Source organism: Streptomyces sp. Z26, assembly GCF_003665095.1.
Classification (GTDB): Bacteria; Actinomycetota; Actinomycetes; order Streptomycetales; family Streptomycetaceae; genus Streptomyces; species Streptomyces phytohabitans.
The window spans coordinates 5,212,501-5,443,186 of sequence record NZ_RCHV01000002.1; the positions used below are offsets into that span (position 1 = coordinate 5,212,501).

Here is a 230,686-nt window from a genome sequence, read left to right on the forward strand (position 1 = left end):
CCGCTCCAGCTCCCTTCGGGGTGTTGGGGTGTGGTGGAGCCGACGGTCCAAGTCTGTAGTAGGTGAGTGATGGGGTGACGCAGGAAGGTAGTCCAGCCCGGGCGGTGGTTGTCCCGGGGTAAGGGTGTAGCCCGTTGTGCAGGTAAATCCGTGCAACTTGTGGGTGAGACCTGATGCCGAGCCGATTGTGGTGAAGTGGATGATCCTATGCTGTCGAGAAAAGCCTCTAGCGATGTCGTACGGCGGCCCGTACCCTAAACCGACTCAGGTGGTCTGGTAGAGAATACCGAGGCGTTCGGGTGAACTATGGTTAAGGAACTCGGCAAAATGCCCCCGTAACTTCGGGAGAAGGGGGGCCACGTCTGGTGATCCAATTTTCTTGGTGAGCTGGGTGTGGCCGCAGAGACCAGCGAGAAGCGACTGTTTACTAAAAACACAGGTCCGTGCGAAGCCGTAAGGCGATGTATACGGACTGACGCCTGCCCGGTGCTGGAACGTTAAGGGGACCGGTTAATCAGTATTCGTTCTGGTGAAGCTGAGAACTTAAGCGCCAGTAAACGGCGGTGGTAACTATAACCATCCTAAGGTAGCGAAATTCCTTGTCGGGTAAGTTCCGACCTGCACGAATGGCGTAACGACTTCTTGACTGTCTCAACCATAGGCCCGGTGAAATTGCAGTACGAGTAAAGATGCTCGTTTCGCGCAGCAGGACGGAAAGACCCCGGGACCTTTACTATAGCTTGATATTGGTGTTCGGTTCGGCTTGTGTAGGATAGGTGGGAGACTGTGAAGTGGCCGCGCCAGCGGTTGTGGAGTCGTTGTTGAAATACCACTCTGGTCGTGCTGGATGTCTAACCTGGGTCCGTGATCCGGATCGGGGACAGTGTCTGGTGGGTAGTTTAACTGGGGCGGTTGCCTCCTAAAGAGTAACGGAGGCGCCCAAAGGTTCCCTCAGCCTGGTTGGTCATCAGGTGGTGAGTGTAAGTGCACAAGGGAGCTTGACTGTGAGACTGACGGGTCGAGCAGGGACGAAAGTCGGGACTAGTGATCCGGCGGTGGCTTGTGGAAGCGCCGTCGCTCAACGGATAAAAGGTACCCCGGGGATAACAGGCTGATCTTCCCCAAGAGTCCATATCGACGGGATGGTTTGGCACCTCGATGTCGGCTCGTCGCATCCTGGGGCTGGAGTCGGTCCCAAGGGTTGGGCTGTTCGCCCATTAAAGCGGTACGCGAGCTGGGTTTAGAACGTCGTGAGACAGTTCGGTCCCTATCCGCTGCGCGCGTAGGAGTCTTGAGAAGGGCTGTCCCTAGTACGAGAGGACCGGGACGGACGGACCTCTGGTGTGCCAGTTGTTCTGCCAAGGGCATGGCTGGTTGGCTACGTTCGGGAAGGATAACCGCTGAAAGCATCTAAGCGGGAAGCCTGCTTCGAGATGAGGGCTCCCACCCCCTTGGTGGGGTTAAGGCTCCCGGGAGATGACCGGGTTGATAGGCCGGATATGGAAGCCTAGTAATGGGTGGAGTTGACCGGTACTAATAGGCCGAGGGCTTGTCCTTAGATGTTCGCGTCCACTGTGTGGTTTCTGAGACCACAACCGCCATATACGGCGTGTTGGGTTGGGTTTCGGTGGTTATAGCGTGAGGGAAACGCCCGGTTACATTTCGAACCCGGAAGCTAAGCCTTTCTGCGCCGATGGTACTGCGAGGGGGACCTCGTGGGAGAGTAGGACACCGCCGAACAATCATTGAAGCCGTGGTCCCGGGATTTCGATCCTGGGACCACGGCTATTTTGCGTTACGTCACCCCGAGTTCACGTTGGGCGGGGAGCATCCGCTGCATGGGGACGACACAGTTGAGGGACGCCGGGCTGCGCGCCGGCGACGAGGTGGTACTTCCTGCGTACGGCGGTGGCGAGGTCGCCCAGGCCGTACGGGAGACGGGAGCGCGTCCGGTCGTCGTGGACATCGACCCCCGGAGCTTCTGCATAGACCCGGCGGCGGTCGCGACCGCCGTCAACGGACGGACCACCGCGATAGCGCCCGTTCACCTCTTCGGGCACCCCGCCGACATGGCGCGGCTGCGGGACCTGGCGGAGCGGCACGAGCTGCGTACCGTCGAGTTCGGGCTGCCGCCGCACGCTCCGTCGCTGGACGCCGTACGTCGCCGGAAGAACGCCGACTTCCTGTCCTCGCGTCTGACCGGCGTGCGGGTGCCGTCCGTGGCGCAGGGGGTGGAGCACGCGTACGACGAGTACGTGGTGCGGGTGCCGGGAAACGGTCGTCCCGACCGGGACGCCTTCAAGCACGCCCTCCGGGCACGCGGCGTGAACTGCTGGGTGCCGGTGAGGATGCCGGTGCACTGGATGCCCGGATTCCGTTCCGGCGAGCGCCTGCCGGAGGCGGAGCGCGCCGCCGACGAGTGCCTGGCCCTGCCGGTCGACGCGTCGATGACGAGGCGCGAGCTCCAGCGTGTGGTGTCCGCCTGCAACTCCCTCGGCGGACTCCTCCTCGAACCCGCCTGCTGACACGGCCCCGAGTCTCCGCCGAGCGCGCCCCGCAGGAGACCCTGTGGGGCACCCGTGTGTGCGCCGTCCCCGCCGACCGGACCGGAGCACGCGGTGCGTCAGCCCGGCTCGGCCTGCGGCGCCGGTACCCGCATCGCCAGGATGGCCATGTCGTCCGAGGGCGCGGCGCTCGCGAAGCGCTCGACCGTACGCATGATGCGCGCGGCCACGGCGCCCGCGTTGAGCCCGGTGCACGCGGTGAGGGCGTCGCTGAGGCCGTCGTCGCCCAGCATCCGCGTGCCCTCGCGGCGCTCCGTGACGCCGTCGGTGACGCAGAGCAGGACGTCGCCGGGGTCGAGGACGACCGTCTCCTCGTAGAGTTCGAGATCGTCCATCACGCCCAGCAGCGGCTGCGGTTCGGCGGCGGGCGCCACCGTCCCGTTCGGGCGGAGCCGGAGCGGCAGCGGGTGGCCCGCGCAGACGACCTTGAGTTCGGCGCTGCCGTCCGGCTGCGGCCACAGCTCCCCGTACAGCAGGGTGAGGAAACGGCTGCGGGTGCCCTCGTCGAGGATGGCGGCGTTGAGGCGTTCCAGCACGGCCGGTCCGCCGAAGCCCTCGCGGGCGAGCAACCGCAGTGCGTGCCGGGCGAGTCCGGTGACCGCGGCAGCCTCCGGGCCGGTGCCGCAGACGTCACCGATGGCGAAGCCGTACGCGCCGTCGCGGATCTCGAAGAGGTCGTAGAAGTCGCCGCCGACCTCGTTGCCCTCGCCCGCGGCGCGGTAGATGACCTCGACCTCGACGCCCGGCACCTCGGGCAACTCCGGTGGCAGCAGGCTGCGTTGGAGGGACTGGCTGATGGCGGTGCGTTCCGAGTAGAGCCGGGCGTTGTCGAGCGCGAGCGCCGCCCGGCGGGACAGGTCCTCGGCCAGTTCCAGGATCTCCTGGCGGAAGCGTTCGTCGGTGGGCTTGCCGAGGGTCAACATGCCGATGACGCGGTTGCGCGCGACCAGCGGCAGCACCACCGTCTCACCGCCCACCGCGGCCGCCGTGGCGAGGCTGGCCGCGGGGGAGAAGCGGTGGTCGTCGGTGCCCATGCCCGCGTTCCGCAGCGAGGTGCGGAGGGCGGCCGAGTGCGCCGCCTCCGTCGGGGCGGTCCACACCCGGGCGCCCGGCGTCGGTACGGGGTCGGGCGCGTCGACCCGGCCCAGCAGGGCCTTGAGGCTGTCGATCCGGTCCTCGTCCTCGTGCAGTACGTAGGAGAGGGTCGGCTCGGAGCCCTGGTCCGCGACTGTGTAGACGGCGCACCAGGTGGCGAGGGTGGGGACGGTCATCTGCGCCATCAGCGCGAGGGTCTGGTCCCGGTCTAGCGTGCCCGCCAGCAGGTCGGACGCCTCGACGAGGAACGAGAGCGAGCCGCGCCGCAGCCGTTCCAGCTCGGTGAGCCGGGCCCGTTCGACGGCCAGGGCGATGCGGTCGGCGGCGAACTGGAGGCGGAGCGCCTCCTCGTTCGTGTAGCGCGCCGAGGACTCGGCGGCGACGCCGAGGGAGCCGGTGAGGCGGCCCTCGACCTTCAGCGGGACCGTGACGACCGAGCGCATGCCCGTACCCGAGAGCAGCGGCACCGCGCCGGGTACGACGCTCAGGTCCTCGTGGACGGACGGCATCCGCGCGGAGCCGTACCGTCCGCTGCCGCCCTCCACGGGCACCCGCGCGAACCGCTGGCGGGCGGCGGGCAGCCCGGTCGAGGCGCGTACCTCCAACTCGGTCTCGTCGTCGGTGGCCAGCAGCAGGTACGCGGCGTCGCCGTCGAGCATGTCGCGGGCGCGTTCGACCGTACGTTGCAGCAGGCCGTCCAGGTCGTCCGGCGCGGGCGAGCCGATGAAGACCTCGAACGGGTCGGACGTGGGCCGCTCCCGCCCGTCGCCGGAGGCGGCGTCGGGGGCCGGGCCGCGCTGCGGCGACTGGAGGACCGCGCGCTCGTGGTCGGGGACCAGCAGGCAGACGGTCGACGGCTCGCCGTCGCTGTCGCGGACGCGGAGGTGGGAGGCGTAGACGGGGACCGTACGGCCCTCGTGGTCGCGCACCCCGTACGAGCCCTCCCAGCGGGACAGCCGGAGCGCCTCCGCGATGCCGGTGCCGGTGCCCGGGGTGTGCGGCCAGGCGGCGAGGTCGGTGAGGGGTTTGCCGAGGACCTGTTCGGGCGTGTGGCCGAAGAGTTCCCGTGCGTCGCTGTTCCAGGCGGAGACGTTGCCGCCGCGGTCCACCTGGACGACGCCGACCCGTACCCGCGTCGCGGCGACGGGCAGTGCCGTGTCCGGTACGCACGGCCCGGCGGAACGGGTGCCCACGGGGCGGTCGGGGAGGTCGAGGTGGAACCAGACGCGTTTGTCGGCCGCGGTGTAGTCGACGCCCCAGCGGGAGGCGAGCGCGGAGCAGAGGAGCAGGCCCCGGCCGCCCTCGCGGTCGGGGCTGCCGAACGGCTGTCCGGCGTCGTGGAGCGGAAGCTCACGTTCGGGGTAGTGGTCGGCCACTTCGACGCGTACGCCCTCGGCGTCGCGGAAGCACAGCACGTCGGCGGCGGTGCCCGCGTGCACGACGGCGTTGGTGACCAGCTCGCTGGTCAGGACCACCGCGTCGTCGACGATGTCCCCCAGGCCCCACCCCTGGAGCGTGTCCCGTACGAAGCCACGGGCGGCGGCTACCGAGCGTCCGACCGGCTCGAAGGTGGCGGCGGCCCGTGCGGTGATCACTGGTCTCCCCAAGGCTGTCTGGTCGCTGCTCGCCGCGACGGGTGTGCGCTGGGCGCCGATCACGGCCGCCTGCTCTCGCTCGGCGCTCTTGTCTGGCATTCCCCGGCGCCCCTCCGTGTTGCCGTAGTGCTCTCTCCGCCGCCCCCTCCCGGCGCACCGGAGCCATGTGGACAGCCGCATGCCAGGTTACTTACGTTCGCATGGTGCGCGGGCGCCGGATGCCGGTGTTTCCCCGGAGGAGCGTGCCGGGAGAGAGGTATGCCATGCTGCCGAACTGTTATCGCCTGGTTCAGCCGGGGTGAAACACTGGGAAGGCTCGAAGCAAATGCCCGGGTAGGACGGTCGACCCTACGGGAGGGACACGGTGGAGTCTGGCGCAGCGACGCGCGGTACGACGACGCGCGCGAAGGGCGGGCGCTCCCGTAAGAGCGGCACGGTCGAGGTCGACGCGGCTTCCCTGAACAGACTGCTGAACGCGCTGTCGTCGATGCGGGACGGGAACTTCCGCAAGCGGCTGACCGTCACCGGCGACGGCCCGATGGCGGAGATCGCCGCGGTCTACAACGACGTGGCCGACCGCAACCTGCATCTGACCAGCGAGCTGGCCCGGGTACGCCGGGTCGTGGGCCGGGACGGCAAGCTCACGGAGCGGCTGGAGACGGGCGCGTGCGAAGGTGCCTGGGCGGCCGCGATCGACGGGTCGAACGCCCTCGTGGACGACCTCGTACGGCCGGTCTCGGAGGTCGGCCGGGTGCTGACCGCGGTGGCCGAGGGCGACCTGGAGCAGCGGATGGACCTCCGCGCACCGGGGACGGAGGGGGCGGCGCACCCGCTGCGGGGCGAGTTCCTGAAGGTCGGCCGTACGGTCAACGGGCTCGTCGACCAGCTGTCCGCGTTCACCGACGAGGTGACGCGGGTGGCGAGCGAGGTCGGTACGGAGGGCAAGCTGGGCGGGCAGGCGCGGGTGCGCGGCATGTCCGGCTCCTGGAAGGACCTGACCGACTCCGTCAACACGATGGCGTCCCGGCTGACCGCCCAGGTGCGGGACATCGCGCTGGTGACGACGGCGGTGGCGAAGGGCGACCTCTCGCGGAAGGTCACGGTCCACGTGGCCGGCGAGATGCTCGAGCTGAAGAACACCGTGAACACGATGGTGGACCAGCTGTCTTCGTTCCAGTCCGAGGTGACGCGCGTCGCGCGGGAGGTCGGCACCGAGGGCGAGTTGGGCGGTCAGGCGCAGGTCGAGGGTGTCGCGGGGGTGTGGAAGGACCTCACCGACTCCGTGAACCTGATGGCGGGCAACCTCACGTCGCAGGTGCGGGAGATCGCGCAGGTCACCACGGCCGTGGCGAGCGGTGACCTGTCGCAGAAGATCACGGTGAACGCGCGGGGCGAGGTGGCGCAGCTCGCCGAGACGATCAACGCGATGACGGAGACGCTCCGTACGCTCGCGGACGAGGTGACGCGGGCCGCCAGCGAGGTCGGTACGGAGGGCGTGCTCAGCGGTCAGGCGCAGGTCCCGGGCGCGGCGGGCATCTGGAAGGACCTGACGGACTCCGTCAACAGCGCGTTCCGGAACCTGACCGCGCAGGTGCGGGACATCGCGCAGGTGACGACGGCGGTGGCCAACGGCGACCTGTCGCAGAAGGTCACCGTGGACGTGTCCGGCGAGATGCAGGACCTCAAGAACACCGTCAACACGATGGTCGACCAGCTTCGCTCGTTCGGTGACGAGGTGACCCGCGTCGCGCGGGAGATCGGCGTCGAGGGCGAGCTGGGCGGTCAGGCGCAGGTGCCGGGCGCGGCCGGTACGTGGAAGGACCTGACGGACTCGGTCAACACCGCGTTCCGCAACCTCACCGGCCAGGTGCGGAACATCGCGCAGGTGACGACGGCGGTGGCCAACGGCGACCTGTCGCAGAAGGTCACCGTGGACGTGTCCGGCGAGATGCTCCAGCTGAAGAACACCGTCAACACGATGGTCGACCAGCTGTCCGCCTTCGCGGAGCAGGTCACGCGGATGGCGCGCGACGTGGGTACGGAGGGCCGCCTCGGCGGCCAGGCGCGCGTGGACGGGGTGTCGGGCACCTGGAAGGACCTGACCGACTCCGTCAACTCCATGGCGGGCAACCTGACTTCGCAGGTGCGGCAGATCGCGCAGGTGACGACGGCGGTGGCCCGGGGCGACCTGTCGCAGAAGATCCAGGTCGACGCGCGGGGCGAGATCCTCGAGCTGAAGAACACGATCAACACGATGGTCGACCAGCTGTCCGCCTTCGCCGACCAGGTGACGCGGGTGGCCCGCGAGGTCGGTACGGAGGGCCGCCTCGGCGGCCAGGCGCAGGTGCCCGGTGTCGCGGGTGTGTGGCGGGACCTGACCGACTCCGTGAACGGCATGGCGGGCAACCTCACGGCCCAGGTGCGGAACATCTCCCAGGTGGCCACGGCGGTGGCGCGCGGCGACCTGTCGCAGAAGATCGACGTGGACGCGCGGGGCGAGATCCTCGAGCTGAAGACGACGATCAACACGATGGTCGACCAGTTGTCGTCGTTCGCGGAGCAGGTCACACGGGTCGCCCGTGAGGTCGGTACGGACGGCATCCTCGGCGGTCAGGCCGAGGTCAAGGGCGTGGCGGGCACCTGGAAGGACCTCACGCAGTCCGTCAACTTCATGGCGAACAACCTCACCTCGCAGGTGCGCAACATCGCGGAGGTGACGACGGCCGTCGCGCAGGGCGACCTCTCGAAGAAGATCACCGTCGACGCCAAGGGCGAGATCCTGGCCCTGGTGACGACCGTCAACACGATGGTGGACCAGCTGTCGTCGTTCGCGGAGCAGGTGACGCGGGTCGCCCGCGAGGTGGGCACCGAGGGGCAGTTGGGCGGCCAGGCACGCGTACGGGACGTGTCCGGCATCTGGAAGGACCTGACGGACAACGTCAACCTGATGGCGAACAACCTCACCGGCCAGGTGCGGAACATCTCGCAGGTGGCCGGGGCCGTCGCCAACGGCGATCTGACGAAGAAGGTCACCGTCAAGGCGAGCGGCGAGGTGGCCCAGCTCGCGGACACCGTCAACACGATGGTGACGACGCTGTCGTCGTTCGCGGAGCAGGTGACCCGGGTCGCCCGCGAGGTCGGCACGGACGGCGTGCTCGGCGGGCAGGCGCGGGTGGTCGGTGTCGCCGGTACGTGGAAGGACCTCACCGAGTCGGTGAACTCGATGGCGTCCAACCTGACCGGCCAGGTCCGCAACATCGCGATGGTCACCACGGCCATCGCGCAGGGCGACCTGACGAAGAAGATCGACATCGAGGCGAGCGGCGAGATCCTCGAACTCAAGACGACGATCAACACGATGGTGGACCAGCTGTCGCTCTTCGCGGAGCAGGTCATCCGCGTCGCCCGCGAGGTCGGTACGGAGGGCCAGTTGGGCGGCCAGGCCCGCGTACGGGACGTGGCGGGCACCTGGCAGGACCTCACCGAGTCCGTGAACGAGATGGCGAACAACCTGACCTCGCAGGTCCGGTCCATCTCCGACGTCGCCACCGCGGTGACCCGCGGCGACCACAACGTACGTATCGACGTGGACGCGTCGGGCGAGATCCTGGAGCTGCAGGGCTACATCAACTCCATGATCACGAACCTCCGCGAGACGACCCTGGCCAACAAGGAGCAGGACTGGCTCAAGAGCAACCTCGCCCGCATCTCCGCCCTCATGCAGGGTCGCCGCGACCTCACGGACGTGGCCAGCCTCATCATGAGCGAGCTGACGCCGGTGGTCTCCGCCCAGCACGGCGCGTTCTTCGTGGCCGTACCGGTCGGCAGCGGCAAGGAGGGCATAGGGGGCGGCGAGATCGGCGCGGTCACCGGCGAGAACGTCTCGTACGAGCTGCGCATGCTGGGCAGCTACGGCTACGCGATGGGCACCATGCCCACCACCTTCGGGCCCGGTGAGACGCTGATCGGCACGGCGGCGGAGCAGAAGCGCACCATCCTGGTGGAGCACGCCCCGCCCGGCTACCTGAAGATCTCGTCCGGGCTCGGGGAGGCGCCCCCGTCGCACGTGATCGTGCTGCCGGTGATCTTCGAGGGCACGGTGCTCGGCGTGGTCGAGCTGGCGGCGTTCCAGCCGTTCACGCAGATCCAGAAGGACTTCCTCAGCCAGATCGCCGAGGTCATCGCGACCAGCGTGAACACCATCAGCGTCAACACCAAGACCGAGGTGCTGCTGCGGCAGTCGCAGGAGCTGACCGAGCAGCTCCAGGAACGTTCCGGCGAGCTGGAGAACCGGCAGAAGGCGCTCCAGGAGTCCAACGAGCAGCTGGCCGAGAAGGCCGAGCAACTGGCGCAGACCAACAGCGAGATCGAGATCAAGAGCCGCGAGATCGAGGAGGCGCGGCAGGTGCTGGAGGAGCGCGCCGAGCAGCTGTCGGTGTCGATGCGCTACAAGTCCGAGTTCCTGGCGAACATGTCGCACGAGCTGCGCACCCCGCTCAACTCGCTGCTCATCCTGGCCAAGCTGCTCGCCGACAACGCCGAGGGCAACCTCTCCCCGAAGCAGGTGGAGTTCGCCGAGACCATCCACGGCGCGGGTTCGGACCTCCTCCAGCTGATCAACGACATCCTCGACCTGTCCAAGGTCGAGGCGGGCAAGATGGAGGTCACCCCGACCCGTATCGCCCTGGTGCAGCTCGTGGACTACGTGGAGGCGACGTTCCGGCCGCTCACGGCGGAGAAGGGGCTCGACTTCTCGGTACGGGTCTCGCCCGAGCTGCCCGTCACCCTCAACACCGACGAGCAGCGGCTGCTCCAGGTGCTGCGCAACCTCCTGTCGAACGCGGTGAAGTTCACCGAGACCGGCGCCGTCGAGCTGGTCATCCGGTCGGCGGGGGAGAGCGTGCCGGACTACGTACGCGAGCAGATGCTGGAGCACGGCTCGCTGCGGGAGGCGGACGCGGACCTGATCGCGTTCTCCGTGACGGACACGGGCATCGGGATCGCGCAGAGCAAGATGCTGGTGATCTTCGAGGCGTTCAAGCAGGCGGACGGGACGACGAGCCGGAAGTACGGCGGTACGGGGCTGGGCCTGTCGATCAGCCGGGAGATCGCCGGGCTGCTCGGGGGCGAGATCCACGCCGTCAGCGAGCCGGGCCGCGGCTCCACGTTCACGCTCTACCTCCCGCTCCAGCCCGCCGAGTTGCCCCCGCAGGGCTACCCGCAGCTCACCACCGCGGCCAAGCCGGCGCTCGCGCCCGCCCCGCGGCCGGAGCCGACGGTTCCCGGCGCGGTGTCGGAACCGGAGCCCAGTGCGGACGGCGGGCCCGGGGCGGAGTCCGACGAGGTGCCGGACGGCGTGGAGGACGCCGCCGGAGACCCCGCGGACGGCGACGCGTCCGCCCTGCCGGAGGAGGACACGGGAGGGCCGGAGGCGGACGCACAACGCGCCGCCGCGTCGCTGGCGCACCGGCGCAGGCACCGGGCGGGACGGCGGAGCGAGTTGGGGCCGCCGCTGACGGAGCAGCAGTTCCCGGACCGGATGGCGGCCCAGGGCGGTGAGTCGTGGCGCAACAACGGCCAGGACCTCGTACGTCCGGAGCCGACGCCCGCGTTCCACGGCCAGAAGGTGCTGATCGTCGACGACGACATCCGGAACGTCTTCGCGCTCACCAGCGTGCTGGAGCAGAACGGGCTCCAGGTGCTGTACGCGGAGAACGGCCGCGAGGGCATCGAGGTGCTGGAGCAGCACGACGACGCCGCCGTGGTGCTCATGGACATCATGATGCCGGAGATGGACGGGTACGCGACGACAGCCGCGATCCGTCGCATGCCGCAGTTCGAGGGGCTGCCGATCATCGCGCTGACGGCGAAGGCGATGAAGGGCGACCGGGAGAAGAGCATCGAGGCGGGGGCGTCCGACTACGTCACCAAGCCGGTGGACACCGATCACCTGTTGTCCGTCATGGGACAGTGGATGGACACGCGCTGATGTGAAACGGTGGTGGAGAACCGCGCTCTGTTGACGGAGTGTGGTCAATTACGTGTGGAAGCGCGGGAAACCGGGAACCTTCCGTTGTCCTGGGCCGTTTCTGATACGTGCACAGTGACATCACGGTGACAGGGTGTGGTGAGCCGTCGGGTGCGGCTACCATGACCGGCACAAGGACGGGCGGCGGCCGACAGGTGCCGCCCCCAGGGGCGGCGTCCGGTGGGCTGCCGGGGCGAGGAGGACGGGCCATGGTGCAGAAGGCCAAGATCCTCCTGGTCGATGACCGGCCGGAGAATCTGCTGGCGCTGGAGGCCATCCTCTCGGCGCTCGATCAGACGCTGGTGCGGGCATCGTCAGGGGAGGAAGCGCTCAAGGCGCTGTTGACGGACGACTTCGCGGTCATCCTGCTGGACGTCCAGATGCCGGGCATGGACGGTTTCGAGACGGCGGCGCACATCAAGCGCCGCGAGCGGACCCGTGACATCCCGATCATCTTCCTGACGGCCATCAACCACGGCCCCCACCACACGTTCCGCGGATACGCGGCGGGCGCGGTGGACTACATCTCGAAGCCCTTCGACCCGTGGGTGCTGCGCGCGAAGGTGTCGGTCTTCGTCGAGCTGTACATGAAGAACGTGCAACTGAGGGAGCAGGCCGCGCTGTTGCGACTCCAGCTGGAGGGCAGCAGACAGGTGGAGGCCGCCGCGGAGCCGTCCGAGCCCGCCGGTCTCCTCGCCGAGCTCTCCGCCCGGCTCGCCGCGGTGGAGGAGCAGGCCGAAGCCCTGTCCAAGCAGTTGGGCGACTCGTCGGACGCGGGTGCCGTCGCGACGGCCGCGCATCTGGAGCGCAAACTGACCGGTCTGCGCAGGGCACTTGACGCCCTGGAGCCCGGAGCGGGCGGCGCGGCCGCGCAGTTGCCCTCGCAGAACTAGCGCGACGCGGGACCCGGCACCGGGCTCCGGCGAAGCGCGTACGAACGCGGGCGCGTGCGGCGGACCGTACGACCACGCCGGAGCACACGTTTCCGGTCAACCACGGCCCGGCCAGGTGCGGTGACGGCGGTGGTGGGCAGCCGTACGGATCGCGCCATCACGGCCCGCCCGCACGCCCGCTGACCGGCCGTCATCCGCCGTGCGTCGCCGCCCCGTACGTTCCGGCCGTCCCACGGATCGTCCGTGCTCCATGCGGGTAACTTCTGTAATCTCAGCACCATGGCCTCACGTACGCCCGGCAAGGCCGCCGCCAAGAAGGCGCCCGCGAAGAAGGCCGCGGCCAAGAAGGCCCCGGCGAAGAAGGCCGCACCCAGAAAGGCCCCGGCGAAGAAGGCCGCCGCCAAGAAGACTCCCCCCAAGCCCGCGCCGTCGCCCACCAGCGGCGTGATCAGGCTCCTGCGCGCCTGCTGGCTCGGCACCGCGCACGCCGTCGGCGCGACGTTCCGCGGCATAGGAGCGGGAGCCCGCGGCCTGGACCCCGCGCACCGCAAGGACGGCCAGGCGCTGCTGCTGCTCGGGATCGCGCTGATCGTCGCGGCGGGCACGTGGTCGGATCTGCGCGGCCCGGTCGGTGAGCTGGTCGAGATCCTGGTGACCGGCGCCTTCGGCCGCCTCGACCTGCTGGTGCCGGTGGTGCTCGGGGCCATCTCCGTACGCCTCATCCGCCACCCGGAGAAGCCGGAGGCCAACGGCCGTATCGTGATCGGCCTTTCGGCGCTCCTCATCGGCGTGCTCGGCCTGGTGCACCTGGCGTGCGGGTCGCCGCGCCGGGGCGAGGGCGCCGAGGCGCTGCGCGAGGCCGGGGGGCTCGTCGGCTGGGGCGTGGGGGCGCCGCTGGTCGGCACCGTGGGCGACGTGCTGGCCGTTCCGCTCCTCTTCCTGCTGACGGTGTTCGGGCTGCTCGTCGTCACCGCGACGCCCGTGAACACGATTCCGCAGCGGATGCGCGGCGCGCTCGTACGGCTGGGCCTGCTGACCGACCCGTACGCGGAGTACGGGTACGAGGAAGGCGACGACGAGTACGCCGACTTCGACGAACTCCTGGACGACGACGCCGACCAGCGCCGTCCGGGCCGCGTCAGCATGCGCAAGGACCTCGACCCGGCCACCGCCGAGGAGGAGGCCCTGCGGCAGCGCCGCGGCGGACGCAAGCGCGGCGCGCAGCCCCGGCTGCCGGACGTCGCGGAGACGGACTCCGGCCCCCGTGCGCCCGACCCCGTGGACGTCGCCGCCGCTGCCGCCGCCGCCCTGGACGGTGCCGTGCTGCACGGCGTCCAGCCGCCCCCGGTGGACCCCGACGACCTGGGCACGGACCCGTTGACCGGCGCCCCGCTCGCGTACGGGCAGGACGCGGTGGGTGTCGAGCAGGCCCCGTCCCCGGCCGTCCCCGGAGCCCGCGGCGGGCAGGGCGGGGGCGGTACGCCCGGTCCCGTGCCCGACCTGACGAAGGCCAGCAGCGCGCCCGAGTCGGGCCCGTTGCCGCCCCGCGCCGAGCAGTTGCAGCTGGCGGGGGACATCTCGTACTCCCTCCCGTCCCTCGACCTGCTGGAGCGCGGCGGCCCCGGACGCACCCGCAGCGCCGTCAACGACCAGGTCGTCTCGTCCCTGACGAACGTGTTCTCGGAGTTCAAGGTCGACGCCACGGTCACCGGCTTCACGCGCGGCCCGACCGTCACGCGCTACGAGGTGGAGCTGGGCCCGGCGGTCAAGGTCGAGAAGATCACGGCCCTGGGAAAGAACATCGCGTACGCCGTCGCCAGCCCCGACATCCGGATCATCAGCCCCATCCCCGGCAAGTCGGCGGTCGGCATCGAGATCCCGAACAGCGACCGCGAGATGGTCAACCTCGGTGACGTCCTCCGCTCCGCCCTCGCCAGCGGCGACGAGCACCCGCTGCTCGTCGGTCTCGGCAAGGACGTCGAGGGCGGCTACGTCTCGACCGACCTGACGAAGATGCCGCACCTGCTGGTCGCGGGCGCGACCGGCTCCGGCAAGTCCTCCTGCATCAACTGCCTGATCACGTCCGTGATGGCGCGGGCCACGCCGGAGGACGTACGGATGGTGCTGGTCGACCCGAAGCGCGTCGAGCTGACGGCGTACGACGGCATCCCGCACCTGATCACGCCGATCATCACGAACCCGAAGAAGGCCGCCGAGGCCCTCCAGTGGGTCGTGCGCGAGATGGACCTGCGCTACGACGACCTCGCGGCGTACGGCTACCGCCACATCGACGACTTCAACGCGGCGGTGCGCAGCGGCAAGGCGCAGGCGCCGGAGGGCAGCGAGCGGGAGCTGACGCCGTACCCGTACCTGCTGGTCATCGTGGACGAGTTGGCGGACCTGATGATGGTGGCGCCGCGCGACGTGGAGGACGCGATCGTCCGCATCACGCAGCTCGCCCGCGCGGCCGGCATCCACCTGGTGCTCGCCACCCAGCGGCCGTCCGTGGACGTCGTGACCGGCCTGATCAAGGCGAACGTGCCGTCGCGGCTGGCGTTCTCCACGTCGTCGCTCGCGGACAGCCGCGTGATCCTCGACCAACCGGGCGCCGAGAAGCTGATCGGCAAGGGCGACGGGCTGTTCCTGCCGATGGGCGCGAGCAAGCCGATCCGTATGCAGGGCGCCTACGTGACCGAGGACGAGGTCGGCGGGGTCGTCGAGCACTGCAAGGCGCAGATGGCCCCCGTCTTCCGGGACGACGTCACGGTCGGGCAGGGCAAGAAGAAGGAGATCGACGAGGAGATCGGGGACGACCTGGACCTGCTCTGCCAGGCGGCGGAGCTGGTGGTCTCCACGCAGTTCGGCTCCACCTCCATGCTTCAGCGGAAGCTGCGGGTGGGCTTCGCGAAGGCCGGTCGGCTGATGGACCTGATGGAATCGCGGGGAGTCGTGGGCCCGAGTGAAGGCTCCAAAGCTCGCGATGTGCTGGTAAAGCCGGATGATTTGGACGGCGTGCTGGGCGTGATCCGCGGGGAGACTCACACGTAAGAGTGAGTCAGGCAACCGTTTTCGACCGCGGTACGTCAACCTGAAGTACGGGGCGGCTCGATGGCCCACCGTCAGGCGGCAGGCACTCCTGATGGCGGACAAATCCGGCCCGCCCGCTTGCCCCACGCTTTCGCGACCCCCCTAGACTGAACTTCCAGCAGGTGGCTGAAGCTCGAAAGGCGCCCTCGTGTCCATCGGCAACTTCCCCGAAGAGGACCGGCCCACGGTCGGTCGAGCCCTCCATCAGGCCCGGATCGACGCACGCCTGACCGTGGACGAGGTCAGTACGGCGACCCGGGTACGCGTCCCCATCGTGCACGCCATCGAGGAGGACGACTTCTCACGCTGCGGCGGCGACGTCTACGCCCGCGGCCACATCCGTACGCTCGCGCGCGCCGTCGACCTCGACGCGGAAGCCCTCGTCGCGCAGTACGACGAGGAGCACGGCGGCCGTCCCGAGCCCACCCCCGCGGCCTCACTGTTCGAGGCGGAGAGAATCCGTCCCGAGCCGCGCCGCCCGAACTGGACGGCGGCCATGGTCGCGGCGATCGTCGCGGTCGTCGGCTTCGTCGGCTTCACCCTGTTCAACGGGGGCGGCGACGAGTCCGGCAGCCAGGTCGCGGACAAGAAGCCGTCGGCCGCTCCCACCAAGGAGAAGCCGACCCCGACCCGCCCGTCCGACCCGAAGCCGTCCGAGAGCGCCGTCGCGGGCGTCCCGGTCGACAAGGTCACCGTCCGTATGGTCGCGGACGACGGCAACAGCTGGGTCTCCGCCGAGGACAGCGCCGGCAAGCTGCTCTACGAGGGCCCGCTGAAGGACGGCGCGACCAAGACGTTCACGGACGACGAGCGCATCGACCTCGTCCTGGGGAACGCCGGTGCCGTGCGCCTGTGGGTCAACGGCAAGGAGGTCGACCGGATCGGCGACGCGGGCAACGTGGAGCGGGTCAGCTACACGCGCGGCGACCCCGAGCAGGGCTGACGGAGGGCTGCCGGTGAGACCGGCGGCCCTCTGTTTTCGGCCTTTGGAGGACGGCGGCCAGGGACGACGTAGGCTGCTCCCATGCCCGAACCCCGTACCGTCGCCCTTGTCACGCTCGGATGCGCCCGCAACGAGGTGGACTCCGAGGAGCTCGCCGGCCGCCTGGCGGCGGATGGCTGGGCCCTCGTCGACGAGGCCGCCGACGCCGACGTCGCCGTCGTCAACACCTGCGGCTTCGTCGAGGCCGCGAAGAAGGACTCCGTCGACGCGCTGCTGGAAGCCAACGACCTGAAGGATCACGGGAGAACGCAGGCCGTGGTCGCCGTCGGATGCATGGCGGAACGGTACGGCAAGGAACTGGCCGAGGCCCTGCCCGAAGCGGACGGGGTGCTCGGCTTCGACGACTACACGGACATCTCCGAGCGGCTGCGGACCATCCTCGCCGGTGGTGTCCACGCCCCGCACACCCCGCGTGACCGGCGCAAGCTGCTCCCCGTGAGCCCCGCCGAGCGCCAGTCCGCCGGGACCGGGGTGGCCCTGCCCGGACACGGCGCCGCCGCCCCCGAGGCCCCGGCCGAGACGCCCGTCGCGCCGCCCGCGGACCTGCCCGCCGGAGTGGCCCCCGCCTCCGGGCCGCGCGCCCCGCTGCGCCGCCGTACGGGGAACAGCCCCGTCGCCTCCGTGAAGCTCGCCTCCGGCTGCGACCGCCGGTGCACGTTCTGCGCCATCCCGTCGTTCCGCGGCTCGTTCATCTCCCGCCGCCCCGCGGACGTCCTGAACGAGACGCGCTGGCTGGCGGAGCAGGGCGTACGGGAGGTCATGCTCGTCTCCGAGAACAACACCTCGTACGGCAAGGACCTCGGTGACGTACGGCTGCTGGAGACCCTGCTGCCGGAGCTCGCGGCCGTCGACGGCATCGAGCGGGTCCGCGTCAGCTACCTCCAGCCCGCCGAGCTGCGCCCCGGCCTGATCGAGGTGCTGACCTGCACGGACAAGGTGGCACCGTACTTCGACCTGTCGTTCCAGCACTCCGCGCCCGGGGTGCTGCGCGCGATGCGGCGCTTCGGTGACACGGACAGCTTCCTCGGGCTGCTGGAGTCGATCAGGGGGAAGGCGCCGGAGGCGGGCGTACGGTCCAACTTCATCGTCGGCTTCCCCGGCGAGACCGAGGCGGACGTGGCGGAACTGGAGCGTTTTCTGGGGGCCGCGAGGCTGGATGCGATCGGTGTGTTCGGGTACTCGGACGAGGAAGGCACCGAAGCGGCCACCTACGAGGACAAGAACGCCCCGGAGGAGGTCGCCGCGCGGCTGGAACGGATCTCACGGCTGGCCGAGGAACTGACGGCGCAGCGGGCCGAGGAGCGCGTGGGCGACACCGTACGGGTCCTGGTGGAGACGGCGGGCGACGGCGACGCGGACTCCGAGGGCCCGGCCGGGCGCGGGGCGCACCAGGCGCCCGAGACGGACGGGCAGGTTCTGCTCACCGGCTCGGGGTCACACGCGCCGGTGGTCGGACGTATGGTCGAAGCGAGAGTGGTGGCGACCGAGGGAGTGGACCTGGTCGCGGAGCTGCTCACCGGCGGGAGCGAGGAGGCGGGCGGATGACGGGAGTGCCGGCCTCCGCGGCGGGCAGCGGGCCGGTGGCCAAGCCGAAGGCCGCGGTGGCGGTGCGGCAGGTGAGCTTGTGGAACATCGCCAACATCCTCACCATGATCCGGCTTCTGCTGGTGCCCGGCTTCGTCGCCCTGATGCTGGCCGACGGCGGGGACGACCCGAAGTGGCGGGCGTTCGCCTGGGCGGCGTTCACCGTCGCGATGATCACCGATCTCTTCGACGGCGAGTTGGCCCGGCGCTACGACCTGGTCACCGACTTCGGGAAGCTCGCGGACCCCATCGCGGACAAGGCGATCATGGGCGCCGCCCTGGTCTGCCTCTCCGCCCTCGGTGACCTGCACTGGTGGGTGACCGTGGTGATCCTCGTCCGTGAGTTGGGGATCACCGCCATGCGCTTCTGGGTCATCCGCCACGGCGTGATCCCCGCCAGCCGTGGCGGGAAGGTGAAGACGCTCACGCAGGGCGTGGCCGTCGGCATGTACGTGCTCGCGCTGACCGGACCGCTCGCGTCGCTCCGCTGGTGGGTGATGGGCGCGGCCGTGCTGCTGACGGTGGGCACCGGCGCGGACTACGTACGGCAGGCGGTCGTCCTGCGCCGGGCCGGGCTGGCCGCGGAGAAGGCGGTCGTCGTGGTGGCGGCGGAGGGCACGTTGCTGGCGGACGGGACCGTGGTCGCGGACGGGGCCGTCGTCGCGGAGGTCGCGGCGGCCGTCGTTACCCCGGAGGTCGCTTCCCCGGCGGTCGTCGACGAGGTGGAGTCGGCCGTCGGGGCCGGTGGTGAACCGGCGACCGCGGGCGAGGCGCGGGACCCCGTCGACGGCGGCGCGCGCCACCGGGGCCACGTCGGTGGATGACGCCGCCGACGTCCTGGAGGAGCTGGCGCGGCGGGGCGGGTCACTCGCGGTCGCGGAGTCGCTGACCGGCGGACTCGTGGCGGCCCGCGTCACGGACGTGCCGGGTGCCTCCCGCGTGTTCCGCGGGTCGGTCACCGCGTACGCCACCGTGCTGAAACGGGACGTGCTGGGCGTGGACGGTGACCTGTTGGACGCCCGTGGCGCCGTCGACCCGGAGGTGGCACTGGGGATGGCGGGGGGCGTGCGACGGGCGTTGGGCGCCGACTGGGGCATCGCCACCACCGGTGTGGCCGGGCCCGCGCCGCAGGACGGGAAGCCGGTCGGCACGGTCTTCGTGGCGGTGGTCGGGCCGGGGCGCGGAGCGGGCGCCGTTCGGGAGTTCCACCTGGAAGGAGACCGTACGGCGGTGCGTGGAGCGGCTGTTCACGCCGTACTCGGTCTGCTGCGGGACGAACTGTTCGCGAATGGCGGGGCGGCCTACGGGGAACATCACGGGGAGATTTGATGTTTGCAGCCCTGAGTGAACACCGCAGCGCTCCCCGCACGGGCACAGCCCAAGGGGGTACGGTGGTGCGTGAAGGATGACGGGCCCCCAGGGCCCAGCCGCATGACCATCGCAGCATGGGGCACGCAGATGACGCCGCGCGTTCTAGAGGGAGGAGCACCGATGATCCTGCTCCGTCGCCTGTTGGGTGACGTGCTGCGTCGGCAGCGCCAGCGCCAGGGCCGTACCCTGCGCGAAGTCTCTTCGTCCGCACGTGTTTCGCTGGGTTATCTCTCCGAGGTGGAACGCGGGCAGAAGGAGGCATCATCCGAGTTGCTCTCCTCGATCTGCGACGCCCTCGAAGTACGGATGTCGGAGGTCATGCGCGAGGTGAGCGACGAGCTGGCGCTCGCGGAACTCGCCGAGTCCGCGGCCAGCGACACCGTACCGGCACCGATGCGGTCGATGCTCAACCCGATCGAGCGTATGACGTCTGTGACTTCGGTCACCGGAGTGCCCGACGAGCGCGTCACCATCAAGGCACCGACCGAGGCAGTGGACGTCGTCGCGGCCTGACCCGGGGACACCGTCCGCACGGTGTGGCGGACGGACCGGCGGTCGCCGCGCGCGGCAGGACGGCGCGCGGTAGACGCCCGCGACGCAGACGTACGACGCATGTGGACGCAGCACGAGGCCCCACCGGGAGCATCCGGTGGGGCCTCGTCGCGTACGGCGGCGGGGCGCGAGTCGCCTTACGGGGACGGGGAGTTCGCGTGCCCGGGCGATCGGCGCGTACGCGACGTGGTCACGGCGCGGGCTGACAGCGCGGGCACCAGTACACGACGCGCCGCTCCGCTGCCGGGCCCGACTCGGCCGAGCGCACCGGAGTGCCGCAGCGCAGGCACGGGCGGTGCCTGCGGCCGTACACCCAGAGGGAGTTGCCCCGACGGCGGTCCCCGGTGGTGTTGCGGGCCGTACGCGTCCTGTTGGCCTCCAGCAGCCGCTGGGCGAGCGCCACGAGCCGTTCCGGCGACGGGAGTTCACCGACGGGAGTCCAGGGGACCACGCGCACGAGGAAGCACAGCTCGGAGCGGTAGACGTTGCCGACTCCCGCCAGGTTGCGCTGGTCGAGCAGGGCCTCCCCGACGGGGCGGGCGGGGTCGGCCAGCAGCCGGCGCAGTGCCTCGTCCGGGTCCCAGTCGGGGCCGAGCAGGTCCGGGCCGAGATGGCCCACGGCGTGGTGTTCGTCGGACGTACGGAGCAGGTCGAGCAGCGGCAGACGGTAGCCGACGGCGGTGCGGTCCGCGGTGCCGAGCACCGCGCGCACCTGGTACGCCGGGCCGCCACGCCAGCGCTCGCCCGGCGCGTGCAGCCGCCAGGCGCCCTCCATGCCCAGGTGCGAATGGAGGGTGAGGCCGCCCTCCACGCGGGTCAGCAGGTGCTTGCCGCGCGGGGTGACGTCCAGGACGCGGCGCCCCGTCAGGTCCTTCGTGGCGAGCTTCGGCACCCGCAGGTCGCTGCGGGTCAGCAGGGCACCGGCGAGCGCGCCGTGCAGCTCGTGCGCGGTGCGCCAGACCGTGTCTCCCTCGGGCATGGGGCCATGATGCGGTACGTGCGGTGCCCGGCGTGGTGGTCGGTGCCGCGGCGCGGCGGCCCGGTCGTGGCACGTGGCGGTGGCGCGATGGTCCGGTGGCGGCGGTCGTACGGGAGGGCGGGACGCGCGCGCCGCCCTCAGGCCCGTATCCGCAGGCCGCGCGGCGTCGCGTGGAAGCCCGCCGCCTCCAGCGCCGCGGCGCACGGCGAGGTGAGCGCGGGGACGCCGTTGACGCGCTCCACGGTGACGCTGCCCAGCGCGCCGTCCCGCGCCGCGCGGGCCAGCGCCTCGGCGGCCGCGTCGACCCGGTCGCCGCCCTGCGTACCGGACTCCTCGCCCGGTCCGCCGTGCCACGCGAGGAGCGTCTTGCCGCCCCGCTCCACGTACAGCACCAGCTCCCCGTCGACCAGCACCACCAGCGCCCCCGCCTTGCGGCCCGGCTTGTGCGCCGCCCCCTGCGGCGGGTCGGGCCAGGGGAGGGCGGCGCCGTACGCGTTCGCCGGGTCGGCGGCCGCCAGCACCACGGGCCGTCCGGCCGGGCCGTCGGCCCCCCGGGCGGGCGCCCCGGACTCGCGCGCCTGGCTGACCGCGCGCAGCCGGTCCACGGCGCCGTCCATGGCGAACTGGGCCGCGCCCAGCCCCTCGACCACGTAACCCCGCCGGGCCTGGCCGTTCTCCTCGAACGCCGACAGCACCCGGTACGCGGCGGCGAAACCGCCCTCGACGCCCTCCGCCTGCACCGCGCCGCGGGTGACCACGCCGTGCCGGTCCAGCAGCGTACGGGCGAGGGCGTGCGCCCGGTGGGTCGGCTCGCCCTCCGGGGCGGGCAGCAGGGACCAGCGCCCGGCGACCGTCGGCGGCCCGTTGCGGGAGGCCGCCGCGGGGCGGACCGCGCCGGTCAGCGAGCCGTAGCGGCCGCGGGGCACCGTACGTCTCGCGCGGTGCGCGGTGGAGCCCGCCGTACGGCCGGAGCCCAGCAGTGAACGGAGCGGCGCGACCGTGTCGTTGGTGAGGCGGCCGGACCAGGCCAGGTCCCAGACCGCCTCGGCCAGCCCCGGATCGGTGGCCTCGGGGTGTGTGGCCCGCACCTGGTCGGCGATCTGCCGGAAGAAGAGACCGTAACCGCCGTGCAGGGCGTCGAGCACCGCCGTGTGCAGCGGCGACAGCTCCAGCGGGAGCGGCGGCGAGAGCAGCAGGGGCGCCGTGTCCGCGAGGTACAGGGAGAGCCAGCCGTCCTTGCCGGGCAGCGCGCCCGCACCGGCCCACAGCACCTCGCCGGAGACGGTGAGCTGGTCGAGCAGCTCCGGGGTGTAGTGCCGTACGCGGCCGGGCAGCACCAGCCGTTCCAGCGCGGAGGCGGGCACGGGCGCGCCCTGGAGCTGCTCGACGGCGCGCACCAGACCGTCCACGCCGTGCAGACCGCCGGTGTCCACCTGCTGCCAGCGGGGCAGGAACGCGGCCAACGCGGCGGGCGGCACGGGCTCCAGCTCCTCCCGCAGGACCGCCAGGGACCGGCGCCGCAGCCGCCTCAGCACGGCGGTGTCGCACCACTCCTGCGCCGTCCCCGAAGGGTCGAACTCGCCCTGGACGAGCCGCCCGGCCGCCGCCAGCCGGTGCAGCGCGCCGTCCGCGACGGCGGGCCCCAGGCCGAAGCGCTCGGCCACGGCCGCCGAGGCGAACGGGCCGTGCGTACGGGCGTACCGCGCGAGCAGGTCCCCGAGCGGATCGGCCACCGGCTCGGTGAACGCCTCCGGCACGCCGACGGGCAGCGCCACCCCCAGCGCGTCCCGCAACCGGCCCGCGTCCTCGATCGCCGCCCAGTGGTCACGGGACGCGATCCGCACCCGGATCGCGCGGCGCGCGCCCCGCAGCTCGTCGGCCCACCCCGGCTCCGCGCCCCGCGCGGCCAACTCCTCGTCGGTCAGGGGGCCCAGGACGCGCAGCAGGTCCGCGACGCCCTCGACGTCCTTGACGCGCCGCTCCTCGGTGCGCCACTGCAACTCGTCCGCCAGCCGCGCCAGGGCGTCGGCGTCCAGCAGTTCGCGCAGCTCCGCCCGGCCCAACAGCTCGGCGAGGAGCCGGGAGTCGAGCGACAGCGCGGCGGCGCGGCGCTCGGCCAGCGGGGAGTCGCCCTCGTACAGGTACTGCGCGACGTAGCCGAAGAGGAGCGAGCGGGCGAACGGCGACGGCTCTGGGGTCGTCACCTCGACGAGCCGGACCCGGCGCGACTCGATGTCGCCCATCAGCTCCGTCAGACCGGGCACGTCGAACACGTCCTGGAGGCACTCCCGCACCGCCTCCAGCACGATCGGGAACGAGCCGAACCCGCTCGTCACCTCCAACAGGTGCGCCGCCCGCTGGCGCTGCTGCCACAGCGGGGTGCGCTTGCCCGGATCGCGCCGGGGCAGCAGCAGCGCCCGCGCGGCGCACTCGCGGAAGCGCGCCGCGAACAGCGCCGAACCGCCCACCTGGTCCGTGACGACCTGGTCGACCTCGCCCTTGTCGAGCACCACGTCGGCCGCGCCGACCGGCGCCCGCTCCGCGTCGTACGCGCCGTCGCCACCCGTGCCGCCCACCTTTCCGTCCGGCAGGTCGGCGTCCAGCAGGTCGAGACCCAGCACGTCGGCGTCGGGCAGGCGCAGCACGATGCCGTCGTCGGCGTGCATGACCTGGGCGTCCAGGCCGTGCCGCTCGGTCAGCCGGGCGCCCAGGGCGAGCGCCCACGGGGCGTGCACCTGCGCGCCGAACGGGGAGTGGACGACGACGCGCCAGTCGCCCAGCTCGTCGCGGAAGCGCTCGACGACGATCGTGCGGTCGTCCGGGACGTGGCCGCAGGCGGCGCGCTGCTCGTCCAGATACGCCAGCGTGTTCCGTACGGCGCGCTCGTCCAGCCCCGCCGCGGCGAGCCGGTCGCGGGCCGCTTCCGCCGGGAGGCCGCCGACCTCGCGGAGGAACGCGCCGAGGGCGCGGCCCAGTTCGAGCGGGCGGCCCAGCTGGTCGCCCTTCCAGAAGGGCAGCCTGCCCGGCACCCCGGGCGCCGGGGTGACCAGGACCCGGTCGCGGGTGATGTCCTCGATCCGCCACGACGTGGTGCCGAGGGTGAAGACGTCGCCGACGCGCGACTCGTACACCATCTCCTCGTCCAGCTCACCGACCCGGCCGCCGCCCTTCTTCGGGTCGGCGCCCGCGAGGAAGACGCCGAACAGCCCCCTGTCCGGGATCGTGCCGCCGGACGTCACCGCCAGCCGCTGGGCACCGGGCCGCGCGCTCACCGTGTGCCCGACGCGGTCCCAGACGACGCGGGGGCGCAGCTCCGCGAAGGCGTCCGACGGGTACCGCCCGGCGAGCATGTCGAGCACCGAGGTGTACGCCGACTCCGGGAGCGCGGCGAACGGCGCGGCACGGCGTACGAGAGCCAGCAGCTCGTCGACGTCCCAGGTGTCCACGGCCGTCATGGCGACGAGCTGCTGCGCGAGCACGTCCAGCGGGTTCGCCGGGACGCGAAGGGACTCGATCGCGCCCTCCCGCATCCGCTCGGTGACGACGGCGGCCTGCACCAGGTCGCCCCGGTACTTGGGGAAGACCACCCCGGCTGAGACGGCGCCCACCTGGTGTCCGGCCCGGCCCACCCGTTGCAGCCCGGACGCGACGGAGGGCGGCGACTCGACCTGGATCACCAGGTCGACGGCGCCCATGTCGATGCCCAGCTCCAGGCTGGAGGTCGCGACCACGGCGGGCAGCCGCCCCGCCTTCAGGTCCTCCTCGACCTGCGCGCGCTGCTCCTTGGAGACGGAGCCGTGGTGCGCGCGGGCCAGCAGGGGAGGCGCGCCCCGGGCGGCGCCCGCCTCGGCCATCAGCTCGGCGGGGGAGTGGTGCTCGGGGAGGGGCTCGCCGGTGGCGCGTTCGTACGCGATCTCGTTCAGCCTGTTGCACAGGCGCTCCGCGAGCCGCCGGGAGTTGGCGAAGACGATCGTGGAACGGTGCGCCTGCACGAGGTCAGCGATGCGCTCCTCGACCGACGGCCAGATGGAGGGCCGGTCGGCGCCGCCGCCCGGGGCGCCGGTCTCCCGTGGGGCAGCGGCGGCGGAGGTGCCGCCACCTCCGTCCGGGTTGGCCATGTCGTCCACCGGCACGACCACCGACAGGTCGAACTCCTTGCCCGACGGCGGCTGTACGACCGTCGCGCGCCGCCGGGGCGAGAGGAAGCGGGCGACCTCGTCCACCGGGCGTACGGTCGCGGACAGGCCGATCCGGCGGGCGGGGCGGTCCAGCAGCTCGTCCAGCCGCTCCAGGGACAGCGCCAGGTGCGCGCCGCGCTTGGTCCCGGCGACGGCGTGCACCTCGTCGAGGATGAGCGTCTCCACGCCGGTCAGCGCCTCCCGGGCCGAGGAGGTCAGCATCAGGAACAGCGACTCGGGTGTGGTGATCAGGATGTCCGGCGGGCGGCGCGCGATCGACCGGCGCTCGGCGGCCGGGGTGTCCCCGGAGCGGATCGCGACCTGGATGTCGGGCTCCGGCAGGCCCAGCCGCACGGACTCCTGCCGGATGCCGGTCAGCGGGCTGCGCAGATTCCGTTCGACGTCGACGGCGAGCGCCTTCAGGGGCGACACGTACAGCACGCGGCAGCGCTTGAGCCGGTCGGCGGGCGGCGGCACCGAGGCCAACCGGTCCAGCGCGGCGAGGAACGCGGCGAGCGTCTTGCCGGAGCCGGTCGGCGCGACCACCAGCGCGTCGGACTCCTCGGCCAGCGCCCACCACGCGCCCTCCTGCGCGGCCGTGGGCGCGCGGAACGCCCCCGTGAACCACGCGCGGGTGGCGGGGGAGAACACGTCGAGCACCGGAGCCGACTTCCGCTGAGCCATGTCCCCATCGTGCACCCCGCCACTGACAGCGCCCGGACGGAGCGGCGGGCGCGGTGGTCTCCGCGCGGTACTGGCGCGGGATACTGGCGGCATGCGGTTGACGGTTTTCTGGCAGCGGATGGCGGACCACTTCGGCGAGGCGTACGCGGACTCGTTCGCCCGTGACCACGTGATGTCCGGGCTGGGGGGCCGTACGGTGCGCGAGGCGCTCGACGCGGGGTGGGCGGCGAAGGACGTGTGGCGTGTGGTGTGCGACGTGATGGACGTACCCGCGCACAAGAGGTGAGCCGTTCACCGTAACTTTTACGGACATACGGGACAATCCCCGGATGTCAGCAACAGTGGAACGGGCGACCGCGGACGGCGTCGACCTCCCCGCACCCCCGCCGGAACGGCCTGCCACTCACGGTGAACCGCCCGCCATCCGTGCCGGGATGCCGGAGTGGCTGCCCCGCGCTATGGTCCTCGGGCTCGCGCTGCTGGGCTGCTTCCAGCTGGTGGGCTGGGCGTTCGACCGGCTGGTGGGATTGCTGCTCAACGTGCTGATCGCGTTCTTCCTCGCCCTCGCCATGGAGCCCGCCGTCGACTGGCTGGCCGCGCGGGGGGTGCGCCGGGGAGCCGGTACGGGGCTGGTCTTCCTGGGGGTGGCGACGGCGGTGGCCGGGTTCCTCGCGGCGCTCGGCTCCGTACTGGCCGACCAGGTCACGCTCATCGCCGACAACCTCCCGGCGTACGTGGACCACCTGGTGCGCCAGGTCAACGCCACCTTCCACACCCGCCTGGACGCAGAGCGGGTACGCGCCGGAGTGCTGCACTCCGACTGGCTGCGCGAGTACGTGCAGCGGAACGCGGACAGCGTCTGGGGGCTCTCGGCCACCGTCCTGGGCGGCGTCTTCCAACTGCTGACCGTCGCGCTGTTCGCCTTCTACCTCACCGCCGACGGGCCGCGCCTGCGGCGCGCGCTCTGCTCGGTGCTGCCGCCCGCGCGGCAGGCCGAGGTGCTGCGGGCGTGGGAGATCGCCGTCGCGAAGACGGGCGGCTACCTGTACTCGCGCGGACTGATGGCCCTCGTCTCCGCGCTGGCGCACTACGTGTTCCTGGAACTGCTCGGGGTGCCGTACGCCCCGGCGCTGGCCGTATGGGTGGGAGTCGTCTCGCAGTTCGTGCCCACCGTCGGCACGTATCTCGCGGGGGCGCTGCCGGTGCTGCTCGCGTTCACGGTGGACCCCTGGTCGGCGGTGTGGGTGATCTGCTTCGTCGTGCTCTACCAGCAGTTCGAGAACTACGTGCTCCAGCCCCGGGTCACCGCGATGACCGTGGACATCCATCCCGCGGTCGCCTTCGGTTCGGTGATCGCGGGCACCGCGCTGATGGGGGTGGTGGGGGCGCTGATCGCGGTGCCGGCGACGGCGACGCTCCAGGGTTTCCTGGGGGCGTACGTGAAGCGGTACGACGTCACGGACCCGCGGGTGCACGGGCGGCCGAGGCGGTCGGGACGCCCGGAGGGGCGCCGTGCGCGGCGGTGGAATTCGTCCCCGGACTCGCCCTGAACTCAGCCTGAACTCGGCTTTCTTGACTTATCCACAGGGTTCGGGAGTCACTTGACACGGAAATCGAACAACCATTCTTATGGAGGTGCCGGAGCGGTCCGGGGGAAGGCTCGGGCCGATTGTCAGTGGCAGGCGCTAGCGTCTTGGACGTGAAGCGATCGAATCAAGCAAGCAACCGGGTGGCACCCATGGCAGGAACCGACCGCGAGAAGGCGCTCGACGCCGCGCTCGCACAGATTGAGCGGCAGTTCGGCAAGGGCGCCGTGATGCGCCTGGGCGAGCGGCCGAACGAACCCATCGAGGTGATCCCCACCGGCTCGACCGCGCTGGACGTGGCGCTCGGCGTCGGCGGTCTCCCGCGCGGGCGGGTGGTGGAGGTGTACGGGCCGGAGTCGTCCGGTAAGACGACCCTCACGCTGCACGCGGTGGCGAACGCCCAACGGGCGGGAGGCACCGTCGCGTTCGTGGACGCGGAGCACGCGCTCGACCCCGAGTACGCCAGGAACCTCGGCGTGGACGTGGACTCGCTGATCCTGTCCCAGCCGGACAACGGCGAGCAGGCGCTGGAGATCGTGGACATGCTGATCCGGTCCGGCGCCCTGGATCTGATCATCATCGACTCGGTCGCCGCGCTCGTGCCGCGGGCGGAGATCGAGGGGGAGATGGGCGACTCCCACGTCGGCCTCCAGGCGCGGCTGATGAGCCAGGCGCTGCGGAAGATCGCCGGAGCGCTCAGCCACTCCAAGACCACCGCGGTCTTCATCAACCAGCTCCGCGAGAAGGTCGGCGTGATGTTCGGCTCGCCGGAGACCACGACGGGCGGCAAGGCGCTGAAGTTCTACGCCTCGGTGCGCCTCGACATCCGGCGCATCGAGACCCTGAAGGACGGCACGGACGCGGTCGGCAACCGCACCCGGGTCAAGGTCGTCAAGAACAAGGTGGCCCCGCCCTTCAAGCAGGCCGAGTTCGACATCCTCTACGGCCAGGGCATCAGCCGTGAGGGCGGCCTGATCGACATGGGCGTCGAGCACGGCTTCATCCGCAAGTCCGGCGCCTGGTACACCTACGAGGGCGACCAGCTGGGCCAGGGCAAGGAGAACTCCCGCAACTTCCTCCGGGACAACCCCGACCTGGCCAACGAGATCGAGAAGAAGATCAAGGAGAAGCTGGGCATCGGGGCGAAGCCGGAGCAGCCGACGGCGGAGCCGGGCGCGGACGCGGCCGGAGCGGCGGCACCCGTCGCGGGCGGCGCGGCCGGTGCGGGTGGTCAGGCGACGGCGGACAAGGCCGATCCGGCTCCGGCGGCCAAGGGGAAGGCCACCAAGGCCGCCGCGGCCAAGAGCTGACCCGTGACACGGCGCAGCGACTGGCCGGACCAGGACTCCGGGACGGGCACCGGCCCGGAGTCGTACGCGGCGTCCGGGAGGACGTCCGGAAGAAGGAGAGACGGCGGTGGTCCCGCTTCGTCGAGGGCCGAGGCGGGGCCACCGCGCACACCGAAGGACCCGGGGGAGCGGGCACGGGCCATCTGCCTGCGGCTGCTGACGGGCGCGCCCCGCACCCGCGGCCAGTTGGCGGCGGCGCTCGGGAAGCGGGAGATCCCGCCGGAGGTCGCGGAGGAGGTGCTGGACCGGTTCGAGGAGGCAGGGCTGATCGACGACGCCGCCTTCGCCGACGCCTGGGTCGAGTCCCGGCACCACAGCCGGGGCCTCGCCCGTCAGGCACTCGCCCGCGAGCTGCGGACGAAGGGCGTCGACGCCACGGTGATCGACACGGCGATCGGGCAGCTCCAGCCGGAGCAGGAGGCGGAGACGGCGCGTGCCCTGGTCGACCGCAAGCTCCGTGCCACGCGCGGACTCGACCGGGACAAGCGGGTGCGTCGGCTCGCGTCGATGCTGGCCCGCAAGGGGTACTCGGAGGGTCTGGCGCTCCGTGTGGTCCGGCAGGCGTTGGAGGAGGAGGGGGAGGACCCGGAGGGGCTGGACCAGCACCTCCCCGACATCTGACGCGCGGACGGCGGACGACCGGACCGGCGGAGGACGGCCCGCACGGAATCCCGTACGCCTTCCCCCGGGCCCCGGGCCCCGGCTCCCGGCCCCCGGTCAGCGGCGCGACCGGCGGACCTCCACCGGGTGCTCGGCCAACCCCCGTACGGCGTCGGCGCAGGCGCGCAGGTCGGCCGTACGGGCTCCCGGCAGCGTCGCCACCAGGTGGCCGTCCGGACGCACCACCACGACCGTGTGGGCGGCCGCGCCGGGGTAGTCCTCGGTGACCAGCAGATCGGTGCGCAGCGGTAACGCCTCGACGGCCGCAGCCAGTTCGGGCATCAGCCCGGCCGACATCCAGTGCCGGCTGTCCCAGACGCCGGTGCCGGGGGCGACGAGCACGACGACCAGCTCGCCGCCGTGGCCGCCCAGCCGGTCGCGCAGCCGTCCGGCTGTCCCGTCCAGCGCGGTGACCGGTACGTCGTGGACGGCGGCGCCCGGCGGCGTGCCCGTCGGCGGCACGGCCGCGGTCGGGCCCCCGTAGGCGAGCGGCGAGCGCCCGTACACCGGCGGCGCCCCCAGCGGCCCGCGCCCCAGGTGCCCGTCCGTCAGCAGCGCGAGCGGGCCGCGCGCACCGCCCCCGGGCAGCAGCGTGCGGACACCGCCCCCGCGCCGTACGACGGGCAGCGCCTGGTCCACGGCCCGCAGCCGCGAGCCGACGGCGCGGCGCCGCTCCGCCTCGTAGCTGTCGAGCAGCCGCTCGGTGCCGCCCGTGTGTCCGTCGTGCCACGCCAGGGCCAGCTTCCAGGACAGGTTGGCGGCGTCCCGCAGCCCCTCGTCGACGGACTGCGCCCCCAGCGCGCCGACCAGGTGCGCCGCGTCCCCGGCCAGAAAGGCGCGCCCGGAGCGCCAGCTGCGGGCGAGGCGCTGGTGCGAGGTGTGGACGCCGGTGTCCAGCAGCTCGTACGACGGGGGCGCCCCGTCGTCCCCCCGTACGCGGTGCCAGTCGGTCAGGGTGTCGTGCACCCACGCCAACAGCTGGTCGGGCGTGACGAGTTCACCGCGCGGCGGCAGCAGCCAGTCCAGCCGCCACAGCCCGTCCGCCAGCGGACGCGCCGTCACCTCCGTGCCGTCGGCGCCCGACTCCCGGTGCAGCAGCGCCTCGTCGTCCCAGGGGAGCCGGGTGCGCAGGGCGGCCACCGCGTGCCGTTCCACCGCCGTACGGCCGGTGAAGCGGATGCCGAGCAGCTTCCGCACCGTCGAGCGGGCGCCGTCGCAGCCCACCAGGTAACTGCCGCGGCACCAGGCGCCGTTGCCCTCGCGCATGCGGACGCGGACGCCGTCCGCGTCCTGCTCCAGCTCGTCCACGTGGCTGCCCGGCACGAGGCGTACCAGCCGCTCCCGTGCCAGGGCCGCGCGGAGCGCCCCCGTCAGCCGGTGCTGCTCGACGTGCAGCGGCGACGTCGTGTCGTCCAGCTCCACACGGTCCACCAGGCGGCGCCGCCGCTCCGCGCGCCAGCCGCGCCAGCGCGTGCCGCCGACCGGCGGCAGCAGCGCCGCCGTGTCGGGCCGGAGCACGCACGTGCGTGCCGCACGCCGCTCCACCCGCCCGTCTCCGGCGTCCAGCACTATGGAGGGAACGGAATGGCGCGCGAGCGCCAGCGCCAGCGTGAGCCCCACCGGGCCCGCGCCGACGATGATCACCGGGTCCACGGCAGGGGGACCTCGCAGTTCTCACGATCCGTAGGAGAGCGGGGAGTTGGGGCGGTGGGAGGCCGGTGCACGATCACAGAACGTATGCAACCCACTGCCCGTTCCCCCGTCAAGCGACGGACGAACGGGCAGCGGGTTGCGAGGGATTCCGCCAGTGCGGCGGGAGGCGCGTCAGCCGGTCTTGCCAGCTCCGCCCGGACCGCCCGCGGCGTCGACCCCGGGCGCGTCCACGCCCGCGGTGTCGCCCGGCCCGGCGGCCACCACGGCGCCGGTGGACTTCTTGCCCCGCCGTACGCGGCCCTCGACCCAGCTGGCGAGGGTCGTGAGGAGCGCGTTGAGCAGGATGTAGATCAGCGCGACGACGGTGAAGGCGGCGATGGTGTTCGCGCCGTAGTTCGCGGTGATCTCCCGCACCTGGCCCAGGAGTTCGTCGAAGCCGAGCAGGGCGCCGCCGAGCGCGGTGTCCTTCACGATGACGACGAGCTGGCTGACGAGCGCGGGCAGCATGGCGGTGACGGCCTGCGGCAGCAGCACGTACAGCATCAGCTGCCCCTTGCGCATGCCGATGGCCTTCGCCGCGTCGGTCTGCCCGTACGGGAGGGACAGCACGCCCGCCCGTACGATCTCCGCGATGACCGCCGCGTTGTAGAGCACGAGGCCGGTGATGACCGCGTACAGCGGGCGCATCTCGGACTCGATGGTGCTGTACTCGGCGTACGCCTGGTTCGCGAACACCATCATCAGCAGCACCGGGATGGCGCGGAAGAACTCCACGACGGCGCCCGCGGGAATCCGTACCCACTTGTGCTCGGAGAGCCGCCCGATGCCGAACAGCGCGCCCAGCGGCAGCGCGATGGCGATCGAGAGGAACGCCGCCTTCAGGGTGTTGAGCAGCCCCGGGATGAGGTACGTCGTCCACACCCGGCCGTCCTCGACGAACGGCTTCCACTTCTCCCCGGCCAGCTGGTCCTTGTCCGCCATCTCGGACAGGACCCACCACGCGATCAACGCGAAGACGGCGACGAACGCCACGGTGTAGAGCCAGTTGCGCACCTTGGCGCGCGGCCCGGGGGCGTCGTACAGGACGGACAGGTCACTCATCGCTTCACCGCCACGCGCTTGCTCACCCAGCCGAGCAGCAGCCCGGCGGGAAGGGTGAGGAGGATGAACCCGAAGGCGAACACGGCGAAGACGAGGAAGATGACGTCACTCTCGTTCTCGACCATCTCCTTCATCAGCAGCGCCGCCTCGGCCACACCGATCGCCGCCGCCACCGTGGTGTTCTTGGTGAGGGCGATCAGCACGTTCGCGAGCGGCGCCACCACCGAGCGGAACGCCTGCGGCAGCACGATGAGGGTCAGCACCTGGAAGAAGCCCAGCCCCAGCGCCCGCGCCGCCTCGGCCTGGCCCACGGGCACGGTGTTGATGCCGGAACGCAGGGACTCGCAGACGAAGCTGGCGTGGTACGCGATGAGACCGAGGACGGCCAGCTTGAAGCTGATGTCCTTGGAGGTGCCGCCGCCCAGTTCGATGCCGAGGGTCTGGTAGAGGCCCAGGGAGGTGGCCACGATGATGACCGTCAGCGGGGTGTTCCGCACGGTGTTGATGTAGAGGGTGCCGAACGCCCGCATCACCGGCACCGGGCTCACACGCATGGCGGCGAGCGCGGTGCCCCAGACCAGGGACCCGACCGCCGAGTACAGGGTGAGCTGGATCGTCACCCAGAACGCTTCCCACACGTCGTACTGATCAAGAAAGTCGAACACGTTCTCCCGCGCTCTCGCCTCGTTGGATGGGAGTGGCGTGCCGTCCGGACGGGACGGCACGCCACCCTGCCATCAGCTGTCAGCTGGTTTCCGTGATCTTCGGCGCCTTGTCGTACTGGTAGTTGGCGGGCCCGAAGTGCTTCTTCGCCGCCTTGTCCCAGGAGCCGTCCTCGACCATCTTGGTGATCGCGTCGTTGATGTCCTTCTGCATGTCCTTGTCGCCCTTCTTGAGGCCGACGCCGTAGGGCTCGTCGCTCAGGCTGAGCCCGGCGAGCTTGAACTTGCCCTGGTGCTCCTTCTGGGCGGCGAAGCCCGCGAGGATCGAGTCGTCGGTGGTGAGGGCGTCCGCGGCCTTGTTCTCCAGGCCGGTGAGGCACTCCGAGTAGCCGCCGTACTCCTGGAGGTCGGCCTTGGGCGCGAACTCCTTCTTCACGTTCTGCGCGGAGGTCGAGCCGGTGACCGAGCACAGCTTCAGGTCACTGGTGTTGAGGTCCTTCTCGTTGCTCACCGAGTTGTCGTCCTTGCGGACGAGCAGGTCCTGGTGCGCCATGAAGTACGGGCCGGCGAAGTCGACCTTCTCCTTGCGCTCCGGGGTGATGGAGTAGGTGGCCGCGATGAAGTCCACGTCGCCGTTCGAGATCAGGTTCTCGCGCTCGGCGCTGGGGGCTTCCTTCCACTTGATGTCGGCTTCCTCGACGCCCATCTCCTTGGCGATGTACGTGGCGACGTCGACGTCGAAGCCCTCGTACTTGCCGTCGGGGGTCTTCAGCCCGAGACCCGGCTGGTCGAACTTGATGCCGATGGTGAGCCCGTCGTCATCGCCGGAGTTGCTGCCGCACGCGGTGCCGGTGAGAGCGAGCGTGAGCGCGGCGGCGGCCGCCAGACTGGCTTTGCGGAGATTCATGGTGAGCTTCCCTGTGATCGTGGGTGGTCCGTGGTCCGTGGCCGGGCTCAGTGGTGAAGGATCTTCGACAGGAAGTCCTTCGCACGGTCGCTGCGCGGATTGCTGAAGAACTGGTCGGGAGTAGCCTCCTCGACGATCCGACCGTCCGCCATGAAAACCACACGGTTCGCAGCCGAACGTGCGAAGCCCATCTCGTGGGTGACGACGATCATCGTCATCCCGTCCCGCGCCAACTGCTGCATGACCTCGAGGACTTCGTTGATCATCTCGGGGTCGAGAGCCGAGGTCGGCTCGTCGAACAGCATCACCTTGGGGTCCATGGCCAGCGCGCGGGCGATGGCCACGCGCTGCTGCTGGCCGCCGGAGAGCTGAGCGGGGTACTTGTCGGCCTGGTTCGCGACGCCCACGCGGTCGAGCAGGGCGCGTGCCTTCTGCTCGGCCTGCTGCTTGTCGGTCTTGCGGACCTTGAGCTGGCCGAGCATGACGTTGTCGAGCACCGTCTTGTGCGCGAACAGGTTGAACGACTGGAAGACCATGCCCACGTCGGCGCGCAGCCGGGCCAGTTCCTTGCCCTCGGCGGGCAGCGGCTTGCCGTCGATCGCGATGTGCCCGGAGTCGACGGTCTCCAGCCGGTTGATGGTGCGGCACAGCGTGGACTTGCCGGAACCGGACGGTCCGATGACGACCACGACCTCGCCCCGGGCGATCGTCAGGTCGATGTCCTGGAGCACGTGCAACGCACCGAAGTGCTTGTTGACGTTGTCCAGGACGACCAGGCCGCTCGGTGCCGGTTCCGGCCGTCCGGCGTCCTTGGTCACCGATACATTGCTCATCGGCCGCAGCTCCGTCCTCGTCGGTTGCGAGGACCCTAGTGAGCCCCCGCCACCAGCGTCATTACATCTGAGGGGAAATTGAGCATAACGATCCGGTCGCAGCGGGGCACACTCGGTGAGTCGGGTGCGGGGACGCGCGGCGGGGCGCGTACCGGCTGCATAACGGAAGTCGCGGGGCCTCCGTGGCCCCTTGACGCGTCCCGGGTCGATCCGCGTGGATGCAGAGTCGGCCCGCGTGCGGGAAGCGCAAGCGTAGCGGCACGGCGTACCGGCCGCGCCGGAGGGGGAGGGCACGTAGTGAGACTGCTGCTGGTCGAGGACGACGAGCGGGTCGCCGGTGCGCTCTCCGCCGTGCTGGAGCGGCACGGCTTCACCGTGGTGCACGCCCGTGACGGCGAGGAGGCCCTGCGGCAGCTGCTGCCCGGCGACGCGGCCGCGCCCTTCGGCGTGGTGCTGCTGGACCTCGGGCTGCCCGGCCAGGACGGGTTCGAGGTGTGCGGGCGCATCCGGAAGCTGTCGTCCGTCCCGGTGATCATGGTGACGGCCCGCGCGGACGTCCGTTCCCGTATCCACGGCCTGAACCTCGGCGCCGACGACTACGTGGTGAAGCCCTACGACACCGGCGAGCTGCTCGCCCGTATCCACGCCGTCAGCCGGCGCACCGTGCCGTCGGACGAGGCTCCCGCGGAGGACGCCGGGACGGGCGGCGCCCCGGCCGCCACGGTGCTGCGGATGGGGGACGTGGCGATAGAGCTGCCCACCCGGCAGGTCTGCGTGGGCGGCCTGCCCGTGTCGCTGACGCGCAAGGAGTTCGACCTGCTGGCGCTCCTCGCGCAGCGGCCCGGTGTCGTCTTCCGGCGGGAGCAGATCATCAGCGAGGTGTGGCGTACGAGCTGGGAGGGCACCGGGCGGACGCTGGAGGTCCATGTGGCGTCGCTCCGGTCCAAGCTGGGGCTGCCCGCGCTGATCGAGACCGTACGGGGTGTGGGCTACCGGCTCGTCGCCCCGGCCGACGCGTAACCCCGTACGGACGGAACGTTCCCGTGCGCGCCCGACTCCTCCCGCTCCTCCTCCTGCTCTTCGCCGGGGTGCCCCTCGCCCTCGGCCTGCTGCTGGCGGTCAGCCTCGCCTCGGCGGAGCAGCAGAACGTCGTCGTCGACCGCATCGACGACACCGCGCGCTTCGCGTCGCTCGCGCAGTTCGTCACCGCGCGCAGCGAGCCGGGCGAGCGGCTGGCCACGCTCCGCCGTGAACTCCAGCGCTACCACGACCTGTACGGCGTCCGCGCCGGTGTCTTCTACCGCGACGGCCAGACCATGGCGGCGGCCCCCCAGGGCTGGCACGTGTCCACCTCGGGCGCGGGGGAGGAGGCGTTCATGGAGGCGCTGGCGGGGCGCCGCAGCCACGACCCGAAGCAGGTCTGGCCGTGGCAGCGGGGCCGTATCGTCGTCGCCTCCCCGGTGATCCGCGACGGCGACGTGGCCGCCGTCGTCTACACCGACTCGCCCACCGGGCAGCTGCGTTCCCGCATCCTGCACGGCTGGCTGCCGATCGCGGCGGGGGAGGCGGCGGCGCTGCTGCTCGCGGTGGCGGCGGCGTTCCTGCTGACGCGCTGGGTGCTGCGGCCCGTCGGGACCCTGGACCGGGCGGCGCACGAGATCGCCACGGGCGAGTTCAAGTCACGTGTCGCGGCGTCCGGCGGCCCGCCGGAACTCCAGCGCCTGGCGGGCTCGTTCAACGAGATGGCCGACCACGTCGAGGACGTGCTGGAGCAGCAGCGCGCCTTCGTGGCCGACGCCTCGCACCAGCTGCGGAACCCGCTGTCGGCGCTGCTGCTGCGGATCGAGCTGCTCGGCCTGGAGCTGCCGGAGGGCAACCAGGAGGTGGCGTCCGTACGGGCCGAGGGCAAGCGGCTGGCGCAGGTGCTCGACGACCTGCTGGACCTGGCGTTGGCCGAGCACTCCCCGGCGGACGTGCGGCTCACCGACGTCGCGGCGCTCGCGGCGGAACGGGTCGCCTCCTGGCAGCCGGTCGCGGAGCAGGGCGGGGTGGAGCTGCGGTCGGAGGGCGCGGCGGCCGTCACGGGCTGGGCGGACCCGGTGGCGCTGTCCAGCGCGCTGGACGCGGTCGTCGACAACGCCGTGAAGTTCACCCCGGAGGGCGGTCGGGTGACCGTCGAGGCGGCGGCGCGCGGCGCGCACGTGACGGTGGACGTCGCGGACGGCGGGCCGGGGCTGACGGAGGAGGAGCTGGCGCGGGTCGGCGACCGGTTCTGGCGCAGCAGCCGGCACCAGAACGTCTCGGGCTCGGGTCTCGGCCTGTCCATCACGCGCGCGCTGCTCGCGGCGGGCGGCGGCCGGGTGTCCTTCGCGCCGAACAGCCCGCACGGCCTGCGCGTCACCCTCACCGTGCCGCGCGACGGGCCCCCCGTACCGCCCGGGGACGCGGAGTCCCCGGCGCGGTGACGGAGGGCCCGTCGGCCGTTCCGGCGGGCGCCGTCAGCGCGCCGGGGTGAGCCGCAGCGTGAGGATCTGGAACGGGCGCAGCACGACGCCCACCGCCCCGTCCGCCGCCGGTTCCGGTACGGCGGCGGTGTCCTCCAGCGGGCGTTCCAGCAGGTCCACCACGGCCGCCGAGGCCAGCTCGAAGCCCGCGGTGACGGTCGTACGGGCGCGGCTGCCGCGCGACTCGTAGAGCCGTACGATCACGTCGCCGCCGCGGTCCTCCGCCAGCTTGACCGCTTCCGCGACGACCTGGTCGCCGGCCACGGAGACGAGCGGCGCGACGGGGTCGCCGCCGCCGGTCACGGCGCGTTCCGGCAGGTTGATCCAGTGGCCCTCGCGGACGGCGTCGCCGACGGTCGCGCCCGGCACCAGGGCGTAGCGCAGCCGGTGCGTGCCCTGGTCGGTCTCCGGGTCCGGGTAGCGGGGGGCGCGCAGCAGGGACAGCCGGACGGTGGTGGTCTGGCCGCCGTCGGGGCGTACGTCGCGGGTGACGTCGTGCCCGTACGTCGAGTCGTTGACGACGGCGACGCCCCAGTCCGGTTCCTCGACGTGGAGCCAGCGGTGCGCGCAGATCTCGAACTTGGCGGCGTCCCACGACGTGTTCGTGTGCGTCGCCCGGAACACGTGCCCGAACTGCGTCTCCGACGCGGACCGTTCGGCCTTCACGTCCAGCGGGAAGGCCGCCTTGAGGAACTTCTCGCTCTCCTGCCAGTCGACCTCCGTGTCCAGGTCCAGCGCGCGGGCGCCCGCGCGCAGCGTCAGCCGCTGCACGACGGACGACGCGCCGAACGTACGGGTGGCCCGTACGGTCACCGCGTCCGGCCCGTCGGCGGTCAGCGCGACCTCGTCGGCGTCGGTCAGGTCGGTGACGCTGTGCCGGTAGAACGCGTCGACGTCCCAGGCGTCCCAGTGGTTGGGGAAGTCCGGGTGCACCTGGAGGAGGTTCGCGGCGTGCCCCGGCGCGACGGACTCGCGGTCGCCCGCCAGGTCGTACGCGGACACCACCAGGCCGCGCGCGTCGACCTCCACCCGCAGCAGACCGTTGGTGAGGACCCAGCCGCCGCCGTCCCGGTCGGTGACCGTCACGGCGGTGTCGTCCGCGCGGGGGGACCGTACGGCCGCGCCTCCGCCCGGGACGCCGCCGCGGGCGTGCGGCGCGCCGTTGAACACGACCTCCGTGTCGCCCTCGCCCGCCAGCGCGCGCTGGGCGGAGTCGATGACGTCCTCCAGCTCGGCGCGTACGCGGGCGTACGTCTCGCGCGCCTCGCGGTGCACCCAGGCGATCGACGAGCCCGGCAGGATGTCGTGGAACTGGTGCAGCAGCACCGTCTTCCACAGCTCCTCCAGCCGCTCGTACGGGTACGCGTGACCCGCGACCCGTACCGCCGCGGTCGCCGCCCACAGCTCCGCCTCGCGCAGCAGGGACTCGCTGTGCCGGTTGCCCTGCTTGGTCTTGGCCTGCGAGGTGTACGTGCCGCGGTGCAGCTCCAGGTACAACTCCCCGGCCCACACGGGCGCGTCCGGGTACTCCGCGTGCGCCTTCTCGAAGAACTCCGACGGCTTCTCCACCGTCACCCGCGGCGACCCCTCCAGGTCGCGCAGCCGCTCCGCGCGCGCCAGCATCTCGCGGGTGGAGCCGCCGCCCCCGTCACCGTGCCCGAAGGGCGCGAGGGAGCGCGAACCGGCGCCCTTGTCGCGGTAGTTGCGCGCGGCGTGCGCCATCTCCCGGCCGCTCAGGTCGGAGTTGTACGTGTCCACCGGCGGGAAGTGCGTGAACACCCGGGTGCCGTCGATGCCCTCCCACCAGAACGTGTGGTGCGGGAACGCGTTCGTCTGGCTCCAGGAGATCTTCTGCGTCAGGAACCACTTCGCGCCCGCCAGCGTCACGATCTGCGGCATCGCCGCCGTGTAGCCGAAGGTGTCCGGCAGCCACACCTCCCTGGTGTCGATCCCGAACTCGTCCAGGAAGAACTTCTTCCCGTAGAGGAACTGCCGGGCCATGGCCTCGCCGCCGACCATGTTCGTGTCCGACTCGACCCACATGCCGCCCACGGGCACGAACTGCCCGTCCGCGACCTTCCGCTTGACCTTGGCGTACACCTCCGGCCGGTGCTCCTTGATCCACGCCAGCTGCTGCGCCTGCGACATGGCGAACACGAACTCCGGATGGTCGTCCATCAGGTTCACCATGTTCGACGCGGTGCGCGCGACCTTCCGTACGGTCTCCCGCAGCGGCCACAGCCACGCCGAGTCGATGTGCGCGTGCCCGACCGCGCTGATCCTGTGCGCGGACGCGCGCGCGGGCGCCGACAGCACCCCGGTCAGGCAGGCGCGGGCCGCCGCGGCGCTGCCCGGGACGTCGCCCAGGTCGACGGCGTCCAGGGCGCGTTCGACGGCGCGCAGCAGCTCCCAGCGGCGCGCGTCCTCCAGCGGCAGCTCCCGCATCAGCCCGTCCGCGACCTCCAGGTCCTGGACCAGCTCCCAGACCTCCGTCTCGAAGACGGCCAGGTCCATGCGGCCCAGCCGGTAGAGCGGCCGGTCGTGGGCGGTGAGCCGGTCGCCCTGGTAGGTGGGCGTCTGCGGGGTGTTGAGGATCGGGTTGGCGGCGGCCTCGACGTACAGCTCCACCGTCTCGCCGCCGGTGGCGGGCCGCGCGATCCGCACCCAGTCGTTGCGCGGGTTGAGGGCCTTCACCGCCTCGCCGTCCGCGCGGTAGACGAGCCCCTCGCACTGGAAGCCGGGCATGTTCCGGTCGAAGCCCAGGTCGAGCACGGCCTCCACGGTGCGGCCCGCCCACTCGGCGGGCACCTCGCCGGTCAGCCGGAACCACGTCGTGCCCCAGGCCGGACCCCACTCCTCCCCGGCCGCGCCGGGCCCGTACGTCGCGGCGAGGCCCTCGGCCACGGGTACGGGCTCGCCGGGCGCCTCCCAGCGCTCGACGGTGAGCGGCACGGCGGAGCCGTGGACCGCGGGGCGTACGCGCTCGTCCAGGACGCGGCGCAGCCGGTCTTCGACAATGCTGTGGTCGTCGTGCATCTCGGCGACTCCCTCGGTGGGCGACTCGGAGGACCTCCGACATCGATATCACCCCCTCCGACCGGGCGTCTTCCCCGCAGGGCAGGTTGTTTGCCGGTACCCGCGTCCCGTGCACACGGGGTCGCCCGCCGGTCACCGGAGGGTCATCCGGCGGGCAGGCGGCGGGGCGGGCGTACGTACGGGCGCGGGCGTACGGTTCAGGGCTTGACGGCGCGGTAGTAGCGCTCCGCCCCGGTGTGCAGCGGCAGCGGGTCGGTGTAGATCGCCGTGCGCAGGTCGACCTTCTGGGCGGCGTGCACCTCGTTGCCGATCTGGTCCCGGCTGTTGATCAGCGAGCGCGTCACCGCCTCCGCGACCTCAGGGTCCGTACGGTCCGTGGTGACCAGCAGGTTCGACACCGCGACGGTGTCCACGGGCTCGCCCTGCTGCACGTCCGGGTACGCGTCGGCGGGCATCACCGCCGGGCGGTAGTACCGCGTCTCGGGCTCCATGCGCTGCAACCTCGGTACGAGGTCGCCCAGTTGCACGAGCCGGATGCGGGTGTGCCGGGCCAGCTGCTCGATCGCCGACGTGGGCAGCCCGCCGGTCCACAGGAACGCGTCCAGCTCGCCCTTCGCCAGCAGGGACGGCATCCGGTCGATGCCGATCGCCTCCTCGCGCAGGTCCCGTTCGCGGTCCAGCCCGGCGGCCCTGAGCAGCCGCCCCGCCACCAGGTTCACGCCGGAGCGGGCCTCGCCCGTGCCGACGCGCAGCCCGCGCAGGTCGCGCGCGCTGCGTACGGGGGAGTCGGCGGGGACGACGAGCTGCACGTAGTCGTCGTACAGCCGCGCGCACGCCGACAGGCGCTCCGCGCCCTCGCCGCCGCTGTCGAGGTAGTCGGCGACGGCGTCGGACTGGGCGATGGTGAAGTCGGCCTTGCCGGAGACCAGCATCTCGATGTTCTCGACGGAGCCCTCGCTGGCCCGCAGCCCCAGGTCGAGGTCCGGCGCGTCCCGGCCGAGGCGCTGCTGGAGGAGGGTGCCGTAGCGCGCGTAGACGCCCGTGGGCACGCCCGTCGCGAAGGTGACGTTCCCGCTGGGCGCCGGATCGGACGACGGCAGCAGCCACCACAGCAGCAGCCCCAGCACCACCGCGACGGCGCCCGCCGCCCGTACCGCGCGCCGGCGTACGAGCGCGCGCGCACCGCGTACGGCGCCGGAGCCGTACGGGACTTCGGGTCGGACCATGCGCACGATCCTGCCAGTCCCGGCGCGGAACGGGCAGCCGTCAGCGGCACAAGGGCGCGCACGGGCGTGTGCCGGAACGGTGCGACTCGGCGCGTGTGCGGGGCGGCGCGGAGGCGCCGGGTGAGAAGCGTGACGGGGTACGGGAGTTGCCCGTGGTGTCGTTGTTGCCCGTGTGGGTGACACCGGGGGTGGCCGGAACCAGCGGGTGGTTCGTATGACTGTTTCCGCCGCCCGGATGGCGCCGCCGACCAGGGGTAAGGCTGAGCGCGCCCACGGCGGGCGGGGCCGGGCGCGGTCCCGCCCGCCGCCGCGGGACGCACCCGCGGACGTACCGAGGAAAGGCCGGGCACGTGACACAGCCCTTCGTACTGCCGGACTTCTACACCCCGTACCCCGCCCGGCTGAACCCGCACACCGACGGGGCGCGGACGCACTCGCGCGACTGGGCGCGGTCGATGGGCATGCTGGAGGGCTCAGGCGTCTGGGAGCAGGACGACCTCGACGCGCACGACTACGCGCTGCTGTGCGGCTACACCCACCCCGACGCGTCCGGCCCCGACCTGTCGCTGGTCACCGACTGGTACGTGTGGGTCTTCTTCTTCGACGACCACTTCCTGGAGGTCTTCAAGAAGCCGCAGGACCGCGACGGCGCGCGCGCCTACCTCGCGCGCCTCCCCGCGTTCATGCCGACGGACCCGGACGCGGCCGTCCCCCGGCCCGCCAACCCCGTCGAGGCGGGACTCGCGGACCTGTGGGCCCGTACGGTGCCCGCGATGTCCGCCGACTGGCGGGCGCGCTTCGCGGAGAGCACCCGCAACCTGCTGAACGAGTCGCTGTGGGAGCTGGCCAACATCCACCAGCGCCGCGTCGCCAACCCCGTCGAGTACCTGGAGATGCGCCGCAAGGTCGGCGGCGCCCCCTGGTCCGCAGGCCTGGTGGAGTACGCGGCGCGGGCCGAGGTGCCGTCGGCGGTCGCCGGGTCGCGGCCGCTGCGGGTGCTGCTGGACAGCTTCGCGGACGCCGTGCACCTGCGGAACGACCTGTTCTCGTACCAGCGGGAGACCGAGGAGGAGGGCGAACTCGCCAACTGCGTCCTGGTCCTGGAGACCTTCCTCGGCTGCACCACCCAGGAGGCGGCCGAATCCGTCAACGACCTGTTGACCTCACGGCTCCAGCAGTTCGAGCACACGGCGGCCACCGAACTGGCGCCGCTGTTCGCCGCGACCGGGCTCGACGCGGCGTCGTGCGCGGCGGTCGCGGCGTACGTGAAGGGGCTCCAGGACTGGCAGGCGGGCGGGCACGAGTGGCACACCCGGTCCAGCCGCTACATGAACGGCCACGGGACGCCGGAAGGTCCGGGCGGCGCCCCGGACTCCGGCGCGGAATCGGCGTCCGCGCGCGCGGACGCCGATTCCGCGCGGAGGGACGCCGTTTCCGCGGACCCCACCCCGGCGCACCCCGCCCCGCTCGACCCCGCCCCGCTCGACCTCGCCCCGACCGGCCTCGGCACGGCCGCCGCCGCTCTCGCCGCCACCGTACGGACGGCCGCCCCCGGCACCGTTCCGACCACCGCGCGCGCGGAGACCGCCCGCGCGCGCCGTTTCCGGCACGTGCCGTACCGCCGCGTCGGCCCGTCCCCGCTGCCGCCGATCGACGTCCCGTTCACCGCCCGCCTCAGCCCGCACCTGGACACCGCCCGCGACCACGTCGTCGAGTGGGCGCACCGTACGGGCATCCTGGAGCCGCAGCCCGGTGTCCCCGGCTCGCACGTGTGGGACGAGCCGCTGCTGCGGGACATCGACCTCCCCCTGTGCGCCGCCGGCATCCACCCCGACGCCACCCCCGCCCAACTCGACCTCACCTCCGCCTGGCTGGCCTGGGGCACGTACGGCGACGACTACTACCCGGCGGTCTTCGGCCGGGGCCGCGACCTCGCCGGAGCCCACCTGTGCACGGAACGCCTGTCCGCGTTCATGCCGCTGGAGTCCGCGCACACGCCCGTCCCCACCAGCGCGCTGGAACGGGGCCTGGCGGACCTGTGGGCGCGTACGGCCGGGCCGATGGACCCGGCGTCGCGCCGGGCGTTCCGCGGGGCGGTCGAGCGGATGGCGCACAGCTGGCTGTGGGAGCTGGCCAACCAGGCGCAGAACCGCGTCCCGGACCCGGTCGACTACCTGGAGATGCGGCGGCTGACCTTCGGCTCGGACCTCACCATGAGCCTGTGCCGCCTCGCGCACGCCGACCGGCTGCCACCCGCGCTCCACGCCACCCGCCCGATGCGTTCCCTGGAGGACTCCGCGGCGGACTTCGCCGCGCTGCTCAACGACCTCTTCTCGTACCAGAAGGAGATCGAGTTCGAGGGCGAGCTGCACAACGGCGTCCTGGTGGTGCAGGACTTCTTCGACTGCGACCAGCCGACGGCCGTGTCCGTGGTCGGTGACCTGATGCGTTCCCGGATGCGGCAGTTCCAGCACGTCGTCGCGAACGAACTGCCGCTGCTGCACGAGGAGTTCCAGCTCGACGCCGCGGCGCGCGCGGCCCTCGACGACTACGTGCGGGACCTGGAGAACTGGCTCTCCGGCATCCTCGTCTGGCACCGGGACTGCCGCCGCTACCGCGAGGAGGACCTGCGCCGCCACGCCGCCTCCCCGCCCGGCGCCCCACGGCGCCCGTGGACGCCCCCGCGCCCCGGCGGGCTCGGCACCTCGGCCGCCGGGCTGGCGCGCACGGCGGCGGGCGCGACCGGCGCGCGCTGAGCGGCGGGGGAGGGGGCCGGAGCGGCCCGTACGCGCGCACGCGTACGGGAGGGCGCACGCGGGTCGGGCGCCCTCCCCGCGAGCGCCTACCCTGGGGGGCATGACCGCGCAGGACACCCAGACACGAAGCTACGAGATCCGCACGTTCGGCTGCCAGATGAACGTCCACGACAGCGAGCGCATGGCGGGCCTGCTGGAGGACGCCGGATACGTGCGCGCGCCCGCGGACGCCGACGGCGCCGACGTGGTGGTGTTCAACACCTGCGCGGTGCGCGAGAACGCGGACAACAGGCTGTACGGCAACCTCGGCCAGCTCGTGCCGAAGAAGGCCGCCCGGCCCGGCATGCAGATCGCCGTGGGCGGCTGCCTGGCGCAGAAGGACCGCGACACGATCACGCGGAAGGCGCCGTGGGTCGACGTCGTCTTCGGCACCCACAACGTCGGCAAGCTCCCCGTACTGCTGGAGCGCGCCCGGGTGGAGAACGAGGCGCAGGTCGAGATCGCGGAGTCCCTGGAGGCGTTCCCCTCGACGCTGCCGACGCGGCGCGAGAGCGCGTACGCCGCGTGGGTCTCGGTCTCCGTCGGCTGCAACAACACCTGCACCTTCTGCATCGTCCCGCAGCTGCGCGGCAAGGAGAAGGACCGCCGTCCCGGCGACATCCTCGCGGAGGTGGAGGCCCTCGTCGACGAGGGCGTCAGCGAGATCACCCTGCTCGGACAGAACGTCAACGCGTACGGCAGCGACATCGGCGACCGCGAGGCGTTCGGCAAGCTGCTGCGCGCGTGTGGCCGGATCGACGGGCTGGAGCGCGTCCGCTTCACCTCCCCGCACCCGCGCGACTTCACGGACGACGTGATCGCGGCGATGGCCGAGACGCCGAACGTGATGCCGCAGCTCCACATGCCGCTCCAGTCCGGCTCGTCACGGCTGCTGAAGGCGATGCGCCGCTCGTACCGGCAGGAGCGCTACCTCGACATCATCGAGAAGGTCCGCGCCGCGATGCCCGAGGCCGCGATCTCCACCGACATCATCGTGGGCTTCCCCGGCGAGACCGAGGAGGACTTCCAGGAGACGCTGCACGTGGTGCGCGAGGCGCGCTTCGCGCAGGCGTTCACCTTCCAGTACAGCAAGCGCCCGGGGACGCCCGCCGCCGAGATGGACGGGCAGGTGCCGAAGGCCGTCGTGCAGGAGCGCTACGAGCGGCTGGTGGAGCTCCAGGAGGAGATCTCCTGGGCGGAGAACAAGCGGCAGCTCGGCCGCACCCTGGAGGTCATGGTCGCGGAGGGCGAGGGGCGCAAGGACGGCGCCACGCGCCGCCTGTCGGGCCGCGCGCCCGACAACCGCCTCGTGCACTTCGCCGCGGACGGCCTGTCCGTACGCCCCGGCGACCTCGCCACGGTCGAGATCACGTACGCCGCCCCGCACCACCTCCTCGCCGAGGGCCCGGCCCGCGCCGTGCGGCGTACGCGCGCGGGCGACGCCTGGGAGCGCCGCAACGCCGCGCCGCAGCCCGCGCCGGGCGTGCTGCTCGGGCTGCCGACCGTGGGCGTGCCGACGGCGGAGCCCGCGGCGTCGGGCACGGGCGGCGGCTGCACGGCCTGCTAGGCGGTGTCCGCCGGAGCCCCGGTTCCGGCGCCGTACGGTCGACCCCTCCGCCTCGCCATCGCCTAAGCTGCGCGCCATGCTTGTCGCCGCGGCCGTGTGCCCCTGCCCGCCCCTGCTGGTGCCCGAGGTGTCCGGTGCGGCCGCCCCCGAGACGGACGGCGCCCGCGCGGCCTGCTTCGACGCGATCGGCGTCCTGGCCGCGGCGCGGCCGGACCGGCTGGTCGTCGTCGGCCCCGCCGAGCGGTCCGGGCGCGGCCGCCACCCGCAGGGCGCGCCGGGCTCGTTCCGCGGCTACGGCGTACCCCTCGACGTGACCCTGGGCGGGGGCGAACCCGCCGCCGACGCGCACGAGTTGCCGCCGTCGCTGGCGGTCGCCGCCTGGCTGCTGGAACGTACGGGCTGGGGTGCCGCGCCGGTCGAGGGGCTCGGCGTGGGCGAGCCGCTGACGCGCGACCGCTGCGTGGCCGCCGGGCGTGAACTGGCCGCGGGGGAGGGCCGGTCGGCGCTCCTGGTGATGGGCGACGGCAGCGCGTGCCGCACGCTGAAGGCGCCCGGGTACTTCGACGAGCGCGCCGCCGCCTTCGACGCCGAGGCCGCCCGCGCGCTGGGCGCCGCCGACCTGCCGGGGCTGCTCGCGCTGGACGACGAGCTGGCGTACGAGCTGAAGGCCGCCGGCCGCGCCTGCTGGCAGGTGCTCGCGGGGGCGGCGGAGGGCGCGGGCCTCAGCGGCCGCCTGCTGTACGACGAGGCGCCGTACGGCGTCGGCTACCTGGTGGCGAGCTGGTCGTGACGGAGGGCGCGACGGCCGCGGCGACGCGCGGGTGCGGCCGTACGGACCCGGGCCCGTAGGGCCGCACCCGGCGGGCGTGCGCGGGTGCGCGAGCCGTCAGGCGGCGCCGCCGCCGTGCCGGTCGTCGCCCATGCGGTCGATGCCGTCCTTGGCCTTGTCCGTGCCGGAGCGGATCTTGTCGGAGTGCTTTCCGCCGGTCCTGCGGTCGAGGGTGTCGGCGCCCTTGTCGATGCCCTGGCCGACCTTGTCGCCGTGCTGTCCGAGCATGCCCTTGACCTTGTCCATGAAGCCCATGATCGCGGTCACCTTCCGTTGAGCGGCTGTGTGCGGGCGTTCCGTCGCCGCGCCGGTCCGCCGTCCCGCCCGCGGGGAGCGAGCCGCGACCGTAAAGGGGATGAAACGCCCATATCCACTGAAGACCATACCCGGAGCCGGGGGATTCCGTCCTGCCCGTACCCCGGTCCCGGTGATCCGCCCGGGGCCCGGCGGCCACCCGCGCCGTTTGCGACAATCACGCCCGTGACAGTCCCCGTATCCGCCTCCCGGCGCACTCCCCAGGTCATCGCGGTCGTCGGCCCCACCGCGGCCGGCAAGTCCGATCTGGCCGTCGGCCTCGCCCGGCACCTGGGCGGTGAGATCGTCAACGCGGACTCGATGCAGCTGTACGCGGGCATGGACATCGGCACCGCCAAACTGACCCCCGCGGAACGCCGGGGCGTACCCCACCACCTGCTGGACGTCTGGGACGTCACCGTCGCCGCCAACGTGGCCGACTACCAGCGGCTCGCCCGCGCCGAGATCGACCGACTGCTCGCCGCGGGCCGGGTGCCGGTGCTCGTCGGCGGCTCCGGGCTGTACGTGCGGGCGGCCCTCGACGTGATGGAGTTCCCCGGCACGGACCCCGCCGTACGCGCCCGCCTGGAGGCCGAGTTGGCCGACCGCGGACCCGGCGTCCTGCACGCCCGCCTCGGCGTCACCGACCCGGACGCCGCGCGCGCCATCCTCCCCAGCAACGGCCGCCGCCTCGTACGCGCCCTGGAGGTCATCGAGATCACCGGGCGGCCCTTCACCGCCCACCTCCCCGGGCACGAGGCCGTCTACGACACCCTCCAGATCGGCGTCGACGTCGCCCGCCCCGAACTGGACGCGCGGATCACCGACCGGGTCGACCGCATGTGGGAGGCCGGACTCGTCGACGAGGTGCGCGCGCTGGAGGCGGCAGGGCTGCGCGAGGGCCGTACGGCCTCCCGGGCTCTCGGCTACCAGCAGGTGCTCGCCGCCCTGGCCGGGGAGTGCGCGGAGGACGCGGCGCGGGCCGAGACGGTGCGCGCCACGAAGCGGTTCGCGCGGCGCCAGGACTCCTGGTTCCGCCGGGACCCGCGCGTCCACTGGCTCGGCGGCGGAGCCGCCGACAGGGCGGAACTCACGTCGAGCGCCCTCGCGTTGCTCGAACGAGCGGTCACAGCCTGATCACGTCATGGCATCGGGACCGCTCGGGCGCCGATCGGGGGTGCTCCTACGTGCCATCATCAACCATCGTTCGAGCCGAGCAGCCGGAGTGGGGAGGGCGCGTGGCGATGGAGGCCAGCCCTCGCGACAACGAAGAGTCCCGGGTCGACTACATCCCGGACCTGGACGGGATACGCGGGGCTCTCGACGACGACCTGGTCGTGGTGGACGCCCCCGACGGCCCACCGGCCGAGCCGCTGGAGCCGCACGAGTTGCGGCCGCAGCGCCGCCTGCGGCTCTGGCAGTTGGCGCCGATCGTGGTGCTGAGCGCGCTGGGTTCACTGATGTTCGCGTTCCCGCTGGCCTTCGAGCCGGGTGCCAGCTCCGGCGCCGTCGTCTCCATGCTCGGCCTGCTGATCTGCTCCTGCGCCGCCGGCTGGGGCGTCATGGCCGCCCGCCGTGTCGGCCACACCTGGCCCGGCCTGCCCTCGCCAGGCTCCGGCAAGCGCGCCGACTGGCGCGTGGTGCTGCTGTACGCGGCCGTGGTCGGCACCGTCGCCGTCCTCGCCGTCTGGCGCGTCGCCCGGCTCGGCTGAGCGCGCCCCGGGCACGTACGCCCGGTCCCGTACGATCGACCGTGTGGACAACGCGCGGCCCGTGCCGTTCCTCAAGGGACACGGCACCGAGAACGACTTCGTGATCATCCCCGACCCCGAGGGTCGGTTCGAGCTGTCCAAGGACGCCGTGGCGCGGCTCTGCGACCGCCGCGCGGGCGTCGGCGGCGACGGCCTGCTGCGCGTCGTGCGCTCCGCCCGGCACCCCGAGGCGCGGGCGATGGCGGGCGACGCCGAGTGGTTCATGGACTACCGCAACAGCGACGGCAGCATCGCCGAGATGTGCGGCAACGGCGTACGGGTCTTCGCCCGCCACCTCGTCCGCGCGGGCCTCGCCCCGGCCGGTGAGCTGGCCGTCGCCACCCGCGCCGGGCTCCGCCGCGTACGGCTGGACGCCGACGGTGGCGGCGTCACCGTCGGCATGGGCCGGGCGGAGCTGCCGGAGGGCGAGGTCACCGTGACGGTCGGCGGCCGCAGCTGGGCGGCGCGGCACGTGAACGTCGGGAACCCGCACGCCGTCGCCTTCGTCGACGACCTCGCGGAGGCGGGTCCGCTGCGCGAGACGCCGCTCGTCGCGCCCGGTTCCGCCTACCCGCGGGGTGTGAACGTCGAGTTCGTGGTCGACCGTGGGCCGCGGCACGTGGCGCTGAGGGTGTACGAGCGGGGGTCCGGGGAGACGCGTTCCTGCGGTACGGGCGCCTGCGCCGTGATGGTCGCCGCCGCGCGCCGGGACGGCGCCGACCCCACCGCTGACGGCACCCCCGTGACGTACACGGTGGACGTGCCCGGCGGTCGGCTCGTCATCAGCGAAGGCGTGGACGGCGGCATCGAGATGACGGGTCCCGCCGTGATCGTCGCGGAGGGCACGCTCGACGGGACCCTGCTCGCGGGCTGATCCGCCGCGCACGGAACGGTGCTTCGGGGGGACCGGCGCCACGGGTCACGGTTTGCGCGCTCTTTCCACTCACGCGTATAACGAACCTCGCTCGATTGGGTGATCCGTGCCACCCCGGGCGAGAGCCGGTGAACGGCTCGTGGTGGGCTCGGTAGCATCACACCACCGGACGCGGGGTGTTACACGAGCGGGAGGTGCCATGGGCGCGGTACGAAACCTTCGAAAGCTCAGCCGGGCCGCCCTGCTCAGGCCGTCCCCGCGCGGTGCGCTGCCGGACGCCATCGAGCACGTGGCCCAGGCCCATCGGGCCCATCACCCCGGCGCCGACCTGGACATGCTGCGCCGCGCGTACCTCCTCGCGGAGTCCTCCCACCGCGGCCAGATGCGCAAGAGCGGCGAGCCGTACATCACGCACCCGCTCGCGGTGACGCTGATCCTCGCCCAACTCGGCGCCGAGCAGACCACGTTGACCGCCTCACTGCTGCACGACACGGTCGAGGACACCGATGTCACGCTGGCGCAGGTGCGCGCCGAGTTCGGCGACGAGGTGTGCCATCTCGTGGACGGTGTCACGAAGTTGGAGAAGGTCGACTACGGCGCGGCGGCCGAGCCGGAGACCTTCCGGAAGATGCTCGTGGCCACCGGCAGCGACGTCCGCGTGATGTCCATTAAGCTGGCGGACCGGTTGCACAACATGCGGACGCTCGGCGTGATGCGCCCCGAGAAGCAGGTACGCATCGCCAAGGTCACCAGCGACGTGCTCATCCCGCTCGCGGAACGGCTCGGCGTGCAGGCGCTCAAACGGGAGCTGGAGGACCTGGTCTTCGCGATCCTCCTGCCCGAGGAGCACGCCCGTACGCAGGAGTTGATCCGCGCGCACACCGCGCAGCCCGACCCGCTGACCCAGGTCGCGGCGAGAGTGCGCGAGGTGCTGCGCGAGGCGGCGATCGACGCGCAGGTGCTGATCCGGCCGCGCCACCTGGTCTCGCTGCACCGGCTGCGGAAGAAGCGCGGCGAGCTGGGCCCCTGCGACTTCGGGCGGCTGATGATCCTCGTCGCCGAGGACGCCGACTGCTACGCGGCCCTCGGTGAACTGCACACCTGCTTCGTACCGGTGATGTCCGAGTTCAAGGACTTCATCGCGGTGCCCAAGTTCAACCTCTACCAGTCGCTGCACACCGCCTTCGCGGACCAGGACGGCCGCGTGGCCGAAGTCCTCGTCCGTACGCGGCAGATGCACCAGGTGGCGGAGGCGGGCGTGATCACCCTCGGCGACCCGCACCCCGCCACCCCCGCGGACGCCGAGGCGGAGGCGGCCGCCGGGGACGGCGAACGCGTCGACCCGACCCGGCCCGGCTGGCTCTCCCGGCTGCTGGAGTGGCAGAGCCGCACCGCGGACCCGGACACGTTCTGGAGCGAGCTGAGGGACGAGCTGGCCGAGGACCGCGAGATCACCGTGTACTGCGCGGAGCCCGGCACCGGCGCGAGCAGCGGCGCGCTGCCGCTGCCCGCGGGCGCCAGCTGCGTCGACGCCGCGTACGCGCTGCACGGCGAGGCCGCCCACCGCTGTATCGGCGCCCGTGTCAACGGGCGGCTGACCTCCCTCGCCACGGCGCTGCGCGACGCCGACACGGTGCAGCTGTTCCTCGCGCCCACCTCGGGCACCGCCGCGTACGCGCCCTCGCCGGAGTGGCTGGACCACGCGCGTACGCCCGCCGCCCGCATCTCCATCCGGAAGTGGCTGGCCGCGCACCCGCCGGTGGCCGCCGCCGACGCGGTGACGGTGCCGACGGAGACCCCGGCGGGACCCGTGCCGGAATCCGTACCGGAGCCCGTGACGGAAGCCACCGCCCCCGCCGCGCACGGCGCGACCGCGCCCCCCGGCGACAGCGTCTCCATCGTCACGCCGCACCCGCACGCCCCCGTACGCCTCGCGCGCTGCTGCACGCCCGTACCGCCCGACGCCGTCACCGGCTTCCCCGTACGGGGCGGAGCCGTGACCGTGCACCGCGACTCCTGCCAGGCGGTGGTGCGGATGGCCGCCGCCGGGCGCTCCTCCGTCTCCGTACGCTGGCGCAAGCTCCAGGCGGGCTGCCGCGTGACGCTCCGCGCGGAGGCGTTCGGGCGGCCCCGGCTCCTCGCCGACCTCACCGAGACCATTGCCTCCGAGGGCGCCGCCGTGGTCTCCGCGGACGTCGAACCGCCCTGCGAGCAGCGCGTACGGCACACGTACACGCTGCACCTGCCCGACGCCACGGGCCTCCCCGCCCTGATGCGCGCCATGCGCAAGGTGCCCGGCGTGTACGACGTGAGCCGCGCCGCGCACCGCGTGCCCATGGGGTCGACGGGCTGAGGCGGGGCGGGGCCGGTCGCGCGGCGCGGGCGGGGCTCGTCCGCGGGTGCGGAGCGTTCCGGGGCGGTAATTGCGGTGACGCGCGGGCCGCCCCGTGCCACCATCGTCGGCAGCGGCGGGGCCGCGCGGCGACCGGGAATCTTCCCGGGACCGGAAGCGTTCACCGCACAGCATCCCTTTTCCCACGGCGTAAGGACCCCATGACCCTCTCCTCTTCTTCCCTGCCGAACACCGGCCAGCGCCTCGCCGAGACGGACCGCCGAGCCGACGCCCTGATGGAAGAGGACGTGGCATGGAGCGACGACGTCGACGGCGGGCGCGACGGTGAGCAGTACGACCGCTCGGACCGCGCGGCGCTGCGCCGCGTGGCGGGACTCTCCACCGAGCTGCAGGACGTCACCGAGGTCGAGTACCGACAGCTCCGGCTGGAGCGCGTCGTGCTCGTCGGCGTCTGGACCTCCGGCACCGCGCAGGACGCCGACAACTCCCTCGCGGAGCTGGCGGCGCTGGCCGAGACCGCGGGCGCCGAGGTGCTCGACGGCGTGGTCCAGCGGCGCGACAAGCCCGACCCGGCGACGTACATCGGCTCCGGCAAGGCGCGCGAGCTGCGCGACCTGGTGCTGGAGTCCGGTGCCGACACCGTCGTCTGCGACGGTGAGCTGAGCCCCGGCCAGCTGATCCACCTGGAGGACGTCGTCAAGGTCAAGGTCGTGGACCGTACGGCCCTGATCCTCGACATCTTCGCGCAGCACGCCAAGTCCCGTGAGGGCAAGGCGCAGGTGGCGCTGGCGCAGATGCAGTACATGCTGCCGAGGCTGCGCGGCTGGGGCCAGTCGCTGTCCCGTCAGATGGGTGGTGGCGGTTCCGGTTCCGCGGGCGGCGGCATGGCCACCCGTGGTCCCGGTGAGACCAAGATCGAGACGGACCGGCGGCGCATCCGCGAGAAGATGGCGAAGATGCGCCGCGAGATCGCGGAGATGCAGACCAGCCGCGACATCCAGCGCCAGGACCGCAAGCGGAACAAGGTCCCGTCCGTCGCCATCGCCGGATACACCAACGCGGGCAAGTCCTCCCTGCTCAACAGGCTGACGGGCGCGGGAGTCCTGGTGGAGAACGCGCTGTTCGCCACCCTCGACCCCACGGTGCGCAAGGCGGAGACGCCGAGCGGACGGCTGTACACGCTGGTGGACACCGTCGGCTTCGTCCGGCACCTGCCGCACCACCTCGTGGAGGCGTTCCGGTCCACGATGGAGGAGGTCGCGGCCTCCGACCTGATCCTGCACGTCGTGGACGGCTCGCACCCCGCGCCGGAGGAGCAGCTGGCCGCGGTGCGGGAGGTGATCCGCGACGTGGGCGCCTCCGACGTGCCGGAGATCGTGGTGGTCAACAAGGCGGACGCCGCCGACCCGCTCGTCCTCCAGCGGCTGCTGCGCCAGGAGCGGCAGGCCCTGGTCGTCTCCGCGCGCACCGGCGCGGGCGTCGACGACCTGCTGGAGCTGCTGGACCAGGACCTGCCGCGGCCCGCCGTCGAGGTCGAGGCGCTGGTGCCGTACACGCAGGGCGGGCTGGTCTCCCGCGCGCACGCCGAGGGCGAGGTGGTCTCCGAGGAGCACACCGCGGAGGGCACGCTCCTCACGGCGCGCGTGCACGAGGCGCTCGCCGCGGAGCTGCGCGCGTACGCCCCGGCCGCCCGCGGCTGACCGGACGTACGAGAGGAGCCCGCCCCGGGCCGGGGCGGGCTCCTCTCGCGCGGTGTCGCCGCCGTACGGGCGTCAGCTCGTGCCCGCGTACTTCTCACTGATCGCGTCGAACACGCCCTTGGCCGCGGCCCCGAGGCGTGGCCCGGCGGCGTAGCTGACGTCGGGCCTGTTGATCAGGGAGTTGACCGACACCAGCCGCGCCTCGCCGTCCCGGCCCGAGGCGAAGACCCCGCCCCCGGACATGCCGCCGGTCATGGTGCAGCCGATGCGGTACATCGGCTCCTGCGTCGGGTCCAGCGTGTAGCGCCCCGGCCGGTCCGTGCACCGGAACATCCGCTCGCCCCCGTACGGCGCCTCCGCCGGGTAGCCGTACGAGCTGATGCCGGAGAAACGTTCGACCGGCGGCGCGTCGAAGTCGATCTCCACCGCCGTACCGACCGTCTCCTCCAGCGACTTGCCGGACTCCTGGTCGGTGCGGACCTTCAGCACGGCGAAGTCCTGCTGCGCGCCCCCGCCGCCGCTCGCGGCGCCCCGTTCCATCCAGTACGCGGTGGTCTGGATCCACTCCACCCACCAGTCCCGGTACGGGTGGACGTCGCCCCGCGGCGCGCCGTCGACCCGGGACTCGGGCAGCCCGCTGTTGTTGTAGGCGGGCACGAACATGACGTTCCGGAACCAGCCCTTGCCCTGACCGCCGTGCACGCAGTGGCCCGCGGTGGCGACGAGGTCGGACTTCCCGGGGTTGCCCGGGTCCTTCACCACCGTGCCGGAGCAGACCATGGGGCCGTCGGGGGTCTCCATGAAGATCTTCCCGGCGGGCGCCGCGTGCCGCGTGTACGGCGTCTTCACCGGCTCGGCCCGTACGGCGTCGGGTTCGCGGTCGGTGCTGCCCGCGGCGGTCTCCACGTCCGCCGTGACGGTGTTGTCGTTGCCTTCCGCTTCCCTCAGCCGCTCGGGCTTCCAGTGGTCGGGGAGGTACGGGTTGGCGAAGTCCTCGGCGTCGCGGAGCCACTGCTCCCGGTCCCAGTCCTTCCACCCGCCCTCCTTCCACTTGTCGAGGTCGCGGAGCGACGAGGGCAGGTCCTCGGGCAGCCGGTCGGTGACCTTCCCGCCGTCCTCGGCCGCACCGTCGGCGGAGGTGTCGGGCTTCGCCTCGGCGGAGGAGTCGCCCCCGTCGTCACCGCCGCACGCGGTGACGGTCAACGCCAGCGCCGAGGCGAGGGCCACGGCCGCGAGCGCGGGACGCCGTCGGCGCCCGGTCGTCGTACCTGACATGGCTCTGCGGTCCTCCCGCGCTTCAGTCCAGGCCGCCGACGGCGTCGAAGACGGCCTCGGCTTCCTTGCCCAGGGCCGCACCGGCGAGCCAGTCGTGGGTGACCGGGCCGATCGACGTGACGGAGAGCAGTTCCTCGCCGTCCGCGCTCAGCCAGGGGCCGCCGGAGGAACCGCCGGTCATGGTGCAGCCGATGCGGTACATCGTGGGCTGCGACGCGTCGAGCGACAGCCGACCGGGCTTGTCCTCGCAGGCGTACATCGTCTCGCCGGAGAACGGGGGCGCCGCCGGGTAGCCGCGCGCCGTAAGGCTCGCGACGTTCTTCACGCCAGGGGTGTCGAAGTTGACGGTGACCGCGTCGCCGACGGTCTCCTCCAGGCTCGTACCGCCGCCGTCCTCGGGCTTCACCTTCAGCACGGCGAAGTCCTGCGGGGCGCCGCTGCCACCCTGGGTGGCACCGTTCTGGATCCAGTGGTCGGTGGTGCGGGCGTGCTGCGCCCAGTAGACGCCGTGCGGGGCGACGTCCGACTTGGGCGCGCCCTCCAGTTCGGCCTGGCCGAGGCCCTCGCTGTTGAAGTGCGGCACGAACACGACGTTCCGGAACCAGCCCTTGCCCTTGCCGCCGTGCACGCAGTGTCCGGCGGTGGCGACGAGGTTGGACTTCCCGGGGTTCTTCGGGTCCTTGACGACGGCGCCGGAGCAGACCATGGAGCCCTCGGGGGTCTCCATGAAGATCTTGCCGACGGGGGGAGCCTGGCCGGTGTACGGGGTGGGCACCGCAGCCGCCTTCACCGGTTCCGGTACGGGGTCGGTGACGCCCTGGTCGATGTCGGACTCGTCGACGTCGCGTTCGGGCTCGTTGTCCTTCGCGTCGTCCATCCGGTCGGTGTTCCAGAAGTCCTCGATGATCGGGTTGACGAAGTCCTCCGCCTCGCGGAGCCACTTCTCCCGGTCCCAGTCCTTCCAGCCCCCGTCGCGCCAGTTCCTCAGGTCCTCGATGGCGGCGGGGAGGTCCTTCGGCAGCTCGTCGGGAAGGCCCAGTTCCTCCTTGAGGTCCTTGGGCACCTGCGTGGTCGACTCGCTCGGCTTCGCGTCCGCGTCGTCGTCCTCCGGACCGCACGCGGTCGCCGTCACCGCCAGCGCTGCCACGGCGGCGGCCGTGGCCAGCGCGCGCCGACGACGCACGGATCTGCCTATGGGTGACATGGATCGAACTCCCCCTGTGTGGATCAGCTGCTGTGAACCTGTCATACACCTCGGGCGAGGCGGCACCCCACTATGCCCGGCGAATGGGGGGACGGAAGGGACCGGGTCCACGGTTCCCGCCAAACTCCGGGCGCCCCCGGCCCGTTGGGGATGATCTTGTCACGGGCCGTGCTCCCTCGCCGCCGCCTTCGTTGGTACGTACGGGGGACAGCGGCCCGCTCGTCAGCGCGCCGAGTCGACAGCACCAGGAGGCTCCAGCAGTGAACGCGCGCTCCGGACCCGAGGGAACCGCCGCCGACGGCACGCTCCCGGTCCGCCCCCGCTCCGCGTACGCCCCCCGCGACGCGAGCGTCCCGGACGTGCCCCGCCCCTCGCCCCACGGCACCGGCCCGGGAGCGGGCACCGCCCCCGCGGCCCCCGCGCACCGTACGGACGTGCCCGACCCGCTGGAGGACGCCGACCCGGCCGTCGTCGCGGACGCCGCCGCGGCGGAGAACCTGCTGCGCTGCTGGGTCCGCGAGAGCGCGCTGCCGGGCCCGGAGGACGGCGCGCTGCGCGTACCGCTGCACGCCACCGGGACGACCCTGTGCGTGCCCGTACGCCACTGGTCGCCCACCGGCTGGCACCGGTTCGGGCCGCCGCTGCTGGACGGCGCGCCCCTGGACGCGGCGCCGCTCGACGCGGTGGCGCTGGCGGCCCTGCTCGGCCGGGAGGCGGCGTACGGCGCGGGCGGTACGGCGTACGGCGCGGGCAGCGGGAACGGGGGCGCGGGAGGCGCGGGACGCGCGGGCGCCGCGCTGGGCGAGGGGCACGCGCTCGTCGGCCGGGTGGCCGACTCCGTGCGGCGCACCGCCGAGTTCCTCACCGACCGGCGTGCGGCACCGGACGCGCCGCCGGAGGTCGACGCGTTCCTCGACGCCGAACAGGCCCTGCTCCTCGGCCACCCCCTGCACCCCACACCCAAGAGCCGCGAAGGGCTCTCCGAGACGGAGGCCCCCGCGTACTCGCCGGAGCTGCGCGGCTCGTTCCCGCTGCACTGGATGGCGGTCGACGCGTCGGTGCTCGCGACGGGCTCGGCCTGGTACGAGGACGGGGAGGCGCCGCCCGCCACCCCGTCGCCCGCCCCCGTACCCGCCGCCGACCTCACCGCCCGCCTCGCGGGTGACGACGTCGCCGCGCGCCTCCCCGACGGCGCGGCCCTGCTGCCGCTGCACCCCTGGCAGGCCCGCGAACTGCGGCACCGGCCCGCGGTGGCGCGGCTGTTGGCCGCCGGACTGCTGCGCGACCTCGGGCCGGGCGGCGCGCCGTGGTACCCCACGTCGTCCGTCCGTACGCTCCACCGGCCCGGCGCGCCCGCGATGGTGAAGCTGTCGCTCGGCCTGCGCATCACCAACTCCCGCCGGGAGAACCTCCGCAAGGAGCTGCTGCGCGGCGTCGAGGTGCACCGGCTGCTGCGCACCGGTCTCGGCGCCGACTGGCGGGCGGCCCACCCCGGGTTCGACATCGTGCGGGATCCGGCCTGGCTCGGGGTCGACGACCCGTACGGCGAGCCGGTGCCCGGTCTCGACACGGTACTGCGGCACAACCCCTTCGGCCCGGCCGACGACGCCGTCTGCCTCGCCTCGCTGACCTCGCCGCGGCCCTGGCCGGGCGGGCGCGCGAGGGAGTTGCGGTCCCGGCTCGCGGACCTGGTCGGGCGGCTGGCGGAACGTACGGGGCGGCCGCCGTACGAGGTGGCCGACGAGTGGTTCGCGCGCTACCTCGACGCCGTCGTCGCGCCCGTCCTCTGGCTGGACGCGCACGCGGGCATCGCCCTGGAGGCGCACCAGCAGAACACGCTGGTGCTGCTCGACTCCGACGGCTGGCCCCGCGGCGGTCGCTACCGCGACAACCAGGGCTACTACTTCCGCGCCTCCCACCGCGCCGCCCTCGACCGGCGGTTGCCGGGTGTGGGCGTCGCCAGCGACTCGTACGTCCCGGACGACGTCACCGACGAGCGCTTCGCGTACTACCTGGGGATCAACAACGTCCTCGGGCTCGTCGGCGCGTTCGGCTCCCAGGGGCTGGCCGACGAACGGCCGCTGCTCGCCGCCTTCCGGCGCTTCCTCGACGAGCACGCGCGCGGCGCCCCCGGCGCCCCCGTCTCGCCGCTGCCCGCGCTGCTGCTGGAGGCGCCGACGCTGCGCTGCAAGGCGAACCTGCTGACCCGGCTGAACGGGATGGACGAGCTGGTCGGGCCGGTCGACACCCAGTCCGTGTACGTACCCGTACGCAATCCCCTCAGCCGCTGACGATCCCCGCAGGAGGTCCCGCCATGGAGCAGCCCGCACCGACGCCGCGCCGGACCGCCACGGACCCCGACCACACCGACACCCTGCACCTCGAACTCCCCACCGGGCTCACGGGCCCCGGCCCCGTGCCGGCGCCGCCCGTGTTCGCCACCCCCGGTACCGCCGCACCCGGCACCGGCGTCGAGGCCGTCGTCGACCCGGTGCGGCCCCCAGGCCCCTCGCCGCTGGCCGGGCCCGACCTGCTGGACTCCGTGCCCGACTGGGGTCCCGCCGACACCCCGGTGGGGCTGCTCCAGCTGGTGCCCGTACGGCTCGCCCGCGACCTGCCGCTCCTCAGCGGCTGGATGAACGACCCCGTGGTGGCGCGGTTCTGGGAGCTGGCCGGACCCGACGAACGGACTGCCGAGCACGTACGCGCCCAACTCCACGGCGACGGCAGGAGCCTGCCCTGCCTCGGCGTCCTCGACGGCACCCCGATGAGCTACTGGGAGATCTACCGCGCCGACCTCGACCCCCTCGCCCGCCACTACCCCGCCCGCCCGCACGACACCGGTGTCCACGTCCTCGTCGGGGGAGCGGGCGACCGGGGGCGCGGCGTCGGCACGGCGTTGCTGCGGGCCGTCGCCGACCTGATCCTCGACCACCGGCCCGCCTGCCGCCGCGTCGTCGCGGAGCCCGACCTCCGGAACGTCCCGTCGCTGGCGGCGTTCCTCGCGGCGGGCTTCCGGCTCTCCGCCGAACTGGACCTGCCCGACAAGCGCGCCGCCCTGATGGTCCGCGACCGCGCCCTGCGCCACGCGCTCTGACCCGTACGCCCCCTGGACCACCCACGTCCGGAAACCCGTACGCAGCAAGCCTCCGGAAGCCCGTATCCCCGGAAACCGCACCACCTCTGGAACCGCACACCTCTGGAACCGACGACCTCGGACAAGGGAGAAACCCGGTGCACCAGTACCCCGCGCACTCCGCCGCCCTGCGGCTGCCCACCGGCCTCGACCAGGACACGTGGCCACCCGCCGCACGACGGCTCCTGGTCAAGATGCTCGCCGAGTTCGCGTACGAGGAGATCATCCGGCCCGAACCCGACGCGTCGGCGGGCCCCGACGCGTACCGGCTGCCCGTCCGCCCCGACCTCACCCTCCGCTTCCGCGCACGCCGGGGCGCGTACGGCCACTGGCGCATCGATCCGGCGTCGCTCACCCCGGCCTGCGACCCGTTCCGCTTCCTCGCCCTCGCACACGACGGGCTGCTCGGCCTCCGCGGTGACACCACCGGCCACCTCCTCCGCGAACTGACCGCGACGCTCACCGCCGACGCCCGGGTCGCCGCGCGCGCCCTGCCGGTGGCCGAGCTGGCCGACCTCGGGTACGCCGAGCTGGAGGGCCACATGGACGGCCACCCCTGGATCGTGGCCAACAAGGGGCGGCTCGGCTTCTCCGCCGACGACGCCGAGCACTGGTCCCCGGAGGCGCGCCGCCGCCACCGGCTGCCCTGGCTCGCCGTCCACCGCGACCTCGCCGTCTACCGCGGCGTGCCCGCCCTCTCGGACCCGGAGCGGCTGTACGCGCGGGAGCTGGACGCCGCGACCCGCGACCGTTACGCGGCGGTGCTGCGCGACCGGGGCCTCGACCCGGCGGACCACCTGCTGCTGCCCGTGCACCCCTGGCAGTGGGACGAGACGGTCGTGCCGCTGTTCGCCGCCGAGATCGCGCGGGGCGCCGTCGTACCGCTGCCCGCCGACCCCGACGAACGTCTCCCGCAGCAGTCGATCCGCACGTTCCTCAACACCACCCGCCCCGACCGGCACACCGTCAAGCTGCCGCTGTCGATCCTCAACACCCTCGTCTGGCGCGGCCTGCCCACCGAACGCACCCTCGCCGCGCCCGCCGTCACCTCCTGGGTGCGGGGGCTGTGCGACGGCGACCCGTTCCTGCGCGACGAGTGCCGGGTGATCCTGCTCGGGGAGGTCGCGTCCGTCACGGTGGCCCACCCCTCGTACGACGCGCTGCCGGGCGTCCCGTACCAGTACCGCGAGCTGCTCGGCTGCGTCTGGCGCGAGCCGCTGGCGCCGCGGCTCGCGCCGGGGGAGCGGGCCCGTACGCTCGCGTCGCTGCTGCACACCGACCCCGACGGGCGGTCGTTCGCCGCCGAACTGGTCGCGCGGAGCGGGCTGGAGCCGGGGGTGTGGCTCCGGCACCTGTTCGCCGCGCTGCTGCCGCCGCTGCTGCGCTTCCTCTACCGCTACGGCACCGTCTTCTCACCGCACGGCGAGAACGCGATCGTCGTCTTCGACGAGCAGGACGTCCCCGTACGGCTGGCGATCAAGGACTTCGTCGACGACGTCAACGTCAGCGCGGTGCGGCTGCCCGAGCAGGAACCGATGCCCGCGGACGTACGGGCCGTGCTGCTCACCGAGGAACCGGGCTTCCTGCCGCAGTTCATCCACTCCGGGCTGTTCGTCGGGGTGCTGCGCTACCTGGCGCCGCTGTGCGAGGAGCAACTCGGCTTCGCCGAGGCGGACTTCTGGCCGCTCGTACGCGCCGAGATCATCCGCCACCAGGAGCGGTTCCCCGAACTCAAGGACCGCTACAACCTGTTCGACCTGCTGACGCCCCGGATTGCCCGGCTCTGCCTCAACCGCAACCGGCTCCACCTCGACGGCTACCGCGACCGCGCCGAACGCCCGCACGCCGCCGTCCACGGCACCGTGCCCAACCCGCTGCACGGGGCGTGAACGGCGGTGCGGCGCGCGGGCGTACGGCACGGGGCGGTGGCGCGCGTGGGCGTACCGCACGCCGGGGCGCGGGAGTCGGCCGTACGGGAGCGGGGCGTGCGCTGGTCGGGCGTACGAGGTGCGGGCGTGCGGCGGTGCCCGTGGGCGTCGTCGTACCCCGCCGAACCGACGCGGCATCCGCTGTCAGTGGCGCGACGTAGGGTATGTGACCTATGAGCCAGCCCGCCCTCACCGACCTCCTCCACACCGCCGTCACCGCAGTCGGGGGCACCGAGCGCCCCGGCCAGGTGGCCATGGCGGAAGCCGTCGCGGAAGCCCTGGACGACGGCACCCACCTGCTCATCCAGGCGGGCACCGGCACCGGCAAGTCCCTCGGTTACCTGGTGCCGTCGATCGCGCACGGCGAGCGCGTCGTCGTCGCGACGGCGACCCTCGCGCTGCAACGGCAGCTCGTCGAGCGCGACCTGCCGCGCACGGTGGACGCGCTCCATCCGCAGCTGCGGCGCAAGCCGGAGTTCGCCATGCTCAAGGGCAGATCGAACTACCTCTGTCTGCACCGGCTCCACGAAGGCGTGCCGCAGGAAGAGGAGGACGGACTCTTCGACCCGTTCGAGGCCGCCGCGCCCACGAGCAAGCTGGGCAAGGACCTGCTGCGGCTCCGCGACTGGTCCGACGACACCGAGACGGGCGACCGCGACGACCTGCGGCCGGGCGTCTCCGACCGTGCCTGGTCCCAGGTCTCCGTCTCCGCGCGCGAGTGCCTGGGCGCCACCCGCTGCGCGTACGGCACGGAGTGCTTCGCGGAGAGCGCCCGCGAGCGGGCGAAGCTGGCCGACGTCATCGTCACCAACCACGCGCTGCTCGCCATCGACGCCATCGAGGGCGCACCCGTACTCCCGTCGCACGAGGTGCTCATCGTCGACGAGGCCCACGAGCTGGTCTCCCGCGTGACCGGCGTCGCCACCGGCGAGCTGACCCCCGGCGGGGTGAACCGCGCCGTACGGCGCGTGGCCAAGCTGATCGACGAGAAGACCGCCGACCGGCTCCAGACCGCCGCCGAGACCTTCGAGCGGCTGATGGAGCTGGCCCTCCCCGGCCGTCTGGAGACGGTGCCCGAGGACCTGGCGTACGCGCTGACGGCGCTCCGCGACGCCGCCCGCGGCTGCCTCACCGCCCTGGGCGAGACCCGGGACAAGTCCGTGCAGGACGAGGACGCCGTACGCAAGCAGGCCCTGGCCGCGATGGAGAACGTCCTCGCGGTCGCCGACCGCATCGTGCAGGCCAGCGAGTACGACGTGATCTGGTACGAGCGGCACGACCGCTTCGGGGCCTCGGTGCGGGTCGCGCCGCTGAACGTCTCGGGGCTGCTGCGGGAGAAGCTGTTCACGGAGCGGTCCGTGGTGCTGACGTCGGCGACGCTGAAGCTCGGCGGGGACTTCAACGGGGTCGGCGCGTCCCTCGGCCTGGCCCCCGAGGGGCAGGGCGACGAGGACCAGCCGCAGTGGAAGGGCCTCGACGCGGGCTCCCCGTTCGACTACCGCAAGCAGGCCATCCTCTACGTGGCGAAGCACCTCGCGCAGCCCGGCCGCGACACCGCCCGTACGGACATGCTGGACGAGCTGTCCGAGCTGGTGGAGGCGGCGGGCGGCCGTACGCTCGGGCTGTTCTCCTCGATGCGGGCCGCGCAGGCGGCGGCAGAGGAGCTGCGCGGGCGGCTGGACACACCGATCCTGCTCCAGGGCGAGGAGACGCTGGGCGAGCTGATCCGGCGCTTCGCGGACGACCCCGGGACGTGCCTGTTCGGCACGCTGTCCCTGTGGCAGGGGGTCGATGTGCCGGGCAGCAGCTGCCAGTTGGTGGTGATGGACCGGATTCCGTTCCCGCGTCCGGACGATCCGCTGATGAGTGCCCGTCAGAAGGCCGTCGAGGACGCCGGGGGGAACGGCTTCATGGCGGTGGCCGCGTCGCACGCGGCGCTGTTGATGGCGCAGGGCGCCGGTCGGCTCGTCAGGGCGACGGGGGACCGGGGGGTCGTCGCGGTGCTGGACCCACGGCTGGAACGGGCGCGGTACGGCGGCTTCCTGCGCTCCTCGATGCCCGACTTCTGGTACACGACGGACCGGAACCAGGTGCGCCGTTCACTGGCCGCCATCGACGCGGCGGCCAAGCAGGCGGAGTAGCGGCGGTACGTACGGATACGGTGGCGGTGCGCGGCACCGCCCCGTGCGCCGTACGGGCGGGCGCGCCCCTGGAGCAACGGGCCCTCGTCACCCGGGACTTGCGGGCCCCGGAACCGGCGCAGGGGTTCCGGGGCCCGGCTCTCGGGGACACCGTCCGGCCCGTCGTACGGCTGTGGCCGCGTCAGACGCGGCGCAGCACCGCCACGACCTTGCCGAGGATGGTCGCGTCGTCACCGGGGATCGGCTGGTACGACGCGTTGTGCGGGAGGAGCCACACGTGGCCGTCCTCGCGCTTGAAGCGCTTGACGGTCGCCTCACCGTCGAGCATCGCCGCGACGATGTCGCCGTTCTCCGCGACGGGCTGGCGCCTGACGGTCACCCAGTCGCCGTCGCAGATGGCCGCGTCGACCATGGAGTCGCCCACGACCTTGAGCACGAACAGCTCGCCGTCACCGACGAGTTGACGCGGCAGCGGGAACACGTCCTCGACCGACTCCTCGGCGAGGATCGGGCCGCCCGCGGCGATCCGGCCGACCAGCGGCACGTACGACGCCGAGGGCTTGCCCGCGGTGTCGGCTGCGGCCTGGGTGCTCGGGGCGTCGGAGCCCCGCACCTCGTACGCCCGCGGGCGGTGCGGGTCGCGCCGGAGGAAGCCCTTCCGCTCCAGCGCCATCAACTGGTGGGCCACCGACGAGGTGCTGGACAGGCCGACGGCCTGGCCGATCTCCCGCATCGACGGCGGGTATCCGCGCCGCTGGACGGAGTCGCGGATGACCTCGATGACCCGCCGCTGCCGGTCCGTCAGCCCGGAGCTGTCGGCCCGGATGCCGGGAGGTCGACCCGGCATCGCGCGGGCGGGTGGCGGTGCGTCACCCGCCGGTCCTGCGGGGGCGTCCGGGACCCGGTGTGCGGATTCCGGCGCCGGTGTAGAACGGTCCTGCGCGGTGATGACGGCGCCGTCTGCAGTGGTGGTCACGTCAGCCCCTTTCGAGCGGTTGTCCCTAATGGGGACAACGGTAGTAGCTTTCGAAAGGTTGCGCCAAACACACGTTCGAGTGAAAATTTGCTATTCGTCTGACGTGATCACGTGAATCGGTGTAGAGAGTGCCTTCGACCTCCCTACGGACCGTCACCGACGCGCCCCCGTGTCGACTCCGCCGGGCTCCGCGCCACCGTCGCCCCCGCGCCCTGGCCCGCTCCTCTGTTCGGCCCGCGCCGCGCGCCCGGACCCCTCCCCGTTCCCGGCCGTCGCGTCCGCGCCGGGGTCCGCGTCCACCCCCTCCACGCGTGCCCCGGCGGGGGTGCCGCGAGGTCGCTCGCGTACGCTCTGCGGTCGGTGCCGGCTGCGACACGCGCGAAGGGTGTTTGATTACCCCGCCACCAGATCTAGTGGGTAGCCTGTCGCGAGCCACCTACAAGTTGTGGTCCCCGCGGTCTCGTGAACGCCGGATTGGACTATGCTGGTGGCAACCCCGAGGGGGGTCCGCAAGGGCCGCCCGAGCGGGCTGGTCAGTCATGCACGGCGAGCTTTCAAGGAGAGTGGGGAACGGTGCACTGCCCCTTCTGCCGGCACTCCGACAGCCGCGTCGTGGACAGCCGTACGACCGACGACGGCACCGCGATCCGGCGCCGCCGCCAGTGCCCCGACTGCTCCCGGCGCTTCACCACGGTCGAGAACGCGTCGCTCATGGTGATCAAGCGCAGCGGTGTCACCGAGCCGTTCAGCCGCGACAAGGTGATCGCGGGAGTGCGCAAGGCGTGTCAGGGGCGGCCGGTCACCGAGGACGCCCTCGCGCTGCTCGGTCAGCGGGTCGAGGAGGCGGTGCGCAGCACCGGCAGCGCGGAGCTGTCCACGCATGACGTGGGCCTCGCCATACTCGGTCCGCTCCAGGACCTCGATCTTGTCGCGTACCTGCGATTCGCGTCCGTCTACCGGGCGTTCGAGTCGATGGAGGACTTCGAGGCGGCCATCGCGGAGCTCCGCGCCGTGCAGCCCTCCTCGGGAACGGGCGGAGCCGACGGGGACGACGACGTTCCCGCCCCCGCGGCGCGGGCCGCCGGCTGAGCGGTCCACCGCGAGTCGGCCCGGGCGTCACGGCTCCACCGCACCACGACGGCACGGCGGTAACGGTGCCGCGTCATGAACAGACACCGTGTTCCGGGAAGTTTCGGGGCACATCGGGGCGTTATGCCCGTACAGGGAGGCGGAATGACAGAGACGACGAGCGGTCCGGCGCGCGGCTCCCGCGCGAAGGGCGGCAAGGCGGGCAAGGGACTGCGCATCGAGCGCGTCCACACCACTCCCGGCGTGCATCCGTACGACGAGGTGAAGTGGGAGCGCCGGGACGTCGTCATGACCAACTGGCGCGACGGCTCGGTCAACTTCGAGCAGCGTGGCGTCGAGTTCCCCGACTTCTGGTCGGTGAACGCGGTCAACATCGTCACCAGCAAGTACTTCCGCGGTGCGGTCGGCACGCCGCAGCGGGAGGAGAGCCTGAGGCAGCTCATCGACCGCGTGGTCACGAGCTATCGGGCGGCGGGTGAGCAGAATGGTTACTTCGCTTCCCCCGAGGACGCCGAGATCTTCGAGCACGAGCTGGCGTACGCCGTGCTGCACCAGGTCTTCGCGTTCAACTCCCCGGTCTGGTTCAACGTCGGGACGAAGCAGCCGCAGCAGGTCAGCGCCTGTTTCATCCTGTCCGTGGACGACTCGATGGAGTCGATCCTGGACTGGTACAAGGAGGAGGGGATGATCTTCAAGGGCGGCTCCGGCGCCGGCCTGAACCTCTCCCGTATCCGCTCCTCCAAGGAGCTGCTCTCCTCCGGCGGCAACGCCTCCGGGCCCGTCTCCTTCATGCGCGGCGCGGACGCCTCCGCCGGGACGATCAAGTCGGGCGGCGCCACCCGGCGCGCGGCCAAGATGGTCGTGCTCGACGTGGACCACCCCGACGTCGAGGCGTTCATCGAGACGAAGGTCAAGGAGGAGGAGAAGGTCCGCGCGCTCCGCGACGCGGGCTTCGACATGGACCTGGGCGGCGACGACATCACGTCCGTCCAGTACCAGAACGCGAACAACTCGGTGCGCGTCACCGACGAGTTCATGAAGGCGGCCCAGGCCGGAGCGCAGTTCCCGCTGCGCGCCCGGATGACCGGTGAGATCGTCGAGAAGGTCGACGCCAAGGCGCTGCTGCGCAAGATGGCGGAGGCGGCACACGCCTGCGCCGACCCCGGCATCCAGTACGACGACATCATCAACCACTGGCACACCTCGCCGGAGTCGGGCCGCATCAGCGCGTCCAACCCGTGCAGCGAGTACATGCACCTGGACAACTCGTCCTGCAACCTCGCCTCGCTCAACCTGATGAAGTTCCTCCGGGACGACGACGAGGGCAACCAGACCTTCGAGGCCGAGCGCTTCGCCAAGGTCGTCGAACTCGTCATCACCGCGATGGACATCTCCATCTGCTTCGCCGACTTCCCCACCGAGAAGATCGGCGAGACCACCCGCGCGTTCCGTCAGCTGGGCATCGGCTACGCCAACCTCGGCGCCCTGCTGATGGCCACCGGCCACGCGTACGACAGCGACGGCGGCCGCGCCCTCGCCGGCGCCATCACCTCGCTGATGACCGGCACCTCGTACCGCCGCTCCGCCGAACTCGCCTCCGTCGTCGGCCCGTACGAGGGCTACGCCCGCAACGCCGAGGCGCACCAGCGCGTCATGCGGCAGCACGCGGACGCCAACGAGGCGGCCACGCGTACGGACGACCTCGACACCCCGGTGTGGGCCGCGGCCACCGCCGCGTGGCGGGACGTGGTGCAGCTGGGCAAGAAGCACGGCTACCGCAACGCGCAGGCGTCCGTCCTCGCGCCCACCGGCACCATCGGCCTGATGATGGACTGTGACACCACCGGCGTCGAACCGGACCTGGCCCTGGTCAAGTTCAAGAAGCTCGTCGGCGGCGGCTCCATGCAGATCGTGAACAACACGGTCCCCAAGGCGCTCAAGCGCCTCGGCTACCAGCCCGAGCAGGTCGAGGCGATCGTCGAGCACATCGCGGAGCACGGCAACGTCGTGGACGCGCCCGGCCTCAAGCCCGCGCACTACGAGGTGTTCGACTGCGCCATGGGCGAGCGCTCCATCTCGCCGATGGGGCACGTGCGGATGATGGCCGCGGCGCAGCCGTTCCTCTCCGGCGCGATCTCCAAGACGGTGAACATGCCGTCCACGAGCACCGTCGAGGACGTCGAGGAGATCTACGTCCAGGGCTGGAAGCTCGGCACGAAGGCGCTCGCCGTCTACGTCGAGAACTCCAAGGTCGGCCAGCCGCTCTCCGCGAAGCGCAAGGAGCCGGAGAAGGCCGCCGAGCCGCAGCCCGAGAAGGTCGTCGAGTACCGCCCCGTGCGGAACCGGCTGCCCAAGGGCCGCCCCGGCATCACCACCTCCTTCACGGTGGGCGGCGCCGAGGGCTACATGACGGCCAACTCGTACCCGGACGACGGTCTCGGTGAGGTCTTCCTCAAGATGTCCAAGCAGGGTTCCACCCTGGCGGGCATGATGGACGCCTTCTCGATCGCCGTCTCGGTGGGCCTCCAGTACGGCGTGCCGCTGGAGACGTACGTCTCGAAGTTCACGAACATGCGCTTCGAACCGGCAGGGATGACGGACGACCAGGACGTGCGCATGGCGCAGTCGATCGTCGACTACATCTTCCGGCGGCTGGCGCTGGACTTCCTGCCGTTCGAGACCCGTTCCGCGCTCGGCATCCACTCCGCCGAGGAACGGCAGCGGCATCTGGAGACCGGCTCGTACGAGTCCGGGTCCGAGGAGATGGACGTCGAGGGCCTGGCCCAGTCCGCGCCGCGGCAGGGCACCGACCCGCAGGGCGGTGCGGTGTCCACCGGGTCGCCCACGGCGCCGCAGGCGGCCGCTCCGGCACCGGCGCAGGCGCACAACTCGACGGAACTGGTCGAGATGCAGCTGGGGTTGAACGCCGACGCGCCGCTCTGCTTCTCCTGCGGCACGAAGATGCGCCGCGCGGGCAGCTGCTACCTCTGCGAGGGCTGCGGTTCGACGAGCGGTTGCAGCTGAGCGACACCCCGTCGCGGGTGGGGGAGCCTCCTCTGAGGAGCAGGCTCCCCGCCCGCGCCGCGGGGCCCGGACGCCGCCGGGTCAGGCGCGGCGGCGTCCCATGACGCGGGCGAACTCCGCCGGGTCCACGTCGAAGCCGTGCACGAAGTCGCTGAACGACCACTCCGAGGTGCCCTCGCGCGTGAACTCCGCGACTGTCGCCGCCGTGGCCCCCGAGACCACGGCGAAGTCGTTCGCGGCCAGCTCCTGGTACCCCTCCTTGATGCGCACCTCGGTGTCCGCGACCTCGCCGAACGTCACGCGGGCCTCCGACTGCTGTATGGCCACCCCGACGACCACGCGCCCGTAGGAGTCGGCCAGCCGCTCCAGCTCCAGGGTCATCACCTCGTCGACGCCGAAGCCCTGGCCGGTCTTGCTGTCGCGGTTGAGGGTGATCGTGCCGTCCGGGGAACGGCTGTCGAAGTGCACCAGGTAGACGGGCTCGCCGTACGGGTCGTCGGCCGCGTACGTCGCGGCGACGATGTCCAGGTCATGGTCGGGCGCTCCCAGGGGACTCGGCTGCCACTTGAGCGTCACCTCGACCTTTCCGATGCCCTTGTTGAGACTGCTCACGACACTTCCCTTCCCTCGGATACCGGGCGGCGCGGAGCGCGTACCCCTTCCCCCGTGTCGGCGGACCGGACGGGCGCGGTCGGGGCACCGCCGCGGACAGACCGCGGCCCCTGGTGGACACCTCTCGCCACGAGAAGGTGTCCGCAACTTCCAGGGGCCGTACGCGAATTACCCATGTTGCCACGTCACGCCGACATCGGGTGGGCCGTCGGGCGGGCACCGGGCCGTGCGGGCGGGGAGGTGGGGCGCGTCCTGCTGGCGGCCCGTCAGACGGCCCCGAGCGGTGAGCCTTTACGAGAATATTGCCTGCGGTGATCGGTGCGGTCGGGTGCGACCGCCGGGGTGGCCGGGGTCGATGTCACGTTTCGGGCGGCCCGACGGTCGGTCTTCGGGAAGGTCAGTCGTACGAGAACCCGGAGGCCGTATCCATGAGCACGGGCAGCACCGAGGGCACCGGCAGGGCAGGCGGCGCCGAGCGCACCGGAGGGCCGGTCCTGGTGACCGGCGGGACGGGGACGCTCGGCCGCGAGGTGGTACGGCGGCTGCTGGCGCGGGACCGCGCCGTACGCGTCATGAGCCACTGGGCCCGTCCCGCGAGCGATCGCGAGCCGTACGAGTGGGCTTCCTGTGACCTCGTGAAGGGACACCGGGTGGAGGCGGCGGTCGTGGGGGCGGGGGCGATCGTGCACTGCGCGATCACGTTCACCGGGGACGACGGGGCGGTGACGCGTGGGCTGCTGCGGGCGGTGCGGGACTCGGGGCGGAGTGCCGGCACTTCGTACACGTCTCGATCGTGGGCGTCGACCGGGTACCCCTCGGCTACTACCGGAAGAAGCTGGCCGCGGAGCGCGAGGTCGAGCGGTCGGGTCTGCCGTACACCGTGCTGCGCGCCACCCAGTTCCACTCCCTCGTCGCCCGGATGACGACCGCCCAACGCTGGCTGCCCGCCGTGTGCGTCCCCTCCGGCGTCAGCTTCCAGCCGATCGACCCGGGGGAGGTGGCTGAACGGTTGGTGGACCTCGTCCAGGGCGCACCCCTCGGCCGCGCCGACGACCTGGCCGGGCCGCAGGTGCGTACGGCCGCGGATCTGGCGCGCGGCACCCTCGCCGCGCACGGGCTGCGCCGCCCGGTCGTGCCGTTGCGGCTGCCGGGCGCGGCCTTCCGCGACTATCGGGAAGGCGGGCATCTCGCGCCGGAACGGGCCGTCGGGCGGGTCACCTTCGAGGAGCACCTCGCTGCCACAACAGGTGCAGCCGGTCGTCCAGCACGGTGAGTGCCTCGGCGGACGAGAGATGGCCGAGCAGCAGGTGGGTCGTCAGGCCGTCCGCCAGGGCGAGGAGCGTACGGGCCTCGCCCTCGGCCTCGTCGGGGTCGAGGGCGGGGACGGCCTCGGCCACGAGGCGTACGAGCAGCGCGTGGAGGTGCGCGTAGTGCTCGCGGAGCGTGGCGGCCAGCGCGGGGGCGACGGCGGCTCTCGCGACGAACGCCAGCCAGACGCGGGCCTCCGCCCGGTGCGGCTCGCCGAGCAGCGCGACCTCGGTCAGGGCGTGGCCGAGGACGGTCCGCGCGGACTGCGCGGGTGACGCGCCGACGCGGACGTCGATACGGGCACTGACGCGGGCGCCGATCTGCTGGAGCGCGAAGACGAGCATCTCGTCCTTCGTGCGGAAGCAGCGCTGCACCGCGCCCATCGACACCTCGGCGCGCGCGGCGACATCGCGCAGGGTGACGCCCTCCAGGCCGCTCTCGTCCGCGAGTCGGAGTACGGCGTCCGCGACGTGGCGGCGTCGGCTGTCGTGGTCGATCTGGCGGGGCACGGGGCGGCTCACTCCATTTTCCGATGCGCTTGTATCGGTTCGAGGTTACCCTTCCTGTTGTGATGCACTCGCATCGGAACGGTGGGGCCGTGTCGTGGCCGCCGGCGTTCAGCCGTGGCCGGTCTCGGCCGGTCTCGGTCCGGCGCGGGTGCGAACGGACGCGAACGGGCGCGAGCGGGTGCGAGCCCGCGGGAACCGGCAGCAACGACGACGAGGAGCGCGGTACGCATGGGCAGCGCATGGTGGCGGCAGGAAGCGGCGGTACTGGCCGCCGCGGTACGGGCGGGCGACGTCACGGCCGTCGAAGTGGTCGACAGTCACCTGGAACGCGTCGCCGACGTCAATCCCGCCGTACGTGCGGTGACCCAGCTCCTCGCGGACCGCGCCCGTACGCAGGCCGCCGACCTGGACCGCAGGCGCGCGGCGGGGGAGCGGCTGGGGCCGCTCGCGGGCGTGCCGTTCACGGTCAAGGAATGCACCGCCGTCGAGGGCGTGCCGACGACCTTCGGCACCGTCCGCTTCAAGGACCACGTGGCACCGTACGACGCGCCGCCCGTGACCAGACTCCGCGCCGCCGGGGCGATTCCCCTGGGGCACAGCAACATGCCCACGATGATCCTCGCGGGAGTCCACACCCGGAGCGAACTGTTCGGTGACACCTGGAACCCCTGGGACCGGGACGTCACCCCCGGCGGCACCAGCGGCGGCGACGGGGCCGCGGTCGCCAGCGGCATGGTGCCCCTCGGGCTGGGGAACGACTCGGGGGGTTCGGTCCGGCTGCCCGCCGCGTTCTGCGGGGTGGCGGGGCTCAAGCCGACGACCGGCCGCTTCCCGGCCGATCACCGGCTGGGTCCGGACGATCCCTCGCTGGCCTCCCAGGTCTTCGTGGTGGACGGGCCCTTGGCGCGTACGGTGCGTGATCTCCGGCTCTCCTTCGAGGCGTTGGCCGGGCCGGGAGCGGACCCCCGCGACCCGCGTGCCGTACCGGTGCCGACCCGGCTCGGGGAGGCGACCGGTCCGCTGCGCGTCGGTGTGTGCCCGCGTCCGAACGGGGCCGACACGCATCCGGACGTACGAGCCGCCGTGGACGCGGCCGCCTCCGCGCTCTCCGACGCCGGATACGAGGTCGAGGAGGCGCCGGACCTCCCACGGTTCCAGGACGCTTTGGACGCGTACTCGGCGATGGTCATGACCGAGTTCAGCGGGAGTTGGCCCGTGATCAGGACCCTGCTCGGGGAGGACGGCCACCGCTACATCGAGATGTCCATGGAGAAGTCCGCCCCCGTCGAACTGGCGGAGTATCTGCGGCTGACCGGCGTCCGGTTGGGCATCCAGCGGGCCTGGGCCCAGTACCAGGAGAGGTACCCGCTGCTCCTCGGACCGGTGTTCACGCAGCGGCCGATGGCTCCGGGGATCGAGTCGGAGAGCAGGGAGGGGCACGGGTTCGTCGGCGCGGCGCTGGCGTTGTGCAGCGTCACCAGCTTCGTGGGGGTCCCCGCCGTCACCGTTGCGGGTGGGGTCTTCGGCGGGCTTCCGCAGGGGGTGCAGCTCATCGGGCGTTTCTTCCGTGAGGACCAGTGCCTGGACGCGGCGGCCGTGGTCGAGGAACGGGTGGGGGTGCTGACGCCGGTGGAGCCGAGAGGCTGACTCCGGGCCGACCGGACCCGTGGCGGCGGGGTGTGCACGGCTCGTGCCCCCGTGGGGCGTCGCCCATGGGTCCGGTCGAGCACCCGGCTGACGGGCCGTACCCGCGTCCGTACCCGCGTGCGCGCCGTCAACGAGCCTGCTTCGCCGGGGGTTTGCGGCTTCGCCACCGACCGTTGGCGCGGCCATGGGACACGGCAGCGCACGCGGGGCGCGCGTACGGCTGAGCGCGCCCCAACCGTACGGTCCGTCACCTGTATGGCCGTACGATGGCGCGGTGCTGGTCAAGTGGATGCGCTGCACCGTGGTCGACCGTCGGGGGTTCGAGCGGGCTCAGCGGAAGTGGGCGGGGCTGCTCGGTGAGCCAGGGTTCCGTGGGCAGGGTGGCGGATGGAGCCGTTCCCGGGCTGACGTCGCGCATCTCCTCAGCTTCTGGGAGAGCCGCGCGTTCTACGACTCCTTCATGGCGCGCTCCCACGACCGGCTGCACGCTTCTCAGATCGGGACGTACAAGGACCTCCAAGTGCGGCTCTTCGAGTACCGGTTCGACGTGAAGACCGGCTTCCAGCCCGTCTTCACGGAGGCCGACCTGCTGCGGGTGGCGCACTCCCGCATTCGGGAGGACCGGGTCGACCACTTCATCCTGATGCAGGAGAAGGTGTGGAACCCCGCGATGGCGGGCTCCCCGGGAATGCTCCGGGGCGTCTTCGCCCAGGCCGAACCGGAGAACGAGTTCCTGGTGCTGTCGATGTGGGACTCGGCCGCCGAACACGGCAAGTACCGCGCCGAACGCGTGGAACGGCTGGCGCTGCGCGCCCAGACCGGCGCGGACGTGGTGGCCATCGCGGGCGACGTGATCGATCTGGAGCCCGCCTGGACGGTGTGAGCCGCAAGGCCTCGCCTCCCTCAACATCCCCTGCGGCACCCGCCGTTCCCGCTGGCGGGACCTGGTGGGTCCCGCTTCGGCCCGTCCCGCACTCGCGCCCGTTCGGAGAGTGCCGGGGCCGAGCCCCCTCCTACGCGTCCTCCCGGGGCTTCAGGCCGCCCCGCCCGGACCTGCCACGCCGCTCAGCGCCTCCAGATCGCTGCGCCGTACCCGTATCACCGTGGCGGCCGTCACCAGGGCCAGCGTCACCAGCGCCACGGCGGCGACGAACGCGGTGGATATCCCGTGCGCGAGCACCTCGCTTCCCCAGCGCCCCGGCAGCTCGTGCGTCCTGGCGAACTCGGCCTTCTCCGCCGGAGACGCGTGCGCCATGAAGTCCGGTATCCGCGCTTCCGCTTCGTCCCGGCTCGCCGTCCCGAAGACCGTCATCAGGATCGACAGCCCCAGCGAACCCCCGACCTGCTGCGTGGCGTTGAGCAGACCCGACGCCGCGCCCGCCTCGTGCGAAGCGACCCCGGAGACGGCGGTGAGGGTCAGCGTGACGAAGTTCAGGCCCATCCCGAACCCGAACAGGAGCATCGGCCCGAGCACGCCCCCGACGTAGCCGCTGTCCGGGGATATGAGCGTCAGCCAGGCCATCCCCGACGCCGTCAGCAGCGAACCGGTGACCATGAACGGCTTCGGCCCCAGCACCGGCAGGAAACGCTGGGACAGTCCCGCCCCGACCGCGATCGCGGCCGTCACCGGGAGGAAGGCGAGCCCGGCCTTGATGGGGCTGTAGCCCAGCACGTTCTGCACGAAGATCACGATGAAGAAGAACATCCCGAACATGGCGGCGGCCAGGCTCAGCATCATCACGTACGAGCCGGAGCGGTTGCGGTCGGTGAACATCCGCAGCGGCGTGATCGGCTCCGCCGCGCGGGACTCGACAAGGACGAACGCGGCCAGTAGCACGACAGCCGCCCCGAACGCCGTGAGCGTGTATCCGTCGCGCCAACCGTCCTCCGCCGCCCGCACGAAGCCGTACACCAGCGACGCCATGCCCCCGGTCGACGTCAGTGCGCCCAGCAGGTCGAAGCGACCGGGATGCCGCGTCGACTCCGAGATGTACAGCGGGGCGAGCACCATGATCAGAATGCCGATGGGTACGTTCACGAACAGCACCCAGCGCCAGTTCAGCCACTCCGTGAGCATGCCGCCCGCGAGCAGACCCACGGCGCCACCCCCGGCTGAGACCGCCGCGAAGACACCGAAGGCGCGATTGCGCTCCGGACCCTCCGGGAACGTCGTCGCGATCAGCGCGAGCGCCGTCGGTGACGCGATCGCCCCGCCCGCGCCCTGGAGCGCCCGCGCCGTCAGCAGCTGCCAGGGCTCCTGCGCCAGCCCGCCCAGCAGGGAGGCGGCGATGAACACGGCGATACCCGCCAGGAACACCCGACGGCGCCCCAGGATGTCGCCGGCCCGCCCGCCGAGGAGCAGCAGACCCCCGAACGTCAGGGTGTACGCCGTGATGACCCAGGACAGGCCCGTCGTGGAGAAATCGAGAGCACTCTGGATGTGCGGAAGCGCGATGTTCACAATGGTGGCATCGAGAACGACCATCAGCTGACATGCGGCTATGACGGCCAGCGCGACGCCGCGCCGGCTCTCGTGCGGAGCCGCTTTCGGTGGAATGTCGTCAGTCGTCAGTGAAGAGGTGGCCACGACGGAGATCCCCCACATCGAGAAAGAGTGAACGGAGGCGTTCACTAAGTACGTTACTCTAGTGACCCTGTTTAGGGAACGCAAGCGTTCTCTGGAGAAAGAAGGCGATGGTGACCTCCCGTCCGCCAGCCGCGCGTCGCCGTGGCGCGGAGCTGGAACGCGCGATCCTCGAAGCCGCGTTGGAGCAGCTCGGCACCCAGGGCTGGACCGGCCTGACCATGGAGGGCGTCGCCGCCCGCGCCCGTACCGGCAAGGCCGCCGTCTACCGCCGCTGGCCCAGCAAGGGCGACCTCGTGGCCGACGCGCTGCGCGCCGGACTGCCGGAACTCGCCGGTCCGCCCGACCACGGCGACCTGCGGGAGGACCTGATCGACCTCTGCGGGCGCATGCTCGACGCCATGTACTCCCGCTCGGGGATCGCGCTCCGGGCCATCCTCGACGAGTGCGACCGCACCGAGGCCGAACGCTTCCACGAGCTCGTCACCTGCGGCGTCGTCGAGCCCGGCAAGCAGCTCATCGTCGACATCCTGCGCCGGGGCGTCGAACGGGGCGAGGTGCGCGAGGACGCCACCGGTGAGCTCGTCGCCGACGTCGTCCCGGCCATGATGATGTACCGCCACAAGGTCGTCGGCGCGCCACTCGACGAGTCCGACATCGCCGCGATGGTCGACCAGGTGATGCTGCCGCTGCTGGCCCCCAGGACCGGCTGACATGCCCGACGGCGCACCGGCTACGCTTGCCCCCGACATGCCGTACGAGCCGCCCACACACGCCGTCGAGCGATCGCTGCGCGCCACCACAGGTGCCAAGGTGGTCGCGGGAGTTGACGAGGTGGGCCGGGGAGCCTGGGCGGGGCCGGTCACCGTGTGCGCCGCCGTCACCGGGCTGCGCCGCCCGCCCGAGGGACTGACCGACTCCAAGCTGCTCAACCCCAGACGCCGTGCCGAGATCGCGGGCACGCTGGAGAGTTGGGTCACCGCGTACGCCTTCGGGCACTCCACCCCCGACGAGATCGACCGGCTGGGGATGACGGCCGCGCTGCGACTCGCTGCCGTACGGGCCCTCGAGACCCTGCCCGTGACGCCCGAAGCGGTGATCCTCGACGGCAAGCACGACTACCTGGGCGCTCCCTGGCGGGTGCGTACGGTGATCAAGGGGGACCAGTCCTGCGTCGCCGTCGCGGCCGCCTCGGTGCTGGCGAAGGTCCGCCGGGACGGCATGATGGCCGAACTCGGCGCGCGACACGGGCCGTTCGCCTTCCACGACAACGCCGGATACCCCTCTCCCGTCCACCGGGCAGCACTCGCGCAGCACGGCCCCACTCCCCATCACCGGCTGTCTTGGGCATACTTGGACGCCCTGCCGCGTTGGAAGCATCTGAAGCGGCCCCGGGTCGCGCCCGTCGAACAGGCCGAACTCTTCTGATGAGGCACGCGGGAGCTCCCCGCGGACCTCCCTCCGGTCCGGCCCCTACGGCACCGACCGTGGGACAACCCGCCGACGCGTACCGCACCGGCGTTTGATAGACAACTCACCATGCCTCGCACTCCTGAGGAGCCACAGATTCACGAGAGTGTCCCGGGAACCCGCACCGCTGCGGTCTCCCGCTCCGTACCACCGCTCCCCGGCCCCCGGCCCTCCCCGCGTCCCGCGCCGCCGCGCGCGGACCGGAACCGGCCCGGTCCCGGCCGCCCGGGCAGCGGACGCGCCGGCGGCCCGCCGGCCCCCAGCCCCACCGCTGAAGCCAGCGGAAAGGCTCAGATCCAGCTCGTCGCCGCGACGGACACGACCGCCGTGGACATCGCGGACGAGACCGTGGACAGACTCCTGGACGGCGGCCTCGCCCCGAACGACGTGCTGCTGCTCACCACCGGTGCCGAGCACCCGTGGGCGCAGCACGAGCGTTCGTTCGGCGAGGAGGCGTACTGGCGTCAGCTGACCGACGGCGAAGACGTCTTCTGCGCACACGCCTCCGCCTCGGAGCGCGTCGGCAGTCGCTCCGTGGTCGTGCTCGCCGTCAACGGCGGCACGGACGCGGAAGTCGCCGCCGCCCTCCCGCTGGCGGTCGCGAAGGCGGGCCGCGAACTGGTCGTCTGCGGCGACCCGGAGAGGCTGCGCGCGCTCCTCTGAGCGGGGAGCGCGTACTCCGCTCCGGGCGGCCCGGCCGGTGCCGTGCCGGAGGGCGCCCCGCCAGGGGCGTCAGCCGGCGGCGGCCTGCCGGTACGCGCCCGGGGGCGCCCCGTCGGACGACCGCGGGCCCTTGGGCCGTACGGGCACGGTGAGCGGGACGGCCTGTCCCGCGAGTGCCCCGGGTGCCGTGCGCGGGTCCGGCTGCGTGCCGTTCGAGGTGGCGCCCGCGTACGGTCTGCGTCCGCCACGCTCCTCGCCCAGCACCTGCCAACCCCCGCCGGTCAACGTGATGTACGCGCCGCAGCGCAGCCCGTGCAGCGTGCAGGCGTCCCGCAGCCCCCACATCCACGCGCCGTCGACGTCGGTCCAGCCGGACGAGCCGTCCCGGCAGAACAGCAGCACGGCCGTACGTGTCGGACTGCGGCGCCGCAGGTCGTGCGGGGTGACCCGGCGGAGCCTGTCGAGCAGGGAGTTGCGGAACGCCCAGCCGTCGGGGCGGTCCGTGCGCTGCGTGAACGAGGCACTGGCGGCGACCCGTTCGTCCGTTCCGAGGACCGCGACGACGGCTGTGGACGGGGTGGGCCGATGCAGCTCCCACAGGCTCGTGACGACCGTGCGCGGGCTGCGCAGCAGGGGGATGCCCGCGGTCGCCCACTCGGACGGTTCGAGGGTGCGGGCGAGTCGGGAGACGGGGTCGGAGGCGGGGGCTGATCGGAAACCGGCGCTCACGGTCCTCCCTTCGGCCGTCGAGGTCCGTCGGACCAGTCCGATTGTCGCCGCAACGGCCGTCCCCCGGCAATGCGGCCTCCGCGGAACAGAGTCGTCCGCGCGTGGTGGTACGGGGCCGAGGTGGCCGACCGTCAGTGCCATCGGGTTGCATGGGGGCATGGACGATCTGGAGCTGCGTACCGAAGCGGATGCCGTACTCGCCGGACTGGTCGGGGCCCCGGAGGGCTCCGCGCGGCTCCGTGAGGACCAGTGGCAGGCCGTGGCCGCGCTGGTGCGGGAGCGGCGCCGCGCCCTGGTGGTGCAGCGCACCGGCTGGGGCAAGTCGGCGGTCTACTTCGTCGCCACCGCCCTGCTGCGCCGCCGCGGCTCCGGGCCGACCGTGATCGTGTCGCCGCTGCTGGCACTCATGCGCAACCAGGTCGAGGCGGCCGCGCGGGCCGGTATCCAGGCGCGCACCATCAACTCCGCCAACCCCGAGGAGTGGGACACCATCCACGAGGAGGTCGAACGCGGTGAGACCGACGTCCTCCTCGTCAGTCCGGAACGCCTGAACTCCGTCGACTTCCGCGACCAGGTGCTGCCGAAACTCGCCGAGACCACCGGCCTGCTGGTGGTCGACGAGGCGCACTGCATCTCCGACTGGGGCCACGACTTCCGGCCCGACTACCGACGACTGCGCGCGATGCTCGCCGAGCTCTCGCCCGGCGTACCCGTCCTGGCCACCACCGCCACCGCGAACGCGCGGGTGACGGCGGACGTGGCCGAGCAGTTGGGCACCGGCGCGGGTGAAGCCCTGGTGCTGCGCGGACCGTTGGACCGCGAGAGCCTCCGGCTGGGGGTCGTCCGGCTCCCGGACGCCGCGCACCGCTTGGCCTGGCTCGCGGAGCACCTGGACGAGCTGCCGGGCTCCGGGATCGTGTACGCCCTCACGGTCGCCGCGGCGGAGGAGGCCACCACCTTCCTGCGGCAGCGTGGATTCCGGGTGTCCTCGTACACGGGGCGTACGGAGAACGCCGACCGGCTGCAAGCCGAATCCGACCTGCTGGAGAACCGGGTCAAGGCGCTGGTGGCCACGTCCGCGCTCGGCATGGGGTTCGACAAACCGGACCTCGGCTTCGTGGCCCACCTCGGTTCGCCCTCGTCCCCGATCGCCTACTACCAGCAGGTGGGACGGGCGGGCCGCGGCGTGGAGCACGCCGACGTACTCCTCCTGCCGGGCAAGGAGGACGAGGCCATCTGGCGCTACTTCGCCGATACGGCCTTCCCGCCCGAGACCCAGGTCCGCCGCACCCTCGCCGCACTCGCGGACGCCGACCGGCCGCTCTCCGTACCCGCCCTCGAAGCCCTCGTCGAGCTGCGGCGCACCCGGCTGGAGACCATGCTCAAGGTCCTCGATGTGGACGGCGCCGTGAAGCGCGTCAAGGGCGGCTGGATCTCCACGGGCGAGGAGTGGGCCTACGACGCCGAGCGGTACGCCTGGGTGGCCCGCCAACGGTCCGCCGAACAGCAGGCCATGCGCGACTACGTGGACACCTCCCGCTGCCGGATGGAGTTCCTGCGCCGCCAGTTGGACGACGAGGGCGCCCAGCCGTGCGGCCGGTGCGACAACTGCGCGGGCCCATGGGCCGCCACGGGTGTCTCGGCGGACGCCCTGACGGGCGCGACACGGGAACTGGACCGGCCGGGCGTGGAGGTCGAGCCGCGTCGGATGTGGCCGACCGGCATGGCCGCGCTGGGCGTCGACCTCAAGGGGCGCATCCCGGCGGGGGAGCAGTCCACGACGGGACGTGCGCTGGGCAGGCTCTCCGACATCGGGTGGGGCAACAGGCTGCGTTCGCTGTTGGCGGAGAACGCGCCCGACGGGCCCGTGCCCGACGAGGTCCTGCGTGCCTCGGTGGCGGTCCTCGCCGACTGGGCGCGTTCGCCGGGGGGTTGGGCGTCGGACGGGCCCGACGCCATGACCCGACCGGTCGGCGTCGTCGCCGTCCCGTCCCTGGCCCGACCGCAGCTGGTCGATTCGCTGGCGCGGGGGATCGCAGACGTCGGCCGCCTCCCGTTCCTCGGCACGCTGACGTACACCGGGCCGGACGGCGCGCACGCGGTACGCCGGAGCAACTCGGCCCAACGACTCAAGGCGCTCTCGGGGGCCTTCGCCGTCGGAGGCGACCTGGCCGGCGCGCTGGCCGGGTCGCGGGGCCCCGTACTGCTCGTCGACGACTACACCGACACGGGCTGGACCCTGGCCGTCGCTGCCCGGCTGCTCCGCCGCGCGGGGAGCGAACACGTGCTGCCGCTGACCCTCGCCGCGGCGGCCTGAGTCGGCCCGGGTGACGGAGGCCGACCAGTGACCCCTTCCGGCGGTAACGCCCCGGTCGCCGCCGCGCGTCCGCTCGTCCCCGCTCTGCTGTTCATCGCGCTCGTGGTCGCCGTCGTGGGGAGCCTGGGAACGCCGCTGATCACCACGGTGTCCGACGAGTTCGACGTCTCGTTGGCCGCCGCGCAATGGACGCTCACCGCCCCGCTGCTGGTGGGCGCGGTCGCCACGCCGGTGCTCGGGAGGCTGGGCACCGGCCCGCGCCGACGGCAGGTGGTGCTGGCCACGCTCGCCGTCGTCGTGGCGGGCAGCCTGCTCACCGTCGTTCCGCCATCTTTCGGCTGGCTGCTCGCCGGACGCGTCGCCCAGGGAACGGGCCTCGGTCTCACGGCGCTGATGATGGGCGTCGCCCGCGACCACCTGCCCACCGGCCGTTCCGGGCCGGTGATCGCGCTGCTGTCCGTCGCCTCGACCGTCGGTATCGGTGTCGGCTACCCCCTGGCGGGACTGCTGACCGACCTCTCCGGGCTGCGGGCCGCGTACGGCGTCGGGCTGCTCGTCACGGTCCTCGCGCTCGCGGCCGCGTGGCGGGCCGTGCCGCAGCCGCCGTCCGGCCGTTCCGCGACGGTCGACCTGCCCGGCGCCGCCCTTCTGGGCGCAGGGCTGCTCGTACTTCTCCTCGTCATCAGCCAGTCGTCCCTGTGGACCGAACGTCCCGGGGCCGCCACCTGCCTGCTCGCGGTGTCGGCGGCGCTGCTCACCGCGTGGGTGCGCCGCGAACGCCGTTCCGTGGCGCCGCTGGTCGACCTGACGCTGCTCCGGCATCCCGCGGTGGCCGGGGCCAACGCCGTCATGCTGCTCGGCGGCGTCGGCATGTACCTCCTCCTGACTCTGGTCACCCGATATGTCCAGACCCCCGATTCGGCCGGTTACGGGTTCGGCGTGGGCGTCTTCGTCGCGGGGCTGGTCCTGGTGCCGTTCTCCGTACTGGGCTTCGCGGGCGGCAGGCTGGTGCCGCCACTGCGGGAACGGCTCCACGCGACGGCCTTGCTGGCCGTGGGCGGCACGGTGGTGCTGGCGGCACTCACGCTGTTCGCCCTGGCCCGCGACCAACTCTGGCTGTCCTTCACGGTGATGGGCATGCTGGGCCTGGGCGTCGGCCTCTTCTCCGCGGCGATGCCCGCGGCGATCCTCGCCGTGACACCGGCGTCCGAGACCTCCAGTGCCATGAGCTTCAACCAGGTCGTGCGCAGCGTGGGCTTCTCGATCGGCAGCGCCCTCGGCGGCCTGACTCTCGCGGCGCGCACGCCGACGGGCGCCCGCTTCCCCGCCGAAGGCGGATACGGTACGGCGTCCTGGCTGGGGGCGGGGATGATGCTCTGCACCGTGGTGGCCGCGGTGCTCCTCGGCCGGGCGGCACGATCGGGCGCCCAGCGGAAGGCGTGACCCTCCGAGCCGCGCGGAGCCTTCCCCCGAAGAGAGGGCGACCACCGCCCGGATCAGCCGCGGGATCTCCATGAGGACGCCCCGCGCCGCGTGGCGTATCCCGCTCGCGGCACATCGGGTGCCGCGGCTCCCGCACCGCGCTCCGAACCGGACGCGCGCCCACTGGCGGGCCTCGACCTTCGCGGGCGCGCGCCGCTGGCCCGGACCCCCGGGTCCCGCAGCCTCGTGACCGCCTTCCAGGGTGCCCGGACCCACCTCACCGACGCCGGACGATCGCACCTTCGCACTCATGTCGTCATCGAAGCCGAAGGTCTCGACAAGAGCCACCCAAGCCTGTGGATAAGACATGACACGTATGACCATCGGATATGGCAGTGCTTCTGTGGACAACTGCCGACATGGAAAGCCCACTTCGGGTCACTCTCGATCCATGAAGAAGCAACGCGGCGAATCAAGCCCTCACGGCCCGCTCCCCGGAACGACCCGTCCTGAGATCTCCGTGCGCGGTTCGGCGGAACTGGCCGACGCACTGCCCTACTTGCTGGGCTTCCAGCCGGACGACTCGATCGTCCTCGTCGCCCTCCACGGGCAGCGGGGTCGCTTCGGCGGCAGGCTGAGGATCGGAATCCCGGCAGCTCCCGACGAATGGCCCGCCGTGGCGGACCAGCTCGCGGTCTGTCTCAGGGGGAACTCCCTGGCGGGCGGCGCCACACCGCAGGGAGCGTTGTTGTTCCTCTGCCGGGAGCCGGCCGACGGCGAGAAGGGGCAGGACGTGATGGAGCGGCTGCGTCCGCTGGCGCAGCGCCTCCGAGTGGCCTGTGGTGCGCTCGACATGCCCGTCTTCGAGGCGCTCTGCGTCTCCGACGGCAGGTACTGGTCGTACTGCTGCCCGGACCCCACGTGCTGTCCACCGGAGGGAGGCCCGCTCTCCCGGCCCGGCGCCTCGGCCGTGGCCGCCTCGGCCGTCTACGCCGGAATCCGGGTCCGCGGCAGTCAGCGGGAGATGGAGGCAAGGCTGAAACCGCTGGGAGAGCCCCTGCGGGGGCCCCAGGAGCGGGCTCTCGACGAGGCCGCGGCGGCACTCGTACCGCACATGCTCCGGCGCGCCGACCGTGAAGCCGCGGTCGGCAGGACGTTGAGGCTCGCGCGGCAGCTGATGGAGCGCCTGGGCGCGGCCTCGATGGCGGGCGGTGCACCGGGGCAGGCGGTCGCGGACGCGCAGGACGACGCGCTGCTCGGGCCCGAGGAGGCGGCGACCCTGATCGTCGGCCTGCAGGACCGAGCCGCCCGCGACCGGGCGGCGGAGTGGATGGAGGGTCGGGACGCGGCGGGCGCGCTCCGTCTCTGGCGCGCGCTCGCCCGGCGCTGCGTCGGCGCCTACGGCGAGTACGCGGTCCCTCTGCTCAGCCTCGCCGGATGGATCGAGTGGTCGAGCGGCGACGAACCGGCGGCACGTGTCGCGCTGTGCCGGGCACTCGAGACCGATCCGCGCTACCGCTTCGCGCAGTTGCTGCACCGGGCCTGCAACGAAGGGCTCGATCCGGAGCTGCTCCGGCGCTGCATGCGCCAGGAGCGGGCCGTCCGCCGCCGGAAGCGGCGCGGGCGGCCCAGGACGGTGCGCCGCAACGCACCACGCGTACTGCGCGGAGGCGCGTGAAGTGCCGTACGCGGGTGGCTGGAGGGCCCTGTTTATCGTCAGGGAGACGACTATCATCGCGCCATGCCCTACGATCCGTCAGCTTTCCCGCCCTTCGCCGTCACCGTCGACCTGGTCGTGCTCACGGTGCGCGGGCACGCCCTCTGCGCGCTGGCCGTGCGCCGTGGGGAGCAGCCCTACCAGGGGCGTTGGGCGCTGCCTGGAGGGTTCGTCAAGGCGGACGAGGATCTCGCGTCCGCGGCGGCAAGGGAGCTCAACGAGGAGACCGGCCTCCGCGCCCACGAGTCCGGTGACAGCACCACCGAGGCCCACCTGGAACAACTCGCCACCTACGGCGATCCGCAGCGCGACCCGCGGATGCGCGTCGTCAGCGTCGCGCACCTGGTGCTCGCGCCCGACCTGCCCTCGCCCACCCCCGGCGGCGACGCGCACAGCGTCCGCTGGGCACCCGTCGACACGCTCGTCGCCCCGGCCGGAGGGGAAGCGGTGGACGAGGAACAGCCGGGCGCGCTCGCCTTCGACCACGGCCGCATCCTCGCGGACGGGGTGGAGCGCGCGCGGTCGAAGATCGAGTACTCCTCGCTCGCCACCGCGTTCTGCCCGCAGGAGTTCACGGTGGGGGAGCTGCGCCGGGTCTACGAAGCGGTGTGGGGCGTCGCACTCGACCCGCGGAACTTCCATCGCAAGGTGACGGGCACGCCCGGCTTCCTGGTCCCGACCGGAGGGTCGACGACGCGTCAAGGCGGGCGCCCAGCCCAACTGTTCACCGCCGGAGGTGCGACCGTACTGAATCCGCCGATGCTGCGACCCGAGGTCTGACGTTCCGTCCTGCGCGGAAAATCGGACATACAGCGCTATCGTCCCTGGGTGTGCCGTCCCCGCATCCCCCGACGCCAGCGATGATCCAAGCCATCGGACTCACCAGCGTGCCCCGACGGCACGAGCGGCCCCGTGTCGACGACCTCACCTTCGAGGCGTCCGCCGGGCACGTCACCGTACTGCTCGGGCCCCGGGGCGCGGGCAAGACGTCCGCTCTGCGGCTCGTCCTGCGGATCGACAGCGGACGCGGTGTGGCCCTGCTGCGCGGGCGTCCGCTGCACCGGGTCCCGTATCCGGTGCGTGAGGTCGGCGTGCTCCTCGGGGACGTCCCCGGCCATCCGGCCCGTAGCGCCAGGGGGCACCTGCGGATGCTCGCCGCCGTCGCCGGGGTGCCCGTCGAGCGGGCCGACGACCTGCTCGACCTCGTGGGCCTCAGCGGCCTCGCGGACGAGCCGCTCGGTACCTTCTCGCTCGGCATGGACCGTCGGCTCGGCATGGCCGCAGCGCTGCTGGGCGACCCGCACACGCTCGTGCTCGACGAGCCGTGCCGGGGGTTGTCGCCGCGGGAGACGAGCTGGTTCCACGGTCTGCTGCGTGGTTACGCGGACCAGGGCGGAGCCGTTCTCGTCGCCCTCCAGGACCCGCGGGAGGCGGCGCGGATCGCGGACCGCGTCGTCGTCATCGACGACGGTCGGCTGGTCGCGGACCAGGAGGTCGCTGAGTACGCGCGCTCCCGGCTCCGGCCGCGCGTGACCGTCAGCTCGCCGCACGCCGAGCGGCTCGCCACGCTGCTCGGGCGGGAGGCGCGGGACGGCTTCCCGACGGAGGAGCGTCAGCGTCGTACGGGTGAGGCCCCGGACCGTACGCGCGAGACCGTGGAGGTGGTCAGGGAGGGAGGGACACGGCTCTCCGTCTACGGCAGCAACTGCGCGGCGGTCGGTGAGATCGCGTACCGGAACGGCATCCTCGTGCACCGGCTCGCGGACGAGGCGTCCGATGTCGGTGCCACCGCCGACGCCCCGCTGGCACGGGTCGACGGGCGCGAGGTCCGTGACGTCCGGGGGGTCGGCGACCGGAACCCTCGTGCCGCGACGGGAGTTGGCGGTGCCCAGGCTCAGGCAGGCCGCCCCTCGGCCGATCGCCCCCGGATCGACCGGGCGGGGGCCGCGTCGGCGCCGAACCGGGGGGCGCCGGCCGGGACGGCTGCCGACGGCACCGTCTACCGCGCCGGTACGGACGCGCCCCGGCTGCCCGCCGTCCCGCGCCCGGGACCGGCGGCCCCGTTCCGCTACGAGCTGCACCGCATGCTCGGGCTGCGCGCCACCTGGTACGCGATGGGCGCCGCCCTGCTCGTCGCCCTCGCCATGGCGTTCGTCCTGGTCGCCCTGGACAGCAGCCTGTACGGCCACGGGTCCGCGCACCCGCTGCCGCTGCTCGCGGGCTGGCCGCCCGGCCCGGTGTTCCTCCTGCCACCGGCGGCGGTCGTGGCGGGAGCGCTCGGCGCGCTCGCGTACGGGCAGGAGTTCACGTATCCGGCGTTGGCCCCCGCGAACACCCGTGTCCCGCACAGCCCCGGACTCCTCGCCGCCAAGCTCGCCGTGTCCGCCGCGGTCGCGGTCGGCCTCCTCGCCACCACCGCCGCAGTCAACTCCGCGGTCCTCGGCGTGCTGTTCGGCCCCCACGTGCTGGCCGTCCCGGCCGACGCCCCCGCGCCCGCGGCGCAGGCGCTGTCCGTGCTCGCCGTCACCGTCGGCTGCGCCTGGGCGGGTCTGCTCGCGGCCGGTGTCCTCCGCTCGACGCTCGCGGGCCTCGTCGCGCTGCTCGTCGTCCCGCTGCTGCTGATGCCGCCCGTACGGGAGTTGGTGTCCGGCGTCTCCCGGAGCGGTGTCGACGGACTCCTGGACCGGCTCGTACGGTTCACCGTCGCCTCCTGGCCGACCGTCGTCGAGCGCTGGGCACCCGCCTGCTGGCGGCTGCTCGGCCAACCCGTCGGCCAGGCCGCGTTGTTGTCGGCCGTCGTGCTGCTCTTCGGTTATCTGCTAGTGGGACTCCGCTCCCGCGGACGACAGCGCCCCACCCTGGTGCCCAAGCCGCAGAAACGATCGAACACGACGCCCTGAAGCCTGTTTCTTTCCGATAAGGCGTCAATTATGGGAAAGCCAGCGATCACCCTTTCGTGTGCTTTTCACCAAAGCCCTCAAGCCCGTCCGGAGGGCCGCCGACAAAGCTCACGTGACTACCCTTGCGCACTCCACGATGACCGCGGCCCGCCCCCTCGACTCCGGCCTCGGCGGCCCGGCCGAGTCCGACCGCTACGCGTACGCCGAGTCCTCCGGTTCGGCGCGTACGACCACCAACCTCCCGGCCTGGGACGGTCCGGAGACCGACATGGGTCGGCCCGGCCGTCGCACCGCGGGCAGCCGGGGCCGCGGCCTGCACGGCCAACTCGTCCAGCAGCTCGGCCAGATGATCGTCTCCGGCGACCTGGGTGCCGACCGTCCGCTGGTCCCGGAGGAGATCGGCCAGCGCTTTGAGGTCTCCCGCACCGTCGTCCGCGAATCGCTCCGGGTCCTGGAGGCCAAGGGCCTCGTCAGCGCCCGCCCCAACGTCGGCACCCGCGTCCGCCCGGTGAGCGACTGGAACCTCCTCGACCCCGACATCATCGAGTGGCGCGCCTTCGGCCCCCAGCGTGAGGACCAGCGCCGCGAACTCTCCGAACTCCGCTGGACGATCGAGCCCCTCGCGGCCGGGCTCGCCGCCGGTCGCTGCCGCGACGAGGTGCAGCAGCGTCTCGCGGACATGGTCGGCATCATGGCCCAGGCCCTCGGCCAGGGCGACTCGTTGACGTTCTCGCGCGCCGACGCGGAGTTCCACACCCTCCTGCTCCAGTCCGCCGGGAACCGCATGATGGAGCACCTCTCCGGCATCGTGTCCTCCGCGCTCCAGGTCTCGGGCGGCCCGACCGCCGGTTGCGTACGTCCGAGCGAGACGGCCGTCGCCCAGCACCGCCAGATCGTCGAGGCGTTGGCGTCCGGCGAGTCGGCCGCCGCCGAGAACGCGACGCGTCAACTCCTCGCCTCCCACGGTGAGGCCCCCGCAGCCGCGCAGTCCGGCGCCCCGGGTGGCGCGGACCACGTGGTGCCCGCGCCGCGCGAGCACTGAGCGCTCCCGGGTGGTGCGCCCGCAGCGCCGTCGGAGTCCCCGGCGGCGCTGCCGCATGTGGGTGGGGCGGGACGGGACGCGGGGCGTGCCCGTACGCCCGCCCGTGCCGGGGCTGCCGACACGGGCGGCAGGAGACGCCCGTGCCGACAGCCGGTCCGTGAAAGATCCGGCTTCGTCCGAATCTCACCGCATACGGGCCGATACTGGGTGTGACTCGGGCCACGTGGATAGCACGTAACGCTTCGCGCCGCAGCGCGATGACTCAAGAGGTGACAGCCGAGAAGGGAATACGGGGGCCGTGTCGGCCGCTGTAGAGCTTCCCGGTACAGCCCGCGCCGTCGGTAGCCAGCTCCACCGGCGGTCCGCCATTTCCATCGTTCCGAGAGGTTGTTCGTGTCGGCCAGCACATCCCGTACGCTCCCTGCGGAGATCGCCGAGTCCGAGTCTGTGATGGCGCTCATCGAGCGGGGAAAGGCTGAGGGGCAGATCGCAGGCGACGACGTGCGTCGGGCCTTCGAGGCTGACCAGATTCCGCCAACCCAGTGGAAGAACGTTCTGCGCAGCCTCAACCAGATCCTCGACGAGGAGGGTGTGACGCTGATGGTGAGTGCCGCAGAGGCGCCCAAGCGCACCCGTAAGAGCGTCGCAGCGAAGACCCCGGCCAAGCGCACCGCCACCAAGACGGTCACGACGAAGGCCGTCCCGGCCAAGAAGCCCGCGCCGGTCGCGGCCGAGGGCGATCCGGCCCCGACCGCCGGGGTGAACGGCGTCGCGGAGTCCGCGGCCGGGGACGCCCCCGCCCGGAAGACCGCCGCCAAGAAGACGGCGACGGCGAAGAAGACCGCCGCCAAGAAGACGGCCAAGAAGGCCGCCCCCGCCAAGAAGGCCGCCGCCGCGACGAAGACCGCGGGCGGGAAGAAGTCCGTCGTCGACGAGCTGCTGGAAGGCGGCGAGGAGACTCCGGAGGAGGCGCTCGCCAAGCCGGGCAAGCCCGGTGAGGCGGACGGCCCGGCGCCCGAGGGCAAGAACGAGAACGAGGGTTTCGTCCTCTCCGACGACGACGAGGACGACGCCCCCGCCCAGCAGGTCGCCGCCGCCGGTGCCACCGCGGACCCGGTCAAGGACTACCTCAAGCAGATCGGCAAGGTCCCCCTCCTCAACGCCGAGCAGGAGGTGGAGCTGGCCAAGCGCATCGAGGCCGGGCTCTTCGCCGAGGACAAGCTCGCCGCGGAGGACAAGCTCGCGCCGAAGCTCGAACGCGAGCTGGAGATCATCGCCGAGGACGGCCGCCGGGCCAAGAACCACCTGCTGGAGGCCAACCTCCGGCTCGTGGTCTCGTTGGCCAAGCGCTACACGGGCCGCGGCATGCTGTTCCTGGACCTCATCCAGGAGGGCAACCTCGGTCTGATCCGCGCGGTCGAGAAGTTCGACTACACCAAGGGCTACAAGTTCTCGACCTACGCGACGTGGTGGATCAGGCAGGCCATCACCCGCGCGATGGCCGACCAGGCCCGCACCATCCGTATCCCGGTGCACATGGTCGAGGTCATCAACAAACTCGCGCGCGTGCAGCGCCAGATGCTCCAGGACCTGGGCCGTGAGCCCACCCCGGAGGAGCTGGCCAAGGAGCTGGACATGACGCCCGAGAAGGTCGTCGAGGTCCAGAAGTACGGTCGCGAGCCCATCTCGCTGCACACCCCGCTCGGTGAGGACGGGGACAGCGAGTTCGGTGACCTGATCGAGGACTCCGAAGCGGTCGTCCCGGCGGACGCGGTCAGCTTCACGCTCCTCCAGGAGCAGCTGCACTCCGTGCTGGACACGCTCAGCGAGCGCGAGGCCGGTGTGGTCTCGATGCGCTTCGGCCTCACCGACGGCCAGCCGAAGACGCTGGACGAGATCGGCAAGGTCTACGGCGTGACCCGCGAGCGCATCCGCCAGATCGAGTCCAAGACGATGTCGAAGCTGCGTCACCCGTCGCGTTCCCAGGTCCTCCGGGACTACCTGGACTGACGGCTCAGCGCCGCCACCGCGCGGCGCCTCGCGTACGAGGGCCGCCGCCCGCACCCGGGCGGCGGCCCTCGCGCGTGCCCGTACGGCGGGCCCGTCACCACGCGCCCGTACGGCAGGCGGGTGCCGTGGGCGCGCGCGGTCCGCCCGTCCGGCTGCCGCCCGTTCGAGATGCGGGGCGCCTCCGACGGGCTGACCCTGGGTGGTCACGTGCTCCCGTACGGACAGGAGATCGCATGCGCCCTCGTCCACGCCGCTCCCCCCGCCCGCTCCTCTGCCTCGTGCCCCTGCTGCTGACCGCGCTGGTCGCGGCCGGTACGCCGGAGACGGACCGGGTGGTGGTGGGCGGCCAGCCGGTCAGCGTCGCCGAACATCCCTGGGTCGTGGCACTCGCCAGCCGGGACCGCTTCGGGGACGAGCGCTCCGGGCAGTTCTGCGGCGGAGCCGTCGTCGGCACCCGAACGGTCGTCACCGCGGCGCACTGCCTCAGCCCGGAGGTGCTCGGTACGGACCGGGCGAAGGTCCGCGACCTGCGGGTGATCTCGGGCCGCGACGACCTCGGGGGCGACGCGGGCAAGGAGACCGCGCCCGCGAAGGTGTGGGTCAACCCGGACTACGACGCCCGTACGAACGAGGGCGACGTCGCCGTCCTCACCCTCGACGCGCCGCTCCCCGCGTCCGCGGTGATCGACGTCGCGGGCTCCGGCGACGCCGCGTACGAGCCGGGGACGCGGGCCACCGTCTACGGCTGGGGTGACACCAGCGGGAGCGGCAGCTACCCGTCCCGGCTGCTCGCCGCCGGGGTGGACGTGCTGGCCGACCGGGTCTGCGAGCGCGCGTATCCGGGCAGCGCGGACGGTACGTACCGGGCGGACTCGATGCTGTGCGCCGGGGTCGCCGGTGGTGGCCGCGACGCCTGCCAGGGCGACTCGGGCGGCCCGCTGGTCGCGCGCGGGCGGCTGGTCGGGCTCGTGTCGTGGGGCGCGGGCTGCGGGGAACGGGGGCGGCCCGGCGTGTACACGCGGCTGTCCGACGTGCTCCCGCTCGTCCGGCAGCACGGGCGCGACGTGCCCTGAGGCGGGACGGGGCCGCCCCGCACCGCGCCCGAGGGCGCGGACACCGCGGGCGCGGACACGACGACGGGCGGCCACTCCGGGGTTCCGGGGTGGCCGCCCGCCGCATTGCCGGCCCTGGGCCGGTCCGAGCTCGTCGGTTTGGGACGTGCTGCGTCAGGTGCGACGGACCGTCATCGGCCGTCGTCGTCCGCTGTGGCAGGAGTCGCGGTCAGCTTCTCCGTCTCGTCCTGTATCTCTGCGGCGATCTTCTTGAGTTCTGGCTCGAACTTGCGGCCGTGGTGGGCGCAGAACAGCAGCTCTCCACCGCTGAGAAGCACGACGCGCAGGTAGGCCTGCGCGTTGCAGCGGTCGCATCGGTCAGCGGCCGTCAGCGGGGTCGCGGGTGTCAGAACAGTAGTCACGTCGCCTCTTCTCTAGCTCGACGAGCTGTCGTACCAGGGTCAACATCCAACCAGGCCGAAAACGTTCCCGCTCCGGGCTTCCCCCGTGGAGATTTCACTCTGGGAGAACTCCACGGACTGGCCGATGCTGCCGGGTGGCGGCGAATGAGCCGTTTTACGTCGGTTGCTTGCTGTTCACGTTGTCTGGCGGTTGTTGTCTGGTTGTCGATCCCCGAACCGGATACCGGTTCGTTCATGAGGACGTGCCCGGAGCCTAAATGGTTCATGCCTCAAAGGGAACGCGATGTGCCTGTCAGCACAGTTGGGACTCGAACGCGCATGCGATACTCGCCCCGTACTGAGCGCCCCGCACACGCGCTGTCCTGGGCATCGGTACTCTCTGACGGCAACACAGCCACCACCGAAGCAGAATTCAGCGAGGAGCGAACCGCGTGACCGCCGAGACGTCCGTGCCGTCGTCCACCGCCCTGCTGTCCGGAGCGGACCGCGACGGCGGCTCCAACTACACCGCTCGGCACCTGCTGGTCCTCGAAGGACTCGAAGCGGTGCGCAAGCGCCCCGGGATGTACATCGGCTCGACCGACAGCCGGGGTCTGCTGCACTGCCTCTGGGAGATCATCGACAACTCCGTCGACGAGGCGCTCGGCGGCCACTGCGACCGTATCGACGTGACCCTCCACGAGGACGGCTCCGTCGAGGTGCGGGACAACGGGCGCGGCATCCCCGTCGACGTGGAGCCCAAGACCGGGCTGTCCGGCGTCGAGGTCGTGATGACCAAGCTGCACGCGGGCGGCAAGTTCGGCGGCGGCTCGTACGCCGCTTCCGGCGGTCTGCACGGCGTCGGCGCCTCCGTGGTCAACGCGCTGTCCGCGCGGCTCGACGTGGAGGTGGACCGCGACGGCCGTACGCACTCGGTGAGCTTCCGGCGGGGCGTGCCCGGCATCTTCACCGAGTCCGGGCCGGACGCGCCGTTCGACCCGTCGGGCGGGCTGCTCCAGGGGAAGAAGATCCCCAAGAGCCGTACGGGCACCCGTGTCCGCTACTGGGCGGACCGGCAGATCTTCCTCAAGGACGCCCGCCTGTCCCTGGAGACGCTGCACGGGCGGGCCCGCCAGACGGCGTTCCTGGTGCCCGGCCTGACGCTCGTCGTACGGGACGAGCGCGGCCTGGACGGCGAGCCGCCCGCCGAGGAAGTCTTCCGCTACGACGGCGGGATCAGCGAGTTCTGCGAGTACCTGGCGCAGGACCGGCCCGTGTGCGACGTGCTGCGCCTCCAGGGCGAGGGCACGTTCAAGGAGACCGTCCCCGTCCTGGACGACCGCGGCCACATGATCCCGACGGAGGTGCAGCGCGAGCTGACCGTCGACATCGCGTTGCGCTGGGGCACCGGTTACGACACCACGGTCCGCTCGTTCGTGAACATCATCGCGACGCCCAAGGGCGGCACCCACGTGTCGGGCTTCGAGCGCTCGCTGACGCGGACGGTGAACGACGTGCTGCGCGCGTCGAAGCTGCTGCGCGTGGCCGAGGACGACGTGGCGAAGGACGACGCGACGGAGGGCCTGACGGCGGTCGTGACCGTACGGCTCGCGGAGCCGCAGTTCGAGGGGCAGACCAAGGAGGTGCTGGGCACCTCGGCCGCGTCGCGGATCGTGTCGCAGGTGGTGGCCCGGGAGCTGAAGGGCTTCCTGACGTCGACGAAGCGGGACGACAAGCAGCAGGCCCGTTCCGTGCTGGACAAGGTCGTCGCGGCGGCCCGTACGCGCATCGCGGCGCGGCAGCACAAGGAGGCGCAGCGGCGCAAGACCGCCCTGGAGTCCTCCGCGCTGCCCGCGAAGCTGGCGGACTGCCGGAGCGACGAGGTGGAGCGTACGGAGCTGTTCATCGTGGAGGGCGACTCCGCGCTGGGTACGGCGAAGGTGGCGCGGAACTCGGAGTTCCAGGCGCTGCTGCCGATCCGCGGCAAGATCCTCAACGTCCAGAAGTCGTCCGTCTCGGACATGCTGAAGAACGCCGAGTGCGGTTCGATCATCCAGGTCATAGGAGCGGGTTCCGGACGGACCTTCGACATCGACCAGGCCCGCTACGGCAAGGTGATCTTCCTCGCCGACGCGGACGTCGACGGCGCGCACATCCGCTGCCTGCTGCTCACCCTCTTCCAGCGCTACATGCGCCCGATGGTCGAGCAGGGCCGGGTCTTCTCCGCCGTGCCGCCGCTGCACCGGGTGGAGCTGACGCACCCGAAGAAGGGCCAGGACAAGTACGTGTACACGTACTCGGACAACGAGCTGCGGCAGACCCTGCTGGAGCTGGAGCGCACCGGCGTCCGCTACAAGGACTCCGTCCAGCGCTACAAGGGCCTCGGGGAGATGGACGCCGACCAGCTCGCGGAGACCACCATGGACCCGCGGCACCGCACCCTGCGGCGGATCAACATCAGCGACCTGGAGGCCGCCGAGGAGGCGTTCAGCCTCCTGATGGGGAACGACGTGGCGCCGCGGCGCGAGTTCATCACCGGGTCGGCGGCGACGCTGGACCGGTCGCGCATCGACGTCTGACCCGGCCGGGCACCGCGCGGGCCCGTGCCTCCACCCGTGGGTGGAGTCACCGCCCGGCGGAATCCACCCCGCCCCCACCCGGGAGCCGATCCGCCGCCGGGCGGTGCTCCGTAGCGTCGAGGACGTCGGAGAAGTCCCTCGGCCTACGGAGGCGGGTGTGTCATGGGTGGTGTGCCGGACGGTGTGGTGGTCCTCGGGATCGCCGTGGTCGTGGCGGTCGCGCAGCTGCGACCGCAGCGCGTGAGCACGGAGGCGCGGGCCTGGTGGGTGCTGCCCGCCGTGCTGGTGATCGCGACGGTGGACGACGGCGGGCTGACCGACCCGCGGCACCGTACGGTGTCCGCCCTGCTGCTCGTCGCCACGGTGCTGGCCGGTGCCGCGATCGGTGTCGCGTGGGCGTGGACGGCGCGGGTGTGGCGGGACGACGACGGGGCGTACTGGGCGCGGGGGCGCGGCGCGACGCTCGCCGTGTGGGCGGTCGGCGTGCTGGTGGGCGCCGTACCGCACGGGCTGGCCGCGCTCGCCGGGGTGCGGCACGGGAACGGTACCGCCATGCTGGCTCTCGCGGCGACGCTGCTGACGCGCAGCGCCGTGGTGATCCTCCGTACGGGCGGGCTCGGCGCGCTCCTCCGGTCGGCGCACGACGCGCACGGGGGCCCGTACGGTCCGGGGCACGCGCACGGCGCGTACGGCGGCGGACACGGGAAGGAGCAGGCGCTCCGGTGAACCGATGGCTGGCGTGGCCCCTGCGCGAGGCACTGTCCGGAGAGGGCGTGCCCCGCGCGCGGCGCGTGCTCGACCTGCTGGGCTGGCTCTCCCTGGGCGGCTGGCTGACCTGGCGGACCGTCCGGGACGCGCGGCCCGACCTGTGGGGCTGCGTCGCGCTGGCGGCCGTACTGGCCTGCGTGGCCGCCGCCCTGTGCGCCTTCCACGCCGCCACCACCCGGCACCGGCTGCTGCCCGCGCTCGGCCACCTGTCGGTGATCGCCGCCGCGGGCGGGTGCGCGTTGGCCGCCGGGGCCGAGGTGACCGCGCTGGTGCTGTGGATCGCGGTCGCGGCGGTGGCGATGCGGCGGCTGCCGTTCGCGGCGTCGCTCCCGGCGGCGCTCGTGCCGATGGGCGGGTACGCGCTGACCGGCTTCGGCGACCTGGTCGAGGTGGTGGTGCTCGTCGGCGTGACCCTGCTGTCGGGCTACACCATCCGGCTGGACGCCGAGGCCCGCGGCACCGGCTTCCAGCTGCTGGCCCAGGAGCGGGCCGCGCGCGAGGCGGAGGCCGAGTCGGCCGCGCTGGCCGAACGGGCCCGTATCGCACGGGAGATGCACGACATCCTGGCGCACAGCCTCAGCGCCCAGCTGGTGCACCTGGAGGCGGCGCGGCTGCTGATCGAACGCGGCGGGCGGCCCGACGCCGTACTGGAACGTGTCGTCGTCGCCCGCGGCATGGCCCGCGAGGGGCTGGCGGAGACCCGGCAGGCGCTCTCGGCGTTGCGGGGCGAGCTGGTGCCGGTGGACGAGTTCCTGCGGACGGTGACCGGCCACGAGGGGGTGCGGCTGGAGATCACGGGGGAGCCGCGCCCGCTGCCCGCCGAGGCGGGCCTCGCGGTGCGCAGGGTCGCGCAGGAGGCGTTGACGAACGCGCGCAAGCACGCCCCGGGCGCGCGGGTGCGCGTACGGCTGGACTACGTCCGCGCGGACGAGGTGGTCCTGGAGGTACGGGACACGGGCGCCTCCGGGCCGGGCGAACTGGCGGCGTCCGGCGGCGGGTACGGTCTGGTGGGGATGCGGGAGCGCGCCGAACTGCTCGGCGGCACGCTGGAGTCGGGCCCGTACGAGGGGCCGGACGGAAGGGGGTTCGCGGTGCTGCTGCGGGTGCCCGTATGACGGGGCGGAGCGGGCGGGCGGACCGGCCGGGGGACGCGGGGCCGTCGGGCGGGGTGGAACGGTCGGGCGGGGCGCGGCGGCCGGAGACGGCGCGGGTGCTGGTGGCCGAGGACCAGACCGTGGTGCGCGAGGGGCTGGTGCTGATGCTGGGGCTGCTGCCCGGCGTCGAGGTCGTCGGCGCGGCGGCGGACGGCGAGGAGGCCGTGCGCCTCGTCGCCCGGCTCGATCCGGACGTGGTGCTGATGGACCTGCGCATGCCGCGCTGCGACGGCGTGGAGGCGACGCGGCGGGTGCGGGCGGAGCATCCCCGTACGCAGGTCGTGGTGCTCACGACCTATGACGACGACGACTCGCTGTTCCCCGCGCTGCGCGCCGGGGCCCGCGGCTACCTGACGAAGGACGCCGACGCGGACGCCGTCCTGCGGGCCGTCGACGCCGTCCTGTCCGGCGAGGCGGGGCTCGCGGCCTCGGTGCAGGCGCGGCTGCTGGACCGACTGGCGTACGGCACGGCGCCGGACGGGGCGCCGCGCGAGGACACGGCCGCCGCCACGGGCGCCTGGTCCGGTGGGCCGGACGGGTTGACGGAGCGCGAGACGGAGGTGCTGGCGCTGATCGCGGAGGGCCTGAGCAACCAGGAGGTCGCCCGCGCCCTGCACATCGGCACCGCGACGGTGAAGACGCACATCAACAACCTCTTCGCGAAGACCGGCGTACGGGACCGCGCCCAGGCCGTGCGGTACGCGTACCGACACGGCATTGTCACCTGAACGAGTGGTGCGCACCGTATTGCCCCCTCCGCGGCCCCGCGGACGTGCCCATCCTTGAGCATGCCCATCGACGATCCCTGGCACGACGACCTCGCCTCCGGCCGGGCGGAGGAGCCCCGGCCGCCCGCCTCAGGTCCGCCCGATCCGCCGCACCCGGACCAGGACGGGAGCGCGCCGCCCCGGCCCCACCCCGAGGCGTCCGCCGCCGTCTACCTGACGGTGCAGCGCAGCGCCGCCTTCCAGCGCGTGCGCGGGAGTTACCGGCGCTTCGCGGTGCCCGCCACGGTCGCGTTCCTCGGCTGGTATCTCGCGTACGTCGTGGTGGCGACCGCCGCGCCCGACCTGATGGCGCGCCGGGTGCACGGGGTGCTGAACGTGGGCATGGTGGCCGGACTCGCGCAGTTCGCCACGACGTTCCTGCTGACGTGGGCGTACGTGCGGCACGCGCGTCGGCACCGGGACCGTGCCGCGCTCGAACTGCGCTGGGAGACGCAGGACATGACGCGCGGCGCCGCCGCGGCGGCCGGTGCGGCGTACGCACCGGACCCGGCGTACGTACCGGGCGCGTCGCCCGTGGCGGACCCGGTGGACGGACCCGACGCGCCGTACGTGCCGGACGGCGCCACCGGTGAACACGCCGTACGGGAACGGGAGTCCGTCCGTTGACCGGTAGCCACCAGACGCTCACCCTGCTCCTCTTCGGGGCCTTCGTCGCCGCCACGCTCGCCATCACGCGCTGGGCCGCGTCCCGACGGCAGGGCTCCTCGGTGGAGTTCTACGCGGGCGGGCGCATGTTCTCACCCATGGAGAACGGATTCGCCCTCGCCGGGGACTACATGTCCGCCGCGTCCTTCCTCGGCATCACGGGGCTGATCGCCCTGTTCGGGTACGACGGGATGCTCTACTCCGTCGGCTTCCTCGTCGCCTGGCTCGTCGTGCTGATCCTCGTCGCCGAACTCGTCCGCAACTGCGGCCGGTTCACGCTCGCCGACGTCGTCGCGGCGCGCGTGCGGGAGCGGCCCGTACGGATCGCCATGGGTGCCTCGTCCGTCACCGTGTCGGTGCTCTACCTGGTCGCCCAGATGGTCGGCGCCGGCACCCTCGTGGCGATGCTCTCCGTCGGCGCCGGTGGGGCGGCGCGCAGCGCGGCGGTGATCGGCGTCGGCGTGCTGATGGTCGTCTGCGTCGCCTTCGGCGGGATGCGGGCGACCACCTGGATCCAGATCGTCAAGGCCGCGCTGCTGACGTGCTGCGCCGTCGCCCTGACCGTGCTGGTGCTGGCGCGCTTCGCGGGCGACCCGGGCGCGCTGCTCTCCGCCGCCGCCGAACGCAGCGGCCACGGCGGCGACTTCCTCGCCCCCGGCCTCCGCTACGGCGGCGACTGGACGGCGCGGCTCGACTTCATCAGCCTGGGTGTCGCGCTGGTGCTGGGCACCGCCGGGCTGCCGCACATCCTGTCGCGCTTCTACACGGTGCCGACGGCGCGTGCCGCCCGCCGTTCCGTGGTCTGGTCGATCGGGCTGATCGGCGGCTTCTACCTGATGACGATCGTGCTCGGCTTCGGCGCCGCCGCCCTGGTCGGTTCGGGCGAGGTGCGTGACGCCAACGCGGCGGGGAACACGGCCGTTCCGCTGCTCGCGGAGGAGCTGGGCGGCGGCGCGGGCTCGACGGGCGGTTCGGCGCTGCTCGCGGTCGTGGCGGCGGTCGCGTTCGCCACGATCCTCGCGGTCGTCGCCGGGGTGACGCTCTCCGCGTCGGCCGCCGTTTCCCACGACCTGTACGCGTCGCTGAGCAGTCGCCGCCGCTACGGCGAGGTCGCCGTGGGCCGGGCCGCCGCCGTCGGCACCGGCGTGCTCGCCATCGGGCTGGCGCTGCCCGCGCAGAACCTGAACGTCGCGTTCCTGGTCGGCCTGGCCTTCGCGGTCGCCGCGTCCGCGAACCTGCCGGTGCTGCTGTACGCCCTGTTCTGGCGGCGCTTCACCACCAGGGGCGCGGTCTGGTCGGTGTACGGGGGGTTGGTGCCCGCCGTCGTGCTGGTCGTGCTGTCGCCCGTCGTCTCGGGCGGCGGGCAGTCGCTGTTCCCCGGGGTGGACTTCGCGGTTTTCCCGCTGGAGAACCCGGGCCTGGTCTCCATCCCGCTCGGCTTCCTCGCGGGTTGGCTGGGCACGGTCACCTCGCGGGAGGAGCCGGACGCGGCGCGGCACGCGGAGACGGAGGTGCGGTCGCTCACGGGCGCGGGCGCCGCGTAGGCACTCCGGCGGGTGCCGCCGGGGCGGGCCCGTGCCCGCCTTCGGTGGGGCCCCCGGCCCGCGCCGCGTCCCCGGCCGCGCCTCCCTCCGCGCGTGGCTCCGGGCGGAGGGCGTCGGGCAGCACGACGGTGAAGGCGGCGCCGCCGCCCGCCGCCTCACCGACCCGCGCGCTGCCCCCGTGCCGCTCCGCCAGCCGCCGTACGAGCGCCAGCCCGAGGCCGCGTTTGCCGTGCGCGGGCGGGGGCTTGGTGGACCACCCCGCGGCGAAGACCAGCTCGCGCTTCTCGTACGGGACGCCGGGTCCGCTGTCGCACACCCGCAGCCGTAGCCCGGTGCCGTCCCCGCCGGTCGGGCGGTCCGCCGCGTCCACGGGATCGGCCCCCGCCGGGTCCGGGCGGTCGGGGGACTCCGTACCGTCCAGGGGGCACAGTTCCAGCTCCACGCGCGCGTCCGGCGTACCGGCCGCCGCGTCCAGCGCGTTGTCGACGAGGTTGCCGACGACGGTGACGAGTTCGCGCGGGTCGACGAGCCGGTCGGGCAGCCGCGTGCCGGGCGCGACGGTCAGCGCCACGCCCCGCTCCGCGGCCACGGTCGCCTTGCCGACGAGCAGCGCGGCGACCAGCGGGTCGCGTACCCGCCCGGTGATCTGCTCGGCGGTGGCCCGGTGCACGCCGACGGCGTCGGAGACGTAGTCCACGGCGTCCTCGTAGAGGCCGAGTTCGAGCAGGCCGAGCAGCACGTGCAGCCGGTTGGCGTGCTCGTGGTCCTGGGCGCGGAGGGCGTCGATCAGGCCGTGCGAGCTGTCCAACTCGCGGCCCAGCAGCTCCAGTTCGGTGCGGTCGCGGAGGGTGGCTACGGCGCCGCCGTCGTCGGTGGGCATGCGGTTGGCGACGAGCACCCGGCTGCCGCGTACGGTCAGCAGGTCCGCGCCGGTGACCCGGCCCGCGAGCACCTCGGTCGTACGGCCGGGGCCGAGCGCCTCCTCCAGGGGGCGGCCGGTGTCGTCGGGCCGGAGGTCGAGGAGGCGCTGCGCCTCGTCGTTGATCAGGCGGATGCGTTCCTTCCGGTCGAGGGCGACGACCCCCTCGCGGATGCCGTGCAGCATCGCCTCGCGCTCGGACAGCAGCGCGGAGATGTCGGAGAACGCCAGGTCGTGGGTCTGCCTCTGGAGCCGCCGGGACACCAGCAGCGCGGCCAGCGCGCCGACGCCGAGGGCGCCCCCGGCGTACGCCAGCAGCTCGGGTACGGCGGCGAGGAGCCGGTCGTGCACCCCCTCGTAGTCGATGCCGACGGAGACGGCGCCGACGACCCGGCCCCGGCCGTCGCGCAGCGGCACCTTGCCGCGCGCGGAACGGCCCAGCGTGCCCACGTCGATGTGCTCCACCTCGTGTCCGGCGAGGGCGGGGCCGGGGTCGGTGGAGACGCGTTCACCGATGCGCGCGGTGGTGGGGTGCGACCAGCGGACGCCCCGGGCGTCCAGCACGACGACGTAGCTCGCTCCGGACGCGGCCCGCACCCGCTGCGCGCGCCGTTGCACGGGCCCGTCCGGGTCGGGGCCGTCCCGGTCGGTGAGCAGGTCGGCCAGACCGGGCTGGACGGCGGTGGACTGGGCGATCGCCAGCGCGCGCTGGGTGGCGCGGTTGTCGAACTCGGCGCTGAGCGGCGCCAGGAACAGCCCGGTGGCGAGGGCGGTGACGCCGGTGACGATGGCCAGCTGCATCAGCAGCACCTGCGAGAAGACCCGTTTCGGCCAGCCGAGGCGCAGGCGCAGCGGCCGGTGCGCGGGTGGGCGGGGGTGGGGCCGGGGCCGGTGCGGGGGCCGTATGTCCGTTCCGTTCACGTGCGGACCGTAGCCCGTGCGCGGGCCGGAGGGGGATGCCCGTACGGTGGGATGTGGGCGATCTCGCTGGTCCCGGGCCTCTCCGTAAGCGATTTGCGTGTCTTGCGCTAATCTTGCGTGTATGACACGACGACTTGCTCAGGTGGCTCAGAAGGTGGGCGTCAGCGAGGCCACGGTCAGCCGGGTGCTCAACGGTAAGCCGGGTGTCTCGGACGCCACCCGGCAGGCCGTCCTCACCGCCCTGGACGTCCTCGGCTACGAGCGCCCCACGCAGCTGCGCGGCGAACGGGGACGACTCGTCGGCCTCGTCCTCCCCGAGCTCCAGAACCCGATCTTCCCGGCCTTCGCCGAGGCCGTGGGTGGCGCGCTCGCGCAGCAGGGGCTGACCCCGGTGCTGTGCACGCAGACGCCCGGCGGCATCCAGGAGACCGACTACATCGACCTCCTGCTCCAGCAGCAGGTCTCCGGGGTGATCTTCGCGGGCGGGCTCTACGCCCAGGCCGACGCCCCCCACGACCACTACCAACTGCTGGCGGACCGGCGGCTGCCGGTTGTCCTGATCAACGCGGCCATCGCCAAGCTCGACTTCCCGTGCGTCTCCTGCGACGACGCGAGTGCCGTGGAGCAGGCGTGGCGGCACCTGGCGTCGCTCGGCCACGAGCGGATCGGCATGGTGCTCGGCCCCGCCGACCACGTGCCGTCCCGCCGCAAGCTCGACGCGGCGCGGGCCGCCGCGCGCGCGGGGGGCGGCGAGCTGCCGGACGAGTACGTGGCGCGCGCGATGTACTCGCTGGAGGGCGGCCAGGCCGCCACCACCCGCCTGCTGGACCGCGGGGTCACCGGGGTGATCTGCGCCAGCGACCCGATCGCGCTGGGCGCGGTGCGGGCGGCGCGGCGGCGCGGGCTGGACGTGCCGGGTGACCTGTCGGTGATCGGTTACGACGACTCGGCGCTGATGACGTGCGTCGACCCGCCGCTGAGCACCGTACGGCAGCCGATCGAGGCCATGGGTCGCGCGGCGGTGGACCTGCTGACCGCGCAGATCGCCGGGCGCGAGGTGGCGCGGGACGAGCTCCTGTTCGAGCCGGAGCTGGTCGTACGGGCGTCCACCGGGCCCGTCGCGTCGGGTGGTGGGGTCGCGGGCTGAGGCGGACGCACGGGGTGGCCCGGGGGCCGGGGCGGGGAGGTGCATCACCTGCGACGTAGCTGTCGAAATTTTGCAGCTTGCGTTCGAGATATTGCGCCTACGTGTCGACGGTGGTTGAGTGTGCGCCACGCCACAGCAGGGTGCCGTGGCTGCTCACCAGGCATGCCCACGAGGGGAACCACCCATGAGACGCTCCGGGTCCCGCCGTATCCAGTCAGCGCTCACCGCCGCGCTCGCCGCCGCCCTCGTCCTCTCCGCCACCGCCGGGTGCGGCGCGGACGGAGACGAGTCGTCCGACGGCCGGGTCCGGCTGGACGTCAACGGGCAGCCGCCCAGCAGCCAGCAGCACGAGCGGGCCCTCTTCGAGGCGGATGTGAAGGCGTTCGAGAAGGCCAACCCGGACATCGACCTGGTGCCGCACGAGGGCTTCATGGAGCCCGAGACGTTCCGGACCAAGCTGGCCGGGGGCAAGCTGGAGGACGTCTTCTACACGTACTTCACCGACCCGGCCGGGCTGATCGACAAGCGGCAGGTCGCGGACATCACCGACGCGGTGAAGGGGCTGCCGCACTACGGTGACCTCAAGCCGGAGCTGCTGAAGATCTACCAGGACGAAGAGGGCCGCCAGTTCGGCCTCCCCACCGCCAACTACTCGATGGGCCTCGTCTACAACCGGAAGCTGTTCGAGCGCGCCGGTCTCGACCCCGACGAGCCGCCCGCCAGCTGGGACGAGGTACGGGCCGCCGCGAAGCGGATCGCGGGCCTGGGCAAGGGGTACGTGGGCTACGCCGACCTGTCGAAGAACAACCAGGGCGGCTGGCACTTCACCGCCGAGACGTACTCCCGCGGCGGCACCGTCGCGCGGCGCGACGGCGACGGCTGGAAGGCGTCGTTCGACGACGCGCACGGCCGGGACGTCCTCCGGACGCTGCACGACATGCGCTGGAAGGACGACTCCATGGGCAGCAAGCAGCTGCTGGCGGACGCCGACGCGCAGCGCCTGATGGGCGCCGGGAAGCTCGGCATGTACCTCGCCGCGGGTGACAACATCCCCATCGTCGTCAAGGAGTTCGACGGCCGTTACGAGGACTACGGTCTCGCGCCCGTGCCCGGCGGCCGGGGCACGCTGATCGGCGGCGAGGGCTACATGTTCAACGCCAAGGCGTCCCGGGAGCAGATCGAGGCCGGGGTGAAGTGGATCCACTGGCGCTTCCTCACCCCGTCCACCATCGAGCGCACCGCCGCGTGGCACCACGAGCGGAAGCTCCCCGTGGGCCTCCCCGTCGCCCCCACCGCCGACAACTGGAACGGCGCGACCCGGCGGGCCGTGGAGAAGATCAAGAAGGAGCACGCCAACGTCCCCGTGGACAACTACCGTGCGTTCACCGACGCGAACGTACCCGGCGTCATCGAGCCCCCCGAGGCCCAGCAGGTCTACGCCGTCCTCGACAAGACCATGCAGGCGGTCCTCACCGAGGAGGACGCCGACATCCCCGGCCTGCTGGACAGGGCCGAGGACGAGGTCGACCGGATCTACGCGCGCGTCCGATGAGCGCCGCGACGGGCACCCCCGTGAAGTCGCCGCACCCCCCGGCCGCCTCCACCGGGCCGCACGGACCGCACGACCCGGCGGAACGGGAACGGGCGCGGGCGCGGCGCCGCGCACGGCTCGCCGAGCACGTCACCGGGTACGGCTTCCTCTGCGCCGCGCTGATCGTCTTCGCGCTGTTCTCCTGGTATCCGATCGCGCGGAACGTGGCGCTGGCCTTCCAGGAGGTCAACTTCGCGACCGGGAACAGCTGGGTCGGTCTGGAGAACTTCCGGCGGCTGGCGGACGACCCGCTGACCGTCACCGCCTGGCGGAACTCCGCGCTGTTCACCCTCTACGCCCTGCTGCTCGGCTACGCCGTCCCGTTCGTCACCGCGATCGTCGTCAACGAGTTCCGCCACGCCCGCGCGTACTTCCGCGTCCTCGTCTACCTGCCGGTGATGCTCCCGCCCGTGGTCGTCGCGCTGATGTGGAACTGGTTCTACGACCCCGGTCCCGGCCTGGCCAACGAGCTGCTGCGCACGCTGCACCTGCCGACCTCCGCCTGGATCGACTCCGCCGACACCTCGCTCGTCTCCCTCGTCGTCGTCGCCACCTGGGCCAACATGGGCACCACCACGCTGATCTACCTGGCGGCGCTCCAGACCATCCCCGGCGAGCTGTACGAGGCGGCCGAGCTGGACGGCGCGAACCTGTGGCAGCGCGTACGGCACGTGACGATCCCGCAGACCCGCCTCGTGCTGCTGATCCTCATGCTGCTCCAGATCGTCGCCACGATGCAGGTGTTCACCGAGCCGTTCGTGATGACCGGCGGCGGACCCGACGACTCCACCGTCACCGTGATGCTCCTGATCTACCGCCACGCCTTCGTCTACGACGACTTCGGCACCGCCAGCGCGCTCAGCCTCCTGCTGCTGATCGTCCTGGGCCTGTTCTCCGCCGCGTACCTGCGGCTCACCCGTACCCGCGAGACGTGAGGAACGGACGCGATGCGCACCCTGATCCGACCGGCCGTGCTCCGCACGCGGCGCGGCAGGACCGTCTACTGGTCCGTCCTCGCGCTCGTCCTCCTCCTCTTCACCGCCGCCTTCGTCATCCCGCTGTACTGGATGGGGACCGGCGCGATGAAGAGCGCGCGGGAGGCGGCGCAGAGCCCGCCCACGTACGTGCCGCACGAGTGGCACCCCGGGAACTTCGCCGAGGCGTGGCAGGAACTCGACCTGACGCGCTACTTCCTGAACACCCTGCTCCTCGTCGGCGGCGCCTGGCTGTTCCAGCTCGCGGTGCAGATCCCCGCCGCGTACGCGCTGTCCAAGCTGCGCCCGCGCTACGGGAACGTGGTGCTGGGGCTGATGCTCGTCACGCTGATGATGCCGGTGACGGCGCTGCTCGTGCCCGTCTACCTGACGGTCGTGGACGTGCCGCTGCTCGACCTCAACCTGATCGACACCCCCTGGGCGGTCTGGCTGCCCGCCGGGGCCAACGCGTTCAACGTCTACATCCTGAAGAACTTCTTCGACCGCGTCCCCGACGAACTCCTCGACGCCGCCCGCATCGACGGCGCCGGGCCCGTCACCACCATGGTCCGCGTCGTGCTGCCGCTGTCCCGGCCGATCATCGCCGTCGTCTCCATCCTGTCCATCGTCACGGCCTGGAAGGACTTCGTCTGGCCGCTCGTGGTCCTCCCGGACCCGGCGCACCAGCCGATCAGCGTCTTCCTCCAACGCGTCGCCCCCGACGTGCCGTTGAACATCCTCGTCGCCGGACTCGTCCTGGCCAGCGCCCCGTTGATCGCGCTGTTCCTCGTCTTCCAGCGGCAGATCCTGTCCGGCCTCACCGCCGGCAGCCTGAAGGGCTGACCTCCGCACGCTCCCCGACGGTCCCTGAAAGGAACCCCTGTGCCCCTCTCCGGTGACGACTGGTGGCGCGACGCCGCCATCTACCAGGTCTACGTGCGCAGCTTCGCCGACGCCGACGGCGACGGTACGGGCGACCTGGCGGGCGTCCGCGCGCGACTGCCGTACCTCGCCGAACTCGGCGTGGACGCCCTGTGGTTCAACCCCTGGTACCTCTCCCCGATGGCCGACGGCGGCTACGACGTGGCCGACTACCGCGCCGTCGACCCGGCGTTCGGCAGCCTCGACGAGGCGGAGAAGCTGATCTCCGAGGCCCGCGACCTGGGGCTGCGCACCCTGGTCGACATCGTGCCCAACCACGTCTCGGACCAGCACCCGTGGTTCCGGGCCGCGTTGGCCGACCCGGACGCGGCGGAGCGGGACCTCTTCCACTTCCGGCCCGGCCGGGGTCCGGACGGCGCCGAACCGCCGAACGGCTGGACGTCCGAGTTCGGCGGCCCCGCCTGGACCCGTACGACCGACCCGGACGGGACGCCCGGCGACTGGTACCTGCACCTCTTCGCCGCCGGTCAGCCCGACCTCAACTGGGCGCGTGCGGAGGTGCGCGAGGAGCACGAGGACGTGCTCCGCTTCTGGTTCGCGCGGGGCGCGGCGGGCGTACGCGTCGACTCCGCCGCGCTGCTGTGCAAGGACCCCGCGCTGCCGGACCTGGTCGACGGGGCCCCGCACCCGTACGTCGACCGGGACGAGCTGCACGAGGTGTACCGCGGCTGGCGGGCCGTGGCCGACGAGTTCGGCGGCGTGCTCGTCGGCGAGCTGTGGCTGCCGGACACCGAGCGCTTCGTGCGCTACCTGCGGCCCGACGAGCTGCACACCGCGTTCAACTTCGACTTCCTCGCCTGCCCCTGGGACGCGGCCCGGCTCCGCGCGTCCGTCGACATGACGCTCGCCGCGCACGCGCCCGTCGGCGCCCCCGCCACCTGGGTGCTGTGCAACCACGACGTGACGCGCACCGTCACCCGCTACGGCCGCGCGGACACCGGCTTCGACTTCGCCGCCAAGCGCTTCGACACCCCCACCGACCTGGCGCTCGGCACCCGGCGGGCCCGCGCGGCGGCCCTGCTGTCGCTGGCGCTGCCCGGCTCCGTGTACCTCTACCAGGGCGAGGAGTTGGGCCTCCCGGAGGCGGCGGTGCCACCGGACCGCATCGAGGACCCCATGCACTTCCGCTCCGGCGGCGTCGACCCCGGCCGGGACGGCTGCCGGGTGCCGCTGCCGTGGGACGGCGACGAGCGCCACTACGGCTTCGGGGAGGGCGCCGCGCCGTGGCTGCCGCAGCCCGCCGACTGGGCCCCGTACGCCGTGGCGCGCCAGGCGGGCGACCCGGCGTCGACGCTGTCGCTGTACCGCGAGGCGCTGCGCGTACGGCGTACCGAACCGGGCTTCGCGGGCGGCGCGTTCCGCTGGCTGGACGCCCCCGACGGGGTGCTGGCCTTCGCCCGGGGCGACGGGCTGACCTGCCTGGTCAACCTCACGGCCGACGCCGTCCGGCTGCCCGGCTCCGGTGAACTCCTCCTCGCCAGCGGCCCGTTGGACGAGGACGGCGGGCTGCCCGCCGACACGGCCGTCTGGCTGCGCGCCGGATGACCGGCCGGATCGGCCCACGACACGTGCACCACCACCGCGTACACCGCGTACCGACGACGGAGAGGGATGCCATGGACGGCACGAACGAGGGCACGCCGGAGCGCGCGCCAGGTTCGGCGGGGAGGCGTACGGCACGTGCCGGGCGCCGCCCCCTGCGTACGGCGCTCGCCGTCGCGGTGGCGGGCGCGGCCGTCGTCGGCGCGCTCGGCGCGCTGCCCGACGCCGCCGAGGCGGGCGCACCGGCGAAGGCGCCCGCCGCCACCGCCGGAGCCGCGCTGCCCTTCACCTCGCAGGAGGCCGAGGACGCCACCACCGACGGCACCGTCGTCGGGCCCGACCACACCCAGGGCACCCTCGCGTCGGAGGCGTCCGGGCGGAAGGCCGTGAAGCTGGCCGCCGGGCAGAGCGTCGACTTCGAGCTGAAGGCCGCCGCGAACGCGGTCGACGTCGCGTACAACGTGCCCGACGGGCAGGAGGGCTCACTCGCGGTACGGGTGAACGGCGAGGCCGTGGAGGGGGAGTTGACGACCACCTCCCGCCACAGCTACCTGGACACCCCCTGGATCGCGGGCTCCACCACGCACCACCTCTTCGCGGACACGCGGCTGCTCCTCGGCCGGGACGCGGCGGCCGGGGACACCGTCACGCTCACGGCGAGCGCCGAGACGACCGTCGACGTCGCGGACTTCGAACAGGTCGCGGCGCCCGCCGAGATGCCGTCCGGCGCGGTCTCCGTGGTCGACCACGGCGCCGACCCCACCGGGGCGGGCGACTCCGCGCAGGCGTTCCGGGACGCGATCGCCGCGGCCCGGGGCGGCACCGTGTGGATACCCGAGGGCGACTTCACGCTCGGCTCCGAGCTGAACGGCGTGTCGGACGTCACGATCCAGGGCGCGGGCAACTGGCACTCCGTCGTACGCGGTTCCCGGTTCGTCAACCAGACGCAGTCCGCCGGGAACGTCCACCTCAAGGACTTCGCCGTCTTCGGCGACGTCACCGAACGCGTCGACGGCAACGCGGACAACTTCGTCAACGGCTCGCTGGGCGCGAACTCGTCCGTGTCCGGCATGTGGGTGCAGAACTTCAAGGTCGGGCTCTGGCTCACCGGCACCAACGACGGGCTGGAGGTCACCGGCAACCGCATCCTCGGCATGGCGGCGGACGGCCTCAACCTCAACGGCACCGCCAAGGACGTCACCGTCAGCGACAACTTCCTGCGCAACACCGGTGACGACGCGCTCGCCATGTGGTCGCTGAACGCCGCCAACGAGCGGTGCGCGTTCACCGGCAACACCGTCGTGCAGCCCAACCTCGCCAACGGCATCGCGATCTACGGCGGCACCGACATCACCGTCAGCGGCAACCTGGTCAAGGACACCAACGCCCTCGGCAGCGGCATCGCCGTCTCCAACCAGAAGTTCCTGGACCCGTTCTTCCCGCTGTCCGGCACCATCACCGTCTCCGGCAACGAACTGGTGCGCACCGGCGCGCTCAACCCCAACTGGAAGCACCCGATGGGCGCGCTGCGCGTCGACGCGTACGACTCGGCCATCGAGGCGGACGTCCGGATCACCGACACCACGGTGCGGGACAGCCCGTGGAGCGTCTTCGAGTTCGTGTCCGGCGGCGGCAAGGGGCTGGCGGTGCAGAACGTGACGGTCAGCGGCGCCACCGTCGAGAACACCGGCACCGTGGCCGTGCAGGCCGAGACGCGGGGCGAGGTGGAGTTCAGCGACGTCGTCGTGACGGGTGGCGGCGCGGCGGGCGTCTACAACTGCCCGTTCCCCGAGGGCAGCGGCACCTTCACCGTCCGGGACGGCGGCGGGAACTCCGGCTGGGACACCGAGTGGCCCGACTGCGCGACCTGGCCGGAGCCCGGCGGGACGGGCGCGGCCCGCGGCTGACGGGCCGCCGGGCGGGGGCGCGGGGGCGGTGTCGATTACGATCGGCAACCGCCCCCGTCGGCCGTCCCGCGCCGTACGCCACGGGCACCCGCGTACGTACCGGCGTCCCGGCACGCCCCCGCAGCACCAGGAGAAACCGCACCCGTGACCACACGAGCGATCCCGGTCGTCGTCCTCGCCGGCTTCCTCGGCTCCGGCAAGACCACCCTCCTCAACCACCTGCTGCGCAGCAGCGGCGGCACCCGGATCGGCGCCGTCGTCAACGACTTCGGCAGCATCGAGATCGACGCCATGACCGTGGCCGGACAGGCCGACGCGATGGTCTCCCTCGGTGACGGCTGCCTGTGCTGCGCCGTCGACACCAGCGACCTGGACGGGGTGCTGGCGACGCTGGCCCGGCCCGAGGCGCGGATGGACGTGATCGTCGTCGAGGCCAGCGGCCTGGCCGAGCCGGAGACGCTGATCCGCATGATCCTCGGCAGCGCGGAACCGGGCATCGTGTACGGCGGGCTCGTGGAGGTCGTCGACGCCGCGGAGTTCCCCCGTACCCGCGTCGCGCACCCGGAGCTGGACCGGCACGTCGCCCTCGCGGACCTGGTGGTCCTCAACAAGGCGGACCGGGTCGCCGCCGCCGACGCCACCGGGCTGCTGGAGACGCTGTCCGGGCTGGCGGCGGGCGTGCCCGTGGTCACCGCCGAGTACGGGCGGATCGACCCCGCGCTGCTGTACGACCGGCCGCCGCGCGAACGGCCCGACGTGGAGCAGCTGTCGTTCGACCAGCTGGCCCGCGAGGAGTACGAGGCGCGGGAAGCGGAGCGCGAGGCGGCACGGGCCCGCGCGGGCGGCGACGGCCCGCACCTCCACCAGGCGTACGAGAGCGTCGACTTCACCTCCGACGAACCGATGGACCCGCGCCGTCTGACGGCCTTCCTGGACGCCCGCCCGGACGGCCTCTACCGCGTGAAGGGCTTCGTCGACTTCGGTCCGGGCGACCCGGACCACATGTACGAGGTGCACGCCGTCGGCGGCTTCCTGCGCTTCCGGCCGCTGCCCCGGGACCGTACGGACGCGTCGCGCACCCAGCTGGTGCTGATCGGCGCGGGCGTCGACACGGACGCGCTGCGGGGCGCGCTGGCCGAGGCGCGCGGGCCGGTGGTGGTGCCCGGCGCGCCGGACGAGGACCCGTACGGCATGTGGGGCGTGCTGCGCCACGTGCCCGAGCCCGAGGAGTACGAGGAGCCGCGGGAGCCGGAGACGCGGGCGGAGACGGCCGAACCCGGCGAACCGGCCGAACCCGCCGACGCGGACGGGTCGTACGGGCCCGGGGACCCGTACGACCCGGCGGACGACCGCTAGCGAACAGCGCCCGGGCGACGCCCCGTCAGAACGGCCCGGCCACGACCCCCACCGGCCGCTCCAGCGGCAGCCCCGAACCGTCCCGGCGCGGGTCCGGCGCGGGCAGCTCGCTCGGCGCGCCCGCGGCCGTGGCCGCGCGCGCGGGCGCCGCGCCCGCCCACGCGAACGTCAGACAGTCCTCGCCCTTCAGGAAGCGCTGGCAGCGGACACCGCCCGTGGCCCGCCCCTTGCGCGGGAACTGGTCGAACGGCGTCACCTTCGCCGTGGCCGCCGAGTCGTCCAGCGTCCCGTGCGAGCCCGCGACGGTGAACACCAGCGCGTCCGCCGCCGGATCGACCGCCGTGAACGAGAGGACCCTGGCCTCCGGGCCGCCGAGCTTGATCCCCGCGACACCGCCCGCCGCGCGGCCCTGCGGGCGGACCTGCCCGGCCGGATAGCGCAGCAGCTGCGCCTCGTTGGTGATGAAGACCAGGTCCTCCTCGCCCGTACGCAGCTCCACCGCGCCGACGATCCGGTCACCCTCCTTGAGGCTGATGACCTCCAACTCCTCCTTGTGCGCCGGATACTCGGGCACGACCCGCTTCACCACGCCCTGCTCGGTGCCCAGCGCGAGACCGGGGGAGGACTCGTCGAGCGTCGTCAGGCAGACCAGCCGTTCGTCGCCCTCCAACGTCAGCAGCTCCGCGATCGGCGCGCCGCCCGCCACGCTCGGGGACGGCGGACTCTCCGGCAGCTGCGGCAGGTCGACCACGGCCAGCCGCAGCAGCCGCCCCGCCGACGTCACCGCCCCCACCTCGCCGCGCGTGGTGGCGGGCACCGCGGACACGACCACGTCGTGCTTCACCCGCTTCGCCGAGTCGTCGAACGACGCGTCGCCGTTCGCCGTACGGGCGAGCAGCCCCGTGGAGGACAGCAGCACACGGCACGGGTCGTCCGCGACCTCCAGCGGAACGGCCGTCAGCGGCACGTCCGCCGACTCCAGCAGCTGCGTACGGCGCTCCGTGCCGTACTTCTTCGCGACCGCCGCCAGCTCCGACGAGACCAGCTTCCGCAGCTCCGTGTCCGAGTCGAGGATGCGGGTCAGCTCCTCGATCTCGGCGCGCAGCCGGTCGCGTTCGCCCTCCAGCTCCAGCCGGTCGAACTTGGTGAGGCGCCGCAGCGGGGTGTCCAGGATGTACTGCGTCTGCACGTCGGACAGGCCGAAGCGGCCGATCAGCGCGTCCTTCGCCTGCGCCGCGTTCTCGCTGGAGCGGATCAGGCGGATGACCTCGTCGATGTCGAGCAGCGCCACGAGCAGGCCCTCGACGAGGTGCAGCCGGTCGCGCCGCTTGGTCCGCCGGAACTCGCTGCGCCGCCGCACCACTTCGAAGCGGTGGTCGACGTAGACCTCCAGCAGTTCCTTGAGGCCGAGGGTGAGGGGCTGGCCGTCGACGAGCGCGACGTTGTTGATGCCGAAGGACTCCTCCATCGGCGTCAGCTTGTAGAGCTGCTCCAGCACGGCCTCCGGGTTGAAGCCGTTCTTGATCTCGATGACGAGCCGCAGGCCGTGCGCGCGGTCCGTGAGGTCCTTGACGTCCGCGATGCCCTGGAGCTTCTTCGCGTTGACCAGGTCCTTGATCTTGGAGATGACCTTCTCCGGGCCGACGGCGAAGGGCAGTTCGGTGACGACCAGACCCTTGCGGCGCGCGGTGACCTGCTCGACGGTGGCCGTCGCGCGGATCTTGAACGTGCCGCGGCCCGTCGCGTACGCGTCCTTGATCCCGTCGCGGCCGATGATCCTGCCGCCGGTCGGCAGGTCCGGGCCCGGCACGAGCCGCATCAGCGTCTCCAGGTCCGCGCCCGGGTGCTTGATGAGGTGCCGCGCGGCGGCGATGACCTCCGTCAGGTTGTGCGGCGGCATGTTGGTCGCCATGCCGACGGCGATCCCGGCGGAGCCGTTCACCAGCAGGTTCGGATACGCGGCGGGGAGGGTCGACGGCTCCTGCTCGCTGCCGTCGTAGTTCGCCGTGAAGTCGACGGTGTCCTCGTCGATCGACTCGACCATCAGCCCGGCCGCGGGCGCCGACCGGCACTCCGTGTAGCGCATCGCGGCGGGCGGGTCGTCGTTGCCGAGGGAGCCGAAGTTGCCGTGCCCGTCGACCAGCGGGACCCGCATGGAGAAGCCCTGCGCCATGCGGACCAGCGCGTCGTAGATGGGGCTGTCGCCGTGCGGGTGGAGCTTGCCCATGACCTCGCCGACGACGCGCGCGCACTTCACGTACGGCCGCTCGGGACGCAGGCCCATCGCGTGCATCTGGTACAGGATGCGGCGGTGCACGGGCTTCAGGCCGTCCCGCGCGTCGGGGAGCGCCCGCGAGTAGATGACCGAGTAGGCGTACTCCAGGTAGGAGCCCTGCATCTCGTCGACGACGTCGATGTCGAGGATGCGCTCCTCGAAGTCGTCCGGAGGCGGGGTCTTCGTACTGCGGCGGGCCATCGCGGCAGGTGCTCCTTCGTGCGTGCTCGTGCGTACGGACGTGCGCGGGGAGGCGGTCGCGGACCGGCTCGTGGGGCGGACCGCGGACGTGCTCGTACGTACGGAGTGGACTGACGCCGCCCATTGTGGACCGCGCCTCTGACAGCCGGGCCCGCGGCCCGGTCTCGGCTCGTACCGTACGGGAACTTCGCGCCCTGTCCGAGCGATTGCATACAGTGACGGCAAGAAGTCGGGGCGGCGGCACGGCAGTCACCCGGGCCGGGACGGACACGTCCCGGCCCGGGGTCCGGGCGCGCAGCCCGGCACCGCCCCGGCACTCCCGCGACGAAGGGACTCCATCCCCATGGGCCACACGGCCACGCCACCGCCGGCCACCGGCGGGCTGACAGCGACCGAGCACCGGCTGGCCAACGGCCTGCGCGTGGTGCTCTCCGAGGACCACCTGACACCGGTCGCCGCGGTGTGCCTCTGGTACGACGTCGGCTCGCGGCACGAGGTGAAGGGGCGCACGGGTCTGGCCCACCTCTTCGAGCACCTGATGTTCCAGGGCTCCCACCAGGTGCCGGGGAACGGCCACTTCGAGCTGGTGCAGGGCGCGGGCGGCTCGCTGAACGGCACCACGAGCTTCGAGCGCACCAACTACTTCGAGACGATGCCCGCCCACGAGCTGGAGCTGGCGCTCTGGCTGGAGGCGGACCGCATGGGCTCGCTGCTGACGGCCCTGGACGAGGAGTCCATGGAGAACCAGCGGGACGTCGTGAAGAACGAGCGCCGCCAGCGGTACGACAACGTGCCGTACGGCACCGCGTTCGAGCGGCTGACGGCCATGGCGTACCCGGAGGGCCACCCGTACCACCACACGCCCATCGGCTCCATGGCCGACCTGGACGCCGCGTCCCTCGCGGACGCGCAGGAGTTCTTCCGTACGTACTACGCGCCGAACAACGCGGTGCTGTCCGTCGTCGGCGACATCGACCCGGAGCGCACCCTCGCCTGGATCGAGAAGTACTTCGGCTCCATCCCCGGCCACGAGGGCAAGAAGGCGCCGCGCGACGGCACCCTGCCGGACGTCATGGGCGGCGAGCAGCGCGTGCTGCTGGAGGAGGACGTCCCGGCGCGCTCCCTGATGGCGGCCTACCGCCTGCCGCACGACGGCACCCGCGCGTGCGAGGCCGCCGACGTGGCGCTCACCGTCTTCGGCGGCGGCGAGTCGTCCCGCCTGCACAACAGGCTGGTGCGGCGCGACCGTTCGGCCGTCGCCGCCGGGTTCGGGCTGCTGCGGCTGGCGGGCGCGCCGTCGCTGGGCTGGCTGGACGTCAAGGCGTCCGGCGACGTGGAGATCGCCGCCATCGAGGCGGCCGTCGACGACGAGCTGGCCCGCTTCGCGGAGGAGGGCCCCAGCCCCGAGGAGATGGAGCGCGCCCAGGCCCAGCTGGAGCGCGAGTGGCTGGACCGGCTGTCGACGGTCGGCGGCCGCGCCGACGAACTCTGCCGGTACGCCGTGCTGTTCGGCGACCCGCAGCTCGCCCTGACCGCGGTGGGACGGGTGTTGGACATCACGGCGGAGGAGGTGCGGGACATCGCCCGCGCCCGGCTGCGCCCGGACAACAGGGCGGTCCTGGTCTACGAGCCGACGGCCGCGGACGCCGGGACCGACGCCGACGGCACCGACGCCGACGGCGGGAACGACGAGCAGCAGGACGCGACCGAGGAGGCCGGCCAGTGAGCGACACCGCCACTCCCGCGCAGACGACGATGGACTTCCACCCCCGCCCGTCCGGCGGCGAGCCCACCCCGTGGGCGTTCCCCGCCCCCGAGCGCGGCACCCTGCCCAACGGGCTGACGGTGCTGCGCTGCCACCGCCCCGGCCAGCAGGTCATCGCGGTCGACGTCAATCTGGCGGCGCCGCTCGACGCCGAGCCGGAGGGCCTGGAGGGTGTCGCCACCCTCATGTCGCGGGCGCTGTCCGAGGGCACCGACAAGCACGACGCGGAGGCGTTCGCGGCCGAACTGGAGCGCTGCGGCGCCACGTTGGACACCCACGCGGACCACCCCGGCGTACGGGTCTCGCTGGAGGTGCCCGCCTCCCGGCTGTCGCTGGCGCTGGGGCTGCTGGCCGACGCGCTGCGCGCCCCCGCCTTCGCGGAGAGCGAGATCGAGCGGCTCGTGCAGAACCGCCTCGACGAGATCCCGCACGAGCTGGCCAACCCGGCCCGCCGCGCCGCCAAGGAGCTGTCGCGGGAGCTGTTCCCGCCGGAGTCGCGGATGTCCCGGCCCCGGCTCGGCACCGCCGAGACCGTGGAGCGGATCGACGCGGCGGCCGTCCGCGCGTTCTACACCGCGCACGTACGGCCGGCCACGGCGACCGTCGTCGTCGTGGGCGACCTGACCGGCATCGACCTGGACCGGGAGCTGGCCGACACCCTCGGCGCCTGGACCGGTTCGGCGGCCGAGCCGCGGCAGGTGCCGCCGGTCACGGCGGACGACCGCGGCCGGGTGGTGATCGTCGACCGGCCCGGTTCGGTGCAGACGCAGCTGCTGATCGGCCGGATCGGCGCGGACCGGCACGACAGCGTGTGGCCCGCGCAGGTCGTCGGCACGTACTGCCTGGGCGGCACCCTCACCTCCCGGCTGGACCGCGTGCTGCGCGAGGAGAAGGGCTACACCTACGGCGTCCGCTCCTTCGCGCAGGTGCTGCGTTCCGCGCCGGACGGTTCGGGCGCGGCGATGCTCGCCATCAGCGGTTCGGTGGCGACCGACGTCACGGGCCCGGCGTTGGGCGACCTCTGGCAGGTGCTCCGCACGCTCACCGCGGAGGGCCTCACCGACGAGGAGCGCGACTCCGCGGTGCAGAACCTGGTGGGTGTGGCCCCGTTGAAGTACGAGACGGCGGCAGCCGTCGCGGACACCCTCGCCGACCAGGTGGAGCAGCACCTGCCGGACGACTTCCAGGCGCAGACGTACGCCCGGCTCGCCGCGACGGGCACCGTGGAGGCGACGGCCGCGGTCGTCAACGCCTTCCCGGTGGACCGGCTGGTGACCGTCCTCGTCGGGGACGCCGAGCAGATCGCCGGTCCCGTACGGGAGTTGGGCATCGGGGAGGTCACGGTCGTCACCGGCTGACGGTCCGGCGGGCGCGGGGCGCGCGTACGGCGGGTGCGCACGAACGGGCGCCCCGCGTACGGCCCTTCGCGCGTCGCACGGATGAGCGGCGCCCCCGGCGGTCCGAGCGGCCGACGGGGGCGCCGTCATGTCTGATTCATCCGACATGTGCGGGCCGGAATGTGGCGTGTGCGACAAAGAGGCGGAACGGCTTGGTGGTTGGTGGATCTCCCGCCTAGCGTCGGTCCGGTTGTCCGTCAGAAGTGACCGCGCCCGCGGCCGACGGGCGGCCATCGCCGAGTCCCCACGGTGCGAGCCGTGGAGAGCCGGGGACCCACGCAGTCCCTGGGGTGAATCGGACGGCCTCTCACGGAGGCGGCCCGTAGGAGACCTTCCTGCTCCGAACCCGTCAGCTAACCCGGTAGGCGACAGGGAAGGAAAGGAGTTCGCCGCAGCATGGCGTTCCATCGCGCTCCGGGTCGGCACCGCCGCCCCACCCGTGTCCACCGCAGAAGCGCGAGCCTGGCGGGCGTCGCCGGTCTCGCCACCGTCGGTGTGATGGGCTCGTTCGCCTCGCCCGCGGGCGCCGCCGCGAGCGGCTCCCCGCAGCCGGAGTCGCAGCCGGACATCGGAGGTACGGACGGCGGCGGTACGGACGTCGGTCCGGCCCGTACGGTCGTCCTCGGCGACTCCCTCGCGGACTCGCTCACCGACCAGGCCAGCAGCCAGGCGGGCGCCGCCGCGGAGGCGGTCGCGGCGGAGCAGGCCGACGAGCGCGCGCGGGCCGAGGCGGCGGCGAAGAAGAAGCGGCAGGCGGAGGCGCGGAAGGAGGCCGCCGAGAAGGCCCGGCAGGTCCGCGCGGCCGAGGAGCAGCGCGCGGCCCGCGCGGCGGAGGCCAAGCGCGCCGCGGCCGCCGGTTACGTGTCGCCGGTCGAGGGCTCGTACGTGTCGACGCAGTACGGCGCGGGTGGCGGCATGTGGTCCTCCGGCACGCACACCGGCATCGACTTCCACGCGTCCTCCGGCACGTCCGTACGGTCCGTCGCGGCGGGCGAGGTCGTCGAGGCGGGCTGGGGCGGCGCGTACGGCAACAACGTGGTGGTGAGGCACGCCGACGGCACGTACACGCAGTACGGCCACCTGTCGTCCCTCGCGGTGTCCACCGGCCAGCACGTGGCGCCGGGGCAGCAGGTCGGCCTGTCGGGCAGCACCGGCAACAGCCAGGGCCCGCACCTGCACTTCGAGGCGCGCGGCGGCCCGGACTACGGGTCGGACATCGACCCGGTGTCGTACCTGAGGCAGCACGGCGTCAAGCTCTGACGCGTCGCCCGGCGCCCCGCGACAACACGGCGGCGACACGGCGGCGACACAAGCACAGCCCCGGCCGCTCCCCGGCCGGGGCTGTGCCGTCCGCGCGCGGCGCGGGTCGGTTCAGACCGTCTCCGGCATCTCGTCCAGGCCCTCGGCGACGAGCTTCGCCAGTCGGTCGAGCGCGGCGTCGGCACCCTCGGCCTCGGAGGCGAGGACGATCTCCTCGCCGCCCTCGGCGCCGAGTCCGAGCACGCCCAGCATCGAGGCGGCGTTGACGGGCGCGCCGTCGCCCTTCCGCACGGTCAGCGGGACACCCGCGGCCGCGGCCGCCCGGCAGAAGATCGCGGCGGGACGGGCGTGCAGGCCCTCGGCCCAGCCGACGGAGACGCGGCGCTCAACCATGGTTCAACCCTTCAGGTCGTCACTGTTGTCTAGACCAGTGTCGCACGGGGCGCGCGACCGCCGACAGCGCCGTACCGCTCGTTACGCTGACACCATGCCAGCAGACGCCGAGCGCGCCTACCCCACCCACTGGGAGGCCGACGTCGTCCTCCGCGACGGCGGCACCGCCCGCGTCCGGCCCATCGCGCCGGACGACGCCGACCGGCTCGTCGCGTTCTACGAGCGGGTGTCGGACGAGTCGAAGTACTACCGCTTCTTCGCCCCGTACCCCCGCCTCTCCGACCGCGACGTCCGCCGCTTCACCCACCACGACTACGACGACCGCGTCGGCCTCGCGGCCACCGTGGGCGGCGAGTTCATCGCCACCGTCCGCTACGACCGCGTCGACGCCGACGGGCGCCCCGCCGCCTCGCCCGCCGACCTGGCCGAGGTCGCCTTCCTCGTCCGCGACGACCAGCAGGGCCGCGGCGTGGGCTCCGCGCTGCTGGAGCACATCGCCGCCGTGGCCCGCGAGCGCGGCATCCGCCGCTTCATGGCGGAGGTGCTGCCCGCCAACGGCCGCATGATCAAGGTCTTCACCGACGTCGGCTACTCCGCCCGGCGCCGCTTCGAGGACGGCTCCGTCCGGCTGACCCTCGACATCGAGCCCACCGAGCAGTCCCTCGCCGTCATGCACGCCCGCGAGCAGCGTGCCGAGGGCCGCTCCGTGGGCCGCCTGCTGGCCCCCGCCTCCGTCGCCGTCGTCGGCGTCAGCCGTACGCCCGGCGGCGCGGGCCGCTCCGTGCTGGAGAGCCTCCGCGAGGGCGGCTTCACCGGCCGTACGTACGCGGTGAACGCCGCCCTCACCGGCCCCGCCGAGCTGGCGGGCGTCCCCGCCCACCCCCGGATCGGGGACCTGCCGGAGACCGTCGACCTGGCGGTCGTCGCCGTGCCCGCCGCGCGGGTGCCCGAGGTCGCCGCGGACTGCGGGGAGCGGGGCGTGCAGGGACTCGTCGTGCTGTCCGCCGACTTCACGCGCGAGGCGCAGCGCGACCTCGTACGGCAGGCCCGCGCGTACGGGATGCGGGTCGTCGGCCCGAACGCGCTCGGCGTGATCAACACGGACCCGGACGTACGCCTCAACGCCACGCCCTCGACCACGTCCCCCGCGCGGGGACGCGTCGGGCTGTTCACCCAGTCCGGCGCGATCGGCATCGCACTGCTCGACGGGCTGCACCGGCGGGGCGCCGGGCTGTCCACGTTCGTGTCGGCGGGCAACCGCGCGGACGTGTCGGGGAACGACGTGCTCCAGTTCTGGGACGACGACCCGGACACGGACGTGGTCCTCATGTACCTGGAGTCGATCGGCAACCCGCGCAAGTTCACGCGCATCGCCCGCCGCGTCGCCGTACGGAAGCCGCTGGTCGTCGTCAAGGGCGCCCGGCACAGCGGCAGCGCGCCGCCGCCCGGCCACGCCGCGCCCGCGACCCGTACGCCCGACGCCACAGTCTCGTCGCTGCTCCGGCAGGCGGGCGTGATCACCGTCGACACCGTCACGGAGCAGCTCGACACCGGTCTGCTGCTCGCGTCGCAGCCGCTGCCCGCGGGGCCCCGCGTCGCCATCCTCGGCAACACCGAGTCGCTGGGCCTGCTCACCTACGACGCGGCCCTCACCGACGGGCTCCGGCCGCTGCCCGCGACCGACCTGACGACCGCCGCGACCCCCGACGACTTCCGTCGCGCCGTCCGCGCCGCCGTCGCGGACCCGGGCACGGACGCGGTCGTGGTCACGGTGATCCCGTGGGTGGACGACAACCCGGCGACGGCGCTGGCGGACGCCGTACGGGAGGCGGCATCCGCGGTCGCTCCGGACGAAGAGGCCGCCCCGGACGACGGGACCGCCCCGCGGGACGCGGACGGCACCGGCCTCCCGCCGGGCCCCGCGAAGCCGGTCGCCGTCGTCCACCTGGCCATCGACGGCCTGGCGGAGGCCCTGGCCGAACGCGGCATCCCCGCCTACCCGGCGGCCGAACGCGCCGTCCGCGCCCTCGCCCACGCCGTACGCCTCGGCGCGTGGCGCCGGTCGGCCGAGTCGCCGGGCCGCGTACCGGAGTTCGACGTGGCCGAGTCCGCGGCGGCCGAGCTGCTGGCGCGGGCCACACGGGAGGCCCACGCGGCGGAGGCGGCCGAGCCGGGGGAGCCGGGGACCCCTTCCGGGACCGCGACCCCGGCGCGTACGGGAAGGGGCGCGCGCCCCCGTACGCGACCGCGCGCCGACACGGGCACGCGTACGGCGGCGGGCCCCGCGCCCTCCCCGGAGGCGCGCGGCAGCATCCCGCTGGCGCCCGCCGACGTCGCCGCGCTCCTCGGCCACTACGGCATCGCCGTGCAGCCCACCCTGCCCGCGCCGACCCGCGAGGCGGCCGTCGCCGCCGCCCGGCGGCTCGGCTACCCGGTGGCGTTCAAGACCACCGCCCCGCACCTGCGGCACCGGGCCGACCTCGGCGGCGTACGCCTCGACGTGCCCGGCCGGTCCGAACTGCGCCGCGTCTTCGCGGAGGTGACCGACGCGCTCGGCCCGGCCGACGAACTCCGGCCCGTCGTCCAGGCGATGGCGCCGCGCGGCGTCGACACGGTCGTACGGGCCGCCGTCGACCCGTCCATCGGCGCCGTGCTCTCCTTCGGCCTCGCCGGGCCACCCTCCGAACTCCTCGGCGACATGGCGCACCGGCTCGTCCCCGCCACGGACCGGGACGTGGCCGAACTGGTCCGTACGATCCGCTCGGCACCCATCCTGTTCGGCTGGCGCGGGGCGCGGCCCGTGGACACCGGCGCCCTGGAGGAACTGCTGCTGCGCGTCTCGCGGCTGCTCGACGACCACCCGGAGATCGTCGCCGTCGACCTCGAACCGGCCGTAGTGGCGCCGCGGGGCGTGACGGTGCTCAGCGCGTCCGTACGCGTGGCCGAACCACCCGTCCGGGACGACAGCGGTCCCCGCCGACTGCCTGCCTACTGAAGCGCCGCAGCGCCGTAGGATGGCCCCATGGCGAAGACCAGTACGACGACGCAAGGGCTGCGCACGGCGATCGAGCGCAGTGGCTATTACCCGGCACTCGTTGCCGAGGCCGTCGAAGCGGCGGTGGGCAGCGAGCCCGTCGCCTCGTACCTGGTGCACCAGGAGACCACCTTCGACTCCAACGAGGTGCGCCGCCACGTCACCGTCCTCGTCCTCACCGGCACCCGCTTCATCGTGAGCCACACCGACGAGCAGGCCGCGGACGGCACGTCGCCCGCGCCGTACGCCACGACGTCCACCGAATCGGTGAAGCTGGAGCGCATCTCCTCGGTCGTGCTCTCCCGCGTCGTCGCGGACCCCGAGTCGTACACGCCCGGCACCCTGCCCCGCGAGGTGGTGCTCACCATCGGCTGGGGCGCTGTCTCCCGCATCGACATGGAGCCCGCCGCGTGCGGCGACCCCAACTGCGAGGCGGACCACGGCTACACCGGCTCCACCACCGCCGACGACCTGTCGCTCCGCGTCAGCGAGGCGGGCGACGGGCCGGAGACCGTGCGCCAGGCGCTGGACTTCGCGCAGGCGCTCTCCGAGGCGACGGTGGCGGCCCCGGGGCCCGCACGGTGACACCGGGCGACACCGCACGGACCTCCTCCGGCCCCACCCCGTCCGACCCCGCCGCGCACCGCACCGGCGCACCGGCCCCCGCCGTCCCGCCGGACGAGCAGCCGCCCCTCGACCCGCGCACCGCCCCCGTACCGCGCTACGGCCACGGCTCCCTCGCGGACCTCCTCCCGGCGGTCGTGTCGGGACAGGGCGTGCCGGAGCTGGCGGGCCTGGCCACCGGGTTCACCCTCGAACCGGCCGACCGCGCCTGCGTGTTCCTCGTCGACGGCATGGGCTGGGAGGCGCTGGCGGCCCACCCGGACGAGGCTCCCTTCCTCACCTCCCTCCTCGCGTCGTCGTCGAACGGCAGCGGCGCGCCCCTCACTTCGGGTTTCCCCTCGACGACGGCCACGTCCCTCGCCTCCGTCGGCACCGGCCTGCCGCCCGGTGTGCACGGCCTCCCCGGTTACACGGCGCGCAACCCGGAGACCGGCGAGCTGATGAACCAGCTGCGCTGGCAGCCGTGGACCGACCCGTACGCCTGGCAGCCGTACCCGACGGTCTTTCAGCGCGCCGCCACCGCGGGCATCGCCACCTGCCAGGTCTCCGCACCGCACTTCGAGCACACGCCGCTCACCCGGATCGCGCTGTCGGGCGGCACCTTCCACGGGCGGCTCACCGGCGAGGAGCGCATGGACCTCGCGGCCGAACGCCTCGGCGCGGCCGACCGCACGCTCGTCTACACGTACTACGCCGAACTCGACGGCAACGGCCACCGCTACGGCATGGACTCCGACGCCTGGCGCGGCCAACTCCAGTACGTCGACCGCCTCGCGCAGCGCCTCGCGGAGCAACTGCCGCCCCGCGCCGCCCTCTACGTCACCGCCGACCACGGCATGGTCGACGTGCCGTCCACCGAACGGGCCCGCTTCGACTTCGACGAGGACTGGGAGCTGAGCGCGGGCGTCGCCAAGCTCGGCGGCGAGGGCCGGATGCGCCACCTGTACGCGGTGCCGGGCGCGGCGGCGGACGTCGCCACCGTCTGGCGCGAGGTGCTGGCCGGGGACGCGTGGGTGGCGACGCGCGAGGAGGCCGTCGCCCTCGGCTGGTTCGGGCCGCACGTCGAGCCGCGCGTACGGGACCGGATCGGTGACGTCGTCGCGGCCATGAGCGGCGACGCGGCGGTCGTGGCGACCCGTACCGAGCCGAACGAGTCGGCGCTGATCGGCATGCACGGCTCCGCGACCGCCGCCGAGCAGCTGGTGCCGCTGCTGGAGGTCCGCACATGAGCCGGAGACCGCGCCCCCGCCCGTAGGCGCGCGGGCACGGGAGGCACGGGGCGGGCCGCTCGCCCGCGTACTCCCCGCCGGGGAACGCCCGCACGGGCCGCCGCCCCGGCACGCCCGACCCCGCCCGGGACCCCGTACGATCCGCCCGAACGCGCCGCCCCGCGCCCGTACTTCACCAGGAGAGGCCCGACCCCCCATGCCAGAGCTGGTTTTCTTCAGCGGCACGATGGACTGCGGCAAGTCCACGCTCGCCCTCCAGATCGAGCACAACCGGTCGGCGCGCGGCCTCCAGGGCATGATCTTCACGCGGAACGACCGGGCGGGGGAGGGGCGGTTGTCGTCCCGGCTCGGCCTCGTCACCGAGGCGATCGAGGCGGGCGAGGGCTTCGACTTCCACGCGCACCTGGTGCGGCACCTGACGGCGGGCGGACGTACGGACTACGTCATCGCCGACGAGGCGCAGTTCCTCTCGCCCGAGCAGGTCGACCAGTTGGCGCGGATCGTCGACGACCTCGGCATCGACGTGTTCGCCTTCGGCATCACCACCGACTTCCGCACCAAGCTCTTCCCCGGCTCGCAGCGGCTGATGGAGCAGGCCGACCGGCTCCAGGCGCTCCAGGTCGAGGCGTTGTGCTGGTGCGGCGCGCGGGCCACGCACAACGCCCGTACGGTCGGCGGCCGGATGGTCGTCGAGGGCGAGCAGGTCGTCGTCGGTGACATGAGCGGATCGGAGTCCTCCGGCGAGGTGGGCTACGAGGTGCTGTGCCGCCGCCACCACCGGCGGCAGCTCACGGCGGCGTCGGCCGGTGCGGCGACCCTGTCGCCGGACGTGCTGCCGGTCGACGCGCCCGCGCGGCAGCACGGCACGGCGCGGCAGAACGGGGCGCGGGGGAGCGGCGGCCGGGCGATCGGCTCCCAGCCGGACGGGTCCCGGGCGTAGCGCGGCTCGGTACGGGGCCCCGGGCGTACGGCGGGGCGGTGCCGGCCGGGTCGCCGGTCACCGCCCCGTCCACCCCTCCGCCGCCGGGACGGAGCCCGCCCGCGCGGGGCGGCCCGCTCAGCCGCCGTTTCCCGTGCCGCCGTTCCCCGTACCGCTACCGCCGTTTCCCGTGCCGCCGTCCCCGGCCGCCCGGATCACGCTGAACCGCGCGCCCTCCGGGTCGGCCACCGTCGCGAGCCTGCCGTACGGCGAGTCGCGCGGCTCCCGTACGACCCGGCCGCCCAGCTCCGTCACCCGCCGGGCCGCCGCGTCCACGTCCGCCACGGCGAAGTACGTCTCCCAGTGCGGCCCCCGCTCGCGCGGCAGGTCGTCGCCCGCGCCGTGCACCCCGGCGACGGGGGTGCCGTCGAGGTGCAGCGTCAGGTAGTCGAAGCCGGGGGCGTCGTGGGACTTCGCCTCGTAGCCGAACACCCGCTGGTAGAAGTGCCCGACCGCCGCCGTCTCCCGCGTGACCAGCTCGGACCAGACCGGGGTGCCGGGCGCGCCCGCCTCCGCCGTGCCCAGCCCGAGGTGGGTGCCGGGCTGCCACAGCCCGAACACCCCGCCCGCCGGGTCCGACGCGATCGCCAGCCGCCCGGCGTCCTCCACGTCCAGCGGCCCGACGGCGACGGTGCCGCCGCACTCGCGGACGAGCGCGGCGGTCAGGTCGGCGTCCGCCGTCGCCAGATACGGCAGCCACGCGCTGTGCGGCTGCGCGCGCGCCGTCGTCACCTCGCCCATCCCGGCGACGTCGCGGCCGCCGACGACGGCGAGCACGTACGGCTCCAGTCGGCGCGGCCCCGGGCGGTACTCCCAGCCGAACAGCCCGGTGTAGAACTCACGGCTCGCCGGCAGACCGTGCACCATCAGACTCGCCCAGCAGGGCGTGCCCGTGGTGTGCCGGTGCCGGATCGCTGCCTCGGTCATCTGCTTCTCTCCTCAGGACCATCATCGATGCGGTCGTGCTGCGTGGACCGGGCAGCGGTACGCCGTACCCGCCGCCCGGTGCCGGACGTCCGGTGGCCGGTGTCCCGCGACCGGTGACCGGAGACCGGTGTCGGGCAGATGCTCGCATCCCCGGCGCCCGTACGTGTACCCGCCGTCGCGTACCGTCGCGTGTCCGCCGCCGAAGCACCCGCCGACGTGCCCGTCGCCGTGCCGTCGAAACACCCGCCGAGGCGTCGCCGTTCCGCCGCTCCGGCCCACACGGCCGGGGGCCGTTGCGCCAGGATGGGGGCATGACAGCCATCATCAGCGCAGCGCGACTCGCGAGCGACCTGGCGGGCCCGGTGCCGCCCGTCCTTCTCGACGCCCGGTGGCGGCTCGGCGGGCCGCCCGGACGCGAGGAGTACGCGGCGGGCCATCTGCCCGGCGCCGTCCACGTCGACCTGGAGACGGAACTGGCCGGACCGGTCGGCCCCGGGACCGGACGCCACCCGCTGCCCGCGCTCGACGTCTTCGGTACGGCGATGCGCCGCGCCGGTGTCTCGACCGGCCGCGACGTGGTGGTCTACGACGGCGGGCAGGGCTGGGCGGCCGCCCGCGCCTGGTGGCTGCTGCGCCGCACCGGCCACCCCTCGGTCCGCGTGCTGGACGGCGGACTCGCCGCCTGGGACGGCCCGTTGACCACCGAGGTGCCCGTCCCGGCCGAGGGCGACTTCGTCCCGCGTCCGGTCACGAGCGGCGTGCTCTCCGCCGACGGGGCCGCCGCCCTCGCGCGCGACGGCCTGCTCCTCGACGCGCGCGCCGCCGAGCGCTACCGGGGGGAGACCGAGCCCGTCGACCCCGTCGCCGGACACGTCCCCGGCGCGGTCAGCGCCCCGACGACCGAGAACACCGGCCCGGACGGGACCTATCTGCCCGCGTCCGAACTGACCGCGCGCTTCCGCGAGTTGGGTGCCACCGACGGCACGGCGGTCGGCGTCTACTGCGGTTCCGGGGTGTCCGCCGCGCACCAGGTGCTCGCCCTGGAGCTGGCCGGTGTCGAGGCGGCGCTGTACGTCGGCTCCTGGAGCGAGTGGGCGGCCGATCCCGACCGCGAGGTCGCCACGGGCCCGCTGCCCGGCTGACGCCCCGGCCCCCCGCCCGCCGCGCGCGGCCCGTACGGCACGACGCGGCGAGGCCCGTACGACCCGTACGGCACGGGTCGGGCGGCGGGGCCCGTACGGCGTGGTCCCGCGGCGGGGTGGAGCTGTGCGCCCCGCCCCGCCGCCGCGGATCAGTCCTTCTTCCGGCGCGTGCCGAAGACGATCTCGTCCCAACTCGGCACCGCCGCACGGCGGCCCGGACGCACGCCGTCCGCCTCCGCCTGCCGGTCGGTGTTGCCCGTCAGCCGGTCGCGGTGCGCGCCGACCGAACGGGGCATCAGCACGTCCGCGTACGCCGACCCGGCGCTGGCCGCCGGAGCCGGGGGCTCCACCGCCTCGTCCTCCTCGGCGTCCTCCACCGGCGGCTGCTCGGCGGCCGGGGCCTCCGGGGGAGGCGGCAGCGCGGGCGGCGCGGGTGCCTCCGGTACGACCATGTCGCCGCGGAAGCTGGGCACCGCCTCCAGCAGGCTGGTGAGCGAGTCGGACCCGCCGACGGCCTCGCCGTCGCCCGCGTCCGCGGCGGGCGCCGGGTCGAACTCGGCGGTCCGCTCGGTGCGTTCGGCCCGCTCCGCCCGCTCGCGCTCGTGCCGCTCGCCGCGGTCCCGGGGGAGCCGGGCGATGCGGGGCACGAATGGGAAGCTCGGCTCCGGGGTGTCGTCGGTCTCCCCGATGAGGCCGCGCGCCTCGTCGCCGACCGCCTGCACGAGGCGGCGCGGCGGGTCGTACGTCCAGGTCGCGGTGCGCGGCTCGCCCGCCAGCGAGTAGGTGAGCAGGACCTCCCAGGTGCCGTCGTCACGGCGCCACGAGTCCCACTGCGCGGTGTCCTTGTCGGCCCCGCGCAGCAGCAGCCGTTCGGAGACGGCCTCGCCCAGCTGCGGGCCGGTGTTCTCGCCGGGGCGGCGTACGGGCGTCTTGCGGGCCCGCTCGGCCATGAACGCCCGTTCCGCCAGGACCGGTCCCTCGAAACGGCGCACCCGCTCCACGGGGATGCCCGCGAGCTGCGCGACCTCCTCGGCCGACGCGCCCGCCCGGATACGGGCCTGGATGTCGCGGGGGCGGAGGTGGCTCTCCACCTCGATCTCGATCTGGCCGAGCCGGGCACGGTCGTTCCGTACGGCGGCGCGCAGGCGCTCATCGATCGGAAGGGTGTATTCCGTGCTGTCGGCAGCCTTGAGCACCAGCCGTGTGCCGTCGTTGCTGACGGCCACGACACGCAGTTCGGGCATGGGAACCTCCCGGGTGGTGCCTGCCGACGTCACGTGCGTCGCTGCTCCCGCTAGACGAGTGTGGCCTGCCCGGGGGCAGCCCTGCTACAACTTTGCCGACATGCCCGGCGCGTCAATTCCGGGCCCTGATCCGCCGTGCTGACACGGTCACCTGCCACCACTCACGGTGACGGCGGTCACCCTGAGCTGTGCTGTCGGGTTGGAGTCGAGGCCAGGGCTCGTCACACTACTCCATTCGTGCCATCGGGGGTGGATCGACGCGCCACCGAACTTGCGCGCGCGCCCGCCCGTTGGGCCTCCCGTCGGACCAACGCCCGCCGTCCGGGCGCGCGTTGTCCCGGGGAAGCCCTACAAACGGAACTTTCCCTCCGGGGCAAGCCTCTCGTATCGCGGCATGTCGGGGGAAACGCGCGGCAGCCGCCCGAGAGGGGCGAGACGGGACGAACCGGGCTTCCCGGAGTGGCGGCGAAGATGGGCGGATCGCCGTAAACATGCCGTGTGCGGCGGGCCCGCGCCGACCGGGACCCGGCGGCCGCGACGGGATCGCCACGGGCGGGTGACCCGTGTCAACCACCGCGTCGGGCCCGCCCGTTCGCGTGCCGTTCCGGCCCGCCCCGCGCCCGTACGGGCATCCGCCGCCCGGCCGCCGGTTCCGCTCAGTCGCCCAACACCCGCCGCAGGTAGTCGTTGCCGAACACCCGCCCCGGGTCCAGCCGGTCGCGCAGCGCCGTGAACTCCGCGAACCGCGGGTAGACGCCCGCCAGGTACGCCGCGTCCCGCGAGTGCAGCTTGCCCCAGTGCGGGCGCCCGCCGTGCGCCGTCATGATCCGTTCCGCCGCCGTGAAGTACGCCTCGTGCGGCGTCCCCCGGTACGTGTGCACCGCGATGTACGCCGTCTCCCGCCCGCCCGCCGTGGACAGCGGGATGTCGTCGGCCGGGGCGACCCGCACCTCGACGGGGAAGCTGACGCGGTGCGGGGACCGTTCCACCATCGCCTTCAGCTCGCGCAGCGCCGCCACCGCCGCCTCGCGCGGCACCGCGTACTCCATCTCCACGAAGCGCACCCGCCGCGGGCTGGTGAACACGCGGTACGGGACGTCGGTGTACGTACGGGCCGACAGCGCCCGGCTGGACAGCCGCGCGATGCCCGGCACGGCGCCCGGTACGGCCTTGCCCAGCGCGCAGGCCGCCTGGAACACGCCGTTGGACAGCAGTTCGTCGTCCACCCAGCCGCGTACGCGCGGCAGCGGCCGGGCGGGGCCGGGGCTGCGGTTGTTCCGCTTGGTGTTGCAGCCGTCGGTGTGCGGGAACCAGTAGAACTCGAAGTGCTCGTTCTCGGTGGCCAGCCGGTCGAACTCCGCGGTCACCCGGTCGAAGCCCATCGGCTCCTCCCGCGCGGTGAGCAGGAAGACCGGTTCGACGGCGAACGTGATCTCGCTGATCACGCCGAGCGCCCCGAGGCCGATCCGGGCCCCCGCGAAGACGTCCCCGTGCTCGCTCGCCGAGCAGCGCAGCACCGAGCCGTCGGCGAGGACCAGTTCGAGCCCGCGGATCTGCGCCGCGATCGACGCCGACTCGCGCCCGGTGCCGTGCGTGCCGGTGCTGACGGCGCCGGACACCGTCTGCTCCATGATGTCGCCCATGTTCGTGAGGGACAGGCCCTCGCCCGCGAGCACCTCGTTGAGCTGCCGCAACGGGGTGCCCGCCGCGACCGTCACCGTGCCGCGCTCGCGGTCGATCTCCCGTACGCCGCTGAGCCGTTCGGGCCGCAGCAGCACCCCGGTGGTGGCCGCCACGGACGTGAACGAGTGCCCCGAGCCGACCGCCTTCACCGTCAACCCGTCCTCGGCGGCCCGGCGTACGGCCTCCGCCAGCGCGGCCGTCGACGACGGCGCGACGGTACGCAGCGGCCGGGTGCCGACGTTGCCCGCCCAGTTACGCCACGTCGGACCGTTCCGTGCCGTCCGCGCCGTCCTTGCCGTCGGCCCGTTCATGTACGACCACCCCTCCCAGGGTCCGCCCGGCCCGCGGCCGCAGCCGCCGGTGGCCGAGCAACGCCACCACCGCGGCGAGCGCCCCGGCCGCCGCGGGGACCCCGTACGCGTCCTCCGCCCCGTACGCGTCGACCGCGCGGCCCGCCGCCGACGAGCCGAACGCCACCCCGACGGCCAGCCCCGTGCTGATCCACGTCATGCCCTCGGTCAACCCGGCCCGCGGCACCAGCTGCTCGACCAGGCCCACGGTGGTCACCATCGTCGGGGCGATCGTGAGGCCCGCGACGAACAGCGCCACCGCCAGCGACCGCAGGTCCCCTACCAGTTGGAGGGGGATCATACTCACGGCCATCGCGGCCACGCCCAGCAGCCAGCGCCGGGGCGCGGGCGACGCGAAGTGCAGCAGCCCGTACACCGTGCCCGCGACGACGGACCCCAGCGCGTACCCCGCCAGCAGCACGCTCGCCAGCGCCTTGCGCCCGTGGTCCTCGGCGAACGCCACGGTCACCACGTCCACCGAGCCGAAGATCGCCCCCGTGAACACGAACGCCGCCACCAGCACCGGCAGCCCCGGCGTCCGCAGCGCGGAGGCCGCCTCCCGCCGCGTACGGCCGTGCGGCTCCGGCTCGGTGTCCCGCTGCGCGCACAGCCACAGCACGCCCACCGCCAGGCACGCCGCCGCCAGCAGCGGCCCCGCCTCCGGGAACCAGCCCGTGCACAGGCCGATCGACAGCAGCGGGCCGACCACGAAGCACGACTCGTCCACCACCGACTCGAACGCGAGCGCCGAGTGCAGCAGCCGCCGGTCCGGGCAGACCGCCGCCCACCGCGTACGGACCATCGAGCCGACGCTCGGCGTGCAGCCCGACGCCGCCGCGCACGCGAACAGCGCCCACTCCGGCGCGTCCGCCCGCACGCACAGCACCAGCCCCGCCACCGACAGCACGGACACCAGCACCACCGGCCGCAGCACGCGCCGCTGCCCGTACCGGTCGACGAGCCGGGAGATCTGCGGGCTGAACACGGCCACCGACAGGGCCAGCGTCGCCGTCAGCGCGCCCGCCAGCCCGTACCGGCCGGTGCGCTGCGACACCATCGTCACGACACCGATGGCCAGCATCGACAGGGAGAGCCGCCCGACGAACCCGGCGGCGGAGAACGACCGGCTGCCGGGGACGGCGAAGATCGCGCGGTAGGGGCCGGGCAACCGGCAGGGACTGGGCATGGCTGTGCTCGTGGGCCTCCGTCGACTCGTCGCCCGCCGCCGGTCCCGTAGGACCGGCGGGCGGGGCACCTGACGCGGCCGGACAGCCTACGGGCGGGAGCCGCCCCCGCGCCTCCCCGTTCCGGATGGCAGGATCGGACCCATGCCCGACGTGCCAGACGCAAGCCCGTACGACGCCCTGCTGCTGCTCTCCTTCGGCGGCCCGGAGGGACCCGACGACGTCGTCCCCTTCCTGGAGAACGTCACGCGCGGCCGGGGCATCCCCCGCGAACGGCTGGAGGAGGTCGGGCAGCACTACTTCCTCTTCGGCGGCGTCAGCCCCATCAACGCCCAGAACCGCGTCCTGCTCGACGCGCTGCGCCGCGACTTCGCCGCCCACGGCCTGGACCTCCCCGTGTACTGGGGGAACCGGAACTGGGCCCCGTACCTCACCGACACCCTCCGCGAGATCACGCGCGCCGGGCACCGCCGCGTCCTGACGCTCGCCACCAGCGCGTACGCCTCGTACTCCGGCTGCCGCCAGTACCGCGAGAACCTCGCGGAATCCCTCGCCGCGCTCACCGCCGAGGGCCTGGAGCCGCCCCGCGTCGACAAGCTCCGGCACTACTTCAACCACCCCGGCTTCCTCGACCCCGTCGCCGACGGCGTCGTCGCCTCCCTCGGTGAACTGCCCGCCGCCGTACGGGACGGCGCGCACCTCGTCTTCACCACCCACTCCATCCCCGACGCGGCCGCCGACTCCGCGGGCCCCGAGGGCGGCGCGTACGTCGCGCAGCACCTGGACGCGGCCCGGCTGGTCGCCGCCGCCGTACGGGACGCCACCGGCGTCGACCACCCCTGGCAGCTCGTCTACCAGTCCCGCAGCGGCCCCCCGCACATACCGTGGCTGGAGCCCGACGTCTGCGACCACCTGGCGGAGCTGCGCGCGGCCGACGCCCCGGCCGCCGTCATGGTGCCGATCGGCTTCGTGTCGGACCACATGGAGGTCCTGTACGACCTCGACACCGAGGCGCTGGCGAAGGCCGAGGAGCTGGGCCTGCCCGTCGTACGGTCCGCCACCGTCGGCGCCGACCCGCGGTTCGCCGCCGCCGTACGGGAGCTGACCCTGGAGCGCGCCGCCACCGAACGCGGCGGGTGCCCGGAGCGCCGCGCGCGCGGCGCGCTCGGGCCGAGCCACGACGTGTGCCCGAAGGGCTGCTGCCCGGCCCGCGTCGAGCGGCCCGCGGCGGCGGGCGCGGACAGCCCGTACCCCTGAGCGCCACCGCCGGGCCCGTACGCCCGTCGGCACCCGCCCGCCCGTGACCCTCCGTACGCCCGCACCACCGAGGAGCACCGTGAACGAAGCGCAAGCCCCGCCGCCCGGCCCCGCCGACCGGCTCGACCAGCTCAAGGCCGACCTGCTCGAACTCGCCCTCGCCGCCGCCCACCGCGCCGGGGCCCTGCTGCACGAGGGCCGCCCCGACGACCTGGGGGTCGCCGCGACCAAGTCCAGCCCCGTCGACGTCGTCACGGAGATGGACGTCGCGGCCGACCGGCTGATCACCGGCTTCCTCGCGGAGCACCGCCCCGACGACACCTTCCTCGCGGAGGAGAGCGGCCTCTCCGGCGCGACCGGCGACGGCACCGACCCGGACGCGGCCGGGGGCAGCGGCGTGCGCTGGGTCATCGACCCGCTCGACGGCACCGTCAACTACCTCTACGGGCTGCCCAGCTGGGGCGTGTCCATCGCCGCCGAGTACGGGGGCGAGACGGTCGTCGGCGTCGTCGAGGTGCCGAGCCGGGGCGAGACGTTCCGCGCGGTGCTCGGCCACGGCGCGTTCCTCAACGCCAAGCCGATCAGCTGCCGCCCGTCGCCGCCGCTGGACGAGGCGCTCGTCGGCACCGGCTTCAACTACGTGCGGAGCCGCCGTACGGCCCAGGCGGAGGTCGCCCGGCAGCTCGTCCCGCGGCTGCGCGACATCCGCCGCTCCGGCTCCGCGGCGCTCGACCTGTGCGACGTCGCCGCCGGGCGGCTGGACGGCTTCTACGAGCGCGGCCTGAACCCGTGGGACTACGCCGCGGGCGAACTCGTCGCGCGCGAGGCGGGCGCCCTCTCCGGCGGCCGCCCCGGCGGGCCGCCGGACGGCGACCTGACGGTGGTCGCGTCGCCCGGCGTCTTCACCGCGCTCCAGCCGCTGCTCGACGAACTCGGCGCCTGGCACGACTGAACCGCCGGGCACGGGCAGGCGTACACCGCCCCCGGACACGCCTCGGCCCCGGCGCACCAGGTGCGCCGGGGCCGTGTGCGGTCCGCCGGGCGGGTCCGGGCCGGGGCCCGCGCCCGCCGTGCGGGCGGTCAGCAGGGCGACTTCGCGGGCCCTACGTCGACGCCGTGCTCCGCCGCCAGCCGGAGCAGGTCCTCCAGCTCGGCCTGCTCGACGTCCACGAGGAAGTCGTCGCCCGACCGGCGGGCCTGGATCAGGTCGGACTCGGTGGTCTCTATACGGTGCAGGATGCCTGCGGTGAACGCGTCCATGGGTGCGCCCCCTCGTCATGTGTCGGTGGCACGGGGGTGTGCCGAGGGTACGAAAGGTGATCACGTGCGTGGTTCCCGAGCAGGTCGGCAGCCGATCGGCTTGCCGCCGGGCAGGGCGTGATCCGGGGTGTGAAACCGTCCTCCCCACCGGAAACCTCAGAGAAACCTCAACACTCCTGAAAAATCCGTGAGTCCCCGGTACAGCTGTCCGTACGGGTCCCGTACGGATCGCGTACGGGTCTCCGCGCGGGGCCCGGAGTGGCCGCGCGGAGCCCGTGAACAGGCCCTCTTACAGCCGGTTTACGCGTGTTGCGGGCAGGATGGGGGCGGACTCCCCGCCTCCCCCCACCGAAGGAAGGACAGACGCCGTGCGCGTACTCGTCGTCGAGGACGAGCAGTTGCTCGCCGATGCCGTGGCGACCGGCCTCCGCCGCGAGGCCATGGCGGTCGATGTCGTCTACGACGGAGCCGCGGCGCTGGAGCGCATAGACGTCAACGACTACGACGTCGTCGTCCTCGACCGTGACCTTCCGCTCGTGCACGGTGACGACGTGTGCCGCAAGATCGTCGAACTCGGCCTGCCCACACGGGTGCTGATGCTCACCGCCTCCGGCGACGTCAGCGACCGCGTGGCGGGCCTGGAGATCGGCGCGGACGACTACCTGCCCAAGCCCTTCGCGTTCAGCGAGCTGACCGCGCGCGTACGCGCCCTGGGCCGCCGTACGACCACCGCCCTGCCGCCCGTGCTGGAGCGCGCCGGGATCAAGCTCGACCCGAACCGCCGCGAGGTGTTCCGGGACGGCCGCCAGATCCAGCTCGCGCCCAAGGAGTTCGCGGTGCTGGAGGTGCTGCTGCGGAACGACGGGACGGTCGTCTCCGCCGAGCAGCTGCTGGAGAAGGCGTGGGACGAGAACACCGACCCGTTCACCAACGTCGTACGGGTCACCGTGATGACGCTCCGCCGGAAGCTGGGCGAGCCGCCCGTCATCGTGACCGTGCCCGGCGCCGGCTACCGGATCTGAGCCCGTGGCCGCCCCCGCCCAGCCCCCGCCGCCGTCCCACGCCCAGCCGTCCGGGACGCCGCCGAAGCCGACCTGGGACCCGCGCGAACCGGTCCGCCCGTACCCGTGGCTGCGCCCGACCATCCGGATACGCCTGACGCTGCTCTACGGCGGCATGTTCCTCATCGCGGGCATGGTGCTGCTCACGATCATCTACCTGCTCGCCGCGCAGGCCCTGCACGAGGGCAGCTCGCTGCCGTTCCGCGTGCTGAACGCCAACGCCGAGCTGACCTCCGACTCGTGTCCCGGCCTGACCGGGCAGATGCCGAGCGCCGTCTTCATGGAGCGCCTCGGCGACTGCACGGACGCGCAGCGCGCCGTCGCCCTCGACCGGCTGCTGCGCAGCTCCCTGCTGGCGCTGCTGGGGCTGGCCGTGGCGGCCTTCGCGTTCGGCTACGTGATGGCCGGGCGGGTGCTGTCGCCGCTGGGCCGCATCACGCGTACGGCCCGCCAGGTCGCCGGGTCGGACCTGCACAAGCGGATCGAGCTGGAGGGCCCGGACGACGAGCTGAAGGAGCTGTCGGACACCTTCGACGAGATGCTCGACCGGCTGGACCGCGCGTTCACCGCCCAGCAGCGCTTCGTCGCCAACGCCTCGCACGAGCTGCGCACCCCGCTGGCGATCAACCGCACCCTGCTGGAGGTCCAGCTCGCGGACCCCGACGCGGCCCCCGAGGTGCAGCACCTGGGCAAGACGCTGCTGGCCACGAACGAGCGCAGCGAGCAGCTCGTGGAGGGCCTGCTGCTGCTGGCCCGCAGCGAGAACGAGATCGTGGACCGCAAGCCCGTGGACCTCGCGGAGGTGGCCGCGCAGGCCGTCGAGCAGACCCGGGCCGAGGCCGGGACGAAGGGCGTCGAGCTGCGGGGCGTGCGCCACGCCGCGTACGTCCAGGGCAACGGTGTGCTGCTGGAGCGCGTCGCGCTCAACCTCGTGCAGAACGCCACGCGTTACAACCTCCGGGAGGGCGGATGGGTCGAGGTCGGCACGGAGCCGCAGCCGGGTCGCGCGGTGCTCGTGGTGGAGAACACGGGCCCGGCGGTACCGGCGTACGAGGTGGACAACCTCTTCGAGCCCTTCCGGCGTCTACGCATGGAGCGCACCGGCAGCGACAAGGGCGTCGGGCTGGGGCTCTCGATCGTGCGTTCCGTGGCGCGGGCACACGGGGGCACGGTCCACGCGGAGCCGCGGGAGGACGGTGGCCTCGTGGTGCGAGTCGTTCTGCCCGTCTGAGATCATCTCTGCTGGTTGCGGGCCGAGGGGGGTCGTAGTACGGACATCCCGCGGCGACCGGCCCTGGAGCCCCGTTGTGATCGATCACACACGTGGTTTTCCGGACATCCACCATCCGTGAGGACGGATCGGGAAGAAATCCGGGAAAGTCCAGGTTTCCGCAGCTGGTGATCGTGGGCACACCACGGAGTGGCGTGCGCAAAGTGCGACATTCGGACCGTTCACGATCGAGTTCGACACCGTGGCCTCACCTCTTCAGGGGTGCGGTTGGGTGTCGATTGAGTAACAGACCTTGATGTGAGGCAAAATCTCCGCCTCAGGTCGGGCACAAGCTCGGCCTCTCACGCGTTACGAGCGCTGAGACACCACAGAAACCCAGAGGGGGAGAGAGACATGGCAACGGACTACGACACCCCACGCAAGACCGATGATGATGTCAACGAGGACAGCATCGAGGAGCTGAAGGCGCGCCGGAACGACAAGTCGGCGTCCAACGTCGACGTCGACGAGTTCGAGCAGGCCGAGGGCCTCGAACTGCCCGGCGCCGACCTCTCCAACGAGGAGCTGTCCGTGCGGGTGCTCCCGCGCCAGGCGGACGAGTTCACGTGCATGAGCTGCTTCCTGGTGCACCACCGGTCCCAGCTCGCCGCGGAGAAGAACGGCCACCCGATCTGCCGCGACTGCGCGGCCTGACCGGACGCCGGATCTTGGCGGCGGACGACGCACGCGATGCCGAGCGAGGACATCCCGAGGGAGCCTCGCTCGCACCCGTCCCCCTGTCCGGTCGCGGCCCGCTGCGGCTGCGGCGGCGCCGCGACGACGCGGTGGCCGTCGAGGACACGGACGGGGACGAGCGGCGCGAGGGCGAACGGCGCGGGAGGGTCCGCGCGTTCCTCGGCGTCGTCGCGGACCGTGTCGTCGACACCGCGCCCCGCATTCCCGTACGCGAGTTGGAGACGCTGCGTCGGCAGTTCCCGGGACTGGGTCCCGAAGAGATCGCCGACCGGCTCGTCTCCACGGCCACCAAGGGGTCCGCGACGGTGGGGGCCGGGGTGGGCGCGGCGGCGATGATGCCCGTGCCCCCGGCGATGCCCGCCGAGCTGGCGGCCGAGCTGGTCGGGGTCGCCACGGTGGAGCTGAAGCTCATCGCGGAGCTGCACGAGGTGTACGGCTGCCGGGCACCGGGCTCGGCGTCCGAGCGCTCGGCGGCGTACCTGGCCTCCTGGACCACGCAGCGGGGGATCAACCTCACGAAGCCCACCACGCTCAACGCCGCGCTCGGCGGCCAGCTCAAGCGCCGACTGCGGCAGGAGATCATGAAGCGCAGCGTGCGGAACCTGCCGAACCTCGCGCCGTTCATGGTCGGCGCCGCGGTGGGCGCGGTGATGAACAGCCACGACACCGCCCGGCTCGCCCGCAGCGTCCGCGCGGACCTCCGCCGGACGCAGGTCCCCTGGGACGCGCTGCCCCCGGCGCCGGGCACCGTGCCCGGCCTCGGCTCCGGCACGGAGGGCCCCGGTCCGTCCGGCGACGGCAGGACGCTGCCGCCCGGCCGCTCCTCCTGACCCGACCGCTCCGCACCCCGCCCCGTACGGCGTGCCCTCAGCCCGCCGGCGCCGCGTCGTCCTTCCCGGCACCGGCACTGGTGCCGTCGCGGCCCGCGTTCCGCGCCCCGGCCGCCCGCTCCGCGGCCAGCGCCGCCACCAGCCGCTCCGGCTCGCGCGTCGACACGTACACGTAGGGAGTCGGGTCCTCCGGGTCGGTGACCCGGACCCGTACGGCAGTCGGCACGTAGCCGCGCAGCACCATGTGCGCGCGGGGGTCCGCCTTGTACGTGCGCCAGGCGCGCGCCTCCTCCGCGTCCAGCACGTCGGCCTCGCCGAGCGCGGACAGCGGGATGCGGGCGTCGCCCGCGACCAGCGACCCCGCGACGACGCGGACCCGCACCGAGCCGTAGACGCTCACGGCGGCGGACGCCAGCGCCGCCCCGGTCACCAGTCCGCCGAACATCGGCAGGGTGCCCAGCGGCAGCACGATCAGCGCGAGCGCGACCCCGGTCAGGGCGGCCACCAGCCACCAGGAACGGGGTGCCGTGAGGCGTTCGTCGTAGGGCTGCATGCGCCAAGCTTGGCACGGCCGCGTCCCACCGCCCGACTCGGCGGTAAGGTCTGCACACGTGAGTGCTGTAGAACGTCCCAGACCCGCCACGACGCCGCCGCCCGGCGCGGAGGTCCCGGTCCGCCATCCCGACGCCCCCGCCCCCGGCGTGAGTCTGGGCGCCCACTACGACGAGTGCTTCGGCTGCGGCGCGGGGCAGCCCCACGGGCTCCAGTTGGAGGCGCGCGCCGGTGAAGGGGTCGCGGTCACCGCGGAGTTCACCGTGAAGCCCGCGCACCAGGGCGCCCCGGGGCTGGCGCACGGCGGGGTGCTGGCGACCGCGCTGGACGAGACGCTCGGCTCGCTCAACTGGCTGATGCACGTGATCACCGTGACGGGCCGCCTGGAGACGGACTTCGTACGACCCGTACCCGTCGGCACCACCCTCCACCTGGACGCCCGTGCCACGGCACGCGTCGGACGCAAGGTGTACTGCACCGGCACCGGGCGCATCGGCGGCCCGGACGGCCCGGTCGCGGTCCGCGCCGACGCCCTGTTCATCGAGGTGAAGGTCGACCACTTCATCGAGAACGGCCGGGAAGAGGAGATCAGGGCGGCGATGGCGGACCCGGATCAGACCCGGCGGGCGCGCGCGTTCGAGGTGAACCCGTGAGCGGCCCCGTACGCGCCCCCGTCGACGTACTCCTGCGGCGCCTCGACCCGGAGGTGCCGGTCCCCGCGTACGCGCACCCAGGTGACGCCGGGTGCGACCTGGTGACGACCGAGGCCGCCGAACTGGCGCCCGGCGAACGGGCGGTGCTTCCGACGGGACTGGCGATCGCGCTGCCCGACGGGTACGCGGCGTTCGTGCACCCCCGTTCCGGGCTGGCCGCCCGTTGTGGAGTGTCCATGGTGAATGCGCCCGGAACGGTGGACGCCGGGTACCGTGGGGAGATCAAGGTGATCGTGGTCAACCTCGACCCGCGCGAGTCCGTGCGGTTCGAGCGTTTCGACCGGGTCGCCCAACTCGTCGTCCAGCAGGTCGAGAAGGTGCGCTTCCACGAGGTGGCGGAGCTGCCCGGCTCGGCACGGGCCGCGGGGGGCTTCGGTTCGACCGGGGGCCACGCGGGCCGGTCCTCGGGACGGCAGAATGGTTTCGTAGCGGTCGGTTCTGACCAGGACTCCGATCTGAGAGGACAGTGACGTGTTCGGACGTCGTCGTAAGAAGAGCGAAGAGCCTGAGGGCGCCTCGGACGAGTTCGGGACGGACGGGTCCGAGGACGGGGGACCGGAGGTCGGCGACGCCGAGGTGAGCCGCGTCAAGCTGCCGCCCGCGCCGCGCCCCGACGGCCCCTGGGACGTCAGCGAGGTCGGTGACCCGAGCACGGGCCGTGTCGACCTCGGCGGACTGTACGTGCCGGGTGTCGAGGGCATGGAGCTGCGGGTCGAGGTCGCGGGTGACGCGATCGTCGCCGCCACCATCGTGCTCCGGGACAGCGCCGTCCAGCTCCAGGCGTTCGCGGCGCCCCGCCGCGAGGGCATCTGGGAGGAGGTGCGCGCGGAGGTCGCGGCCGGGATCACCAAGCAGGGCGGCATGATCGACGAGGTCGAGGGCCCGCTCGGCTGGGAGCTGCGCGCGCAGGTCCCCGTGCAGCTGCCGGACGGCAAGCACGGCGTGCAGGTCGTCCGCTTCGTGGGCGTCGACGGGCCGCGCTGGTTCCTGCGCGGCGTGATCTCCGGCCAGGGCGCGGTGCAGCCGGAGGCGGCCGGGCTGCTGGAGCAGATCTTCCGGGACACGGTGATCGTGCGCGGCGACGGGCCGATGGCCCCCCGCGACCCGATCACGCTGAAGCTTCCCGACGACGCGCAGATGGTGCCGGACGGCGTCCAGCAGGAGACCGTCGAGGAGGGCTCCCGGTTCGCGGGCGGCATCGACAAGCTCCAGCGCGGCCCGGAGGTCACCGAGGTCCGCTGAGACCCGTACGACGCCAGGGCCCCGAGCCCCGTACCCCCGCCGGGGTGCGGGGCTCGCGGCGTACGCGAGGGGCGGCCGTACGGCGTCCCCGGGCGTGGCTTGACCTTGTCGCGGCGACAACGTCTCTACTGGTGCCATGCGCATCGGACAGCTCGCCGCCGTCGTCGGCGTCACCACCCGCACCGTGCGGCACTACCACCGCATCGGGCTGCTGCCCGAGCCCGCCCGGCAGTCCAACGGCTACCGCGAGTACGCCCTCCGCGACGCCGTCGAGCTGGCCCGGGTCCGCCGCCTCACCGAGCTGGGGCTGAGCCTCGACGAGGTACGGGACGTCCTCGCGGACGACGCGGGCCGGGACCTCGCCGAGATCCTCGCGGAGCTGGACGCGGACCTGGCACGCCAGGAGGAGGCCGTACGGCGGCGCCGCGCCCGGCTGCGGGTCCTCCTCGAACAGGACGGGAAGGGCGGGGGATCGCCCGCCGAGGCGCCCGTCTCCGCCGAACTCGCCGCCCTCTTCGACGACATGGCGCGCGCCTCGGCGCACCTGCCCGGCCCCGAACCGGAACTGGCCGCGCGGGAACGGGAGTTGCTGGCCCTGCTGGAGACAGGCTCACCCGACGGCGACCGCGGCTGGCTGTACGCGATGGGGCGCCGCCTCGGCGGGGACCCGGCGGCCGTGCGACGTACGTACGACGTGTACGCCCGGCTCGACGCGCTGGCCGGGGCCGACCCGGACGACCCGCGGGTGGAGGAGGTCGCGCGCGCCGTCGTGGCCTGCGTCCCGCCGGACGCCGCCCGGGAGTTGGCGCGGGAGGCGGCGCGGGACGCCGACCGGAAGGCGGCGCGGGAGGCGGCGGCGCGGTCCGGCGGCCCGCGCGCCGAGGGGGCCGCGAGCGTCGAGGAGACCTTCCTGGACGTCGTCCTCGCGGAGTTGGCCCCCGCCCAGGCCGCCGCCGTACGCCGTGCGATCGCGCTGCTCACGGAGGGCGCCGCGTGACCGCCCGCCCCGCACCCCGGCGCCTCCCGTACGCCCTGCTCGCCACCCACTCCGCCCTCGCCGCCGACCTCCTGCGCTGGGTGCTGCGCCGCGGGCCGCACGGGGTGGGCGACGGCGACGTGCCCGTCGCGTACGCCCCGGCGCAGAGCGCCACGATGTACGGCCTGTTCGGTGCCGCCGTCGTCGAGACCACCGCCCTCGCGCTGCTGATCCCCTGGCCGCTCGCGCACGCCCTGACCCTCGCCGTCGACCTCTGGGGCTGCTTCCTCGTGCTGGCCCTGCACGCATCCTGCGTGGTGCGGCCGCACGTGGTCGGCGCCGACGGCTCGCTGCGGCTGCGCCACGGCGCGCTGCTGGACGTCCGCCTCTCGGCCGCCGCCGTCGCCGCCGTACGCGCCGACCGCCGGTACCCCGACGGCGGCCTCGCCGTGCCCGCCGCCGACGGCACCGCCGACCTGGCGGTGGGCGGTACGACCACGGTGCGGGTGGAGCTGACCGGCCCGCTGCCGTACGCGCGGCCGCTGGGCCGGGCCGCCGAGGCGCGCGCGTTCCGCTTCCACGCCGAGGACGCCGCGGCGGCCGTCGCCGCGCTGCGTGCCGCCGCGCCGCGTACCGGCCCGGCGCGCGACGGTACGGACGACGGCGCGGAGCGCATCCATACGGAACCCTGACGCCCGTACGGCCCCCGCACACCCCTGCCCGGCCCGCCCGGCGGCGACAATGGGCGCATGTCGGAGCCACCTCACCCGCGGCCCGCCGCCCGGCGCGGCACGCTGCGGATCTACCTCGGGGCCGCCCCCGGCGTCGGCAAGACGTACGCGATGCTCGGCGAGGCCCGCCGCAGGTCGGAGCGGGGTACGGACGTGGTGGTCGGCTACCTCCAGCGGCACGGCAGACCGCGTACGGAAAGCCTGTGCGAGGGGCTGGAGGAGATCCCGTACCGCCGGTACACGCACCGTGGCACCGTCCTCGACGAGATGGACACCGCGGCCGTGCTCGCCCGCCGCCCCGCCGTCGCCGTCGTCGACGAACTGGCCCACACCAACGCGCCCGGCAGCCCGCACGGCAAGCGCTGGCAGGACGTGGAGGAGCTGCTGGTCGCGGGCATCGACGTGATCTCCACCGTCAACATCCAGCACCTGGAGTCGCTCGGCGACGTCGTCGAGTCCATCACCGGCGTACGGCAGCGGGAGACCGTCCCCGACGCGGTCGTACGCCGCGCCGACCAGGTCGAGCTGGTCGACATGTCGCCACAGGCGCTGCGCCGCCGGATGGCGCACGGCAACATCTACCCGCCCGACCGGATCGACGCGGCCCTCTCCCACTACTTCCGCCCCGGCAACCTCACCGCCCTCCGCGAACTCGCCCTGCTGTGGACCGCCGACCGCGCCGACGAGTACCTCCAGCAGTACCGCGAGGAGCACCGCATCAGCTCCCCCTGGCGGGCCCGCGAGCGCATCGTCGTCGGCCTCACCGGCGGACCCGAGGGCCACACCCTGATCCGCCGCGCCGCCCGCATGGCGGCGAAGGGCTCCGGCGGCGAGATCCTCGCCGTGCACGTGTCCCGCGCCGACGGCCTCACCGGCGCCTCGCCCAAGGAACTGGCCGCGCAGCGCACCCTCGTCGAGGACCTCGGCGGCACGTACCACCACGTGCTGGGCGACGACGTGCCGCAGGCGCTGCTGGAGTTCGCGCACGGGGTCGACGCCACGCAGATCGTGCTCGGTTCCAGCCGCCGCAGGTCCTGGCAGTACGTGCTCGGGCCGGGCGTCGGCGCCGGGGTCGCCCGTGGCTCCGGCCCCGACCTGGACGCGCACATCGTCACCCACGAGCACGCCGCGCAGGGCCGCGGGCTGCCCGTCGCGCGCGGCGCGCGGCTCGGCCGCGCCCGGATCGCCGCCGGGTGGGCGACCGGGCTGCTCGGCCCCTGCCTGCTGGCGCTGGTCCTCGCGCACCTCGACACGGACCTCGGGCTCGCCAACGACGTGCTGCTGTTCCTGCTGGTCACGGTCGTCTCCGCGCTGATCGGCGGGCTGCTGCCCGCCCTCGCCTCCGCCCTCACCGCCTCGCTGCTGCTCAACTACTACTTCACGCCGCCCGTCCACGACTGGACGGTCTCCAGTGCCCGCAACCTGGTCGCGATCGTCGTCTTCGTGGCCATCGCGGTCGCCGTCGCCTCCGTCGTCGACCTGGCGGCACGCCGTACGCACCAGGCCGCCCGGCTGCGCGCCGAGTCGGAGATCCTGTCCGTCCTCGCGGGCAGCGTCCTGCGCGGCGACGACTCCCTCGACGCCCTGCTGGAGCGCGTACGGGAGACCTTCGCGATGGACTCCGTCGCCCTGCTGGAACGGGAGGACGGGCGCGCGGGCTGGAGCCGCGTCGGCGGCGCCGGTCCGGCCGGGCCCGGTACGCCGCCCGCGCGGCCCGAGGACGGCGAGGTGGACATGCCCGTCGGCGACCGCATGACGCTCGTGCTGAGCGGGCGGGTGCTACCCGCCGAGGACCGCCGGGTGCTGGCCGCGTTCGCCGCGCAGGCCGCGCGCGTACTGGACCGGCAGCGGCTGCTCGACGAGGCGGAACGGGCCCGGGAGCTGGCGGAGGGGAACCGTATCCGCACCGCGCTGCTCGCCGCCGTCTCGCACGACCTGCGGACCCCGCTCGCCGCCATCAAGGCCGCCGTCTCGTCGCTCCGTTCGGACGACGTCGAGTGGTCCGCGGAGGACGAGGCCGACCTGCTGGAGGCCGTCGAGGACGGCGCCGACCGGCTCGACCAGCTCGTCGGCAACCTCCTCGACATGTCTCGGCTCCAGACCGGCACCGTCACGCCGCTGATCCGCCGTACCAGCCTGGACGAGGTGGTCCCGAAGGCGCTCGCGGGCGTGCCCCCGGACAGCGCCGTGCTGGACGTCGCGCAGTCCCTGCCGCTGGTCGCCGTCGACCCCGGGCTGCTGGAACGCGCCGTCGCCAACGTCGTGGAGAACGCCGTCAAGTACAGCCCCGCCGGGAGCCCCGTCGTGGTCCGCGCCAGCGCGCTGGGCGAACGTGTCGAGGTACGGGTCGTGGACCGCGGCCCGGGCGTGCCGGACGCGGAGAAGGGCCGCATCTTCGCTCCGTTCCAGCGCCACGGCGACGCCCCGCGCGGCACCGGCGTCGGCCTCGGGCTGGCCGTCGCGCGCGGCTTCGCCGAGGCCATGGGCGGCACGCTGGAGGCCGAGGACACCCCGGGCGGCGGCATGACGATGGTGCTGACCCTGCGCGCGACGGAGGTGGCGCGGGGGCCGTGACGGCGGGCCCGTACCCGTGGATACCCAGTGGCAGATCCGCAGTGACAGCCAGCCGGTCGAGACAGGAAGGACCCGCCCGCATGCACCGGGTGCTCGTGGTCGACGACGAACCGCAGATCGTCCGCGCCCTCGTGATCAACCTCCGGGCGCGGAAGTACGTCGTGGACTCCGCCCCCGACGGCGCCACCGCGCTGCGCCTCGCCGCCGAGCGCCGCCCCGACGTCGTCATCCTCGACCTCGGGCTGCCCGACATGGACGGCGTCGACGTCATCCGCGGCATCCGCGGCTGGACCCGTGTCCCCGTCCTGGTGCTCTCCGCCCGCCAGACCTCCGACGAGAAGGTGGAGGCGCTGGACGCGGGCGCCGACGACTACGTCACCAAGCCGTTCGGCATGGACGAACTGCTGGCCCGGCTGCGCGCGGCCGTGCGCCGGGCCGAGCCCGCGAACCCGGCGGGCGGCGGCGCGGTCGTCGTGGAGACCGGCACGTTCACCGTCGACCTGGCCGCGAAGAAGGTCCACCGCGACGGCGGCGACGTACGGCTCACCCCGACCGAGTGGCACCTGCTGGAGGTGCTCGTACGGAACGCCGGGCGGCTGGTCAGCCAGCGACAGCTGCTCCAGGAGGTCTGGGGGCCGTCGTACGGCACGGAGAGCAACTACCTGCGGGTCTACATGGCGCAGCTGCGGCGCAAGCTCGAGGCGGACCCGTCCCGGCCGCGGCACTTCGTGACGGAGCCCGGCATGGGATACCGGTTCGAGGCGTGAAGCGGCCCGACGAGGCGGGTCGGGGGCCGCGGGGGCACCGGTACGCTGGCGGCATGACGGGTGCGATCCGAGACGCGAAGCCGACCGGGCGGTTCCGGCGCTTCCTGGACAAGCTGTCGTCCTCCGAGGAGGACCTGCGCTCCGCGGAGCTGCGCGAGGACGCCGTCGTCAACAACTGCACGCGGATCAGCGACTGCGACGACCGCCAGGTCGTGCGCGTCACCGGTACACTCCGCACGGTCACTCTCCGGCCACGCGCCGGAGTGCCCACGTTGGAGGCGGAGTTGTTCGACGGATCTGCGGCGCTGGACGTCGTCTGGCTCGGCCGCCGGGCCATCGCGGGCATAGAACCGGGCAGGAAGCTGATCGCCTGGGGACGCGTCTCGACGAGCCGAGGCCGCCCCGTGATGTTCAACCCGAAGTACGAGCTGCGACCCCTCGGACAGGAGTAGCGGGTGACCTCCCTCGACAAGCCGACGACCGGCGCCGACGCCCAGCGGGACGGGCAGGGCGGCCCGGACGCCCAGGACGGGCCGGACGGCTCGCAGAGCCTCACCGAGGCGGCCCTCTTCGAGGCGTTCGGCGGTGTCCGCGGCCTGGTGGAGACGACGGTGCCCGGCCTCGTCTTCATCCTCCTCTTCACCGTCACCAAGGACCTGCACGTCGCCGCGATCGCCGCCCTGGCGCTCTCCGGCGTGCTGGGCCTGGCCCGGCTCGCCCGCCGCGACACCCTGAAGCACGCCTTCAGCGGCGTCTTCGGCGTCGTCGTCGGCGTCGCGTTCGCGATGATGACGGGCAACGCCAAGGACTTCTACCTGCCGGGCATGCTCTACGGGCTCGGCCTGGCGTTCGCGTACCTCATCAGCGCCGCCGTCGGGTTCCCGCTGCTGGGCCTGCTCCTCGGGCCGGTCTTCCGGGAGAACCTCTCCTGGCGCACCCGGAACCCGGGCCGCAAGAAGGCGTACGTGAAGGCGAGTTACGCCTGGGGCTTCATCTTCCTCGGCAAGTCCGCGATCCTCTTCCCGCTCTACTGGTGGTCGGACCCGACCCGGTTCGGCTGGGTGACCGTGGCGCTGAAGATCCCGCCGCTGCTGCTCGCGGTCTACCTGACGTGGATCTTCCTCGCGAAGGCGCCGCCGCCCATCGACGTGATCGCGGAGATGGAGGCCGAGGAGGAGGCCGCCGAACAGGCGGAGAAGGCGGAGAAGGCCGAGAAGGAGGCCGCCGCCGCGGCGCGGGTCGCGGCCGGGGAACCGGAGCCGACCCGCGGCGAGGGTGGCGCGCGCCACCGGCGGAGGTAGCCCGTTCCGGACGGCGGCCGTCCCGTACGGGCCGTACGTAGCGGAGCCGAACGTGCCGAAGGGGCCGGGGAGTTCACCCCGGCCCCTTCGTCGTGCCCTGCTGTCGGTCCGAGTCTCAGCCGCGGACCGACAGCAGGTCCTCCAACTGCTCCTCGCGCGCGGGCGCCGCCACGAACAGCAGCTCGTCGCCCGCCTCCAGCGCGTCGTCCGGGTCGGGCGTCAGTACGCGGTTGCCGCGGATGATCGTCACCAGTGCCGTGTCCTGGGGCCAGGTGACGTCCCCGACGCGGGTGCCCGCGAGGGCGGCCTCCGGCGGCAGCGTCAACTCGACGAGGTTGGCGTCACCCTGCGAGAAGCGCAGCAGCCGTACGAGGTCGCCGACGCTCACCGCCTCCTCGACCAGCGCCGACATCAGACGCGGCGTGGACACGGCGACGTCGACGCCCCACGACTCGTTGAACAGCCACTCGTTGTTGGGGTGGTTGACCCGCGCGACGACGCGCGGCACGCCGTACTCGGTCTTCGCCAGCAGCGACACCACCAGGTTGACCTTGTCGTCGCCGGTCGCCGCGATCACCACGTGGCAGCGCTCCAGCGCGGCCTCGTCCAGCGCCGTGATCTCGCAGGCGTCCGCCAGCAGCCACTCGGCCTGGGGGACGCGCTCCACGGAGATCGCTGTCGGCTCCTTGTCGAGCAGCAGCACCTCGTGCCCGTTCTCCAGCAGCTCGCCCGCGATCGAGCGGCCCACCGCGCCGGCACCCGCAATAGCCACCCTCATCGCTGCTGCGCCTCCTCGGGTCCCTTCGCGAACGCCGCCTCGACGCCCGCGACCTCGTCGCAGCGCATCATCACATGCACCAGGTCGCCCTCCTGGAGGACGGTCTGGGACGTCGGCAGCATCGCCTCGCCCAGCCGGGTGAGGAACGCCACCCGTACTCCGGCCTCCTCCTGGAGCCTGCTGACGCGGTGGCCGACCCAGGCGGCCGACGCGTGGATCTCCGCCAGCTGTACGGCGCCGCTCGGGTCCCGCCACAGCGGCTCGGCGCCGTCGGGGAGGAGTCTGCGCAGCATCTGGTCGGCCGTCCAGCGCACCGTGGCGACGGTGGGGATGCCGAGCCGCTGGTACACCTCGGCGCGGCGGGGGTCGTAGATGCGCGCGGCGACGTTGTCGACGCCGAAGGTCTCGCGGGCGACGCGGGCGGCGATGATGTTCGAGTTGTCGCCGCTGCTGACGGCCGCGAACGCCCCGGCCTCCTCGATGCCCGCCTCGCGCAGCGTCCCCTGGTCGAATCCGATGCCGGTCACTCTCCGGCCGCCGAACGCGGAGCCGAGGCGCCGGAACGCGGTCGGGTCGCGGTCCACGACCGCGACGGTGTGGCCCTGTTGCTCCAGAGCCTGTGCGAGTTCGGAACCGACCCGTCCGCACCCCATGATCACAATGTGCACGCCCGTCCCTCTCATCCCGTACAGCGGGCCGTATCAGCATCGCACGGCTGACCGCATACGATCCTCCCCGTGCCCAAGTTGACCGACGTACCGAAGCGCATTCTGATCGGTCGCGCGCTTCGCAGCGACCGGCTGGGGGAAACGCTCCTGCCCAAGCGGGTGGCGCTGCCCGTCTTCGCGTCCGACCCGCTGTCGTCCGTCGCGTACGCGCCCGGCGAGGTGCTGCTCGTCCTGTCGATCGCGGGCGCCTCCGCGTACCACCTCAGCCCCTGGATCGCCGTCGCCGTCATCGTCCTGATGTTCACGGTCGTCGCCTCCTACCGGCAGAACGTGCACGCCTACCCGTCGGGCGGCGGCGACTACGAGGTCGCCACCACCAACCTCGGCCGCCGCGCCGGGCTCACCGTCGCCAGCGCGCTGCTCGTCGACTACGTGCTCACCGTCGCCGTCTCCATCTCCTCCGGCGTGGAGAACCTGGGCTCCGCCGTCCCGTTCGTCGTCGAGCACAAGACGCCCGCCGCCATCGCCGTCATCGTGCTCCTGACGCTGATGAACCTGCGCGGCGTCAAGGAGTCCGGGAAGCTGTTCGCCATCCCCACGTACTGCTTCGTGGCGGCCGTCTTCTGCCTGATCCTCTGGGGCGTCGTACGGAGTGTGGCCCTCGGCGACCACCTGCGGGCGCCGACCGCGGACTACGAGATCCACACCGAGCACTCCGGCGGGCTCGCCGGGTTCGCCCTCGCGTTCCTGCTGCTGCGCGCGTTCTCGTCCGGGTGCGCCGCGCTCACGGGCGTCGAGGCGATCAGCAACGGCGTGCCCGCCTTCCGGAAGCCGAAGGCGAAGAACGCCGCCACCACCCTGGCCCTGATGGGCGTCATCGCCGTCACCATGTTCTGCGGGATCATCGCGCTGGCGCTGGAGACCGGCGTGAAGATGGCGGAGAAGCCCGCCTCCGAGATCATGATCGACGGGGAGCCCGCCGGCTCCGACTACACCCAGAACCCGGTGATCTCGCAGGTCGGCGCAGCCGTCTTCGGGGACGGCTCGATCCCGTTCGTCTTCCTGGCCGGGGCGACCGCGCTCGTCCTGTTCCTCGCGGCCAACACCGCGTACAACGGCTTCCCGCTGCTCGGCTCGATCCTCGCCCAGGACCGCTACCTGCCGCGCCAACTGCACACCCGCGGCGACCGGCTCGCCTTCTCCAACGGCATCGTGCTGCTGGCCGCCGCCGCCGTGATACTCGTCGTGATCTACGACGCCGACTCGACGCGGCTGATCCAGCTCTACATCGTCGGCGTCTTCGTGTCGTTCACCCTGAGCCAGATCGGCATGGTCCGGCACTGGAACCGCGAACTGGCCGCGCCCACCGCCCCCGGCGCCCGTACGCACATGCTGCGCTCCCGCGCCATCAACGCGTTCGGCGCCTTCTTCACGGGCATGGTGCTGGTCGTCGTCCTCGTCACCAAGTTCTCGCACGGCGCCTGGGTCTCGCTCGTCGGCATGGCCCTCTTCTACGCGCTGATGACCTCCATCCGCCGCCACTACGACGGCGTCGCCGCCGAACTCGCCGCCGACGACCCGGACGAGACCGTCGTACGCCCCTCGCGCGTCCACTCCCTCGTACTCGTCTCGAAGATCCACAAGCCCACGCTGCGCGCCCTCTCGTACGCCCGCCTGATGCGGTCCGACACCCTGGAGGCGCTGACGATCAGCGTCGACCCGGACGAGACCGCGGACCTGCGCCGGCAGTGGGACGCGCAGGGCATCGAGGTGCCGCTGAAGATCCTCGAATCGCCGTACCGCGAGGTCACCCGGCCCGTCATCGAGTACGTGAAGCGGCTCCGCAAGGAGCATCCGCGGGACCTGGTCAGCGTCTACATCCCGGAGTACGTCGTCGGCCACTGGTACGAGCAACTCCTGCACAACCAGAGCGCGTTGCGCCTCAAGGGCCGACTGCTGTTCACCCCGGGTGTCATGGTCACGTCCGTGCCCTGGCAGCTGGAGTCGTCCGAGATCGCCCGCAGGCGCGCCCGCAAGCGCGCGGAGTGGAACGCCCCCGGCGCCGTACGCCGCGGCCCCGGCCCCGGAGCCGTCCCCGGCGCGCGCGGGCGGGACGAGCACCGGCAGTAGAGTGGAGGGCTGTCCCTCCTTCCCGCGGCCCGGCCGTCCCCGACCGGCCCGCCCGCCCCACGTACGTACGGAGCAACACCCTCATGTCCGAGACCTCCCTGCCCGACAGCGACGCCCCCTCCCGCGTGGGCGAGGAGTACGAGCTGGAGGTCGGTCCCGTCGCGCACGGCGGGCACTGCGTCGCCCGTACCGGCGAGGGGCAGGTCGTCTTCGTACGGCACACGCTGCCCGGCGAGCGCGTACGCGCGAGGATCACCGAGGGGAACACCGAATCCCGCTTCCTGCGCGCCGACGCCGTCGAGGTGCTCGACGAGTCGAAGGACCGGGTGCCCGCGCCCTGCCCGTTCTCCGGGCCCGGCCGCTGCGGCGGCTGCGACTGGCAGCACGCCAAGCCGGGCGCGCAGCGGCGGCTGAAGGGCGAGGTCCTCACCGAGCAGCTGGCGCGGCTCGCGGGGATGACCCCGGAGGACGTCCGCTGGGACGGCACCGTCGAGCCCGCGCCCGGCGACAAGGTGCCGAGCGGGGAGGTGCCCCCGTGGCGCACCCGCGTGCAGTACGCCGTCGACGAGGAGGGCCGCGCGGGGCTCCGGCGGCACCGCTCGCACGAGGTCGAGCCGATCGACCGGTGCCTGATCGCGGCGCCCGGCGTCACCGAACTCGGCGTGGAACGGCGGACCTGGCCGGACATGGCCTCCGTGGAGGCCATCGCCGCCAGCGGCTCCCAGGACCGCCAGGTGGTCCTCACCCCGCGCCCCGGCGGCAGGCTGCCCCTGGTCGAACTGGACCGCCCCGTCTCGGTGTTGCGCGTCGGCGAGAAGGACAAGGCCGTCCACCGCGTGCACGGCCGCCCGTACGTGCGCGAGCGCGCCGACGAGCGCACCTGGCGCGTCGGCGAGGGCGGCTTCTGGCAGGGCCACCCGCAGGCACCGGGCCTGCTCGTGGACGCGGTGATGCGCGGACTCACGCCCCGCAAGGGGGAGATGGCCCTCGACCTGTACTGCGGCGTCGGCCTCTTCGCGGGCGCGCTGGCCGAACGGGTGGGGGAGCGCGGCGCGGTCCTCGGCATCGAGTCCGACAAGCGCGCGGTGGAGGACGCCCGGCACAACCTGGGCGACTTCCCGCGCGTACGCGTCGAACACGGCAAGGTCGACGCGGTGCTGCCCCGTACGGGCATCACCGAGGCCGACATCGTCGTCCTCGACCCGCCCCGCGCGGGCGCGGGCAAGCGCACCGTCCAGCACGTCGCGGGCCTGAAGCCGCGCCGCGTCGCCTACGTCGCCTGCGACCCGGCGGCCCTGGCCCGCGACCTCCGCTACTTCGCGGACGCGGGCTACGCCCCGCACTTCCTGCGGGCGTTCGACCTGTTCCCGATGACGCACCACATGGAGTGCGTGGCGGTCCTGACGCGGGTGGGCAAGGGCGCCTGAGGCGCGGTTGCGCGTGCGCCGGGGCGGGGTGGTGGTCCGCGGTCTTGAGCGGCTGGTAGCACCTCGCCGCCTTGATACCAGACCGGTATCATCGCCGTATGGCGATGACACTCCGACTCCCCGACGACCTTGACGCGAAGCTCACCGAGCGGGCTCGTCGGGAGCGTCGCAGCAAGCAGGACCTTGCCATCGAGGCCATTCGTGAAGCCCAGAACCGGGCCGAGCTGAAGGTCGGTGACGTCCTGGCCGAACTCATGGACAGCGATGCGGAGATCCTGGACTACCTGAAGTGACCGAAGTGCGCTACCTCCAGATCGACGAGATCCTGGCCATCGCTCGCACGGTCAACGGTACCGAGCACAGCGTGCGTGACATGGGACTTCTGGTGTCAGCGATCGAACGGCCCCGGACGAACGTGTTCGGGGCCGAGCTGTACCCCACGCTGCACGAGAAGGCGGCGGCACTGATGCACTCCGTCGCCCGCAATCACGCGCTGATTGACGGCAACAAGCGCACCGCCTGGCTTGCCATGCGTGTCTTCCTGCGGCTCAACGGCGTCAGCGCCAGTGCCGTCCCGCCACCCGTCTCCCTCGCCGGCCCGTTCGTCGAGGACGTCGCGCAGGACGACATCGATGTACCCGCCATTGCCGAGCGCCTGGCGACCTGGTTCCCCGTTTCCTGACCTTCGACCTGTTCCCGATGACGCACCACACGGAGTGCGTGGCGGTCCTGACGCGGGTGGGCAAGGGCGCCTGAGGCGCGGTGGCGCGTGCGCCGGGGTGGGGCCGTGCTGGGGAGCGGCTGTTTTCGGTCAATCGCGTGACCGTGCGGTGACGTGCTGTCATCGGTGCCGCACGCGGCTTCGCCCGGTGGCGGGAACGGTGCCGTCCGGGCTGGTCAGCGCGGTGGACGGCGGTTCCGTGCGCCCTCGGTGGCGCGGGGGTGGGGCGCCCGGTTCGATAACGCTTAATTGCCTGAGTCAACCGGCTAATACAAGACGTAATGCGTCGCATGGTCATGCCGCGGTAAAGAATCATGACCCGGTGCCGAGTCCCCGGAAGGGGTGGGGGGTAGTTCACAGGTTGGCGCGAAGCCGATTTTGATCATTCGAGGAGACCTATATGCTGCGCATCCAGGCTTTACCGCATATGTGTGGATGCTCTGCGCGGCCGTGTCGCGGCCCGGGTCGGGAGCCGCGGGGCATGGTGGTGGCGCCGGAATCCTCGTCGTGCGCGGGGTCTCTTCCCCGTCGCGGTCTACGCGCAGAGACCTCCCGTGCGCTTCCGGTGCCCGGGGCTGACGCGGCCCCTCTGACCTGTGCGAACGCCTCGACCGGTGCGGTGCGGCGGAGGGCGCGGACGGTCGCGGCTCCCCCTGCCCGTCGCGCTGCCGTCGGGGTGCTCCGGGGTGCGGACCCGGGTGGGCGGAGGCATCGGAACAGGTAGTTCCGGTCGGGTGCGTGCCGGGAATGGCCGTACGGGCGGCAGGCGCTACGGGTGTCCGGGGTCGGCGGTCATGTCCTGTCATTCCGCCATGGATTTCCGCGACGCGGCGGCATTCCCGTGACCCGCCCTCTGCCGCCAGTCGCGCGTTTCCGTCGCCCGGGGAGACCCTGCTCCCGCTAGGGGGAATGCGGAGCCGCGGGCGGCGTGCCGTTCTTCCGGGTGTTCGGAAACGTCTTACGAGAAACTGGAGTCGCTACGTGGGGAACCGCCAGTTCGCCGAAACGTTGATCCGCATCCGTATGCGGTCGGGTATCACCCAGCAGCAGCTGGCCGATCTCTCCACGGTGAGTTCGCGTGCCATAAGGAATCTGGAGAAGGGGCATGTCCGTAATCCGCGCAAGGAGACGGTCAAGCTTCTCGCCGACGCCTTGCGGATGGACGGGGTCACCCGGAACCATCTGCTGAAGCTGGCGGAGGAGGAGGATTCCGAGGAATGCCGGTCCGGTTCGACGTGCCCGGTGGGGGACGGGGAGAGACCGGACTTCCCCGTTCTCTCCGCACACTTCCTCAGACCTCCGGACGGGCCGGTGGCGGACGACGCGGAAAACCGTTCGCCGCACGTGTGCGAGGAGCCTCGGAGGAGTACGCGCGGGAAAGATCCGGGTTACGAGTACAAGACCGTCGCACTGCCTTCCGGAGCGGCCGGACGGGAACTCGCGGCGACCGTGCTGAACCGCGAGGCGCGTGCCGGGTGGCGGCTCGCCGCGGTGGAGTCCGGCATCGCCTTCCTGGAACGCGTGATCTTCCACGAGCAGGAGAAACAGGTCGGACCCGTTGACGACGCCCTGCCCCCGGAGCACGACTGACCTGCGCGGACGACGCTGAAGACGCCGCTTCGAGGGGGCTGCCGCCACCATGCCCGCACGCTGTCGTACCCGTCCTCTCCGCCGCCCGCGATGTGCAAGGCGATACGCGTGTGATGCCGGTCGAATGCCGCCGGAAGATTCCGAACCGCAGGGGCGGACGCCTTAGTGTCAGACGGGTGAAGTTCTCATCCGGAAGCCTCTGAGGACAAAGGAGTCCCTCTCGTGACGGCACCCGCCGCAGTGACTGACGAAACGCTTCCGCCCGGCCCGCGGGCACATCTCAGCTCGCCGGACACCCGGCGTATTCTCCGCCTCCAGAACGCGTTCCTCCGCCATGCGCGCAGCTGCCTTCTCGACGAGGGTTTCGTGGAACTCCTGCCGCCCATCATCGGGCCGGTGACCGACCCCGGAATCCGGGGTGCCAAGCAGATCGACGTGGATTTCTACGGCCACCGCTACAAACTCATGACGAGCGCGTTCGTCTACAAGCAGACCGCGTTGCTGGCCTACGACAAGATTTTCTACGTCGCGCCGAACGTGCGCATGGAACCGCTGGAGACCTGCTCCACCCAGCGCCATCTCGTCGAATTCCACCAGCTCGACATCGAGATGGCGCACACCAGCCGCGAGGAGGTCACGGCCCTGGCGGAGCGGCTGATAGCCCGTGCCGTCGAGGGGGTGCTGAGCGAGATGGAGCCGGAACTGGACGCGCTGGGCCGTGACCTCGACGCGTTGCGCGCCATGATCGCCGCCCCGTTCGAGCGGCTCCGGCACGCGGACGCGGTGTCCCGCCTCATCGACTCCGGGCACGCGCAGAGCGCGGCGGCGGAGATCGACTGGGAGGGCGAGCGGATCCTCTCCGAGAGCAGCCCCCGCCCGGTCTTCCTCACCGACTACCCCAAGGGCTCCCGTGTCTTCCTGGAACGGGAGGACAGCGAACGCCCAGGCATCCTGCGCACGTTCGACCTGCTCATGCCCGAGGGGTACGGCGAGGTCATCAGCGGCGGCGAGCGCGAGTCGGACTACCGGCGGCTGATCACGCGCATGCGGGAGACGGGCGAGAACCCCGCGAAGTACGGCTGGTATCTGGAGGAGGTGCGGCAGGGCATCCCGCCGAGCGCGGGCTTCGGCCTGGGCATCCAGCGGTTCACCCGCTACCTGGCCGGTGCCACCTACGTGTGGCAGGCCGCGGCCTTCCCCAAGCTGCCCGGACTGGTTTCCCCCTGACCGTAGGAGACGCCCCGATGCCCCCCATGCCCCACCTCACGAGTCGCGGTGACGCCGCGCTCGGGGACCCGCGGCCGCCCGGCCGCGTCATCCTCGACAGGAGACCGCGCTCCGACCCGCGCACCCCGCCGGGAGTACGGGCGGAGCGCGGGCCGGAGGTCCGTACGCCGACATCCGGCGGTACCGCCGCCGGGCCGGAACTGGACCGTCCCCGTGTGCTCTTGCTGGACAGCGACCCGGTGTCCCGCCTCGTCTTCGGCGGCACGCTCGACGCCGACGAACGCGTCAGCCTGATCGGTGCGCACGACAGCCGGATGCAGCCCGCCGAGTGGCCGGTGCGCCGGGCCGACCTGGTGATCCTGGTGTCCGGCCCGTCGGAGAACCACGTCCTCAAGGCGCAGGAGATCGCGCGCGGCGGCGTCAGGTCGCTGCTGGTGGGCGTCGACTGGACGAAGCACCGGCTGGACGCCGCCCTGTCCGCCGGTGTCTCCGGCTGCCTCAGCAAGGGGTGGGCGCTGACCCACCTGCCGGTGGCCGCCGGGGCGGCGGCCACCGGGCACGTGGTGTTCTCGCCGGACCTCGTGGAGCTGTTCGCGGCGATGAAGCCGATGGAGGGCGTGCACCGGCTGGCCCACCGGCTGCGCTGCCTCACCCGCAGGGAGCGGGAGGTGCTGACCCTGCTGGCCGAGGGCATGTCCACGAGCGAGGTGTCGACGACGCTGGTGGTCTCCCCGGCCACCATCAAGAGCCACGTCTCGCACGCCCTGACCAAGCTGGGCGTACGCAACCGGCTCGAAGCGGTCCTGCTGATGCAGGCCGCCCTCGGCAGCGGCCTCCAGACCGCGGAGTTCTGAACGGGGCTTCCGGAGACGGGAGTTCTGAACGCCCGGCACCGACGGCGGAGTTCGGCGCGGAGATCCGGCCACGAGCCGTACCCGCCGGGAACGCCGCGGTGGAGGCCGGTGCCCCTGCCACGGGCACCGGCCTCCGCCGCGACGCCGTCAGTCCGCCGGGACGGGCTCGGGCAGCCGTGGCGACAACTCCGCCACCGACGGGTGCCGCAGCAGCGTCCGCAGCCGGATCTCCGCGCCGAACTCCGCCCGTATCCGGGCCAGTAGCCGGAGCGCCAGTAGCGAGTGGCCGCCCAGCTGGAAGAACCCGTCGTGCACGCCGACCCGTTCGCAGCCGAGCACGGACGCGAAGAGGGCGCACAGCCGCTCCTCACGCGCGTCGCGGGGCGCCCCGTCGGCCTGCGCGCCGTCGCCGCGCGCGCCGCCCGCGTACTCCGGGCGCGGCAGCCGGTCCCGGTCCAGCTTGCCGTTGCGGGTGAAGGGGAAGCGTTCCACGGGGACGTACGCGGCCGGGCGCAGGTGCTCGGGCAGCACCGACTCGGCGTGGCGGCGCAGCTCCTCGGGCAGCGTCCGCGCGTCATGGCCCCCGCCCGTGTCGTTCCCGCCCGAGGCGCCCGTGACGTCCTCGCCCGGGACGACGTACGCGACGAGCCGCCGGTCGCCGGGGCCCTCGGTGCGGACCACGACGCGCGCGGCGGACACCAACGGGTGGCCGGCGAGCGCGGACTCCACCTCGGCGGGCTCGATCCGGAAGCCCCGGAGCTTCAGTTGGTCGTCGCTGCGGCCGACGAAGTCGACGACGCCGTCCGCCGTCCAGCGGGCCAGGTCCCCGGTCCGGTACATGCGGTCGCCGGGCGCCGCGTACGGGTCGGCCACGAAGCGTTCGACGGTGAGCCGGGCCGGGCCGAGGTAGCCGTGCGCGAGCCCCACGCCTCCCAGGTACAGCTCGCCCACCACGCCGGGCGGGACCAGGCGCAGCTTCTCGTCCAGGATGTACAGGCGCTTGTCGGCGACGGGGCCGCCGAGCGGGACCGCGCCCGCGGCGCAGTCCTCCGGCGTGACCTGCCGCCACACGGTGACCATCATGCATTCCAGCGGCGAGTAGGCGTTGACCAGGCGCAGTTCGGGATTGCGCGCGAGTAGCGCCGTGAGGTGCCCGGCGGACGCGATCTCGCCGCCGGTCAGCAGCAGCCGGGTCCGTTCGAACAGCGCGGGGTGCTCGTCCGCCAGGAAGTTCAGCAGGCTGGCGGAGAAGTGCGCGACGGTCACCCCGTGCTCCGCCATCAGGCGCGCGATGTGGGACGGCTCGGGTACGGGGCCGGGTTGGAGGACGCAGACGGCCCCCGCGAAGAGGGGCGCGAGGAGTTCGAAGGCGAACGCGTCCCAGGACATCGGGGAGCACTGGAGGACCACGTCCCGCTCCGTCACCCGGGCGTACTCCTGTCCCAGGAGGCTGCCGACGACCGCCCGGTGCGGCGCGGCGACGCCCTTCGGCCGGCCCTGGGAGCCGGAGGTGAACATCACGCACACCGGGTCCTCGCCGTCCGACTCCGCGCCCGGGTCCGTCGCGGGCCGTCGGGCGATCTCCGCGGCGAGCCCGTCCAGGCAGACCACCCGCGGCGCCGGACCACCGGTGTACGGCGGCAGGTCGGGCAGGGAGGCGTCGGTCACGACGGTGCGGCAGTCGGTGAGGCCGACGCACTCCGCGGTGCGCGCGGCCGGGAAGGCCGGGTCCAGCAGTACGTAGCCCGCGCCGGTCTTCAGCACCCCCAGCAGCGCGACGACGAGGCGGGGGCCCCGTTCCAGCCGGATGCCCACCCAGTCGCCGCGCCCGGTGCCGGAGGCGAGGAGCTGGTGCGCCAACCGGTTGGCCGCGGCGTCGAGTTCGGCGTACGACGTGCGGGCGCCCTCGAAGACGAGCGCGGTGGCGTCCGGGTTGCGGGCGGCGCGCGCCGCGAACACCTCGTGCACGCAGGGCGACACGGGCGGCGCCGGTCGCTCGCCGGCTCCCGCCGCGAGCAGCCGTTCGCGTTCGGCGGGCGCGCAGGGCTGGACGTCGGCCAGGGGGGTACGGGGTGCGCGCGCCGTCACGTCGAGCACGCGCAGCAGCTGGTCGAGCAGCGCGCGCGCGAGCGGAGCGCCGACGCGGCCGGTGTCGTGGTGCACCCGTACGGCGAGTCGTTCGCCGGGGGCGGCGACCACCGTCACCGGGTAGTGGGCGGTCTCCTCGCACGCGGCCTCGCCGATCACCGGCTGTCCGGGCCAGTCGTCCGGGGCCGGGTGGGAGGCGAAGTTGTCGACCGTGACCGTGGTGTCGAAGAGGTCCCCGTCGAGCCCGGCCGCGCGGGTGGCGTCGCCGAGGCCGAGGTGGTCGTGCGCCAGCATCGCCAGCCGCCGTCCGTGCACGTCCGCCAGCAGGTCGGCCATGGTGGCGCTGGCGCCGGTCCGGACCCGTACGGGCACGGTGTTGACGAGCATCCCCACCATCTCGTGCACGCCGTCGACCTCGGCGGGCCGCCCGCTGAGGACGGACCCGAAGCTGACGTCGTCGTGCCCCGTGCGCTGCGCGAGCACCAGCGCCCAGGCCGCCTGGAGCGCGGTGTTGAGCGTCACCCCCAGGTCGCGGGCCGTGGCGCGCAGCGCCGCCGTGGCGTCCACCGGGAGCGTCCCGGTGACGACGCCGATCCGGGAGGTGGCGTCGGACGGCCCGCCGCCCAGCAGGGTGGGCGGGGCGTCGGCCAGCTCCGTCCGCCACGCCGCGGTGGCGGCGGCCCGGTCCTGCGCCGCGGTCCAGGTGAGGAAGCGGCGGTACGGCACGGGCGGCGGCAGTTCCCCGCCCGCGTACCGCGTGAACACCTCACGCAGCAGTACGGACGCCGACCAGCCGTCCAGGACGCAGTGGTGCGCGGTCACCGCGAAGCGGTGCCGGTCCCCGCCGTCGTGCACCAGGTCGAAGCGGATCAACGCGCCGCGCTCCACGTCGATGCCGCCGGTACGCGCGGCGTGCAGCGCCGCGTCCCCCGGGCCCGTCACCGCCCAGGGCGGCTCCGTGGCGTGCGGGATCACCTGCACCGGCTGGCCGTTGGCCCGGTGGTGGATACGGGCCCGCAGGTTGGGGTGGCGTTCCCACACGTGCCGTACGGCGTCGTGCAGGCGCTCGTCGTCCAGCGGGCCGCGCAGCGGGACGGTGTACTGCGCGACGTACAGGTCGCGCCGTTCCCGTTCGGCGAGGGCGTGGAAGAGCAGGCCCTCCTGGAGCGCGGTGAGGGGGAGGACGTCGGTGATGGCTGGGGCGGACATGGGCGTCCCTCCACGGGGTGTTCGGCTGGTGCGTGGTCGGCGGGGCCGGGCGGGGTGGCGCGGCGAGCGGTCACGGACCGCGCAGCTGCGCGGCGAGCGCGTCGTACTCGTGCGGGTCGAGGTCGGGCAGCAGCTCCGGCTCCGGCCGCTCCTCCGGGGCGGCCCGGTGCCGGGGCGTGGCGGAGGGGGCGGCGGCCGACCCCTCCCGTTCGGCCCGTTCGGCCAGTTCGGCCAGCGAGGCCGCGCCGATGACGTCCGCGACGGTCACGGTGACGCCCCGCTGCCGGAGCCGGGTGACCAGCCGCATCGCCGAGACGCTGTCGCCGCCGAGGCCCACGAACGAGTGCCGGGGGACCGCGTCGCCGGGAGGGAGCAGCAGTACGTCGTCCACCAGGGAGCACAGGGCGGCCGCGGCACCCGTCGGGTGCCCGGGGGGCGTCGGCGCGGCGCCGACCCGGCCGGGCGCGGGCGGCGCGGGCAGGGCCTGGCGGTCCAGCTTGCCGTTGCCGGTGAGCGGCACCCGGTCCAGCACCGCCCAGGCGGCGGGCACCATGTGCGCGGGCAGCGTCCCGGTGAGGAACGCGGCCAGCTCGTCCCACGACGGCAGCGGCCCGCCCCCGGCGGCCGGCACGACGTGCCCGGCCAGCCACGGGTCGCGGCCGGGGGGATCGGCGAGCACGACGGCGGCCTGCGCGACCGCCGGGTGGGTGCACAGCACCGACTCGATCTCGCCCAGTTCGATCCGCCGCCCGCGGAACTTCACCTGCCCGTCCACCCGCCCGAGGAACTCCACGGCGCCGTCCGTACGGCGCCGGGCGAGGTCCCCGGTCCGGTAGAGGCGACTGCCCGGCGGGCCCAGCGGGTTGGCCACGAAGCGTTCCGCGGTGAGGCCGGGGCGGGCGAGGTAGCCCTCCGCGAGCTGCGTGCCGGAGAGGTACAGCTCCCCGACCTCCCCGACCGGCGGCTCCCGCAGCTCCGCGTCGAGCACGTGCGCCCCGGTGCCGTCCACCGGGCGCCCGATCGGTACGGTCTCCGGGTCCCGGCCGGGCAGGCAGTGCCAGGCGGTGGCGGCCACGGTGGCCTCGGTGGGCCCGTACAGGTTGTGCAGCTCCGCGTCGAGCAGCCGCAGGCACCGGTCCCGCACCGACACCGGCAGCGCCTCGCCGATGCACACGACGCGCCGCAGCGTACGGCAGCGGGCCGCCACGTCCGCGTCGAGGAACAGGTGCAGCATCGAGGGCACGAACTGCGCCGTCGTCACCGCGTGCCGTTCCACGACGTCCGCGAGGCGGTGCGGCTCGCGTTCCAGGCCCGGCGCCGACACGACGACCGCCGCGCCGGAGAGCAGCGGCCAGAGCCACTCGTACACGGACACGTCGAAGCCGATCGGCGTCTTCATCAGCACCCGGTCGTCCGCGGCGAGCGGGAAGGCCCGCCCCATCCACCCCAGGTGCCCGGCGATCGCCTCCTGCCGGACGACCACGCCCTTCGGGCGGCCGGTGGAGCCGGAGGTGTAGATGACGTACGCGGTGTCGCCCGGCCCCGCCCCGCAGCCCGGGTCCGCGGCGGCGGCGCGGACGTCGCCCGGCGGGCCGGGCGCCGGGAGGGCGTCCAGGACCAGCCGGGGGGCGGCCTCGTCGAGGATCGTCCCGGCCCGCCGCGGCGGGGTGCCCGCGTCGAGCGGGAGGTACGCGGCGCCCGCGGTCAGCACCCCCAGCAGCGCCGTCACCAGGTCCGGCGAGCGGTCCACGCGGACCGCGACCAGGCTGCCGGGGCCGACACCCGCGCGGCGCAGCGCCCCCGCGACCCCGCACACCCGGGCGTGCAGGGTGGCGTAGTCGACGGTCCCCGCGTCCGACACCAGCGCGACGGCCCGCGGCGTACGGGCGACCTGGTCGGCGAAGAGGCGGGCCGGGGTGCTCACACCGACCGTCCCGGGCCGTCCGGCGCGGGCTCGCCCGCGCGGGGCAGCACCACCGTGAAGTGGCGGTCGACGTACGCCAGGCAGGCCGCCCGGTCGGTCTCGCCGAGCGCCACCCGCCAACCGGCGGGGACCGCGAGCGCGGCCGGCCACAGCGAGTACCTGTCCTCGTGGTTGACGAGCACCAGGTAGCGGGCGGACTCATCCTCGAACGGATTCGCCACGGGTCACCTCTTCCTTCCGCACCGTCGGCAGCGGGCCGACGTCGTCCCGGTCCAACGTGTCGGTGTCGTACTTGCCGAGGGCGCTGACGAGCATCGCCAGCTCCAGCTCCAGGCAGGCGGCCAGCCTGACCAGCCCCTCCCCGGGGTCCTCGTCGACCGCGAGCAGCGCGGCGCGGCCCAGCCCCACCGCGCGGGCGCCGAGCGCCAGGCACTTCGCCGCGCGGGCTCCCTCCCAGATCCGGCCGCTCGCCAGCAGGCACCCGTCGCCGCCCCCGGCGGCCAACAGGCAGTCCAGCAGCGGCAGTCCGACGTGGTCGAGGAAGCCGCCCGGGGCCCAGCCCGTGCCCCCCTCGGCGCCGTCGACGGTGACGCTGTCCGCCCCGGCGGCCCAGGCCACGCGGGCGGCGGCGCCCACGTCCCGGCCGGGGTGCAGCTTCACCCACACGCGGGCGCGCGGGTAGTTGTTGCGCATCAGGTTGATCTGCTGGCGGAGGATCTCCTCCGTGTACGTGCCGGGGCTGGACGCCCGCAGCAGCCGACCGTCGGGCATCCGCCGCAGCGCGTACTGCTCGGCCACGGTCGCCGCCGTTCCCGGCTCCAGCAGCGTCATGCCGCCCAGCCCCGGTTTGGCGCCCTGCCCGGTCTTCAGCTCGAACGCCAGTCGGCCCGTGGTGAGGAAGGGCTGCGCGGAGGGGTCGCTGTAGACCAGGTTCCACACCTCGGCGTCGGCGTCCTCGGTGCTCTGCTGCACGACGACGCCGCCGTACGTGTCCCCGTCCGCGCCCTCGCCGTACGCCTCCATGCGGGCCAGCAGCGCGCGGGAGGGCCGTCCGCCGAGGCGCCCGTAGCCGAGGACCGGCACGACGTTCTCGCCCAGGACGAGCGGGATGCCGAGGCGGCCCGCCTGGCGGCTCAGCGCGGTGCCCAGGTCACCGCTGGCGGCGGCCGTCGAGCCGAACGCGGAGACGTACACCGGCAGCCGCGACGCGAACCCGCCGATGGCGGTGTCCGTCCGCACGTCGGCGGGCATCGGCTCCCGGCCCAGGTCGATCAGCTTCTCCAGCCGCTGCTCCATGAACACCGGCGGAAGCAGCCGCAGCCGCTCCAGGGGGTCCTCCCGGGCGCCCGCGGACCACCCGCTGCCGTAGAGGGTGCTCCCGTAGTCGCCCGGGGGCGGAAAGGCGGCCTCGATCCCCGTGCGTGCGCGGTGGCGCACCGCCTCCTCGGGGAATCCGGGCGCGCGCAGCGAGCCGTTCATACGGCCTCCGGCCTAGTGGAAAGGTGTGAGATCCCGGTGCACTTCGTTCGCCACCAAACTAGCCAACCCGCTGGGAATTCCCGGAAGTTCCGGCCGGAACATTCACCGGAATCTTGCCGCTCCGCTTTCCGGGACGCACCGGATTACGCCCGGGGTGGAGACATTTGAACGGGCGAATGATTGACCCGTAAGCAGCCCCGTGGCTCGATGAGAGGATCCCGAAAGCCGCCGAAGGGACCACCATGGAAAAGCGTAGGGTTTCAATTTTCGACACGACGCTCCGGGACGGTGAACAGGCGCCGCGCAATACGATGACGCCGCACCAGAAACTCGATCTCGCGCTGCGGATCGAGGCGCTGGGCGTCGACGTCGTCGAGACCGGCTTCCCCGCCTCCTCCGCCCTGGACGCGGAGGCCACCCGCCTCATCTCGCGCAACCTCACCCGGGCCCGCTTCACGACCTTCTGCCGCGCGCTGCGCTCGGACATCGACTGCGCCGTCGCCGCCGGCGGCACCCGGAACCACGAGGTCCAGATCCTGGCCACCTCCAGCGAGCTGCACCTCGACCGCAAGCGGAACATCAGCCGCAAGGAGGCCGTCCACGAGATCCAGGACACGGTGGGGTACGCCCGACGGCTCGGCGTCCCGTACATATCCGTCGGCCTGGAGGACGCCTCGCGCGGCTCCGACTCGCTGCTGCGCGCGCAGGTGGAGGCCGGTACGGACGCCGGCGCGAACACCGTCGTGGTCGCGGACACCTCGGGCTGCATGACCTCCGAGGAGTACGGGGAGCTGATCGGCAAGATCCGCTCCTGGGCGCCGCCGGGGGTGTCCGTCTTCACCCACTGCCACGAGGACTTCGGGCTGTCCACCGCCAACACCCTCGCCGGGTTGCGCGCGGGCGCCGACGGGATGCAGACGACCCTCGGCGGGATCGGGGAACGCGCGGGGAACGCGGCCATGGAGGAGCTGGTGGCGCTGCTCGCGTACAAGAGCGACACGCTGGGCCTCTACACCGACATCGACACCGCCGCCATGTACACCGCGTACACCGCGCTCCGTGACGTCATCAAGCTCGAACAGCCCCGCAACAAGGCGATCTTCGGCGCCTACGCCTTCGGCAGCGCGGCCGGCATCCACCAGGCGGGCCTGCTGCGGGACCCCGCCACGTACGAGTTCGTGGAACCGTCCCGCTTCGGCCGCGAGCGGTCCATCCTCATCGCCCGCCACTCGGGCCGGTCCGTGCTGCGCCACCTGCTGGCGGAGATGCGCGTCGAGGTCGGGGAGGAGGAGCTGGAGGCGCTGTACCGGCGGCACATCACCGAACGCAGCGGCGGCGACTGCGAGGACATCTCCGTCCTGCGCGGCAGACTCGCCGAGGAGATGCTCGCGCTCAAGGCCACCGGCTGAGCCCGCACCGCGACGCCCGCCCGCGGCCCGTACCGCGGGCGCACGGACCGGCCGGGGGGCCCGTACCCCCCGGCCGGTCCGTGCGCCCGCCGGACGTCAGTCCGCGATGCGTCCCGGTACGCCGTCCTGCCAGCGGTCGGCGTACGCGTCCGCCGCCGCCCGGTCGCGGAACGCGTACGTCTTCAGCAGCCACCGGGTGGCCGCGAGGTCCGGGTCGAGGATCTCTATCCGGTCGCGGCTGTGCAGCCCGTCCTGGTTGGCGAAGAGCAGCAGGTCGCCGTCCCGCATCCGGTGCCGCTGCTTCTCGGCGACGACGAGGGCGTTCTTGAGGGCCAGCAGCGCGTCCTTGGCCTCGCCGGGGGCCTCGGGCAGCACCGTCGTGGTCGTCTCCAGGTACCGGATGCTGTGCTCCCGCTCCAGGATCGGATGGGCGCCCGAGCTGCGCTGGCTCTGGTTGGTGGCCTGCGAGAACACGTCGAAGGACGTGGTGAACCACGGCTGCCGCAGGACCTCCTGGTCCCGCGCGTCGAGGTGCCGCAGCAGCTCGCGGCAGCTGACGAAGGTGGTGTAGATGACCTCGTCCGCCGGGCAGCGCATGCCCAGCAGCGAGATGTGGTCGGCGCGGGCCCAGTGCGCGGTGCGGTCGTTGTGGAACGGCAGCTCGCTGTCGCTGAAGCCGGTCTTCATCCCGCTGTACTTGTTGATGGCGATGACGTCGGTGAAGAAGTCGCCGTTGTTCCGGCTCCCGTAGGCCATCAGCGGGGTGCCGGTGAGCCGCGCCACGAGCGCCAGCAGCGCCTCGCCGACGAACGTCCGCTTCTTGCGGTACTTGTCCGCGATCGGGTCGTCCAGGTCGAGGTCCGGAACCACCGGGTCGATCGGGCAGTTCCGTACGACGTGCGCCTCGCTCCGGCCCGCCTCCCGGTCCTCGCGGATACGCGCGCAGACCTCCGTCAGGAATTCCGGTGCCGTGGTCCCGGCAACGGCCGCGACGAATTCCTCGTGGGCCTCGTACGGATTGCCCGGGACGCTCTGGAGTACGGCGAGCAGCTCGTCGTGCTGGGCCGGGGTCAGTTCATGAATGGGTTTCATCCCCCCATGGTCCGCCGGGCGCCCCTCCCGATTCATCGGTCACCCGGCGGACCGGTCTCCACCCGGGGACGAGTGAATTCATTACCGTTCCCGATTCCCGGCCCCCGGCGCGGGTGTTTCGATGACCCGACCAAGCGACCACCGACGCGGAGGTATCCGCTGTGGCACAGGAGACACTGGCTCAGAAGGTGTGGCGGCGGCACGTCGTCGGCCGCACCCGTGCCGGGAACGATCTGCTCTACATAGATCTGCACCTGCTGCACGAGGTGAACACTCCGCAGGCGTTCGCGGGTCTGCGCGCCGCGGGCCGTACGGTGCGGCGCCCCGACCTGACGGTGGGCACCGAGGACCACACGACGCCCACCGTGGCGGTGGACCGGCGCGACCCCGACGCCGCCCGGCGCTTCCAGCGCCGCCTGATGGCCCGCAACTGTGCCGAGTTCCGCATCCCCCTGCACCGGCTGGGCAGCGCGTCGCAGGGCATCGTGCACGTCATCGGCCCCGAGATGGGACTGGTCCGGCCCGGTACGACCGCCGTGTGCTGCGACTCCCACACCACCACCCTCGGCGCGTTCGGCGCGCTCGCCCTCGGTATCGGCACCAGCCAGGTGGAGCACGTCCTGGCGACCCAGACGCTGGTGCTGAAGCGCCCCCTGGACATGTCCGTCGAGGTGACCGGCACGCTGTCGGCGGGCGTCACCGCCAAGGACCTGGCCCTCGCCGTGATCGCGCGCGCCGGTACGGCGGGCGCCCAGGGGCACGTGGTCGAGTTCGGCGGCGAGGCGGTGCGGGCCCTGTCCATGGAGGGCCGCATGACGCTGTGCAACATGGCCGTCGAGATGGCCGCGCGCGCCGGTCTCGTCGCCCCCGACCAGGTCACCGCGGACTACCTGCGCCGTGCGGCGCCCCGGGACGTCGGCCGGTACGACGCGCTCGCCGTGCACGGCGACCCCGGTGCCGCCTTCGACCGCGTGGTCCGGCTCGACGGGTCGGCCGTGCAGCCGCGGGTGTCCTGGGGCACGAACCCCGCGCAGAGCGTCCCGCTGGACGGCCGGGTCCCGGACCCGGGCGAACTGCCGTCCGCCGCCGAGGAGTCGGCCGCCCGGCGCGCGCTGGAGTACATGGCCCTCACCCCCGGCACGGCCGTACGCGACATCGCCGTCGACACGGTGTTCATCGGCTCCTGCACCAACAGCCGACTGGAGGACCTGCGGGCCGCCGCGGCCGTCCTGGCGGGCCGCAGGGTACGGGTCGACACCGTCATCGTCCCCGGCTCGGCACGCGTACGGGCGCAGGCCGTGGCGGAGGGGCTCGACCGGGTCTTCGCCGAGGCGGGCGCCGACTTCCGCGCCGCGCCCGGCTGTTCGATGTGCGTCGGGCTCGGTGAGGACCGGCTGGGCGCCGGCACCCGCTCGGCCTCCACCACCAACCGCAACTTCGAGGGCCGCCAGGGCGCCGGGGCGCGCACCCACCTCGTCTCCCCGCCGGTGGCCGCCGCGACGGCGGTGCGCGGGCGCATCGCGGGCCCCGGCGACCTGTGACCGCGACGACCCCGCGGGAGGCCCCCGCGTACCACGGCGCCGGTCCCGGCCCGTACGACGAGCCCCGCCCCGTACGACGAGAGGACGAGGAAGAGGCCATGACCACGACCCCCACCACCGCCGTACGGCCGGGTGCCGCGCACACGGGGACGGTGCTGCCGCTGCGCGTCCGCGACGTGGACACCGACCAGATCATCCCCGCCCGGTTCTGCACGAACACCGAGAAGACCGGCTTCGAGGACGGCCTCTTCGCGGACTGGCGGACCGACCCCTCGTTCGTCCTCAACGACCCCCGCCACCGGGGGGCGAGCGTCCTCGTCGCCGACGAGAACTTCGGCACCGGCTCCTCCCGCGAGGCGGCCGTGTGGGCGCTCGCCAACTACGGCGTCCGGGCGGTGCTCGCCCCCCGGTTCGGCGACATCTTCCGGGCGAACGCCTGGGTGAACGGCCTGCTCGCCGTCGTCGTCCCCCGGGACCTCGTCACGGCCGTCTGGGAGGCGGCCGAGACCGACCCGGGCACCGAGGTCCGCATCGACCTGCGGACGCTGACGGTGACCGCGGTCGGCCGGGAGCACCGCTTCGAACTGGACGCCGACACCCGCGACCGGCTGCTCGGCGGCGACGATTTCATCGGCGGCACGTTGCGCCACGAGGACGAGATCCGGGCCTACGAGTCGGGCCGGGCGGCCACCCCCACGACCGGCGCCCGCTTCCCCGCCGTCCGCACCCGCGGGAGGCGCCCCACCCCTGGAGGAGCCATGTCACCCGAGGACGCCGTGCACGCCCTGTACCGCCGTATCGACGAGGGCGACCTCGCCGGGTTCGGGGAACTGTTCGGGGAGGACGCGGTCTACCACCGGCCCGGCTCCGAGCCGTTGAACGGCCGCGGGGCCATCGAGAGGTTCTACCGCGAGGCGCGCACCATCCGCAGCGGCACCCACACGCTGGAGCGGGTGCTGCTGAGCGACGGCGCCGTCGCCGTCGACGGCAGCTTCGACGGGGTCCTCACCGACGGCCGTACGCAGTCCCACCGCTTCGCGGAGATCTTCGAGTTCGGACCGGACGGCCTGATCTCCCGCCGCGACTCGTTCCTCTTCGTCGTCAACTTCTGATCCGCCCGTCCGGAAACCGCCGAGCACGTGAGGACCACACCATGACCGTCAGCACCGCCGGGCCCGCCGCCGGACGCGACGCCGCGACCGTCCAGGGAGAAGCCGGTATCGAGAACGCGCAGATAGGCGACTTCACCGCGCACATGGTGACGTTGCGCTGGACCGAGGAGGACGGCTGGAGCGGGCCGCGGCTCACCGGCCACCGCGACCTGTCGCTGTCGCCGGCGACCGCCGTACTGCACTACGGGCAGTCCGTCATCGAGGGGCTCAAGGCGCACCGCCAGCCCGACGGCTCGTTCGCCGTGTTCAGACCGGACGCCCACGCCCGCCGCTTCCGGGAGTCCGCGCGGCGGCTGTCCATGGCCGAGCTGCCGGAGGAGCTGTTCACCGAGGCGCTGGAGGTCCTCGTCGCGGCCGAGCAGGAGAGCCTGCCCGACCGGCCCGGCTACAGCCTGTACCTGCGGCCGTTCATGTTCGCCTCGGAGACCAACCTGGTGCCGCGGCCCGCCCGCGCCTACACCGTCGTCGTCATCTCGTTCCTCATCGGCAGCTACTTCGGCGAGGACACCGAGTCCCTCGCCGCCTGGGTGTGCCGCGACTTCCCCCGCGCCTTCCCGGGCGGCACGGGCAGCGCCAAGACCCCCGGCAACTACGCGCCGACCATGCCCGCCCAGCAGGCGGCCGCGCGGGCCGGCTGCCACCAGGTGGTGTGGCTCGACGCGGTGGAACGCCGCTGGGTGGAGGAGATGGGCAGCGCCAACCTGTTCTTCGTCCGGGGCCACGGCTCCGAACAGGTCGTCGTCACCCCGCCGTTGACCGGCAGCTTCCTGCCGGGCGTCACCCGCGACTCGGTGGTGGCCGTCGCCCGCGAACTGGGCTACGAGGTACGGGAGGAGCCCGTCGACGTCGCCGACTGGCGCACCGGCTGCGAGGCGGGGCTGATCACCGAGACGTTCGGCTGCGGCACGGCGGCGGTGGTCACGCCGATCGGCCGGGTACGGGACGGCGACACCGAGTGGCGGGTGGGCGAGGGCGGTCCCGGGCCGGTGGCACGAGCGGTGAAGGAGCGGCTGCTCAGCCACCACCACGGGCTCGTACCGGACGTCCACGGCTGGCGCCACCAGGTCGGGCGGGGCTGACACGATGACGACGACCACGACATCGCTGCGTCCGCTGCGCGTCGACGCGGACCGCCTGCTGACGCACCTGGACCGGCTGCGCGCGGTGGGCGCGACCGGCGACGGCGGTGTGACGCGCTGCGCCTTCGGCCGGGAGGACGTCGAGGGGCGGGAGTTCGTGGCCGCCCTGATGCGGGAGGCCGGACTCGACGTCTCGGTGGACGCCGCCGCCAACCTGGTGGGCCGCCGACCGGGCCGCCTGAGCGCCGCGCCCCCGCTGGTCCTCGGCTCGCACCTGGACACCGTCCCCGGCGGCGGCGCGTACGACGGGGCGTACGGCGTGCTGGCCGCCGTGGAGGTCGCCCGTACGCTCCAGGAGAACGGGGTGGTCCTCGACCGCCCGCTGGCCGTGGTCGCCTTCAGCAACGAGGAGGGCACCACCGGCACTCCCGCCATGTTCGGCTCCCGCGCGATGGCCGGCTGCACGGAGCCGGGGGAGCTGGAGCTGCCCGTCGCCGGGCAGGACCGCACCCTCGCGGAGGCGCTGGACGCGGCCGGTGGGGACAGCCGACGGCTGGGGAGCGTACGCCGGGAACCCGGCAGCGTCGCCGCCTACCTGGAACTCCACATCGAGCAGGGGCCCGTGCTGACCGGCTCCGGCACCGCCATCGGCGTGGTGGAGGGGATCTCCGGGCGGCTCACCGCCGAGGTCACCGTGCACGGACAGGCCAACCACGCCGGCACCACCCCGATGACCGACCGTCAGGACGCCCTGCTGGCCGCCGCCGAGCTGATCACGCGCGTACCCCTGCTGACGGGGCCCGACGGGCTGGTACGGGTCGCCACCGTCGGCGACTGCGCCGTCTCGCCCGGGGCGTGGAACGTGGTGCCCGGCCGGGCCCGGCTGGTCGTGGACCTGCGCGACATGTCCGAGGAGGCGCTGGTCGCCGCGCTGGGCCGACTGCGCGTCATGGCCGACGACACCGCCGAGCGGACCGGCACCCGGATCGAGGTCGCCGAGGTCCAGCGGGTGAGCCCGACGCCGTGCGACCCGCTGCGGCAGGAGAGCGTCCGCCGTACGGCCGACGCGCTGGGGCTGAGCCACGTCACGATGCCCAGCGGCGCCGGGCACGACGCGCAGTGGATGGCCCGCGTCGCCCCCACCGGCATGATCTTCGTGCCGAGCGAGGGCGGCTCCAGCCACGTGCCGCACGAACGCACCGTGCCCGCCGACATCGCCAACGGCGCCGACGTCCTGCTCGGCTGCACCCTCCTGGAGGGGATGGAAGCATGACCACGACCACTCTCGGCCACCCCGCCTCCCCGATCCAACGGGGCATGTGGCTGGCCTCCCAACTCGATCCCATCGGCTCGGAGTTCACGGTCTCCGCGGCGCTGCGCGTCACCGGGGACCTCGACGTGCCCGCGCTGGGCGCCGCGTGGGAGGCGGTGGTGCGCGGGGAGCCCCTGCTGCGGTCCCGCTTCGTGCGGTACGGCCGCTCCGGGCTGTCGCTCGCCGTCGACCCCGACGCGTCCGCCTCCGTGGAGTACACCGACGTCACCGGCCACGCGGGCGGCGCGGAACGGGCGGCGCGGGAGCGGGTGGCCGCCGCGGCGCGGGTGCCGTTCGACCTGGAGGGCGGGCCGCTGGTCCGCGCGATGCTGCTGCGCCTCGCGCCGCACGACCACGTCTTCGCGGTGCACCTGCACCACGCGGTCTGCGACGGCGCGTCCCTCCAGGTGCTCTTCGAGGAGGTGGCCCGCGTCTACGCCGGGCGGGCCGCGCCGGACGGGGACGCGCGCGGCGGCCCGCAGGACGGCCCGGCCGCCTACTTCGGCCACGCCGAGGTCCCGGCGGACGAACGGGAAGCGGGCCTGGCGTTCTGGCGCCGTCGGCTCGTCGGCGCGGGCCCGCTGGCCCTGCCCCTGGTGGGGCGGGCCGACCGGGGCGAACGGGAGGGCGCGGGGCACCGCTTCGCGCTGCCGGGGGCGCTGGTGCGGGAGGTCGACGCGTTCGCCCACGAGCACCGTACGACGCGCTACACGGTGCTGCTGACCGCGTTCGCCGCGGTGCTCGGCCGGTTGGGCCGGGCGGAGCGGGTGACGGTGGGCACGACCGTCTCGACGCGGCTCGCGGAGGCGGCGCAGCGTACGGTCGGGCCGCTGTTCAACACCCTCGCCCTGCCGGTCGGCACGGCGGCGGGCACCGGTTTCCGGGAGGCGGTGGAGGAGGCCACCGACACGGTCCTCGACGGGTTCGAGCACGTACGCACGCCGTTCGAGGACGTCCTCGACACCGTGCGCACCGCCGCCTCCTCCTCGCTGCGCAACCCGCTGTTCAACGTGTTCTTCGAGCTGGACCACGCGGCGGGGCCGCTCCTGGACCTGCCCGGCTGCGCGTCGGCGCGGTTCGACTTCCCCGACCACGCGCCGAAGGCCGACCTGATGCTGGTGCTCCGCCCCGACGGCGGGGACCCGGACGGCGGGGGCCTGTACGGCGAGTTCACCTACCGCACGGCGCGCTGCGACGAGAGCGGCGTACGGGCGGTGGCCGAGGGCTTCACCGCCCTGCTGCGGGCCGCTCTCGCCGCGCCGGACACCGCGCTGGGCGCCCTCCCCCTGATGCCGGAGGAGACGCGCGCCGAGATGGTGGGCGCGGTGGCCGACGGCGGGCGGGCGGACCTGCCCGAGGTGTGCGCGCACCGCATGGTCGAGGAGCAGGTGCGCCGTACGCCGGACGCCGTGGCCGTCCGCGAGCTCGGCGGCGAGGGGCGCACCCTGACCTACACCGAGCTGAACGAGCGGGCCAACCGCCTCTGCCGCTACCTCCAGGAGCGGGGCGTCCGCCCCCACGACCGGGTGGCGCTGCTGCTGCGCCGCTCGCCGGACCTGGTGGTCGCCTGCCTGGCGCTGTGGAAGGCGGGCGCGGCCTACGTACCGCTCGACCCGGCGTTCCCCGACGCGCGGCTGCGGTTCGTGACCGGGGACAGCGAGGCGCGGCTGGTCGTGACCGAGTCGCTCCTCGCCGGGCGGGCCGCCGCTCTCGGCGGCGACGTGCTGGTGCTGGACGAGTCGTGGCACCGCGTCGCCGCGCACCGGGCCGACGATCCGCCGCCCGCGACGGACCCGGACGCGCTGGCCTACGTCATCCACACCTCGGGCTCCACCGGGAAGCCCAAGGGCGTCCTGGTGGAACACCGCGGTCTGGTCAACTTCCTGCTGTGGTGCGTGCGCCGGTACGCCGCCGAGGGGGACGGCGGCGCGCCGCTCTTCTCCTCGATGGCGTTCGACATGATCGTGCCCAACCTCTACACCCCGCTGCTGACGGGGCAGACGGTCTCCCTCGTCCCCGAGGACGTGCCCGCCGACCGGCTGGGGGAGGTGCTGGCGCAGGGGGCGCCGTACAGCTTCGTGAAGCTGACACCCGGCCATCTGGAGCTGCTGACCGGTCAGTTGAGCGCCGCGCAGGCGGCGGGGCTGGCGCGGCTGCTGGTCGTGGGGGCGGACGCCTTCCCGCCCGCGGTGCTGGCCGGGTGGCGGGCGCTGGCCCCCGGGGTGCCGCTGCTCAACGAGTACGGCCCGACGGAGGCGACGGTCGCCAACTGCGTGTACGAGGTCCCGGCCGCGGCCGGTGTGCCGGTGGGCGTGGGTGTGGGCACGGAGGGTGAGGTCGGCGCGGCGGACGCGGAAGGGGCGAGCACCCTGCCGATCGGGCGCCCCGTCCCGAACACCACCATGTACGTGCTCGACGCCGACCGCGGGCCGGTCGCCACCGGCGTGGTGGGCGAGATCTACATCGGCGGCGCCTGCGTGGCCCGCGGCTACGCGAACCGCCCGGAGACGACCGCAGAGCGGTTCGTCGACGACCCGTACGGGCCGCCCGGCGCGCGGCTGTACCGCACCGGCGACCTGGGGCGGTGGCTGCCCGGGGGGCAGGCCGAGTTCCTGGGGCGGATCGACCACCAGGTCAAGATCGACGGCTACCGCATCGAGCCGGGGGAGGTCGAGGCGGCGCTGACGGGGATCGAGGGCGTCCGCCAGGCGCTGGTGGTGACCGCGACGACACCCGCGGGCCGTACCGCGCTGATCGCCCACGTGGTGCCCGGGACGGAGTCGGGGTTCGACGCCGGGGTGCTGCGCGCGCGGCTGCGCGCCGACCTGCCGGCGCACCTCGTACCCTCGCGGATCATGCTGCTGGAGCGGCTGCCGCTCAACGAGAACGGCAAGGTCGACCGTTCCGCGCTGCCCCAGCCGTCGTGGGGCGGCGAGGCGCACGGCCCGGACGCGCCGCTGAGCGGGGCGGAGGAGGACGTCGCCCGCGCCTGGGCGGACGTGCTGGGGCTGGAGGCGGGGGCGTTCGGTCCGCGCGACAACTTCTTCGAGCTGGGCGGCAGTTCGCTGCTGGTGCTCACCGTGGTGGCCCGGCTGCGCGGGCTGCTGGGCGTGCGGCTGACCTTCGCCCGGTTCCTCCAGGACCCCACGGTCGCGGGGGTCGCCGCCGCCGTCGCCGAGAGCGGTCGCGCGGCGGACGGGGACGGCCACCCGTCGTCGCTGTCGGTGCTGGCCGAGGGCGGCGCCGGGGTGCCCGTGGTGTTCGTCCACCCGCTGGGCGGGACCGTGTTCAGCTACCGCCACCTGGTCGAGCTGCTGCGCGGCGAGGCACCCCTGTACGGGCTGACGCTCGGCGCGCTGCGCGGCGAGAGCACCGGGGAGGACGTGCGGCTGGAGGACGTCGCCGCGCGCTACGCCCAGGAGATCCGCGACACCGTCGGCGGCCCGGTGACGGTGGTCGGCTGGTCCGCGGGCGGGGTCACGGCGTTCGAGACCGCCCGGCAGCTCCGTGCGGCGGGTACGGCCGTGGAGGACCTGGTGCTGCTCGACCCCAGCACCCCGCGCGAGAGCGTCCGTTGGCGCGGCTACGTACGCCAGCTGCGGCGGGTCCGCGCCCGGCTGGGCCTGGCCGACGACGAGCAGCGCGAGCAGGAGTTCCAGGCGGTGCTGCGCAGCGACCTGTTCCAGGCCATGGGCATCGACCCGGCCACCTGCCGCGACTACTCCCTCTTCCCGCAGGACGTGCTGCACATCTGGCAGCAGCAGATGGAGATCCTCGGCGGCTACGAACTCGGCCGCTACGACGGCCCCATGACGGTCCTCACCTCGCAGGAACAGGACCGGGAAGAGCAGGCGGTGCTGGTCGAGAGCTGGCAGCAGCACGCCGGGGGGCCGGTCAAGCACGTCCAGGTCGACGGCGACCACGTCGGCATGCTGAGGCTGCCCGCCGTCGCGTCCAGCGCGGCGGCACTGCGGGAGCTGATCGGGAAGAGGGGAGGAGCGGGCGGTGAGCACGGACACTGATCCGGAGCGGATCATCGGCGAGTTCTACTCCGAGTTCCCCTACCCCTGGCACGCCGAGCGGCTCACGGCCCCCGACGACCCGGGCCTGTACCCGGCGCTGCTCGCCCAGGAGCTGGGCGACTTCACCCACCGCCGGATACCGCGCGACGCCCGGGTGTGGGTGCCCGGCTGCGGGGTGAACCAGGCGCTGATCGTCGCCCTGCGCTTCCCCGACGCGCAGGTCGTCGGCAGCGACGTCTCGGCCGACTCGCTGGAGCTGTGCCGTACGGCGGCGCGGCAGGTGGGCGCCGACAACCTGACCCTCCGGGAGGAGGGCATCAGCGACACCGCCCACCGGGACGCGTTCGACTACGTGGTGTGCACCGGCGTCATCCACCACCATCCCGACCCGGGGCTGCTGCTGGGGCGGCTGGCCGCCGCGCTCCGGCCGGCGGGGGTGCTGGAGCTGATGGTCTACAACGCCCACCACCGGCGGGAGATCACCTCCTTCCAGGAGGCGCTGCGGCTGCTGGGGTGCGCCGGGGACCTGGCGGCCGCCAAGCGGCTGGCGGGGGCGCTGAACCGGCCGAGCGCGCTGACCCGGCAGCTGCGCGAGGACCTGGGCGAGCCGGAGGAGCAGTTCGCGGACACCTGGCTCAACCCCTGCGAACGCAACTTCACCGTGCACACCCTCGACCGGTTGGCCGCGGCGGCGGGACTGGCGCTGGAGGCGCCGTGCGCCACGCCGCTGGCCGCCGGGCTCGGCCTGGACGACTGGTGCCCGCCCTTCGCGGACGGGCAGTTGGCCCGGCGGGCGGAGGCGCTGGACGACGTCGACCGGTGGCGGCTGACCCAGGCGCTCACGGTCGACCGCAGCCCGCTGCTCTGGTTCTACCTGCGGCGCCGGGACAACCCCTGGCCCCTGCTGGGCGAACGGGACCGCGACGAGCTGTTCCTGGAGAGCGTCGTGGCGCCGGTCACGGCGCGGGAACGGGTCTGGCTGCGGGGCCGCTCCGGCGGCTACCGGCCACTGGACCGCACCCTGCCGCTGCTGCCGGGCCCGGCGGCGCGTACGGACCTCCACGAGGCGGCAGACGGGCGGCGCACCGTACGGGAGTTGACCGCGTCCTGGCCGGAGCCGCCGTCCGGGGACGCCCTGCGTCGGCTGCGGCTGGGCCTGACGGTCCCCGCCGCGCCCTACCTGCGGGCCGCCACCGCCGGTTGACGCACCGCCCGCGACGCCGCCGCCCCTCCCGGAGGGGGCGGCGGCAGCGGCGTGCCCGGGGCTCCGGATATCTGAAGCAGATCCTTCATATCTCTCCGGTCCCTGCTGCGGGCATGTGCCTCTTTCCTGCCGTTTCTCCGGTTTCCCTTGCGGGCGCGTACGCCGTGCTGCGAGTCTTGAAGCATGTCTTTCACATCCCGCGTCGACCGGTCGGCGGGCAACGGCAGGGTCCGGATCACCGACGTACGGGTGCTCGGGGCCTTCGCCCACCCGCTGCGCCTGCGCCTGCTCCACCAGCTGATGCGGTCCGGTCCGGGCACCGCCAGCCACTGCGCGGAGCTGCTCGGCGACTCGGCGTCGAACTGCAGCTACCACCTGCGGCTCCTCAGCCGGTACGGGCTGGTGGAGCGGGTGGAGCCGGAGGAGGGCGCGGACGGGCGGGACCGGCCCTGGCGGGCGGTCGCCACCGGCTTCGACTTCCTGCCCGAGGGGGACGACCCGGAGTCGCTCGCGGCCCACTCCGCCGTCGTGGGCGCGGAGTTGGGGGAGCTGACGCGGCTGTGGCGGTCGTTCCTGGCGGGGTTCGGCTCCCTCGACCCGCGGTGGCAGCGGGCCTCGGTCTTCGACTCGTACGCGCTGTGCGCCACCCCGGACGAACTGGTGCACCTGACGGGGGTGATCGACCTGCTGGTACGGCCGTACATCGTGGCCAACCGCGAGGACCCGCCGGCGGAGGCCGAGGAGGTCAGCCTCAGCCTCCAGGCCGTCCACCGGCCGCAGGAGCGGCCTTGACCGGCGCGGACGGCGGCTCGCCCCTGCGCCAACCGGGGTTCCGCACCCTGTGGCTGGCGGGAATCCTGGACGACACCGTCGACTGGATGCTCGTCACGGCGATCCCCATCTTCATCTACCGCATGACGGGATCCGCGCTGACGACGTCCGTGGCGTTCCTGATCGGGCTGGCCCCCGGCATCCTGGTCAGCCCCTTCGCGGGTGTCGTCGCGGACCGCTGCGACCGCCGCCTGCTGCTGCTGGTGTGCACGCTGCTCCAGGCGCTGCTCGTCCTGCCGCTGCTGTTCGTCGTCTCCCGGGACACGCTGTGGCTGCTGTACGCGGTGGTCGGGGCCCGTGCGGCGTGCGCGCAGTTCGTCCTCACGTCGAAGAACTCGCTGCTGCCCGCGCTGGTGGGCCCCCGGCACACCGCGGCCGCCAGCAACCTGGTGGTGCTGAACACCAACCTCGGCCGCCTGCTGGGCAGTCTGCTGGGCGGGGTGGCGGTGGCGGGTGGGCTGCGGCCGGTCGTGGGCGGCGCCCTCCTCGGCCTGCTCCTCGCCGCCACGCTGATCGGCCGCATCCCCCGCGCCGCGCCCCCGTCGGCGCCTGCGGAGGCGGCGGGCGGCCCGGTCGAGGAGGGGCCGCGCCGGGGGGCGCTGGCGGAGTGGCGCGAGGGGGTCGCGGTCATCCTCGGCGACCGCAGGCTGCGGGTGTCGTTCCTGTCCGCGACCCTGTGCGCCGTGGGCCAGGGCCTCTTCGTCGTGCTGTTCGTCGTCTTCGTCGCCCGGACCCTCGGCGGCAGCGACGCCGAGATCGGCCTGCTGCGCAGCATCCAGGGCGTCGGCGGCATCGCGGGCGGGGCCGCGCTGGGGGTGCTGGGTTCCAGGGTCCACCCCCGGCCGCTGATCACCTGGGGCGCGCTGAGCTTCGCGCTGCTGGCGCTGGTGCTCTGGAACGGTCCGTCGGTGACGACGGCGATGGGCGTGTACGTCGGGCTGTTCGCCGTGATCGGCCTGCCCGGCGGCGTCTACTTCGCGGGTGCGCTGGGCATGGTGCAGCAGCGGGTGCCGCCCGCCTACCTGGGCCGCGTGCTGGGCTCGTTCTACACCACGTTCAACGGCGCGCAGGTGCTGGGCATGGCGGCGGCCGGGCTGCTGGGGGACCGCCTCGGGCCGGTGCCCCTCCTCAACGCGCAGGCGCTGCTGTACCTCGCCGCCGGGCTGGCCACGCTGCTGGTGCTCGGCGTGCGCAACGTCCCCGAGGAGCCCCTCCCCGAGCGGTCGGAGTCGCAGCGGTCGGTGCTCCCGGCTCCGGTGCCGCCGGAGCGGAAGGAGCTGCGGGAGGGCCGCGCCGGGTGAGCCGGGGCGCCCGGCGCGGTCAGCGGGTGGCGTCCCAGAGGGGGCGGGTGCCCAGGTCCGCCACGTCCAGGGCGAGTTCGGCGTACATCGCGTTCGCCCACGAGAACCAGGCGCGGGTGAAGCGGCTCGGGTCGTCCTTGTGGAACGACTCGTGCATCTGGCCCGTACCCGCGTCCGTGACCAGCAGCGTGCGCAGGGCCGCCACGCGTTCCGCCTCGTCGGTGCCGGTCAGCCCCTGTACGGCGAGGGCGATGGGCCAGATGTGCCCTTCGGGGGTGTGCGGGCTGCCGATGCCCTCGGCCGCCGCGCCGCGGTACCAGGTGGGGTTGGCGGGGGAGAGGGCGAACCGGCGCGTGGCGAGGTACACCGGGTCCGTGGCGGGGACGTCCGCGACGAGGGGCAGGGAGAGCAGGCTCGGCATGTTCGCGTCGTCCATGAGCAGCGCGCCGCCCCTGCCGTCCACCTCGTACGCGTACACCAGCCCGTGCTCGGGATGCCGTACGGTGCCGTGCCGCGCGGTTGCCGCCCGCAGCTCCGCCGCCAACGCGGCGGCGTCCTCGGCGAGTTCCGCGTCCCGTACGTGGCGGGCGAGGGCGGCGGCGCCGTCGAGCGCGGCGGCGGCACACAGGTTCGCGGGGACGTTGTAGCCGTGGTGGCACGCGTCGTCGCTGGGCCGGAAGCCGCTCCAGGTCATGCCGGTCGGGGCGACGGGCGTGCCCCGACCGTCGTTCGGGAGGGTGTCGCTCGGTGGGCCGTCCGCGCGGCGGAAGCGGTACGGGGAGCGGTGCTCGTGGTCCTGCTCCGTACGCCAGACGCCGAGGGCGGCGCGCGCGGCACGGAGCGCCCCCGCCACGTGGTCGGTGCGCCCGGTCGCGACCCAGAAGCGGTGGGCGAGGAGGAGGGGGAAGGCGAGGGAGTCGACCTCGTACTTCCGCTCCCACACCCACGGGTCGTCGCACAGGTCGGCGGGGTCGTGGGCGCGCCCGGAGGGTTCGGCGTTGAACGCGTTGGCGTACGGGTCGCGGGCGATCTGCGCGAACTGCCGCCGCAGCACGGCGAGCAGCAGCTCCTGGAGGCCCGGATGGCCGGGGGCGAGCGCCAGGTACGGCATCAGCTGCGTGGACGAGTCCCGCAGCCACATCGCGGGGATGTCGCCGGTCACGACGAACGCCGTGCCGTCGGGCATCGGCCGTACGGTGCGGGCCAGGGTGTCGTCCAGGCAGCGCACCAGGGTCCGGCCGAGGCGCGGGTCACCGAGGTCGTCGAGGCGGCGGACGGCGCGGCGGACGGTCGGGTGGTCCGCGACGCTGGTGGGGAAGCGCATGGGGCGGCCTTTCGGCGGTGGGGCGGGGGAGTCGGCGGGCGGACGCGCCCGCCCGGTCACGGCGGCCGCGGCCGGGGCGTACGGCGCCCCCGTCCGTACGGCGGCGGCGCGCGTCAGGCTTCCGGCGTCGCGCCGTCCGGACCGTCCGCGCCGTCGGGCACGCCGTGGCGCACGACGCGGGTGGGGACGGTGACACGGCGGGAGGCCGGGGGCGCGCCGTCGTGGTGGGCGAGGCGGTCGATCAGCAGGCGGGCGGCCTGGCGGCCGATCTCGTCGGCGTCGTAGCTGACGACGGTCAGCGGCAGGCCGAGGACGTCGGCCAGGTCGAAGTCGTCGAAACCGGCGAGGGGAAGGGTCGTGCCCGCCTTGTAGAGGGCGCGGATCGCGCCCTGGCTGATGCGGTTGTTGGTGCAGAACAGCGCGGCGGGACGGTCGGCCCGCGCGAGCAGGTCGAGGGTGGCCCGTTCCGCCGCCGCCGCGTCGACGAGCCCCTGCCGGATGAGGTCGTGGTCCGGTTCGACGCCGACCTCCTCGTGCGCGGCCCAGAAGCCGCGGAGGCGTTCGGCGCCGGTGTAGAGGGCGGGCGGGTTGCCGAGGAAGGCGATCCGGGTGTGCCCGTCCGCGAGCAGGCAGGCGGTGGCCTCGCGAGCGCCGTGGAAGTCCTCGACCAGCACGCAGTCGGTGTCGAGCCCGGCGGGCGGGCGGGCGGCGAGGACGACCGGCACATGGCGCATGGCGCCCGCCAGGTGCTGTTGGCGGCTGCCCGCGGGGACCACGATCAGCCCCTCCACCTGGTGGTCGACGAGCCCGTCGATGAGCGCGGGCTCCCGGTCTGCCTGCTCGGCGGAGTTGCTGAGCAGCATCCGGAAGCCGTACTCCGTCGCGACCTCCTGCACGCCGAGCGCGAGGCGCGAGTAGAAGGGGTTGGCGAGATTGGTGACGACGAGGCCGATCATGCCGCTGCCGCCGAGGCGGAGACTGCGGGCGGTCTGGTTGCGGCGGTAGCCGAGCCGGTCGACGGCGGCGAAGACCCGTTCCCGGGTGGACTCGGACACGCCGGGGTCGTTCTTGAGGACGCGGGAGACGGTCATGGCGCTCACCTCCGCGAGGCGGCCGACGTCGTGCATGGTCGGCCCGCTGCCACGGCGAGCGCTCATGCCCCTGCCCCTTCCTCTGCCTGGTGCCCTGGTCGTCACGGGGCGTCCGGTCCGCCCCGCGCCCAGCGGGCGGCCCCGACGAGCGGGGCCTCCTCGGGCCGCCGGGCCGCCAGTACGGGTACGTCGGGTCCGTCGGCCGCGGCCAGCCCCGCGACGAGCGCCGGGTGCACCAGGTCCCACGAGCGCGCCACCGAGCCGCCGACGACCACCGCGGTGGCCGCGAAGCGGCCGGTCCACGGGGCGAGGGCCCGGCCGAGCGCGTCGAAAGCGTAGCGGAAGGTCCCGGCCGCGGCGGCGTCGCCCTTCCTGGCCCGTACGGCCACCTCCCGTACGTCGGGGGCGTCCCGGTCGTCCGCGCCGTCCGTGCCGGTGGCCGCGAGGCGGGCGTACCGGGTGCGGAGGCCACGGCGCGAGACGGTGTCCTCCAGCGGGCCGCCGTCCACCGTCAGCCGGTGCACGTGCCCGTCCGGCGGCACCAGCGGGCCGGTGTGCACGGGCCGCCCGGCGGCCAGGAACGACGACCCGACGCCCGTGCCGAGCGTCAGGCAGACGACCCGGTCGTGCCCGGTGGCGGCCCCGGCGGCGTACTCGCCGAGGGCGAACGCGTCGGCGTCGTTGACGAAGCGCAGCCGCGCGCAGCGGTCGGCCAGCCGCGTACGCAGTCCGGCGCCGACGTCGACCCCGGACAGCGACTCGAACTTGCCGATCCCGGCGAAGCGGCCGGTCCCCGTCGCGTAGTCGAAGGGGCCGGGCATCGCCACGCCCCAGTACGGGCCGTGCCCGGCGGGGAGGGCCAGGGCGGCCGCCGCCAGGGCGTCGAGGACGGCGTCGGCCGCCGCGTGCGCGTCGAGGGGCGCCCGTACCACCGTGCCGGATACGGGCCGGTCCGTGCCGGGGTCGACGAGCGCGGCGGTGACGTGCGTACCGCCGACGTCGAGCACCGGCACCGGCGGTGCGGGGGCGGCCGGGCCGCCGGGGCCGGCGGTCACGGCTCGACCACGAGCGCCTTGACGACCCGCACCTCGGCGTCGCCGACGGCGCGGACGACGTACGGGCCGACGGCGGCCGGGACGGTGAGCGTCTCCGCGAAGGCCAGGTCGTGCGTACGCCCGTCGCCGGTCTCCACGACGGCGCCCTCGCCCGCGGCCACGTTGAGGATGTGGAAGCGGCCCGCGGTGTCGTCGGGGGCGGCGCCGCCGGGGGCGACGACGACGCGGTGCACCGCGTAGAACATCTCGGGCAGGGCGCCGACGACCTCCTCGCGCCAGCCGTCCCCGGCGCGCAGCGTGCGCGGCCGCTGGACGAGGTCCTTCGTGACGTCCTCGCCGCGCCGCGACGTGTCCAGGTTGGCGAGGCCGTGCTCGTACGGGAGGGGGCGGGACGCGCCGGAGGCGTCGGTGCGCAGCCAGTCGTACAGCCGCAGCGAGTACAGGTACGGGGTGGCGCTCACCTCCAGCACCAGGTTGCCCGCGCCGGAGGCGTGCGGGGTGCCCGCCGGGATCAGGAACAGCTGTCCCACGTCCGACGGGTGCGACTGGACGTGCTCCTCGACGGGCAGCGGGGTGCCGTCCGTGACGGCGGCCTCCACGTCGCGCCGCAGGGTGCCGGTGTCGGCGTCCTCGGTGAGGCCGAGCAGCACGCGGGCGCCGTCCTCGGCGGCGGTGACGTAGTACGTCTCGTGCTGGGTGTACGGCCAGCCGAACACCTCCCGCATGTACCGCTCGCGGGGGTGCAGGTGCAGCGACAGGTTGCCGCCGCCCATCGTGTCGAGGTAGTCGAAGCGGATCGGGAACGAGGTGCCGAACCGGCGGCGCACCTCCTCGCCGAGCAGCTCCCCGGGGTGCTCGACGCACAGCAGCTGGAACGGGACCTCCACCCGCGCGCCGTCCCGTTCCCCGACGAGGACCCCGGCCTCGGGCGCGATCAGCTCGTACCCGAGGGCGGTGTTCCCGGCCTGCGGGGTGAAGCCGAGTTCGCTCGCGGCCCACTGCCCGCCCCACGGCGTGGAGTTGAAGTACGGGCGGGTGCGTACGGGCCCGCGCGCCAGGTGCGCGAGGGTGGCGCGGAACGCGGTGCCGTCCAGCGAGGCGGGGGCGGCCGGGTCCTGTACGTCGATCCAGCGGTCGACGCGTCCCGCGAGCGCGTCGCGGTGCCGGTCCAGCACGGGCCAGTCGGTGTAGAACAGCCGCACCAGGTCGCCCGGCGCGGCCGGGCGGCCGAGGTTCGCGCCGACGGGCAGCGCGCCGCGCGCGACGGCCGCCTCGGCGTACCGCTTCGGCAGGTCCGCGTACCACAGCACGTCCGGCGCGCAGAGCGCCGCGCCCGGCCCGTACACCACCACCACGCCGTCCCCTTCGGGACGCCCGGCGCGGGGCGGGGAGTCGAAGAGGTCCGCGACGTCCGCGCGGGACAGCGGGGTGAAGAACGGGTCGTCGGCCGGGACGGGCGCGGCGGCGAGCCGCTCGTGGGCGTCCGCCGCGTAGCGGTCGCGGACGTCGAGCGGCTCCGAGGCCCGGCCCGCGGCGCGGAGGGCGCCCACGAGGCCGTCGGCCAGCGCGGACCAGTCGAGGGCCGCGGGCCCGTCGACGGCCAGGACGAGCGGGCCGCGCGGCAGCCCGGCCACGGGGGCCGCCCAACCGGCGGCCACCTCCCCGGCGACCGGGCGGTAGCTGGGGAGGGGGTCGTACGAACGGGACGCGGGCACATCTGCTCCTTACTCGGCTCCACCATGCCCGTTAACGATAACAGTGCTTGGCTGGGAGTGTCCACGGTCGACCCGCCGGGGTCGAGAAATCCAAGATGGCCGCTGAGCTGGGCATTTGGCGACCTACCTCGACGTGTTACGGATTGCCCGGCTCCGAAGCCTTGCTACGGGCGGAATGGTGTCGTTAACCTCCACGCAACGCACACTCCGACTGTCCCGGGACTTTCCAGGCGTCGTGCGCGCCCCGAGACGCACATTCCGGCCATGCTCATGGCCCGTTCTCTGAAGGTGATCGATGTCAGCATCGGGCAGGACCGGCAGCGCGGCCCCGCCGCTCGCCCGGCGCCGCCTCCTCGCCGGCGCGGCCGCGGGTGCGGCCGCCCTGGCGGCCGGGGGCTGCGCCCGGGGGGCGAGCACGTCCGCGCAGCCCGGGACCACCAGCATCTCCAACGACAACGCCACCTGGGACGACGGCTACCGCGCCGCCGGACGCGAGCTGAAGAAGCACACCGGCTACGCGCTCCGGCCGCTGTCGAACCCGTCCGTCACCTCGTACCAGCAGGTCGTGCAGATGACGTTGCAGACCTCGAAGTCCTCCGACCTCGTCAAGTGGGCCTCCGGCTACCAGCTCAAGCGCCTGGCGCGGGCGGGCGGGCTCACCGACCTGACGCCGGTCTGGGACGCGTACGCGGACCGGGGCTGGGTGCGCCGCGCGTCGCGCGACGCCTTCGCCTACCGGGGGAAGGTCTACGGCGTCCCGCTCTACGAGTCCTACTACGTGCTGTTCTACAGCAAGCCGGTCTTCGCGAAGCTCGGCCTGTCCGTACCGGGCAGCTGGGACGCGCTGCTGCACTGCGCGGAGGTGCTCAAGCGGAACGGCATCACGCCGTTCCTCGCCAGCCAGGTCGGCGGCTGGCCCGCCATCGAGTGGTTCCAGGAGCTGGTCAGCAAGACCGACCCCGGTTTCTACCAGCGGCTGGTCGACGGCGAGGCGTCCTACACCGACGAGCCCGCCCGCCGCGCGATGGACGTCTGGCACGACTTCATGCGCAAGGGCTGGATGACCGCCCCCGACTTCGACCAGGCGCGCGGCCCCGGCGCGCTGAAGGAGGGCACCGTGGGCCTCTTCCTGCACGGCACCTGGCAGGCGTCCGGCATGTCGGCCGTCGGCATGGAACCGGGCAGCGGCTACGGCGCGTTCCTCCTGCCGACGCTGCGGCCCGGCACCCCCCGGAGCGTCATCGCCGAGTCGGGCGTCTTCGCGGTGCCCAGCCGCGCCTCCTCGCACGACGCCGCCATGGCGAACGTCGGCGCCTGGCTCGACCCCTCCGTGCAGCGGGTGTGGAGCGACTTCCTCCAGGACAGCTCCGCCAACCCGAAGGTACGCGCGAGCAACCCGGTCGTCGCCGGGCTCCAACGGGACATCGCCCGGGACCGCGCGCGGGCCCTCGTCCGCTACTGGGAGGCCAGCCCGCCCAGCCTCGTCCAGGGCAACACCAACGACCTCGGCGGGTTCATGGCCGGGCAGACCTCCCCGGCCGAGACGCTGCGCCGGATGCAGGAGCGCGCGGGCGACGAGTGGGCGGCGTGGAAGAAGGACGAGGCATGAGCACCCGTACGACCGACCGGCGTTCCCCGGCCGCCGACGGCGCACCCGCCGCGGACCGGCCCGCGCCGGCCCGCCCCGCCCCCGCCCGTACGGGGAGCGGCACCCGTGAACGGCTGACGGCGGGGATGTTCCTGGCCCCGGCCGTGCTGCTGGTCGCGCTGTTCCTGCTCGCGCCCTTCGGCTGGACGGTGCACCGCAGCTTCTTCAGCGACACGCGGACCTCGCCGTTCAGCTGGTTCGAGAACTACGCGCTGTTCGCCTCGGACCCGGCGCTGACCCGCTCGGTGCAGAACACGCTGATGTGGGTGGTGGGCACGGTCGTGCTCCCGTTCGTGCTGGGGCTCGCCATCGCCTGCATGACGGACGCCAGCCGCCTCTCGCGGTTCGCGCGGCTGTGCGTCGTCCTGCCGTACGCCCTGTCGGGCTCGGCGGTGGCGGTCGTCTGGAACTTCATGCTCACCACCGACGGCGCCGTCAACCAGGTCCTGACGAACGTCGGGCTCGGCTCGTTCGCCCAGGGCTGGCTGCTGACCTGGCCGGGCAACACCGTCGTGATGATCCTCGCCAACGCCTGGCAGGCCACCGGCGTCGCCGTCATCCTCTTCCTCGTCGGGCTGCGGTCCATCCCGCCCGAGACCCTGGAGGCCGGTGCGCTGGACGGCGCGAACGGCTGGCAGCAGTTCCGCCACGTCGTCCTGCCGCAGCTGCGCCCGGTGTCGATCATCGTGATCGGGATGAGCCTGGTGAACGGCCTCAAGTCGTTCGACCTGATCTGGGTGCTGACCCAGGGCGGTCCCGGGCGGGCGACCGAGACGCTCGCCGTGTCCATGTACAACGAGACGTTCCTCGAACTGCGGCCCGGCGCGGGCGCGGCGATCGCGGTCGTCCTCACCGTGATCGTGCTGGCCGCCTCCTGGTTCTACCTGCGGCGCCAGCTCGACGTGAAAGGCGTGTGACGATGTCCACCGGCCGAGTCCTGCGCAACGCCACCCTCACCGTCCTCGCCCTGCTGTGGCTGGTCCCCACCTGGCTGCTCGTCGTCAACGCGCTGGTGCCCGCCGAGAGTTACTCGGGCAGTCCGCACTGGCTGCCCGACGGCTTCGGCCTTCTCGACAACATGTCCGAGGCATGGGACCGGGCCAGCCTCGGCCCGGCCCTCGGCAACAGCCTCCTCTACTCCGTGGTGAGCGCCGCGGCCGCCGCCGTGACCGCCGCGTTCGCCGCCTTCGCGACGGTCGTCATGCCCGTCCGGCGGCAGGCGCTGTGGTTCTGGGTGGTGTACTCCGGCACCCTGCTGCCCCTCCAGGTCTTCATCCGGCCGCTGTTCCTGTCGTACGCGCAGACGTCGCTGTACGACACCCAGACCGGTCTCGTGCTGGTCTACACGGCGATCGCCGTCCCGTTCGCGTTCTTCGTGCTGCGCAACTACGCGCTGACGATGGAGCGGGAGATCGTGGAGGCGGCGCGGATGGACGGGGCGTCGTGGTGGCGGCTGTTCTGGCAGATCCACGTGCCGCTGACCCGGTCGGCGATGGTCGCGGTGTTCGTCTTCCAGTTCGTGGCCGTCTGGAACGATCTGATGTTCGGCATCACCATGGTCACCAGCCGCAACATCCGCCCCGTGATGGCCGCGCTGGCCGACCTCCAGGGCAACTACTCCAACGTCGGGCCGCCCGTCGTGCTGGCCGGGGCGCTCCTCGTCTCGCTGCCGACCGTGGTGCTGTTCTTCTCCGCGCAGCGCTTCTTCGTCAGCAGCCTCCGCATCCACCGCTGAACACCCGTAGGCACGCCCGCTTCTCCCTCCCACTCCCGCGAAGGGACACACCCATGCCGCGTTCACCCCTGCCCCGTTCACCCCTGGCGCGCGCCGCCGTCTCCGCCGTCTGCGCCGGGCTGCTCCTCACCGCCGTGCCCGCGCACGCCGCGCAGGCCCGGGGCGCCGACCGGCCGCGCCCGGTCTCCTCCGGCGCGTGGGCCGACCGCGCCACCGACGCCTACCGCGCCCTCCAACAGCACCTGTACGAGGGCGCCGACCAGCACGGGCTGTACCTGGAGCACACGCCCCGGCAGGCCGCCGACCCGGAGCACTCCTTCCTGTGGCCGTTCCGCGAGGCCGCGCAGGCGGCCGTCGACATGCAGCGGCTGCCGCGCACCGGGGACGACTACCGGGACGACGCGGCCGAGCGGTTCGGCACCGCCGAGCGCTACTTCACGGCGGGCGACCGCCCCGGCTACGAGTCGTACCTGCCCGCCCCACTCGGCACCGGCGGCGACGTGTACTACGACGACAACGCCGTGGTCGCCCTGACGCAGCTCGACCAGTACGAGGAGACGGGCGACGCCCGGTTCCTGGAGCGGGCCGAGCGCGTCGTGCCGATCGTCTCCCGGGCGTGGGACGACGACGCGGCGAAGCCCTGCCCCGGCGGCATGGACTGGTTCGACTCGCCCGCAAACACCGTACGGGCCACCAACGTCACCGCCCTGTCCGCCCAGCTCGCCGCCCGGCTCTACGAGCACACCCGCGACCGCGCCCACCTGGAGAAGGCGGAGCGCTGGTACGGCTGGGTGCACTCCTGCATGCGGCTCTCGCCCGGCCTGTACGCCAACGACCGCGGCGACGACGGCACCACCAACGAGACGCTCTGGACGTACAACTCGGGCGCCATGATCGGCACCGCCACCGCCCTCTACCGCGGCACCGGCGACGAGGCGTACCTGACGAAGGCCGTCGACGACGCCCGCGGCTCCCTCGCCCACTGGACCGACGGCGACCGCCTGCACCAACAGCCCGCCGTGTTCAACGCGTTCTACTTCAAGGACCTGCTCGACCTCGACGCCGTACGCGCCGAGCCCGCCTACCTGAAGGCCATGAGCGCGTACGCGGACAGCACGTACGACACCAACCGGGACGCCGCCACCGGCCTGTTCCGCTTCCAGCCCTCCGGCGGCGGCGACTACGACCCGGCCGCGCCCGCCGGGACCCTCCACCAGTCGGCCATGACGCAGATCTTCGCCACCCTCGCCGACGCCACCCACGGACGCCACGGGCACTCCTGACCGGTGCGGGGCGGGCCGCCCCGGTCACCGCGCCCCGCCCCGCGCGCCACCGCACCCCCGACACGAAGGACACCCACGCACCATGCCCAAGCCACCGCTGACCCGGCCGTCCTGGTGGGACTCCGACCTCGCGCGCGACCTGCTGAAGGAGCGCGCCGTCACCACCGCCGCCCTCGGGGACCTGGAGGTGCGGCTGTCGGGGGAGCCCCTGCTCCGCCGCGACGGTACGGGCGGACTGCTCCAGTCCGTACGGCTGGGCGTACGCCGTCCCGGGGGCGGGCACCCCGGGCCGCGCGTCACCACGGCGCGCGTCACCACCGCCGGGGGCACGCCCGTGCACTGCGAGCTGCTGCCGGGGCCGGGGGACGACACGCGTCTCCTGGTCCCGGAGGTGGCCGAGCCCACGCCGTTGCTGCTCGAACTCCCCGAACTCGCGGCGGGCGCACGGCTCCCCTTCGAGGCGCTGCCGCAACGCCACTGGACGCTGCACCTGGTGCAGCACTCCCACCTGGACATCGGCTACACCGACCCGCAGGGCCGGGTGCTGGCCGAGAGTCGCGCGTACCTCGACTCCCTCCTCGAACTGTGCCGCGACACCGACGACTGGCCCGAACCCGCCCGGTTCCGCTGGGCCGTCGAGGGCTTCCACTCGTTCGAGGACTGGCGCGCCCACCGGCCCCGGCGGCGGGTCGAGGAGTTCCTCGACCGGGTACGCGAGGGCCGCGTCGAGCTGACGGCGCTCCCCTTCAACCTGCACACCGAGACCTGCTCCACCGACGAACTGCACGAACTGCTGCGCCCCGTCACGGAGTTGCGCGAACGGCACGGCGTGCACGTCACCACCGCCATGCAGACCGACGTGCCCGGCCAGGTCGTCGGCCTGCCCGACGTGCTCGCGGACCACGGCGTACGCCACCTGTCCGTGGCGCACAACTGGGCGGGCCGCGCCGTGCCCCACCACGTCGGCGGCGCGGACCTGCCGCGCCTCTTCCGCTGGGAGGCGCCGAGCGGCGCGAGCGTCCTGGTGTGGCGTACGGACACCCCGCACGGGCTGGCCTACATGGAGGGCTCGATCCTCGGCTTCGACGAGTCGTACGCCCGGGTCGACGACCTGCTGCCCGCCTACCTCGGCGCCCTCGCCCGCTTCCCGTACCCGCACCAGGGGCGCGGCGTCCCCGGCTTCCCCGCGCTCGAACTGCCCGGCGCGGCCGACCCGTACCCGTGGGACGTGCTGCACCTGCGGGTGCTCGGCAAGTTCGCGGACAACGGGCCGCCGCGCCGCGTCATCTCCGACACGGTGCGCCGCTGGAACGAGCAGTGGGCGTACCCGCGACTGCGCGCCTCCCGCAACGAGGACTTCTTCGCGGACGCCGAGCGCCGCGTCGGGGACCGCGTGGAGACCTACCGGGGCGACTGGACCGACTGGTGGGTCGACGGCGTCGGCGCCGGAGCCGTACCGCTGGCCGCCACCCGGCGCGGACAGGCGGCCCTCGCGGAGGCGCAGACGGTGGCCGGGTACGCGCACCTGCTGGGCGTCGGCGGCGGCACTGCCGTCACGGCGGGCGCGCCGGAGGTCTACCGGGCCGCGTCGCTGTTCAACGAACACACCTGGGGCGCCGGTGACCCCTGGACCCACGGGGAGCACGGGCACGGTTCCGGCGAGAAGCAGTGGCACTGGAAGTACGCCCAGGCCCTGCGCGCCCACGACGGCGCCGAGGCGCTCCTCGACACGGCGTCCGCCCTGCTCGGTGAGGCGCTCGCCCCGTCCGGGGACGCGGCGGCGTCCTTCTACGCGGTGAACACGTGCGGTTGGGCGCGTACCGAGACCGTACGGATCTTCCTCCCGGAGAGCACCGTCGGCCTCGCGGACGCCGTACGGGTCCTCGACGGACGTACCGGCGCGCCGCTGCCGTTCGCGGCGGAGGCGCAGAGCAACGAGCGCCACCGCGCGGCGGGCCGCTTCCTGCGCGTGCCCGTCGCGGACGTCCCGGCGTGCGGCGCCGTACGGCTGGACGTCGTCACGGGCGAGGGCACGACGGCGGAGCCCGTCCCGGCGGGGGACGGGACCGCGACCGTCCTGGAGAACGACCACCTGCGCGTCACCGTCGACCTGCGCGCGGCGTGCGTCGCCTCCGTCGTCGACAAGGCCACCGGCCGCGAACTGGTCCGCCAGGACGCCACGGTGGGCTTCAACGGCTACGTGTACGACGAGTACGCCACGGCGGGCGGCTTCAACCACCAGTCCAGCAAGACCGTCGCCGACGACTCGATGCACCTGCTCGCCTCGCGCAGCACCGCGCCGCCCGCGGCGCTCGTCGACCGTACGACGGACGCCACCGGGCAGACCCTCGTCTACGAGTGCGCCCCCGCCGGCACCCGCCGCCTGCGCGTACGCGTGCACCTCCCGCACGACGCGGCGCGCGTCGACTTCGAGAACCGCGTCGAGAAGGACGCGACCCTCACCAAGGAGAGCGCCTTCTTCGCGTTCCCCTTCGCCCTCGACGAGCCCGTCGTGCACACGGAGGCCACCGGCGGCGTCCTGGGCGGCGACCGCGCGACCGTACCGGGCTCGGCGGCCCACATGCGCGCCGTCCGCCGCTGGGTCAGCCTCAGCGACGGCACCCGGCACGCCGTACTGGCGACGGCCGACGCGCCGCTCGTCCAGCTCGGCGGGATCGCCGTGCCGTACGTGCCCTACCCCCGGTCGATGCCGAGGGAGGAACCGGCCACCGTCTTCTCCTGGGTGCACAACAACATCTGGGACACCAACTTCCCCTCGCAGCAGGCGTTCGACCACGTCTTCCGCTACAGCGTCGGCTTCGGGACGGAGACGGGTGCGGACGGGGACGGAGGCGGCGGGGCGGACCTGCTGGCCGCCCGCGTCGCGGCGGTGACCTCCCACCCGCTGGTGCCGGTACGGGCCCGCGCCGCCGCCGTGGCCGAAGCCCCCGGGGAGGCGCGGTTCCTGGCGCTGGACGACCCCCGGGTACGGCTCGTCGGGGCGACCGTACCGGGTGACGGCACCCTCCTCGTACGCCTCCAGTCGCTGGCGGACGCCGCCGTCACCTGCCGCCTCAGCACCCCGTTCCCCCTCGACGGCGCGGACCGCACCACGTACCTGGGACTGCGCCCGCGTCCCCTCGAACGGGACGCGGACGGCGCCGTCCCCGTCACCGTCCCGCCGCTGGGCACGGCGGCCGTCCTGCTGCGCCTGCGCCGCGCGGACTGACGGCGTCCGCGCGCGCGGACGGGCGGCACGCCTCCGGTGGTGCCGCCCGTCCGTGCGCCGGGGCCTCAGTAGATGTTGGCCTCGACGGGGGCGGAGCCGTCCCCGCGCGAGGCGTTGATCTGCGCGCGCAGCGAGATCTCGTCGTAGACGCGGACCTCCTTCACGATCCGGCCCTCCTGGACGAGGAACTGCGAGACACCCAGCACCGTCACCGGGCTCCCGGTGAGGGGGCCGAACGTGGGCACGCCCCGGTACGTGCCGTGCATCGTCCACAGGACGGCCACCCGCAGCCCCGCGTAGCGCGGCGAGTGGTGCGCCTGGACGTCCCGCACGGCGAACCGGGCGTCGGGGAACGGACCGACCATGGCGAGGAGATCGCTCTGGTAGTGCTGGGGGCGGATGACGGTGCGGTCACCGACGGTGTGCAGGAACAGGTCGCGCACCATGAAGTCGTTCACCCGGTGCAGCCGCCGCCGCGACCACACCTCGTCGACGAACTCCAGCACCATCTCGCACTCGGGCCGGAACCCGTCCGCCCGCGCACCGCTGACCCCCAGCGCCAGCACGTCCGCGGGCGGCTCCTCCAGCATGGAGCCGGTGTACCCCTGGAACGTCAGCGCGCGGGCCGCCTCGTCCGGGTCGCGGCGGGTCTGGAGGCAGTCGGCCAGGTCGTCGCGGACGACCCACTCCTCGACCATCCGGCCGCGCCGGTACAGGCAGTTGGCGACCGTACGCTTGCGGACCGGGACGGCACGGCCGTCCACGAGGTGCTCGTCGACGGAGAAGACGAGATGCGAGCTGAGGAACGCGTCGTCGCCGCGCGCCTCCCACACCACGTCCTCGGCCTGGCCGATGTGGCCCGGCGTCTCGGCCATGCGCATCGTGCTGCCCTCGATGACGCCGTCGCGGCCGACGACGGTGCCGAGGCTGGTGTGCACGATCGAGTCGGGCTCGTAGTTCTCCACGATGTGGTCGATGTCGCGGTCGATCCAGATGCGGTCGGTGACCTCGCGGATGAAGTCGTCCGGGTCCTCGTACGGGAGGTACGCGACGGGGTCCAGGGGCATGGTGTGTCCGTTCCGGTGGTGGGTGCGGTGGGTCGCGTCGGGGTGGTGCGGCGGTGGTCAGGAGGGTAGGCGCGGGCCGCCCGCCGGGCCCGCCGCGTCGGGCGGGGCGTCGGGCGTGTCCGTGGTCCCCGGCGCGGCCAGGGCGCGGAAGGTGTCCATCAGCACCTGGGCCGTGTTGAAGAGGATCAGCCGCGCGCCCCGCGCCTCGGCGGCGCGGCCCGCCTCGACGCCCGGCACGATCGCCATCACCGCGCGGTCCTCGGCCCGTGCCGCGCAGTGCGCCCGCGCGACCAGGCGGTCGACGGCGCCCGGCTCGGGGAAGCCGCAGTCCGCCGCGAGGTCCGCGGGGCCCACCAGCACGGCGTCCACCCCCTCGGTGGCGGCGATCGCGTCGGCGTCCTCGACGGCACGACGCGTCTCGACCATCACCACGACGAGCGTCTCGCGGGACGCGGCCACGTGGTCGGCGGCGGAGACCGTACCGAAGCGGCCGGCCCGGCCGTACGTCGCGAAGCCCCGCCCGCCCCACGGCGGGTAGTGGCTGGCGGCGACCGCCCGCAGGGCGTCCGCACGGCTGTCGACGTGCGGGTGGACGATCCCGGCCGCGCCCAGGTCGAGGCAGCGCAGGACGAGCGCGGGCTCGTCCGAGCCCACCCGGACCAGCACGTCGACGCCGTGCGCCGCCGCGGCCGTGAGGTGCCGCTGGAGCGGGACGGTGTCGGCCGGGCCGTGCTCGCAGTCGATGACGACGTAGTCGAGGCCCGCGACGCCCGCCATCTCCACCAGCGTCTCCGACGGCATGCGGAGCAGGGCGCCCCGCAGCACCTCGCCGTCCGCCAGCCGCCGCTTGAGGCCGCGACGCGGCGTACCGGCGCCCGTCACCGGGCCACCATCCCCGCCGAGAGGTCGATGTCGGCCCCGCACATGCCGCGCATGCGCAGCATCGCGGTGACGGCGTCCCCCACCTCGTCCTCGGTGACCATCCGTCCCAGCGCGGCGCGCCCGACGAACGCCTGCTCGGCCTCGGCGTACGTGCTGCCCGTACGCGCCGCCTCCAGCCGGAAGTTGCGTTCCATGCGGGGCCCCGAAACGGGCCCGGGGGAGAGGGAGTTGACGGTCACGCCGAGCGGTCCGACCTCGCCCGCCAGGGTGGTGGTGAGGCCGAGGACCGCCATCTTCGACGCGCAGTACGGGGTGCGCCGGAGCAGCGGGCGCTTGCCCGAGACGGAGGCGATGTTGACGACGTCGCCGGTGCCGCGCGCGGTCATCGGGGGCAGGAAGGCGCGGCACATCAGGAAGACGCCGCGCACGTTCACGTCGAAGACCTCGTCCCAGTCGCGCGGGCTGATCTCGGTGAGCGGGGCGACCGGCCCGGCGATGCCCGCGTTGTTGACGAGGACGGAGACCTCCTCGCCGTCGAGGCTCCGGGCCAGCGCCTCGACGGCGTCGGGGCGGGACACGTCGCAGACGCGGTGCGTCACCCGCGGCCCGAGCCGCTCCGCGGTCGCCCGGAGCGCGGCCTCGTCGCGGCCGGTGATCACCACCCGCGCCCCCTCGGCCACCAGGGCGCGGGCGATGGCCCGGCCGAGGCCGCCGCCCCCGCCGGTGACGAGCGCGGTGCGGCCGTCGAGGGGGCTCACGCGGCGCCCTCCCCGTTCCACGGCAGGGTGCCGTCGCCGTACTTCGCGGCGCGTACGTCGCCGGAACGGGCGTGGCCCTCGAACAGCTCGACGCGGGAGGCGCGGCCGCACACCTCGCCCAGCAGGGCGGACGAGGCGGTGTCGGTGACCTCCTGGTACGTCACCGTCTTGAGGTACTTGCCGACCCACAGGCCGCCGGTGTAGCGGGCGGCGCCCCGGGTGGGCAGGACGTGGTTGGTGCCGATGACCTTGTCTCCGTACGAGACGCAGGTGCCCTCGCCGAGGAAGAGCGCGCCGTAGTCCCGCATCCGTTCCAGCGCTCGGCGCGGGTCCTCGGTGAGCACCTCGACGTGTTCGCTGGCGTAGGAGTCGGCGACCGTGAACGCCTCGTCGAGGGTGTCGACGACCACGATCTCGCCGTGGTCCCGCCAGGCCGGTGCCGCGAAGTCCCGGGTGGGCATGCCGGGCAGCAGCCGTTCGACGTGGCGTTCCGCCTCGCGGGCCAGCTCCTCGGACGTGGTGACGAGCACGGCGGGGGAGTCCGGCCCGTGCTCGGCCTGCGAGAGGAGGTCGACGGCGACGACGAACGGGTCGGCGTGCTCGTCGGCGATCACCAGGATCTCGGTCGGCCCCGCGAACAGGTCGATGCCCACCTCACCGAACAACTGCCGCTTGGCCTCGGCCACGTACGCGTTGCCCGGCCCGGCGAGCATCGGCACCCGCGGCACGCTCGCGGTGCCCAACGCCAGCGCCGCGACCGCCTGGACGCCGCCCAGCAGGTGGATCTCGTCGGCGCCCGCGAGGTGCATCGCGGCGACCGTCGTGGCGGGGATCTCGCCCCGGATGGGCGGGGTGCAGGCGGCGACGCGGGGGACGCCCGCGACCTTGGCGGTGACGATCGTCATGTGGGCGGACGCCGTCAACGGGTAGCGGCCGCCGGGCACGTACGCGCCCGCCGCGGAGACGGGGAGGTGGCGGTGGCCGAGGCGGACGCCGGGCAGCGTCTCGATCTCGACGTCGGCCAGGGAGTCGCGCTGGGCCCGCGCGAAGTCGCGCACCTGCCGCTGCACGAAGCGGATGTCGTCCAGGACGGTGTCGGGCACGCCGGAGACGATCCGGTCGATCTCGTCGGGGGACAGGCGGAACGACTCCGGGCTCCAGTTGTCGAACTTCTCGGAGTACCGGCGTACGGCGTCGTCACCGTGCTCGCGGACGTCGTCGAGGATGGCCCGGACGCGCTCGGCGACGTCCGTACGGGCCGCGCTCACCTGCGCGGCGGGGACGGGGGATTTGAGGTGGCGGGGCATGGAGGTCCTCTTCCACGGGGAACGGGTGCGGGGGCGGGTTCGGGTTCGGGCGGTGTGCGGCCGGGGCCGCGCGGCCGGGGTGGTCAGTCGGCGGCCGCGGGCGTCGTACGGGCGGCGGCTCCGACGAGCGAGCGCAGCGCGTCGGTCACCGCGTCCGGCCGCTGCCACGGCAGCAGGTGGCCCGCGTCGGGCAGCACCTCCAGGGCGGCGCCGGGCACCGCGTCCGCGATGGCGCGGTGGAAGCGGGGCGGGCACAGCGCGTCCCGCGCCCCGGCCAGGACGACGGTGGGGCAGCGGACCGCGCGCAGCATGTCGGCCGCGTCGGTACGGGTCGCCTGCGCGGCGAGTTGGGCGCGGGCGGCGGGGGCGCCGACGGCGTGCGCCATCGCGCGGTAGCGCTCCGCGTCACCGGGAGTCGGCTCGGGGTCGGGGAACATGCCGGGCAGCGTCCGTTCGACGACGTCCGCGAACCGGTCCGCCGCGATCAGCCCGTCCATGGCGCGCCAGGCCGCGTACTGCTCGCGGCGCGGCGCGCCCGCGTTCGTCGACATCACGCACAGCCCCGCGACGCGGCGCGGCGCGCGGCGCAGCACCTCGAAGCCGACGATGGCCCCGAGGCTGAGCCCGACCAGCACGAACGGGCCCCGGGTCGCGGCGAGTACGTCCTCCGCCAGCGCCCCGACGTCCGGCCGCCGCAGGTCGACGTGGTGGACGTCGTGGCCCGGTGGGAAGTCGACGCCGCTCCACAGGCGCGCGTCGCACAGCATCCCCGGCACCACGACGAGCGGCAGCGGACGGGTGCCCTCCGCGTACGGCACGCCGGTCACCAGGCGCGGGCGGAGCGGGGCAGCAGGGCGTACGGGGCGACGTAGCCGTTGTGGTCGATGCCCAGGCCCGCGTCGGCCGCGCTCTTGCGCACCTCCTCGTCCCACTCCAGGCGGACGCGGCCGTCACCGGAGTTGACCACGAGGAGGTCGCCGCGCTCCGTACCGACGTTGCGCACGGTGCGCCAGGCGTCCGACGGCACGGAGAGCAGGTCGCGGGGGCCGAGGCGTACGCGGAGGGGGTCGTCGCGGTTGAGGGCGACCTCCCACAGGCCGTCCCGCACGATCAGGGTCTGGGTCTCGTGCTGGCGGTGGAGGGAGACGCCCTGGCCGGGGTCGGCGCGGAGCCAGGCGAGGTTGTGCCCGTGCGGGTTGGTGACGCGGGGCTCCTGGTGCGGGTCCTCCGTCATGCCGTAGCCGATGACGCAGCTCAGCCGGGCGCCGCCGCCGGGCAGGGAGCTGTCGAGGAACGGGTGCTCGGAGAAGGCGAGTTCGTCGGCGGCGGCGACGCGGCGCCGCATCTCGTCGGGGGTCCAGCGGCGCAGCCGGTCGAGGTGCTCCCGGCCCAGCGGGGTGACCAGTTCGGACTCGGGCGGGAGCGGGTCCCCGGCGACGGTGTCCACGAGCCGCTGGTCGGCGGTGAGGTGGAGGCCGTGCTCGCGGGCCTCCCGGAGGACGGACGGGCCCCAGATGATCCCGCCGGTGTCGTCCATGCCCAGCACCGTGAACAGCCAGCCGTCGTCCGGCCCGGTGTTGGTGAAGCCGCGGAAGATCCAGGTGGGGACGGAGGCGATGTCGCCGGCCCTGAGCGTGAGTTCGCCCTCGGTGCCGTCCGCGCCCCAGCGCAGCAGGTACTCGCCCTCGGTGCAGACGAACACCTCCGCGGTGTAGTGCAGGTGCAGGTTGTTGGTGATGCCGTGCGGCATGGCTGCGGCGCCGATCTGGTAGCCGTGCGGCAGCCGGAGGTTGACGTGCTGACCGGCGGCCTGCGAGACGCCGGGCCCGATCATCGCGTAGTTCTCCTTGCGGTCCGATCCGGGCGTACGGCAGTCGATGAATGCCTGGTTGCAGGAGACGAAATCGCTGCGGCGCACCGTGCGGCGGGCCAGCTCGTCGGCGGTCACGACGACGTCGGGCATGGCTGCTCCCTCGCTGTGAATACGTATGTATTCCATGAACGGTCCTCCCGGCCACGATGTCAAGAGGCCCACCGGGGAGTGTTGCCACGCGCCCGCCCGGACGGCGGCGCGGCGGGCATACGTATAGTGGCCGGGCGCCGTCGGGGGCGCCGCGACGAGGAGTGCGGATGGCAATCACCAGTCACGACGTGGCCAGACTGGCCGGTGTCTCGCAGCCCACGGTCTCCCGCGCGCTGCGCGGCGACGAGCGCGTCTCGGCGGCCACCCGGGAGAAGGTACGGCAGGCCGCCCGCGCGCTCGACTACGTGCCGAGCGAGGCCGGTCGCACCCTGTCGACGCGCGCCACGCGGCGGGTCGGCGTCATCGTCACCGACCTCACCAACCCGTTCTACCCGCACGTCGTCGCCCCGCTCCACGACGAACTGAGCAGTCTGGGCTACCGGATGATGCTCATCACCGAGCGCTCCGACGAGGCCGTCGCGCAGGAGACGCTGCTCGACCAGTCCATGGACGGCGTCGTCCTCGCCACGGCCACCACGGACTCCCGGCTGCCGGCCCAGCTGGAGCGGCGCGGCATGCCCCACGTCTTCCTCAACCGCGACACGGGCCGCGCCGGCGACGTCGCCTCCGTCGTCGACAACGAGGGCGGCGGGCGGCTCGTCGCCCGCGAGCTGGTCGCGCTCGGGCACCGGCGCGTCGCCGGGGTGTTCGGCGCGGCCAACACCACGACGGGCCGCGAGCGGGAGCTGGGCTTCCGGCTCGCCCTCGCGGAGGCGGGCGTCGGGCTCCCGGCGGAACGGGTGGTGCGCGGCGCGTTCGAGTACGACACCGGCTACCGCGCGCTGTCCACGCTGCTCGACGTCCGGGAGGCGCCCACGGCGGTCTTCTGCGGCAACGACGTCGTCGCCATCGGCGTCCTCAACGCGGCCCTCGCCGCCGGGGTGCGGGTCCCCGAGGAGCTGACCGTCGTCGGCTTCGACGACCTGCCGATGGCCGCCTGGGAGGTCTTCCGGCTCACCACCGTCCGGCACGACCTGCGGGAGCTGTCCCGCCAGGCCGCGCGGCTGCTGGTCCGGCGGATCGCCGGGGACACCGGCGCGGAGGGGCGACGCGTGGTGCTGCCCACCGAGTTCGTGCCCCGTGCCACCCACGCTCGCGTCCCCTGAACCGCCGCGCCCGGCACCCGTACCGGGTGCCACCGGGGGCGTGCCGCCGCGCGCGACGCGGCGGCACGCCCCCGGGTCACCACCGCTCGCGCAGGGGCGCCGGGACGTCGTCGAACGCGCCGGACGTCCGCCCGATCCGGTCGATGCGCAGCGTCGCCGTCGCGCCGTGCCCCGCCAGCCCCTCGAACGCGGAGACGCTCTCGACGGCGGGCGCCAGCGCCGCCGTCCCCTCCCGTGACGCGCGCTGGTACGTCAGCGGCTTCAGGAACCGGGAGACGGAGAGCCCCGCGTTGTAGCGGGCGGTCTTCCCCGTGGGCAGCACGTGGTTGGTGCCGCCGAGCCCCTTGTCGGAGTAGGCGACCGTCGACCACGAACCGAGGAACAGCGAGCCGTAGCTGGTGAGGTGCGTCAGGTAGTAGTCGTCGTCCTCGGTCTGGATCTCCAGGTGCTCGGGGGCGATCACGTCGGCGACGGCGACGGCGGCGGCCGGGTCGTCCACCACGATGACCGAACCGTAGTCCCGCCACGCCGGGCCCGCGATGTCCCGGGTGGCCAGCGACTCCAGCTGGCGCTCCACCTCCGCGACGACGGCGCGCCCCTGGCTCTCGGACGTGGTGATCAGGGCGGCGGGCGAGTGGGGCCCGTGCTCGGCCTGGCCCAGCAGGTCCGCGGCGACCCACACCGGGTCGGCGCCGCCGTCGGCGATGACGGCGACCTCGGAGGGCCCGGCCAGCAGGTCGATGCCGACGCGGCCGAACAGCTGCCGCTTCGCCTCGGTGACGTACGCGTTGCCCGCGCCGACCAGCATGTCGACCGGCGCCTCGCCCAGCAGGCCGAACGCCATCGCGCCCAGCGCCTGCACGCCGCCGAGCGCGAACACCCGGTCGGCGCCGGACAGATGGGCGCCGTACAGCACGGCGGGGTGCGCGCCGCGCTCGCCCGAGGTGGGCGTGCACGCCAGTACGGTGCCGACCCCGGCGGCCTTCGCCACGTTCACCGTCATGAAGGCGCTGGCGAGCAGCGGGAAGCGGCCCGCCGGGAGGTAGGCGCCGACGCGGGGCACGGGGACGTAGCGCTGGCCGCCGACGACGCCCGGGGCGACCTCCGTCTCGAAGTCCACCAGGTGCTCCCGCTGCGCCGCCGCGAACCGGAGGGTGCGCTCGTGGCCCAGCTCCAGGGCGGTGCGGACGTCCGGGGGCAGGGCGTCGCCCGACCCGGCCAGCTCGGCCGCGCCGATCTCCAGGTCGCCGGACCAGCCGTCCAGCTCCAGGGCGTACGCGCGCACCGCGTCCAGGCCCTTGCGCTCGATCTCCGACAGCATCAGGGAGACGCGTTCGACCACCTGCGGGTCGCGCTGGGCCGGGGGGCCGTCGACGGCGGGCTTCTTGAGCCAGCGGAGCGGGGGGAGGGACTCTGCCTCGTTCTGCGTGATCTGCATGGCGGGGACGCTAGGGGCCGCGGTGCCACGGGACCAGAGGGGCAGTTCCTGTCCGAACCACAGGCTTTCCCTGTTCCCGCAGGTGGGCCCGGGTGCGCGGGCCCGGGTGCGCCGCTCAGTCGACGGGGTCGGTACGGAGCGCGCGCAGGGTGTCCTCCGCGATCCGGGCGAGTTCGCTCGTGGCCCGCGACAGGGGGTGGCCCCGCCGACTCACCAGCGCGATCGTGTCGTACAGCGGGTCGGCGAACGGGACCGTGCGCAGCGCGGGCGGGAACGCGGCGCCGCTCACCACGGCGCGGCTGGCGACGGTGTCGCCCACCCCGGCGGCCACGAGGCCCAACGCGGCTTCCACGTGCTCCAGTTCGATCAGAGGGTCGACGCGGACCCCGGCGAGCCGGGCCCGTTCCGCCAGCTGGCGCCGGGTGGGGTCCCGCCAGCCGTAGTGCGCGTCGTAGAGGACCAGCGGCGCGCGGGCGAACGCCTCCGTGGTCACCGGCGTACGGGTGCGGTCCTCGCTCGCGCTGACGTACAGCACCTCGTCGCGCAGCAGCGGCCGTACCACCAGCCCGTCGTCGTCGACCGGCAGGACGACGAGCCCCGCCTCGATCCGCCCGGCGGCCACGGCCGACGCGGTCTCGGCCGAGTTCTGCCCGACGAGCCGGACGCGGACCGAGGGGTACCGGGTGTGGAAGTGGCGTACGAGGTCGGACAGCAGGTAGTAGTCCGCGTTGCGCAGGACGCCGAACGTGGCCGTGCCGCCGCCCAGCGACCCGAGGGAGCGCACCGCCCGCGCCCCGTGCCCGGCCGCCGCCAGGGCCTGCCGGGCGTACGGCAGCAGCTCCCGCCCGGCCGAGGTCAGCGTCAGGGTGCGGCTGCCGCGCGCGAACAGCGCGGCGTCCAGCTCCGTCTCCAGGCGGCGCACCAGTTCGGAGGCGGACGCCTGGGCGATGCCCATGGCCTCCGCCGCCGCGGTGAACGACCCGAGCCGTTCCGCCTCGACGAAGGCCCGCAGCTGGTTGAGGGTCATCCGGCGCCTCCCCGTCCGCCCGGGCCGGCCCACCACCGGCCCGGAGCCATCGGGTCCTCCTGTGGCCGCCGCAGGGAAAGGGTCACTTGTCCGGTGGCGGACGCGGTGGTTGGCTCGACCGCGTACCCGGACGTCCCGCGCGCGGAAGGCTGCCCCCGGCGATGACCACCACCCCCCTCCCGATCGGCCTGGTCCAGACGGCCGCGCGGCACCACGCCGCCGCCGACCCGGACGCGTTCGCCGCGGACGTGCGCCGTGTCCTCGGGGACCACCCCGGGCTGCGGCTGCTCGCCTACCCGGAACTGCACCTGTGCGGCCACGAACCGGACGAGGACCCGGTGGCGGTGATGAACGCGGCGGCCGAGCCGCTGGACGGGCCGCGCGGCGCGCGGCTGGCCGCGCTTGCCCGCGAGCTGGGGATCTGGCTCGTCCCCGGCAGCGTCTACGAGCGGGGCGCGGACGGACTCGTCTACAACACGGCGCCCGTCTACTCGCCCGAGGGCGCACGCGTCGCGGAGTACCGCAAGATCTTTCCGTGGCGCCCGTACGAGACGACGGCGTCCGGCGGCACCTTCGTCGTCCTCGACCTGCCCGGCCACGGCCGCCTCGGCCTGACGATCTGCTACGACGCCTGGTTCCCGGAGACCACCCGCCACCTGGCGTGGCAGGGCGCCGACCTCGTACTGAACCTCGTGCGCACGCCCACCGTCGACCGCGCCCAGGAGGTCGTGCTCGCGCGGGCGAACGCGATCGTGAACCAGGTGTTCATGGCCAGCCTCAACGCGGCCCTCCCCGACGGCGTCGGGCGCAGCGTCGTCGTCGGCCCCGAGGGGGACCTCCGGGCCGAGGCGGGGCCGGGCCCGGAGGAGGTCGTCACCGACGTGCTCGACCTCGGCGAGGCCCGCCGGGTGCGGACCCGGGGGACGGCGGGCCTCGCCCGGGTGTGGGACCCGTTCGAGGAGGGCCGGGCGCCGCTCGAACTGCCCCTGTACGGCGGCCGGATCGATCCCGGGCGCTGGCGCCGCGGGGCCGGTGGGTGACCCGCGCGTGACGGGCCGGGCCGCGGCCCCCACGGGCCGGGCGGCCCTCCCCGCCGGACGTGCGGCGCCTCTCACCGGGCGGACGCCGCGCCGGTCCGCAGCCAGGCCGTCGTCCACGGCGGGAGCCGGTCACCGGACAGGGGGCCGGAGGCGAGCAGGACCTCGCCCGGCGGCAGCGGGACGGCGCTGTCCGACAGGTTGCTGACGGTGTGCCAGCCGCCGGTACGGGCGAAGCGCAGCAGTCCTCGCCGCGTCTCCTCCTCCGAACAGGCCCACTCCAGCGCCTCGTCGGTGACCAGTGCGCGGCGCAGCCGCAGGGCCGCCCGGTACAGCTCCAGGAACGAGTCCCCGTCGCCGCGCTGCGCCTCCGCCGCGTACGTGCCCCAGTCGGCGGGCTGCGGCAGCCACGAACCGCCGGGCCCGAAGCCGAAACTGGTGCCCTCGCGGGTCCACGGCAGCGGCACCCGGCAGCCGTCGCGGCCCTTGACGCGCCCGCCGCTGCGTACCCACATCGGGTCCTGGAGGTCCGCCCGGTCCAGGTCGGCGACCTCGGGGAGGCCCAGCTCCTCGCCCTGGTAGACGTACGCGGAGCCGGGCAGCGCCAGCATCAGCAGCGCGGCGGCTCGCGCCTTGCGCGCGCCCGAGGGAAGGTCCGGGGCCGGGTCCCGGCCGTCGGTGAGGAGCCACTCCTCGACGTCCCGCTTGGCGGAGCCGGGGGGCAGGGCGTAGCGGGAGACGTGGCGCGCCACGTCGTGGTTGGACAGCACCCAGGTGCTGGTGGCGCCCGCGCGGCGGGCGTCGTCGAGCGCGGAGCCGATGACGGCGCGCAGTTCCACGGCGTCGAGCCGGGCGCCGAGGAAGTCGAAGTTGAACGCCTGCCCCAGCCCCTCCGCGGAGGCGTACGCCGTGCGCCGCGACGCGCGTACCCACGCCTCCGCGACGGCGAAGCGCGGCGGGTCGTACGCGTCGAAGACCCGCCGCCAGCCGCGGTACACGTCGTGGACGGCGTCCCGGTCCCACAGCGGGTGGCTGCCGTCGAGGGGCAGCGCGTCGGGCTCGTAGCCGCGTTCCTCGCCGAGGTCGCGCAGCGGTTCGCGCAGGTCCTTGGCGAGGCCGTGGGCCACGTCGACGCGGAATCCGGCGACGCCGCGGTCCGCCCAGAACCGCAGGGTGGTGTGGAAGTCCTCGCGGACCTCCGGGTTGTCCCAGTCGAAGTCCGGCTGCTGGGGCGCGTAGAGGTGGAGGTACCACTGGCCGTCCGGCACCCGCGTCCAGGCGGGGCCGCCGAAGCTGGACGGCCAGTCCGTGGGCGGCAGTTCGCCGTCCGGGCCCCGGCCGTCGCGGAAGACGTAGCGCGCGCGGGCGGCCGATCCGGGCGCGGCCGCGAGCGCCTCCTGGAACCAGACGTGCCGGTCGGACGAGTGGTTGGGCACGATGTCGACCATGATCCGCAGGCCGAGCCGGTCGGCCTCGGCGACCATCGCGTCGAAGTCGTCGAGGGTGCCGAGCCGTGGGTCGACGTCGCGGTGGTCGGCCACGTCGTAGCCGCCGTCGGCGAGCTGCGAGGGGTAGAACGGGCTCAACCAGACGGCGTCCACGCCGAGTTCCGCGAGGTGGTGCAGGCGGGAGGTGATCCCGGGCAGGTCACCGACGCCGTCGCCGTCGGAGTCCGCGAAACTGCGCGGGTAGATCTGGTAGATGACGGCCTGCCGCCACCAGTCCGCGTCGTGCCGGATGGTGGTGGGCGTGTCGGCGTGGGGCATCGGTGAACCTCTCGGGCGCGGGCCCAGGATCGGGTACGGACACGGGGGGTCGGGTTCGGACAGCGGTGCGGGGCCGTACGGGTGCGGGCGGTCAGCCCTTCACGGCACCCGTGGTCATGCCGGAGACGACCGACCGGCGGAAGATCAGCACCAGCACCCCGATCGGCACGGTCGCCACCATCGCGCCCGCGAAGATCACCCCGAACGGCACCTGGTACTGGCTGGTGAACAGCGCGATGCCGACGGATACGGTCCGGCGGTCGTCGGACCCGTTGAACGTGAGCGCGAGCAGGAACTCCGACCAGGTCGCCGTGAAGGAGAACACCCCGGCCGTGAACAGCCCCGGCCGGGCCAGCGGCAGGATCACCGTCAGGGCGGTGCGCAGCGGACCGGCCCCGTCGACGACGGCGGCCTCCTCCAACTCGCCCGGGATGCCGACGAGATAGTTGCGCATGATCCAGATCGCGAACGGCAGGTTCAGCGCGACGTACGGGATGATCAGCCCCGGGTAGCTGTTGAGCAGCCCGACCTGGCGCTCCATCAGGAACAGCGGCACCAGCATCGCGATCGGCGGGAAGACCGACAGCATGAGCAGCGCTGTCATGATCGCCCCGCGCCCGCGCACCGGCAGCCGGGAGAGGGCGTACCCGGCGAAGAACGCCAGGGACAGGATCAGCACCGTGGACACGCAGGCCACGACCACGCTGTTGAGGAGGTAGTGGCCGATGCCGTTGCGGTGGAACGCCGTGTCGTAGTTGGCGAACGTGGGGTCCTTCGGCAGCAGCGACGGCGGCGTCGCGCTGATCTCCCCGGGCCCCTTGAGGGAGGCGGACGCCATCCAGAACAGCGGCAGCGTGGCGCAGGCGGCGATCAGCAGTCCGCCGAGGTTGACGGCGTTGACGTAGCGGCGGACACCCTTGCGCGGGACGTTGCGGCTCATGCCCGGCCCTCCTCGTCGACGTGGGCGCGGAACACGCGCAGGAACAGCAGGCAGCAGGCCAGGACCATGACAGCGGTGGTCACGGCGACGGCGGCGCCACCGCCGAAGTCGAGGTTCTGGAAGAGGACGCGGTAGCCGAGGATCGCCACCGACTGGGTGGCCGTGCCCGGCCCGCCCTGCGTCAGCACGAACGGCAGGTCGAAGATCCCGAACGCCTGGAGGATGCGGAAGAGGACGGCGATGGCGACGATCGGCCGCAGCTGCGGCAGCGTGACCTGCCAGAACGTGGTCCAGGCGTTCGCACCGTCGATCTCGGCCGCCTCGTAGACGTCTCCCGGCAGGAGCATCAGCCCGGCGAGCACGACGATGGCGACGAACGGCGTCGTCTTCCACACGTCCACCACGACCATCGCCGCCATCGCGGGCACCGGTTGCCCGAGGATGTCCGGCTGGGTGCCGAGAAGCTGCTCGCACAGCCAACTCACCGCTCCGTACGTCCCGTTGAACAGGTACGACCACAGCTGCGCGGCGATCACGTTGATCAGCGCCCAGGGCAGCAGGAGCAGCGCCAGTATCCAGCCGCGGGCGGCGCCGAGGCGTTCCAGCACGAGCGCGGTGAGCGTCCCGAGCACCAGCTCGACGGTGACGGAGACGACCGTGAAACCGAGGGTGAAGGCCAGCGCGCGGTACCACTCGGAGTGGGTCAGCAGCGCCTCGTAGTGGCCGAGGGTGGGCGAGCCGAGCCGCAGGCCGCCGTACTCCAGCCGGACCTCCCAGAAGGACAGCACCAGGGAGAAGACGACGGGGAAGACCGTCACCGCGGCGACGACCAGCAGCGCGGGCGAGGCGAACAGCCAACCGGCGCGCACCCGGCGGCGGTTGAGGGAGACCGGCGGCCTCCCCGGGGTGGGGGCGGCGCTGCCGCCGCCGTCCTCCGGCGCGGTGGCCGGGGCCTTCACGTGCGACACGGAGCTCACAGCGCCTTCCCCTCCAGGGCCGTACGCAGCCCCTCGCGTGCGGCGCGCACCCCGGCCGCGGGGGAGAGGGTGCCGCGCACGACCTCGTTCGCCGGGGTGTACAACGCCTTGCTGACCTGCGGGTAGTACGGCGTCTGGACGGGCCGGGCGACCAGGCGCAGGTCGGCGGCGCGCAGCACCGTCGGGTCGCCGGCGGCGCGGGCCTCCGGGCCGTCGAGCACGGCGGTCATCGCGGGGACGACGCCCGCCTCCCGGGCGAGCAGGCGCTGCACCTCCTCACCGGCGCAGAACCGGGCGAACTCCATGGCGGCGCCCAGGTGCCGGGAACCGGGGTTGACGAAGTTGCTCCAGCCGCCCGCGCAGGAGATCCCCGACCGGCCGCCGCCCTCGAAGCCCGGACGCGGCACGGCGCCGACCTTCCCGGCGACGCGGGAGAGTTCGGGCGTACTCGCGTTGACCCAGGCGTACGACCAGTTGCGCAGGAACAGGCCGCGTCCGGTGACGAACGCGTCCTGCGCGTCGGACTCCTCGTACGTGGCGACGGTGCGCGGCGTGACCCCGCTGTCCGTGAACTCGGCCATCAGGGCGAACGCCCGTTCCGCTGCCGCGCCGCCCAGCACGGCCCTGCCGCGCCCGTCCAGGACGTCGGCGTCGGCGTCGGCGAGGAACTCGGTGAGGTTGGCGGTGAGCGACTCGGTCACCGCCGCCTGCCACAGGAACCCGGACTCCGTGTCACCGGCGCGCTGCACCTTGCGGGAGGTGTGCAGCAGCTCCTCCCAGCTGCGGGGGACACGGAGGCCGTGCTTGGCGAGGAGGTCCTTGCGGTAGAAGAGATAGGCGCTGTCGGTGAAGAACGGCACCGCGTAGACCTTGCCCCGGTACGTGGAACTGCTGCGCAGGGCTTCCGGATAGGCGTCCCAGAAGCCGTCCGCGAGCAGCGTCTCCACCGGCAGCGCGAGCGACGAGTGGCCGAACTGCGCGGGCCACGTGGTGTCGCCGAGGTACACGTCGGGCTCGGGGGAGCCGCCCGCGAGCTGGGTCGCGAGGGCGCTGCGGTTGCCGTCCGAGGAGGACAGGGCGTTGATCTTCGAGACGCTGATCCGGGGATGGCGCCGCTCGAAGGCCCGCATGATCTCGTCCGCGACCACGGCGCCACGGCGCGAGGGGATCTCGGAGACCCACCACTTCAGCTCGGCCGGTTCGTCGGGCACGGTGGCGGCCCGCGCGAGCAGGTCGTCGACGTCCGCGCCGCCGCATCCGGACAGCAGCCCCGCCGTGGCGGCGCTCACGGCACCCGTCAGCAGCGTTCTGCGATGCAGGGACATGGCGGGCTCCTCCCTTCTCTGACTGCCTGATGACAGCGCTAGCACGGTAGGGACGGCCAGGAGAGGGTGTCAATGGTCGCGGACGCTTCGGTACGGGAGTGGACTGCGATGACAGGGTTGTCATCCCTCGGTCGTAGTGCGGTGATTGCTGTGTTAACGTCCCGCGCATGGCCGAGGAAAACGCTGTCAGGGGCGCCACGTTGGCGGACGTCGCCCAGCGGGCCGGGGTCTCGCCCTCGACCGTCTCCCGCACCCTGCGCGGTCTGTCGACGGTGTCCCCGGCGACCCGGGCGCGGGTGGAGAAGGCGGCGGAGGAGCTGTCGTTCGCGATCTCGCGCAGCGCGTCCAGCCTGGTCACGGGACGTACGGGGCGGGTCGCCGTGCTCGTGCCCAACCTCGACTCGTGGTTCCTGGGCGCCGCGCTCGCGGGCCTGGCCCCCGCGCTCACCGCCGTCGGCCTGGACATGCTGGTCTACAGCGTCACCACCGCCGAGCAGCGCGCCCGGTTCTTCGACCGGCTCCCGGTCCGCCGCAACGCCGACGCCCTCCTCGTCGTCAGCTTCGCGCTGTCCCCCGCCGAACGCGCCCGCCTGGACGACCTCGGGGTGCCGCTGGTCTTCGTCAGCCAGCACGAGCGGGGCCGGGCGGGCGTCTACGTCGACGACGTTGAGGCGGCCCACCGCGGCACGCGCTACCTGCTCAACCTCGGTCACCGGCGCATCGCCTACCTGGAACCGGCGGACGCCTCCGGCTTCGCCTGGAGCAGCCGGGCCCGGCTCGACGGGCACCGCGCGGCCCTGGCCGAGGCGGGCATCGACCGGGACGACGCACTCGTCCGCCAGGTCGCCCACTGGGAGGGACCGAGCCTGGAGGCGGCGGTGGGGCGGCTGTTGAGCCTCGCGGAGCCCCCCACGGCGATCTTCGCGGAGACCGACGACATCGCGTTCCGGCTGCTGACGGTCCTCCGCGGCGTCAACGTCCCCGTGCCGCGGCGGATGTCGATCCTCGGCTTCGACGGCCACGCGATGGCCGAGCCCTGGGACCTGTCCACGATGGCGCAACCGGCCCGCCGACTCGGCGAGGAGGCGGCGAAGCTCGCGCACGGCGTGATCCACGACCCCGCCGCGCACCGGGAGCGGCACGTGGTCCTGCCGGTGGAACTCGTCCCGCGCGGCAGCACGGGCCCCGCACCCCTGGACTGACGGACACCGGCCGTCCGTACGGGGGTCCCCGGCGCGGCGCTACGTACGGGGACGGCGCACGCGGATCGGGCCGCGCGCCTCGGCCTCGGTGACCGGGCGCCCGCCCTGCGTCACCTCGACCTTCCCCGCCGCGGCCAGGCGCCAGGCCGCGCGGCGGACCGGTCCCATCAGGTCGCGCCAGCCCTCGTCGGCACCGTCGTGGGCCGCGCGGGCGGCGTCGGACGGGCAGATCGAGGACGTGTCGGCGCGGCGTTCCAGCAGGTCCAGGATGGTCCGCTCCAGCCGCCGCGCGCGCTGCCGCTCCGTCTCCGGTCCCCGCTCCGTCTCCGGTCCCCGTTCCGGCTCCCGCTCCGAGTCCGCCATGCCGTCGAGTGTGGCACCGTTCCCGGCCCCCGGCCGGGCGGCGACGCCGAGATGCCAACCCCGGGGACCATACGCGGGCCGGTCGTGAGGGATGGGAACGCGGAATTGCGGGGAGGAGCGCGCGACGGGCGGACGCGGGCCGCGACGTTTCTTCGCTGACCTCTGGCGGATGGTCCGGTATCGCTGTGGCCGGCGCTGGGCGATCTCACGTAACGGGGAGGTGGTCGCCTGGCGTCTGTGAAACGTCGACTTCCACGAAGACGGCTTCGTGCCGAACTGGCGGGAACCACATGACCGGCTCCGGGGTCTTCGCGTCGTTCGGGAGGCCGGAGTCGCACGATTCAAGCTTTCCGCGCTGGCGACGGTGCAGTTTCGGAAACACCCTTCGCGGACGCCGGACAGGCCCAGAGCCGTAGGTGGCGAGCGAAGAGCTCCGAGGCGAGAGCCGTCGATACACTCCGGAGGCGACGGAGAACAGGCGACTAGGAAGGCCCGCACATCGTGGACCCACTGAGGGACGACGACCCGCGGATCGTTGGCGCGTACACGCTCGTCTGTCGGCTGGGCGCCGGAGGTATGGGCCAGGTCTACCTCGGCGAGTCTCCGGCTGGCCTCCTGGTCGCGGTGAAGGTGATCAAGCCGTCGGTGCTCGACGAGGACAGCAGGGCCCGGTTCCTGCTCGAAGTGGACAGTCTCAAGACGGTGTACGGACCGTTCATCGCGTCCTTCGTCGCCGCCGACGCCGGCGCGGAACTACCGTGGCTGGCCGTCGAGTTCGTGCACGGCCCCGATCTCTTCGCCCACGTCACCGAGCACGGACCGTTGCCGCTCGCGGAGGCTGCGAGTCTCGGGGCGCTTCTCGCCGAGGGCCTGGGCACCGTGCACGAGGCGGGGTTGCTCCACCGAGACCTCAAGCCGCAGAACGTCCTGCTCGCTCCCTCCGGCCCCAAGGTGATCGACTTCGGTCTGGCGGTGTTGGCCGAGCGGCGCTCGACGCTGACCGCCACTGGTGTGGTGGTGGGTTCCGTGCTGTGCATGCCGCCGGAGCAGGCTCGCGGTGAACACCATTTGGAGCGACCGGCGGACGTCTACGCGTTGGGAGCGGTCCTCCTGTACGCGGTCACGGGGCACTACCCGTACGCCGGCCCGAACTGGCAGGCCGTCGCCCTGAAGATCGAAAACCCGGCTGTCCCGCCGGATCTGAGCGATGTACCACCCCAGTTGAAGCCGCTCCTGACCCGGATGCTCGCCCTGGACGTCGCCGACCGGCCGAAGCTTCCGGAGGTCATCGAGCAACTCGTCTGCGTCATGGCTGACCAGGGGTTGACCGCCGTGCAGGCCAAGCGTCGCCTCACCGCGAGGGCGCCCGGAGTCGCGCTGCCCGAGGCACCGCCGCCGCCCGCATATGTCGAGGCCGCTGAGAGCAGACCCGGTTACACCCCGACGCTGGCGGATGTCGCTGCGCAGGAGGTGGACGAGGTCCTGCCGGGGCCGAGGGTTTCCTCGTCGTCCGGCGATGGGCTGCCCCATGTCGAGAGTGGGCCCGCTGACGAGACAGTCCCATCGGACGAACCGGGGTCGAGTGCTTCCGTGCCGCCAGGTGTCCGGCTGTCGGCGCCGCTGCGGATCGCCGAGGACCTGCGGGTCGCCTACGCGAGCGACGCGCGCTTCTGAGGCACGCCGACGTTCCCACGGTAGGGCCCTGTGGTCGGATTCCGGCCCGGCCCGTAAACGCCCCGTGACACACTCGGGGTTCACTGATCACGCCGCTTTCCCGGCCTGAACGATGGAGTGACCACGGGTGGCAGAGCAGGGGCAGACGCGGTTCCCGCCCGGGGCCCAGATCCTCGTCCGGGATGAGGAGTGGCTGGTCAGGGCCGCGCGCAGAACCGCCCATGACGGGGACCGCATCGAAGCCACCGGTGTCTCGGAGTTCGTGCGGGACGAGGAGGCCGTCTTCTTCACGGGCATCGACACCGTCCAGCTCCTGGAACCGGAGATGACGCGTCTGGTGCCTGACTCCTCCTCCTACTTCAGACGCGGGCGCCTCTTCCTCGAGGCCGTTCTACGCAAGACGCCCCTGCCGCAGACCGAGCGGGGCCTGGCCCTTGCCGACCGTTTCCTTCTCGATCCGCTCCCATACCAGCAACGCCCCGCCGAACTGGCGCTGTCGATGCGCAATCTCCGCCCCCGTATCCTCATCGCCGATGTCGTCGGCCTCGGTAAGACCCTGGAAATCGGCCTCACTCTGGCCGAGTTGATTCGCCGGGGCCGGGGCGAGCGCATCCTCGTCGTGACCCCGCAGAGCGTCCTGGAGCAGTTTCAGCACGAGCTGTGGACGCGGTTCTCGATCCCGCTGGTACGGCTCGACTCGCTGGGCATCCAGCGCATCCAGCGCGAGATCCCCGCCGGTCGCAACCCGTTCACCCACTACAAGCGCGTCATCATCTCCGTCGACACGCTCAAGAACATCGGCCAGTACCGGCACCATCTGGAGCGCATCCAGTGGGACGCGGTCGTCATCGACGAGTCCCACAACCTCATCAACCAGGGCAGTCAGCGCCGCGCCCTGGCCGAGACGCTCACCCCGCGCACCGACGCCCTGCTGTTGGCCAGCGCCACCCCGCACAACGGCGACAAGCGTTCCTTCGCCGACCTGGTTTCGTTGCTCGACCCCGCCGCCATCGCCGACCGCGATCACTACGACCCGGCGGGCGATCTCGGGCACCTCTTCATCAGGCGTACGAAGATCAGCCCCGAGGTCCGCAACGGCATTGGCGAGGAGTGGGCGGACCGCGGCCCCACCCGGTCGCTGCGGTGTGCGGCCAACGAGGCCGAGGAGAAGATCTTCGCGGAGCTTGCCGGGCACTGGCTGCCCGAGCCCTCCGGCAGCGCCGAGTTCGGTACGGCGGACCAGGAGCGGACCTCGGTCAGTACGGACCCGCTCTTCGCGTACAACGTCCTCAAGACGTTCCTCTCCTCCCATGTGGCGCTGCGGGCGCTGGTCGACAGGCGGGTGACCGCTCTGGGCAAACGGGTTGGCAAGGCGGAGGCCGACGGACAGCGGCCCGCCCCGGCGATCGACGCCGAACAGGCTGCCCTGTCCCGGCTCCGTGAACTCGTGGCATCGATGGGAGACGGCAGCGCGCCGGGGGAATCCACCAAGCTGGACGCCCTCGTGGAGCAGTTGGAGCAGATCGGGGTCGGGCCGCGCAGCGGCACGCGCGCGGTGGTCTTCTCCGAGCGCGTCGAGACTCTCAAGTGGCTGGCCGCGAAGGTCCCGGCGCGCCTCGGTTTCACCGCTGACAAGGACGGCGTCCACCAGGCCGTACGGGTCATGCACGGCGGGATCGCCGAGGAGCAGCAGCGCGTGATCCGCGAGGAGTTCAGCCTCGCAGGCGCCCCGGTGCGGCTGCTCTTCGCCGGTGACGTCGCCTCTGAGGGCGTCAACCTGCACCGCGAGTGCCACCACCTGATCCACTACGACATCCCGTGGTCGCTGATCCGTATCGAGCAGCGCAACGGCCGTATCGACCGGTACGGACAGCGGCGGGAGCCGCAGTTCAGGGCATTGATCCTCACTTCCGCCCAGCCGGGGGCCAAGGACGACCGGACCGTTGCCGAGAAGCTTCTCGTCCGTGAGGAGGAGGCCCACAAGCTGAGCGGCACGGCGGAGGCGGAGACGGGCTTCTACCGCGCCGACGAGGAGGAACGGCGCCTCATCAGGGAGTTGATGGAAGGCGGTACGGTCGAAGGCTTCCTCGCTTCCGCACCCGCCGCGGGCGACGCCGACCTGGCGGGGTTGTTCGGTCAGGTCGACACCATCACGGAGGAGGAGCTGCCGGCCCGTGCCGAGGTGCCCTCGTTGTTCGACGGTGATACGGCGGCTTTCGTCGGCGCGGCACTGGACGAGCTGTACGAGGACCGGGCTGAGGACGTCATCGGTCTCTCCCACAGCGAGGACGCCAAACACCGGCGGTCCTTCTCGCTCTCCCCGGAAACGGCCCCGGACCTGCTGCGCCGCCTCAAGGCCCTGCCGCCCTCGTACCTCAAGGAGAAGGTCCTGGGCAAGCGTATGGTCCTCTCCTTCGACCGTAGCCTTGCCCAGGACGAGCTGGTCAAGGCCCGCGAGGCCACGGACAGCATCTGGCCAGCTGTCTCCTACGTGAGCGACATCCACCCGGTGGTGGAGTGGCTCACCGACAAGGTGTTGGTGCAGTTCGGGCGGCAGGAGGCGCCGGTGATCACCTCCCCGTACGTGGTGCACCCCACCTTCCTGATCCAGGGGGTCTGCTCCAACGCACTCGGCCGCCCCACCGTCCTGCGGTGGATGGCCGTCAGCGCCGATCCCGCCGTTCCGGTAGGGGAGATGACCGACGCGCTGCGCGCCGCGAAGGTCGGACCGGACCTTGCCCGTACCGGCGATCCGCGCGATCTCGGACACCTCCAGTCGTTGGTGCCCGCTGCGGTGGCGCGGGCCCGCGAGCACCTGGAGTCGTCCGAGGTGGAGTGGGCGAGCCGGATCAGCGGCCCGCTCGCCGAGTACCGCGAGCGCTTGTCGGACTGGCGCCAGGAGTCGCTGGACTCGCTGCCCGGTGAGAGCGTCCGGCGCAAGCGGCAGGTCGAGAAGACCGCGGGTGACCAGGCCGACCTCCTCGACCAGTTGCAGACCACCGGGCGTCCCCTGCTGCGCGTGCTCGCGGTCCTGGACAGGCCCGCCCCGGACACCGCTTACGGCCCGGACGCTCCCGGCCACGCCTTCGACCCGGCGGAGAACTGACGTGACGTACGACTCGCTGGTCAACCACGGCGACTACCTCTCGGCGCACTACCTCGCCGAAGTCCTGCCCAAGGACCTCAAGGCGAAGGACGGCCTCCTCACCCGCTGGGCCGCGGCCGAGGAGCGGGAGCGGCGCGCCCACGCCGCGGCCGTCACCGAGGCGAAAGCCGACGGGCGCGATCCGGCGACCGTCCCGCCACGCGCCCGTACGCCCCGCGAGACGCTGCGGGCGCTGCACGGCCCCTGGTTCGCCTCCCGCGCGGACTTCGCCCGGGACGCGGAGGCCCTCACCGTCCCGGACGCGCCGGTTCCCGCCGACTGGGTGGAGCGCCTGACCGGGCTGCATGTGGCCACGCTGCGCGCGCTCGGCTTCGCCGACGCCCACGAGCAGACCGTCACCGTCCACCGTTCGGGCCACGAGCATCCGGTCCGGGTGCTGCACGCCGAGCCCGGTCTGGTCGCCGTCCCCTGCGGCTGGACCGACGAGCCGGACGCGGCGCTCGACCCGGACGGCGCGGGACGCCTGCTGCACCCGGTCACGCTGGAGGCGTCGGCCCGGCTCACCGACGCCAAGGCCCTGGTCGACTTCCTCTTGGAGTGCGACGAGCCGCCGCGCTACGTCCTGATCCTGGCCGGTGGTGCCGTCGTCCTCGCGGACCGTCTCGCCTGGCACGAGGGCCGTTACCTCGCCGTCGGTCTGGACGCGGCGCTCAACCGGCGCGACGTGCGCAACGGCGGTGAACTCGACACGGTGGCCGCCCTGTTCGGCGCGGACTCCCTGCGGGTGCCCGAGGAGGGCGGCACCGCCCCGCTCGCCGGTTTCGTCGAGAGGTCCGGCAAGCACGCGGTCGGTGTGTCCACCGAACTGCGCGAGGGCCTGCGCCTGTCCGTGGAGTGGATCGCCAACGAGGTGCTGGCCCGCCTGCGCGAGCAGGGCGTCGCCCCGGAGCAGCTCGACGAACCGGCCCGCCTCGCCAAGGAACTCGCCCGCCAGTCGCTGCGCTACCTCTACCGCATCCTGTTCCTGCTGTACGCCGAGGCCCAGCCGGCGCTCGGCATCCTGCCGTCCGACGACCCCGAGTACACCCGCGGCTACGGCCTCCAGCGCCTCGGCGATCTCGTCGTCCGCGACCTGGTGGGCGAGCGGTCCCGGCGCGGCTTCCATCTGTACGAGTCCCTGGACCTGCTCTTCCGGCAGGTCCAGAAGGGGCACCGGGAGTACGGCAGCGAGCCCGAGGACCTGGAGGCCGAGGCCGCCGACCGCGCGGCGACCGAGGCCGAGCGGGTGGCCGCCGATCTGCTCACCTCCGGTGCCATCACCCGTGACGAGCACACGGAGCGGGTCCGTGAGGCCGACCGTGCCCGCAAGGCGGCTGCTCGCAGCGCCGATGTCGGCCTGCGCTTCGAGCCGCTGCGCTCCGACCTGTTCAAGGACGACGCGGTGCGCCTCATCTCGGACGGCCAGGTGGAGAACCCCGCGTACGAGGAGGGCGCGGAGCTGCCGGAGTTCGTGGACACCCGGCTGCGCAACGAGACGCTGCACAAGGTGCTGCGCCGACTGATGCTCACCAGGGGCAAGGGCCGCGAGCGCGGCGGCTTCATCTCGTACGCCCAGCTCGGCATCAACCAACTGGGCGCGGTCTACGAGGGGTTGATGTCCTACTCCGGCTTCATCGCGGAGGAGGACCTGTACGAGGTGGCCAAGGGCGGTGACGCGTCCGGCGGCAGCTGGATGATCCCCGCCAAGCGGGTCCAGGACTACCCGGAGGAGGTGTTCGTCGAGCGCCCCCACGAGGAGACCGGCCGCCCGCAGCGCGTCGTCCACCCCAGGGGCTCGTTCGTGTACCGCCTGGCGGGCCGCGACCGGCAGACCTCCGCCTCGTACTACACGCCGAAGTCGCTGACCGAGGTGACGGTGGAGCTGGCGCTCAAGCGCCGCCTCGACCAGGACGGCAGCACCACTTCGGCGCGGGAGCTGCTCGGCTGGAAGATCTGCGAACCGGCGCTGGGCTCGGGCGCGTTCCTCAACGAGGCCATCGACCAGGTGGCGGCGGAGTACCTGAGGCGCAGGGAACGGGAGGTGGGCCGCCGTATCGACCCGGAGGCGCGGCCCGTCGAACTCCAGAAGGCCAAGGCGTACGTCGCCCTGCACAACGCGTACGGCGTGGACCTCAACGCCACCGCCGTGGAGCTGGCCGAGGTCTCCCTGTGGCTCAACTCCATGCACCCCGGCATGCGCGCCCCCTGGTTCGGCCTGCACCTGCGGCGCGGCAACTCGCTGATCGGCGCGGGCCGCAAGGTGTACGGCGCGGACGCGCTGCCGCACGGCCAGTGGCTGTCGCGCACCACCCCGCTGGCGCCCACCGAACTCCCCTTCCGGGACGGCGCGTTGCCCACGGGCGCCGTGCACCACTTCCTCCTCCCCGCGCTCGGCTGGGGCGCGGTGGCGGGGGAGTCGGAGGCGAAGAAGCTCGCGGAGGAGCAGGCGACCGCTCTCGGCCGGTGGCGCCGGAAGGTGCAGAAGGCGCCCAAGGGGCCGAATCCGTTCAAGGAGAAGGCGGGCGAACCGCACGAGAAGCGGCAGGCGCGCTACGACAAGTGGGTCAGGAATTCGGCGAAGGCGGCGCCCGGGACCGAACTGGGCCGGTTGCAGGCGGTGGCCCGCCGCGCGGAGTTCCTGTGGAGCCTGGTCGCCAAACGCCTCGAACTCTCCGAACGCAAGGTCTCCCGCCGGATCGACGTATGGGAAGCGGACTGGCTGGAACCGGCGAAGGAGGCAGCGGACAAGCAGCGCGTCCTGGACGACCTGACGGCGGCCGGTACGCCGTACTGGCGGCTGAAGACGGTCATGGACGCCTGGTGCGCGCTGTGGTTCTGGCCGCTGGACCAGGTGGGACTGCTGGACGGGACGGCTGAGCGGTACGAGTCGGCGGGCGGTCCGGTGACGGCCGTACCGGAGGCCGCCGCCGCCCCGAGCGGGCCCGCGCCGGGTGACGTCGTCTGGCGGGCCGCCGGGTTGTTCGGTGATCCGGACGGCGAGCAGGGCGAGCTGGGGGATGGCGAGGACGACGACGCGGGTCTGAGGACCAAGAAGAAGAATGCCACGGGCCGCACAGCCCGCATCACCGAGGACAAGCGGCGTTCGGTCATCCCGCTGAAGGCCTTCGCGGACTGGCTGGAGTTCCTGGAACTGACCCTCGGCACGAAGGACGCGGACGCCGGTTCGTTCCTGGACGGCCTGGACGACCTCCCCGTGGACGAGGCGCTGCCGCTGCTGGAGGCGTACGAACGCAGCCTCGACGGCGTCCTGGGCATGGACTCGCCGTTCAAGCTGACGGAACGCTTCCCGTGGCTGCACATGGTCGAGGAGATCGCGGGCACGAACGATCGCGACATAAAGACGGAGGACGGGCACGGTTTCTTCCACTGGGAGCTGCACTTCGCCCACATCTTCCGGGGGGAGCACGGCGGCTTCGACCTCCAGGTGGGCAACCCGCCCTGGGTACGGCCCCGTTGGGAGGAGAACTCGCTGCTCGCCGAGTACGAGCCGTGGTTCATGCTCAAGGAGAAGCCGACGAAGCTGGAGCGGACGCGGCGCCTTGATGAGCTGATGACGGCGGAGCCCGTTCGCCGATACCTGCTGAACGAGCTGGCTGCACACAGCGGTACGGGGGCCATGCTCGGCTCCGGCCTGCTGTACCCGTTGCTGCGGGGGACCCAGCCGGACCTGTATCGGGCGTTCATGTGCCGGACGTGGGAGCACATGACGGAGGCGGGGGCTGTCGGACTTGTCCACCCCGGTTCACATTTCAGCGGGGACCGTGAGGGACGACTGCGCGAAGCTGCGTACACCCGCCTCCGCATCCATGGTGACTTCGTCAATCAGGGCAATCGCTTCTTCCCCCCACCCGTGGGGCACGCCGCTCATTTCGGTGTGCACATCTATGGGCGGGCAGGCGAGATCGGCTTCGACCACCTGTCATGGCTTGTCTCTGTGGACGCGCTACGACTCTCGGCTCAGGATGACGGCACAGCACCTGACCCCGGCGTCCGCTACGCCGGAAGTTGGGACGAGCGCCCGCACCGCAAGCGGATCGTCCGCGTGGACGAGGAGACGCTGGAGCGGTGGCAACGGTTGACGGGTGACGAGGGGCAGCCCGTGCGACAGGGCCGGTTGCTCTCGCCGGTGAGTACCGCAGAGGCACAGGCGATCGAGGCGCTGGCGGACTACTCGCTCCGGCTCGGGGACTACGAGCCGCAGATCAGCAGCGGTTACCACGAGAGCGGCGCCAAGGCGGCCGATCTCATCGACTACAACGTGCCCGATGCGACCGGTGCCGTGCACCAACCGGCCGACTGGTCCAAGGTGATCCTCAAGGGCCCCCAACTCGGTTTGGCAAACCCGATGTTCAAACAGCCGAGCCAGGGCGCCGGAGAGGTCTTGGGACTCAACCCGCTGACGCTCGCGGACGACGCCGTACCCGAGTCCGAGTACGTGTACGTGGCGAAGCCCGCTGCCTACCGCGCCGCTCAGGACGTGTGGAGTGATCACCGGACCCTGGAGGAGCTGCGGGCCTCGGACCGCGAGGTGGCGCGGGCGCGTGCCGTGGTGGCCGATGTGCGAAAGGTTACGCCCGGAGAGGTCACGACGGAGGAGGTGGAGGGACAGCTCCTGCGGCGGTTGGAGCGGCCGTACACGGAGTTCTACCGGGTCGCGTGGCGCGAGTTCATCGCTCCTGACACTGAGCGCAGTTTCTACACAGCACTCGTGCCTCCCGGTGCCTCACATATTCATGCGGTCCGCAGCGCTCATGTAGTCGACAATCGGACGACGACTTTGGCTGCTGGCTTTTGGTCGGGTATCCCTCTGGACTACCTTTTGCGTACGACGCGCATCCGCCACTTGGACGTGACTCCCTCCAAGCGGCTGCCAATGCCGGAAGTGGATCACCCGCTGGCATCGGCTCTCCTCTTGCGGACTCTTCGTCTTAACTGTCTGACGAATGCTTACGCGGAACTCTGGGAAGAGCTGTACGACCTTACGTGGCCCGCCTACGAAACCTGGGCCCATGACTGGTCGGACGTCCGACCCCTGCATGACGTCTCGCCTCGGTGGAACCGCGAAACTCCGCTGCGTACCGAGCGTGCACGTCGGGCTGCTCTCGTTGAGATCGACGCGCTCGTGGCGGTGTGGTTGGGTGTCAGCGCCGACGCGTTGGTGGCCATGTACAAGTCCCGTTTCCCGATCATGCAGGACTTCGATGTAGTCACCTGGTTCGATGCCAACGAGCGCAAGATCGCAGGCAACCGCCACACGTACGGCTTCGGCCAGACCAAGCAGGATTACGAGCAGTTCCTCGCTTACCTGGAGGGCGAGCGAGCTGAGCCTCCCGAGGGTTACACCGCGCCCTTCTACAAGGCCAATCGCGAAGAAGAAATGCGTGCCGCGCACGCTGTCTTCGAGGAGAGGTTGCGTAAGGCTCAGGCGTAAGCAGGCGCCCCCGCACGGGAGTGTGTCCGTGCGGGGGGGGCTCGTGCGTGTTGCGAGGGTCAGTGTTGGATCGCGTAGGTGAGGAAGCTCTGCCACCTCTCGGAGGTTATGGCGAGCTGTGGGCTCCGCTCCAGCTTGGAGTCCCGCACGTGGACGGTAGTGGGACAGGTCGCCACCTCTACGCAGTCGCCGTCGCCGCTGCTGCTGTAACTGCTTTTGAACCAGGCCAGTTCCGTGTTCATGAGGCTCCTCGCATCTCCTGCAACAGGTTCAGGGAGTCTTCCAGACCCAGAGCCTGCGAACGCATCCTGGCATACCTCCTCTGGAGGACGCTGATCTCCTTCGAGTCGGTGATGAACAGGCCTCCACGCTGGGCTTCGTTGTAGGCGAACCATCGTGGCGCGGACGTCTCCAGGAGCTGCATCGGTCCAGCCATGCCAGCATGCGCGGTTCGCACCAAGGGCATCACCTGCACCTCCACGTTGCGCAACTGTGCCAGCTCCAGCACGTGGTCGATCAGCTCCCGCGTCACTTCGACCCCGCCCGTACGCCGGAGGAACAGGTGCTCCTCCAGGATGAAGCTGAACGACGTGTTCGGTCGCTCCCGCAGGAGCCGTTGCCGTTCCCGCCTCGCCACCCACTGGGCCTCGATCTGCTCGTCGCTCAGCGGCGGCAGTTGGTTCACGAACAGCGTGCGCGCGTACGCCTCCGTCTGCAGCAGGCCCGGCAGCACCCGGCATTCGTACGTGTAGAGGCTCACCGCCTCCGCCTCAAGCCGCGCCCACTGACGGAACCAGCTGGCCAGCCCCGGTTGCCGCGAGAGGTGCCGTGCCGCGCCCTTCAGCGCGCCGAACGCGTCCAGTACCTCCTCCGCGCGTTCCACGAAGTCCGGCTGCGGGAAGCGGCGGCCCTGTTCGATCTTGGCGATCGTCTGGACCGAGTACGGGACCCGTTCGGCGAACTCCTCCTGCGTCAGCCCAGCCCGTCTGCGGAACGCCTTGAACACCTCGCCGAACGTCCTGAGGCTGTCCGAGACCTCCGGTTCACCGCCCCCCGCTGACCCGCCCGTCCCGCCCGTACCTTCCGCGCTGCCCGTACCGTCCGTACCGTCCGTCATGCGGGACACCTCCCTTCCCCGAGCCTTCAACTCCGTCCGGGCAGGGAGACCCCCGTGCCTGCCCCGCCAACCGCTTCCGACCCCGTCATGGTCACGGTCGGTCGCCCACCCTGTCCACTCCTCGTACTCGTACTCTCACGCAGAGTGCTAGTCGCTGACCTGGCACGCAGGGCCCGTGGGCGGCCAGATTCGGTGCCATGACGCCAAGTCCAGCCCGGCAAGCGCCGGTTACCGTATGTGTGTTCGCGCAGCGCTTCAGCTCCACCCCGCGAGGCGCCCGCCTGGCCCGGCACCTCGCGCTGTACCGGTTGCACCTCTGGGGCATCCCGTACGGCTCCGACGCCTCGGACACCGCCGCGCTGCTCGTCGCCGAACTGGCCGCGAACGCCGTCACCCACGGCCGCGTACCCGGCCGCGACTTCGAGGTGCGGCTCAGCCTCCACGCGTCCACCCTCCGCATCGACGTCTCGGACCCGCTCGGCGAACGCCGCCCCGCCGCGCCCGGCACCCTCACCGACCCGCCGCCCGGAGTGGTCGGTGGCCGGGGCCTGCTGCTGGTCGAGGCACTGTCCGACCGGTGGGCCGTACTCGACCGTTCACCCGTCGGCAAGACGGTCCGTGCCGAGCTGGATCTTTCGCGCTGACGGACCCGCTCACCGTCTATAGGCTGGCCGTGGACCACAGCGGAGATCATCGGCGGCGGACCGGCCGAGCCTTCGCACCGGCGAGTGTGACGGGGAGCCATGGCAGGGTTAGAGGACAGTGGCAGCGGGCGTGCGTCCGGACGCGGGCGGGTCGTGGGGTACCGGCGCTACCAGTTCCCGCCGGAGGACACCGAGCAGCTGCAAGCCGGGCTCTTCCCGTCGCTCCACGGGCCCGTGGAGGTCGGGGACGACGGGCTGCCGACCGGGGTGGAGTTGGAAACGTTCAACGACGAGGAGAGCGAGGCCCACGACCCGGGCGAGATCTCCGCGCCCTTCCGTCCCGAGAACATCAAGATCGAGACGCAGACGACCACCGTCGACCTCCTCCTCTCCCGGTTGCGGGAGGGAATGATCGACCTCGCGCCCGACTTCCAGCGCCGGGCCGGCATCTGGACCGACGTACAGCAGAGCCGCCTCATCGAATCGCTGCTGCTGCGCATTCCCATCTCGTCCTTCCACATGGCGCAGGACGACGACGACAACTGGGCCGTGGTCGACGGCATCCAGCGCCTGACGGCGATCGCCCGGTTCATGGAGCCCGGCACCGTGGAGCTGCCGCCGCTGCGGCTGTGCGGGCTCGACTACCTCCGGGACTTCCACGGCGACCGCTACCAGGACCTGAGCGGGCGGCTGAAGATCAGGCTGCGCGAGACCCAGCTCGTCGTGCACATCATCCAGCAAGGCACCCCCGAGGCCGTGAAGTTCAACGTCTTCGCGCGCATCAACACCGGAGGGATGCCGCTCAAACCGCAGGAGATCCGGCACGCGCTGGTCGGCGGTGAGGTGCGGGACTACCTCGCCGACCTCGCCGAGGACCACGCCTTCGGCGAGGCCACCGGCAACAGCATCTCCAACGAGCGGATGGCCGACCGCGAGATGGTGCTGCGCTTCCTGGCGTTCCGGCTGAGCGACCCGGCCGAGCACTCCCAGCGGGACTTCGATCAGTTCCTCATCGACACCATGCACGTGGTGAACCGGCTGAGTCCGGAGCGGCGGAAGGAGGTGAAGGTGGAGTTCCAGCGGGCGATGCGGTGCGCGACGGAGCTGTTCGGCCCGTACGCCTTCCGGAAATGGCGCGGCGGCAAGGCCAAGTCACCCATCAACAAAGCCCTGTTCGAGACCGTGGCGGTCAACCTCGCCACCCTGGACGACCGCGAGCGTGTGGCGCTGGTAACGTCCCGTGACGACGTGCTCGCTGGCTTCTTCAAGCTGATGGAGGAGTGGGAGTTCGATCGTGCCATCTCCGTCGCCACGGGCGACACGAAGAAGGTGCGCACGAGGTTCGACGAGATGAAGAAGCTCTTCCGGGGGGTCGTGGACAGTGATTGACCAGCTGACGCTGACGAACTTCAAGGCGTTCCAGCACCTCGACCTGCCCCTCGGGCCGCTCACCCTGCTGACCGGCCTCAACTCCTCCGGCAAGAGCAGTGTCCTCCAGGCGCTCGGGCTGCTCCAGCAGTCGTACACGGCCAACGTCCTGGACGACGTACGGGACCTGGTCGAGGAGGCCGGATCGGGAGACGCCACCGCCAGCGACACCGGCTTCCTGCTCAACGGTGAACTTGTCTCCCTGGGGACCGGCCACGACGCCCTGCACGAGGACTTCACCGGCGACGAACCGGAGATCACCCTTGCGGTGAGCGAAGGCATGCACCGCTACTCCTGGACTGTCGCTTACGCGCCGGAGCAGAACCTGCTGCCACTGACCCGCGTGGACGTCGCGCTGATCAGCGACGCCGGGAAGGCCCCCACCGGTGCCGCCGCCGTCGCCCCCGCATACCTCACCGCTGGCTTTCAGTACCTGCACGCCGACCGCATCTCGCCCGCCGAGTTCTATCCGCGCGACCACCACGCGGCCATCGGACGTGGCTTCCTCGGCGTGCGTGGGCAGCACACCGTCAACTTCCTGTATCACCGCGTCGGGGACAAAGACAAGGTTCCCGACGGGCCGCTGCGTCACCCGCGAGCCCAGTCGCCGCGGCTGCTCGACCAGGCGGCAGCGTGGATGGGGGAGCTGTGCCCGGGGGTGGACCTCCAGGCCGTGGTCATCGAGAGCACGGACTCGGTGCGCCTCTCGTACGGCTTCGACGGTCCGAGCGGCGCCAGGCGGCGGCCCACGAACGTCGGCTTCGGCCTCACGTACGCCCTGCCGATCGTCGTGGCCTGCCTGACGGCGCGACCCGGCTCGCTGGTCCTCCTGGAGAACCCTGAGGCACACCTGCACCCGCGCGGTCAGACGCGGATGGCGGCCCTTATCGCGGGGGCGGCGGCGCAGGGCGCACAACTGGTCGTCGAGACGCACAGCGACCATGTGCTCAATGGCGTACGGCTGGCCGTCAAGCGCGGGGTGCTGGCGCCGGAGGCCGCCGTCCTCCACTACTTCCGGGGCGGCCCCACGGGCAGCGAGGTGGCCAGCCCCCGCGTCGACCGCGACGGGCTCCTCGACCAGTGGCCGGAAGGCTTCTTCGACGAGCTGGAGAACACGCTCGACGAGCTGCTGACCTGACACGCGGGCCGGGGGCCGGTCGATGGGCGCGTACGACATCACCGAGGGGGAAATGTGCCGCTGCTGTTCCTGAACGAGCTGTCCTGCGACACCGACTGCGACCCGGCACGCGCGGAGCGGGCCATGACGGAGCTGGCGAAGGCCGTACTCGCGGTGGGCCGCGCCGACACGGCGAACACCCAGCTGGTCAGCAAAGAGCCGCTCAACGCGCTGAACATCGCGGTTGGTTACCCGATGGCCAAGTGGTCGGGCAGGCCGGCGAGCAGGGACTTATGGCGGCGGCTGCTCCTGATGCAGACCAAGTCGCCGCACCGCGTGGTCTTCCCCGAGGGGGAGGGCTTCTACGACGTCGAGTACCGGCACCGGGGCGAGACGGCCGAAGGGCTCGGGGCCGCGCACCTGATGGACGGCCTCGGGGTCTCCTTACCGGTCGAGCCCTGCTGGGACACCGACGAGGTGCAGGTGGAGCGCGAGCGTCTGGTCGAGGACGCGGACGGTGCGGAAACCGTCGAAACCGCCGAGGTAGGGGTACGGCACCTGTCGACCTCAGCGCACTGCGAGACGCACGGGCCCTGGATCAGACAGCGCGTCGAAGCGGTCCGCGCAGGCGGCCTCAGGGCGGTACGCCGCGGTGAGGACCTTTGGAAGCACCGGGCTGAGTACTTCCCCGACCTGCAATTCCTGCCGCGCGTCGAGCAGGACCTTCGGCAGCTGCCGGACGTATGGGCGCGGCCCGTACGCGACCGCCTGGTGGAGCTGCAGCAGGCCGTGGCCGAGTGGGACCCGCAGGCGCGCCCGATCGCGCCGCAATGGAGGTCCTACGTGCGCACCGAGTTCGAGATGCGCAGGCGACTCTGCTGGTTCACCGACGACGACGGCACGCGGCAACTTTTCGACTGGCACTGTGACTTCCTGCCGACGCCCGGACGCATGCACTTCCGGCTGCTGCACGAACAGCGGACCCTGCGTATCGCCTACGTGGGACGCAAGCTCGGCGTCTGACCGGGGCCGCGCACAGTCATGAGCGGCGACTAACGTAAGGCCCGGCCCCTGACGGGTGCCCGCGAACAGATCACCAGGAGGACTCCGCGTGCGACCCACCCTCGCCGCCGAGCAGGTACGCGACAGCCTGAGCCAGTACCTGTCGACGACGTACGCCCTGGCCGACGAGAGCACCCGCGGCGCCCTCGAACGGTTCCTCGGAGACGCGGACGACGGCATCTTCCGCGGCCCGTACCTGCGCATCCGTACGCCCTTCCGCCCGGTCGTGGGCGACGACTGGCAGCGGCACCTCACCTGGTGGCCGCGGACCAAGGGTTTCACCCCCTACCGCCACCAAGAGCGGGCCTGGGAACGGCTTTCCACGCTGCACGGCCCCGCCCGACCGACACTGGTGACCACGGGCACCGGATCGGGCAAGACCGAGTCGTTCCTCGTACCGGTCCTCGACCACTGCCGCCGGGAGCGCGAAGCGGGGCGGGAAGGCGTCAAGGCCGTCCTCCTCTACCCGATGAACGCGCTCGCCACCGATCAGGCCCACCGCATCAACGACCACCTCGGTAACCCCCGGGACGCCCGGCTGCGGGACGCCGGCGTACGGGCCGGGCTCTACATCGGGGACAAGGCGTCCAAGGAGTTTAAGCAGGCCAACCCGCGCGTAGCGGTCGACCGGGACGAGATCCGGCGTACCCGGCCCGACATCCTGATCACCAACTACAAGATGCTGGACCTGATGCTCCAGCGGCCCGAGGACCAGCGGCTGTGGCAGGAGCCGGGCGGGTCCGCGCTCGCCTACGTCGTCCTCGACGAGTTCCACACCTACGACGGCGCCCAGGGTACGGACGTGGCGATGCTGCTGCGTCGGCTCGGCGCGGTCACCGGGCTGAGCGAACCGGGACGGCCACTCGGCCCGGTCTGCCCGGTCGCCACCTCGGCGACCCTCGGCGAGAGCGCTCCGGGCGTGGCGGGCGGGTCGATGCTGGACGTGGCGGAGCAGGTGTTCGGCGTGCCCTTCGAGCCGGACGCCGTGGTGGGGGAGGAGCGGCGCAGCGTCCAGGACTTCGCTGGCGACAGCGACTTCAGGCTGCCCTTCCCCTCTCCTCACGAGGTGGCGGACCTCGACGACCCGAGCAGCGGCCCGCAGGCCCTCGACCAACTGGCCGCCGCCTTCACCGGCCGTACGGGCCTGGACGCGGCGCAGCTCGGCAGGCAGCTTCGCCGCCACCGGCTGACCGCTGCCGTACTGGAGATCCTCGACGGCCGGCCGCGCACCATGGCCGAGGTCATGGAGGTCCTGCCGCGCTACGCCTACCACTGGGGTATGGCCGTTCAGCAGAACCCGGCTGTCGCCGTCCAGGCCCTCGCGCGCTACGTCGCCCTCCTCTCGACGGCCCGCGACCCCGAACACCCCACCCGCCCTTTCCTGATGGTCGAGGTGCACCACTGGGTGCGCTCCGTCTCCCGGGTGCTGCGGGGCGTCAGCGCGGCGAGGGCCGAGTTCCGCTGGGACGACGAACGGGTCGCCGCGGGAGGCCGACTGGTCGCTCGTACGAGCGGGGGTGGTGAGGACGACTCTCCTGCTGCTGACGTAGACCAGGCCCCGCCCGCCCCGGCGGGCGACAGCGCGCCCCCGCCCCCGCAGATGTTCCTGCCCGCCGTCTTCTGCCGCGAGTGCGGCCGGTCAGGCTGGGCGGCGCTCTCCCCGGAGGTGGACCCGGCGGAGCTGAACATGGACGCCACGAAGATCCGCCGGGCGTCCGTCGGCCGTGACAAGAGCCGGGTCCGCAACATGATCGCGGCGACCCCGCGGCAGGCGTACGACGCGGCGTTCGTGTCCGAGAAGCAGCGCAGCGGACCGACCGTCATGGTGCTCGACGGGCTCACCGGACGCGTTCGCCCGCTCTCGCGCGAGACGGACTTCGAGCCTCCGCACGGCGGTGAGGGCCCGAGCCTGGCCAGGCCGTTGCACGACGCGGCGTTCGTCTGGGCGGACCTCGGCGACGACCGGGCGGCACGCGGCGACCAGTGCCCGGCCTGCCGCACGTACAACGCCATCCGCTACCTCGGTACGGGCCTCGCCGCACTCGCAGCCGCCGCCATCACCCAGCTGTTCACGGGTGGCGAACTCGACAAGAACCTGCGGGAGGACAAGACCCTCCTGTTCAACGACTCAGTGCAGGACGCGGCCCACCGCGCCGGATACGTCGCCAACCGCTCGTACACCTTCTCCCTGCGCGCCCTTCTCGCCAGCCGCATCGACGAACAGGAGCCGGTGGCGCTCAACGACCTGGCCGCGGACCTCATCGAGGACGTCGTGGACAGCAAGGCCGTCCAGGCCGCGGTGATCCCACCCGACCTGCACGTCGTGCGCGGTGTCGACACCCTGCTGTCCGGGCGCAGCCACGGTTCCCGGTCGACCTGGGAACTCATCGCTCAGCGCCTCGCCTTCGCGGCGGTCATGGAGTTCGGGCTGAGGTCCCGCCGGGGCCGCACCCTGGAGCTGACGCGCACCATAGCGGCGGACGTCCCGCTCCAGGACCCGGACGCGGTCGCCGAGATCGTACGGGAACTCCTGCACACCACTCCCGGGGACATCGCGTTGCCCGACGGCTCCGTACCGGGCCCGGACCGCTGGACCGGGCACGTACGCGGCCTGTTGGAGCGGCTGCGCACCCGTGGCGCCATCCGGCACGCCTGGCTCGACGGCTGGCTGAACGAGGCCGGCGTGCGGCGCTGGCTCGTCTGGGGCGGGCGTAAGACCGGGATGCCCGCGTTCCCGCCCGGGGTGTCCGCCCCGGCGTTCCTGCTCGGCAGTCCCAAGCAGGGCAGCGACGACTTCGACGTGGTCACCGGTCGCCTGGGCTGGTACCAGGACTGGACGCGGCGGAGTCTCGGCCTACGCCCCGACGCCGCCAACGCCTTCCTCGTTCGGCTGCTGCCCGCACTCGTCGACGCGGGTGTGCTGTCCGCCCGTACGACCAAGGACGGGACGACCCGCGTCTACGGCCTCCAGCCCGGCCACGTACGGGTGCGCAAGCTGGCCGACGACGAGGTGGCGGACGCCTCGGCGCACTGCCCGGTCTGCTCATGGGAACAGACCGTCCACCCCGCCCTGGCCGACCAGTGGCACGGACAGCCGTGCCCCCGCTACCGCTGCGGTGGCCTGCTGCGCACCGGTCAGGACCTGGAGAGCGGCGTCCGGCGGCGGGACTTCACCCGGGACTTCTACCGGCGGTTGTACCGCGAAGCGGGCGTCTTCACCATCAACACCGCGGAGCACACGGGCACCCTCACCCGTCCCAGGCGCGAAGCGGTCGAGAAGGCGTTCCGCGCCGGAGTACAGGCCCACTACGCCAACCCGCAGGTTCTCTCCTGCACTCCCACGCTGGAACTGGGCATCGACATCGGTGACCTCTCGGCGGTGGTGCTCGCCTCCCTGCCCAAGCGCCCCGCCAACTACGTGCAGCGGGTGGGCCGGGCCGGCCGTGCCACGGGCAACGCCTACCTGCTGACCATGGTCGACCGGGGTCCTCGGGACCGCTACTACCTCGACGACCCCCGGCAGATGATCGCCGGGGACATCCAGCCGCCCGGCTGCTTCCTCTCCGCGAGCGAGATCCTGCGCCGCCAGTACCTCGCACACCTCCTGGACCTGGCCGGCGCCGGACGTCTGCCCGGGCCGTCCGCCCCGGGCGGGCCGGAGGACACAGCGGCCCCCGGCCCGCTCCCCAGCAGGGCCACCGAGCTGTTCGGGCCCTCGGCGTGGCTGCCGGAGTTCCAGCAGGCGGCACTTGCCGCGGGTCCCCGTCTCGTCGAGGCGTTCCTGCTGCTCTTCCCTCCGTACGACGAGGCGCGAGGCACCGGCGTCAGCCCGCAGGCGGCGGAGGAGCTGCGCGCGTACGCGACCGGCGGACTCGCCGAAGCCCTGGCCGATGCCCGAGCCCAGTGGGAGGACCGGCGCGGCGAGATGCAACGCCGGATCGGCTCGATCGACGAGGCCCTGGAAGCCCTGGTGGCCGGTGACCCGGACCACGACCGGCAGCGAAGGGAACTGCGGGCCGAACGCCGGGCGGTGTCGCGGTACGCGGGCGAGATCAGCCGCAGCACCGCGCACGGCGCGCTCGTGGACCTCGGGCTGCTCCCCAACTACAGCCTCGTCGACTCGGTCACCGAGCTGGAGGCCACCCTCGTCTGGCGGGAGACCGCTCAGGGCGATGCGGGCGACAAGCTCGAGCACCACAGCAAGGTGCTCAGGTACGAGCGTTCGGCACGCCTGGCCCTGGCCGACTTCGCCCCCGGCAACCACTACTACGTACAGGGCTACAAGCACCGCATCACCGGGCTCGACATCGGCAGTCCGAAGCGGCCGGCGTGGCTGTGGTGGCGCGTCTGCCCCGACTGCGGGTACGTCCGCACCCAGCAGGCACGGCAGGACTCCACGGTGTGCCCGCGCTGCCAGTCCCCGGCCATCGGCGACGTCGGCTGCCTGCACAAGGTACTCGTGCCCCACCGTGTGATGGCCCGCGACCAGCGCGACGACGTCCGCGTACGCGACGACACCGACGAGCGGGAGCAGCGCCACTACACCGTCGTTCCCGCCGTGGATATCGCGCGGGAATGCGTCGAGGAGGCCTGGAGACACTGCCAGGCCACCTTCGGCTGGGAGTTCACACGGCACGCGGTGATCCGGCACATCAACGTGGGTGCCTCCCGCCTGGACACCGGTGCGGAGGACACCTTCGCGGGGCGCCGGGTCCGGCTCAACCCCTTCTGGGTCTGCGACGCCTGCGGCTCGGCCGACGCGGACGGAGGGCCCGCCGCCGCGCACAACGGACAGCGGCACGCTTTCGGCGCCCCGAGCGCCTCGAAGTACCACCGCCCCTGGTGCCCGCAGCTGCGCGACGGAGCCGGGGAGACGGCCGTACAGCAGGGCGTGAAACTGCTGCTCGCCCACGAACTGCGCAGCGAGGCGTTGCGCATCCTCATCCCCGCGGTCACCGCCCACACCGAGGAGCGCCTGGCCTCCTTCAAGGCCCTGCTCCTGGCGGGTATCGCCCGGAGCTACGGCGGCGACCCCGACCACCTGGCCGTGGTCACCGACGCGATGCCCGAGCCCGGCAGCGACGTACGCAGACACTTCCTGGTGCTGTACGACTCCCTGCCCGGCGGTACCGGCTACCTCCAACGGCTCGCGGGACGCGACGGGTTGCGGGAGGTGCTGACGCGGGCCCGTGAGGTCATCGAGCAGTGCCCCTGCGTCGGCGAGGACCGCCCCGCCTGCCACCGCTGTCTGCTGCGGCACGTCAGCAACAGTGAGCACGAACTGGTCTCGCGGGCACACGCCCTCGACATGCTCGGGGAGCTCCTGGGCCGCACCGGTGACGCCTGGAACGTCGAACAGGCCGGGACGACAGCGGACATCAGCCTCGTCCAGCAGGTCGAGAGCGAGCTGGAAGCACTGTTCCGCCGGGGGCTCTTCGCGTGGGCCGAAGACGTGGACAACGTGAGCGTGCGCACCGCGCAGACGCCCGACGGCGAGCGCGACACGACGCTGCGGTTCACAGCTCCCGGCGGCGAGGTCAGCGGCTGGCGCATGGAGACGCAGACCGACCTGGGTTTCACCGTGCCCGACGTGGTCTTCCGCAGCCTGGACGACGACCGCAAGCGGGTGGCGGTCTACCTCGACGGCTACCGTTACCACGCGAGCCCCAGCCACAACAGGATCGCGTCCGACGCGGACAAGCGCACCCGGCTGCGCAGCGGACACGGCTGGCAGGTGTTCCAGCTGACCTGGGACGACGTGCGCGCCTGGGCCGGGGAGGCGAAGCCCTCCGCCGATCCGGTGTGGGTGCCCTATCAGCACACGGCGCAGAAGACCGCGTCGGACATCCACCGGCGTCTGCACGGAGACGATCCGCGCGACCTGCACCGCTTCGTGTGGACGAATCCGGTGGAGACGCTCATCGGCTACCTGACCACCCCTGATGCCGAGGTGTGGCGGCGGCGTGCCCAGAGCGCGCTGGCGGGCTTCGCCGCGGTCTCCGCGACCAGCCGGGCCCTCGCGGACGGACCCGAGGTCGGGCACCGGATCGCCGAGGCGCTGGAGGGCAAGAGGCTCGCGGGCGGCAAGGGTGCCGTACAGGTGATGGCCACTCGGGACGGCAGCGGCTGCCCGCTGACGGTCGCCCTCGATCTGCGCGGTGGGCAGGCAGGCGCGGTGTGGACCGGGCTGGCCGTGCTCGACGACAGCCCGGAAGCGCTGGAACAGGACCAGAACGCCCATCGCAGACGTTGGCAGGGCTGGTTGTACTGGACCAACCTGCTGCAATTCCTGAACGAGGGCGAGGGCGACGGGGTCCAGCTGGCGACCAGCCAACTGCCCGGCTTCGATCCGTCCGAGCTGGCAGTGACGGGCGGGGTGGGCTGGCTGGAGTCGAAGCGGAATGGGCGGTCCGGGACGGGCGAGTCCGGCGCCGAAGCCGCGGAGGCCCAAGTACGGCCGGTGGAGGAGCCGTTGCCCTCGGTGTCGGAGCCGGAGACGGAAGCTGAGGGCGATCCCGCCTGGGACGAGGTCCTCGCGTACCTCGTGGAGGAACCCGGCCTCGCCGGCCTCGTCGACGGACTGGTGCGGGTCGGGGCCCCCGCCCCCGAAGCCGGTTACGAGCTCGGCGACGCCGCATGGCCCGCCGAACTGGCCTGGCCCGCCCAACGGGTCGGTGTCGTCCTCGCCCCCGAGGAGAACGAAGAAGCCTCCGTTGCCGAGGCGCGGGACCGTGACCGCGCCTACGCGGCGGCGGGGTGGACCGTACGGACGGCGGTGGAATGGGACGCGCGGGAACTCGCGGCCACGCTGAGCCGGTCGGCCGAGACAGACGGCTTCCCGGCCGTGAACGACGAGGAGCAGGACCGATGACCAGCACCGGCGCACCGACCGCGGGCGCGACCCTCCGTCTGCTCGACAAGGCGGACAAGGAAATCGTCAAACTGGACCGGGCGATAGTCGGCGCGGTCTACAAGTTCCAGCACGAGTTCCGGAAGAACCCCGATGCGCCGGGTTTCGATCTCAAACAGCTCAAGGGGCACGAGCGGCTGTGGTCTGCGCGGGTCAACCGCGAGTACCGGGCGCTGCTGGTGCGGCTCGGTGGCAACGACTGGTTGCTGGTCTCCGTCAAACACCGCGGCCACGTCCACCGCAACCTCGACCGGTTCGCGTACGGCATCAACCAGATCACGGGCGCGATCGAGTACGTCGACCTCCAAGTGGTGGAGGAGGACGTACTGGGCCCCGAGGGGGCCGCCCGGCGTGCCGGTACCACCGTCGACGCCGCTCCGCGGCCTGTCCTGGACGCACCGCTGTTCGCCGCGTACACGCCGGAGCAACTGGCCGGCCTGGGCGTTGCCGAGCCGCTGATCCCGGTCGTCCTCAAACTCACCACGGACGACGAGCTGCTGGGCCTCGCCGAGTACGCCCCACGGCACACGGGAGAGGTGCTGTTGCGGCTGCGTGACGGTGTCCCGTACGAGCAGGTCATGCGGGAGGTCACCGCACCGGTCGCGCTTGAGCCCGGGGGAGCCCCGGAGCGTGACACCGTCGAGGACTGGCGGACGGCAGCGGACCGCTCGCAGGCCGTGGTGATCACCGATGACGAGTCGCTGCGGAGCATCCTTGAAGAGGGCGACTTCGGCCGGTGGAAGGTCTTCCTGCACCCCACTCAGGAAAAGTTGGTGCGGCGCAGGTGCTCCGGGCCCGCACGTGTGAGCGGTGGCCCCGGGACGGGAAAGACGATCGTCGCCCTGCACCGGGTGAAACACCTCGTCGATCAGCTGCCCGCCGGCCACACCAAGCCGGTTCTCCTCACCACCTTCAACAAGAACCTCGCGGCCGACCTGCGCTCCCGCCTTCTGTCGCTCGGTGGGCCGCAGACACTCGCGCGCGTCGACATCCTCCATGTCGACCGGCTGGCGCAGCGTGTGGTGAGCGAGGCCGATCCAGGGAATCCGAAACGGAGGATCGACGACACCCAGGCACTCCGCGAGTGGCGGCAGCTGCTCGTGGAGACAGGTGAGAGCCGATGGGACGCCGAGTTCCTCAGCGACGAGTGGAACCAGGTCATTCTCGGCCAGGCCGTAGTGTCACGCGTCGAGTACTTCCGGGCCCGGCGTGCGGGACGGGGCCGCAGCGTCACACGTCCCGAGCGGGCCGAGATCTGGCAGCTCGCCGAGCGTTTCGCCCAGCGGCTCGACGGCAAGAAGCTGGAGACCCACCGGCAAGTGGCCGAGCGGGCGGCCCAGTTGGAGATCGCCCGCCAGCACAAGATCGAGGAACGCCGCCGTCAGGACGAGGAGCGAGGCGGGCCGGGCAACATCCACGTGGAATCGGGAACCGGAGCGTGGCTGCGTCACCGGTACCGGCACATCATCGTGGACGAGGCACAGGATCTCGGACCCGCCCACTGGAAGATGCTGCGGGCCATGGTGCCCCAGGAGCCCGACGACCTCTTCCTCGTCGGTGACACGCACCAGAGGATCTACGACAACCAGGTCACCCTCGGAAGCCTGGGTGTCAACATCCGGGGGCGCTCGTCGAAACTGACGCTCAGCTACCGCACCACACGCGAGATCCTGGGCACGGCGATCGGAATCCTGGAGGGCACCGAGTTCGACGACCTCGACGGCAGCACCGAAGACCTCGCCGGATACCGGTCCGTACTGCACGGTGCACGCCCCTCGCTGCGGAGCGCGGACAGCTGGGACCAGGAGCTCGACCTCGTCGTGGAGCAGGTGCAGGCGTGGCACGACGTCCCGCGGGAGTCCGTCGCGGTCTGCGTGCCCACCAACGAGAAGGTCGACGAGGTGATGGCGCGGTTGAGTCGCCGCGGCATCACGTCCACCAAGATCACGGGTGACGGAGTGCGGGGAGCTGAGGGGGTGCACGTGGGCACCATGTACCTCTTCAAGGGCCTGGAGTTCCGGCGTATGATCATCGCCGGTGTCTCGGAGGGCCTCGTCCCCCGCACGGCCGTGGACGCCTGGGAACGGACGGACCGGCTGCGCCACCGGCGCGAACTCCAGCGGGCCCGCTCCCTGCTGTTCGTCGCGGCCACCAGGGCGAGGGACGCACTCACCATCTCCTGGAACGGCGAGCCCAGCCGGTTCCTCCGCCCCTTCGGAGCGAAGGCCCGCTGAGGAACCTCGGTGGCAGTGGTCCGAGGGGCAGCCGCAGGCGAAACTCTGATCACGGCCTGAGCCGGGGACTCCACTTCCCGGCCCCCGGCCGGGCGCGCGCTCCGGGGCGTCGTGACGACCCGGGACCCGTACGCCCGTTCGCGCGTGCGCCACAATGAGCCCACGAGGCGACGGGAACCAGGAAGCCGGTGCGAATCCGGCGCGGTCCCGCCACTGTGACCGGGTAGCGACCCTCCCGCACGCCACCGCCCGCTGACGCGGACGGGAAGGCGGAGGCGAGCGACGATCCGGGAGCCAGGAGACTGACCCGTCGCCGGTCTGCTGTCAGGGGCGAGGACACCCCGGAGAGGATCGATGTGACGACGCATGCCCGGACGGGGACGGGGCCACCGGCGGCGGGTACG

Annotated in this window: 164 protein-coding genes, 2 rRNA genes, 4 pseudogenes and 2 riboswitches (1 of these 172 cut by a window edge); of the genes and pseudogenes, 116 read left to right on the forward strand and 54 right to left on the reverse strand. The window is 73.0% G+C overall.

Translation table 11 applies throughout. From position 1 onward, the window contains the following. The 3 genes from D7M15_RS22725 to D7M15_RS22735 all read left to right on the forward strand — a co-directional run. Nucleotides 1-1,557 (forward strand): 23S ribosomal RNA (locus D7M15_RS22725); it begins 1,572 nt to the left of the window's first position. A 66-nt stretch (nt 1,558-1,623) separates the two neighbouring features. Next, nucleotides 1,624-1,740 (forward strand): 5S ribosomal RNA (rrf, locus tag D7M15_RS22730). Nucleotides 1,741-1,838: 98 nt separating this feature from the next. Continuing rightward, entirely contained in the window at nt 1,839-2,525 is a 687-nt protein-coding gene (locus D7M15_RS22735; protein WP_121519188.1) for a DegT/DnrJ/EryC1/StrS family aminotransferase, read from the forward strand. Between the two features lie 98 nt (nt 2,526-2,623). Here D7M15_RS22735 and D7M15_RS22740 read toward each other — a convergent pair whose 3' ends face one another. Continuing rightward, nucleotides 2,624-5,254 (reverse strand): SpoIIE family protein phosphatase, encoded by a 2,631-nt coding sequence (locus tag D7M15_RS22740; RefSeq protein WP_206337510.1) that lies wholly within the window; start codon nt 5,252-5,254, stop codon nt 2,624-2,626. Between the two features lie 364 nt (nt 5,255-5,618). Here D7M15_RS22740 and D7M15_RS22745 point away from each other — a divergent pair, with 364 nt between their 5' ends. From D7M15_RS22745 to D7M15_RS22785, 8 genes are all read left to right on the forward strand, one after another. After that, the gene (locus D7M15_RS22745) at nt 5,619-11,243 is read left to right on the forward strand and encodes a HAMP domain-containing protein (RefSeq protein ID WP_121519190.1); all 5,625 of its coding nucleotides are present in this window, start codon (nt 5,619-5,621) and stop codon (nt 11,241-11,243) included. Between the two features lie 248 nt (nt 11,244-11,491). Continuing rightward, nucleotides 11,492-12,175, forward strand: a complete 684-nt coding sequence (locus D7M15_RS22750) for a response regulator (protein ID WP_121519191.1) — start codon at nt 11,492-11,494, stop codon at nt 12,173-12,175. Between the two features lie 279 nt (nt 12,176-12,454). Continuing rightward, nucleotides 12,455-15,223, forward strand: a complete 2,769-nt coding sequence (locus D7M15_RS22755) for a DNA translocase FtsK (RefSeq protein ID WP_121519192.1) — start codon at nt 12,455-12,457, stop codon at nt 15,221-15,223. Between the two features lie 187 nt (nt 15,224-15,410). Then, nucleotides 15,411-16,205 carry a helix-turn-helix domain-containing protein gene (locus D7M15_RS22760; RefSeq protein ID WP_121519193.1) on the forward strand — a complete coding sequence of 265 codons (795 nt, stop codon included), beginning with the start codon at nt 15,411-15,413 and terminating at the stop codon, nt 16,203-16,205. Between the two features lie 81 nt (nt 16,206-16,286). After that, nucleotides 16,287-17,810: a 30S ribosomal protein S12 methylthiotransferase RimO gene (gene rimO, locus D7M15_RS22765; RefSeq protein WP_121519194.1), complete on the forward strand. Its 1,524-nt coding sequence runs from the start codon at nt 16,287-16,289 to the stop codon at nt 17,808-17,810. After that, the gene (gene pgsA / locus D7M15_RS22770) at nt 17,807-18,673 is read left to right on the forward strand and encodes a CDP-diacylglycerol--glycerol-3-phosphate 3-phosphatidyltransferase (RefSeq protein WP_240649431.1); all 867 of its coding nucleotides are present in this window, start codon (nt 17,807-17,809) and stop codon (nt 18,671-18,673) included. Before rimO ends, pgsA begins: the two co-directional genes overlap by 4 nt. Then, nucleotides 18,666-19,178, forward strand: a complete 513-nt coding sequence (locus D7M15_RS22780; RefSeq protein ID WP_121521253.1) for a CinA family protein — start codon at nt 18,666-18,668, stop codon at nt 19,176-19,178. Before pgsA ends, D7M15_RS22780 begins: the two co-directional genes overlap by 8 nt. A gap of 162 nt (nt 19,179-19,340) precedes the next feature. Further along, the gene (locus D7M15_RS22785) at nt 19,341-19,733 is read left to right on the forward strand and encodes a helix-turn-helix transcriptional regulator (RefSeq protein ID WP_121519195.1); all 393 of its coding nucleotides are present in this window, start codon (nt 19,341-19,343) and stop codon (nt 19,731-19,733) included. Between the two features lie 229 nt (nt 19,734-19,962). Here the strand turns inward: D7M15_RS22785 and D7M15_RS22790 are convergent, their stop codons facing one another. Next, a complete protein-coding gene (locus D7M15_RS22790) occupies nt 19,963-20,751 on the reverse strand; it encodes a DNA-formamidopyrimidine glycosylase family protein (protein WP_121519196.1) in 789 nt (262 codons plus the stop codon). 137 nt (nt 20,752-20,888) lie between these two features. Continuing rightward, nucleotides 20,889-25,613 (reverse strand): DEAD/DEAH box helicase, encoded by a 4,725-nt coding sequence (locus tag D7M15_RS22795; RefSeq protein ID WP_206337409.1) that lies wholly within the window; start codon nt 25,611-25,613, stop codon nt 20,889-20,891. Nucleotides 25,614-25,704: 91 nt separating this feature from the next. On the opposite strand from D7M15_RS22795, the gene D7M15_RS22800 reads away from it, so the two are divergent. The 4 genes from D7M15_RS22800 (at nt 25,705) to recX (ending at nt 29,169) form a co-directional block, all read left to right on the forward strand. Next, on the forward strand, nt 25,705-25,899 hold the full coding sequence (locus D7M15_RS22800; RefSeq protein WP_121519198.1) for a DUF3046 domain-containing protein: 195 nt from the start codon (nt 25,705-25,707) through the stop codon (nt 25,897-25,899). Between the two features lie 43 nt (nt 25,900-25,942). Next, nucleotides 25,943-27,163 (forward strand): AI-2E family transporter, encoded by a 1,221-nt coding sequence (locus tag D7M15_RS22805; protein ID WP_121519199.1) that lies wholly within the window; start codon nt 25,943-25,945, stop codon nt 27,161-27,163. A gap of 188 nt (nt 27,164-27,351) precedes the next feature. After that, nucleotides 27,352-28,509, forward strand: coding sequence for a recombinase RecA (recA, locus tag D7M15_RS22810; RefSeq protein WP_121519200.1), 1,158 nt, complete (start codon nt 27,352-27,354; stop codon nt 28,507-28,509). Nucleotides 28,510-28,512: 3 nt separating this feature from the next. Next, nucleotides 28,513-29,169 (forward strand): recombination regulator RecX, encoded by a 657-nt coding sequence (gene recX, locus D7M15_RS22815; protein ID WP_121519201.1) that lies wholly within the window; start codon nt 28,513-28,515, stop codon nt 29,167-29,169. A gap of 96 nt (nt 29,170-29,265) precedes the next feature. Here recX and D7M15_RS22820 read toward each other — a convergent pair whose 3' ends face one another. From D7M15_RS22820 to D7M15_RS22840, 5 genes are all read right to left on the reverse strand, one after another. After that, nucleotides 29,266-30,861: an FAD-dependent monooxygenase gene (locus D7M15_RS22820; RefSeq protein WP_121519202.1), complete on the reverse strand. Its 1,596-nt coding sequence runs from the start codon at nt 30,859-30,861 to the stop codon at nt 29,266-29,268. Between the two features lie 171 nt (nt 30,862-31,032). Continuing rightward, nucleotides 31,033-31,962, reverse strand: a complete 930-nt coding sequence (locus D7M15_RS22825; protein WP_121519203.1) for an amino acid ABC transporter permease — start codon at nt 31,960-31,962, stop codon at nt 31,033-31,035. Beyond that, nucleotides 31,959-32,627, reverse strand: a complete 669-nt coding sequence (locus tag D7M15_RS22830; RefSeq protein WP_121519204.1) for an amino acid ABC transporter permease — start codon at nt 32,625-32,627, stop codon at nt 31,959-31,961. The genes D7M15_RS22825 and D7M15_RS22830 overlap by 4 nt, the downstream gene beginning before the upstream one ends. A gap of 79 nt (nt 32,628-32,706) precedes the next feature. After that, nucleotides 32,707-33,531 (reverse strand): glutamate ABC transporter substrate-binding protein, encoded by an 825-nt coding sequence (locus tag D7M15_RS22835; RefSeq protein WP_121519205.1) that lies wholly within the window; start codon nt 33,529-33,531, stop codon nt 32,707-32,709. Between the two features lie 47 nt (nt 33,532-33,578). Further along, nucleotides 33,579-34,364 carry an amino acid ABC transporter ATP-binding protein gene (locus tag D7M15_RS22840; protein WP_121519206.1) on the reverse strand — a complete coding sequence of 262 codons (786 nt, stop codon included), beginning with the start codon at nt 34,362-34,364 and terminating at the stop codon, nt 33,579-33,581. 297 nt (nt 34,365-34,661) lie between these two features. On the opposite strand from D7M15_RS22840, the gene D7M15_RS22845 reads away from it, so the two are divergent. Further along, the gene (locus tag D7M15_RS22845) at nt 34,662-35,384 is read left to right on the forward strand and encodes a response regulator transcription factor (protein ID WP_121519207.1); all 723 of its coding nucleotides are present in this window, start codon (nt 34,662-34,664) and stop codon (nt 35,382-35,384) included. A 23-nt stretch (nt 35,385-35,407) separates the two neighbouring features. Next, nucleotides 35,408-36,829, forward strand: coding sequence for a HAMP domain-containing sensor histidine kinase (locus D7M15_RS22850; protein WP_121519208.1), 1,422 nt, complete (start codon nt 35,408-35,410; stop codon nt 36,827-36,829). Between the two features lie 33 nt (nt 36,830-36,862). Here D7M15_RS22850 and D7M15_RS22855 read toward each other — a convergent pair whose 3' ends face one another. Together D7M15_RS22855 and D7M15_RS22860 are read right to left on the reverse strand one after the other, a co-directional pair. Beyond that, complete coding sequence (locus D7M15_RS22855; RefSeq protein WP_121519209.1) at nt 36,863-39,904, reverse strand: glycoside hydrolase family 38 C-terminal domain-containing protein; 3,042 nt, start codon at nt 39,902-39,904, stop codon at nt 36,863-36,865. Nucleotides 39,905-40,101: 197 nt separating this feature from the next. Then, on the reverse strand, nt 40,102-41,130 hold the full coding sequence (locus D7M15_RS22860; RefSeq protein WP_121519210.1) for a TAXI family TRAP transporter solute-binding subunit: 1,029 nt from the start codon (nt 41,128-41,130) through the stop codon (nt 40,102-40,104). A 350-nt stretch (nt 41,131-41,480) separates the two neighbouring features. Here D7M15_RS22860 and D7M15_RS29190 point away from each other — a divergent pair, with 350 nt between their 5' ends. The 3 genes from D7M15_RS29190 to D7M15_RS22875 all read left to right on the forward strand — a co-directional run bounded on the left by D7M15_RS29190 (nt 41,481) and on the right by D7M15_RS22875 (nt 46,282). Beyond that, nucleotides 41,481-43,886 carry a germacradienol/geosmin synthase gene (locus D7M15_RS29190; RefSeq protein ID WP_240649432.1) on the forward strand — a complete coding sequence of 802 codons (2,406 nt, stop codon included), beginning with the start codon at nt 41,481-41,483 and terminating at the stop codon, nt 43,884-43,886. Nucleotides 43,887-43,986: 100 nt separating this feature from the next. After that, nucleotides 43,987-45,492 (forward strand): tRNA (N6-isopentenyl adenosine(37)-C2)-methylthiotransferase MiaB, encoded by a 1,506-nt coding sequence (miaB, locus tag D7M15_RS22870; RefSeq protein WP_121519211.1) that lies wholly within the window; start codon nt 43,987-43,989, stop codon nt 45,490-45,492. 76 nt (nt 45,493-45,568) lie between these two features. Then, nucleotides 45,569-46,282 carry a class III extradiol dioxygenase subunit B-like domain-containing protein gene (locus D7M15_RS22875; protein ID WP_121519212.1) on the forward strand — a complete coding sequence of 238 codons (714 nt, stop codon included), beginning with the start codon at nt 45,569-45,571 and terminating at the stop codon, nt 46,280-46,282. A gap of 96 nt (nt 46,283-46,378) precedes the next feature. Here the strand turns inward: D7M15_RS22875 and D7M15_RS22880 are convergent, their stop codons facing one another. Beyond that, nucleotides 46,379-46,576: an antitoxin gene (locus D7M15_RS22880; RefSeq protein WP_121521254.1), complete on the reverse strand. Its 198-nt coding sequence runs from the start codon at nt 46,574-46,576 to the stop codon at nt 46,379-46,381. Between the two features lie 225 nt (nt 46,577-46,801). On the opposite strand from D7M15_RS22880, the gene miaA reads away from it, so the two are divergent. The 5 genes from miaA (at nt 46,802) to hflX (ending at nt 53,293) form a co-directional block, all read left to right on the forward strand. Then, nucleotides 46,802-47,752, forward strand: a complete 951-nt coding sequence (gene miaA, locus D7M15_RS22885) for a tRNA (adenosine(37)-N6)-dimethylallyltransferase MiaA (protein WP_121519213.1) — start codon at nt 46,802-46,804, stop codon at nt 47,750-47,752. A 107-nt stretch (nt 47,753-47,859) separates the two neighbouring features. After that, nucleotides 47,860-48,327 (forward strand): hypothetical protein, encoded by a 468-nt coding sequence (locus tag D7M15_RS22890; RefSeq protein WP_240649433.1) that lies wholly within the window; start codon nt 47,860-47,862, stop codon nt 48,325-48,327. Nucleotides 48,328-48,370: 43 nt separating this feature from the next. Continuing rightward, nucleotides 48,371-49,240: a diaminopimelate epimerase gene (gene dapF / locus D7M15_RS22895; protein WP_121519215.1), complete on the forward strand. Its 870-nt coding sequence runs from the start codon at nt 48,371-48,373 to the stop codon at nt 49,238-49,240. A 199-nt stretch (nt 49,241-49,439) separates the two neighbouring features. Continuing rightward, nucleotides 49,440-51,593, forward strand: a complete 2,154-nt coding sequence (locus tag D7M15_RS22900; RefSeq protein WP_121519216.1) for an HD domain-containing protein — start codon at nt 49,440-49,442, stop codon at nt 51,591-51,593. Between the two features lie 200 nt (nt 51,594-51,793). Beyond that, nucleotides 51,794-53,293 carry a GTPase HflX gene (gene hflX / locus D7M15_RS22905; RefSeq protein ID WP_121519217.1) on the forward strand — a complete coding sequence of 500 codons (1,500 nt, stop codon included), beginning with the start codon at nt 51,794-51,796 and terminating at the stop codon, nt 53,291-53,293. 72 nt (nt 53,294-53,365) lie between these two features. Here hflX and D7M15_RS22910 read toward each other — a convergent pair whose 3' ends face one another. Further along, nucleotides 53,366-54,568: a hypothetical protein gene (locus D7M15_RS22910; protein ID WP_121519218.1), complete on the reverse strand. Its 1,203-nt coding sequence runs from the start codon at nt 54,566-54,568 to the stop codon at nt 53,366-53,368. A 22-nt stretch (nt 54,569-54,590) separates the two neighbouring features. Further along, nucleotides 54,591-55,772 carry a hypothetical protein gene (locus tag D7M15_RS22915; protein WP_121519219.1) on the reverse strand — a complete coding sequence of 394 codons (1,182 nt, stop codon included), beginning with the start codon at nt 55,770-55,772 and terminating at the stop codon, nt 54,591-54,593. Nucleotides 55,773-55,855: 83 nt separating this feature from the next. On the opposite strand from D7M15_RS22915, the gene D7M15_RS22920 reads away from it, so the two are divergent. The 4 genes from D7M15_RS22920 to D7M15_RS22935 all read left to right on the forward strand — a co-directional run bounded on the left by D7M15_RS22920 (nt 55,856) and on the right by D7M15_RS22935 (nt 62,977). Beyond that, nucleotides 55,856-58,063 (forward strand): IucA/IucC family protein, encoded by a 2,208-nt coding sequence (locus tag D7M15_RS22920; RefSeq protein ID WP_206337410.1) that lies wholly within the window; start codon nt 55,856-55,858, stop codon nt 58,061-58,063. A gap of 23 nt (nt 58,064-58,086) precedes the next feature. Next, a complete protein-coding gene (locus D7M15_RS22925) occupies nt 58,087-58,869 on the forward strand; it encodes a GNAT family N-acetyltransferase (protein WP_121519220.1) in 783 nt (260 codons plus the stop codon). A gap of 167 nt (nt 58,870-59,036) precedes the next feature. Continuing rightward, the gene (locus D7M15_RS22930; protein ID WP_240649716.1) at nt 59,037-60,797 is read left to right on the forward strand and encodes an IucA/IucC family siderophore biosynthesis protein; all 1,761 of its coding nucleotides are present in this window, start codon (nt 59,037-59,039) and stop codon (nt 60,795-60,797) included. A gap of 212 nt (nt 60,798-61,009) precedes the next feature. Further along, nucleotides 61,010-62,977: an ATP-dependent DNA helicase gene (locus D7M15_RS22935; RefSeq protein ID WP_121519221.1), complete on the forward strand. Its 1,968-nt coding sequence runs from the start codon at nt 61,010-61,012 to the stop codon at nt 62,975-62,977. A 181-nt stretch (nt 62,978-63,158) separates the two neighbouring features. Here D7M15_RS22935 and lexA read toward each other — a convergent pair whose 3' ends face one another. Next, nucleotides 63,159-63,953 carry a transcriptional repressor LexA gene (gene lexA / locus D7M15_RS22940; protein WP_121519222.1) on the reverse strand — a complete coding sequence of 265 codons (795 nt, stop codon included), beginning with the start codon at nt 63,951-63,953 and terminating at the stop codon, nt 63,159-63,161. Nucleotides 63,954-64,526: 573 nt separating this feature from the next. On the opposite strand from lexA, the gene nrdR reads away from it, so the two are divergent. Both nrdR and D7M15_RS22950 read left to right on the forward strand, forming a co-directional pair. Next, nucleotides 64,527-65,042 (forward strand): transcriptional regulator NrdR, encoded by a 516-nt coding sequence (nrdR, locus tag D7M15_RS22945; protein ID WP_121519223.1) that lies wholly within the window; start codon nt 64,527-64,529, stop codon nt 65,040-65,042. Between the two features lie 144 nt (nt 65,043-65,186). Next, nucleotides 65,187-68,066 carry a vitamin B12-dependent ribonucleotide reductase gene (locus D7M15_RS22950; protein WP_121519224.1) on the forward strand — a complete coding sequence of 960 codons (2,880 nt, stop codon included), beginning with the start codon at nt 65,187-65,189 and terminating at the stop codon, nt 68,064-68,066. A gap of 81 nt (nt 68,067-68,147) precedes the next feature. On the opposite strand, the gene D7M15_RS22955 is transcribed toward D7M15_RS22950, so the two are convergent. Next, nucleotides 68,148-68,678, reverse strand: a complete 531-nt coding sequence (locus D7M15_RS22955; RefSeq protein WP_121519225.1) for a TerD family protein — start codon at nt 68,676-68,678, stop codon at nt 68,148-68,150. Nucleotides 68,679-69,106: 428 nt separating this feature from the next. Here D7M15_RS22955 and D7M15_RS29565 point away from each other — a divergent pair. Both D7M15_RS29565 and D7M15_RS29570 read left to right on the forward strand, forming a co-directional pair. Continuing rightward, a pseudogene (locus tag D7M15_RS29565) lies at nt 69,107-69,316 on the forward strand (NAD-dependent epimerase/dehydratase family protein); the annotation flags it as partial. A gap of 155 nt (nt 69,317-69,471) precedes the next feature. Continuing rightward, a complete protein-coding gene (locus D7M15_RS29570) occupies nt 69,472-69,951 on the forward strand; it encodes a hypothetical protein (protein WP_346428841.1) in 480 nt (159 codons plus the stop codon). On the opposite strand, the gene D7M15_RS22965 is transcribed toward D7M15_RS29570, so the two are convergent. After that, on the reverse strand, nt 69,893-70,495 hold the full coding sequence (locus tag D7M15_RS22965; RefSeq protein WP_121521260.1) for a helix-turn-helix domain-containing protein: 603 nt from the start codon (nt 70,493-70,495) through the stop codon (nt 69,893-69,895). The two genes, D7M15_RS29570 and D7M15_RS22965, sit on opposite strands and share 59 nt — an antisense overlap. A 228-nt stretch (nt 70,496-70,723) precedes the next feature. Here D7M15_RS22965 and D7M15_RS22970 point away from each other — a divergent pair, with 228 nt between their 5' ends. Both D7M15_RS22970 and D7M15_RS22975 read left to right on the forward strand, forming a co-directional pair. Further along, entirely contained in the window at nt 70,724-72,142 is a 1,419-nt protein-coding gene (locus tag D7M15_RS22970) for an amidase (protein ID WP_121519226.1), read from the forward strand. A 274-nt stretch (nt 72,143-72,416) separates the two neighbouring features. After that, nucleotides 72,417-73,025: a YdbC family protein gene (locus tag D7M15_RS22975; protein ID WP_121519227.1), complete on the forward strand. Its 609-nt coding sequence runs from the start codon at nt 72,417-72,419 to the stop codon at nt 73,023-73,025. Between the two features lie 150 nt (nt 73,026-73,175). On the opposite strand, the gene D7M15_RS22980 is transcribed toward D7M15_RS22975, so the two are convergent. Beyond that, nucleotides 73,176-74,714 carry an MFS transporter gene (locus D7M15_RS22980; protein WP_240649717.1) on the reverse strand — a complete coding sequence of 513 codons (1,539 nt, stop codon included), beginning with the start codon at nt 74,712-74,714 and terminating at the stop codon, nt 73,176-73,178. A 122-nt stretch (nt 74,715-74,836) separates the two neighbouring features. Between D7M15_RS22980 and D7M15_RS22985 the strand changes: the two genes are divergently transcribed. The 3 genes from D7M15_RS22985 to D7M15_RS29575 all read left to right on the forward strand — a co-directional run bounded on the left by D7M15_RS22985 (nt 74,837) and on the right by D7M15_RS29575 (nt 76,859). Beyond that, on the forward strand, nt 74,837-75,439 hold the full coding sequence (locus D7M15_RS22985; protein ID WP_121519229.1) for a TetR/AcrR family transcriptional regulator: 603 nt from the start codon (nt 74,837-74,839) through the stop codon (nt 75,437-75,439). A 37-nt stretch (nt 75,440-75,476) separates the two neighbouring features. After that, a complete protein-coding gene (locus D7M15_RS22990) occupies nt 75,477-76,154 on the forward strand; it encodes a ribonuclease HII (RefSeq protein WP_121519230.1) in 678 nt (225 codons plus the stop codon). Between the two features lie 369 nt (nt 76,155-76,523). Next, on the forward strand, nt 76,524-76,859 hold the full coding sequence (locus D7M15_RS29575) for a hypothetical protein (protein WP_346428823.1): 336 nt from the start codon (nt 76,524-76,526) through the stop codon (nt 76,857-76,859). A gap of 69 nt (nt 76,860-76,928) precedes the next feature. On the opposite strand, the gene D7M15_RS23000 is transcribed toward D7M15_RS29575, so the two are convergent. After that, nucleotides 76,929-77,588: a hypothetical protein gene (locus D7M15_RS23000; RefSeq protein ID WP_121519232.1), complete on the reverse strand. Its 660-nt coding sequence runs from the start codon at nt 77,586-77,588 to the stop codon at nt 76,929-76,931. A 157-nt stretch (nt 77,589-77,745) separates the two neighbouring features. Here D7M15_RS23000 and D7M15_RS23005 point away from each other — a divergent pair, with 157 nt between their 5' ends. From D7M15_RS23005 to D7M15_RS23040, 8 genes are all read left to right on the forward strand, one after another. Then, on the forward strand, nt 77,746-79,905 hold the full coding sequence (locus tag D7M15_RS23005; RefSeq protein ID WP_121519233.1) for a RecQ family ATP-dependent DNA helicase: 2,160 nt from the start codon (nt 77,746-77,748) through the stop codon (nt 79,903-79,905). Nucleotides 79,906-79,932: 27 nt separating this feature from the next. Continuing rightward, a complete protein-coding gene (locus D7M15_RS23010; RefSeq protein WP_121519234.1) occupies nt 79,933-81,348 on the forward strand; it encodes an MFS transporter in 1,416 nt (471 codons plus the stop codon). A 430-nt stretch (nt 81,349-81,778) separates the two neighbouring features. Continuing rightward, on the forward strand, nt 81,779-83,005 hold the full coding sequence (locus tag D7M15_RS23015; RefSeq protein ID WP_121519235.1) for a DUF4192 domain-containing protein: 1,227 nt from the start codon (nt 81,779-81,781) through the stop codon (nt 83,003-83,005). A gap of 63 nt (nt 83,006-83,068) precedes the next feature. Next, the gene (locus D7M15_RS23020; protein WP_121519236.1) at nt 83,069-83,824 is read left to right on the forward strand and encodes an NUDIX domain-containing protein; all 756 of its coding nucleotides are present in this window, start codon (nt 83,069-83,071) and stop codon (nt 83,822-83,824) included. Nucleotides 83,825-83,904: 80 nt separating this feature from the next. Next, nucleotides 83,905-85,944, forward strand: coding sequence for an ATP-binding cassette domain-containing protein (locus tag D7M15_RS23025; RefSeq protein ID WP_121519237.1), 2,040 nt, complete (start codon nt 83,905-83,907; stop codon nt 85,942-85,944). 58 nt (nt 85,945-86,002) lie between these two features. Beyond that, on the forward strand, nt 86,003-86,986 hold the full coding sequence (locus tag D7M15_RS23030; protein ID WP_121519238.1) for a FadR/GntR family transcriptional regulator: 984 nt from the start codon (nt 86,003-86,005) through the stop codon (nt 86,984-86,986). 393 nt (nt 86,987-87,379) lie between these two features. Continuing rightward, the gene (locus D7M15_RS23035) at nt 87,380-88,996 is read left to right on the forward strand and encodes an RNA polymerase sigma factor (RefSeq protein ID WP_276314471.1); all 1,617 of its coding nucleotides are present in this window, start codon (nt 87,380-87,382) and stop codon (nt 88,994-88,996) included. A gap of 233 nt (nt 88,997-89,229) precedes the next feature. Next, entirely contained in the window at nt 89,230-90,069 is an 840-nt protein-coding gene (locus D7M15_RS23040; RefSeq protein ID WP_121519240.1) for a serine protease, read from the forward strand. Between the two features lie 170 nt (nt 90,070-90,239). Here D7M15_RS23040 and D7M15_RS23045 read toward each other — a convergent pair whose 3' ends face one another. After that, nucleotides 90,240-90,470, reverse strand: a complete 231-nt coding sequence (locus tag D7M15_RS23045) for a hypothetical protein (RefSeq protein ID WP_121519241.1) — start codon at nt 90,468-90,470, stop codon at nt 90,240-90,242. 431 nt (nt 90,471-90,901) lie between these two features. On the opposite strand from D7M15_RS23045, the gene D7M15_RS23050 reads away from it, so the two are divergent. The 6 genes and pseudogenes from D7M15_RS23050 to D7M15_RS23075 all read left to right on the forward strand — a co-directional run bounded on the left by D7M15_RS23050 (nt 90,902) and on the right by D7M15_RS23075 (nt 97,927). Then, nucleotides 90,902-93,028: a DNA topoisomerase IV subunit B gene (locus D7M15_RS23050; RefSeq protein WP_121519242.1), complete on the forward strand. Its 2,127-nt coding sequence runs from the start codon at nt 90,902-90,904 to the stop codon at nt 93,026-93,028. A gap of 162 nt (nt 93,029-93,190) precedes the next feature. Then, nucleotides 93,191-93,754 (forward strand): DUF1453 domain-containing protein, encoded by a 564-nt coding sequence (locus D7M15_RS23055; RefSeq protein ID WP_121519243.1) that lies wholly within the window; start codon nt 93,191-93,193, stop codon nt 93,752-93,754. Then, entirely contained in the window at nt 93,751-94,911 is a 1,161-nt protein-coding gene (locus D7M15_RS23060; RefSeq protein WP_121519244.1) for a histidine kinase, read from the forward strand. The genes D7M15_RS23055 and D7M15_RS23060 overlap by 4 nt, the downstream gene beginning before the upstream one ends. Continuing rightward, entirely contained in the window at nt 94,908-95,678 is a 771-nt protein-coding gene (locus tag D7M15_RS23065) for a response regulator transcription factor (protein WP_121519245.1), read from the forward strand. The genes D7M15_RS23060 and D7M15_RS23065 overlap by 4 nt, the downstream gene beginning before the upstream one ends. 60 nt (nt 95,679-95,738) lie before the next feature. After that, nucleotides 95,739-96,188, forward strand: a pseudogene (locus tag D7M15_RS23070) (DUF485 domain-containing protein); the annotation flags it as partial. A gap of 152 nt (nt 96,189-96,340) precedes the next feature. Beyond that, entirely contained in the window at nt 96,341-97,927 is a 1,587-nt protein-coding gene (locus D7M15_RS23075) for a cation acetate symporter (RefSeq protein ID WP_121519247.1), read from the forward strand. Here the strand turns inward: D7M15_RS23075 and D7M15_RS23080 are convergent. After that, nucleotides 97,905-99,647, reverse strand: a complete 1,743-nt coding sequence (locus D7M15_RS23080; RefSeq protein ID WP_121521262.1) for a sensor histidine kinase — start codon at nt 99,645-99,647, stop codon at nt 97,905-97,907. The two genes, D7M15_RS23075 and D7M15_RS23080, sit on opposite strands and share 23 nt — an antisense overlap. 241 nt (nt 99,648-99,888) lie before the next feature. On the opposite strand from D7M15_RS23080, the gene D7M15_RS23085 reads away from it, so the two are divergent. From D7M15_RS23085 to D7M15_RS23115, 7 genes are all read left to right on the forward strand, one after another. Next, entirely contained in the window at nt 99,889-100,914 is a 1,026-nt protein-coding gene (locus tag D7M15_RS23085) for a LacI family DNA-binding transcriptional regulator (protein ID WP_121519248.1), read from the forward strand. Nucleotides 100,915-101,098: 184 nt separating this feature from the next. Next, on the forward strand, nt 101,099-102,466 hold the full coding sequence (locus D7M15_RS23090) for an extracellular solute-binding protein (protein ID WP_121519249.1): 1,368 nt from the start codon (nt 101,099-101,101) through the stop codon (nt 102,464-102,466). Next, complete coding sequence (locus D7M15_RS23095; protein ID WP_121519250.1) at nt 102,463-103,440, forward strand: sugar ABC transporter permease; 978 nt, start codon at nt 102,463-102,465, stop codon at nt 103,438-103,440. The genes D7M15_RS23090 and D7M15_RS23095 overlap by 4 nt, the downstream gene beginning before the upstream one ends. Before the next feature lie 12 nt (nt 103,441-103,452). After that, nucleotides 103,453-104,322, forward strand: coding sequence for a carbohydrate ABC transporter permease (locus D7M15_RS23100; RefSeq protein WP_121519251.1), 870 nt, complete (start codon nt 103,453-103,455; stop codon nt 104,320-104,322). Nucleotides 104,323-104,361: 39 nt separating this feature from the next. After that, nucleotides 104,362-105,966 carry a glycoside hydrolase family 13 protein gene (locus D7M15_RS23105; protein WP_121519252.1) on the forward strand — a complete coding sequence of 535 codons (1,605 nt, stop codon included), beginning with the start codon at nt 104,362-104,364 and terminating at the stop codon, nt 105,964-105,966. A 71-nt stretch (nt 105,967-106,037) separates the two neighbouring features. Continuing rightward, nucleotides 106,038-107,870, forward strand: a complete 1,833-nt coding sequence (locus tag D7M15_RS23110) for a glycosyl hydrolase family 28-related protein (RefSeq protein ID WP_121519253.1) — start codon at nt 106,038-106,040, stop codon at nt 107,868-107,870. 144 nt (nt 107,871-108,014) lie between these two features. Next, nucleotides 108,015-109,226, forward strand: a complete 1,212-nt coding sequence (locus tag D7M15_RS23115; RefSeq protein WP_121519254.1) for a GTP-binding protein — start codon at nt 108,015-108,017, stop codon at nt 109,224-109,226. Between the two features lie 25 nt (nt 109,227-109,251). On the opposite strand, the gene D7M15_RS23120 is transcribed toward D7M15_RS23115, so the two are convergent. Continuing rightward, complete coding sequence (locus D7M15_RS23120; RefSeq protein ID WP_121519255.1) at nt 109,252-111,702, reverse strand: DNA topoisomerase IV subunit A; 2,451 nt, start codon at nt 111,700-111,702, stop codon at nt 109,252-109,254. 343 nt (nt 111,703-112,045) lie between these two features. On the opposite strand from D7M15_RS23120, the gene D7M15_RS23125 reads away from it, so the two are divergent. From D7M15_RS23125 to D7M15_RS23135, 3 genes are all read left to right on the forward strand, one after another. Then, nucleotides 112,046-113,428: a pitrilysin family protein gene (locus tag D7M15_RS23125; RefSeq protein ID WP_121519256.1), complete on the forward strand. Its 1,383-nt coding sequence runs from the start codon at nt 112,046-112,048 to the stop codon at nt 113,426-113,428. A 29-nt stretch (nt 113,429-113,457) separates the two neighbouring features. Beyond that, nucleotides 113,458-114,825 (forward strand): pitrilysin family protein, encoded by a 1,368-nt coding sequence (locus D7M15_RS23130; protein ID WP_121521264.1) that lies wholly within the window; start codon nt 113,458-113,460, stop codon nt 114,823-114,825. A gap of 263 nt (nt 114,826-115,088) precedes the next feature. Continuing rightward, nucleotides 115,089-115,247: riboswitch (cyclic di-AMP (ydaO/yuaA leader) on the forward strand. Between the two features lie 13 nt (nt 115,248-115,260). After that, on the forward strand, nt 115,261-116,124 hold the full coding sequence (locus D7M15_RS23135; RefSeq protein ID WP_121519257.1) for a M23 family metallopeptidase: 864 nt from the start codon (nt 115,261-115,263) through the stop codon (nt 116,122-116,124). A 111-nt stretch (nt 116,125-116,235) separates the two neighbouring features. Here D7M15_RS23135 and D7M15_RS23140 read toward each other — a convergent pair whose 3' ends face one another. Next, nucleotides 116,236-116,517 carry an HPr family phosphocarrier protein gene (locus D7M15_RS23140; protein WP_121519258.1) on the reverse strand — a complete coding sequence of 94 codons (282 nt, stop codon included), beginning with the start codon at nt 116,515-116,517 and terminating at the stop codon, nt 116,236-116,238. Nucleotides 116,518-116,611: 94 nt separating this feature from the next. Here D7M15_RS23140 and D7M15_RS23145 point away from each other — a divergent pair, with 94 nt between their 5' ends. From D7M15_RS23145 to D7M15_RS23160, 4 genes are all read left to right on the forward strand, one after another. Beyond that, entirely contained in the window at nt 116,612-119,512 is a 2,901-nt protein-coding gene (locus D7M15_RS23145) for a bifunctional GNAT family N-acetyltransferase/acetate--CoA ligase family protein (protein WP_121519259.1), read from the forward strand. 27 nt (nt 119,513-119,539) lie between these two features. Beyond that, complete coding sequence (locus D7M15_RS23150; protein WP_121519260.1) at nt 119,540-120,136, forward strand: DUF5998 family protein; 597 nt, start codon at nt 119,540-119,542, stop codon at nt 120,134-120,136. Beyond that, nucleotides 120,133-121,404 (forward strand): alkaline phosphatase family protein, encoded by a 1,272-nt coding sequence (locus tag D7M15_RS23155; protein WP_121519261.1) that lies wholly within the window; start codon nt 120,133-120,135, stop codon nt 121,402-121,404. Before D7M15_RS23150 ends, D7M15_RS23155 begins: the two co-directional genes overlap by 4 nt. Nucleotides 121,405-121,600: 196 nt before the next feature. Then, nucleotides 121,601-122,344, forward strand: coding sequence for a thymidine kinase (locus D7M15_RS23160; RefSeq protein WP_121519262.1), 744 nt, complete (start codon nt 121,601-121,603; stop codon nt 122,342-122,344). 117 nt (nt 122,345-122,461) lie between these two features. Here D7M15_RS23160 and D7M15_RS23165 read toward each other — a convergent pair whose 3' ends face one another. Continuing rightward, entirely contained in the window at nt 122,462-123,310 is an 849-nt protein-coding gene (locus D7M15_RS23165) for a VOC family protein (RefSeq protein WP_121519263.1), read from the reverse strand. 311 nt (nt 123,311-123,621) lie between these two features. Here D7M15_RS23165 and D7M15_RS23170 point away from each other — a divergent pair, with 311 nt between their 5' ends. After that, entirely contained in the window at nt 123,622-124,452 is an 831-nt protein-coding gene (locus D7M15_RS23170) for a sulfurtransferase (RefSeq protein WP_121519264.1), read from the forward strand. A gap of 149 nt (nt 124,453-124,601) precedes the next feature. Here D7M15_RS23170 and sepH read toward each other — a convergent pair whose 3' ends face one another. The 3 genes from sepH to D7M15_RS23185 all read right to left on the reverse strand — a co-directional run bounded on the left by sepH (nt 124,602) and on the right by D7M15_RS23185 (nt 128,897). Further along, nucleotides 124,602-125,696, reverse strand: a complete 1,095-nt coding sequence (gene sepH, locus D7M15_RS23175; protein WP_121519265.1) for a septation protein SepH — start codon at nt 125,694-125,696, stop codon at nt 124,602-124,604. 656 nt (nt 125,697-126,352) lie between these two features. Next, nucleotides 126,353-127,690 (reverse strand): D-arabinono-1,4-lactone oxidase, encoded by a 1,338-nt coding sequence (locus D7M15_RS23180; protein ID WP_121519266.1) that lies wholly within the window; start codon nt 127,688-127,690, stop codon nt 126,353-126,355. Then, nucleotides 127,632-128,897, reverse strand: a complete 1,266-nt coding sequence (locus D7M15_RS23185) for an MFS transporter (protein ID WP_121519267.1) — start codon at nt 128,895-128,897, stop codon at nt 127,632-127,634. The genes D7M15_RS23180 and D7M15_RS23185 overlap by 59 nt, the downstream gene beginning before the upstream one ends. A 160-nt stretch (nt 128,898-129,057) precedes the next feature. Between D7M15_RS23185 and D7M15_RS23190 the strand changes: the two genes are divergently transcribed. Then, on the forward strand, nt 129,058-130,170 hold the full coding sequence (locus D7M15_RS23190) for a ferrochelatase (protein WP_121519268.1): 1,113 nt from the start codon (nt 129,058-129,060) through the stop codon (nt 130,168-130,170). 79 nt (nt 130,171-130,249) lie between these two features. Further along, nucleotides 130,250-131,122: an inositol monophosphatase family protein gene (locus D7M15_RS23195; RefSeq protein WP_121519269.1), complete on the forward strand. Its 873-nt coding sequence runs from the start codon at nt 130,250-130,252 to the stop codon at nt 131,120-131,122. A gap of 128 nt (nt 131,123-131,250) precedes the next feature. Here the strand turns inward: D7M15_RS23195 and D7M15_RS23200 are convergent, their stop codons facing one another. Next, nucleotides 131,251-131,430 (reverse strand): hypothetical protein, encoded by a 180-nt coding sequence (locus D7M15_RS23200; protein WP_121519270.1) that lies wholly within the window; start codon nt 131,428-131,430, stop codon nt 131,251-131,253. Nucleotides 131,431-131,798: 368 nt separating this feature from the next. Between D7M15_RS23200 and D7M15_RS23205 the strand changes: the two genes are divergently transcribed. The 4 genes from D7M15_RS23205 (at nt 131,799) to D7M15_RS23220 (ending at nt 135,287) form a co-directional block, all read left to right on the forward strand. Further along, on the forward strand, nt 131,799-132,452 hold the full coding sequence (locus D7M15_RS23205; protein WP_121519271.1) for a response regulator transcription factor: 654 nt from the start codon (nt 131,799-131,801) through the stop codon (nt 132,450-132,452). Nucleotides 132,453-132,456: 4 nt separating this feature from the next. Further along, nucleotides 132,457-133,722: a HAMP domain-containing sensor histidine kinase gene (locus tag D7M15_RS23210; RefSeq protein WP_121519272.1), complete on the forward strand. Its 1,266-nt coding sequence runs from the start codon at nt 132,457-132,459 to the stop codon at nt 133,720-133,722. A 393-nt stretch (nt 133,723-134,115) separates the two neighbouring features. Then, nucleotides 134,116-134,415 carry a DUF4193 domain-containing protein gene (locus tag D7M15_RS23215; RefSeq protein WP_023528427.1) on the forward strand — a complete coding sequence of 100 codons (300 nt, stop codon included), beginning with the start codon at nt 134,116-134,118 and terminating at the stop codon, nt 134,413-134,415. Nucleotides 134,416-134,546: 131 nt separating this feature from the next. After that, a complete protein-coding gene (locus tag D7M15_RS23220) occupies nt 134,547-135,287 on the forward strand; it encodes a hypothetical protein (protein WP_240649718.1) in 741 nt (246 codons plus the stop codon). Nucleotides 135,288-135,324: 37 nt separating this feature from the next. Here the strand turns inward: D7M15_RS23220 and D7M15_RS23225 are convergent, their stop codons facing one another. Further along, nucleotides 135,325-135,840: a DUF3093 domain-containing protein gene (locus D7M15_RS23225; RefSeq protein ID WP_121519273.1), complete on the reverse strand. Its 516-nt coding sequence runs from the start codon at nt 135,838-135,840 to the stop codon at nt 135,325-135,327. 58 nt (nt 135,841-135,898) lie between these two features. On the opposite strand from D7M15_RS23225, the gene D7M15_RS23230 reads away from it, so the two are divergent. The 9 genes from D7M15_RS23230 to D7M15_RS23270 all read left to right on the forward strand — a co-directional run bounded on the left by D7M15_RS23230 (nt 135,899) and on the right by D7M15_RS23270 (nt 144,143). Next, nucleotides 135,899-136,492, forward strand: a complete 594-nt coding sequence (locus tag D7M15_RS23230; RefSeq protein ID WP_240649435.1) for a PaaI family thioesterase — start codon at nt 135,899-135,901, stop codon at nt 136,490-136,492. After that, complete coding sequence (gene dut, locus D7M15_RS23235) at nt 136,489-137,022, forward strand: dUTP diphosphatase (RefSeq protein WP_121519275.1); 534 nt, start codon at nt 136,489-136,491, stop codon at nt 137,020-137,022. Before D7M15_RS23230 ends, dut begins: the two co-directional genes overlap by 4 nt. A 1-nt stretch (nt 137,023) precedes the next feature. Then, a complete protein-coding gene (locus D7M15_RS23240) occupies nt 137,024-137,794 on the forward strand; it encodes a DUF3710 domain-containing protein (RefSeq protein ID WP_121519276.1) in 771 nt (256 codons plus the stop codon). A 136-nt stretch (nt 137,795-137,930) separates the two neighbouring features. Then, nucleotides 137,931-138,791: a MerR family transcriptional regulator gene (locus D7M15_RS23245; protein WP_121519277.1), complete on the forward strand. Its 861-nt coding sequence runs from the start codon at nt 137,931-137,933 to the stop codon at nt 138,789-138,791. After that, nucleotides 138,788-139,462 (forward strand): hypothetical protein, encoded by a 675-nt coding sequence (locus tag D7M15_RS23250; protein ID WP_240649436.1) that lies wholly within the window; start codon nt 138,788-138,790, stop codon nt 139,460-139,462. The genes D7M15_RS23245 and D7M15_RS23250 overlap by 4 nt, the downstream gene beginning before the upstream one ends. Nucleotides 139,463-139,519: 57 nt before the next feature. After that, nucleotides 139,520-142,075, forward strand: coding sequence for an ATP-binding protein (locus tag D7M15_RS23255; RefSeq protein WP_121519278.1), 2,556 nt, complete (start codon nt 139,520-139,522; stop codon nt 142,073-142,075). Between the two features lie 80 nt (nt 142,076-142,155). Further along, on the forward strand, nt 142,156-142,842 hold the full coding sequence (locus tag D7M15_RS23260; RefSeq protein ID WP_121519279.1) for a response regulator: 687 nt from the start codon (nt 142,156-142,158) through the stop codon (nt 142,840-142,842). A 53-nt stretch (nt 142,843-142,895) separates the two neighbouring features. Next, nucleotides 142,896-143,294 carry an OB-fold nucleic acid binding domain-containing protein gene (locus D7M15_RS23265; RefSeq protein WP_121519280.1) on the forward strand — a complete coding sequence of 133 codons (399 nt, stop codon included), beginning with the start codon at nt 142,896-142,898 and terminating at the stop codon, nt 143,292-143,294. Nucleotides 143,295-143,297: 3 nt separating this feature from the next. After that, on the forward strand, nt 143,298-144,143 hold the full coding sequence (locus D7M15_RS23270; RefSeq protein ID WP_121519281.1) for a DUF3159 domain-containing protein: 846 nt from the start codon (nt 143,298-143,300) through the stop codon (nt 144,141-144,143). Between the two features lie 115 nt (nt 144,144-144,258). Here the strand turns inward: D7M15_RS23270 and D7M15_RS23275 are convergent, their stop codons facing one another. Both D7M15_RS23275 and D7M15_RS23280 read right to left on the reverse strand, forming a co-directional pair. Beyond that, nucleotides 144,259-144,921 carry a TrkA family potassium uptake protein gene (locus D7M15_RS23275; protein ID WP_121519282.1) on the reverse strand — a complete coding sequence of 221 codons (663 nt, stop codon included), beginning with the start codon at nt 144,919-144,921 and terminating at the stop codon, nt 144,259-144,261. Continuing rightward, nucleotides 144,918-145,589: a TrkA family potassium uptake protein gene (locus tag D7M15_RS23280; RefSeq protein WP_121519283.1), complete on the reverse strand. Its 672-nt coding sequence runs from the start codon at nt 145,587-145,589 to the stop codon at nt 144,918-144,920. The genes D7M15_RS23275 and D7M15_RS23280 overlap by 4 nt, the downstream gene beginning before the upstream one ends. 69 nt (nt 145,590-145,658) lie before the next feature. On the opposite strand from D7M15_RS23280, the gene D7M15_RS23285 reads away from it, so the two are divergent. The 7 genes and pseudogenes from D7M15_RS23285 (at nt 145,659) to D7M15_RS23315 (ending at nt 153,538) form a co-directional block, all read left to right on the forward strand. Then, a complete protein-coding gene (locus D7M15_RS23285; RefSeq protein ID WP_121519284.1) occupies nt 145,659-147,719 on the forward strand; it encodes an APC family permease in 2,061 nt (686 codons plus the stop codon). Nucleotides 147,720-147,802: 83 nt separating this feature from the next. Further along, nucleotides 147,803-149,146, forward strand: a complete 1,344-nt coding sequence (locus D7M15_RS23290) for a TRAM domain-containing protein (protein ID WP_121519285.1) — start codon at nt 147,803-147,805, stop codon at nt 149,144-149,146. A gap of 98 nt (nt 149,147-149,244) precedes the next feature. Next, nucleotides 149,245-149,439 (forward strand): ribbon-helix-helix protein, CopG family, encoded by a 195-nt coding sequence (locus tag D7M15_RS23295; RefSeq protein ID WP_121519286.1) that lies wholly within the window; start codon nt 149,245-149,247, stop codon nt 149,437-149,439. Next, nucleotides 149,436-149,828 carry a type II toxin-antitoxin system death-on-curing family toxin gene (locus D7M15_RS23300; RefSeq protein WP_121519287.1) on the forward strand — a complete coding sequence of 131 codons (393 nt, stop codon included), beginning with the start codon at nt 149,436-149,438 and terminating at the stop codon, nt 149,826-149,828. The genes D7M15_RS23295 and D7M15_RS23300 overlap by 4 nt, the downstream gene beginning before the upstream one ends. Before the next feature lie 948 nt (nt 149,829-150,776). Further along, nucleotides 150,777-151,046 (forward strand): annotated as a pseudogene (locus D7M15_RS29195) (helix-turn-helix transcriptional regulator); the annotation flags it as partial. Nucleotides 151,047-151,697: 651 nt separating this feature from the next. Beyond that, nucleotides 151,698-152,684 carry an asparagine synthetase A gene (locus tag D7M15_RS23310; RefSeq protein WP_240649719.1) on the forward strand — a complete coding sequence of 329 codons (987 nt, stop codon included), beginning with the start codon at nt 151,698-151,700 and terminating at the stop codon, nt 152,682-152,684. Nucleotides 152,685-152,701: 17 nt separating this feature from the next. Then, complete coding sequence (locus D7M15_RS23315; RefSeq protein WP_121519290.1) at nt 152,702-153,538, forward strand: response regulator transcription factor; 837 nt, start codon at nt 152,702-152,704, stop codon at nt 153,536-153,538. A gap of 147 nt (nt 153,539-153,685) precedes the next feature. On the opposite strand, the gene D7M15_RS23320 is transcribed toward D7M15_RS23315, so the two are convergent. The 4 genes from D7M15_RS23320 to D7M15_RS23335 all read right to left on the reverse strand — a co-directional run bounded on the left by D7M15_RS23320 (nt 153,686) and on the right by D7M15_RS23335 (nt 160,238). Beyond that, nucleotides 153,686-156,835 carry a non-ribosomal peptide synthetase gene (locus tag D7M15_RS23320; protein WP_121519291.1) on the reverse strand — a complete coding sequence of 1,050 codons (3,150 nt, stop codon included), beginning with the start codon at nt 156,833-156,835 and terminating at the stop codon, nt 153,686-153,688. A 70-nt stretch (nt 156,836-156,905) separates the two neighbouring features. After that, the gene (locus tag D7M15_RS23325) at nt 156,906-158,759 is read right to left on the reverse strand and encodes a non-ribosomal peptide synthetase (RefSeq protein ID WP_165906317.1); all 1,854 of its coding nucleotides are present in this window, start codon (nt 158,757-158,759) and stop codon (nt 156,906-156,908) included. Next, nucleotides 158,756-158,980 carry an MbtH family protein gene (locus D7M15_RS23330; RefSeq protein ID WP_121519293.1) on the reverse strand — a complete coding sequence of 75 codons (225 nt, stop codon included), beginning with the start codon at nt 158,978-158,980 and terminating at the stop codon, nt 158,756-158,758. Before D7M15_RS23330 ends, D7M15_RS23325 begins: the two co-directional genes overlap by 4 nt. After that, nucleotides 158,958-160,238 carry a glutamate synthase-related protein gene (locus D7M15_RS23335; RefSeq protein ID WP_121519294.1) on the reverse strand — a complete coding sequence of 427 codons (1,281 nt, stop codon included), beginning with the start codon at nt 160,236-160,238 and terminating at the stop codon, nt 158,958-158,960. The genes D7M15_RS23330 and D7M15_RS23335 overlap by 23 nt, the downstream gene beginning before the upstream one ends. Before the next feature lie 242 nt (nt 160,239-160,480). Here D7M15_RS23335 and D7M15_RS23340 point away from each other — a divergent pair, with 242 nt between their 5' ends. Beyond that, nucleotides 160,481-161,647, forward strand: coding sequence for a pyruvate carboxyltransferase (locus tag D7M15_RS23340; protein WP_121519295.1), 1,167 nt, complete (start codon nt 160,481-160,483; stop codon nt 161,645-161,647). 96 nt (nt 161,648-161,743) lie between these two features. Here the strand turns inward: D7M15_RS23340 and D7M15_RS23345 are convergent, their stop codons facing one another. Further along, complete coding sequence (locus tag D7M15_RS23345; protein ID WP_121519296.1) at nt 161,744-162,739, reverse strand: TauD/TfdA family dioxygenase; 996 nt, start codon at nt 162,737-162,739, stop codon at nt 161,744-161,746. Between the two features lie 161 nt (nt 162,740-162,900). Here D7M15_RS23345 and leuC point away from each other — a divergent pair, with 161 nt between their 5' ends. From leuC to D7M15_RS23385, 9 genes and pseudogenes are all read left to right on the forward strand, one after another. Continuing rightward, complete coding sequence (gene leuC / locus D7M15_RS23350; protein ID WP_121519297.1) at nt 162,901-164,280, forward strand: 3-isopropylmalate dehydratase large subunit; 1,380 nt, start codon at nt 162,901-162,903, stop codon at nt 164,278-164,280. 98 nt (nt 164,281-164,378) lie between these two features. Next, a pseudogene (gene leuD, locus D7M15_RS29200) lies at nt 164,379-164,969 on the forward strand (3-isopropylmalate dehydratase small subunit); the annotation flags it as partial. Between the two features lie 69 nt (nt 164,970-165,038). Further along, on the forward strand, nt 165,039-165,392 hold the full coding sequence (locus D7M15_RS29205; RefSeq protein WP_240649720.1) for a nuclear transport factor 2 family protein: 354 nt from the start codon (nt 165,039-165,041) through the stop codon (nt 165,390-165,392). 41 nt (nt 165,393-165,433) lie between these two features. Continuing rightward, nucleotides 165,434-166,531: a branched-chain amino acid aminotransferase gene (locus D7M15_RS23360; RefSeq protein ID WP_121519299.1), complete on the forward strand. Its 1,098-nt coding sequence runs from the start codon at nt 165,434-165,436 to the stop codon at nt 166,529-166,531. A gap of 4 nt (nt 166,532-166,535) precedes the next feature. Then, complete coding sequence (locus tag D7M15_RS23365; protein WP_121519300.1) at nt 166,536-167,804, forward strand: Zn-dependent hydrolase; 1,269 nt, start codon at nt 166,536-166,538, stop codon at nt 167,802-167,804. Further along, nucleotides 167,801-171,865 carry a non-ribosomal peptide synthetase gene (locus tag D7M15_RS23370; RefSeq protein ID WP_121519301.1) on the forward strand — a complete coding sequence of 1,355 codons (4,065 nt, stop codon included), beginning with the start codon at nt 167,801-167,803 and terminating at the stop codon, nt 171,863-171,865. Before D7M15_RS23365 ends, D7M15_RS23370 begins: the two co-directional genes overlap by 4 nt. Continuing rightward, the gene (locus D7M15_RS23375) at nt 171,849-173,069 is read left to right on the forward strand and encodes a class I SAM-dependent methyltransferase (RefSeq protein WP_121519302.1); all 1,221 of its coding nucleotides are present in this window, start codon (nt 171,849-171,851) and stop codon (nt 173,067-173,069) included. The genes D7M15_RS23370 and D7M15_RS23375 overlap by 17 nt, the downstream gene beginning before the upstream one ends. Before the next feature lie 183 nt (nt 173,070-173,252). Beyond that, a complete protein-coding gene (locus D7M15_RS23380; protein ID WP_121519303.1) occupies nt 173,253-173,861 on the forward strand; it encodes a helix-turn-helix domain-containing protein in 609 nt (202 codons plus the stop codon). After that, the gene (locus tag D7M15_RS23385; protein WP_121519304.1) at nt 173,858-175,201 is read left to right on the forward strand and encodes an MFS transporter; all 1,344 of its coding nucleotides are present in this window, start codon (nt 173,858-173,860) and stop codon (nt 175,199-175,201) included. The genes D7M15_RS23380 and D7M15_RS23385 overlap by 4 nt, the downstream gene beginning before the upstream one ends. Before the next feature lie 19 nt (nt 175,202-175,220). On the opposite strand, the gene D7M15_RS23390 is transcribed toward D7M15_RS23385, so the two are convergent. The 4 genes from D7M15_RS23390 to D7M15_RS23405 all read right to left on the reverse strand — a co-directional run bounded on the left by D7M15_RS23390 (nt 175,221) and on the right by D7M15_RS23405 (nt 180,386). After that, nucleotides 175,221-176,525, reverse strand: coding sequence for a glycoside hydrolase family 125 protein (locus D7M15_RS23390; RefSeq protein WP_121519305.1), 1,305 nt, complete (start codon nt 176,523-176,525; stop codon nt 175,221-175,223). A gap of 113 nt (nt 176,526-176,638) precedes the next feature. Next, the gene (locus tag D7M15_RS23395; RefSeq protein WP_121519306.1) at nt 176,639-177,682 is read right to left on the reverse strand and encodes a LacI family DNA-binding transcriptional regulator; all 1,044 of its coding nucleotides are present in this window, start codon (nt 177,680-177,682) and stop codon (nt 176,639-176,641) included. A 35-nt stretch (nt 177,683-177,717) separates the two neighbouring features. Further along, nucleotides 177,718-178,671 carry an ROK family protein gene (locus tag D7M15_RS23400; protein WP_240649437.1) on the reverse strand — a complete coding sequence of 318 codons (954 nt, stop codon included), beginning with the start codon at nt 178,669-178,671 and terminating at the stop codon, nt 177,718-177,720. Continuing rightward, a complete protein-coding gene (locus D7M15_RS23405) occupies nt 178,668-180,386 on the reverse strand; it encodes a class I mannose-6-phosphate isomerase (protein ID WP_121519307.1) in 1,719 nt (572 codons plus the stop codon). The genes D7M15_RS23400 and D7M15_RS23405 overlap by 4 nt, the downstream gene beginning before the upstream one ends. A 295-nt stretch (nt 180,387-180,681) precedes the next feature. Here D7M15_RS23405 and D7M15_RS23410 point away from each other — a divergent pair, with 295 nt between their 5' ends. The 5 genes from D7M15_RS23410 (at nt 180,682) to D7M15_RS23430 (ending at nt 188,281) form a co-directional block, all read left to right on the forward strand. Continuing rightward, nucleotides 180,682-181,995, forward strand: coding sequence for an extracellular solute-binding protein (locus tag D7M15_RS23410; RefSeq protein WP_121519308.1), 1,314 nt, complete (start codon nt 180,682-180,684; stop codon nt 181,993-181,995). After that, nucleotides 181,992-182,951, forward strand: a complete 960-nt coding sequence (locus D7M15_RS23415; RefSeq protein ID WP_121519309.1) for a sugar ABC transporter permease — start codon at nt 181,992-181,994, stop codon at nt 182,949-182,951. Before D7M15_RS23410 ends, D7M15_RS23415 begins: the two co-directional genes overlap by 4 nt. A gap of 2 nt (nt 182,952-182,953) precedes the next feature. Next, nucleotides 182,954-183,769 (forward strand): carbohydrate ABC transporter permease, encoded by an 816-nt coding sequence (locus D7M15_RS23420; protein ID WP_165906318.1) that lies wholly within the window; start codon nt 182,954-182,956, stop codon nt 183,767-183,769. Between the two features lie 53 nt (nt 183,770-183,822). Next, complete coding sequence (locus tag D7M15_RS23425; protein WP_240649438.1) at nt 183,823-185,052, forward strand: glycoside hydrolase family 76 protein; 1,230 nt, start codon at nt 183,823-183,825, stop codon at nt 185,050-185,052. A gap of 82 nt (nt 185,053-185,134) precedes the next feature. After that, a complete protein-coding gene (locus D7M15_RS23430) occupies nt 185,135-188,281 on the forward strand; it encodes a glycoside hydrolase family 38 C-terminal domain-containing protein (protein ID WP_121519311.1) in 3,147 nt (1,048 codons plus the stop codon). A 65-nt stretch (nt 188,282-188,346) separates the two neighbouring features. Here the strand turns inward: D7M15_RS23430 and D7M15_RS23435 are convergent, their stop codons facing one another. The 6 genes from D7M15_RS23435 to D7M15_RS23460 all read right to left on the reverse strand — a co-directional run bounded on the left by D7M15_RS23435 (nt 188,347) and on the right by D7M15_RS23460 (nt 194,258). Further along, nucleotides 188,347-189,348 (reverse strand): ester cyclase, encoded by a 1,002-nt coding sequence (locus tag D7M15_RS23435; protein ID WP_121519312.1) that lies wholly within the window; start codon nt 189,346-189,348, stop codon nt 188,347-188,349. Nucleotides 189,349-189,405: 57 nt separating this feature from the next. Next, entirely contained in the window at nt 189,406-190,230 is an 825-nt protein-coding gene (locus D7M15_RS23440; RefSeq protein WP_240649439.1) for an aldolase/citrate lyase family protein, read from the reverse strand. Further along, nucleotides 190,227-190,988 (reverse strand): SDR family NAD(P)-dependent oxidoreductase, encoded by a 762-nt coding sequence (locus D7M15_RS23445; RefSeq protein ID WP_121519314.1) that lies wholly within the window; start codon nt 190,986-190,988, stop codon nt 190,227-190,229. The genes D7M15_RS23440 and D7M15_RS23445 overlap by 4 nt, the downstream gene beginning before the upstream one ends. Continuing rightward, nucleotides 190,985-192,295 (reverse strand): histidinol dehydrogenase, encoded by a 1,311-nt coding sequence (gene hisD, locus D7M15_RS23450; RefSeq protein ID WP_121519315.1) that lies wholly within the window; start codon nt 192,293-192,295, stop codon nt 190,985-190,987. Before hisD (D7M15_RS23450) ends, D7M15_RS23445 begins: the two co-directional genes overlap by 4 nt. Nucleotides 192,296-192,378: 83 nt before the next feature. Beyond that, a complete protein-coding gene (locus D7M15_RS23455) occupies nt 192,379-193,113 on the reverse strand; it encodes an alpha/beta fold hydrolase (protein WP_127201787.1) in 735 nt (244 codons plus the stop codon). Nucleotides 193,114-193,118: 5 nt separating this feature from the next. Beyond that, nucleotides 193,119-194,258: a cupin domain-containing protein gene (locus D7M15_RS23460; protein ID WP_121519317.1), complete on the reverse strand. Its 1,140-nt coding sequence runs from the start codon at nt 194,256-194,258 to the stop codon at nt 193,119-193,121. Nucleotides 194,259-194,425: 167 nt separating this feature from the next. On the opposite strand from D7M15_RS23460, the gene D7M15_RS23465 reads away from it, so the two are divergent. After that, nucleotides 194,426-195,424: a LacI family DNA-binding transcriptional regulator gene (locus D7M15_RS23465; RefSeq protein ID WP_121519318.1), complete on the forward strand. Its 999-nt coding sequence runs from the start codon at nt 194,426-194,428 to the stop codon at nt 195,422-195,424. Between the two features lie 76 nt (nt 195,425-195,500). Here the strand turns inward: D7M15_RS23465 and hisD (D7M15_RS23470) are convergent, their stop codons facing one another. Together hisD (D7M15_RS23470) and D7M15_RS23475 are read right to left on the reverse strand one after the other, a co-directional pair. After that, complete coding sequence (hisD, locus tag D7M15_RS23470; protein WP_121519319.1) at nt 195,501-196,862, reverse strand: histidinol dehydrogenase; 1,362 nt, start codon at nt 196,860-196,862, stop codon at nt 195,501-195,503. A gap of 115 nt (nt 196,863-196,977) precedes the next feature. Continuing rightward, nucleotides 196,978-197,889, reverse strand: a complete 912-nt coding sequence (locus D7M15_RS23475) for a LysR family transcriptional regulator (protein WP_121519320.1) — start codon at nt 197,887-197,889, stop codon at nt 196,978-196,980. A gap of 161 nt (nt 197,890-198,050) precedes the next feature. Here D7M15_RS23475 and D7M15_RS23480 point away from each other — a divergent pair, with 161 nt between their 5' ends. Further along, complete coding sequence (locus tag D7M15_RS23480) at nt 198,051-198,929, forward strand: carbon-nitrogen hydrolase family protein (protein ID WP_121519321.1); 879 nt, start codon at nt 198,051-198,053, stop codon at nt 198,927-198,929. A 71-nt stretch (nt 198,930-199,000) separates the two neighbouring features. On the opposite strand, the gene D7M15_RS23485 is transcribed toward D7M15_RS23480, so the two are convergent. From D7M15_RS23485 to D7M15_RS23500, 4 genes are all read right to left on the reverse strand, one after another. Beyond that, complete coding sequence (locus D7M15_RS23485) at nt 199,001-200,692, reverse strand: glycoside hydrolase family 13 protein (RefSeq protein WP_121519322.1); 1,692 nt, start codon at nt 200,690-200,692, stop codon at nt 199,001-199,003. Between the two features lie 91 nt (nt 200,693-200,783). Then, complete coding sequence (locus D7M15_RS23490; protein ID WP_121519323.1) at nt 200,784-201,632, reverse strand: carbohydrate ABC transporter permease; 849 nt, start codon at nt 201,630-201,632, stop codon at nt 200,784-200,786. Further along, nucleotides 201,629-202,600 (reverse strand): sugar ABC transporter permease, encoded by a 972-nt coding sequence (locus tag D7M15_RS23495; protein WP_240649440.1) that lies wholly within the window; start codon nt 202,598-202,600, stop codon nt 201,629-201,631. The genes D7M15_RS23490 and D7M15_RS23495 overlap by 4 nt, the downstream gene beginning before the upstream one ends. Before the next feature lie 5 nt (nt 202,601-202,605). Continuing rightward, complete coding sequence (locus tag D7M15_RS23500) at nt 202,606-203,934, reverse strand: extracellular solute-binding protein (protein WP_121519324.1); 1,329 nt, start codon at nt 203,932-203,934, stop codon at nt 202,606-202,608. Nucleotides 203,935-204,101: 167 nt separating this feature from the next. Between D7M15_RS23500 and D7M15_RS23505 the strand changes: the two genes are divergently transcribed. Beyond that, on the forward strand, nt 204,102-205,136 hold the full coding sequence (locus tag D7M15_RS23505) for a LacI family DNA-binding transcriptional regulator (RefSeq protein ID WP_240649441.1): 1,035 nt from the start codon (nt 204,102-204,104) through the stop codon (nt 205,134-205,136). Between the two features lie 39 nt (nt 205,137-205,175). Here the strand turns inward: D7M15_RS23505 and D7M15_RS23510 are convergent, their stop codons facing one another. Then, nucleotides 205,176-205,499 (reverse strand): DUF3253 domain-containing protein, encoded by a 324-nt coding sequence (locus D7M15_RS23510; RefSeq protein WP_121519325.1) that lies wholly within the window; start codon nt 205,497-205,499, stop codon nt 205,176-205,178. Between the two features lie 501 nt (nt 205,500-206,000). Between D7M15_RS23510 and D7M15_RS23515 the strand changes: the two genes are divergently transcribed. From D7M15_RS23515 to D7M15_RS23525, 3 genes are all read left to right on the forward strand, one after another. Beyond that, nucleotides 206,001-207,173 carry a serine/threonine-protein kinase gene (locus tag D7M15_RS23515; RefSeq protein WP_121519326.1) on the forward strand — a complete coding sequence of 391 codons (1,173 nt, stop codon included), beginning with the start codon at nt 206,001-206,003 and terminating at the stop codon, nt 207,171-207,173. Nucleotides 207,174-207,300: 127 nt separating this feature from the next. Continuing rightward, on the forward strand, nt 207,301-210,279 hold the full coding sequence (locus tag D7M15_RS23520) for an SNF2-related protein (RefSeq protein ID WP_121519327.1): 2,979 nt from the start codon (nt 207,301-207,303) through the stop codon (nt 210,277-210,279). A 1-nt stretch (nt 210,280) separates the two neighbouring features. Further along, nucleotides 210,281-215,770, forward strand: a complete 5,490-nt coding sequence (locus D7M15_RS23525; protein ID WP_121519328.1) for a DNA methyltransferase — start codon at nt 210,281-210,283, stop codon at nt 215,768-215,770. A gap of 59 nt (nt 215,771-215,829) precedes the next feature. Here D7M15_RS23525 and D7M15_RS23530 read toward each other — a convergent pair whose 3' ends face one another. Next, a complete protein-coding gene (locus tag D7M15_RS23530) occupies nt 215,830-216,012 on the reverse strand; it encodes a DUF397 domain-containing protein (RefSeq protein ID WP_121519329.1) in 183 nt (60 codons plus the stop codon). Further along, nucleotides 216,009-216,887 (reverse strand): helix-turn-helix transcriptional regulator, encoded by an 879-nt coding sequence (locus tag D7M15_RS23535; RefSeq protein ID WP_121519330.1) that lies wholly within the window; start codon nt 216,885-216,887, stop codon nt 216,009-216,011. The genes D7M15_RS23530 and D7M15_RS23535 overlap by 4 nt, the downstream gene beginning before the upstream one ends. 197 nt (nt 216,888-217,084) lie before the next feature. On the opposite strand from D7M15_RS23535, the gene D7M15_RS23540 reads away from it, so the two are divergent. The 6 genes from D7M15_RS23540 to D7M15_RS23565 all read left to right on the forward strand — a co-directional run bounded on the left by D7M15_RS23540 (nt 217,085) and on the right by D7M15_RS23565 (nt 230,282). Then, a complete protein-coding gene (locus tag D7M15_RS23540; protein ID WP_121519331.1) occupies nt 217,085-217,531 on the forward strand; it encodes an ATP-binding protein in 447 nt (148 codons plus the stop codon). A 99-nt stretch (nt 217,532-217,630) separates the two neighbouring features. Continuing rightward, nucleotides 217,631-218,920 carry a DUF262 domain-containing protein gene (locus D7M15_RS23545; protein ID WP_121519332.1) on the forward strand — a complete coding sequence of 430 codons (1,290 nt, stop codon included), beginning with the start codon at nt 217,631-217,633 and terminating at the stop codon, nt 218,918-218,920. Further along, complete coding sequence (locus D7M15_RS23550) at nt 218,913-220,097, forward strand: DUF3696 domain-containing protein (protein ID WP_121519333.1); 1,185 nt, start codon at nt 218,913-218,915, stop codon at nt 220,095-220,097. The genes D7M15_RS23545 and D7M15_RS23550 overlap by 8 nt, the downstream gene beginning before the upstream one ends. A gap of 54 nt (nt 220,098-220,151) precedes the next feature. Next, nucleotides 220,152-221,099 carry a hypothetical protein gene (locus D7M15_RS23555; protein ID WP_121519334.1) on the forward strand — a complete coding sequence of 316 codons (948 nt, stop codon included), beginning with the start codon at nt 220,152-220,154 and terminating at the stop codon, nt 221,097-221,099. Between the two features lie 88 nt (nt 221,100-221,187). Next, nucleotides 221,188-228,009 carry a DEAD/DEAH box helicase gene (locus tag D7M15_RS23560; RefSeq protein ID WP_121519335.1) on the forward strand — a complete coding sequence of 2,274 codons (6,822 nt, stop codon included), beginning with the start codon at nt 221,188-221,190 and terminating at the stop codon, nt 228,007-228,009. Next, nucleotides 228,006-230,282, forward strand: a complete 2,277-nt coding sequence (locus D7M15_RS23565; protein ID WP_121519336.1) for a UvrD-helicase domain-containing protein — start codon at nt 228,006-228,008, stop codon at nt 230,280-230,282. Before D7M15_RS23560 ends, D7M15_RS23565 begins: the two co-directional genes overlap by 4 nt. A gap of 175 nt (nt 230,283-230,457) precedes the next feature. Then, a riboswitch (cobalamin riboswitch) is annotated at nt 230,458-230,587 on the forward strand. Nucleotides 230,588-230,686: the final 99 nt, after the last annotated feature.

Coding starts and splice junctions, on each gene's coding strand:
- D7M15_RS22735 (WP_121519188.1), top strand. CDS start 1,839: ATGGGGACGACACAGTTGAGGGACGCCGGGCTGCGCGCCGGCGACGAG.
- D7M15_RS22750 (WP_121519191.1), top strand. CDS start 11,492: ATGGTGCAGAAGGCCAAGATCCTCCTGGTCGATGACCGGCCGGAGAAT.
- D7M15_RS22755 (WP_121519192.1), top strand. CDS start 12,455: ATGGCCTCACGTACGCCCGGCAAGGCCGCCGCCAAGAAGGCGCCCGCG.
- rimO (WP_121519194.1), top strand. CDS start 16,287: ATGCCCGAACCCCGTACCGTCGCCCTTGTCACGCTCGGATGCGCCCGC.
- pgsA (WP_240649431.1), top strand. CDS start 17,807: ATGACGGGAGTGCCGGCCTCCGCGGCGGGCAGCGGGCCGGTGGCCAAG.
- D7M15_RS22785 (WP_121519195.1), top strand. CDS start 19,341: ATGATCCTGCTCCGTCGCCTGTTGGGTGACGTGCTGCGTCGGCAGCGC.
- D7M15_RS22790 (WP_121519196.1), bottom strand. CDS start 20,751: ATGCCCGAGGGAGACACGGTCTGGCGCACCGCGCACGAGCTGCACGGC.
- D7M15_RS22795 (WP_206337409.1), bottom strand. CDS start 25,613: ATGGCTCAGCGGAAGTCGGCTCCGGTGCTCGACGTGTTCTCCCCCGCC.
- D7M15_RS22800 (WP_121519198.1), top strand. CDS start 25,705: ATGCGGTTGACGGTTTTCTGGCAGCGGATGGCGGACCACTTCGGCGAG.
- D7M15_RS22805 (WP_121519199.1), top strand. CDS start 25,943: ATGTCAGCAACAGTGGAACGGGCGACCGCGGACGGCGTCGACCTCCCC.
- recA (WP_121519200.1), top strand. CDS start 27,352: ATGGCAGGAACCGACCGCGAGAAGGCGCTCGACGCCGCGCTCGCACAG.
- D7M15_RS22825 (WP_121519203.1), bottom strand. CDS start 31,962: ATGAGTGACCTGTCCGTCCTGTACGACGCCCCCGGGCCGCGCGCCAAG.
- D7M15_RS22835 (WP_121519205.1), bottom strand. CDS start 33,531: ATGAATCTCCGCAAAGCCAGTCTGGCGGCCGCCGCCGCGCTCACGCTC.
- D7M15_RS22840 (WP_121519206.1), bottom strand. CDS start 34,364: ATGAGCAATGTATCGGTGACCAAGGACGCCGGACGGCCGGAACCGGCA.
- D7M15_RS22855 (WP_121519209.1), bottom strand. CDS start 39,904: ATGCACGACGACCACAGCATTGTCGAAGACCGGCTGCGCCGCGTCCTG.
- D7M15_RS22860 (WP_121519210.1), bottom strand. CDS start 41,130: ATGGTCCGACCCGAAGTCCCGTACGGCTCCGGCGCCGTACGCGGTGCG.
- miaB (WP_121519211.1), top strand. CDS start 43,987: ATGACCGCGCAGGACACCCAGACACGAAGCTACGAGATCCGCACGTTC.
- D7M15_RS22875 (WP_121519212.1), top strand. CDS start 45,569: ATGCTTGTCGCCGCGGCCGTGTGCCCCTGCCCGCCCCTGCTGGTGCCC.
- D7M15_RS22880 (WP_121521254.1), bottom strand. CDS start 46,576: ATGGGCTTCATGGACAAGGTCAAGGGCATGCTCGGACAGCACGGCGAC.
- D7M15_RS22890 (WP_240649433.1), top strand. CDS start 47,860: ATGGAGGCCAGCCCTCGCGACAACGAAGAGTCCCGGGTCGACTACATC.
- D7M15_RS22900 (WP_121519216.1), top strand. CDS start 49,440: ATGGGCGCGGTACGAAACCTTCGAAAGCTCAGCCGGGCCGCCCTGCTC.
- hflX (WP_121519217.1), top strand. CDS start 51,794: ATGACCCTCTCCTCTTCTTCCCTGCCGAACACCGGCCAGCGCCTCGCC.
- D7M15_RS22910 (WP_121519218.1), bottom strand. CDS start 54,568: ATGTCAGGTACGACGACCGGGCGCCGACGGCGTCCCGCGCTCGCGGCC.
- D7M15_RS22915 (WP_121519219.1), bottom strand. CDS start 55,772: ATGTCACCCATAGGCAGATCCGTGCGTCGTCGGCGCGCGCTGGCCACG.
- D7M15_RS22920 (WP_206337410.1), top strand. CDS start 55,856: ATGGGGGGACGGAAGGGACCGGGTCCACGGTTCCCGCCAAACTCCGGG.
- D7M15_RS22925 (WP_121519220.1), top strand. CDS start 58,087: ATGGAGCAGCCCGCACCGACGCCGCGCCGGACCGCCACGGACCCCGAC.
- D7M15_RS22935 (WP_121519221.1), top strand. CDS start 61,010: ATGAGCCAGCCCGCCCTCACCGACCTCCTCCACACCGCCGTCACCGCA.
- D7M15_RS22950 (WP_121519224.1), top strand. CDS start 65,187: ATGACAGAGACGACGAGCGGTCCGGCGCGCGGCTCCCGCGCGAAGGGC.
- D7M15_RS22970 (WP_121519226.1), top strand. CDS start 70,724: ATGGGCAGCGCATGGTGGCGGCAGGAAGCGGCGGTACTGGCCGCCGCG.
- D7M15_RS22985 (WP_121519229.1), top strand. CDS start 74,837: ATGGTGACCTCCCGTCCGCCAGCCGCGCGTCGCCGTGGCGCGGAGCTG.
- D7M15_RS22990 (WP_121519230.1), top strand. CDS start 75,477: ATGCCGTACGAGCCGCCCACACACGCCGTCGAGCGATCGCTGCGCGCC.
- D7M15_RS23005 (WP_121519233.1), top strand. CDS start 77,746: ATGGACGATCTGGAGCTGCGTACCGAAGCGGATGCCGTACTCGCCGGA.
- D7M15_RS23015 (WP_121519235.1), top strand. CDS start 81,779: ATGAAGAAGCAACGCGGCGAATCAAGCCCTCACGGCCCGCTCCCCGGA.
- D7M15_RS23020 (WP_121519236.1), top strand. CDS start 83,069: ATGCCCTACGATCCGTCAGCTTTCCCGCCCTTCGCCGTCACCGTCGAC.
- D7M15_RS23025 (WP_121519237.1), top strand. CDS start 83,905: ATGATCCAAGCCATCGGACTCACCAGCGTGCCCCGACGGCACGAGCGG.
- D7M15_RS23040 (WP_121519240.1), top strand. CDS start 89,230: ATGCGCCCTCGTCCACGCCGCTCCCCCCGCCCGCTCCTCTGCCTCGTG.
- D7M15_RS23055 (WP_121519243.1), top strand. CDS start 93,191: ATGGGTGGTGTGCCGGACGGTGTGGTGGTCCTCGGGATCGCCGTGGTC.
- D7M15_RS23065 (WP_121519245.1), top strand. CDS start 94,908: ATGACGGGGCGGAGCGGGCGGGCGGACCGGCCGGGGGACGCGGGGCCG.
- D7M15_RS23080 (WP_121521262.1), bottom strand. CDS start 99,647: ATGCAGCTGGCCATCGTCACCGGCGTCACCGCCCTCGCCACCGGGCTG.
- D7M15_RS23085 (WP_121519248.1), top strand. CDS start 99,889: ATGACACGACGACTTGCTCAGGTGGCTCAGAAGGTGGGCGTCAGCGAG.
- D7M15_RS23090 (WP_121519249.1), top strand. CDS start 101,099: ATGAGACGCTCCGGGTCCCGCCGTATCCAGTCAGCGCTCACCGCCGCG.
- D7M15_RS23095 (WP_121519250.1), top strand. CDS start 102,463: ATGAGCGCCGCGACGGGCACCCCCGTGAAGTCGCCGCACCCCCCGGCC.
- D7M15_RS23100 (WP_121519251.1), top strand. CDS start 103,453: ATGCGCACCCTGATCCGACCGGCCGTGCTCCGCACGCGGCGCGGCAGG.
- D7M15_RS23110 (WP_121519253.1), top strand. CDS start 106,038: ATGGACGGCACGAACGAGGGCACGCCGGAGCGCGCGCCAGGTTCGGCG.
- D7M15_RS23120 (WP_121519255.1), bottom strand. CDS start 111,702: ATGGCCCGCCGCAGTACGAAGACCCCGCCTCCGGACGACTTCGAGGAG.
- D7M15_RS23125 (WP_121519256.1), top strand. CDS start 112,046: ATGGGCCACACGGCCACGCCACCGCCGGCCACCGGCGGGCTGACAGCG.
- D7M15_RS23130 (WP_121521264.1), top strand. CDS start 113,458: ATGGACTTCCACCCCCGCCCGTCCGGCGGCGAGCCCACCCCGTGGGCG.
- D7M15_RS23135 (WP_121519257.1), top strand. CDS start 115,261: ATGGCGTTCCATCGCGCTCCGGGTCGGCACCGCCGCCCCACCCGTGTC.
- D7M15_RS23140 (WP_121519258.1), bottom strand. CDS start 116,517: ATGGTTGAGCGCCGCGTCTCCGTCGGCTGGGCCGAGGGCCTGCACGCC.
- D7M15_RS23145 (WP_121519259.1), top strand. CDS start 116,612: ATGCCAGCAGACGCCGAGCGCGCCTACCCCACCCACTGGGAGGCCGAC.
- D7M15_RS23150 (WP_121519260.1), top strand. CDS start 119,540: ATGGCGAAGACCAGTACGACGACGCAAGGGCTGCGCACGGCGATCGAG.
- D7M15_RS23160 (WP_121519262.1), top strand. CDS start 121,601: ATGCCAGAGCTGGTTTTCTTCAGCGGCACGATGGACTGCGGCAAGTCC.
- D7M15_RS23165 (WP_121519263.1), bottom strand. CDS start 123,310: ATGACCGAGGCAGCGATCCGGCACCGGCACACCACGGGCACGCCCTGC.
- D7M15_RS23170 (WP_121519264.1), top strand. CDS start 123,622: ATGACAGCCATCATCAGCGCAGCGCGACTCGCGAGCGACCTGGCGGGC.
- sepH (WP_121519265.1), bottom strand. CDS start 125,696: ATGCCCGAACTGCGTGTCGTGGCCGTCAGCAACGACGGCACACGGCTG.
- D7M15_RS23180 (WP_121519266.1), bottom strand. CDS start 127,690: ATGAACGGGCCGACGGCAAGGACGGCGCGGACGGCACGGAACGGTCCG.
- D7M15_RS23190 (WP_121519268.1), top strand. CDS start 129,058: ATGCCCGACGTGCCAGACGCAAGCCCGTACGACGCCCTGCTGCTGCTC.
- D7M15_RS23200 (WP_121519270.1), bottom strand. CDS start 131,430: ATGGACGCGTTCACCGCAGGCATCCTGCACCGTATAGAGACCACCGAG.
- D7M15_RS23215 (WP_023528427.1), top strand. CDS start 134,116: ATGGCAACGGACTACGACACCCCACGCAAGACCGATGATGATGTCAAC.
- D7M15_RS23225 (WP_121519273.1), bottom strand. CDS start 135,840: ATGCAGCCCTACGACGAACGCCTCACGGCACCCCGTTCCTGGTGGCTG.
- D7M15_RS23245 (WP_121519277.1), top strand. CDS start 137,931: ATGCGCATCGGACAGCTCGCCGCCGTCGTCGGCGTCACCACCCGCACC.
- D7M15_RS23255 (WP_121519278.1), top strand. CDS start 139,520: ATGTCGGAGCCACCTCACCCGCGGCCCGCCGCCCGGCGCGGCACGCTG.
- D7M15_RS23260 (WP_121519279.1), top strand. CDS start 142,156: ATGCACCGGGTGCTCGTGGTCGACGACGAACCGCAGATCGTCCGCGCC.
- D7M15_RS23265 (WP_121519280.1), top strand. CDS start 142,896: ATGACGGGTGCGATCCGAGACGCGAAGCCGACCGGGCGGTTCCGGCGC.
- D7M15_RS23275 (WP_121519282.1), bottom strand. CDS start 144,921: ATGAGGGTGGCTATTGCGGGTGCCGGCGCGGTGGGCCGCTCGATCGCG.
- D7M15_RS23290 (WP_121519285.1), top strand. CDS start 147,803: ATGTCCGAGACCTCCCTGCCCGACAGCGACGCCCCCTCCCGCGTGGGC.
- D7M15_RS23295 (WP_121519286.1), top strand. CDS start 149,245: ATGGCGATGACACTCCGACTCCCCGACGACCTTGACGCGAAGCTCACC.
- D7M15_RS23315 (WP_121519290.1), top strand. CDS start 152,702: ATGCCCCCCATGCCCCACCTCACGAGTCGCGGTGACGCCGCGCTCGGG.
- D7M15_RS23320 (WP_121519291.1), bottom strand. CDS start 156,835: ATGTCCGCCCCAGCCATCACCGACGTCCTCCCCCTCACCGCGCTCCAG.
- D7M15_RS23335 (WP_121519294.1), bottom strand. CDS start 160,238: ATGAACGGCTCGCTGCGCGCGCCCGGATTCCCCGAGGAGGCGGTGCGC.
- D7M15_RS23340 (WP_121519295.1), top strand. CDS start 160,481: ATGGAAAAGCGTAGGGTTTCAATTTTCGACACGACGCTCCGGGACGGT.
- D7M15_RS23345 (WP_121519296.1), bottom strand. CDS start 162,739: ATGAAACCCATTCATGAACTGACCCCGGCCCAGCACGACGAGCTGCTC.
- D7M15_RS29205 (WP_240649720.1), top strand. CDS start 165,039: ATGTCACCCGAGGACGCCGTGCACGCCCTGTACCGCCGTATCGACGAG.
- D7M15_RS23360 (WP_121519299.1), top strand. CDS start 165,434: ATGACCGTCAGCACCGCCGGGCCCGCCGCCGGACGCGACGCCGCGACC.
- D7M15_RS23365 (WP_121519300.1), top strand. CDS start 166,536: ATGACGACGACCACGACATCGCTGCGTCCGCTGCGCGTCGACGCGGAC.
- D7M15_RS23370 (WP_121519301.1), top strand. CDS start 167,801: ATGACCACGACCACTCTCGGCCACCCCGCCTCCCCGATCCAACGGGGC.
- D7M15_RS23380 (WP_121519303.1), top strand. CDS start 173,253: ATGTCTTTCACATCCCGCGTCGACCGGTCGGCGGGCAACGGCAGGGTC.
- D7M15_RS23390 (WP_121519305.1), bottom strand. CDS start 176,525: ATGCGCTTCCCCACCAGCGTCGCGGACCACCCGACCGTCCGCCGCGCC.
- D7M15_RS23395 (WP_121519306.1), bottom strand. CDS start 177,682: ATGAGCGCTCGCCGTGGCAGCGGGCCGACCATGCACGACGTCGGCCGC.
- D7M15_RS23410 (WP_121519308.1), top strand. CDS start 180,682: ATGTCAGCATCGGGCAGGACCGGCAGCGCGGCCCCGCCGCTCGCCCGG.
- D7M15_RS23415 (WP_121519309.1), top strand. CDS start 181,992: ATGAGCACCCGTACGACCGACCGGCGTTCCCCGGCCGCCGACGGCGCA.
- D7M15_RS23420 (WP_165906318.1), top strand. CDS start 182,954: ATGTCCACCGGCCGAGTCCTGCGCAACGCCACCCTCACCGTCCTCGCC.
- D7M15_RS23425 (WP_240649438.1), top strand. CDS start 183,823: ATGCCGCGTTCACCCCTGCCCCGTTCACCCCTGGCGCGCGCCGCCGTC.
- D7M15_RS23430 (WP_121519311.1), top strand. CDS start 185,135: ATGCCCAAGCCACCGCTGACCCGGCCGTCCTGGTGGGACTCCGACCTC.
- D7M15_RS23435 (WP_121519312.1), bottom strand. CDS start 189,348: ATGCCCCTGGACCCCGTCGCGTACCTCCCGTACGAGGACCCGGACGAC.
- hisD (WP_121519315.1), bottom strand. CDS start 192,295: ATGCCCCGCCACCTCAAATCCCCCGTCCCCGCCGCGCAGGTGAGCGCG.
- D7M15_RS23460 (WP_121519317.1), bottom strand. CDS start 194,258: ATGCCCGACGTCGTCGTGACCGCCGACGAGCTGGCCCGCCGCACGGTG.
- D7M15_RS23465 (WP_121519318.1), top strand. CDS start 194,426: ATGGCAATCACCAGTCACGACGTGGCCAGACTGGCCGGTGTCTCGCAG.
- hisD (WP_121519319.1), bottom strand. CDS start 196,862: ATGCAGATCACGCAGAACGAGGCAGAGTCCCTCCCCCCGCTCCGCTGG.
- D7M15_RS23475 (WP_121519320.1), bottom strand. CDS start 197,889: ATGACCCTCAACCAGCTGCGGGCCTTCGTCGAGGCGGAACGGCTCGGG.
- D7M15_RS23480 (WP_121519321.1), top strand. CDS start 198,051: ATGACCACCACCCCCCTCCCGATCGGCCTGGTCCAGACGGCCGCGCGG.
- D7M15_RS23485 (WP_121519322.1), bottom strand. CDS start 200,692: ATGCCCCACGCCGACACGCCCACCACCATCCGGCACGACGCGGACTGG.
- D7M15_RS23490 (WP_121519323.1), bottom strand. CDS start 201,632: ATGAGCCGCAACGTCCCGCGCAAGGGTGTCCGCCGCTACGTCAACGCC.
- D7M15_RS23500 (WP_121519324.1), bottom strand. CDS start 203,934: ATGTCCCTGCATCGCAGAACGCTGCTGACGGGTGCCGTGAGCGCCGCC.
- D7M15_RS23505 (WP_240649441.1), top strand. CDS start 204,102: ATGGCCGAGGAAAACGCTGTCAGGGGCGCCACGTTGGCGGACGTCGCC.
- D7M15_RS23510 (WP_121519325.1), bottom strand. CDS start 205,499: ATGGCGGACTCGGAGCGGGAGCCGGAACGGGGACCGGAGACGGAGCGG.
- D7M15_RS23530 (WP_121519329.1), bottom strand. CDS start 216,012: ATGAACACGGAACTGGCCTGGTTCAAAAGCAGTTACAGCAGCAGCGGC.
- D7M15_RS23535 (WP_121519330.1), bottom strand. CDS start 216,887: ATGACGGACGGTACGGACGGTACGGGCAGCGCGGAAGGTACGGGCGGG.
- D7M15_RS23540 (WP_121519331.1), top strand. CDS start 217,085: ATGACGCCAAGTCCAGCCCGGCAAGCGCCGGTTACCGTATGTGTGTTC.
- D7M15_RS23545 (WP_121519332.1), top strand. CDS start 217,631: ATGGCAGGGTTAGAGGACAGTGGCAGCGGGCGTGCGTCCGGACGCGGG.
- D7M15_RS23565 (WP_121519336.1), top strand. CDS start 228,006: ATGACCAGCACCGGCGCACCGACCGCGGGCGCGACCCTCCGTCTGCTC.